The 227,601-nt window shown below is 67.5% G+C and carries 209 protein-coding genes, 3 tRNA genes and 1 pseudogene (1 of these 213 only partly in view); 122 read left to right on the top strand and 91 right to left on the bottom strand.

Going from position 1 to position 227,601, the window contains the following annotated elements; translation table 11 throughout:
* Positions 1-161: 161 nt before the first annotated feature.
* Complete coding sequence (aceB, locus tag WS96_RS10630) at positions 162-1,754, bottom strand: malate synthase A (RefSeq protein ID WP_034207691.1); 1,593 nt, start codon at positions 1,752-1,754, stop codon at positions 162-164.
* Between the two features lie 65 nt (positions 1,755-1,819).
* A complete protein-coding gene (locus tag WS96_RS10635) occupies positions 1,820-2,581 on the bottom strand; it encodes a haloacid dehalogenase type II (RefSeq protein ID WP_034207690.1) in 762 nt (253 codons plus the stop codon).
* Positions 2,582-2,736: 155 nt separating this feature from the next.
* Between WS96_RS10635 and WS96_RS10640 the strand changes: the two genes are divergently transcribed.
* Together WS96_RS10640 and WS96_RS10645 are read left to right on the top strand one after the other, a co-directional pair.
* Positions 2,737-3,642, top strand: a complete 906-nt coding sequence (locus WS96_RS10640; RefSeq protein WP_034207689.1) for a LysR family transcriptional regulator — start codon at positions 2,737-2,739, stop codon at positions 3,640-3,642.
* A gap of 156 nt (positions 3,643-3,798) precedes the next feature.
* On the top strand, positions 3,799-4,233 hold the full coding sequence (locus WS96_RS10645) for a universal stress protein (RefSeq protein ID WP_034207688.1): 435 nt from the start codon (positions 3,799-3,801) through the stop codon (positions 4,231-4,233).
* Between the two features lie 210 nt (positions 4,234-4,443).
* Here the strand turns inward: WS96_RS10645 and aceA are convergent, their stop codons facing one another.
* The 3 genes from aceA to WS96_RS10660 all read right to left on the bottom strand — a co-directional run bounded on the left by aceA (position 4,444) and on the right by WS96_RS10660 (position 8,318).
* Positions 4,444-5,751, bottom strand: coding sequence for an isocitrate lyase (aceA, locus tag WS96_RS10650; RefSeq protein ID WP_059832422.1), 1,308 nt, complete (start codon positions 5,749-5,751; stop codon positions 4,444-4,446).
* 398 nt (positions 5,752-6,149) lie between these two features.
* Entirely contained in the window at positions 6,150-7,691 is a 1,542-nt protein-coding gene (locus tag WS96_RS10655) for a DEAD/DEAH box helicase (protein ID WP_059832424.1), read from the bottom strand.
* Between the two features lie 357 nt (positions 7,692-8,048).
* Positions 8,049-8,318, bottom strand: a complete 270-nt coding sequence (locus WS96_RS10660; RefSeq protein WP_034207686.1) for an acyl-CoA-binding protein — start codon at positions 8,316-8,318, stop codon at positions 8,049-8,051.
* A gap of 147 nt (positions 8,319-8,465) precedes the next feature.
* Between WS96_RS10660 and tsaB the strand changes: the two genes are divergently transcribed.
* Genes tsaB through WS96_RS10680 form a run of 4 tightly spaced genes read left to right on the top strand, consistent with a single transcriptional unit; the run spans position 8,466 to position 11,722 of the window.
* Entirely contained in the window at positions 8,466-9,233 is a 768-nt protein-coding gene (gene tsaB / locus WS96_RS10665) for a tRNA (adenosine(37)-N6)-threonylcarbamoyltransferase complex dimerization subunit type 1 TsaB (protein ID WP_059832427.1), read from the top strand.
* Positions 9,230-9,730, top strand: coding sequence for a ribosomal protein S18-alanine N-acetyltransferase (rimI, locus tag WS96_RS10670; RefSeq protein WP_034207684.1), 501 nt, complete (start codon positions 9,230-9,232; stop codon positions 9,728-9,730). Before tsaB ends, rimI begins: the two co-directional genes overlap by 4 nt.
* Positions 9,717-10,760, top strand: a complete 1,044-nt coding sequence (locus WS96_RS10675; protein WP_059832676.1) for a uracil-DNA glycosylase — start codon at positions 9,717-9,719, stop codon at positions 10,758-10,760. The genes rimI and WS96_RS10675 overlap by 14 nt, the downstream gene beginning before the upstream one ends.
* A complete protein-coding gene (locus WS96_RS10680; RefSeq protein WP_059832429.1) occupies positions 10,757-11,722 on the top strand; it encodes a DUF1853 family protein in 966 nt (321 codons plus the stop codon). The genes WS96_RS10675 and WS96_RS10680 overlap by 4 nt, the downstream gene beginning before the upstream one ends.
* 18 nt (positions 11,723-11,740) lie before the next feature.
* On the opposite strand, the gene thiD is transcribed toward WS96_RS10680, so the two are convergent.
* Both thiD and lplT read right to left on the bottom strand, forming a co-directional pair.
* The gene (thiD, locus tag WS96_RS10685) at positions 11,741-12,550 is read right to left on the bottom strand and encodes a bifunctional hydroxymethylpyrimidine kinase/phosphomethylpyrimidine kinase (RefSeq protein ID WP_059832431.1); all 810 of its coding nucleotides are present in this window, start codon (positions 12,548-12,550) and stop codon (positions 11,741-11,743) included.
* A 58-nt stretch (positions 12,551-12,608) separates the two neighbouring features.
* Positions 12,609-13,916, bottom strand: coding sequence for a lysophospholipid transporter LplT (lplT, locus tag WS96_RS10690; RefSeq protein ID WP_059832433.1), 1,308 nt, complete (start codon positions 13,914-13,916; stop codon positions 12,609-12,611).
* Positions 13,917-14,134: 218 nt separating this feature from the next.
* Between lplT and alr the strand changes: the two genes are divergently transcribed.
* From alr to WS96_RS10705, 3 genes are all read left to right on the top strand, one after another.
* Positions 14,135-15,205: an alanine racemase gene (gene alr, locus WS96_RS10695; protein WP_059780838.1), complete on the top strand. Its 1,071-nt coding sequence runs from the start codon at positions 14,135-14,137 to the stop codon at positions 15,203-15,205.
* A gap of 11 nt (positions 15,206-15,216) precedes the next feature.
* Positions 15,217-16,593 (top strand): DNA repair protein RadA, encoded by a 1,377-nt coding sequence (gene radA, locus WS96_RS10700; protein WP_034207679.1) that lies wholly within the window; start codon positions 15,217-15,219, stop codon positions 16,591-16,593.
* A gap of 144 nt (positions 16,594-16,737) precedes the next feature.
* Positions 16,738-17,004, top strand: a complete 267-nt coding sequence (locus WS96_RS10705) for a DUF2866 domain-containing protein (RefSeq protein ID WP_034207678.1) — start codon at positions 16,738-16,740, stop codon at positions 17,002-17,004.
* Positions 17,005-17,177: 173 nt separating this feature from the next.
* Here WS96_RS10705 and WS96_RS10710 read toward each other — a convergent pair whose 3' ends face one another.
* Entirely contained in the window at positions 17,178-19,109 is a 1,932-nt protein-coding gene (locus tag WS96_RS10710) for an ATP-binding cassette domain-containing protein (protein WP_034207677.1), read from the bottom strand.
* A 136-nt stretch (positions 19,110-19,245) separates the two neighbouring features.
* Between WS96_RS10710 and WS96_RS10715 the strand changes: the two genes are divergently transcribed.
* Positions 19,246-19,725 carry a glutathione peroxidase gene (locus WS96_RS10715; protein WP_011549528.1) on the top strand — a complete coding sequence of 160 codons (480 nt, stop codon included), beginning with the start codon at positions 19,246-19,248 and terminating at the stop codon, positions 19,723-19,725.
* A gap of 57 nt (positions 19,726-19,782) precedes the next feature.
* On the opposite strand, the gene cls is transcribed toward WS96_RS10715, so the two are convergent.
* The 6 genes from cls to dapC form a co-directional block, all read right to left on the bottom strand.
* Complete coding sequence (cls, locus tag WS96_RS10720; protein WP_059780840.1) at positions 19,783-21,222, bottom strand: cardiolipin synthase; 1,440 nt, start codon at positions 21,220-21,222, stop codon at positions 19,783-19,785.
* 120 nt (positions 21,223-21,342) lie between these two features.
* Positions 21,343-22,251: a 50S ribosomal protein L3 N(5)-glutamine methyltransferase gene (gene prmB / locus WS96_RS10725; protein ID WP_059832435.1), complete on the bottom strand. Its 909-nt coding sequence runs from the start codon at positions 22,249-22,251 to the stop codon at positions 21,343-21,345.
* A gap of 11 nt (positions 22,252-22,262) precedes the next feature.
* Positions 22,263-23,402: a succinyl-diaminopimelate desuccinylase gene (gene dapE / locus WS96_RS10730; RefSeq protein WP_034207674.1), complete on the bottom strand. Its 1,140-nt coding sequence runs from the start codon at positions 23,400-23,402 to the stop codon at positions 22,263-22,265.
* Between the two features lie 90 nt (positions 23,403-23,492).
* Positions 23,493-23,861 (bottom strand): ArsC family reductase, encoded by a 369-nt coding sequence (locus tag WS96_RS10735; RefSeq protein WP_034207673.1) that lies wholly within the window; start codon positions 23,859-23,861, stop codon positions 23,493-23,495.
* On the bottom strand, positions 23,861-24,688 hold the full coding sequence (dapD, locus tag WS96_RS10740; RefSeq protein ID WP_006478479.1) for a 2,3,4,5-tetrahydropyridine-2,6-dicarboxylate N-succinyltransferase: 828 nt from the start codon (positions 24,686-24,688) through the stop codon (positions 23,861-23,863). Before dapD ends, WS96_RS10735 begins: the two co-directional genes overlap by 1 nt.
* A 44-nt stretch (positions 24,689-24,732) precedes the next feature.
* Complete coding sequence (dapC, locus tag WS96_RS10745; protein WP_059832436.1) at positions 24,733-25,965, bottom strand: succinyldiaminopimelate transaminase; 1,233 nt, start codon at positions 25,963-25,965, stop codon at positions 24,733-24,735.
* A 159-nt stretch (positions 25,966-26,124) separates the two neighbouring features.
* On the opposite strand from dapC, the gene WS96_RS10750 reads away from it, so the two are divergent.
* From WS96_RS10750 to def, 5 genes are all read left to right on the top strand, one after another.
* The gene (locus tag WS96_RS10750) at positions 26,125-27,066 is read left to right on the top strand and encodes a DMT family transporter (protein WP_034207671.1); all 942 of its coding nucleotides are present in this window, start codon (positions 26,125-26,127) and stop codon (positions 27,064-27,066) included.
* A gap of 139 nt (positions 27,067-27,205) precedes the next feature.
* Positions 27,206-30,718 (top strand): chromosome segregation protein SMC, encoded by a 3,513-nt coding sequence (smc, locus tag WS96_RS10755; RefSeq protein WP_059832439.1) that lies wholly within the window; start codon positions 27,206-27,208, stop codon positions 30,716-30,718.
* An 85-nt stretch (positions 30,719-30,803) separates the two neighbouring features.
* The gene (locus WS96_RS10760; RefSeq protein WP_059832440.1) at positions 30,804-32,093 is read left to right on the top strand and encodes a cell division protein ZipA C-terminal FtsZ-binding domain-containing protein; all 1,290 of its coding nucleotides are present in this window, start codon (positions 30,804-30,806) and stop codon (positions 32,091-32,093) included.
* Between the two features lie 165 nt (positions 32,094-32,258).
* Complete coding sequence (ligA, locus tag WS96_RS10765) at positions 32,259-34,334, top strand: NAD-dependent DNA ligase LigA (RefSeq protein ID WP_059832442.1); 2,076 nt, start codon at positions 32,259-32,261, stop codon at positions 34,332-34,334.
* Complete coding sequence (def, locus tag WS96_RS10770; RefSeq protein WP_034207668.1) at positions 34,331-34,864, top strand: peptide deformylase; 534 nt, start codon at positions 34,331-34,333, stop codon at positions 34,862-34,864. The genes ligA and def overlap by 4 nt, the downstream gene beginning before the upstream one ends.
* A 78-nt stretch (positions 34,865-34,942) precedes the next feature.
* Here def and WS96_RS32195 read toward each other — a convergent pair whose 3' ends face one another.
* From WS96_RS32195 to map, 3 genes are read right to left on the bottom strand one after another with little or no spacing between them, the layout of a single operon-like run.
* Positions 34,943-36,823 carry a pseudouridine synthase gene (locus WS96_RS32195; protein WP_082720239.1) on the bottom strand — a complete coding sequence of 627 codons (1,881 nt, stop codon included), beginning with the start codon at positions 36,821-36,823 and terminating at the stop codon, positions 34,943-34,945.
* 16 nt (positions 36,824-36,839) lie between these two features.
* Entirely contained in the window at positions 36,840-39,416 is a 2,577-nt protein-coding gene (locus tag WS96_RS10780; RefSeq protein WP_059832443.1) for a [protein-PII] uridylyltransferase, read from the bottom strand.
* A 43-nt stretch (positions 39,417-39,459) separates the two neighbouring features.
* Positions 39,460-40,275 (bottom strand): type I methionyl aminopeptidase, encoded by an 816-nt coding sequence (map, locus tag WS96_RS10785; protein WP_059832445.1) that lies wholly within the window; start codon positions 40,273-40,275, stop codon positions 39,460-39,462.
* A 377-nt stretch (positions 40,276-40,652) separates the two neighbouring features.
* Here map and rpsB point away from each other — a divergent pair, with 377 nt between their 5' ends.
* From rpsB to WS96_RS10865, 16 genes are all read left to right on the top strand, one after another.
* Positions 40,653-41,393, top strand: a complete 741-nt coding sequence (gene rpsB / locus WS96_RS10790; protein WP_034207665.1) for a 30S ribosomal protein S2 — start codon at positions 40,653-40,655, stop codon at positions 41,391-41,393.
* Between the two features lie 162 nt (positions 41,394-41,555).
* The gene (gene tsf / locus WS96_RS10795) at positions 41,556-42,437 is read left to right on the top strand and encodes a translation elongation factor Ts (protein WP_034207664.1); all 882 of its coding nucleotides are present in this window, start codon (positions 41,556-41,558) and stop codon (positions 42,435-42,437) included.
* 156 nt (positions 42,438-42,593) lie between these two features.
* The gene (gene pyrH, locus WS96_RS10800) at positions 42,594-43,307 is read left to right on the top strand and encodes a UMP kinase (RefSeq protein ID WP_006402648.1); all 714 of its coding nucleotides are present in this window, start codon (positions 42,594-42,596) and stop codon (positions 43,305-43,307) included.
* Positions 43,308-43,412: 105 nt separating this feature from the next.
* Positions 43,413-43,973, top strand: a complete 561-nt coding sequence (frr, locus tag WS96_RS10805) for a ribosome recycling factor (RefSeq protein ID WP_006483822.1) — start codon at positions 43,413-43,415, stop codon at positions 43,971-43,973.
* A gap of 49 nt (positions 43,974-44,022) precedes the next feature.
* A complete protein-coding gene (gene uppS, locus WS96_RS10810) occupies positions 44,023-44,805 on the top strand; it encodes a polyprenyl diphosphate synthase (protein WP_034207662.1) in 783 nt (260 codons plus the stop codon).
* Positions 44,799-45,620 (top strand): phosphatidate cytidylyltransferase, encoded by an 822-nt coding sequence (locus WS96_RS10815; protein WP_059832447.1) that lies wholly within the window; start codon positions 44,799-44,801, stop codon positions 45,618-45,620. The genes uppS and WS96_RS10815 overlap by 7 nt, the downstream gene beginning before the upstream one ends.
* Positions 45,621-45,635: 15 nt before the next feature.
* The gene (locus tag WS96_RS10820) at positions 45,636-46,832 is read left to right on the top strand and encodes a 1-deoxy-D-xylulose-5-phosphate reductoisomerase (protein ID WP_059505904.1); all 1,197 of its coding nucleotides are present in this window, start codon (positions 45,636-45,638) and stop codon (positions 46,830-46,832) included.
* 11 nt (positions 46,833-46,843) lie between these two features.
* Positions 46,844-48,217 carry an RIP metalloprotease RseP gene (gene rseP / locus WS96_RS10825; protein ID WP_059832448.1) on the top strand — a complete coding sequence of 458 codons (1,374 nt, stop codon included), beginning with the start codon at positions 46,844-46,846 and terminating at the stop codon, positions 48,215-48,217.
* 61 nt (positions 48,218-48,278) lie between these two features.
* Positions 48,279-50,588 carry an outer membrane protein assembly factor BamA gene (bamA, locus tag WS96_RS10830; RefSeq protein ID WP_006478499.1) on the top strand — a complete coding sequence of 770 codons (2,310 nt, stop codon included), beginning with the start codon at positions 48,279-48,281 and terminating at the stop codon, positions 50,586-50,588.
* Between the two features lie 64 nt (positions 50,589-50,652).
* Positions 50,653-51,150 (top strand): OmpH family outer membrane protein, encoded by a 498-nt coding sequence (locus WS96_RS10835; protein WP_034207658.1) that lies wholly within the window; start codon positions 50,653-50,655, stop codon positions 51,148-51,150.
* A 16-nt stretch (positions 51,151-51,166) separates the two neighbouring features.
* Complete coding sequence (gene lpxD, locus WS96_RS10840) at positions 51,167-52,246, top strand: UDP-3-O-(3-hydroxymyristoyl)glucosamine N-acyltransferase (RefSeq protein ID WP_059832450.1); 1,080 nt, start codon at positions 51,167-51,169, stop codon at positions 52,244-52,246.
* A gap of 129 nt (positions 52,247-52,375) precedes the next feature.
* Positions 52,376-52,843: a 3-hydroxyacyl-ACP dehydratase FabZ gene (gene fabZ / locus WS96_RS10845; RefSeq protein ID WP_006495559.1), complete on the top strand. Its 468-nt coding sequence runs from the start codon at positions 52,376-52,378 to the stop codon at positions 52,841-52,843.
* 67 nt (positions 52,844-52,910) lie between these two features.
* Entirely contained in the window at positions 52,911-53,699 is a 789-nt protein-coding gene (gene lpxA, locus WS96_RS10850; RefSeq protein ID WP_059832453.1) for an acyl-ACP--UDP-N-acetylglucosamine O-acyltransferase, read from the top strand.
* A 3-nt stretch (positions 53,700-53,702) separates the two neighbouring features.
* Positions 53,703-54,872, top strand: coding sequence for a lipid-A-disaccharide synthase (gene lpxB, locus WS96_RS10855; protein WP_059832455.1), 1,170 nt, complete (start codon positions 53,703-53,705; stop codon positions 54,870-54,872).
* Positions 54,869-55,513, top strand: a complete 645-nt coding sequence (gene rnhB / locus WS96_RS10860) for a ribonuclease HII (RefSeq protein ID WP_059832457.1) — start codon at positions 54,869-54,871, stop codon at positions 55,511-55,513. Before lpxB ends, rnhB begins: the two co-directional genes overlap by 4 nt.
* Positions 55,510-56,292: a TrmH family RNA methyltransferase gene (locus WS96_RS10865; RefSeq protein ID WP_059832459.1), complete on the top strand. Its 783-nt coding sequence runs from the start codon at positions 55,510-55,512 to the stop codon at positions 56,290-56,292. Before rnhB ends, WS96_RS10865 begins: the two co-directional genes overlap by 4 nt.
* Positions 56,293-56,391: 99 nt before the next feature.
* On the opposite strand, the gene ppsR is transcribed toward WS96_RS10865, so the two are convergent.
* Positions 56,392-57,207, bottom strand: coding sequence for a posphoenolpyruvate synthetase regulatory kinase/phosphorylase PpsR (gene ppsR / locus WS96_RS10870; protein ID WP_034207652.1), 816 nt, complete (start codon positions 57,205-57,207; stop codon positions 56,392-56,394).
* A 376-nt stretch (positions 57,208-57,583) separates the two neighbouring features.
* Between ppsR and ppsA the strand changes: the two genes are divergently transcribed.
* The 3 genes from ppsA to WS96_RS10885 all read left to right on the top strand — a co-directional run bounded on the left by ppsA (position 57,584) and on the right by WS96_RS10885 (position 61,596).
* On the top strand, positions 57,584-59,983 hold the full coding sequence (gene ppsA, locus WS96_RS10875; RefSeq protein ID WP_059832461.1) for a phosphoenolpyruvate synthase: 2,400 nt from the start codon (positions 57,584-57,586) through the stop codon (positions 59,981-59,983).
* 210 nt (positions 59,984-60,193) lie between these two features.
* Positions 60,194-60,628, top strand: a complete 435-nt coding sequence (locus WS96_RS10880) for an NfeD family protein (protein WP_059832462.1) — start codon at positions 60,194-60,196, stop codon at positions 60,626-60,628.
* A gap of 32 nt (positions 60,629-60,660) precedes the next feature.
* Complete coding sequence (locus WS96_RS10885; protein WP_059832464.1) at positions 60,661-61,596, top strand: SPFH domain-containing protein; 936 nt, start codon at positions 60,661-60,663, stop codon at positions 61,594-61,596.
* Positions 61,597-61,749: 153 nt separating this feature from the next.
* Here the strand turns inward: WS96_RS10885 and smpB are convergent, their stop codons facing one another.
* Complete coding sequence (gene smpB, locus WS96_RS10890) at positions 61,750-62,196, bottom strand: SsrA-binding protein SmpB (RefSeq protein ID WP_034181129.1); 447 nt, start codon at positions 62,194-62,196, stop codon at positions 61,750-61,752.
* Between the two features lie 99 nt (positions 62,197-62,295).
* Here smpB and WS96_RS10895 point away from each other — a divergent pair, with 99 nt between their 5' ends.
* Together WS96_RS10895 and WS96_RS10900 are read left to right on the top strand one after the other, a co-directional pair.
* A complete protein-coding gene (locus tag WS96_RS10895) occupies positions 62,296-62,733 on the top strand; it encodes a type II toxin-antitoxin system RatA family toxin (protein ID WP_034188832.1) in 438 nt (145 codons plus the stop codon).
* A gap of 4 nt (positions 62,734-62,737) precedes the next feature.
* On the top strand, positions 62,738-63,061 hold the full coding sequence (locus tag WS96_RS10900; protein WP_034207647.1) for an RnfH family protein: 324 nt from the start codon (positions 62,738-62,740) through the stop codon (positions 63,059-63,061).
* A 42-nt stretch (positions 63,062-63,103) separates the two neighbouring features.
* On the opposite strand, the gene WS96_RS10905 is transcribed toward WS96_RS10900, so the two are convergent.
* The 3 genes from WS96_RS10905 to WS96_RS10915 are packed head-to-tail and all read right to left on the bottom strand — an operon-like array spanning position 63,104 to position 66,059.
* Positions 63,104-64,069, bottom strand: coding sequence for a DMT family transporter (locus tag WS96_RS10905; protein ID WP_059832465.1), 966 nt, complete (start codon positions 64,067-64,069; stop codon positions 63,104-63,106).
* A 36-nt stretch (positions 64,070-64,105) separates the two neighbouring features.
* A complete protein-coding gene (locus WS96_RS10910; RefSeq protein WP_059832679.1) occupies positions 64,106-64,807 on the bottom strand; it encodes a Vgb family protein in 702 nt (233 codons plus the stop codon).
* Positions 64,808-64,838: 31 nt separating this feature from the next.
* On the bottom strand, positions 64,839-66,059 hold the full coding sequence (locus WS96_RS10915; RefSeq protein ID WP_059832467.1) for a hypothetical protein: 1,221 nt from the start codon (positions 66,057-66,059) through the stop codon (positions 64,839-64,841).
* Positions 66,060-66,173: 114 nt separating this feature from the next.
* Here WS96_RS10915 and WS96_RS10920 point away from each other — a divergent pair, with 114 nt between their 5' ends.
* From WS96_RS10920 to guaA, 5 genes are all read left to right on the top strand, one after another.
* Positions 66,174-66,938: a DUF899 domain-containing protein gene (locus WS96_RS10920; RefSeq protein WP_059832468.1), complete on the top strand. Its 765-nt coding sequence runs from the start codon at positions 66,174-66,176 to the stop codon at positions 66,936-66,938.
* 27 nt (positions 66,939-66,965) lie between these two features.
* On the top strand, positions 66,966-67,769 hold the full coding sequence (locus WS96_RS10925) for a DUF2182 domain-containing protein (RefSeq protein WP_059832470.1): 804 nt from the start codon (positions 66,966-66,968) through the stop codon (positions 67,767-67,769).
* Between the two features lie 277 nt (positions 67,770-68,046).
* Entirely contained in the window at positions 68,047-69,507 is a 1,461-nt protein-coding gene (gene guaB, locus WS96_RS10930) for an IMP dehydrogenase (RefSeq protein ID WP_059832472.1), read from the top strand.
* Between the two features lie 6 nt (positions 69,508-69,513).
* Complete coding sequence (locus tag WS96_RS10935) at positions 69,514-70,113, top strand: hypothetical protein (RefSeq protein WP_059832473.1); 600 nt, start codon at positions 69,514-69,516, stop codon at positions 70,111-70,113.
* Between the two features lie 107 nt (positions 70,114-70,220).
* Entirely contained in the window at positions 70,221-71,840 is a 1,620-nt protein-coding gene (gene guaA, locus WS96_RS10940; protein ID WP_059832475.1) for a glutamine-hydrolyzing GMP synthase, read from the top strand.
* Between the two features lie 213 nt (positions 71,841-72,053).
* On the opposite strand, the gene WS96_RS10945 is transcribed toward guaA, so the two are convergent.
* Positions 72,054-72,671 carry a 3'-5' exonuclease gene (locus tag WS96_RS10945; protein WP_059832477.1) on the bottom strand — a complete coding sequence of 206 codons (618 nt, stop codon included), beginning with the start codon at positions 72,669-72,671 and terminating at the stop codon, positions 72,054-72,056.
* A gap of 117 nt (positions 72,672-72,788) precedes the next feature.
* On the opposite strand from WS96_RS10945, the gene WS96_RS10950 reads away from it, so the two are divergent.
* Positions 72,789-73,412 carry a 2'-5' RNA ligase family protein gene (locus WS96_RS10950; protein ID WP_059832479.1) on the top strand — a complete coding sequence of 208 codons (624 nt, stop codon included), beginning with the start codon at positions 72,789-72,791 and terminating at the stop codon, positions 73,410-73,412.
* An 81-nt stretch (positions 73,413-73,493) separates the two neighbouring features.
* Here the strand turns inward: WS96_RS10950 and WS96_RS10955 are convergent, their stop codons facing one another.
* From WS96_RS10955 to WS96_RS10990, 8 genes are all read right to left on the bottom strand, one after another.
* A complete protein-coding gene (locus WS96_RS10955; RefSeq protein WP_059832481.1) occupies positions 73,494-73,943 on the bottom strand; it encodes an acetyltransferase in 450 nt (149 codons plus the stop codon).
* A gap of 95 nt (positions 73,944-74,038) precedes the next feature.
* Entirely contained in the window at positions 74,039-74,518 is a 480-nt protein-coding gene (locus WS96_RS10960) for an NUDIX hydrolase (protein ID WP_082720240.1), read from the bottom strand.
* A gap of 43 nt (positions 74,519-74,561) precedes the next feature.
* Entirely contained in the window at positions 74,562-75,446 is an 885-nt protein-coding gene (locus WS96_RS10965) for an NAD(P)-dependent oxidoreductase (RefSeq protein WP_059832484.1), read from the bottom strand.
* A 106-nt stretch (positions 75,447-75,552) separates the two neighbouring features.
* Positions 75,553-75,831 carry a gamma-butyrobetaine hydroxylase-like domain-containing protein gene (locus tag WS96_RS10970; protein ID WP_059832486.1) on the bottom strand — a complete coding sequence of 93 codons (279 nt, stop codon included), beginning with the start codon at positions 75,829-75,831 and terminating at the stop codon, positions 75,553-75,555.
* Positions 75,828-76,823 (bottom strand): HEAT repeat domain-containing protein, encoded by a 996-nt coding sequence (locus WS96_RS10975; RefSeq protein ID WP_059832488.1) that lies wholly within the window; start codon positions 76,821-76,823, stop codon positions 75,828-75,830. The genes WS96_RS10970 and WS96_RS10975 overlap by 4 nt, the downstream gene beginning before the upstream one ends.
* Positions 76,824-76,957: 134 nt before the next feature.
* The gene (locus WS96_RS10980) at positions 76,958-77,203 is read right to left on the bottom strand and encodes a 4Fe-4S dicluster domain-containing protein (RefSeq protein ID WP_059780882.1); all 246 of its coding nucleotides are present in this window, start codon (positions 77,201-77,203) and stop codon (positions 76,958-76,960) included.
* 11 nt (positions 77,204-77,214) lie between these two features.
* Positions 77,215-78,954 (bottom strand): fumarate reductase/succinate dehydrogenase flavoprotein subunit, encoded by a 1,740-nt coding sequence (locus tag WS96_RS10985; RefSeq protein WP_059832490.1) that lies wholly within the window; start codon positions 78,952-78,954, stop codon positions 77,215-77,217.
* Positions 78,951-79,721, bottom strand: a complete 771-nt coding sequence (locus WS96_RS10990) for a GntR family transcriptional regulator (protein ID WP_059832492.1) — start codon at positions 79,719-79,721, stop codon at positions 78,951-78,953. Before WS96_RS10990 ends, WS96_RS10985 begins: the two co-directional genes overlap by 4 nt.
* Positions 79,722-80,037: 316 nt before the next feature.
* Between WS96_RS10990 and WS96_RS10995 the strand changes: the two genes are divergently transcribed.
* From WS96_RS10995 to WS96_RS11050, 12 genes are all read left to right on the top strand, one after another.
* A complete protein-coding gene (locus WS96_RS10995) occupies positions 80,038-81,267 on the top strand; it encodes an MFS transporter (protein WP_059832493.1) in 1,230 nt (409 codons plus the stop codon).
* A gap of 286 nt (positions 81,268-81,553) precedes the next feature.
* Positions 81,554-81,955, top strand: a complete 402-nt coding sequence (locus WS96_RS11000; RefSeq protein ID WP_027784729.1) for a DnaJ family domain-containing protein — start codon at positions 81,554-81,556, stop codon at positions 81,953-81,955.
* On the top strand, positions 81,952-82,548 hold the full coding sequence (gene tadA / locus WS96_RS11005) for a tRNA adenosine(34) deaminase TadA (protein WP_059832495.1): 597 nt from the start codon (positions 81,952-81,954) through the stop codon (positions 82,546-82,548). The genes WS96_RS11000 and tadA overlap by 4 nt, the downstream gene beginning before the upstream one ends.
* Positions 82,549-82,649: 101 nt before the next feature.
* A complete protein-coding gene (gene ldcA / locus WS96_RS11010; RefSeq protein WP_059832497.1) occupies positions 82,650-83,588 on the top strand; it encodes a muramoyltetrapeptide carboxypeptidase in 939 nt (312 codons plus the stop codon).
* 309 nt (positions 83,589-83,897) lie between these two features.
* Positions 83,898-84,602, top strand: a complete 705-nt coding sequence (locus tag WS96_RS11015; RefSeq protein WP_059780893.1) for a GntR family transcriptional regulator — start codon at positions 83,898-83,900, stop codon at positions 84,600-84,602.
* Between the two features lie 149 nt (positions 84,603-84,751).
* The gene (locus tag WS96_RS11020; protein ID WP_059832499.1) at positions 84,752-86,236 is read left to right on the top strand and encodes an NCS1 family nucleobase:cation symporter-1; all 1,485 of its coding nucleotides are present in this window, start codon (positions 84,752-84,754) and stop codon (positions 86,234-86,236) included.
* 10 nt (positions 86,237-86,246) lie between these two features.
* The gene (locus tag WS96_RS11025; protein WP_059832501.1) at positions 86,247-87,038 is read left to right on the top strand and encodes an aspartate/glutamate racemase family protein; all 792 of its coding nucleotides are present in this window, start codon (positions 86,247-86,249) and stop codon (positions 87,036-87,038) included.
* Between the two features lie 161 nt (positions 87,039-87,199).
* Positions 87,200-88,153 carry an allantoinase PuuE gene (gene puuE, locus WS96_RS11030; RefSeq protein ID WP_034207577.1) on the top strand — a complete coding sequence of 318 codons (954 nt, stop codon included), beginning with the start codon at positions 87,200-87,202 and terminating at the stop codon, positions 88,151-88,153.
* Positions 88,150-88,671, top strand: coding sequence for a 2-oxo-4-hydroxy-4-carboxy-5-ureidoimidazoline decarboxylase (gene uraD / locus WS96_RS11035; protein WP_034207576.1), 522 nt, complete (start codon positions 88,150-88,152; stop codon positions 88,669-88,671). The genes puuE and uraD overlap by 4 nt, the downstream gene beginning before the upstream one ends.
* A gap of 73 nt (positions 88,672-88,744) precedes the next feature.
* Entirely contained in the window at positions 88,745-89,758 is a 1,014-nt protein-coding gene (gene alc, locus WS96_RS11040) for an allantoicase (RefSeq protein ID WP_034207575.1), read from the top strand.
* A complete protein-coding gene (locus tag WS96_RS11045; RefSeq protein ID WP_059505958.1) occupies positions 89,755-90,267 on the top strand; it encodes an ureidoglycolate lyase in 513 nt (170 codons plus the stop codon). Before alc ends, WS96_RS11045 begins: the two co-directional genes overlap by 4 nt.
* A gap of 201 nt (positions 90,268-90,468) precedes the next feature.
* Positions 90,469-91,833: a hypothetical protein gene (locus WS96_RS11050; protein WP_059832503.1), complete on the top strand. Its 1,365-nt coding sequence runs from the start codon at positions 90,469-90,471 to the stop codon at positions 91,831-91,833.
* A 99-nt stretch (positions 91,834-91,932) separates the two neighbouring features.
* Here WS96_RS11050 and WS96_RS11055 read toward each other — a convergent pair whose 3' ends face one another.
* Both WS96_RS11055 and uraH read right to left on the bottom strand, forming a co-directional pair.
* On the bottom strand, positions 91,933-93,126 hold the full coding sequence (locus WS96_RS11055) for a urate hydroxylase PuuD (protein WP_034207573.1): 1,194 nt from the start codon (positions 93,124-93,126) through the stop codon (positions 91,933-91,935).
* Between the two features lie 53 nt (positions 93,127-93,179).
* On the bottom strand, positions 93,180-93,533 hold the full coding sequence (gene uraH / locus WS96_RS11060; protein ID WP_027784716.1) for a hydroxyisourate hydrolase: 354 nt from the start codon (positions 93,531-93,533) through the stop codon (positions 93,180-93,182).
* 531 nt (positions 93,534-94,064) lie between these two features.
* Between uraH and WS96_RS11065 the strand changes: the two genes are divergently transcribed.
* Positions 94,065-95,477, top strand: coding sequence for an 8-oxoguanine deaminase (locus WS96_RS11065; protein WP_059832505.1), 1,413 nt, complete (start codon positions 94,065-94,067; stop codon positions 95,475-95,477).
* Between the two features lie 138 nt (positions 95,478-95,615).
* Here WS96_RS11065 and WS96_RS11070 read toward each other — a convergent pair whose 3' ends face one another.
* Both WS96_RS11070 and WS96_RS11075 read right to left on the bottom strand, forming a co-directional pair.
* Positions 95,616-96,545 (bottom strand): LysR substrate-binding domain-containing protein, encoded by a 930-nt coding sequence (locus WS96_RS11070; RefSeq protein WP_006762467.1) that lies wholly within the window; start codon positions 96,543-96,545, stop codon positions 95,616-95,618.
* 203 nt (positions 96,546-96,748) lie between these two features.
* The gene (locus WS96_RS11075) at positions 96,749-96,958 is read right to left on the bottom strand and encodes a dodecin (RefSeq protein ID WP_006493215.1); all 210 of its coding nucleotides are present in this window, start codon (positions 96,956-96,958) and stop codon (positions 96,749-96,751) included.
* A 169-nt stretch (positions 96,959-97,127) separates the two neighbouring features.
* Between WS96_RS11075 and WS96_RS11080 the strand changes: the two genes are divergently transcribed.
* Complete coding sequence (locus tag WS96_RS11080) at positions 97,128-98,021, top strand: NAD(P)-dependent oxidoreductase (protein ID WP_059832507.1); 894 nt, start codon at positions 97,128-97,130, stop codon at positions 98,019-98,021.
* 66 nt (positions 98,022-98,087) lie between these two features.
* Here WS96_RS11080 and WS96_RS11085 read toward each other — a convergent pair whose 3' ends face one another.
* The 4 genes from WS96_RS11085 to WS96_RS11100 form a co-directional block, all read right to left on the bottom strand.
* Positions 98,088-98,534 carry a hypothetical protein gene (locus WS96_RS11085; protein ID WP_179949053.1) on the bottom strand — a complete coding sequence of 149 codons (447 nt, stop codon included), beginning with the start codon at positions 98,532-98,534 and terminating at the stop codon, positions 98,088-98,090.
* Positions 98,535-98,867: 333 nt separating this feature from the next.
* Complete coding sequence (mscL, locus tag WS96_RS11090; protein WP_034207569.1) at positions 98,868-99,299, bottom strand: large conductance mechanosensitive channel protein MscL; 432 nt, start codon at positions 99,297-99,299, stop codon at positions 98,868-98,870.
* 235 nt (positions 99,300-99,534) lie between these two features.
* Entirely contained in the window at positions 99,535-100,719 is a 1,185-nt protein-coding gene (locus WS96_RS11095) for a tetratricopeptide repeat protein (RefSeq protein ID WP_059832508.1), read from the bottom strand.
* Between the two features lie 89 nt (positions 100,720-100,808).
* Positions 100,809-101,489: a PspA/IM30 family protein gene (locus WS96_RS11100; RefSeq protein ID WP_034207567.1), complete on the bottom strand. Its 681-nt coding sequence runs from the start codon at positions 101,487-101,489 to the stop codon at positions 100,809-100,811.
* 443 nt (positions 101,490-101,932) lie between these two features.
* On the opposite strand from WS96_RS11100, the gene WS96_RS11105 reads away from it, so the two are divergent.
* Entirely contained in the window at positions 101,933-104,452 is a 2,520-nt protein-coding gene (locus WS96_RS11105) for a penicillin-binding protein 1A (protein ID WP_059832684.1), read from the top strand.
* 230 nt (positions 104,453-104,682) lie between these two features.
* On the opposite strand, the gene WS96_RS11110 is transcribed toward WS96_RS11105, so the two are convergent.
* The 6 genes from WS96_RS11110 to mfd form a co-directional block, all read right to left on the bottom strand.
* The gene (locus tag WS96_RS11110; RefSeq protein WP_059832510.1) at positions 104,683-105,060 is read right to left on the bottom strand and encodes a hypothetical protein; all 378 of its coding nucleotides are present in this window, start codon (positions 105,058-105,060) and stop codon (positions 104,683-104,685) included.
* A gap of 74 nt (positions 105,061-105,134) precedes the next feature.
* Positions 105,135-105,467 (bottom strand): hypothetical protein, encoded by a 333-nt coding sequence (locus tag WS96_RS11115; protein ID WP_059832512.1) that lies wholly within the window; start codon positions 105,465-105,467, stop codon positions 105,135-105,137.
* A gap of 333 nt (positions 105,468-105,800) precedes the next feature.
* A complete protein-coding gene (locus tag WS96_RS11120) occupies positions 105,801-106,235 on the bottom strand; it encodes a DUF3574 domain-containing protein (protein WP_059832514.1) in 435 nt (144 codons plus the stop codon).
* 145 nt (positions 106,236-106,380) lie between these two features.
* Positions 106,381-107,400, bottom strand: a complete 1,020-nt coding sequence (locus tag WS96_RS11125) for a threonine/serine dehydratase (RefSeq protein WP_034207565.1) — start codon at positions 107,398-107,400, stop codon at positions 106,381-106,383.
* A gap of 60 nt (positions 107,401-107,460) precedes the next feature.
* Complete coding sequence (gene argE, locus WS96_RS11130; protein WP_059832516.1) at positions 107,461-108,681, bottom strand: acetylornithine deacetylase; 1,221 nt, start codon at positions 108,679-108,681, stop codon at positions 107,461-107,463.
* 104 nt (positions 108,682-108,785) lie between these two features.
* The gene (gene mfd / locus WS96_RS11135; RefSeq protein ID WP_059832518.1) at positions 108,786-112,256 is read right to left on the bottom strand and encodes a transcription-repair coupling factor; all 3,471 of its coding nucleotides are present in this window, start codon (positions 112,254-112,256) and stop codon (positions 108,786-108,788) included.
* A 107-nt stretch (positions 112,257-112,363) separates the two neighbouring features.
* On the opposite strand from mfd, the gene ispD reads away from it, so the two are divergent.
* Positions 112,364-113,074 (top strand): 2-C-methyl-D-erythritol 4-phosphate cytidylyltransferase, encoded by a 711-nt coding sequence (ispD, locus tag WS96_RS11140; RefSeq protein ID WP_059832520.1) that lies wholly within the window; start codon positions 112,364-112,366, stop codon positions 113,072-113,074.
* A gap of 29 nt (positions 113,075-113,103) precedes the next feature.
* Positions 113,104-113,586, top strand: a complete 483-nt coding sequence (gene ispF, locus WS96_RS11145; RefSeq protein ID WP_059832522.1) for a 2-C-methyl-D-erythritol 2,4-cyclodiphosphate synthase — start codon at positions 113,104-113,106, stop codon at positions 113,584-113,586.
* Between the two features lie 111 nt (positions 113,587-113,697).
* Here ispF and WS96_RS11150 read toward each other — a convergent pair whose 3' ends face one another.
* The 4 genes from WS96_RS11150 to ompR form a co-directional block, all read right to left on the bottom strand.
* A complete protein-coding gene (locus WS96_RS11150) occupies positions 113,698-114,225 on the bottom strand; it encodes a carboxymuconolactone decarboxylase family protein (protein ID WP_006478562.1) in 528 nt (175 codons plus the stop codon).
* A gap of 76 nt (positions 114,226-114,301) precedes the next feature.
* On the bottom strand, positions 114,302-114,850 hold the full coding sequence (locus WS96_RS11155; RefSeq protein ID WP_006478563.1) for a peroxiredoxin: 549 nt from the start codon (positions 114,848-114,850) through the stop codon (positions 114,302-114,304).
* Between the two features lie 189 nt (positions 114,851-115,039).
* A complete protein-coding gene (locus WS96_RS11160; RefSeq protein ID WP_059832524.1) occupies positions 115,040-116,401 on the bottom strand; it encodes an ATP-binding protein in 1,362 nt (453 codons plus the stop codon).
* A 41-nt stretch (positions 116,402-116,442) separates the two neighbouring features.
* Positions 116,443-117,177 (bottom strand): osmolarity response regulator transcription factor OmpR, encoded by a 735-nt coding sequence (ompR, locus tag WS96_RS11165; RefSeq protein ID WP_006478565.1) that lies wholly within the window; start codon positions 117,175-117,177, stop codon positions 116,443-116,445.
* A 258-nt stretch (positions 117,178-117,435) separates the two neighbouring features.
* Here ompR and WS96_RS11170 point away from each other — a divergent pair, with 258 nt between their 5' ends.
* The 3 genes from WS96_RS11170 to WS96_RS11180 all read left to right on the top strand — a co-directional run bounded on the left by WS96_RS11170 (position 117,436) and on the right by WS96_RS11180 (position 120,633).
* On the top strand, positions 117,436-117,714 hold the full coding sequence (locus tag WS96_RS11170) for a hypothetical protein (protein ID WP_034207558.1): 279 nt from the start codon (positions 117,436-117,438) through the stop codon (positions 117,712-117,714).
* 134 nt (positions 117,715-117,848) lie between these two features.
* A complete protein-coding gene (locus WS96_RS11175) occupies positions 117,849-119,345 on the top strand; it encodes a DUF1800 domain-containing protein (RefSeq protein WP_059832689.1) in 1,497 nt (498 codons plus the stop codon).
* A 67-nt stretch (positions 119,346-119,412) separates the two neighbouring features.
* Positions 119,413-120,633, top strand: a complete 1,221-nt coding sequence (locus WS96_RS11180) for a DUF1501 domain-containing protein (RefSeq protein ID WP_059832527.1) — start codon at positions 119,413-119,415, stop codon at positions 120,631-120,633.
* 10 nt (positions 120,634-120,643) lie between these two features.
* Here WS96_RS11180 and hpnD read toward each other — a convergent pair whose 3' ends face one another.
* Positions 120,644-121,477, bottom strand: coding sequence for a presqualene diphosphate synthase HpnD (gene hpnD / locus WS96_RS11185; RefSeq protein WP_059832529.1), 834 nt, complete (start codon positions 121,475-121,477; stop codon positions 120,644-120,646).
* A gap of 245 nt (positions 121,478-121,722) precedes the next feature.
* On the opposite strand from hpnD, the gene WS96_RS11190 reads away from it, so the two are divergent.
* A tRNA-Leu gene (locus tag WS96_RS11190) sits at positions 121,723-121,809 on the top strand.
* 185 nt (positions 121,810-121,994) lie between these two features.
* Positions 121,995-122,288, top strand: coding sequence for a hypothetical protein (locus tag WS96_RS11195; RefSeq protein WP_059832531.1), 294 nt, complete (start codon positions 121,995-121,997; stop codon positions 122,286-122,288).
* Positions 122,289-122,392: 104 nt separating this feature from the next.
* Here WS96_RS11195 and WS96_RS11200 read toward each other — a convergent pair whose 3' ends face one another.
* From WS96_RS11200 to WS96_RS11215, 4 genes are all read right to left on the bottom strand, one after another.
* Positions 122,393-122,623 carry a membrane protein gene (locus WS96_RS11200; RefSeq protein WP_027784697.1) on the bottom strand — a complete coding sequence of 77 codons (231 nt, stop codon included), beginning with the start codon at positions 122,621-122,623 and terminating at the stop codon, positions 122,393-122,395.
* A gap of 110 nt (positions 122,624-122,733) precedes the next feature.
* Positions 122,734-123,843, bottom strand: coding sequence for a class II histone deacetylase (locus WS96_RS11205; protein ID WP_059832533.1), 1,110 nt, complete (start codon positions 123,841-123,843; stop codon positions 122,734-122,736).
* Positions 123,844-123,857: 14 nt separating this feature from the next.
* Positions 123,858-125,066, bottom strand: coding sequence for an MFS transporter (locus WS96_RS11210; RefSeq protein ID WP_059832535.1), 1,209 nt, complete (start codon positions 125,064-125,066; stop codon positions 123,858-123,860).
* 21 nt (positions 125,067-125,087) lie between these two features.
* Positions 125,088-126,137: a porin gene (locus WS96_RS11215; protein WP_059832537.1), complete on the bottom strand. Its 1,050-nt coding sequence runs from the start codon at positions 126,135-126,137 to the stop codon at positions 125,088-125,090.
* 302 nt (positions 126,138-126,439) lie between these two features.
* Between WS96_RS11215 and WS96_RS11220 the strand changes: the two genes are divergently transcribed.
* Both WS96_RS11220 and WS96_RS11225 read left to right on the top strand, forming a co-directional pair.
* The gene (locus WS96_RS11220; protein WP_059832539.1) at positions 126,440-127,591 is read left to right on the top strand and encodes a helix-turn-helix transcriptional regulator; all 1,152 of its coding nucleotides are present in this window, start codon (positions 126,440-126,442) and stop codon (positions 127,589-127,591) included.
* 105 nt (positions 127,592-127,696) lie between these two features.
* The gene (locus WS96_RS11225) at positions 127,697-128,695 is read left to right on the top strand and encodes a 2-dehydropantoate 2-reductase (RefSeq protein WP_059832541.1); all 999 of its coding nucleotides are present in this window, start codon (positions 127,697-127,699) and stop codon (positions 128,693-128,695) included.
* Positions 128,696-128,959: 264 nt separating this feature from the next.
* Here the strand turns inward: WS96_RS11225 and WS96_RS11230 are convergent, their stop codons facing one another.
* Together WS96_RS11230 and WS96_RS11235 are read right to left on the bottom strand one after the other, a co-directional pair.
* The gene (locus WS96_RS11230; RefSeq protein WP_034207548.1) at positions 128,960-129,409 is read right to left on the bottom strand and encodes a MarR family winged helix-turn-helix transcriptional regulator; all 450 of its coding nucleotides are present in this window, start codon (positions 129,407-129,409) and stop codon (positions 128,960-128,962) included.
* Between the two features lie 62 nt (positions 129,410-129,471).
* The gene (locus tag WS96_RS11235; protein WP_059832543.1) at positions 129,472-130,617 is read right to left on the bottom strand and encodes a glycerate kinase; all 1,146 of its coding nucleotides are present in this window, start codon (positions 130,615-130,617) and stop codon (positions 129,472-129,474) included.
* 391 nt (positions 130,618-131,008) lie between these two features.
* Here WS96_RS11235 and tig point away from each other — a divergent pair, with 391 nt between their 5' ends.
* From tig to WS96_RS11265, 6 genes are all read left to right on the top strand, one after another.
* Positions 131,009-132,355, top strand: a complete 1,347-nt coding sequence (tig, locus tag WS96_RS11240) for a trigger factor (RefSeq protein WP_059832545.1) — start codon at positions 131,009-131,011, stop codon at positions 132,353-132,355.
* Between the two features lie 140 nt (positions 132,356-132,495).
* Complete coding sequence (clpP, locus tag WS96_RS11245) at positions 132,496-133,149, top strand: ATP-dependent Clp endopeptidase proteolytic subunit ClpP (RefSeq protein ID WP_006496351.1); 654 nt, start codon at positions 132,496-132,498, stop codon at positions 133,147-133,149.
* Positions 133,150-133,313: 164 nt separating this feature from the next.
* Positions 133,314-134,585, top strand: coding sequence for an ATP-dependent Clp protease ATP-binding subunit ClpX (gene clpX / locus WS96_RS11250; RefSeq protein ID WP_006489345.1), 1,272 nt, complete (start codon positions 133,314-133,316; stop codon positions 134,583-134,585).
* A 197-nt stretch (positions 134,586-134,782) separates the two neighbouring features.
* Positions 134,783-137,206, top strand: a complete 2,424-nt coding sequence (gene lon, locus WS96_RS11255) for an endopeptidase La (protein WP_011549610.1) — start codon at positions 134,783-134,785, stop codon at positions 137,204-137,206.
* A 207-nt stretch (positions 137,207-137,413) separates the two neighbouring features.
* Positions 137,414-137,489 (top strand) — tRNA-Val (locus tag WS96_RS11260).
* A 23-nt stretch (positions 137,490-137,512) separates the two neighbouring features.
* Positions 137,513-137,589, top strand: a tRNA-Asp gene (locus WS96_RS11265).
* A gap of 68 nt (positions 137,590-137,657) precedes the next feature.
* Here the strand turns inward: WS96_RS11265 and WS96_RS11270 are convergent.
* Positions 137,658-139,049 carry a DUF1254 domain-containing protein gene (locus WS96_RS11270; protein ID WP_059832548.1) on the bottom strand — a complete coding sequence of 464 codons (1,392 nt, stop codon included), beginning with the start codon at positions 139,047-139,049 and terminating at the stop codon, positions 137,658-137,660.
* Positions 139,050-139,538: 489 nt separating this feature from the next.
* On the opposite strand from WS96_RS11270, the gene WS96_RS11275 reads away from it, so the two are divergent.
* Complete coding sequence (locus WS96_RS11275; RefSeq protein ID WP_059832550.1) at positions 139,539-141,464, top strand: SurA N-terminal domain-containing protein; 1,926 nt, start codon at positions 139,539-139,541, stop codon at positions 141,462-141,464.
* Between the two features lie 82 nt (positions 141,465-141,546).
* On the opposite strand, the gene WS96_RS11280 is transcribed toward WS96_RS11275, so the two are convergent.
* The gene (locus WS96_RS11280) at positions 141,547-142,215 is read right to left on the bottom strand and encodes an arylesterase (RefSeq protein ID WP_059832552.1); all 669 of its coding nucleotides are present in this window, start codon (positions 142,213-142,215) and stop codon (positions 141,547-141,549) included.
* On the opposite strand from WS96_RS11280, the gene WS96_RS11285 reads away from it, so the two are divergent.
* Positions 142,214-142,927 carry an ABC transporter ATP-binding protein gene (locus WS96_RS11285; protein WP_059832554.1) on the top strand — a complete coding sequence of 238 codons (714 nt, stop codon included), beginning with the start codon at positions 142,214-142,216 and terminating at the stop codon, positions 142,925-142,927. The genes WS96_RS11280 and WS96_RS11285 overlap by 2 nt on opposite strands.
* Positions 142,928-142,995: 68 nt before the next feature.
* On the opposite strand, the gene pgi is transcribed toward WS96_RS11285, so the two are convergent.
* The 3 genes from pgi to WS96_RS11300 form a co-directional block, all read right to left on the bottom strand.
* Positions 142,996-144,618: a glucose-6-phosphate isomerase gene (pgi, locus tag WS96_RS11290; RefSeq protein WP_059832556.1), complete on the bottom strand. Its 1,623-nt coding sequence runs from the start codon at positions 144,616-144,618 to the stop codon at positions 142,996-142,998.
* A gap of 111 nt (positions 144,619-144,729) precedes the next feature.
* The gene (locus WS96_RS11295) at positions 144,730-146,274 is read right to left on the bottom strand and encodes an NAD(P)H-hydrate dehydratase (RefSeq protein ID WP_059832557.1); all 1,545 of its coding nucleotides are present in this window, start codon (positions 146,272-146,274) and stop codon (positions 144,730-144,732) included.
* A 55-nt stretch (positions 146,275-146,329) separates the two neighbouring features.
* Complete coding sequence (locus WS96_RS11300) at positions 146,330-147,631, bottom strand: FAD-dependent oxidoreductase (RefSeq protein ID WP_059832559.1); 1,302 nt, start codon at positions 147,629-147,631, stop codon at positions 146,330-146,332.
* A gap of 329 nt (positions 147,632-147,960) precedes the next feature.
* Here WS96_RS11300 and purL point away from each other — a divergent pair, with 329 nt between their 5' ends.
* Together purL and WS96_RS11310 are read left to right on the top strand one after the other, a co-directional pair.
* Positions 147,961-152,025 (top strand): phosphoribosylformylglycinamidine synthase, encoded by a 4,065-nt coding sequence (gene purL / locus WS96_RS11305; protein ID WP_059832561.1) that lies wholly within the window; start codon positions 147,961-147,963, stop codon positions 152,023-152,025.
* 5 nt (positions 152,026-152,030) lie between these two features.
* Positions 152,031-152,576 (top strand): GNAT family N-acetyltransferase, encoded by a 546-nt coding sequence (locus WS96_RS11310; protein ID WP_059832563.1) that lies wholly within the window; start codon positions 152,031-152,033, stop codon positions 152,574-152,576.
* Between the two features lie 171 nt (positions 152,577-152,747).
* Here WS96_RS11310 and WS96_RS11315 read toward each other — a convergent pair whose 3' ends face one another.
* The 5 genes from WS96_RS11315 to WS96_RS11335 all read right to left on the bottom strand — a co-directional run bounded on the left by WS96_RS11315 (position 152,748) and on the right by WS96_RS11335 (position 156,566).
* On the bottom strand, positions 152,748-153,530 hold the full coding sequence (locus WS96_RS11315) for a peptidylprolyl isomerase (protein WP_059832565.1): 783 nt from the start codon (positions 153,528-153,530) through the stop codon (positions 152,748-152,750).
* An 18-nt stretch (positions 153,531-153,548) separates the two neighbouring features.
* Positions 153,549-153,857: a BolA family protein gene (locus tag WS96_RS11320; RefSeq protein ID WP_059832567.1), complete on the bottom strand. Its 309-nt coding sequence runs from the start codon at positions 153,855-153,857 to the stop codon at positions 153,549-153,551.
* A 1-nt stretch (position 153,858) separates the two neighbouring features.
* The gene (locus tag WS96_RS11325; RefSeq protein WP_006483893.1) at positions 153,859-154,389 is read right to left on the bottom strand and encodes a septation protein A; all 531 of its coding nucleotides are present in this window, start codon (positions 154,387-154,389) and stop codon (positions 153,859-153,861) included.
* A 130-nt stretch (positions 154,390-154,519) separates the two neighbouring features.
* Positions 154,520-154,951: a peptide-methionine (R)-S-oxide reductase MsrB gene (gene msrB, locus WS96_RS11330; protein ID WP_059832569.1), complete on the bottom strand. Its 432-nt coding sequence runs from the start codon at positions 154,949-154,951 to the stop codon at positions 154,520-154,522.
* Positions 154,952-154,997: 46 nt separating this feature from the next.
* Positions 154,998-156,566: a protein adenylyltransferase SelO gene (locus WS96_RS11335; protein WP_059832571.1), complete on the bottom strand. Its 1,569-nt coding sequence runs from the start codon at positions 156,564-156,566 to the stop codon at positions 154,998-155,000.
* A gap of 176 nt (positions 156,567-156,742) precedes the next feature.
* Here WS96_RS11335 and WS96_RS11340 point away from each other — a divergent pair, with 176 nt between their 5' ends.
* The 5 genes from WS96_RS11340 to WS96_RS11360 all read left to right on the top strand — a co-directional run bounded on the left by WS96_RS11340 (position 156,743) and on the right by WS96_RS11360 (position 164,226).
* Positions 156,743-158,386, top strand: coding sequence for a 3-(methylthio)propionyl-CoA ligase (locus tag WS96_RS11340; RefSeq protein WP_059832573.1), 1,644 nt, complete (start codon positions 156,743-156,745; stop codon positions 158,384-158,386).
* A 189-nt stretch (positions 158,387-158,575) separates the two neighbouring features.
* The gene (locus WS96_RS11345; RefSeq protein WP_059832575.1) at positions 158,576-160,660 is read left to right on the top strand and encodes a 3-hydroxyacyl-CoA dehydrogenase NAD-binding domain-containing protein; all 2,085 of its coding nucleotides are present in this window, start codon (positions 158,576-158,578) and stop codon (positions 160,658-160,660) included.
* A gap of 44 nt (positions 160,661-160,704) precedes the next feature.
* Positions 160,705-161,337, top strand: coding sequence for a bifunctional nicotinamidase/pyrazinamidase (pncA, locus tag WS96_RS11350; protein WP_006483895.1), 633 nt, complete (start codon positions 160,705-160,707; stop codon positions 161,335-161,337).
* 50 nt (positions 161,338-161,387) lie between these two features.
* Complete coding sequence (locus WS96_RS11355) at positions 161,388-162,566, top strand: acetyl-CoA C-acyltransferase (protein ID WP_059832577.1); 1,179 nt, start codon at positions 161,388-161,390, stop codon at positions 162,564-162,566.
* A 259-nt stretch (positions 162,567-162,825) separates the two neighbouring features.
* A complete protein-coding gene (locus WS96_RS11360; RefSeq protein ID WP_059832580.1) occupies positions 162,826-164,226 on the top strand; it encodes a sensor domain-containing diguanylate cyclase in 1,401 nt (466 codons plus the stop codon).
* Between the two features lie 100 nt (positions 164,227-164,326).
* On the opposite strand, the gene WS96_RS11365 is transcribed toward WS96_RS11360, so the two are convergent.
* Positions 164,327-166,468, bottom strand: coding sequence for a hypothetical protein (locus WS96_RS11365; protein WP_059832582.1), 2,142 nt, complete (start codon positions 166,466-166,468; stop codon positions 164,327-164,329).
* A gap of 704 nt (positions 166,469-167,172) precedes the next feature.
* On the opposite strand from WS96_RS11365, the gene WS96_RS11370 reads away from it, so the two are divergent.
* The 8 genes from WS96_RS11370 to WS96_RS11405 all read left to right on the top strand — a co-directional run bounded on the left by WS96_RS11370 (position 167,173) and on the right by WS96_RS11405 (position 172,701).
* Entirely contained in the window at positions 167,173-167,508 is a 336-nt protein-coding gene (locus tag WS96_RS11370; protein WP_059832584.1) for an ArsR/SmtB family transcription factor, read from the top strand.
* Between the two features lie 30 nt (positions 167,509-167,538).
* Complete coding sequence (locus WS96_RS11375; protein ID WP_059780953.1) at positions 167,539-168,033, top strand: arsenate reductase ArsC; 495 nt, start codon at positions 167,539-167,541, stop codon at positions 168,031-168,033.
* A 64-nt stretch (positions 168,034-168,097) separates the two neighbouring features.
* The gene (gene arsB, locus WS96_RS11380) at positions 168,098-169,171 is read left to right on the top strand and encodes an ACR3 family arsenite efflux transporter (RefSeq protein ID WP_059832586.1); all 1,074 of its coding nucleotides are present in this window, start codon (positions 168,098-168,100) and stop codon (positions 169,169-169,171) included.
* A 20-nt stretch (positions 169,172-169,191) separates the two neighbouring features.
* Positions 169,192-169,914 (top strand): arsenical resistance protein ArsH, encoded by a 723-nt coding sequence (arsH, locus tag WS96_RS11385; RefSeq protein WP_059832587.1) that lies wholly within the window; start codon positions 169,192-169,194, stop codon positions 169,912-169,914.
* A 389-nt stretch (positions 169,915-170,303) separates the two neighbouring features.
* On the top strand, positions 170,304-170,618 hold the full coding sequence (locus WS96_RS11390; RefSeq protein WP_006483902.1) for a Dabb family protein: 315 nt from the start codon (positions 170,304-170,306) through the stop codon (positions 170,616-170,618).
* Positions 170,615-171,094, top strand: a complete 480-nt coding sequence (locus WS96_RS11395) for a PaaI family thioesterase (protein WP_006483907.1) — start codon at positions 170,615-170,617, stop codon at positions 171,092-171,094. Before WS96_RS11390 ends, WS96_RS11395 begins: the two co-directional genes overlap by 4 nt.
* Before the next feature lie 159 nt (positions 171,095-171,253).
* Positions 171,254-172,213: an alpha/beta hydrolase gene (locus tag WS96_RS11400; RefSeq protein WP_059832589.1), complete on the top strand. Its 960-nt coding sequence runs from the start codon at positions 171,254-171,256 to the stop codon at positions 172,211-172,213.
* Positions 172,214-172,254: 41 nt separating this feature from the next.
* On the top strand, positions 172,255-172,701 hold the full coding sequence (locus tag WS96_RS11405) for a GNAT family N-acetyltransferase (RefSeq protein WP_034207509.1): 447 nt from the start codon (positions 172,255-172,257) through the stop codon (positions 172,699-172,701).
* A 16-nt stretch (positions 172,702-172,717) separates the two neighbouring features.
* Here WS96_RS11405 and WS96_RS11410 read toward each other — a convergent pair whose 3' ends face one another.
* Together WS96_RS11410 and ygfZ are read right to left on the bottom strand one after the other, a co-directional pair.
* Positions 172,718-173,563, bottom strand: coding sequence for an NRDE family protein (locus tag WS96_RS11410; RefSeq protein ID WP_059832592.1), 846 nt, complete (start codon positions 173,561-173,563; stop codon positions 172,718-172,720).
* Between the two features lie 76 nt (positions 173,564-173,639).
* Positions 173,640-174,674, bottom strand: a complete 1,035-nt coding sequence (ygfZ, locus tag WS96_RS11415) for a CAF17-like 4Fe-4S cluster assembly/insertion protein YgfZ (RefSeq protein ID WP_059832594.1) — start codon at positions 174,672-174,674, stop codon at positions 173,640-173,642.
* 77 nt (positions 174,675-174,751) lie between these two features.
* Between ygfZ and mltG the strand changes: the two genes are divergently transcribed.
* From mltG to WS96_RS11460, 9 genes are all read left to right on the top strand, one after another.
* A complete protein-coding gene (gene mltG / locus WS96_RS11420; RefSeq protein WP_034207506.1) occupies positions 174,752-175,771 on the top strand; it encodes an endolytic transglycosylase MltG in 1,020 nt (339 codons plus the stop codon).
* Positions 175,771-176,391 (top strand): dTMP kinase, encoded by a 621-nt coding sequence (gene tmk, locus WS96_RS11425; RefSeq protein WP_034207505.1) that lies wholly within the window; start codon positions 175,771-175,773, stop codon positions 176,389-176,391. The genes mltG and tmk overlap by 1 nt, the downstream gene beginning before the upstream one ends.
* Positions 176,392-176,409: 18 nt before the next feature.
* Positions 176,410-177,438, top strand: coding sequence for a DNA polymerase III subunit delta' (locus tag WS96_RS11430; RefSeq protein WP_059832596.1), 1,029 nt, complete (start codon positions 176,410-176,412; stop codon positions 177,436-177,438).
* Positions 177,439-177,579: 141 nt separating this feature from the next.
* Positions 177,580-178,359: a TatD family hydrolase gene (locus WS96_RS11435; RefSeq protein ID WP_059832598.1), complete on the top strand. Its 780-nt coding sequence runs from the start codon at positions 177,580-177,582 to the stop codon at positions 178,357-178,359.
* Positions 178,360-178,402: 43 nt separating this feature from the next.
* Positions 178,403-179,113, top strand: coding sequence for an ankyrin repeat domain-containing protein (locus WS96_RS11440; protein ID WP_059506074.1), 711 nt, complete (start codon positions 178,403-178,405; stop codon positions 179,111-179,113).
* A 118-nt stretch (positions 179,114-179,231) separates the two neighbouring features.
* Complete coding sequence (locus WS96_RS11445; protein WP_059506076.1) at positions 179,232-179,588, top strand: Rap1a/Tai family immunity protein; 357 nt, start codon at positions 179,232-179,234, stop codon at positions 179,586-179,588.
* A gap of 89 nt (positions 179,589-179,677) precedes the next feature.
* Positions 179,678-180,850: a mechanosensitive ion channel family protein gene (locus WS96_RS11450; protein ID WP_059832600.1), complete on the top strand. Its 1,173-nt coding sequence runs from the start codon at positions 179,678-179,680 to the stop codon at positions 180,848-180,850.
* A gap of 43 nt (positions 180,851-180,893) precedes the next feature.
* Positions 180,894-182,069 (top strand): AAA family ATPase, encoded by a 1,176-nt coding sequence (locus WS96_RS11455; protein WP_059832602.1) that lies wholly within the window; start codon positions 180,894-180,896, stop codon positions 182,067-182,069.
* Between the two features lie 284 nt (positions 182,070-182,353).
* Complete coding sequence (locus WS96_RS11460; protein WP_034207499.1) at positions 182,354-183,418, top strand: glycosyltransferase family 4 protein; 1,065 nt, start codon at positions 182,354-182,356, stop codon at positions 183,416-183,418.
* A 123-nt stretch (positions 183,419-183,541) separates the two neighbouring features.
* On the opposite strand, the gene WS96_RS11465 is transcribed toward WS96_RS11460, so the two are convergent.
* The 3 genes from WS96_RS11465 to WS96_RS11475 form a co-directional block, all read right to left on the bottom strand.
* On the bottom strand, positions 183,542-184,129 hold the full coding sequence (locus WS96_RS11465; protein WP_034207498.1) for a BPSL1445 family SYLF domain-containing lipoprotein: 588 nt from the start codon (positions 184,127-184,129) through the stop codon (positions 183,542-183,544).
* A gap of 240 nt (positions 184,130-184,369) precedes the next feature.
* Positions 184,370-184,819 carry a hypothetical protein gene (locus WS96_RS11470; RefSeq protein WP_059832605.1) on the bottom strand — a complete coding sequence of 150 codons (450 nt, stop codon included), beginning with the start codon at positions 184,817-184,819 and terminating at the stop codon, positions 184,370-184,372.
* Positions 184,820-185,077: 258 nt separating this feature from the next.
* Positions 185,078-185,368: a PsiF family protein gene (locus WS96_RS11475; RefSeq protein WP_011549641.1), complete on the bottom strand. Its 291-nt coding sequence runs from the start codon at positions 185,366-185,368 to the stop codon at positions 185,078-185,080.
* Between the two features lie 271 nt (positions 185,369-185,639).
* Between WS96_RS11475 and WS96_RS11480 the strand changes: the two genes are divergently transcribed.
* On the top strand, positions 185,640-186,662 hold the full coding sequence (locus WS96_RS11480) for an asparaginase (protein ID WP_059832607.1): 1,023 nt from the start codon (positions 185,640-185,642) through the stop codon (positions 186,660-186,662).
* Between the two features lie 104 nt (positions 186,663-186,766).
* Here the strand turns inward: WS96_RS11480 and lysM are convergent, their stop codons facing one another.
* From lysM to gcl, 4 genes are all read right to left on the bottom strand, one after another.
* On the bottom strand, positions 186,767-187,237 hold the full coding sequence (gene lysM, locus WS96_RS11485) for a peptidoglycan-binding protein LysM (protein WP_059832610.1): 471 nt from the start codon (positions 187,235-187,237) through the stop codon (positions 186,767-186,769).
* Between the two features lie 520 nt (positions 187,238-187,757).
* The gene (locus WS96_RS11490) at positions 187,758-188,648 is read right to left on the bottom strand and encodes a 2-hydroxy-3-oxopropionate reductase (RefSeq protein ID WP_059780987.1); all 891 of its coding nucleotides are present in this window, start codon (positions 188,646-188,648) and stop codon (positions 187,758-187,760) included.
* A 41-nt stretch (positions 188,649-188,689) separates the two neighbouring features.
* On the bottom strand, positions 188,690-189,499 hold the full coding sequence (gene hyi, locus WS96_RS11495) for a hydroxypyruvate isomerase (protein WP_059832611.1): 810 nt from the start codon (positions 189,497-189,499) through the stop codon (positions 188,690-188,692).
* A gap of 44 nt (positions 189,500-189,543) precedes the next feature.
* The gene (gene gcl, locus WS96_RS11500; RefSeq protein ID WP_059832613.1) at positions 189,544-191,319 is read right to left on the bottom strand and encodes a glyoxylate carboligase; all 1,776 of its coding nucleotides are present in this window, start codon (positions 191,317-191,319) and stop codon (positions 189,544-189,546) included.
* 166 nt (positions 191,320-191,485) lie between these two features.
* Between gcl and WS96_RS11505 the strand changes: the two genes are divergently transcribed.
* From WS96_RS11505 to WS96_RS11550, 10 genes are all read left to right on the top strand, one after another.
* On the top strand, positions 191,486-192,397 hold the full coding sequence (locus WS96_RS11505; protein ID WP_059832615.1) for a LysR family transcriptional regulator: 912 nt from the start codon (positions 191,486-191,488) through the stop codon (positions 192,395-192,397).
* Positions 192,398-192,586: 189 nt separating this feature from the next.
* Positions 192,587-193,228: an RNA polymerase sigma factor gene (locus WS96_RS11510; RefSeq protein ID WP_059832617.1), complete on the top strand. Its 642-nt coding sequence runs from the start codon at positions 192,587-192,589 to the stop codon at positions 193,226-193,228.
* A complete protein-coding gene (locus WS96_RS11515) occupies positions 193,218-194,132 on the top strand; it encodes an anti-sigma factor family protein (protein ID WP_059832619.1) in 915 nt (304 codons plus the stop codon). The genes WS96_RS11510 and WS96_RS11515 overlap by 11 nt, the downstream gene beginning before the upstream one ends.
* Positions 194,133-194,395: 263 nt before the next feature.
* Positions 194,396-194,770 (top strand): 30S ribosomal protein S6, encoded by a 375-nt coding sequence (gene rpsF, locus WS96_RS11520; RefSeq protein ID WP_027784636.1) that lies wholly within the window; start codon positions 194,396-194,398, stop codon positions 194,768-194,770.
* Positions 194,771-194,810: 40 nt separating this feature from the next.
* Complete coding sequence (gene priB / locus WS96_RS11525) at positions 194,811-195,110, top strand: primosomal replication protein N (RefSeq protein WP_011885023.1); 300 nt, start codon at positions 194,811-194,813, stop codon at positions 195,108-195,110.
* Positions 195,111-195,114: 4 nt separating this feature from the next.
* On the top strand, positions 195,115-195,390 hold the full coding sequence (gene rpsR, locus WS96_RS11530) for a 30S ribosomal protein S18 (protein WP_006486248.1): 276 nt from the start codon (positions 195,115-195,117) through the stop codon (positions 195,388-195,390).
* A gap of 27 nt (positions 195,391-195,417) precedes the next feature.
* Positions 195,418-195,870 carry a 50S ribosomal protein L9 gene (rplI, locus tag WS96_RS11535; protein WP_027784634.1) on the top strand — a complete coding sequence of 151 codons (453 nt, stop codon included), beginning with the start codon at positions 195,418-195,420 and terminating at the stop codon, positions 195,868-195,870.
* Positions 195,871-196,010: 140 nt separating this feature from the next.
* Complete coding sequence (locus WS96_RS11540; RefSeq protein ID WP_034207487.1) at positions 196,011-197,393, top strand: replicative DNA helicase; 1,383 nt, start codon at positions 196,011-196,013, stop codon at positions 197,391-197,393.
* 138 nt (positions 197,394-197,531) lie between these two features.
* Positions 197,532-198,158 (top strand): DUF47 domain-containing protein, encoded by a 627-nt coding sequence (locus WS96_RS11545; RefSeq protein ID WP_006478627.1) that lies wholly within the window; start codon positions 197,532-197,534, stop codon positions 198,156-198,158.
* A 10-nt stretch (positions 198,159-198,168) separates the two neighbouring features.
* Positions 198,169-199,179, top strand: coding sequence for an inorganic phosphate transporter (locus WS96_RS11550; protein WP_059505011.1), 1,011 nt, complete (start codon positions 198,169-198,171; stop codon positions 199,177-199,179).
* Positions 199,180-199,330: 151 nt separating this feature from the next.
* On the opposite strand, the gene WS96_RS11555 is transcribed toward WS96_RS11550, so the two are convergent.
* Positions 199,331-200,416 carry a C40 family peptidase gene (locus tag WS96_RS11555; RefSeq protein ID WP_059832621.1) on the bottom strand — a complete coding sequence of 362 codons (1,086 nt, stop codon included), beginning with the start codon at positions 200,414-200,416 and terminating at the stop codon, positions 199,331-199,333.
* A gap of 236 nt (positions 200,417-200,652) precedes the next feature.
* Complete coding sequence (locus WS96_RS11560; RefSeq protein ID WP_059832623.1) at positions 200,653-202,455, bottom strand: PhoH family protein; 1,803 nt, start codon at positions 202,453-202,455, stop codon at positions 200,653-200,655.
* On the opposite strand from WS96_RS11560, the pseudogene WS96_RS34780 reads away from it, so the two are divergent.
* A pseudogene (locus WS96_RS34780) lies at positions 202,351-202,592 on the top strand (hypothetical protein); the annotation flags it as partial. The gene WS96_RS11560 and the pseudogene WS96_RS34780 sit on opposite strands and share 105 nt — an antisense overlap.
* 198 nt (positions 202,593-202,790) lie before the next feature.
* Here the strand turns inward: WS96_RS34780 and WS96_RS11565 are convergent.
* The 9 genes from WS96_RS11565 to WS96_RS11605 all read right to left on the bottom strand — a co-directional run bounded on the left by WS96_RS11565 (position 202,791) and on the right by WS96_RS11605 (position 211,159).
* Positions 202,791-203,252, bottom strand: a complete 462-nt coding sequence (locus WS96_RS11565) for a peroxiredoxin (RefSeq protein WP_034207483.1) — start codon at positions 203,250-203,252, stop codon at positions 202,791-202,793.
* A gap of 115 nt (positions 203,253-203,367) precedes the next feature.
* On the bottom strand, positions 203,368-204,264 hold the full coding sequence (locus WS96_RS11570; protein ID WP_059504999.1) for a polysaccharide deacetylase family protein: 897 nt from the start codon (positions 204,262-204,264) through the stop codon (positions 203,368-203,370).
* A 13-nt stretch (positions 204,265-204,277) separates the two neighbouring features.
* Positions 204,278-205,333, bottom strand: coding sequence for a bifunctional UDP-4-keto-pentose/UDP-xylose synthase (locus WS96_RS11575; protein WP_006478632.1), 1,056 nt, complete (start codon positions 205,331-205,333; stop codon positions 204,278-204,280).
* Complete coding sequence (locus WS96_RS11580) at positions 205,330-206,277, bottom strand: formyltransferase (RefSeq protein WP_059832625.1); 948 nt, start codon at positions 206,275-206,277, stop codon at positions 205,330-205,332. The genes WS96_RS11575 and WS96_RS11580 overlap by 4 nt, the downstream gene beginning before the upstream one ends.
* A complete protein-coding gene (locus WS96_RS11585; RefSeq protein WP_059824840.1) occupies positions 206,274-207,311 on the bottom strand; it encodes a glycosyltransferase in 1,038 nt (345 codons plus the stop codon). Before WS96_RS11585 ends, WS96_RS11580 begins: the two co-directional genes overlap by 4 nt.
* A 6-nt stretch (positions 207,312-207,317) precedes the next feature.
* Entirely contained in the window at positions 207,318-208,469 is a 1,152-nt protein-coding gene (locus WS96_RS11590; RefSeq protein ID WP_034207479.1) for a DegT/DnrJ/EryC1/StrS family aminotransferase, read from the bottom strand.
* A gap of 130 nt (positions 208,470-208,599) precedes the next feature.
* Complete coding sequence (locus WS96_RS11595; protein ID WP_014896865.1) at positions 208,600-208,971, bottom strand: EamA family transporter; 372 nt, start codon at positions 208,969-208,971, stop codon at positions 208,600-208,602.
* A 13-nt stretch (positions 208,972-208,984) separates the two neighbouring features.
* Positions 208,985-210,661 carry a glycosyltransferase family 39 protein gene (locus WS96_RS11600; protein WP_059832627.1) on the bottom strand — a complete coding sequence of 559 codons (1,677 nt, stop codon included), beginning with the start codon at positions 210,659-210,661 and terminating at the stop codon, positions 208,985-208,987.
* Between the two features lie 123 nt (positions 210,662-210,784).
* Positions 210,785-211,159 carry an Mth938-like domain-containing protein gene (locus WS96_RS11605; RefSeq protein WP_012328660.1) on the bottom strand — a complete coding sequence of 125 codons (375 nt, stop codon included), beginning with the start codon at positions 211,157-211,159 and terminating at the stop codon, positions 210,785-210,787.
* Positions 211,160-211,474: 315 nt separating this feature from the next.
* On the opposite strand from WS96_RS11605, the gene WS96_RS11610 reads away from it, so the two are divergent.
* From WS96_RS11610 to WS96_RS11635, 6 genes are all read left to right on the top strand, one after another.
* Positions 211,475-212,713, top strand: coding sequence for a pyridoxal phosphate-dependent aminotransferase (locus WS96_RS11610; RefSeq protein WP_034207477.1), 1,239 nt, complete (start codon positions 211,475-211,477; stop codon positions 212,711-212,713).
* Between the two features lie 54 nt (positions 212,714-212,767).
* A complete protein-coding gene (locus tag WS96_RS11615; protein WP_059832629.1) occupies positions 212,768-214,096 on the top strand; it encodes a homoserine dehydrogenase in 1,329 nt (442 codons plus the stop codon).
* A 10-nt stretch (positions 214,097-214,106) separates the two neighbouring features.
* On the top strand, positions 214,107-215,558 hold the full coding sequence (gene thrC, locus WS96_RS11620; protein ID WP_059832631.1) for a threonine synthase: 1,452 nt from the start codon (positions 214,107-214,109) through the stop codon (positions 215,556-215,558).
* Between the two features lie 232 nt (positions 215,559-215,790).
* The gene (locus WS96_RS11625) at positions 215,791-217,038 is read left to right on the top strand and encodes a molybdopterin molybdotransferase MoeA (protein ID WP_059781015.1); all 1,248 of its coding nucleotides are present in this window, start codon (positions 215,791-215,793) and stop codon (positions 217,036-217,038) included.
* A gap of 19 nt (positions 217,039-217,057) precedes the next feature.
* The gene (gene moaD, locus WS96_RS11630) at positions 217,058-217,315 is read left to right on the top strand and encodes a molybdopterin converting factor subunit 1 (protein WP_034207474.1); all 258 of its coding nucleotides are present in this window, start codon (positions 217,058-217,060) and stop codon (positions 217,313-217,315) included.
* A 111-nt stretch (positions 217,316-217,426) separates the two neighbouring features.
* A complete protein-coding gene (locus WS96_RS11635; RefSeq protein WP_059824828.1) occupies positions 217,427-217,903 on the top strand; it encodes a molybdenum cofactor biosynthesis protein MoaE in 477 nt (158 codons plus the stop codon).
* Positions 217,904-217,965: 62 nt separating this feature from the next.
* Here the strand turns inward: WS96_RS11635 and WS96_RS11640 are convergent, their stop codons facing one another.
* Positions 217,966-218,526 carry a group III truncated hemoglobin gene (locus WS96_RS11640; protein WP_059832633.1) on the bottom strand — a complete coding sequence of 187 codons (561 nt, stop codon included), beginning with the start codon at positions 218,524-218,526 and terminating at the stop codon, positions 217,966-217,968.
* Positions 218,527-218,764: 238 nt separating this feature from the next.
* Between WS96_RS11640 and WS96_RS11645 the strand changes: the two genes are divergently transcribed.
* Positions 218,765-219,283 (top strand): Rrf2 family transcriptional regulator, encoded by a 519-nt coding sequence (locus tag WS96_RS11645; protein WP_059832635.1) that lies wholly within the window; start codon positions 218,765-218,767, stop codon positions 219,281-219,283.
* A gap of 159 nt (positions 219,284-219,442) precedes the next feature.
* Positions 219,443-222,040, top strand: a complete 2,598-nt coding sequence (clpB, locus tag WS96_RS11650; RefSeq protein ID WP_034207470.1) for an ATP-dependent chaperone ClpB — start codon at positions 219,443-219,445, stop codon at positions 222,038-222,040.
* Between the two features lie 116 nt (positions 222,041-222,156).
* Here the strand turns inward: clpB and WS96_RS11655 are convergent, their stop codons facing one another.
* Positions 222,157-222,588 carry a YidB family protein gene (locus tag WS96_RS11655; RefSeq protein WP_059824824.1) on the bottom strand — a complete coding sequence of 144 codons (432 nt, stop codon included), beginning with the start codon at positions 222,586-222,588 and terminating at the stop codon, positions 222,157-222,159.
* 88 nt (positions 222,589-222,676) lie between these two features.
* A complete protein-coding gene (locus WS96_RS11660) occupies positions 222,677-223,288 on the bottom strand; it encodes a ComEA family DNA-binding protein (protein ID WP_006496393.1) in 612 nt (203 codons plus the stop codon).
* A gap of 275 nt (positions 223,289-223,563) precedes the next feature.
* On the opposite strand from WS96_RS11660, the gene WS96_RS11665 reads away from it, so the two are divergent.
* On the top strand, positions 223,564-224,025 hold the full coding sequence (locus WS96_RS11665) for a MerR family transcriptional regulator (protein WP_059832637.1): 462 nt from the start codon (positions 223,564-223,566) through the stop codon (positions 224,023-224,025).
* Positions 224,009-224,443, top strand: a complete 435-nt coding sequence (locus WS96_RS11670) for a carboxymuconolactone decarboxylase family protein (RefSeq protein WP_059832639.1) — start codon at positions 224,009-224,011, stop codon at positions 224,441-224,443. Before WS96_RS11665 ends, WS96_RS11670 begins: the two co-directional genes overlap by 17 nt.
* A gap of 19 nt (positions 224,444-224,462) precedes the next feature.
* Here WS96_RS11670 and WS96_RS11675 read toward each other — a convergent pair whose 3' ends face one another.
* Positions 224,463-226,382: a sigma-54-dependent Fis family transcriptional regulator gene (locus tag WS96_RS11675; RefSeq protein WP_059832692.1), complete on the bottom strand. Its 1,920-nt coding sequence runs from the start codon at positions 226,380-226,382 to the stop codon at positions 224,463-224,465.
* A 147-nt stretch (positions 226,383-226,529) separates the two neighbouring features.
* Between WS96_RS11675 and WS96_RS11680 the strand changes: the two genes are divergently transcribed.
* Together WS96_RS11680 and WS96_RS11685 are read left to right on the top strand one after the other, a co-directional pair.
* Complete coding sequence (locus WS96_RS11680) at positions 226,530-226,781, top strand: hypothetical protein (RefSeq protein WP_059832640.1); 252 nt, start codon at positions 226,530-226,532, stop codon at positions 226,779-226,781.
* 122 nt (positions 226,782-226,903) lie between these two features.
* Positions 226,904-227,601, top strand: partial view of an ATP-NAD kinase family protein gene (locus tag WS96_RS11685; RefSeq protein ID WP_059832642.1) — the 5' portion only. 361 nt of this gene lie beyond the right edge of the window; the window shows 698 of its 1,059 coding nt (coding positions 1-698); its start codon is at positions 226,904-226,906; its stop codon lies beyond the right edge, outside the window.

Consider the following 227,601-nt stretch of genomic DNA (forward strand, 5'->3'; position numbering starts at 1 on the left):
TTAACATCGCCACGCCCCGTTTACAACAAGTTGGCGCAAACAAAAATGCCGTTCAGTCGCTTAACTGAACGGCATTAGCCCCGCGGGGCGCTTTTTTCGTGCCGCCGTCGCATGCGACCGCCGGCACGGCGTGGCCGGCCGGCGACGCAACGGCGGCGTCGTCAGATTTCCTCGTACAGCGGCAGCGTCAGGAATTCGGTGAAGCCTTCCGACGTCGACATCTGCTCGAAGATCGCCGCCGCGCGCTCGTACGGCTGCGTGTTGCCGCCGACCGAGCGCTTCACGTTGTCGAGTTCGATTTTCGCGAATTCACGCACGAGCTCGGCCGTGACCTTGCGGCCGTCGTCGAGCACGCCCTTCGGCGAGCGGATCCATTGCCAGACCTGCGAGCGGGAAATCTCGGCCGTGGCCGCGTCTTCCATCAGGTTGTGGATCGGCACGCAGCCGTTGCCGTCGAGCCACGCGCCGAGGTAGTGGATCCCGACGTTGATGTTGTTGCGCAGGCCGGCTTCGGTGATCGGCGCTTCCGGCTGGAAGTCGAGCAGGTTCCGGCCTTCGACCTGCACGTCGTCGCGCTGCTTCGCGATCTGGTTCGGCTTGTCGCCGAGCACCTTGACGAACTCTTCCATCGCGATCGGCACGAGGCCCGGGTGCGCGACCCAGCCGCCGTCGTAGCCGTCGGTCGCGTCGCGCTGCTTGTCCGAGCGCACGCCGCCCATCGCCTTGTCGTTCGCTTCCGGATCGTTCTTGATCGGGATCAGCGCGCTCATCCCGCCGATCGCCGGCGCGTTGCGCTTGTGGCAGGTCTTCAGCAGCAGCAGCGCGTACGCACGCATGAACGGCACCGTCATCGTGATCTTCGAACGGTCGGCCAGGCAGAAGTCGCGATCGTTCTTGAACTTCTTGATCGCCGAGAAGATGTAGTCCCAGCGGCCGGCGTTCAGGCCCGAGCTGTGTTCGCGCAGTTCGTACAGGATCTCGTCCATCTCGAACGCGGCGAGGATCGTCTCGATCAGCACCGTCGCGCGGATCGTGCCGCGCGGCACGCCGATCGCTTCCTGCGCGGCGACGAAGATGTCGTTCCACAGGCGCGCCTCGAGATGGCTTTCCATCTTCGGCAGGTAGAAGTACGGGCCCGAGCCTCGCGCGATCAGTTCCTTCGCGTTGTGGAACAGGAACAGCGCGAAATCGAAGATGCCGCCGGACACGCGCTGGCCGTCGACCGTCACGTGCTTCTCGTCGAGGTGCCAGCCGCGCGGACGCACGATCAGCGTCGCGACCTTGTCGTTCAGCTTGTACGACTTGCCGTTCTGCTCGAGCGAGATCGTGCGGCGCACCGCGTCCTTCAGGTTGATCTGGCCGTCGATCTGGTTCGTCCAGCTCGGCGCGTTCGAATCCTCGAAGTCCGTCATGTACGAATCGGCGCCCGAGTTCAGCGCGTTGATGATCATCTTGCGCTCGACGGGGCCCGTGATCTCGACCCGCCGGCATTGCAGGTCGGCCGGCAGCGGCGCGACCGTCCAGTCGCCTTCGCGAATCGCTTTCGTCTCGGCCAGGAAGTCCGGGCGCTCGCCCGCGTCGAGGCGTTTCGTGCGCTCGACGCGCGCCTGCAGCAGCGCCTGGCGGCGCGATTCGAACGTGCGGTGCAGCGCCGCGACGAGTGCCAGCGCGTCGGGCGTCAGGATGGCTTCGTAACCCGGCTTGATTTCGCCGGTGATCGTCATGCCTTGCGGCAGCGTGATCGGGGTGCTCATGAGTCTCATCTCCTTGGTCGGTCAGTTGCGGTTTCGGTGAAGGGGGAAGGCGGCAGCGGCGAACGTCATGCACCCGGGCCGGGGCGCGTGCGGTTTGCGGGTCTGCCGGACGGAGCCGGGGTGGCGAGGAAGGCGAGCAGGTCGGCCATGCCGGTGCCCGTGCCGTCGGGCGGCGCGCCGAGTTCCTCGGCGGGCGCGCCCGTGCGGTTGAGCCAGAACGTCGTGTAGCCGAACCAGGTGGCGCCGGCGACGTCCCATGCGTTCGACGACACGAACACGATGTCGCGCGGGTTAGGCCCGAACGCGGCGGTGCCGAGCGCGTAGGCTGCCGGGCTCGGCTTGTACGCGCGCACGGTGTCGGCCGACAGCACGCGATCGAACAGCCCGGACATGCCGGCGCTCTTGATCGCGATGTCGAGCATTTGCGGGGTGCCGTTCGACAGGATCGCGAGCGGCGGGCGCGGCTCGAGCGCGCGCAGCTTGCGCAGCGCGGGCACCGTGTCGGGATAGGTGGACAGGCACGCGTATTCGTCCATCAGCCGCTTCTCGGCCGCGCCGTTCAGCGCGAGCCCGAGCCGGCGCGCGGCGAACCGCAGCGCATCGAGCGTGATGTCCCGGAACGGGCGATAGCGGGCGCCGGCCGGGTCGGCGAGCGTGCGCAACTGCGAGTATTCGATCTGCTTGCGTCGCCACAGCTGCGACAGCCGCTCCCCGTGACCGGGAAACATCTGCTCTGCCGCGGCCAGCACGGCGCGCACGTCGAACAACGTGCCGAATGCGTCGAAGAGGATGGCGTCGGGAGAGGAGAGTGTCGTTGTGGCCGACATAGCCTTGCGCTCCAGTTTCAGAGGTCGGATCGATTCTATTCGTGATCGAAGGTGCTAAAAAAGACGCTAATCATCACTTGATCTTTTACTTTCACATACCTAATCTTGGCGGCTCAAGCCATTTGAAGGGCGGCGACGCCGCCCTCGCGAGAGTCATGGACCGGTTCAAACAGATCGAAACGTTCGCCGCGGTCGCGGCGAAAGGCAGCCTGTCGGCGGCCGCGCATGCGGAAGGTGTCGCGCCGGCGATCATCGGCCGCCGCCTCGACGCGCTCGAGGAGCGGCTCGGCGTGAAGCTTCTGGTGCGCACGACGCGCAAGCTCACGCTGACGTTCGAGGGTTCGGCGTTCCTGGAGGACTGCCAGCGCATCATCAACGACATGCAGAACGCGGAGGCGAGCGTGTCCGCCGGCGGCGTCAAGGCGAGCGGCCACCTGCGGATTTCCGCGCCGGCCGGCTTCGGCCGGCGCCATGTCGCGCCGCTCGTGCCCGAATTCAGCGTCGGACACCCGGACGTGTCGGTCACGCTCGACCTGTCCGACCGGATGGTCGACCTCGTCAACGAGGGCTTCGATTGCGCGGTGCGGCTCGGCGAGCTGCCCGATTCGTCGCTGGTGTCGCTGAAACTCGGCGAGAACCGCCGCGTGTGCGTCGCGTCCCCCGCGTATCTCGCGCGGCGCGGCACGCCCGCCACGCTCGCGGAACTCGCTCGCCACAACTGCCTCGCGCTCGCGGCGAATGCGAACCAGCAGCGCGGCTGGTCGTTCCAGGAGGACGGCAAGGTCGTGTCGATCCGCGTGAACGGCACGATGGAGTGCTCGGACGGCGCGGTGCTGCACGAGTGGTGCCTCGCAGGCCACGGGCTCGCGTGGCGCTCGTGGTGGGAAGTCGGCGAGGACATCGCGGCCGGCCGGCTCGTCAGCGTGCTCGACGCATTCGCCGCGCCGCCGATCGGCATCCATGCGGTGTTTCCGCAGCGCCGGCATCTGCCGCTGCGGGTGCGCCTGTTTCTCGATTACCTGAAGCACACGTACGAGCGGCCCGGCTATTGGGGCGAGTAGGCGACACCCGCCCGCGCGTTTCCGATATGAGGGCGAACCCGCTGGCGATGCAGTGAGCGCGATTTCGCACACTACAATCGGAAGAGGCATGCGCGCCGTGTCGCGGCCGGCTCGGCTGGCGCCGCGGCGCGCGTGCGATTGACGAAGGAGGGCGCGATGTTCCGGCACATCCTCGTTCCAACCGACGGTTCCGAACTGTCGAAGAAGGCGATCGACGGTGCGATCGACCTGGCGCGTGCGGTCGGCGCGCGCGTGACGGCCTACGCGTGCCTGCCGCAATACCCGTACTCGCCGTTTTCCGAAGTGATCATCGAGCCGCCCGCCGATTTCCGCGCGCGCAGCGAGCGCGAGGCGCGTGCGCATCTCGAGGAGGTGGAAGCGGCCGCGAAGGCGGCCGGGGTCGCGTGCGACACGTGGACGAGCGTGCATCCGTCGCCGTATCTCGGCATCATCGAGGCGGCCGAGCGCGGCGGCTGCGACGTGATCTTCATGGCGTCCCACGGACGCCGCGGGCTCGGCAGCCTGCTGATCGGCAGCGAGACGCAGCGCGTGCTGACCCATACGAAAATTCCGGTGATCGTCTATCGGTAGGGCGGCGCCGGCCGTGGCCGGGCCGGCTGCACCGCCGAAAAAAGGGCGCGCCGGACGAAGCCGGCGCGCATCGTTGCTGGCGGCCCGCAGGCCGCGCGGCCGGTCGCGCAATGGGACTCGCGCGCCTGCCGTCTCCTCCCTGATTGTTGTCCGGTGGCCGATGCCGCGGCGTCGCGAGACGCGGCGGCATCGGCGTCACGCCCGCGCGTGTTATGCGACCTTCTTGCCGTCGAAGAACTGTTCGTCCTCGGTCGACCCATGCAGCGCGGTCGTCGACGCTTCGCGTTCGACCGTCTGCGTCACCGCGTCGAAGTAGCCGGTGCCGACCTCGCGCTGGTGCTTGACGGCCGTGAAGCCCTTGTCGGCTGCCGCGAACTCCGCCTGCTGCAGTTCGACGAACGCGCTCATCTGCGTGCGGGCGTAGCCGTGCGCGAGGTTGAACATCGAGTAGTTCAGCGCATGGAAGCCGGCCAGCGTGATGAACTGGAACTTGTAGCCCATCGCGCCGAGCTCCTTCTGGAACTTCGCGATCGTCGCGTCGTCGAGGTTCTTCTTCCAGTTGAACGACGGCGAGCAGTTGTACGACAGCAGCTTGCCCGGGAACTGCTTGTGGATCGCTTCCGCGAACTTCTTCGCGTACTCGAGATCGGGCTTGCCCGTTTCGCACCAGATCAGGTCCGCGTACGGTGCATATGCGAGGCCGCGCGAGATTGCCTGTTCGAGGCCCGGCTTCGTGCGGAAGAAGCCTTCCACCGTGCGCTCGCCCGTCAGGAACGGCTTGTCGTTGTCGTCGATGTCGGACGTGATCAGGTCGGCTGCTTCCGCGTCGGTGCGGGCCACCAGCACGGTCGGCGTGCCCATCACGTCGGCCGCGAGACGCGCGGCCGACAGCTTCGCGACGGCTTCGCGCGTCGGCACGAGCACCTTGCCGCCCATGTGGCCGCACTTCTTCACCGACGCGAGCTGATCCTCGAAGTGGACGCCCGATGCGCCGGCCTCGATCATCGCCTTCATCAGTTCGAACGCATTGAGCACGCCGCCGAAACCGGCTTCCGCATCGGCGACGATCGGCGCGAAGAAATCGACGTAGCCTTCGTCGCCCGGGTTCTTGCCTTCCGACCATTGGATCTGGTCGGCGCGCGTCAGCGTGTTGTTGATGCGCTTCACGACGAGCGGCACCGAGTTTGCCGGGTACAGCGACTGGTCCGGGTACATTTCGCCCGCGACGTTCGCGTCGCCGGCCACTTGCCAGCCGGACAGGTAGATGGCTTTCAGGCCCGCCTTCACCTGCTGCATCGCCTGGTTGCCGGTCAGCGCGCCGAGTGCGTTGACGAACGGCTCGTTGTTGATGAGGCTCCACAGTTTTTCCGCGCCGCGCTTGGCCAGCGTGTGCTCGATCGGGATCGAGCCGCGCAGGCGGACGACGTCCTCAGCCAAGTAGCTGCGCTTGATGCCTTTCCAGCGCGGATCGGTTTCCCATTGCTGCTGCAGTTCCTGTGCCTGTTGCTGACGCGACATGATGAGCTCCTTGATGCGGTGTAGGCGTGACGGGCCGAATCTGACGGTGGTGATGCCGTTCGCGAAGCGGGGAAGCGGTGCATTCCGTTTCGCGAAGTCTTGTATAAGAGTCTAGGCAAATCGGCGGGAGCGAAACAGGGGCTGTCTCGGCAAGCGAGGAATTTTTTAGTTGTTTTGAATCAATGGCTTGCCAAGTTGATTTCGAGATAAGAAATGCGTTTTCCTATCCCGCAATCGTGCGACTTGTGCCTTGCAGCATGATTTTTTACGACGCAAAAAAATTTTCCGCATCGTGAAATTGACGGCGAGACAAAAAAACCGGCGCGGATGCGCCGGTTGGCTGGACGGCCGGGTGGCCGATCCGCAGGGCGGCCGCCGGCCGCCCGTGGGTACCTGTCTTACGAGGCCGAATTGCCGCGGCGCGGGCCGCCGTTGCGCTGACCGTCGCGACGCGGGCCGCCGTCGCGGCTGCCGCCCGGCTTGCCGCTCCAGCCGCCGCCATTGCCGCCGCCGTAGCTGCGGCCGTTGCCGTTGCCGCCATAACCGCCGCCCGGCTTGCCGCCGAAGCGACGACCGCCGTTGCCGCCGCCCGGACGGCCGCGGCCGCCGTTGCCGCCGTTGCGCGGGGGCGCCTTGCGCGGCTCGAAACCTTCGATCACGTTGACCGGCAGCGGCGAGCGCACGAAGCGCTCGATGCGCTTGAGCGCGCCTTGCTCGGCATGATGCACGAGGCTCACCGCGATACCCGAACGGCCCGCGCGGCCGGTACGGCCGATACGGTGCACGTAGTCTTCCGCGAACTTCGGCAGGTCGTAGTTGAACACGTGCGTGATGCCCGGGATGTCAATGCCGCGGGCCGCGACGTCGGTGGCCACCAGCACGCGCACGCGGCGCTCGCGCAGCGCGCGGATCGTGCGGTTACGCGCGCCTTGCGGCAGGTCGCCGTGCAGCGCGGCCGATTCGAAGCCCGCGTCGGCCAGACGACCGGCGAGCTGGTCGGCGTCGATCTTGGTCGCCGTGAAGATGATCGCCTGGTCGAGCGCGTCGTCGCGCAGCAGGTGATCGAGCAGGCGATCCTTGTGGTCGCGGTCGTCGACGTAATGGACGGTCTGCGCGATGTTCGCGCGCGATTCCAGGCGCTGCTGGATCTCGATGCGCTCGGGGTCCTTCAACAGGCGGCTCGTCAGCGAACCGATCTTGCCGTCGAGCGTGGCCGAGAACAGCATCGTCTGGCGCGATTCCGGCGTGGCGGCGACGATCGTTTCGATGTCTTCGATGAAGCCCATGTCGAGCATGCGGTCGGCTTCGTCGAGCACGAGCATCTTCAGTTCCGACAGGTCGATGCGGCCGCGCTCGAGGTGATCGAGCAGGCGGCCCGGCGTGGCGACCAGGATTTCCGGGTTCTTCGCGAGCAGCATCAGCTGCTGGCCGTAGGCGACGCCGCCGAGGATGCTGACCGTGCGCAGGCGCTTCAGATGCTTGCCGTACGTCGATGCGGCCGTCGTGACCTGCATCGCGAGTTCGCGGGTCGGCGTCAGCACGAGCAGGCCCGGGCGCGCGACGGGTTGCGGGCGGCGCACGCGGCGGTCGCCCTGGTTCGGTTCGCGCGGCGCGCGCGGCTGCTGCGCCTGCGTCTTCTGGAGCTGCGCGAAACGTTCGATCGCGGGCAGCATGAATGCGGCCGTCTTGCCCGAACCGGTCGGGCTCGACACCAGCAGGTCGCGGCCGGCGATGCCGGCCGGAATCGCGCGCTGCTGCACCGGCGTCGGCTTCACGTAGCCGGCGGCCTGCAGCGCGGAGACGATCTCCGGCGACAACCCGAGCGACGCGAAGCTCGGCTCGTCCGACGCCGGTTCGACTGCGGCCGGTGCGGCGGCGTCGAGACCGAGCGCCTGGTCGGCGATCGCGTTGAGCGGGCTGGAGTTGATGCTCGAAGTCATAACAATCCTTGAAACACAGTGGGTGAAACGTCGGCGCCAATCGCGCATACCCAAGTCGTCGGATTCAGCGAGCAAATCGGGAAACGGGTGCAATCCGCCGAACCGTCGGCGGATGAGGCATTAGAAGCTGTTTTGGGTGCGGCGCGCTTCAGGAGCGGGACCGCCAGCCTAGTTGACGACCGCAAGGGTCGAAGCAGGAGGGGACAGGTTCTAAACCGGATTGGAGCTTAACGCTACGAGGCGTCGGGCCGGAACGGCTTGCGAGCCGAGCGCGGGAGGTGACGCAGGCCGCATTATAGAGAAATTTGCTGCGCTGCGCCACTGATTTGATTGCCGATTGCGGCGCGGGCGATCCGGTCAGGACGCCGTGCCGTTTTTCAGCGATTCGACGAGTTCGATGTACTGCTGCTTCGCCGCATCCTGCGACGTGCCCTTCAGTGCGTCCCACGCATCGTATTTGTATTTGCCGACGATGTCGGTGAAGCCGGGCTTGTCGCCGTGCGCATCGCCGTCGGTCGCCTGCTTGAAGAGCGCGTACAGGCGCAGCAGGGTCAGGTTGCCCGGCCGTTCCGTCAGTTGCTTGACGTCGATCTGGGCCTGGTCGAATCGGGCGGTGAGTTCGCTCATCGGGTGTCTCCGTAAGGGTTTCAGATCGGCCGATCTTAACAAGCGGGCCGTCGCGCGGGGTCGAGCGATCCTTCCAAACCGCGGCCGGCGCCGCGCGTGCGCACAGATCGGACCCGATCGCCCGTGGGAGCGGGGCGGCGCATTACAATGTCGGCCATGACGCAAACAGTGCTCCTCGCCATCGATACGTCGACCGAATACTGCTCGGTCGCGCTGCTGCGCTCGGCCCCCGCCGATCACGCCGTTTCCACCCCGCAAACCTGGGTCCGTCACGAGCCGACGGGCGCCGTGTCGAGCACGCGCGTGCTGCCGGCGATCCAGGAACTCTTCGCCGAATCCGGGCTGACGCTCGCCGATTGCGACGCGATCGCGTTCGGCGCGGGCCCCGGCTCGTTCACGGGCCTGCGGACCGCGACCGGCATTACCCAGGGCCTCGCATTCGGGAGCGGGCTGCCGGTCGTGCCGATCGGCACGCTGCTCGCGTGCGCCGAGCACGCGCGGCTGCGCGCGCCCGGCACGGTCCGCGTGCTCGCCGCGCTCGACGCACGGATGGACGAAGCCTACTGGGCGGATTTCGCGTGGGACGACGGCGCCGGCGATTGGCGCACGGTGCATCCGGCGTCGCTCGACGCACCGGGTGCCGTCGGCGTACCCGACGCGCCGTTCGTCCTCGCCGGCAATGCGGCCGCGGCGTTCGGCGCGCAATTGCCGGCCGTCGCACGGGCCGCCGCGATCGACGGCGACGCGCTGCCGCATGCGCTGGCGGTCGCGCATGCCGCGCTGCGTGCGTTCCGCGCGGGGCGTGCGGTGCCGGCCGACCAGGCCGCGCCCGAATACGTGCGCGACAAGGTCGCGCAGACCACGGCCGAGCGCATCGCGGCACGGGCCGCGCAGACGGGCGGAGCGAACGGATGACGGGTGTCCTGCTGAGCGACCGCTATCTGGCGCCGATGACGGACGCCGATCTCGACGAGGTCGTCGCGATCGAGCGCGTCGCGTACGAATTCCCGTGGAGCCGCGGCAACTTCGAGGATTCGTTGCGCAACGGCTATCTGGGCGTGTGCCTGCGGCACGTGACCGGGTCGCTCGTCGGCTATTGCGTGCTGATGCCCGTGATCGACGAGATGCATTTGCTGAACCTGTGCGTCGCGCCGGCCGCGCAACATGCGGGCGCGGGCCTCGCGCTGCTGCGCGAGGCGGTGCGCATTTCGCGCGCGGAGCGGCTCGACGGCGTGCTGCTCGAGGTGCGGCCGTCCAATCCGCGCGCGATCCGTCTGTACGAGCGCTTCGGCTTCGTGACGATCGGCCGGCGCAAGAACTACTATCCGGCGAAGCATCGCAGCCGGGAGGACGCGATCGTGATGCGTCTGACGCTGAACAAGGACGAGGGGGATGCGCATGGCGTGGGCTGAAGCGGCGCTCGAGGAACTGGGCCTCGCGCAGATCTGGGTACGGCGCGGGCAACGCGCGGGCGAGGGCGCGGCAGCCGATGCGCCTGCCGTCGCGGCGACCGCGCCAACCGCGACGGCCGACGTCGGTTCCGTCGTCGCGGCCGATCGGCCGGCGCGTGCGGCGCGTGCGCCGGAGCAGGACGACGCGCCAGCGGCCGTCGCGCGTGGCGCTGCCGGTGGCTTGCCGGCTCGCGAGTCGCGGGCGCCGGCGCACGGTGTCGTCGATGGCGATCGCCCGCCCGCGCAGGCTGTGCCGTCCGATTCGGCCGCATTGTCCGATACGGTGCCGCCGAAGGATGATGCGCCGCCCGCCGGGGACGACGATTTCGCATGGTTCGACGCGGCGCCGCAGGGCGATGGCGTGCCGCCCGCCGAATCGCGTCCCGCCGGCACACCGGTCGCCGCGCTCGACTGGGATGCGCTGGCCGCGCGCGTGGCGGACTGCACGCTGTGCCGTCTGTGCGAGAAGCGGACCAACACCGTGTTCGGCGTGGGCGACCGCGAAGCGGACTGGATGCTGATCGGCGAAGCGCCGGGCGAGAACGAGGACAAGCAGGGCGAGCCGTTCGTCGGCCAGGCCGGCAAGCTGCTCGACAACATGCTGCAGTCGCTGTCGCTCAAGCGCGGCGACAACGTGTACATCGCGAACGTGATCAAGTGCCGGCCGCCCGGCAACCGCAACCCGGAGCCGGACGAGGTCGCGAGCTGCGAGCCTTATCTGCAGCGCCAGGTCGCGCTCGTGAAGCCGAAGCTGATCGTCGCGCTCGGCCGTTTTGCCGCGCAGACGCTGCTGAAGACGGACGCGAGCATCGCGTCGCTGCGCGGCCGCGTGCATGCGTACGAGGGCGTGCCGGTGATCGTCACTTACCACCCGGCCTACCTGTTGCGCAGCCTGCAGGACAAGTCCAAGGCGTGGGCCGACCTGTGCCTCGCGCGCGACACGTTCCGGCGTGCGGAAGGCGCCGACGCGAACGGCCCGACCGGGCAATGACGACCGGCGCGGCGTGCGCGTTCGTCGATACGCTGCATGACGTCGCGGTGCGCGACCTGGGCTGGCTGCTGGCCAGCCCGAGCCTGCTCACCGCGGTGCCGGGCGCACCGCTCGCCCACCCATGGCCGGATGCGGCCGGGCAAGCGGCCGTCGAAGGGTGGCTCGCCGCGCTCGATGCGCGGCCCGAGCCGCTGCATCGCGCGCTCGACGGGTTTCGGCCCACCCGGCTCGGACGCTACGCCGAATGCCTGCTCGAGTATTTTCTGACGCACGGGCCGTCGCTGCGGCTCGTCGCGGCCAATCTGCCGCTGCGCAGCAACGGCCGCACGCTCGGCGAAGTCGACTTTCTCGTCGACGCGCCGGATGGCCGGCGCCTGCACTGGGAACTCGCGGTGAAGTGCTATCTGTGCGCGCCGGTCAGCGACGGCGCGTCGCTTGCCGACTTCGTCGGCCCCAATCTCGTCGACCGGTTCGACCGCAAGCGCAGCCGGCTGCTCGATCACCAGTTGCGGCTCGGCGAACACGACGGCTTTGCCCGGCTCGGCTACGGCGCGCCGTCCGACGCGCAGATGTTCATCAAGGGTTGGCTGTTCCATCCGTACGGCACACCGGTCTCGCCGGTATCCGCCGAAATCGCGCCGGATCACCCGCGCGGGTTCTGGTTGACGCACGCGCAGTGGCCGGCGTGGGCGGCCGCGCAGCGTGACGGCGCGGCATGGAGCGCGTTGCCGAGGCTGGCGTGGCTGGCGCCGCGGCGTGCCGCCGCCGGCGCGGGTGTCGAGCCCGAGCCGCTGGCGAGCGCACTAGAACTGCCGCCCGTGCTGGCGGCGCGCCAGGCGCCCGACCTGATCGGCATCCATGAAAATGGGGCCGACGGCACGTGGCGCGAGACGGCGCGCGGTTTCGTCGTGCCCGACGACTGGCCGGCGCGCGCGCAGGCGTTCGCGGCGCAGGATCGCTGACGCCGCGTCAGCCCGCGCTCACCACCAGCGATGGAAGTGATGGACCGGGCCGACGCCGTGGCCGACGTCGAGGTGGCCGCTCGCGGCGATCGCGCCGGTCAGGTAGGTCTTGGCGTCGCGTACCGCGCTTTCCAGGTCGGGCTGCTGCGGCAGCAGCGCGGCGATCGCCGACGACAGCGTGCAGCCGGTGCCGTGCGTGTTGCCGACCGGCAAGCGCGCGCCTTCGAGCCGCACGGTGCGTGTCGCTTCGACGAGCCAGTCGGGGCTCGCGGACGCGTCGGGCAGGTGGCCGCCCTTCATCAACACGGCGCGCGCGCCCGTTTGCAGCAACGCCTGGCCTTGCCGGACCATGCCGTCTTCGGTGGACGCGGGCGCATCGTTCAATAGTGCGGCCGCTTCGGGCAGGTTCGGCGTGACGATCGTCGCGAGCGGCAGCAGCGTGTCGCGCAGCGCGTCGACGGCATCGGGTGCGAGCAGCGCGTGGGCGCTCTTCGAGATCATCACCGTGTCGAGCACGACGAAGCGCGGCGCGTAACGGCGCAGCGCGTCGGCCACCGCGTGCACGATCGCCGCGTTGGCGAGCATCCCGATCTTGACCGCATCGATGCGGATGTCGTCGAACACCGCGTCGAGCTGCGCGGTCACGAAGGCGGCGTCCGGCGCATGCACGCCCGTCACGCCGCGCGTGTTCTGCGCGGTCAGCGCGGTGATCACGCTCGCGCCGTACGCGCCGAGCGCGGAGAAGGTCTTGAGATCGGCCTGGATGCCTGCACCGCCGCCCGAATCGGAGCCGGCGATCGTCAGGATGTTGGGTATCGGGTGCGTCATGAGGGCAACGTGCCGGTTCGAGGACCGGCGCCGGCGGACGAAAACGGAGAGTGTAGCGTCAGTGCCGCGATTCGCCGATCAGCGCGACCGAGTCGAACTGACGCTGGTTCGCCTGGTGGCGGCGCATCACGAGCCACATCGTCAGGCAGACGAACGTGCCGAACAGCACGATCACGACGCCGACCGGCACGTCGAGCCACACGAGCACCGCATACAGGCACAGCATCACGAGCACCGACAGGTTCTCGTTGAAGTTCTGCACCGCGATCGAATGGCCGGCCGACAGCAGCACGTGGCCGCGATGCTGCAGCAGCGCGTTCATCGGCACGACGAAGTAGCCGGACAGCGCGCCGACGCCGATCAGGAAGACGTAGGCGACGATCAGGTAGAACGGCAGGCGCAGGTGGCCGAAGTGCACGGCCCAGTGCGACGGGAACAGGTCGCGCGTGTAGAACGCCATCAGCATCACCGCGATGCCCATGACGATGCCGACGGGCAGCACGGTCAGCGACTTCTTCAGCGGAATCCGGGCGGCGGCGGCGATCGCGCCGCCCGCGACGCCGACCGCGACCACGGCCTGCAGGATCGCGCCTTCGGACAGCGACATGTTGAGCGACACCTCGGCCCATTTCAGCACGATGAACTGCAGCGTCGCGCCGGCCCCCCAGAACAGCGTGGTGACCGCGAGCGAAATCTGGCCGAGCTTGTCGCGCCAGAGCACCATGAAGCAGTCGGCGAAATCGGTGAGCAGCTTGACCGGGCCGCGTTCCTGCTTCGGATAGCGGGCGCCCGTGTCGGGAATGCGCAGGTTGAACAGCGCGGCGACCACGTAGATCGCCATGATGATCGCCATCGCGGCTTCGGCGGGCGTGCCGATCCAGGCGGGCGTGTGCGCGATCACGTGCGATGCGATGTGCGGGCTGATCAGCGCGCCGCCGAGCACGGTGCCGAGGATGATCGAGCTGACGGTCGTGCCTTCGATCCAGCCGTTCGCGGCGACCAGCCGGTCGGCCGGCAGCAGCTCGGTGAGAATCCCGTACTTGGCGGGCGAGTAGGCCGCTGCGCCGAAGCCGACGATCCCGTATGCGATCAGCGGGTGGGCGCCGAACAGCATGATCATGCAGCCGACCACCTTGATCGAGTTGGTGATGAACATCACGCGGCCCTTCGGGCGCGAATCCGCGAACGCACCGACATACGCCGCCAACACCACGTACGACAACACGAAGAACAGCTTCAGCAGCGGTGTCATCCAGTTGGGGGCGTGGAGGTCTTTCAGCAGGGCGATGGCGGCGATGAGAAGCGCATTGTCGGCCAGCGACGAGAAAAACTGCGCGGCCATGATGGTGTAAAAACCTTTTTTCATCTGATGCGATGCTTTCGTCGCTGCGGCAGGGCCGCGTAGGCCGCCTGGTATGCGATCGGCTTATTCCGTTCGAAATGGGTTGTGCGCACGGCTTTATAACATGAAAATACGCGAATTCGGACTAGCAAGATTCCCCGATCGTTCCGCAAATTGCCGGCTTCGGTGCTCAAAAGGCGCGGTAAGCTGATGATTCGCAAGCGTCTTTACGTAAATTTCCCATGCCGCGCCCGATCTCCGCCACCATCCACACCGCCGCTCTCGCGAACAATCTCTCCGTCGTCCGCCGCTTTGCCGGCCCGTCCAAGGTCTGGGCGGTCGTCAAGGCCAATGCGTACGGCCACGGTCTCGCTCGCGCGTTTCCGGGCCTGCGCGGCACCGACGGCTTCGGCCTGCTCGACCTCGACGAGGCCGTGAAGCTGCGCGAGCTCGGCTGGGCCGGCCCGATCCTGCTGCTCGAAGGCTTCTTCCGCTCGACCGACATCGACGTGATCGACCGCTACAGCCTGACGACGACCGTCCACAACGACGAGCAGATGCGGATGCTGGAGACGGCGCGGCTGTCGAAGCCCGTCAACGTGCAGCTCAAGATGAACAGCGGGATGAACCGGCTCGGTTACGCGCCGGAGAAGTACCGTGCCGCATGGGAGCGCGCGCGCGCGTGCCCGGGCATCGGCCAGATCACGTTGATGACCCATTTTTCGGACGCGGACAACGAGCGCGGCGTCGCCGAGCAGCTTGCGACGTTCGAGCGCGGCGCGGCAAACATCGCCGGCGCGCGCAGTCTCGCGAATTCGGCGGCCGTGCTGTGGCATCCGGACACGCACTTCGACTGGGTGCGCCCGGGGATCGTGCTGTACGGGGCGTCGCCGTCCGGGTTGTCGTCCGATATCGCCGACACGGGGTTGAAGCCCGCGATGACGCTCGCATCCGAGCTGATCGCGGTGCAGACGATCGCGAAGGGTCAGGCGATCGGCTATGGCTCGACGTTCTCCGCGCAGGCGCCGATGCGGATCGGCGTCGTCGCGTGCGGCTACGCGGACGGTTATCCGCGCGTCGCGCCGGAAGGCACGCCCGTGATCGTCGACGGCATCCGCACGCGGATCGTCGGTCGCGTCTCGATGGACATGATCACCGTCGACCTGACGCCGTGCCCGCAGGCCGGCGTCGGCGCGCGCGTCGAGCTGTGGGGCAACGCGCTGCCGATCGACGACGTCGCGCGCCATTGCGGCACGATCGGCTACGAGCTGATGTGCGCGATCGCCGCGCGCGTGCCGGTGCGAGCGGAATAAGGGCGTCGCGCGTGGCCAAACAGAAAACCGTTTACGTCTGCAGCGAGTGCGGCGGACAGACCCCCAAGTGGCAGGGCCAGTGCCCGTCGTGCCAGGCCTGGAACACCCTCGTCGAATCGGTCGCCGAGTCACCGGCTGCGCACCGTTTCCAGTCGCTCGCGAAGCGGGCGCCGGTGCAGCGTCTCGTCGACATCGAGGCTGCCGACGTGCCGCGCTTCTCGACCGGCATCGGCGAATTCGACCGCGTGCTGGGCGGCGGGCTGGTCCCCGGCGGCGTCGTGCTGATCGGCGGCGATCCGGGCATCGGCAAATCGACGCTGCTGCTGCAGTCGCTCGCGGATATCGCGAGCGAGCGGCGCGCGCTCTATATCAGCGGCGAGGAATCGGCCGCGCAGATCGCGTTGCGCGCGCAACGGCTCGCGCTGCTCGACGGCGGCGCGCCGGCGGCCGAACTGAAGCTGCTCGCCGAGATCCAGCTCGAGAAGATCCAGGCCGCGATCGATGCGGAGCGGCCGGACGTGGCCGTCATCGACTCGATCCAGACCGTCTATTCGGACGCGCTCACGTCGGCGCCGGGCTCGGTCGCGCAGGTGCGCGAATGCGCGGCGCAGCTCACGCGCATCGCGAAACAGTCGGGCACCGCGATCATCATGGTCGGGCACGTGACGAAAGAGGGCAACCTGGCCGGCCCGCGGGTGCTCGAGCACATCGTCGACACGGTGCTGTATTTCGAGGGCGACACGCATTCGTCGTTCCGGCTCGTGCGTGCGTTCAAGAACCGCTTCGGCGCAGTCAACGAGCTCGGCGTGTTCGCGATGACCGAGCGCGGGCTGCGCGGCGTAGCCAACCCGTCCGCGCTGTTCCTGTCGCAGCACGAGCAGGTCGTGCCCGGTTCGTGCGTGCTCGTCACGCAGGAAGGCACGCGCCCGCTGCTCGTCGAAATCCAGGCGCTCGTCGATACGGCGCACGTGCCGAACCCGCGCCGGCTCGCGGTCGGCCTCGAGCAGAACCGGCTCGCGATGCTGCTCGCGGTGCTGCACCGGCACGCGGGCATCGCGTGCTTCGACCAGGACGTGTTCCTGAATGCGGTCGGCGGCGTGAAGATCACCGAACCGGCCGCCGACCTCGCGGTGCTGCTCGCGATTCACTCGTCGATGCGCAACAAGGCGCTGCCGAAAGGGCTGATCGTGTTCGGCGAAGTGGGGTTGGCGGGCGAGATCCGGCCGTCTCCGCGCGGGCAGGAACGGCTGCGCGAAGCGGCGAAGCTCGGCTTCACGTCCGCGCTGATTCCGAAGGCGAATGCGCCGAAACAGGCGATCGAAGGGCTGAACGTGATGGCCGTCGAGCGGCTCGAGCAGGCGATCGACCGCGTGCGCGATCTCGAATAAGCGATCCGGCGCGCGGGCCGGGCGTCGCCGGACGATCTGTCGCGTAATTCACTGTAAAGAATATGTAGGCTGCTGTAACCCGCCGGACACTGCTTTTCCCTATCCTTTGCCGGAATGTCGAACCGCGCAATGCGAAGGGAACCTATGTTGAAATCGTATGGGGAAGCGCCTGGCGGACGCCTTTACAACCTGCGCGGCTGCCGCGTATCGGAGCCGATTCGCCAGCCGTGGGGCGGCGGATGCCGGATCGTCGAATGGATCGACGAAGAAGGCCGCTTGGCGCGCAAGGTCGTGTCCGAGGATGTGACGGAAGCGGAAGTCGTCGCGGCGATTCGCCGGCCGACCCAAGGGCGCCGATACCTGATGGGCGACGACGAGCAGATGCCGCGCGACACGCTGCCGCGCCGCTGAACGGATCACGCGGCGGCCCGATGCGGCCATGTCGACGCAGCCGTGACCGACGAGGCCGGGCCAGGTGCCCGGCCTCGTCGTTTTCGCGGCCGGGCCGTTTCGTCGGGCATGGACGCTCCGACGCACCGCGCCGCCGATGACACGATCGTCGGCTGATGGCCCGGCGGCCGCGTTCAGCCGATCTGCTCGAGTTCTTCCTGCGCGGCGAGCCAGTCGGCCTCGACCGTCTCGAGCCGCGTGTTGACCTCGCCGAGCTTGCGGATCGCGTCGGTCAGCTCCGTCTTGCGCGCGGCCTCGTAGCTCGCCGGATCGGCGACGAACGCGTCGAGGCGCGCCTTCTCGGCGTGCAGCGTTTCCATTTCCTTTTCGAGCTTCGTGATGCGGGTCTGCAGCGGCTTCTTCAACTGCGACAGCCGCTGGCGTTCCTCGGCCGCCTGGCGCTTCTGATCCTTGCGGTTGACGCCCGGATCGGCGCCCGCGGCGGCCGCGCTGTCGGCCTTCGCGGCCGCGCGCTGCTCGGCCGCATGCTGCAGCAGCCAGTCGCGGTAGTCGTCGAGGTCGCCGTCGAACGGCTGCAGCCGGTGCTTCGCGACCAGCATGAACTGGTCGGTCGTCGCGCGCAGCAGGTGACGGTCGTGCGACACGAGGATCAGCGTGCCTTCGAACTGCGCGAGCGCCATCGTCAGCGCGTGGCGCGTCTCGAGGTCGAGGTGGTTCGTCGGTTCGTCGAGCAGCAGCAGGTTCGGCTTCTGCCAGATGATCAGCGCCAGCGCGAGGCGTGCTTTTTCGCCGCCCGAGAACGGCCCGACCGGGCTGGTCGCCATGTCGCCCGAGAAATTGAAGCCGCCGAGGAAGTCGCGCAATTCCTGCTCGCGCGTGTCGGGCGCGAGCCGCGCCAGGTGCGCGAGCGGCGAATCGTCTTCGCGCAGCGTCTCGAGCTGGTGCTGCGCGAAATAGCCGATCGTCAGCCCCTTGCCGTCGCGCACGTGCCCCGACAGCGGCGCGAGCGTGCCGGCCAGTGTCTTGATCAGCGTCGACTTGCCCTGGCCGTTCGCGCCCAGCAGGCCGATGCGCTGGCCGTTCTGGATCGACAGCGCGACGCGCTCGACGATCGGGATGTCCGCGCCGTCGTCGGCGCGGTAGCCGCAACGGACGTCCTCCATCACCATCATCGGGTTCGGTGCGGCATCGGGCGTGCGGAATTCGAACGTGAACGGCGACGCGATGTGCGCGGGCGCGATCAACTCCATCTTCTCGAGCGCCTTCATCCGGCTTTGCGCCTGCTTGGCCTTGGTCGCCTTGGCCTTGAAGCGGTCGACGAAGCTCTGCAGGTGCTCGATCGTCTTCTGCTGCTTTTCGTATGCGCTTTGCTGCAGCGCCAGTTGCTGCGCGCGCAGCACTTCGAACTGCGAGTAGTTGCCGCCGTAGCGCTTCACCTGGCGGTTTTCCAGATGCAGCGTGACGTTGCAGATCGAATCGAGGAATTCGCGGTCGTGCGAGATCACGACGAGTGTGCCGGGGTAGCGGTGCAACCAGTCTTCGAGCCACACGATCGCATCGAGATCGAGGTGGTTCGTCGGTTCGTCGAGCAGCAGCAGGTCGGAGCGGCACATCAGCGCCTGCGCGAGGTTCAGCCGCATGCGCCAGCCGCCGGAGAAGCTCGCGACGGATTCGCGCGTTTGCGCGAGCGTGAAGCCGAGGCCGAGCAGCAGCGCTTCGGCGCGGGCCGGCGCGGTGTAGCCGTCGGCATCGGCGAACGCCGCGTGCGCGTCGGCTTCGGCGGCGCCGTCATGCGCGGCCGAAGCGGCGGCGATGCGGGCCTCGATCTCGCGCAGCGCGGCATCGCCGTCGAGCGTGTAGTCGAGCGCGGAGCGGTCGACCGCGGGCGTTTCCTGCGACACGTGGGCGATCCGCCACGACGGCGGCATCGAGAAATCGCCTCCGTCGGAATGCAGCTCGCCGCGCAGGACGGAAAACAGCGTCGACTTGCCGGCGCCGTTCGCGCCGATCAGGCCGGCTTTCTCGCCGGGATTGAGCACGAACGAGGTCGACTCGAACAGCGGCTTGGTGCCGCGCGCAAGGCTGAACTGATTGAAACGGATCACGGCGGAAATGACTGGCCAAAACCGCTATTCTAGACCGCGCGCCGGTCGCGCCGGGCATCGGCCGCTCGGCCGATGCCGCAACGGCGCAATTTCGCCTAGACTCCACGTCGATCCGGTTTCATATAAGGAGTGCCCGATGTCCACCCTGTATTCGTTCAGCGCGGAGACGCTCGCCGGTGCGCCGGTCTCGCTCGATGCGTATCGCGGCAAGGTGCTGCTGATCGTCAATACCGCGAGCGAGTGCGGTTTCACGCCGCAGTACGCGGGTCTGCAGAAGCTGTACGACCAGTACGCGGCGCGCGGCTTCTTCGTGCTCGGCTTCCCGTGCAACCAGTTCGGCAAGCAGGAGCCGGGCGACGCCGCGCAGATCGGTGCGTTCTGCGAGCGCAACTACGGCGTCACGTTCCCGATGTTCGCGAAGATCGACGTGAAGGGCGACCATGCGCATCCGCTGTATCGCTACCTGACCGACGAGGCGCCCGGCATTCTCGGCCTCAAGGCGATCAAGTGGAATTTCACGAAATTCCTGATCGACCGCGAAGGGCGCATCGTCAAGCGCTACGCGCCGTCCACCAAGCCCGATGAGATCGCCGCGGACATCGACAAGCTGCTGTGACGGCGCAGCGCGGCGTGCGCCGCGCCGGTGCAGCGTGCGCGGCGCTCGTCAGGGCCGTTACAGGATCGGCGCGAACAGCCGCGCGACGTGCATCGCGATGCGCCGCCAGGCGGGCGACTGCCGGTATTCGTCCGCATCGACCTCGTACGCCAGCGCGAAGTCGGCATCGAGCATCGTTTCGACCTCGTCGGCGAACGCCGGGTCGACGGTCAGCACCATGACCTCGAAATTGAGGCGGAACGAGCGGTTGTCGAGATTCGCGCTGCCGATCGCCGCCGCGACGCGGTCGATCAGCACGACCTTCTGGTGCAGGAAGCCGGGCCGGTAGCGGAACACCTTCACGCCCGCATCGACGAGGTCGCGCGCGTAAAGCTTCGACGCTTCGAATACGACGTAGTGGTCGCGCCGGCTCGGGATCAGGATGCGTACGTCGACGCCGCGCATCACGGCGAGCTTCAGCGCGCACAGCACGGCTTCGTCGGGAACCAGGTACGGCGTGGTGATCCAGACCCGCTCGCGCGCGGCATTGATCGATTCGACGAAGAACAGCGAGCCCGTTTCCTGCTTGTCGGCCGGCCCCATCGGCACCGCGAGGCAATGCATGGCGTCGCCGGGCTGCGCGGGCGGCGGCAGCGCGATGGGCGGCAGCTTCTGCGTCGCCCAGTGCCAGTCTTCGGCGAACACGTACTGGATGCTCGCCACCACGGGGCCGCGTATCTCGATGTGGGTGTCGCGCCATGGCGACAGGCGCGGCTTCGCGCCGAGATATTCGACGCCGACGTTGTGACCGCCGACGAACGCGCGATTGCCGTCGACGACGACGATCTTGCGATGGTTGCGGAAGTTCAGCTGGAAGCGGTTGACGAATTTCCGGTTGGTCGCGAACGGATGGACCTCGACGCCGCCCCGGCGCAATGCGTCGACATAGCCGTGCGGCAGGTCGAAGCTGCCGATGCTGTCGTACAGCAGGCAGCAGCGTACGCCGGCGGCCGCGCGCGCGAGCAGCGAGTCGCGCAGCATCCGGCCGAGCGCATCGTCGCGCACGATGAAGAACTGGACGAGCACGTAGTCGCGCGCGGCGTCGATCGCCGACAGGATGGCCGAGAACGTCGCGTCGCCGTTCACGAGCGTGCGCACCGAATTGCCGCCGAGGAACGGCATGCCGCCGAGCCGCGTGAGCGCGAGCACGGCGGCCTGGCCGAGCGCGTCGGCGGCCGGCCCGTCGGTCGCGTCGGTGGTGCGCCACGGCGCGCGCGGTGTGTGCGTGCGCAACATGTCCAGCTCGTGGCGCCGAGCGTCGACGTAGCCGGAGAATTTGCTGCGGCCGAGGAACAGGTACGGAACGAGCGTCAGATACGGCATGGCCGTGAGCGAGACGGCCCACGCGATCGCGCCTTGCGACGTGCGCGTGTTCATGATTGCGTGGCACGCCGCGACGATCCCGAGCACGTGGATGGTCAGGATCAGGGTGCCGAGATGTAGCCAGTCGAGGGTCATGGGCGCGTAAAGGACTCCCGAGGGGATGCCGGAGGTCGTGCGGCCGGGTGGCCGCCTCCGCGCATCTTACCCAACCGTGCGGCGCAACGGTGCGCCGCACGGTGGGCGGGCCGGAAACGCTCAGGCCTTGCGCGGCAGGTCCGACGCCTGGATCAGGAACACGGCGTCGTCGCCCGCGCTGGTGGGCAGCCACGTGAGCTCGAGACCGCCGAACGCCGCTTCGACGTGCTCGCGCTCGTTGCCGATCTCGACGACGAGCACGCCGTCGTCATGCAGCCAGCGGTGCGCTTCGACGACGATGCGCCGCACGATGTCCATCCCGTCGTCGCCGCCGGCGAGCGCCATCTCCGGTTCGTGCCGGTATTCGGGCGGCAGCGCGGCCATCGACGCGGCGTTCACGTACGGCGGATTCGTCAGGATCACGTCGTAGCGCGAGTCGGGATCGGTGCGGAACGCGGGCAGCGGGGCATAGAGGTCGCCGCGGTGCAGCCCGATGCGGTCTTCGAGACCGTAGTCGCGCACGTTGATCTCCGCGACTTCGAGCGCCTTGTCCGACAGGTCGACCGCGTCGATCTCGGCGTTCGGGAACGCGCTCGCCGCGAGGATCGCGAGGCAGCCGGAGCCGGTGCACAGTTCGAGCACCGCGCCGACCTGCTCGGGATCGGCGACATACGGCTGCAGCCCGTCGTCGAGCAGCTCGCCGATGAACGAGCGCGGCACGATCACGCGTTCGTCGACGTAGAAGCGGTGGCCGTGCATCCACGCTTCATGCGTGAGGTAGGCGGCCGGCACGCGGTCGGTCGCGCGTCGTTCGATCACCGCGAGCACGGCCGCGATTTCGTCGGGCAGCAGGCGCGCGTCGAGGAACGGCTCGAGCGTGTCGAGCGGCAGGTCGAGCGTATGCAGCACGAGGTAGGCCGCTTCGTCGTACGCATTGTCGGAGCCGTGGCCGAACGCGAGCTTCGCTTTCGAGAAGCGCGTGACCGCGTAGCGCAGCAGGTCGCGGATGGTGGCGAAAGGTGTCGTCATGCGAGGCTCCGTCAGGCGATCAGTTGTTCGAGCACGCGTCGGTACACGTTCTTCAGCGGGTCGACGAAGCGCACCTCGATATGCTCGTCGATCTTGTGGATGCTGCCGTTCGGCGGGCCGAACTCGATCACCTGCGGGCAGATGCGCGCGATGAAGCGGCCGTCCGACGTGCCGCCCGTCGTCGACAGCTCGGTCGTGATGCCGGTCTCGGCGCGGATCGCGTTTTCCAGCGCGCCCGAGAGTTCGCCGCGCGGCGTGAGGAACGGCAGGCCGCTCACCGACCACTTCAGCGTGTATTCGAGGCCGTGCTTGTCGAGGATCGCGTGCACGCGGGCCTGCAGGCCCTCGACCGTGCTCGCGGTCGAGAAGCGGAAGTTGAACAGCAAGTCGGCGTGGCCGGGGATCACGTTGGTCGCGCCGGTGCCGGCGTGCAGGTTCGACACCTGCCAGGTGGTCGGCGGGAAGTATTCGTTGCCTGCGTCCCACTGTTCGGCCGCGAGCTCGGCGAGCGCCGGTGCGAGCAGGTGGATCGGGTTCTTCGCGAGGTGCGGATACGCGATGTGGCCTTGCACGCCCTTGACGACGAGTTCGCCGGACATCGATCCGCGGCGGCCGTTCTTGACGACGTCGCCGAGCTCGGCGCTCGACGTCGGCTCGCCGACGATGCAGTAGTCGAGCCGCTCGCCGCGCTCCTGCAGCAGTTCGACGACCTTCACGGTGCCGTCGGTGGCCGGGCCTTCCTCGTCGCTCGTGATCAGGAACGCGATCGCGCCGCGGTGGCCGGGATGGGCCGCGACGAATTCCTCGGATGCGACGACGAATGCCGCGAGCGACGTCTTCATGTCGGCCGCGCCGCGGCCGTACAGCTTGCCGTCGCGATGGGCGGGGATGAACGGCGGCGAGGTCCACTGTTCGAGCGGGCCGGTCGGCACGACGTCGGTGTGGCCCGCGAATGCGAGCAGCTTGCCGTCGCGGCCGTCGGCGCCGCGCTTGACGGCCCACAGGTTGGTCACGCCGTGCGACGCGATGGTCTCGCATTCGAAGCCGAGCGCCGCGAGGCGCTCGGTCATGATCTGCTGGCAATGCTGGTCGTCGGGCGTCACGGACGCACGGGCGATCAGTTGTTCGGTAAGGGCTAGGGTGGCGGACATGGTTCGGACCACTTTCGATAAAAAATGCCGGCGCGGTGGCCGGCAGCGACAGGGCGTCGGGCGGCGCCCGCGAGCGCCGCGCGGGTGGCCCTATGCGGCAAACAGCGCCGCGTATTGATCGGCCGCGAAGCCGAGCGATTTCACGCGGCCGTTGACGACGAGCACGGGGCGCTTGATGACCGACGGCTTGTGGATCATCAGCGCGACCGCGCCGGTCTTCGTTTCGGCGGCGGCCTTCATCGCGTCGTCCAGGCCGCGCCACGTGGTGCCGCGCTTGTTCACGAGCGCGTCGAGCGACACGTCCTTCAGCCAGTCTTCGATCAGCGGCGCGCTGACCCCGAGCTTCTTGAAATCGTGGAACTCGAATTCGACGCCGTGATCGTCGAGCCACACACGGGCCTTCTTCACGGTGTCGCAGTTCGGAATGCCGTAGACGACCACGGTGTGCGGCTTCGCCATCAGTCGCCTCGCAGCAGCTCGTTCAGGCCGACCTTCGCACGCGTCTTCGCGTCGACCTTCTTCACGATCACCGCGCAGTACAGGCTGTGCGAGCCGTCCTTCGACGGCAGGTTGCCGGCGACGACGACCGAGCCGGCCGGGATGCGGCCGTAGCTCACTTCGCCCGTCTCGCGATCGTAGATCTTCGTGCTCTGGCCGAGGTACACACCCATCGAGATCACCGAGTTTTCCTCGACGATCACGCCTTCGACGACTTCCGAGCGCGCGCCGATGAAGCAGTTGTCTTCGATGATGACCGGGTTCGCCTGCAGCGGCTCGAGCACGCCGCCGATGCCGACGCCGCCCGACAGGTGCACGTTCTTGCCGATCTGCGCGCACGAACCGACGGTGGCCCACGTGTCGACCATCGTGCCTTCGTCGACGTAGGCGCCGATGTTGGTGTACGACGGCATCAGCACGACGTTCTTCGCGATGAACGAGCCGCGGCGCGCAATCGCCGGCGGCACGACACGGAAGCCGCCCGCGGCGAAGTCTTCGGCCGTGTAGTTCGCGAACTTCGACGGCACCTTGTCGTAGAACTGCGAATAGCCGCCGGCCGGCATCGGCGCGTTGTCCTCCAGGCGGAACGACAGCAGCACGGCCTTCTTCAGCCACTGGTGCACGGTCCAGTTGCCGTCGATTTTCTCGGCGACGCGCAGGGCGCCCTTGTCGAGCTGCTCGATCGCGTGAGCGACGGCTTCGCGGACGTCGGCGGGCGCGGCCTTCGGCGACAGCTCGGCGCGGTTTTCCCAGGCGGTATCGATGATTTGCTGAAGTTGTTGCGACATGTTCGTTTTCGCAGGAGATGGATGGAATTGATCGGGATGGACGATTACCGCGCGAGAGCGCGGCAGAAATCGACGATGCGTTGCGCGCCCTCGACGCATTCGGGGGTGCCCGCGACGAGCGCGATCCGGATGAAATCGCGGCCCGGATTCGTGCCGTGCGCGTCGCGCGCCAGATACGAGCCGGGCAGAACCGTCACATTATAGTCGGCGTACAGGCGGCGGGCGAACTCGGTGTCCGACAGGCCGGTGCGCGCGACGTTGGCCCACAGGTAGAACGCGGCGTCGGGCAGTTTCACGTCGATCACGTCGGCGAGCATCGGCGTGACCGTATCGAACTTCTGCACGTACAGCGCGCGGTTCTCGCGCACGTGCGCCTCGTCGTTCCACGCGGCGATGCTCGCGTGCTGCCAGACCGGCGACAGCGCGGCGCCGTGGTACGTGCGGTACAGCAGGAATTGCTTCAGCAGCGCGGCGTCGCCGGCGACGAAGCCCGAGCGCATGCCCGGCACGTTCGAGCGCTTCGACAGGCTCGACAGCATCACGAGCCGCTCGAAGCCGCGCCCGAGGCGGTGCGCGGCCTCGAGGCCGCCGAGCGGCGGCGCCGCTTCGTCGAAATAGATTTCCGAATAGCACTCGTCGGACGCGATCACGAAGCCGTGGCGGTCCGACAGCGCGAACAGCTCGCGCCAGTCGTCGAGCGTCAGCACGGCGCCCGTCGGGTTGCCGGGCGAGCACACGTACAGGAGCTGCGTACGCGCCCACACGTCGTCGGGCACGGCCGCGTAGTCGCACGCGAAGTTGCGCGCCGGGTCGCTGTTCGCGAAATAGGGTTCGGCACCGGCCAGGAGGGCCGCGCCTTCGTAAATTTGATAGAACGGATTCGGACAGAGTACGATCGCTTTCTTGCCGTCCGCGCGCGGCCGTGCGTCGATCACGGTCTGCGCGAGCGAGAACAGCGCCTCGCGCGAGCCCGACACCGGCAGCACCTGCGTGGCCGGATCGATCGCCGGCAGCCCGTAGCGGCGCTCGAGCCAGCGCGCGATCGACGTGCGCAGCGCGTCCGAGCCGGCCGTGGCCGGGTACGACGCGAGGCCGTCGAGCGCGGCCACCACGGCGTCGCGGATCAGCGCCGGCGTCGCGTGTTTGGGCTCGCCGATGCCGAAGCTGATGGGTTTGAGGTCGCCGGAAGGCGTCACGTCCTTGAACAGGGCGCGCAGCTTTTCGAAGGGATAGGGCTGGAGCGAGTCGAGTCGAGGGTTCACGGGCGAAGCGGCCATCGCGGCCGGTTGGAGCGAAAGAAGCGGCGGGCGCGCCGCGCGGCTGCGAACGGGCGCGGCGGGCGCGCGGGTCGCAGCGAACGATTATAACGTGACGAAATGCGGTCACGGCCTGCCGGCGCGGCGGCTGGGCCGGTCGAATAAAGGGTATCGAATCAAATGAACAACGCGGTACGCGGCAGCCTGCCGACGCTGGCCATCCTGATCGGCGCGTCGGTATGGGGCCTGATCTGGTATCCGCTGCGGATCCTCGCGTCGCTCGGCGTGACGGGCACGCTCGCGAGCGCGCTGACGAGCCTCGTCGCGTTCCTGTTCGTGATCGTCGCGCGGCACCGCACGATCGCGACGCTGCGCTGGCACTGGGTGCTGCCGGGCATCGCGGTGACGGCCGGCGTGACGAACCTCGGGTTCGTATGGGGCACGATCCACGGCGAGGTGTTGCGCGTGATGCTGCTGTTCTACCTGACGCCGGCCTGGACCGCGATCTACGCGCACTTCCTGCTGCGCGAACGGCTGACCTGGGCGGGCGCAGGGCTGGCTGCGCTGTCGATCGGCGGCGCGATGCTGATGCTGTGGTCGCCGGCGCTCGGCTTGCCGCTGCCGGCCAACCCGGCCGAATGGGCGGGTCTCGCGGCCGGGCTGAGCTTCGCGATGAGCAACGTGCTGGTGATCAAGGCAAGCCGCGAGCTGCCCGACATGCGCGCCGAAATGCGCACCGCGACGCTGTTCGGCGGCGCGGCCGTGTTCGGCGCGATCGCGTCGCTGTTCGAAGGGTTGCCGGCCGTGCCGGCGAGCGCTCAGCTGGGCGTGGCCGCGCTGATCGTCGCGGCGATCGGCGTGACGATGGCGTCGAACAACCTGCTCGTCCAGTACGGCCTCGCGCGCGTGCCGGCGAACCGCGCGTCGATCATCATGCTGTTCGAGATCGTGATCACCGCGCTGTCGGCGTGGGTGTTCGCAAACGAGCTGCCGAGCGCGCGCGAGTGGGCGGGCGGCGCGTGCATCGTGCTGGCGACGCTGCTGTCGAGCCGGGTCCATCGCGCCGCGCCGGCACCGGACAAACCCGGCGACGGTCGGGACGGCGCACGCGCGATGGTATGATGGAAGCCGTTTGCGGGGCCCAACGCTGGATGCGCGCGGCCCCGTTTTTGAATTCCGGGGCGCGTGGCGCGCAGGGGCTCTCCGGCCCCGCGCCGGGCGGCCCCGTCCGTTTCACACCTTCTTCACATCCGATACCGCCGTGCGTCTGAGCTCGATCAAACTCGCTGGCTTCAAATCCTTCGTCGATCCCACGCATTTCCAGGTTCCGGGCCAGCTCGTCGGCGTGGTCGGCCCGAACGGATGCGGCAAGTCCAACATCATCGATGCCGTGCGCTGGGTGCTCGGCGAGTCGCGCGCGTCCGAGCTGCGCGGCGAATCGATGCAGGACGTGATCTTCAACGGTTCGACCGCCCGCAAGCCCGGCAGCCGGGCCAGCGTCGAACTGATCTTCGACAACTCCGACGGCCGCGCGGCCGGGCAGTGGGGCCAGTACGGCGAGATCGCCGTCAAGCGCGTGCTGACGCGCGACGGCACGTCGAGCTACTACATCAACAACCTGCCGGCGCGCCGCCGCGACATCCAGGACATCTTCCTCGGCACGGGCCTCGGGCCGCGTGCGTACGCGATCATCGGGCAGGGCATGATCGCGCGGATCATCGAGGCGAAGCCGGAAGAGCTGCGCGTGTTCCTCGAGGAAGCCGCCGGCGTGTCGAAGTACAAGGAACGCCGCCGCGAAACCGAGAACCGCCTGCACGATACGCGCGAGAACCTGACGCGCGTCGAGGACATCGTGCGCGAACTCGGCGCGAACCTCGAGAAGCTCGAGGCGCAGGCGGTGGTCGCGACCAAGTACAAGGAACTCGTCGCCGACGGCGAGGAGAAGCAGCGCCTGCTGTGGTTGCTGCGCAAGAACGAGGCCGCCGGCGAGCAGCAGAAGCAGCAGCGCGCGATCGAACAGGCGCAGATCGACCTCGAAGCGCAGACGGCGAAGCTGCGCGAAGTCGAGGCGCAGCTCGAGACGCTGCGCGTCGCGCACTACTCGGCGAGCGACGCGATGCAGGGCGCGCAGGGCGCGCTCTACGAAGCGAACGCCGAGGTGAGCCGCCTCGAAGCCGAGATCAAGTTCATCGTCGAATCGCGCAATCGCGTGCAGGCGCAGATCGCCGCGCTGAACGCGCAGCGCGAGCAGTGGCGCGCGCAGGCCGAGAAGTCGCAGGACGAACTCGAGGAAGCCGAAGAGGCGCGCGCGATGGCCGACGAGAAGGCCGCGCTCGCCGAAGACAACGCGGCCGCGAAGCACGATGCGCTGCCGGCGCTCGAAGCGAAGTGGCGCGACGCGCAGGCGCAACTCAACGACGAGCGCGCGCGGATCGCGCAGACCGAGCAGTCGCTGAAGCTCGAAGCCGCGCACCAGCGCAACGCCGACCAGCAGCTCCAGCAGCTTCAGCAGCGCCACGAGCGCCTGAAGAGCGAAGCGGGCGGGCTGGATGCGCCCGATGAAGCGCAGCTCGAGGAGTTGCGCATGCAGCTTGCCGAGCAGGAAGAGATCCTCGCGCAAGCGCAGGCACGTCTGAGCGATGCGCAGGAGGCGCTGCCGCGCCTCGACGGCGAGCGCCGTGCCGCGCAGGAGCGCGTGCAGGCCGAGAGCGCGCAGATTCACCAGCTCGAGGCGCGGCTCGCCGCGCTCAAGCAGCTGCAGGAGAACGTGCAGACCGAAGGCAAGATCCAGCCGTGGCTCGACAAGCACGAACTCGGCGCGCTGCCGCGTCTGTGGAAGAAGCTGCACGTCGAGGCCGGCTGGGAAGCGGCGCTCGAGGCCGTGCTGCGCGAGCGTCTCGCCGCGCTCGAAGTATCGAATCTCGACTGGGTGAAGGCGTTCGCGACCGATGCGCCGCCCGCGAAGCTCGCGTTCTACGCGCCGCCCGCGGCCGGCGAGCCGCCCGCGGCGGTGGCCGGGTTGCGGCCGGTGCTGTCGCTCGTGCGCATCGACGACGCGGGCATCCGCGCGGTGCTGAACGACTGGCTCGGCAACGTCTATGTCGCCGACGACGTCGCGCAGGCGCTCGCGACGCGCGCGCAGTTGCCGGCAGGCGGCGCGTTTGTCGTCAAGGCCGGCCATATCGTCACGCGCGTCGGCGTGCAGTTGTACGCCGCCGATTCGGAGCAGGCCGGGATGCTGGCCCGCCAGCAGGAAATCGAAAACCTGGCGCGCCAGGTGCGTGCGCAGGCGCTGCTCGCCGACGAGGCGCGCACGGCTGCCGTGCGTGCGGAAGCCGCGCACACGCAGGCCACGCAGGCGCTCGGCGACGTGCGCGCGCAGGCCGAGCGTGCGACGCAGCGCGTGCATGCGCTGCAGATGGACGTGCTGAAGCTCGCGCAGGCGCACGAACGCTATACGCAGCGCAGCACGCAGATTCGCGAGGAACTCGAGGAAATCGGCGCACAGATCGAAGAGCAGCGTGCGCTGCGTGCCGAGTCGGAAGCGAATTTCGAGCGCTTCGACGGCGAGCTCGCGGAACTGCAGGCGCGTTTCGAGGACAATCAGCTCGCATTCGAGTCGCTCGACGAATCGCTGACGCAGGCGCGTCAGGAAGCGCGCGACCTGGAGCGCGGCGCGAACGACGCGCGCTTCGCCGCACGCAACGCGGTGACGCGGATCGACGAACTCAAGCGCACGATCCAGGTGGCGCACGAGCAGAGCGAGCGCGTCGCCGCGTCGCTGGAAGACGCGCGCGCCGAACTCGAGACGATCAACGAGCAGACCGCGCACACCGGCCTGCAGGACGCGCTCGAGATTCGCGCGGTGAAGGAAGAGGCGCTGCAGGCCGCGCGGATCGAGCTCGACGACCTGACCGCGAAGCTGCGCGCGTCGGACGAGCAGCGGCTCGTCGCCGAGCGTTCGCTGCAGCCGCTGCGCGACCGCATCACCGAGCTGCAGTTGAAGGAGCAGGCCGCGCGCCTGTCCGTCGAGCAGTTTGCCGAACAGCTCGCGGCCGCCGAGGTCGACGAGGCCGCGCTGGCCGCGAAGCTGACGCCGGACCTGAAGCCGTCGTATCTGCAGGGCGAAGTCACGCGCCTGAACAACGCGATCAATGCGCTCGGCCCGGTCAACATGGCCGCGCTCGACGAGCTGAAGGCCGCGAGCGAGCGCAAGGTGTTCCTCGATGCGCAATCGGCCGACCTGATCGACGCGATCACGACGCTCGAGGACGCGATCCACAAGATCGACCAGGAAACCCGCACGCTGCTGCAGGGCACCTTCGACGAGGTCAACCGTCATTTCAGCGACCTGTTCCCGCGCCTGTTCGGCGGCGGCCAGGCGAAGCTGATCATGACGGGCGACGAGATTCTCGATGCCGGCGTGCAGGTGATGGCGCAGCCGCCCGGCAAGAAGAACGCGACGATTCACCTGCTGTCGGGCGGCGAGAAGGCGCTGACCGCGACCGCGCTGGTGTTCGCGATGTTCCAGCTGAACCCGGCGCCGTTCTGTCTGCTCGACGAGGTCGACGCGCCGCTGGACGACGCGAACACCGAGCGTTTCGCGAATCTCGTGCGCGCGATGTCCGACAAGACGCAGTTCCTGTTCATCTCGCACAACAAGATCGCGATGGAAATGGCGCAGCAACTGATCGGCGTGACGATGCAGGAGCAGGGCGTGTCGCGGATCGTTGCGGTGGACATGGAAACCGCCGCGGGTTTTGCCCAGAATTGACGTTTGACGAAACCGGACCGCGTTCGCGCGGCGCATGGGCGCCCGTTCGCGGTCCCGACGAAAAAGAATTGCTGATGGAGCGTGCATGGACGAGTTGACACTCGGTTTGATCGGCGCGGGCGCCGTCGTGGTGGGCGGCGTCGTGGTCTACAACGCATGGCAGGGCGCGAAAGTGCGGCGCAGGATGCCGCGCCCGATGCCGGAGGAAGCGACCGAGGCGATGAACCGCCCCGAGCGCGACGAAGAGCTGCCGTTCATCGAACCGGTGCGTCAGCCGGTGCGCCGCGAACCCGCGGCACCGATCGCGACGGCGACGGCGACCGCGGCCGACGCCGCGCGCGTCGAGCCGACGTTCGGCGGGGCCGCCGGCGGGGCGGCGCCGGCCGATATGCCGGCCGACCTGCAGGCCGAGGCGACGGGCGTCGACACGTCGTCCGAATCGACCGAACCGGCTGCCGGTGAAGAAGCCGTGCCCGCCGCCGCACGCGAAGCGGCGGCCGAATCGGCCGAGCCGACCGAACCGGTGATGCCGGCCGCGACGACGGTCTCGTCGGCGCCGCCCGCGATCGTCGACCGCCGGATCGACTGCATCGTGCCGATCCGCCTCACCGGTCCGCTGCCGGGCGACAAGATCCTGCCGGCCGCGCAGCGGCTGCGCCGTGCGGGCAGCAAGCCCGTGCATATCGAAGGCAAGCCGGAAGGCGGCCAGTGGGAGCTGTTGCAGAACGGCGTGCGCTATGAAGAGCTGCGCGCGGCCGCGCAGCTCGCGAACCGCAGCGGCGCGCTGAACGAGCTCGAATTCTCCGAATTCGTGACGGGCGTCCAGCAGTTCGCCGACGCGATCGACGGCGCGCCGGAATTCCCGGACATGATGGAAACGGTCGCGATGGCGCGCGAGCTCGACGCGTTTGCCGCGCAGTGCGATGCACAGCTGTCGATCAACGTGATGTCGGACGGCGCGCCGTGGTCCGCGAACTACGTGCAGGCGGTCGCTTCCCAGGACGGGCTGCTGCTGTCGCGCGACGGCACGCGCTTCGTGAAGCTCGACGCGAAGCAGAACCCGGTGTTCATGCTGCAGTTCGGCGATACGAACTTCCTGCGCGACGACCTGACGTACAAGGGCGGCAACATGATCACGCTGGTGCTCGACGTGCCGGTGGCCGAAGAGGACATCCTGCCGTTCCGGCTGATGTGCGATTACGCGAAATCGCTGTCCGAGCGGATCGGCGCACGCGTCGTCGACGATTCGCGCCGGCCGCTGCCCGAGTCGACGCTGCTCGCGATCGAGCAGCAACTGATGAAGCTGTACGCGAAGCTCGAGGAGGCCGGCATCCCGGCCGGTTCGCCGGTCACGCGGCGCCTCTTCAGCCAGTAACGCGACGGCGCGGACGGCGAGCTGCGGCGCCGTCGTTCGCCGCTGCGGCGCGCACCGTTTCGTGTGCGCCGCAGCACGTCATCGGGCCCGCATTGCGTGCCCCGCCGCGGCGTCAAACTGAGATAATCGGGTATCCGATTTTTTCAGAACGAATCTGCCGCCAGCATGGCCCGAACCCAAGCCGAACCGCCAGCCAGCCAGCCCGATGCGCGTGCCGCGTGGCTGCGCGACCAACTCGAGCGGGCGAACTACGCCTATTACGTGCTCGACCAGCCGGATCTGCCCGACGCCGAATACGACCGGCTGTTCCGCGAGCTGCAGCAGCTCGAGACCGACCATCCCGAACTCGTGACGCCCGATTCGCCGACGCAGCGCGTCGGCGGCGAAGCGGCCGGCGGCTTCACGCCGGTCGTGCACGATGCGCCGATGCTGTCGCTGAACAACGGTTTCGCCGACGAGGACATCGTCGCGTTCGACAAGCGCGTCGCCGACGCGCTGGCCAAGACGACCGATCTCGCCGGCTCGGTGACGGACCCCGTCGAATACGCGTGCGAACTGAAGTTCGACGGCCTCGCGATTTCGCTGCGCTACGAGCGCGGCGTGTTCGTGCAGGCATCGACGCGCGGCGACGGGACGACGGGCGAGGACGTGACCGAGAACGTGCGCACGATCCGCTCGATTCCGCTGAAGCTGAAGGGCAAGCACGTGCCGGCCGTGCTCGACGTGCGCGGCGAGGTGCTGATGTTCAAGCGCGATTTCGCACGCCTGAACGAACGTCAACGCGCGGCCGAGCAGCGCGAATTCGCGAACCCGCGCAACGCGGCGGCGGGCAGCCTGCGCCAGCTCGACCCGAAGATCACCGCGCAGCGTCCGCTGTCGTTCTTCGCGTACGGGATCGGCGTGCTCGACGGCATGCCGATGCCCGACACGCACAGCGCGCTGCTCGACTGGTACGAGGCGTTCGGCCTGCCGGTGAACCGCGAGCGCGCGGTCGTGCACGGCGCCGAAGGCCTGCTCGGCTTCTTCCGCAAGGTCGGCGAGAAGCGCGATGCGCTGCCGTACGACATCGACGGCGTCGTCTACAAGGTCAACCGGCGCGACGAGCAGGAGCGCCTCGGCTTCGTGTCGCGTGCGCCGCGCTTCGCGCTCGCGCACAAGTTTCCCGCGCAGGAAGCGCTGACGAAGCTCGTCGCGATCGACGTGCAGGTCGGCCGTACCGGCGCGATCACGCCGGTCGCGCGTCTCGAGCCGGTGTTCGTCGGCGGCGCGACCGTGACCAACGCGACGCTGCACAACGAAGACGAAGTGCGTCGCAAGGACATCCGGATCGGCGACACCGTGATCGTGCGCCGCGCGGGCGACGTGATACCGGAAGTTGTCGGCGCGCTGCTCGACCGGCGCCCGGCGGATGCGGCCGAGTTCGTGATGCCGACCGAATGCCCGGTGTGCGGCTCGAAGATCGAGCGCCTGCCGGACGAGGCGATCGCGCGCTGCACGGGCGGGCTGTTCTGCCCGGCCCAGCGCAAGCAGGCGCTGTGGCATTTCGCGCAGCGCCGCGCGCTCGATATCGACGGCCTCGGCGAGAAGATCATCGACCAGCTCGTCGAGCTGAATCTGGTGCGTACGCCGGCCGACCTGTTCAATCTCGGCTTCGCGACGCTGGCCGAACTCGACCGGTTCGCCGAGAAGTCCGCGCAGAACCTGCTCGACTCGCTCGAGAAGGCGAAGCATACGACGCTCGCGCGCTTCATCTACGGGCTCGGCATCCGCCATGTCGGCGAATCGACCGCGAAGGATCTCGCGAAGCATTTCGGCTCGCTGACGCCGATCATGGACGCGTCGATCGAGGAACTGCTCGAAGTCAACGACGTCGGGCCGATCGTCGCCGAGTCGATTCACCAGTTCTTCGCGGAAGAGCACAACCGCACGGTGATCGAGCAACTGCGCGCGCCGGGCAAGGTCACGTGGCCGGAAGGGCCGCCCGCGCCGAAGGCGCCGCAGGGCGTGCTCGCCGGCAAGACCGTCGTGCTGACGGGCACGCTGCCGAATCTCACGCGCGATGCGGCGAAGGAGATGCTCGAAGCGGCGGGCGCCAAGGTGGCCGGTTCGGTATCGAAGAAGACGGACTACGTGGTCGCGGGCGCCGAAGCCGGCAGCAAGCTCGCGAAGGCCGAGGAACTCGGCATCCCCGTGCTGGACGAAGACGGTCTGCACCAACTCCTGGAGGGCAATACGCCATGATTCGCGAGATCCTGAAGATGGGCGATCCGCGCCTGCTCGAAATCGCGCAGCCGGTCGAGCGGTTCGATACGGCCGAGCTGCACGAGATCGTCGCGGACATGTTCGAGACGATGCACCATGCGAACGGCGCCGGGCTGGCCGCGCCGCAGATCGGCATCGGGCTGCAGATCATCATCTTCGGCTTCGGCAACAACAACCGCTACCCGGATGCGCCGCCGGTGCCCGAGACCGTGCTGATCAACCCGAAGATCGAGTACATGCCGCCGGACATGGAAGAGGGTTGGGAAGGCTGTCTGTCGGTGCCGGGTATGCGCGGCGTCGTCAGTCGCTACGCGAAGGTGCGCTACAGCGGCTTCGACCAGTTCGGCGAGAAGATCGATCGTGTCGCCGAGGGGTTCCACGCGCGCGTGGTCCAGCACGAATACGATCACCTGATCGGCAAGCTGTATCCGATGCGGATTACCGACTTCACGCGCTTCGGCTTCACCGAGGTGTTGTTCCCGGGGCTCGATCCGGCCGACGACGACTGATTGGCCGCGCTTCCCGGAAAAGAAAAAAACCCGCGCGAGCGGGTTTTTTCTTGGCGGGCGCACGTTGCGTGCCCGAGGTCAGAACGTCTCGTCGGCGGACAGGTAGCGCCATTGGCCTTGCGGAAGCGCGCCGAGCATCACGCGGCCCATCCGCACGCGCTTCAGGCCGATCACGTCGAGGCCGACCAGTTCGCACATGCGGCGGATCTGGCGCTTCTTGCCTTCGCGCAGCACGAACCGCAACTGCTCGCCGTTCTGCCAGCTCACCAGCGCGGGCTTCAGCGCGACGCCGTCGAGCTCGAGACCGTGACGCAGCTTCGCGAGCGATTCCGCGGGGAAGTGCTGGTCGATGTCGATCAGGCGTTCGCCGAAGCGCACGCGCACCAGGTATTCCTTGTCGATGTCCGACTGCTCGCCGATCAGCTGCTTCGCGATCACGCCGTTCTGCGTCAGCACGAGCAGGCCGGTGGAGTCGATGTCGAGACGGCCGGCCGGTGCGAGCGCATGCAGGTGCTGCGGCGAGAAGCGCACCGGCGAATGATCGCCGCTCCAGCGGTTCGCGCGCGTGATCAGCACGGCCGCCGGCTCGTAGCCGTCTTCCGCCTGGCCCGACACGTAGCCGACCGGCTTGTGCAGCAGGATCGTCACTTGCGCGGCCTGCGCGGCGCTCGCGCGCTCGTCGATCTCGATCTTCTGGTCGGCGCGCACCTTGGTGCCGAGCGTGTCGATGCGTTCGCCGTCGACGAGCACCCAGCCCTTTTCGATCCATTCGTCGGCTTCGCGGCGCGAGCACATGCCGAGTTCCGACATCCGCTTCGACAGGCGCATCAGGCCCGTTTCGTCGCCGTAGTCGACGTCGGCCGCCGCGCGCTTGACGGGTTGCGCGGTCTTTACCGCGCCGAACGAACGGCGGTCGCCGTCGCGCGCGGGGCGGGCCGGGCGGTCGCCGAAGCTGCGCTTCGCGCCTTTGCCGGCCGCGTTGTCGCGGTAGGACGGACGCTTGTTGTCGTCAGCGCCTGCTGCGCGGCGGGGACGCGCATCGTCGTCGCTGCGGCGCGGCGGACGATCCGACGACGTGCGACGGTCGCCGAAGCTGCGCTTCGCGCCTTCGCCGGTCGCGTTGTCGCGGTAGGACGAGCGCTTGCCTTCGTCGGCACCCGCACGACGCGGCCGTGCAGCGTCGTCGCTGCGGCGCGGCGGGCGATCGGACGGCGTGCGACGGTCGCCGAAGCTGCGCTTCGCGCCTTCGCCGGCCGCGTTGTCGCGGTAGGACGGGCGCTTGCCTTCGTCGGCACCCGCACGACGCGGCCGTGCATCGTCATCGTTGCGGCGCGGCGGGCGATCGGACGACGTGCGACGGTCGCCGAAGCTGCGTTTCGCACCTTCGCCGGCCGCATTGTCGCGGTAGGCCGGGCGTTTGCCTTCGTCGGCACGCGCACGACGCGGCCGTGCATCGTCGTCGCTGCGGCGCGGCGGGCGATCGGACGACGTGCGACGGTCGCCGAAACTGCGCTTCGCACCTTCGCCGGCTGCGTTGTCGCGGTAGGCCGGGCGTTTGCCTTCGTCGGCACCCGCACGACGCGGCCGTGCATCGTCGTCGCTGCGACGCGGCGGGCGATCCGACGACGTGCGGCGATCGCCGAAGCTGCGCTTCGCGCCTTCGCCGGCTGCGTTGTCGCGATACGGGGCTCGCGGGCCGCGTTCGGCACCGCCGTCACGCGGCGCACGCTGGGCCGGTGCGCGATCCGCACCCGCGCGTTCGGCGCCTGCGGCGCCGCGCGGCTTGAACGAGCGTTCGCCGGCGGCTGCCGCGGGCGCCTTCTTCGGGCGGGCCGGCTTGTCTGCGGCGGGCGGCGCAGCGGGGCGCACCGCCTTGCGGGCGACGAGGCTGCCGGAGCGGACAGGGCCGCGAGTCGGCGACGCCGGCTTCGGATTCTTGACGGTTAATTTGGTGCGCATAAACGCTGGGATTCATTCAGACTGCGATCGCGCGCAGCAATTCGGTTTCGAGCTGGATCTGCAGGCGATTGTCGGACAGGCCGGCGCCCGCGAGCAGGAAGATGTCTTCGACGCGCTCGCCGAGCGTATTGATCCGCGCCGCATGGACGCCGATCCGATGTTCGGCGAGTACGCGCGCGATCGAATAGAGAAGGCCCGGCCGGTCGTTGGCCGACACGGACAGGATGTAGTACTGACCGCGCTCGTCGGCCCGCAGGTCGACGCGCGGCGTGATCGGAAACGTCCGGGACAGCCTCGACAGGCGGCCCTTCGACGGCTCCGGCAGCGGTGCGGTTTCGGCGAGCCGGGTCGCGAGCTGCTGTTCGACGAGATTCGCGATGTCGCGGTAGCGCACGTCGCGTTCGGTCTGCGTGACGATGAAGTTGTCGAGCGCATAGCCGTGCCGCGTCGTGCTGACGCGCGCATCGAGCACCGACAGCCCGTTGCGGTCGAAATACGCGCAAATGCCCGCGAACAGGTCGGGGCGGTCCTTCACGTACACGAGCACCTGCAGCGCGTCGCCGATCGGCGACGGCCGCGCGCGGACGATCGCGGTTTCGGCGTTCACGTGCCGGTACAGCACGCGCGTCTGCCATGCGATGTCGGCCGCGTCGTGACGCAGGAAGAAGCCGACGTCGAGCTGATCCCACAAGGCGCGGTGCGCGTCCTCGGGCACGGTTTCCAGGCGCAGCAGCGCGAGCGCCTGCTCCTGCCGCGACTTCAGCTCCGAATGCGCGTCGGGATTCGCGCCGCCGAGCACCGCGAGCGTGATGCGGTAGAGATCCTCGAGCAGCTTGCCCTTCCACGTGTTCCACACCTTCGGGCTCGTGCCGCGGATATCGGCGACGGTCAGCAGGTACAGCGCGGTGAGATACCGTTCGTTGCCGACGACCTCGGCGAAGCGCTTGATGACGTCGGGGTCGCTCGTGTCCTGTTTTTGCGCGACCTGGCTCATCGTCAGGTGATGCTGGACGAGCCACACGATCAGCGCGGCATCGTCGCCGGCGATGCCGTGCTCGCGGCAGAAGCGCCGCGCGTCGGCCATGCCGAGCGTCGAGTGATCGCCGCCGCGGCCTTTCGCGATGTCGTGGAACAGCGCCGCGACATACAGCACCCACGGGCGCTCGAAGTTGCCGATCAACTGGCTGCAGAACGGATATTCGTGCGCATGCTCGGCCACCGCGAAGCGGCGGATGTTGCGCAGCACCATCAGGATGTGCTGGTCGACCGTGTACACGTGGTACAGGTCGTGCTGCATCTGCCCGACGATGCGGCGGAAATTCAGCAGGTAGCGGCCGAGCACGCTCGTCTGGTTCATCAGCCGGAACGCGTGCGTGATCCCTTCGGGTTGCTGCAGGATCCGCATGAACGTGGCGCGGTTCCGCGGATCGCGGCGCCACGCGTTGTTCATGATTTCGCGCGAGTTGTACAGCGCACGCAGCGTGCGGGCGGACAGGCCCTTCACGCCGCGCGTCGTTTCGTACAGCAGGAACGCTTCGAGGATCGCGTCGGGATGGCGTTCGAACACGCCGTCGTCGACGATCTCGAGCATCCCCTGTTTCTCGACGAAGCGATCGGCCGACAGCACGCGCGTGATGCCGCTCGTCGCGGGGAAGAGCTGCGCCTCGATGTTCTGGATCAGGATCGTCGCGAGCTGCGTGACTGCTTTCGCGGACCAGTAATAGCGGCGCATCAGCTGTTCGCTCGCGCGCTTGGCCTGCGTCGGCTGGTAGCCGAAGCTTTCGGCGGCTTGCGTCTGGAGGTCGAACACGAGCATGTCCTGACGGCGCCCGGCGATCACGTGCAGCCGCGCGCGCAACGTCTTCAGGAAGCCTTCGTTGCGGCGCAGCTCGCGCGCTTCGCGGTCGGTGATGAGGCCGCGCGTGTCGAGTTCGCGCCAGCTGCTGCCGAAGCCGGCCGCGCGCGCGATCCACAGGATGGTCTGCAGGTCGCGCAGCCCGCCGGGGCTTTCCTTCACGTTCGGTTCGAGGCTGTACGGCGTGTCCTGGAACTTCGCGTGGCGCTGACGCATCTCGAGCACCTTCGCGGTGAAGAACGCGCGTGCGTCGAGCGCTTCGTGATAGCGCACGGTGAAGCGCTCGAACAGCGCGGTGCTGCCGACGATGCGGCGCGCTTCCAGCAGCGAGGTCTGCACCGTGACGTCCTGCGACGCTTCTTCGATGCACTGCGCGACCGTCCGCACGCTGCTGCCGATCTCGAGGCCGAGATCCCACGCCATTCCGATGAAGCGCTCGATGCGCGCGTCGAGCGCCGGGTCGTGCGCATCGGGCAGCAGCACGAGGATGTCGACATCGGAATAGGGCGCGAGCTCGCCGCGCCCGTAGCCGCCGACGGCGACGAGCGCGAGCGACGCGGGCAGCCCGCATTCGTCCCACACGCGCTTCAATGCATCGTCGGTGAGTTTCGACAGCGCGTGCATCAGCGACGCGACGTTCGCCGCGCGGCGAAAGCGCTCGAGCAGCTCCGTCTTGGCGGCCTTGAATTCGGCGCGCCGCGACAGCGCTTCGGGCGAGGGGGCAGCGTGAGCGCTCATGGGCGGCCGTTCGGGTGCGGAGGTGGGGCGGGCGCGACGGCGCTCAGACGGCGGTGGCCGGTTGCGCGAACACGGGGCGCGCCGGCGTGCCGGCCGACACGGTCAGCACTTCGTAGCCGGTGTCGGTGACGAGCACCGTGTGCTCCCATTGCGCGGACAGGCTGCGGTCGCGCGTCTTGACCGTCCACTGGTCGGGCATCGTGCGGATGTCGCGCTTGCCGGCGTTGATCATCGGCTCGATCGTGAAGATCATCCCGGCCTTCAGCTCGATGCCGGTGCCCGGGCGGCCGTAGTGGACGACCTGCGGATCCTCGTGGAACACCGTGCCGATGCCGTGGCCGCAGTATTCGCGCACCACGCTGTAGCCCTGCGCTTCCGCGTGCTTCTGGATCGCGTAGCCGATGTCGCCGAGATGCGCGCCAGGCTTGACCTGGTCGATGCCCAGCCACATGCATTCGTAGGTGGTCTGCACGAGGCGCTTCGCGAGGATCGAACCCTCGCCGACGATGAACATTCGGCTGGTGTCGCCGAAATAGCCGTTCTTGATCACGGTGATGTCGATGTTCAGCGCGTCGCCGTTCTTGATCACCTTCTCGCCCGGAATGCCGTGGCAGATCACGTCGTTGACCGAGATGCAGGTGGCCTTCGGGTACGGCGGATAGCCGGGCGGCTGGTAGTTCAGCGGCGCGGGGATCGTGCCTTGCTCGTTGATCATGAACTCGTGGCAGAGCCGGTCGAGTTCGGCGGTCGTGACGCCCGCGACGACGTGCGGCGTGATGAAGTCGAGCACTTCGCTCGCGAGACGGCAGGCAACGCGCATCTCCGCGATATCGTGTTCGTTTTTGAGCGTAATAGCCATCGAGGTATGCCTGGAATGCGGTGAATTGACGGATTATCGCACCTTATGGCGGGCCTCGCAGCCCCTGCGGGCCGCCCGGATGCGGGTTTTCGCGGATTGTCCGGCCCGCTGCCGCGCGGCAAGCGAAAGTGCCGCGCGACTTGAGAGCCGACAAATCCGCGTGCTATACTCTTTGGCTAAGTCGATATCCAAATGCCGAACTTTCCCCATTTTGGGGCGGCATTGCGGTGAAAGGCTTGCGGCACGGGCGTTTTGCACGTGCCGAATCGCAAGCCGGCGCAACCAGGGTGCCGGCCGCGCGGAATTCGCGCCCTTCGGGCGGGTTCGCGCGGCGGTACGGCGGCCGGCTTAAGACCCAACCCTCGTGGAGAATTTACATGGCAGTCACGATGCGCCAAATGCTGGAAGCGGGTGTCCACTTCGGTCACCAGACGCGCTTCTGGAACCCGAAGATGGCTCCGTTCATTTTCGGTCACCGCAACAAGATTCACATCATCAACCTCGAAAAGACGCTGCCGATGTTCACGGACGCACAGAAGTACGTGCGCCAGCTGGCAGCGAACCGCGGCACGATCCTGTTCGTCGGCACGAAGCGCCAGTCGCGTGACACGATCGCCCAGGAAGCGCAACGTGCGGGCATGCCGTACGTCAACGCACGCTGGCTCGGCGGCATGATGACCAACTTCAAGACGCTGAAGGTGTCGATCAAGCGCCTGAAGGACATGGAAGCAGCCGTCGAAGCGGGCGAAACCGAGAAGATGAGCAAGAAGGAAGCGCTGCTGTTCGAGCGTGAAATCGCCAAGCTGCAGAAGTCGATCGGCGGCGTGAAGGACATGGGCGGCATTCCGGACGCGATCTTCGTGATCGACGTCGGCTACCACAAGATCGCCGTCACGGAAGCGAACAAGCTGGGCGTGCCGGTCATCGCCGTGGTCGACACGAACCACTCGCCGGAAGGTGTGGACTACGTGATCCCGGGTAACGACGACTCGAGCAAGGCAGTCGCGCTGTACGCTCAAGGCGTGGCCGATGCGATCCTCGAAGGCCGTGCGAACGCGGTCAACGAAGTGGTCCAGGCAGCGCGCGGCGACGACGAGTACGTCGAGGAAAACGCGTAACTGGCCCCGAGCCGGCGCAAAAAGGGGGCTCTCAACAGGCCCCCTTTTTTTAAGCTTGTGCGCCGGACCTGATCGCGCCGAATCGGCGCGGGTCCGGAAACGAATCCCGGCCGTTCGCGTCCAAGCGGGCGGCGTTGTGAATACAGACTCAAGGAGCGAATGATGGCGGCAATTACCGCAAGCATGGTGGCAGAACTGCGCGCAAAGACCGACGCACCGATGATGGAGTGCAAGAAGGCGCTGACGGAAGCCGACGGCGATCTGGCCAAGGCTGAAGAGCTGCTGCGCGTCAAGCTCGGCAACAAGGCGAGCAAGGCCGCATCGCGCGTGACGGCCGAAGGCGTCGTCGCATCGTTCGTCGGCGGCAACGCGGGCGCGCTGGTCGAACTGAACTGCGAAACCGACTTCGTCGCGAAGAACGACGACTTCCTCGCATTCTCGAAGACGGTCGCGGAACTCGTCGCGACGAAGAACCCGGCCGACGTGGCAGCACTGTCGGCGCTGCCGCTCGACGGCAAGACGGTCGACGAAGTGCGTCTGGCGCTGGTCGGCAAGATCGGCGAGAACATCTCGATCCGCCGTTTCGTCCGTTTCGAAACCGCGAACAAGATCGCCACGTACCTGCACGGCGCGCGTATCGGCGTGATCGTCGAGTACACGGGCGCGGAAGAGCAGGTCGGCAAGGACGTCGCGATGCACATCGCCGCGATGAAGCCGGTCGCGCTGTCGTCGGCCGACGTGCCGGCGGAACTGATCGAGACGGAGCGCCGCGTGGCCGAGCAGAAGGCTGCCGAATCGGGCAAGCCGGCCGAAATCGTCGCGAAGATGGTCGACGGCAGCGTCCAGAAGTACCTGAAGGAAGTGTCGCTGCTGAACCAGACGTTCGTGAAGAACGACAAGCAGACGATCGAGCAGATGCTGAAGGCCGCGAATGCCGCAGTGCAGAAGTTCGCGCTGTTCGTCGTCGGCGAAGGCATCGAGAAGCGCCAGGACGACTTCGCCGCCGAAGTGGCCGCGCAAGTCGCAGCAGCAAAGCAGCAGTAAGCAGTCAGGCAGTATCCGCGGCGGGCGTCCGCTCCGCCGCGGCCGGCGCCGCCGCCGGCCGGCCGGGAACCCCGGTCCGGTCGTCGGCGCTTGCCCGAATCAGTATTTCGCCCCTACAGTTCGTGGTTGTCATCCTCTCGTCGCTCGGAAGCCCCTATGTCCAATGCCTATAAACGCGTCCTCCTCAAACTCTCCGGCGAAGCGCTGATGGGCGACGATGCCTTCGGCATCAATCGCGCGACGATCGAACGGATGGTGGCCGATATCGCGGAAGTCGTGCGTCTCGGTACGCAGCTCGCGGTCGTGATCGGTGGCGGTAATATTTTCCGCGGCGTCGCGGGCGGCGCGGCCGGCATGGACCGCGCGACGGCCGACTACATGGGGATGCTCGCGACGATGATGAATGCGCTGGCGCTGCAGGACGCGATGCGCCACGCCGGCATCGAGGCGCGCGTGCAGTCCGCGCTGCGCATGGACCAGGTCGTCGAGCCGTACATCCGGCCCCGCGCGATCCGTCAGCTCGAGGAAGGCCGCGTCGTGATCTTCGCGGCCGGCACCGGCAACCCGTTCTTCACGACCGATACCGCCGCCGCGCTGCGCGGCTCGGAAGTGGGCGCCGAAGTCGTGCTGAAGGCGACCAAGGTCGATGGCGTATATTCTGCCGATCCGAAGAAGGATCCGTCGGCCACGCGCTATACGACGATCAGCTTCGACGAGGCGATCAGCCGCAACCTGCAGGTGATGGACGCGACGGCATTTGCGCTGTGCCGCGACCAGAAGCTGCCGATTCGCGTGTTTTCGATCAACAAGCCGGGCGCACTCAAGCGCATCGTGCTGGGCGAGGACGAAGGTACGCTCGTCCACGTGTAAACTCCCGCGGACGCGGGCGATCGGCGCGAGTTGCCGGCCGCGGCGCGCGACACGCGCCGGGCGGGGCTCGCGTTCTTTTGAAGGTTTGAAGGTTCGGAGGTTGAAATGAGTGTCGCTGATGTCAAGAAGGGCGTCGAGCAAAAGATGCAGCGCTCGATCGAAGCGTTCAAGAACGATCTGGCCAAGATCCGTACGGGCCGTGCACACACCGGCCTGCTCGATCACGTGCAGGTCGACTACTACGGCTCGATGGTGCCGATCTCGCAGGTCGCGAACCTGACGCTCGTCGACGCACGCACGATCGGCGTGCAGCCGTGGGAAAAGAACATGGTCGCGAAGGTCGAGAAGGCCATCCGCGAGGCCGATCTGGGCCTGAATCCGGCGACGGCCGGCGACCTGATCCGCGTGCCGATGCCCGCGCTGACGGAAGAGCGCCGCCGCGAGCTGACCAAGGTCGTGAAGAGCGAAGGCGAAACGGCCAAGGTCGCGATCCGCAACCTGCGCCGCGACGCGAACGAAGCGCTGAAGAAGCTCGTGAAGGACAAGGAAATCTCGGAAGACGACGAGCGCCGTGCAAGCGACGACGTGCAGAAGCTGACCGACAAGCACGTTGCCGAAGTCGACAAGCTCGTGCAGACCAAGGAAGCCGAGATCATGACGGTCTGACGACCGTCCTCGCGCGCCGCCTTCCTCCCGCATTACTGTCTCAACGGCCATGACCTATACCAGCTCTACCGTTCGCGTGCCTGACGTCGGTGTCGTGCCGCGTCACATCGCGATCATCATGGACGGCAACGGCCGTTGGGCGACCGAACGCCGCTTGCCGCGCGTCGCGGGGCATACCCGCGGCGTCGATGCCGTGCGGGCGGTGGTCGAAGGCTGCGCGCGCGCCGGCGTCGAATACCTGACGCTGTTCGCGTTCAGTTCGGAAAACTGGCGCCGGCCGAACGACGAAGTGTCGTTCCTGATGCGGCTGTTCATCACCGCGCTCGAGCGCGAAGTGGGCAAGCTGCATGCGAACGGGATCCGCCTGCGTGTCGTCGGCGATCTCGAGCGTTTCGAGCCGCGCATCCGCGAACTGATCCGCCGCGCCGAAACCAAGACGGCGCGCAATACCCGTCTGACGCTCACCATCGCGGCCAATTACGGCGGCCGGTGGGACATCCTGCAGGCGACGAAGAAGCTCGTCGAGCAGGCCGTGCGCGAAGGTCGCGAGGTCGAAGTGACCGAAGACGCATTCGCGCCGCACCTGGCAATGGCCTACGCGCCGGAGCCCGATCTCTTCATCCGCACCGGCGGCGAGCAGCGCGTCAGCAACTTCCTGCTGTGGCAGCTCGCGTACGCCGAATTCTATTTCACCGACAAGTACTGGCCGGATTTCGACGGCGCGGCACTGGCCGACGCGATGGCGTCGTATACCGAGCGCGAGCGCCGTTTCGGGCGCACGAGTGCGCAGCTCGAACCGCAATCGCAGAACGCCGACTCCCTTTCATGCTGAAAACCCGTGTGATCACGGCGATCGTGATGCTGGCGGTGCTGCTGCCGGTGACGCTGTTCGCGCCGCTCGACGGGTTCGGCGCGCTGATCGGCGTCGTGCTCGTGTTCGCCGCGTGGGAGTGGGCGCGCCTGCTGAAGCTCGGCGGCGCCGGCCCCGTCGTCTACGCGGTCGTCGCTGCGCTCGCGCTCGCGGCCACCGTGCCGCTCGGCGTCGATGCGGCTTCGTCCCGTCCCCTTTTCATGGCGGCCGGCGTGTTCTGGCTGCTGGTCGGTCCGTTCGCGCTGCGACGCAAGCCCGAACTCGCGGGCGGCGTCTGGCGGCCGTTCCTGCTGGCCGCCGGCCTCGTCGTGTTCGCCGCCTGCTGGCACGCGCTCGTCGCGGCTCGCGCGCAGGGCGTGCCGTTCGTGCTGTCGCTGCTTCTGATCGTCTGGCTGGCCGATATCGGCGCATACTTCGCAGGCAAGGCCTTCGGAAAGCGTAAACTGGCCGTCACGATCAGCCCCGGCAAGAGCTGGGAAGGCGCGATCGGCGGCTGGTTCGCGGTCATGGTCGTCGCCGGTGTCGCGATGGCCGTGCACGCATTCGAACCGACCCTGTTTTCTGCATTCGCCGCGCGCTACGGCATGCCCGGCGCGTGGGCCGCGCTGACGCTGCTGGTCGCGTACAGCGTGATCGGCGACCTGTTCGAGTCGCTGCTGAAGCGGCAGGCGGGCGTGAAGGATTCGAGCGGACTGCTGCCGGGTCACGGCGGCGTGCTCGATCGTGTCGACGCGCTGCTGCCGGTGCTGCCGCTCGCGATGCTGCTGCTTGGTTAAACCATTATTTCTGTTATGCAAAAACGTCTGACATTGCTCGGTTCCACGGGCTCGATCGGAGACAGCACGCTCGATGTGGTCGCGCGCCATCCCGAGCGCTTCTCGGTCTACGCGCTGACCGCGCACCGCAACGGCGACAAGCTCGTCGAGCAGTGTCTGCGCTTCGCGCCTGAAGTGGCGGTGGTCGGCGATGCCGCGACGGCCGCGCACGTCGACGCGAAACTGCGCGCGGCGGGCAGCAAGACGATCGTGCTGCACGGGCCGCAGGCGCTCGTCGACGTGTCGAAGAGCGACGGTTGCGACACGGTGGTCGCGGCGATCGTCGGCGCGGCCGGCCTCGCGCCGAGCCTGGCGGCCGCACGCGCCGGCAAGCGGATCCTGCTCGCGAACAAGGAAGCGCTCGTGATGTCGGGCGCGATCTTCATGGACGCCGTGCGCGACCATGGCGCGATCCTGCTGCCGGTCGACAGCGAACACAACGCGATCTTCCAGTGCATGCCGCGCGATGCGGCCGAACACGGCGGGATCTCGAAGATCATCCTGACCGCGTCGGGCGGCCCGTTCCGCACGCGCGAGCCGGCCACGCTCGTCGACGTGACGCCGGACGAGGCGTGCAAGCACCCGAACTGGGTGATGGGCCGCAAGATCTCGGTCGATTCCGCGACGATGATGAACAAGGGCCTCGAGGTGATCGAGGCGCACTGGATCTTCGGGCTGCCGGGCGACCGGATCGACGTGCTGATCCATCCGCAGAGCGTGATCCATTCGCTCGTGTCGTACCGCGACGGCTCGGTGCTCGCGCAGCTCGGCAACCCCGACATGCGCACGCCGATCGCGCACGCGCTCGCCTTCCCCGAGCGCGTCGACGCGGGCGTCGACCAGCTCGACCTCGCGCAGATCGCCCAGTTGTCGTTCGAGAAGCCCGATTACGCGCGCTTCCCGTGCCTCGCGCTCGCGCTGAAGGCGCTCGAGGAAGGCGGTATCGCGAGCGCCGCATTGAACGCGGCGAACGAAGTGGCGGTCGAAGCATTTCTCGAGCGCCGGATCGGCTTCATGGCGATCGCGGCGACGGTCGACGCGGTGCTCAACACGCTGCCGAACCGCGCGCCCGACGGGCTCGACGACGTCCTCGCGGCGGATGCCGAGGCTCGCCGCCTCGCGGCCGCGATCATTGCAAAAGCGCCTGCGCCACGCGTGGAGCGTACGGTCTGAATGGGGTGCTCATGAACGTGCTGGTCGAACTGGTCGCGTTTGCGGTGGCGATCGGGGTGCTGGTCGTCGTGCATGAGTACGGACATTATCGCGTCGCGCGCTGGTGCGGCGTGAAGGTGCTGCGTTTCTCGATCGGCTTCGGCCAGCCCATCGCGCGCTGGGTCGGCCGCAGGACGGGCACCGAGTGGACGCTGTCCGCGCTGCCGCTCGGCGGCTACGTGAAGATGCTCGACGAGCGCGATCCGGGCCCGGGTGGCATTCCGCCCGACGAGCTCGGCCAGGCATTCAACCGCCAGTCGGTCTACAAGCGCATCGCGATCGTCGCGGCCGGGCCGATTGCGAACTTCCTGCTGGCAATCGCGCTGTTCTCCGTCGTATTCGCCACCGGCGTGACCGAGCCGGCCGCGATCGTCGCGCCGCCGGCCGCCGGCACGGCGGCGGCCCGCGCGGGCTTCGACGGCAGCGAGACGGTCGTGTCGATCCGCAACGCGCAGGGCGGCGAGTCCGAACCGGTGCGATCGTGGTCGGACCTGCGCTGGAAACTGCTGTCGGCCGCGTTCGACCATCGCGAGGTCGTGCTCGGCGCGCGCGACGGCAATGCGACGTTCGATTTCCGCGTCGACCTGCGCAACGTGCCCGACAGCCAGCTCGACGACGACTTCATGGCTCATCTGGGCTTCGAGGCCGGCGGCGGCACGTTGTCGGTCGCGTCGGTGCAGCCGGGCAGCGCGGCGGAGCAGGCCGGCCTGAAGGTCGGCGACAAGCTGGTCGCGCTCGACGGCAAGCCGCTCGGCGGCGCGGCGCGCTTCATCGATACGGTGAAGCACCACGCGGGCCAGCCGCTCGGCCTGCAGATCGAGCGCAACGGCGCCGCGCAGACGGTGTCGATCGTGCCGCAGATGCAGCGCGACGACGAATCCGGGCAGCAGGTCGGCCGGATCGGCGCGGCGCTGTCGATGCACGCGCCGTCGGTGGACGTGCGCTACGGGCCGATCGAGAGCCTGCGGCTCGGCGCGCACCGCACGTGGGACATTTCCGTGTATTCGCTGAAGATGTTCGGGCGGATGATCACGGGTAACGCGTCGCTGAAGAACCTGTCCGGCCCGGTGACGATCGCCGACTACGCAGGCAAGAGCGCGCGGCTCGGCCCGTCGGCGTTCCTGTCGTTCCTCGCCCTTGTCAGCATTAGCCTCGGCGTCCTGAACTTGTTGCCGATTCCCGTTTTGGACGGGGGGCATCTGTTATATTATGCGGTTGAAGCCGCGACCGGGAAAGCCGTCTCGGAGCGTTGGCAGCTGATTCTGCAAAGAGCCGGGTTGATCTGCATCGTCGCATTGTCGGCGATCGCGCTGTTCAACGATTTGGCTCGGTTAATCCATTTCTGAAGCGTCAGGCGGCGGCCGCTGGTCAGCCGCCTGATTTGATGCAGCTAAATATTGGGGATGCATGTTGTTCAAACCTCATCGCTTTGTACCTAAGACAGTTGCAGCGGCCGCGCTCGCCGCGCACGGCCTCGCGGCGCATGCAGCGGCACCGTTCGTGGTGCAAGACATCAAGATCGAGGGGCTGCAGCGCGTCGAAGCGGGTTCGGTGTTCGCCTATCTGCCGATCAAGCAGGGCGATACCTTCACGGACGACAAGGCATCCGAAGCAATCCGCGCGTTGTACGCGACGGGCTTTTTCAACGACGTTCGCATCGCCACGCAGGGCAACGTCGTGATCGTGCAGGTGCAGGAGCGTCCGGCCATCGCGTCGATCGACTTCACCGGCACGAAGGAATTCGACAAGGACAACCTGACGAAGGCACTGCGCGCGGTCGGCCTCGCCGATGGCCGCTACTACGACAAGGCGCTCGTCGACAAGGCGGAGCAGGAGCTCAAGCGCCAGTACCTGACGCGCGGCTTCTATGCGGCCGAGGTCAAGACGACGATCACGCCGGTCGACGCGAACCGCGTGTCGATCCTGTTCGCGGTCGCCGAAGGCCCGAGCGCCAAGATCCGGCAGATCAACTTCATCGGCAACAAGGCGTTCAGCACCAGCACGCTGCGCGACGAGATGCAGCTGTCGACGCCGAACTGGTTCTCCTGGTACACGAAGAACGACCTGTACTCGAAGGAAAAGCTCACGGGCGACCTCGAGGCCGTGCGCTCGTACTACCTGAACCGCGGCTACCTCGAGTTCAACATCGAGTCGACCCAGGTGTCGATCTCGCCGGACAAGAAGGACATGTACCTGACGGTCACGCTGCACGAAGGCGAGCCGTACACGGTGTCGGGCATCAAGCTGTCGGGCAACCTGCTCGATCGCGAGGCCGAACTCAACAAGCTGATCAAGATCAAGCCGGGCGACCGCTTCTCGGCCGAAAAGCTGCAGCAGACCACCAAGTCGATCGTCGACAAGCTCGGCGAATACGGCTACGCATTCGCGACCGTCAACGCGCAGCCGGACATCGACCAGGCGAACCACAAGGTGAACCTGAACCTCGTCGTCGACCCGAGCCGCCGCGTGTACGTGCGCCGCATCAACGTGGTCGGCAACACGCGCACCCGCGACGAAGTGGTGCGCCGCGAAATGCGCCAGCTCGAAAGCTCGTGGTTCGACTCGAACCGCCTCGCGCTGTCGAAGGATCGCGTGAACCGTCTCGGCTACTTCACCAACGTCGACGTGACGACGGTGCCGGTGGAAGGCACGAACGACCAGGTCGACGTGAACGTGAAGGTCGACGAAAAGCCGACCGGCGCGATCACGCTGGGCGCCGGCTTCTCGTCGACGGACAAGGTCGTGCTGTCGGCCGGCGTGTCGCAGGACAACGTGTTCGGTTCGGGCACGAGCCTGTCGGTGAACGTCAACACCGCGAAGAGCTACCGTACGCTGACCGTCACGCAGGTCGACCCGTACTTCACGGTCGACGGCATCAAGCGGATCACGGACGTCTTCTACCGCACGTACCAGCCGCTCTACTATTCGACGAGCTCGAGCTTCCGGATCATCAGCGCGGGCGGCAACCTGAAGTTCGGCATTCCGTTCTCGGAAGTCGACACCGTGTACTTCGGCGCGGGCTTCGAGCAGAACCGCCTCGACGTCGATTCGAACACGCCGCAGAGCTACCAGGATTACGTGAACGAGTTCGGCCGCGTGTCGAACACGGTGCCGCTGACGGTGGCGTGGTCGCGCGATGCGCGCGACAGCGCGCTGATTCCGAGCCGCGGCTACTTCACGCAGGCGAACATGGAGTACGGCGTGCCGGTCGGCAAGATCCAGTACTACAAGGCCGACCTGCAGGCGCAATACTACTATTCGTTCTCGCGCGGCTTCATCCTGGGCCTGAACCTGCAGGGCGGTTACGGTAACGGTATCGGCAACCCGTACCCGATCTTCAAGAACTACTACGCGGGCGGTATCGGCTCCGTGCGCGGCTACGAGCCGAGCTCGCTGGGCCCGCGCGACACGAAGACGAACGACCCGATCGGCGGTTCGAAGATGCTGGTCGGCAACATCGAGCTGACGTTCCCGCTGCCGGGCACGGGTTACGACCGCACGCTGCGCGTGTTCACGTTCCTCGACGGCGGTAACGTGTGGGGCAATGCGCCGGGCGGTACGAGTACGGGCGCCAACGGCCTGCGCTACGGCTACGGCGTGGGTCTCGCGTGGATCTCGCCGATCGGCCCGCTGAAGCTGAGCCTCGGCTTCCCGCTGCAGAAGCATGAAGGCGACCAGTACCAGAAATTCCAGTTCCAGATCGGGACGGCGTTCTGACCGAACGCATGACAACAGCAACGAGAGGGTAATTTTGCTAACCGGTAAGTTTTCGAAACGAGTGATGTGCGCGCTGACCGTTGCGCTGGCCCTGGGCGCGGCGACGGTGCACGCACAGGACGTCGCCCGCATCGCGGCGGTCAATTCGGATCGGATCCTGCGCGAGTCGGCGCCCGCCAAGGCGGCGCAGACGAAGCTCGAAGCCGAGTTCGCGAAGCGTGACAAGGATCTGCAGGATCTGGCGGCACGTCTGAAGTCGATGTCCGATTCGCTCGACAAGAACGGCACGTCGTTGTCGGCGGCCGATCGCGCGCAGAAGCAGCGCGATCTCGCGCAGCTCGACACCGACTTCCAGCGCAAGCAGCGCGAGTTCCGCGAAGACCTGAACCAGCGTCGCAACGAAGAGCTGGCTGCCGTGCTGGAAAAGGCGAACAAGGTCATCAAGCAGATCGCCGAGCAGCAGAATTACGACCTGATCGTGCAGGAAGCCGTGTACGTCAGCCCGCGCATCGACATCACCGACAAGGTGCTCAAGGCGCTCGCGTCCGGCTCGGCGAACTGAACGGAGCAGACGACGAATGGCATTGACGCTCGAGGAACTCGTAAAGCGGTTCGGCGGCGAGATCGCCGGCGACGCACAGTGCACGGTCGGCGGCCTCGCGCCGCTCGACCAGGCAGGCCCTCAGCAACTCGCGTTTCTCGCGAACCCGAAGTACCTGTCGCAGGTCGAGACGACCCGCGCCGGCGCGGTGCTGATCGCGCCGAAGGATCTTGAAAAGCTGGGCGCGGCCGCCACCGGTCGCAACTTCATCGTGACGCCGAATCCGTACGCGTACTTCGCGCGCGTCGCGCAGATGTTCATCGATCTCGCCACGCCGCCGCGTGCGGCCGGCGTGCATCCGAGCGCGACGATCGATCCGGCCGCGAAGGTCGCCGCGACCGCGGTGATCGGCCCGCACGTGACGGTCGAGGCCGGCGCGGTGATCGAAGACGGCGTGCAGCTCGACGCGAACGTGTTCGTCGGTCGCGGCACGACGATCGGCGCCGGCTCGCATATCTATCCGAACGCATCGGTGTACCACGGCTGCAAGATCGGCCCGCGCGCGATCATCCATGCGGGCGCCGTGATCGGCTCGGACGGCTTCGGCTTCGCGCCGGATTTCGTCGGCGACGGCGACGCGCGCACCGGCAGCTGGGTCAAGATCCCGCAGGTCGGCGGCGTGACGATCGGTCCGGACGTCGAAATCGGCGCGAACACGACGATCGACCGCGGCGCGATGGCGGATACCGTCATCGAGGAATGCGTGAAGATCGACAACCAGGTGCAGATCGGCCACAACTGCCGGATCGGCGCGTACACGGTGATCGCCGGCAGCGCCGGCATTGCGGGCAGCACGACGATCGGCCGCCACTGCATGATCGGCGGCGCGGCGGGGATCGCCGGCCACGTGACGCTCGGCGACTATGTCATCATCACCGCGAAGTCGGGCGTATCGAAATCGCTGCCGAAGGCCGGCATCTATACCAGCGCATTCCCGGCCGTCGACCACGGCGAATGGAACAAGAGCGCCGCGCTCGTGCGCAACCTCGACAAGCTGCGCGAGCGCATCAAGGCGCTCGAAGCCGCGCTCGCCGCCCAGGGCGGCGCCCACGCCTGAGCCCATCATGCGAGACCACGAACCGGGCACGGCCAGCGCAACCGGCCCGGTTCGTCAGACTGGGTCGCACGGCGGCCCGCTTCAGCCTTTGCATCACCACCGCGCAGCCTCTGCGTGAGACGAACCATCATGAGCACTGAAAAAATCAATCTCGACATCCACAAGATCCTCACGCTGCTGCCGCATCGCTACCCGATTCTGCTCGTCGACCGCGTGCTCGAACTCGAACCGCACAAAGGGATCAAAGCGCTGAAGAACGTGTCGATCAACGAGCCGTTCTTCCAGGGGCACTTCCCGAAGCGGCCGGTGATGCCGGGCGTGCTGATCCTCGAGGCGCTCGCGCAGGCCGCGGCGCTGCTGACGTTCGCGGAAGAGCAGCCGAAGGATCCGGAGAACACGCTGTATTACTTCGTCGGGATCGACGGTGCCCGCTTCAAGCGCGTGGTCGAACCGGGCGACCAGCTGATCCTGAACGTGACGTTCGAGCGCTACATCCGCGGCATCTGGAAATTCAAGGCGGTGGCGGAAGTGGACGGCAAGGTGGCGGCGGAAGCCGAACTGATGTGCACGGTCAAGACGGCCGACGCGGCGCCCTGAGCGACGCGGCACGCATGGATAACGTAACGCGAGCAACGCGACACATCATATCGAGAGGCAACGGCGCATGACCAGGATTCATCCTACCGCGATCGTCGAGCCGGGCGCGCAGATCGACGAATCGGTCGAGATCGGCCCGTACGCGATCGTCGGCCCGCACGTCACGATCGGCGCGCGCACGACGATCGGCTCGCACAGCGTGATCGAAGGCCATACGACGCTCGGCGAGGACAACCGCATCGGCCATTACGCGTCGGTCGGCGGCCGGCCGCAGGACATGAAGTACAAGGACGAGCCGACGAAGCTCGTGATCGGCAACCGCAACACGATCCGCGAATTCACGACGATCCACACGGGCACCGTGCAGGACGTCGGCGTGACGACGCTCGGCGACGACAACTGGATCATGGCCTATGTGCACATCGGCCACGACTGCCGCGTCGGCAACAACGTGATCCTGTCGAGCAACGCGCAGATGGCTGGCCACGTCGAGATCGGCGACTTCGCGATCGTCGGCGGCATGTCGGGCGTGCACCAGTTCGTGCGCATCGGCGCGCATTCGATGCTGGGCGGCGCGTCGGCGCTCGTGCAGGACATTCCGCCGTTCGTGATCGCGGCGGGCAACAAGGCCGAGCCGCACGGGATCAACGTCGAAGGGCTGCGCCGGCGCGGTTTCTCGGCCGACGCGATCTCGGCGCTGCGCAGCGCGTACCGCGTGCTGTACAAGAACAGCCTGTCGCTGGAGGAAGCGAAAGTGCAACTGCGCGAGCTCGCGCAAGCGGGCGGTGACGGCGATGCGCCGGTGAACGCGCTCGTCGAGTTCATCGACGCGTCGCAACGCGGCATCATCCGCTAAGCGATGCCGCTCCCGACCAATCAGCTGCGGCTCGCGATGGTGGCCGGCGAGCCGTCGGGCGACCTGCTCGCGGCATCGCTGCTCGGCGGCCTGCGCGAGCGGCTGCCCGAATCGGTCCAGTATTACGGGATCGGCGGGCAGCGCATGATCGCGCACGGCTTCGACTCGCACTGGCAGATGGACAAGCTGACCGTGCGCGGCTACGTCGAGGCGCTGGGGCAGATTCCCGAGATCCTGCGGATTCGCGGCGAACTGAAGCGCCAGTTGCTCGCCGAACGGCCGGATGCGTTCATCGGCGTCGACGCGCCCGATTTCAACTTCAACGTCGAGCAGGCCGCGCGCGACGCGGGCATCCCGTCGATCCATTTCGTGTGCCCGTCGATCTGGGCGTGGCGCGGCGGCCGGATCAAGAAGATCGCCAAGTCCGTCGACCACATGCTGTGCCTGTTCCCGTTCGAACCGGCGATTCTCGACAAGGCCGGCGTCGCATCGACCTACGTCGGCCATCCGCTCGCCGACGAAATTCCGCTCGAACCCGACACGCACGGCGCGCGCATCGCGCTGGGCCTGCCGGCCGACGGCCCGGTGATCGCGGTGTTGCCGGGCAGCCGGCGCTCGGAGATCGCGCTGATCGGCCCGACGTTCTTCGCGGCGATGGCGCTGATGCAGCAGCGCGAGCCCGGCGTGCGGTTCGTGATGCCGGCGGCGACGCCCGCGCTGCGCGAGCTGCTGCAGCCGCTCGTCGACGCGCACCCGCAGCTCGCGCTGACGATCACCGACGGCCGCTCGCAGGTCGCGATGACGGCCGCCGACGCGATCCTCGTGAAAAGCGGTACCGTCACGCTGGAAGCCGCGCTGCTGAAGAAGCCGATGGTGATCTCGTACAAGGTGCCCTGGCTGACCGGGCAGATCATGCGCCGGCAGGGCTACCTGCCGTATGTCGGCTTGCCGAACATCCTGGCGGGGCGCTTCGTCGTGCCCGAGCTGCTGCAGCATTTCGCGACGCCCGAGGCGCTCGCCGACGCGACGCTCACGCAGTTGCGCGACGATGCGAACCGTCGCACGCTGACCGAAGTGTTTACCGAAATGCATCTTTCGCTGCGGCAGAACACGGCCGCGAAGGCGGCCGAGGCCGTCGTGCGCGTGCTCGAGCAACGCAAGGGGCGCGCATGACCGCCGTCCGTGCACCGCGCCGCCGCGCGTCGAGCGACGTGCAGGGCGGTTTCGATTTCAGCCGTCCGGACGAGATCGTCTGCGGCGTCGACGAAGCCGGCCGCGGCCCGCTCGCGGGGCCGGTGGTGGCCGCCGCGGTGATCCTCGATCCGGCGCGGCCGATCGACGGACTCGACGATTCGAAAGTGCTGTCCGCGAAGAAGCGCGACATGCTGTACGACCTGATCGTCGCGCGTTCGCACGCATACTGCGTCGCGTCGGCGAGCGTCGACGAAATCGATACGCTGAACATCCTGCACGCGACGATGCTCGCGATGAAGCGGGCCGTCGAAGGGCTGTCGGTGCTGCCGACGCTCGCGCAGATCGACGGCAACCGTTGCCCGACGCTGAGCGTGCGCGCCGAGGCGATCGTCAGCGGCGACGCGCTCGTGCCGAGCATCTCGGCCGCGTCGATCCTCGCGAAGGTCACGCGCGACCGGATGCTGGTCGATCTGCACGAACGCTTCCCGGTGTACGGCTTCAACGTCCATGCGGGCTACGGCACCGCGAAACATCTTGCCGCATTGCGCGAGCACGGCCCGTGCGAAGCGCATCGGCGCTCGTTCGCGCCCGTGCGTGCGGCGCTCGATCTGATTCGATGAAAAGCATTACTTCCCGCGACAACCCGCTGTACAAGCGCCTGAAGGCGCTCGCGGGTTCGACGGCCCATCAGCGCCGCAGCGGCCAGGCGCTGCTCGAAGGCTTCCATCTGGCGAGTGCGTACCTCGACACGGGGGCGACGCCCGAGCTGTGCGTCACGACCGAAGGCGCGCTCGGCCACGCCGACGCGCAAGCGATCGTCGCCCGTATTGACGCGCAGCGGATCGTCACGCTGCCGGACGCGTTGTTCGGGCAGTTGTCGAACGTCGTCAACGGCGTCGGTTTCCTGCTGCTGGTCGACCGGCCGGCGCAACCGCTGCCCGAACGCGTGACGGATACGGCGGTCGTGCTCGACGGCGTGCAGGATGCGGGCAACGTCGGTTCGATCCTGCGCAGCGCGGCGGCGGCCGGCGTGCGTCACGTGTTCTGCGCGCCGGGGACGGCCCATGCGTGGTCGTCGAAGGTGCTGCGTTCGGGCATGGGCGCGCATTTCCTGCTGTCGATCCATGAGGATATCGACGCGGAGGCGCTGGCCGAACGCCTCGACGTACCGGTCGCGTTGACCGACTCGCATGGCGCGCAGGCGGTCTACGACTGCGATCTGTCGGGGCCCGTCGCGTGGGTGTTCGGCAACGAAGGCGCCGGCGTGTCGGCATTCTGGCGCGACGCGGCCACGCATCGCGTGACGATTCCGCAACCGGGCGGGATGGAGTCGCTGAACGTTGCGGCGGCGGCGGCAGTATGCCTGTTCGAGCAGGTGCGGCAGCAGCGGCCCGTGTGACGCCGCACGCGCGTATTTGCCGTCAAACGAAACGAGGCCGCGTTCGACGCGGCCTCGTTGTTTTCGGCGACGGCCGGACGGCCGCCCGTGCGCTCGCGCTCAGTAGGACTGCCGGTCGAGGCGGATTTCCTGCAGGATCGTCGTCGCGATTTCCTCGATCGACTTGTGCGTCGACGACAGCCACTTGATCCCTTCGCGGCGCATCATCGCCTCGGCCTCGTTGATCTCGTAGCGGCAGTTCTCGGGCGCCGCGTACTTGCTGCCCGGCCGGCGCTCGTTGCGGATCTCCGACAGACGCTGCGGGTCGATCGACAGCCCGAACAGCTTGTCGCTGTAAGGCGACAGCGCCGACGGCAGCTTGCCGCGTTCGAAATCCTCCGGAATCAGCGGATAGTTGGCGGCCTTCACGCCGTACTGCATCGCGAGGTACAGGCTCGTCGGCGTCTTGCCGCTGCGCGACACGCCGACGAGGATCACGTCGGCCTCCGACAGGTTGCGGTTCGACTGGCCGTCGTCGTGCGCGAGCGAGAAGTTGATCGCCTCGATCCGCGTCTTGTATTCCTCGGTGTCCGCATTCTGGTGGCCGCGGCCCATCGCGTGACTCGACTTGAGTTCCAGTTCCTGCTCGAGCGGTTCGACGAAGCGCTGGAACATGTCGAGCACGAGCGCGTTCGAGCGCTTGACGATGTCGTTCGACTCGCTGTCGACGAGCGTCGTGAACACGATCGCGCGACGGCCGTCGTGCACGGCGGCCTCGTTGATCTTCTCGACCGTCGCATAGGCCTTGTCGAGCGAGTCGACGAACGGCACGCGCACGAGGCGGAATTTCTGGTCGAACTGGGAAAGGATCGAATGCGCGAAGGTTTCGGCAGTGATCCCGGTGCCGTCGGAGACGATGAATACGGTAGGCAGCATGAATCTGGACGTCGAGCGTGAAGGGCAGTTGCGCGGGTGGCTGGAGGCGAGCCTCCAGACCCAGTGACAAGGTCGCGCCACATCCGGCAGCCGGCACGGTAGAATAGCGGCAACCTGTTGGATAAGCAATTGCGGGGGCAGGGCGCGAACGGCGCCCGGTGGCTGGGCCGCGCGATTTCCGAATTCCCGGCAAGTCTGGCGATTTGTCTGCAAATATCGCCCTTCTGCCGGGATTTTTGCAAATCGGGTCGGAAGATTTCCGCCGCTGCGAGTGTTTATCTAACAGGTTGCGCAAGACGCGCCGCGCCTTTTTGCAAGCGCCCGCGTTCGAGCCCACTTGCGCGATCGAGCATTTTTTTCACACTTAGGGGCTTGTATGACTAACGCAGCAAACGTCGCAAAGGACCAGGCGTATGTAATTCCGTTCGAGCAGTTGCGGATGACCGATGTGGAGATCGTGGGCGGCAAGAATGCGTCGCTCGGCGAGATGATCAGCCAGCTTTCCGAAGCAGGCGTTCGCGTCCCCACCGGTTTCGCCACGACCGCGCTCGCATTCCGCGATTTCCTCAAGCACAACGACCTGACCGACCGGATCGCCAAGCGTCTCGAGTCGCTCGACATCGACGACGTGAAGGCGCTCGCCGAAGCCGGCGCCGAAATCCGCAAGTGGATCGTCGACGCGCCGCTGCAGCCGCGCCTCGAGCAGGAAATTCGCGCGCAGTTCGAAGTGCTGAAGAACGGCTCGCCGAGCGAGCTGTCGTTCGCCGTGCGCTCGTCGGCGACCGCGGAAGACCTGCCCGACGCATCGTTCGCCGGCCAGCAGGAGTCGTATCTGAACGTCGTCGGCATCGACGACGTGCTCGACCGCATGAAGCACGTGTTCGCGTCGCTGTACAACGACCGCGCGATCTCGTACCGCGTGCACAAGGGCTTCACGCACGCCGAAGTCGCGCTGTCGGCCGGCGTGCAGCGCATGGTCCGCTCGGACGTCGGCGCCGCCGGCGTGATGTTCACGATCGACACCGAATCGGGCTTCAAGGACGCCGTGTTCATCACGTCGAGCTACGGCCTGGGCGAAACCGTCGTGCAGGGCGCGGTGAACCCGGACGAGTTCTACGTGTTCAAGACGACGCTCGCGCAGGACAAGTACCCGATCATCCGCCGCTCGATCGGCTCGAAGCTGATCAAGATGGAATTCACGCAGCCGGGCGAGCCGGGCCGCGTGAAGACGGTCGACGTGCCGCACGAGCAGCGCAACCGCTACTCGATCACCGACGACGACGTGATCGAGCTCGCGAAGTACGCGGTGATCATCGAGAAGCACTACCAGCGTCCGATGGACATCGAATGGGGCAAGGACGGCCGCGACGGCAAGATCTTCATCCTGCAGGCGCGTCCGGAAACGGTGAAGAGCCAGGCAACCGGCAAGGCCGAGCAGCGCTTCAAGCTGAAGGGCCAGTCGCAGGTGCTGGCGACGGGGCGTGCGATCGGCCAGAAGATCGGCGCGGGCCCCGTGCGCGTGATCCAGGATCCGTCGGAAATGGAACGCGTGCAGCCGGGCGACGTGCTGGTGGCCGACATGACCGACCCGAACTGGGAACCGGTGATGAAGCGTGCAGCGGCGATCGTCACGAACCGCGGCGGCCGCACCTGCCACGCGGCGATCATCGCGCGTGAGCTCGGCGTGCCGGCCGTCGTCGGCTGCGGCGATGCGACCGACATCCTGAAGGACGGCGCGCTCGTCACCGTGTCGTGCGCGGAAGGCGACGAAGGCAAGATCTACGACGGGCTGCTCGAGACGGAAGTCACGGAAGTGCAGCGCGGCGAACTGCCGGAAATCCCGGTCAAGATCATGATGAACGTCGGCAACCCGCAGCTCGCGTTCGACTTCTCGCAACTGCCGAACGCCGGCGTGGGCCTCGCGCGTCTCGAGTTCATCATCAACAACAACATCGGCGTTCACCCGAAGGCGATTCTCGAGTACCCGAACATCGACCAGGACCTGAAGAAGGCGGTCGAGAGCGTGGCGCGCGGCCACGCGTCGCCGCGTCAGTTCTACGTCGACAAGCTGACGGAAGGCGTCGCGACGATCGCGGCGGCGTTCTATCCGAAGCCCGTGATCGTGCGTCTGTCCGACTTCAAGTCGAACGAGTACAAGAAGCTGATCGGCGGTTCGCGTTACGAGCCGGACGAGGAAAACCCGATGCTGGGCTTCCGCGGCGCGTCGCGCTACATCGCCGACGATTTCTCGCAGGCGTTCGAGATGGAATGCCGTGCACTGAAGCGCGTGCGCGACGAGATGGGCCTGACCAACGTCGAGATCATGGTGCCGTTCGTGCGGACCGTGAAGCAGGCGGAGCGCGTGGTCGGCCTGCTCGAGAAGTTCGGGCTGAAGCGCGGCGAAAACGGCCTGCGCCTCGTGATGATGTGCGAAGTCCCGACCAACGCGATCCTCGCCGAAGAGTTCCTGGAACACTTCGACGGCTTCTCGATCGGCTCGAACGACCTCACGCAGCTCACGCTCGGCCTCGACCGCGATTCGGGCATGGAACTGCTGGCAGTCGACTTCGACGAGCGCGACCCGGCCGTCAAGTTCCTGCTCAAGCGTGCGATCGATACTTGCCGCAAGATGGGCAAGTACGTCGGTATCTGCGGCCAGGGTCCGTCCGATCACCCGGACTTCGCGCAATGGCTGACCGACGAAGGCATCGTGTCGATCTCGCTGAACCCCGACACGATCATCGATACGTGGCAGGCGCTCGCCAACCGGAAGTAACGGTCGGTCATGCAACCTCGGCGAAAGCGCGGTCCGTCGCGCTTTCGTTGAAGGCAAAATGCAAGGTTCGTGCTATAAACACCCCGGTAAGCACCGGGGTGTTTTTTTTCGTCGGTGCGCGTGGGGCCATCTCAAGCGCACCGGCCGCTTCGCACAGCCGCGCGCGCAGCGAATATAGTGAGCATCGGGGACGTTTTTCGGGAGACCACAATGATGTCGGGGCATCTGTTCTGGTGGGTCGGAGTCGGCGTGCTGGTCGTCGCCGAATTGCTGACCGGCACGTTCTATCTGTTGATGATCGCGCTCGGCTTTCTCGCGGGCGGGCTGCTGCAGCTCGCCGGTGCCGCGCCGCACGTGCAGTTCGGCGCGGCCGCCGCGGTCGCGATCGTCGCGATGATCGTGCTGCGTCGCTCGGGGCTCGGGCGCAAGCAGAAGCGCGACACGTCGACGAATCCCGACGTCAATCTCGATATCGGCTCGACCGTCACGGTCGACGCGTGGCGTGACGGCCGCGCGCGCGTACGGTATCGCGGCGCCGACTGGGACGTCGAGCTCGCGCACGGCGAGCGCGACGATGCGCACGTGTACCAGGTGAGCGCCGTGCGCGGCAACCGCCTCGTGGTCGTGGCGAAACCCGCGGGCTGATCGTCCGCTGATACAACAAGGAGGAAATATTCATGGATTCGCTGATCATCTGGGTTGTCCTGCTCGTCATCGCCATCGTGATCGTGTCGAAGACGGTGAAGATCGTGCCGCAGCAGCATGCATGGGTGCTCGAACGCTTCGGGCGCTACCACGCGACGCTGTCGCCCGGTCTCAACATCGTGCTGCCGTTCGTCGATCGCATCGCGTACCGGCACGTGCTGAAGGAAATTCCGCTCGACGTGCCGAGCCAGGTCTGTATCACGCGCGACAACACGCAGTTGCAGGTCGACGGCGTGCTGTATTTCCAGGTGATGGATCCGATGAAGGCGTCGTACGGGTCGAGCAACTTCGTGCTCGCGATCACGCAGTTGTCGCAGACGATGCTGCGCTCGGTGATCGGCAAGCTCGAGCTCGACAAGACCTTCGAGGAGCGCGATTTCATCAACCACAGCATCGTGTCGGCGCTCGACGACGCCGCGGCGAACTGGGGCGTGAAAGTGCTGCGCTACGAGATCAAGGACCTGACGCCGCCGAAGGAGATCCTGCACGCCATGCAGGCGCAGATCACCGCGGAGCGTGAAAAGCGTGCGCTGATTGCCGCCTCCGAAGGTCGCAAGCAGGAACAGATCAACCTCGCGTCGGGGGCGCGCGAAGCCGCGATCCAGAAGTCCGAAGGCGAGCGGCAGGCCGCGATCAACCAGGCGCAGGGCGAAGCCGCCGCGATTCTGGCGGTGGCCGAGGCGAACGCGCAGGCGATCCAGAAGATCGCAACCGCGATTCAGTCGCAAGGCGGGATGGACGCGGTGAACCTGAAGGTCGCCGAGCAGTATGTCGGCGCGTTCTCGAATCTCGCGAAGCAGGGCAACACGCTGATCGTGCCGTCGAACCTGGCGGATCTCGGCACCGCGATCTCGTCGGCGCTGACGATCGTCAAGAGCGCGGGGGCGGCGTCCGGCGCGAAGGGCTGAGCCCGGTGACCGATGCGCGCGCGGTGGCCGCGTGCGCGTCGTCGTGCGGCGAATCGTCGCGCAGCCGGTGGCCAGCCGGCGCGATTCAGGGAGACCAAAGCGACACGGCCCGCTTCGAGCGGGCCGTGTCGTTGGCGATGAGCGCCGCGAGCGTCAGGCGCCGGCGCGCATGATGCGCGCCTTCTCGCGTTCCCAGTCGCGTTTCTTTTCGGTTTCGCGCTTGTCGTGCAGCTTCTTGCCCTTCGCGAGCGCGATGTCGCACTTCACGCGACCGCCCTTGTAGTGGAAGTTCAGCGGCACGAGCGTGTAGCCGCGCTGCTCGACCTTGCCGATCAGCTTCTTGATTTCCTCGCGGTGCAGCAGCAGCTTGCGCGTGCGCACCGGGTCGGGCTTGATGTGCGTCGAGGCTTCGGGCAGCGGGCTGATATGGGTGCCGATCAGGAAGATCTCGGCGTTCTTCACCACGACGTAGCCTTCCTTGATCTGGCCGCGCCCGGCGCGCAGCGCCTTGACTTCCCAGCCTTCGAGCACGAGCCCCGCCTCGTAGCGTTCCTCGATGTGGTAATCGAAGTGCGCTTTCCTGTTGTCGATGATGCTCATGAAAGGATCGGGCCAAGTCGTTTAAAATCACGATTTTAGCAAAGCGGGGCGAGAATCGCCCGGCTTGGCGTTCCCACTTTGAGCGATGCCGCGCGATTTATGGCAGATGTCCAGAAAACCGTATTGATCCGTCATTCGGCGGAACAGATGTTCGACCTCGTCACCGACGTGGCCGACTACCCCAATTTCCTGCCCTGGTGCGGCGGTGTCGAGATTCGCCGTCAGGACGAGAGCGGGATGGAAGCGCGCATCGACATCAACTTCAAGGGCATCAAGCAGCATTTCGCGACGCGCAACACGCAGCAGCGCCCGACGCGGATCGACATGGAGTTCACGGACGGCCCGTTCAAGAAGTTCACGGGCTCGTGGCGCTTCACGGCGCTGCGCGCCGATGCGTGCAAGATCGAATTCGCGCTGCATTACGAGTTCTCGAGCATCCTGCTCGAGAAGATCATCGGGCCGGTGTTCAGCCACATCGCGAACACGTTCGTCGATTCGTTCGTGAAGCGCGCGGACCAGCGCTACGGAAAGGGGTGACGCGATGCTGTCGATCGAAGTCTGCTACGCACTGCCGGACCGCCAGACGCTGATTCCGCTGTCGTTGCCCGAAGGCGCGACCGTGCGCTCGGCAATCGACGCGAGCGGCGTGCTCGCGCTGCATCCGGAGATCGATCTCGCACACGCGAAGACGGGCGTCTACGGCAAGCTCGCGCCGCTCGATACGCCGCTCGTCGATCACGACCGCGTCGAGATTTACCGTCCGCTGATCGTCGATCCGAAGCTCGCGCGCCAGCGTCGCGTCGACAAATCTCGCCGCGACGGCTCGATCGAGGGCCGCAAGTGGATGCACAAGGACGCGCGCTGACGCGTCGTTCGCCCCGATTGGTCTGATCGAACGCCGCGGCGCTCAGTGGGCCGCGGCGTTTGCGTTTGCCGGCGCGCTGCCCGGCGTGTCGCCGTGCCGTCGCACCGAGCCGTATACACCGGCGAGCAGCAGCACGAGTGCGGCGATCTCGAGCGCGTGCGGCATCCGCCGGTCGTACACGAACGCGTACAGCATCGCGAACACGGTTTCGAACACGATCATCTGACCCGACAGCGTGAGCGGCAGCCGCTTCGACGCGGCATTCCACAGCCCGTTGCCGAGCCACGATGCGCCGATCGCGAGCACGAGGTTCAGCAGCCAGAACAACTGCCAGCGCGACGCCGGGACGGTCGCCTGCACCATGCCGGCCGGCAACGCGAGGATCGCCAGCCAGCAGAGCCCGCCGAGCAGGCCCGTCACGACACCCCACAGCACCGACCATTCGTTGCCGCCGAAGCGGTGATGACGTTGCAGGTAGCGTGCATTCGCCACCGCGTACCAGGTCCAGCTCGCGAGCGCGCCCGCCGCGCACGCGATGCCCGCGAGTTTCTGGGCGAGCGTCGTGGCGTGCGCGGCTTCGGACGTGAACAGGTCGACGTTGATGCAGACGATGCCGGCGATCACCAGCGCGAGCGGGGCGGCGAGCCGCCGCAGCGGCACGGCGCCATGGTCGCCGAGGCCCGCGAGCGTGACGGTCACGGGCAGCACGCCGACGATCAGCGAACTCGGCGCGATGCCGATCAGGTGCACGGCGCCGGACAGCAGCATGTAATACGCGACGTTGCCGACGATGGCGAGCTTCACCAGGGCGGCGAGATCCTCGCGGGTCAGCCGCGCGAGCAGCGAGCGGGCGGCGGGCAACGCGGCCGCGAGCGACACGAGGCCGTACATCGCGTAGCGGCCGGCGCTCAGCAGCAACGGCGAGAAATCGGTCAGCAGCCGCGGAACGAGAAACACCATGCCCCACAGGGCGCCTGCCAGGACACCGTACACCACGCCGCGCTGCATCGACCGCTCCGAACAAATGACCGAGGTGCGCGCATCTTAGCGAGGCCATCGCGGCGGCGTCTTGTTCATTCCTGCACTCGGGGCGGGGCCCGGCGCGTCGAGCGGCTTCGACGGGCGGCGCACGGCACGCAGCTTGCCGCTGTTGCCGCCGCCGCAGTAGAAGCGGTCGTGACCGTCGGATTCGAGCCCAGAGACGCCGACGCCGGCCGGCATGTCGATCTGCTCGAGCACCTGACCCGTGCGCGGATCGATGCGCCGCAAGTCGCTCTGGTCGGCTTCCCACGTGCCGTGCCACAGCTCGCCGTCGACCCACGTCACGCCGGTGACGAAGCGGTTCGATTCGATCGTGCGCAGCACGGCGCCCGATTGCGGATCCACCTGATGAATCTTGCGTTCGCGGTACTGGCCGACCCACAGCGTGCCTTCCGCCCACGCGAGCCCCGAATCGGCGCCGCCGCCGGGCGCCGGAATCGTCGCGAGCACGCGGCCCGATTCGGGGTCGATCTTCGCGATGCGGTCCTCGACGATCTGGAACAGATGGCGGCCGTCGAACGCGGTGCCCGCGTGCGCGGCGACGTCGAGCGAACGGACGGTCGTGCCGCGCTCGGGGTCGAGCGCATTCAGCTTGTCGCCGGACGCATACCACACGTGCTGCCCGTCGAACGTGACGCCGTGCACGCCGTCGACGCCCGGAAACGGGCCGTACTCGCGAAGAATGTCTGCAGCGGAGCGTTTCATGTTCGTCACCTCGTCGTTCGATGAGGCCATCCTAATCGCCCGGCAACGCAACCGGGAGTAACAAGGTCGTCGCGAATCCGGGCAGCGGCGGCGTCAGCCAGCGGCGCGCGCGTCCGCGGCCGAGCGCCTGTACCTTGCCGCTTTCCGCGAGCGCATCGAGCGCGCGCTGCACGGTGCGCTGGCTGGCGCCAAGTGCGAGCGCCAGCGCGGAGCTCGACCACGCTTCGCCGTCGGCGAGGAGCGCGAGCACGGCCGCATGGCGATCGTCGACCGGGCGCGCGAGGACGACGGTCTCGCGCACGCCGAGCGGCTCGAGCGCGAAGCCGCGCGGCGTCGCGACGACGTTCGCGAGCGGGCGCAGCACCGCGCGCAGCCGGCCCATTTCGACACGCAGCCGCGCGCGATGCGATTCGTCGGCCTGTTTCGCGCGGAACGCGGCGGCGACGAGCGCGTTTCTCGACACGTCGGCCGGCCATGCCTCGCCGAGCGCACGTGCGAGCACGAACAGCACCGGACGCCGCGCGAGCGACACGGTCGTGCGCGCATCGCGCACCGTGTGCCGGCACGCGTCGACGACGAGCGCGTTCGACTCGAACAGCGTCTCGACTTCGTCGAGCGGCACGAGCCGCGACGTGCCGCGCGCGATGAGCCGCGCGGCCGGTGCGTCGAGCACGCGCGCGGCGGTGTCGACCTCGGCCGCCAGCGCGGCGATGCCGGCGGCGCGGGCGGCCGTTCGCGCCCGGGCGAGCGCCGCACGGGCCGCGTGCGTGCGAATGCGGCGCATCGCGATACCGGCCGCGATCAGTTCATGGGCGGCGCGCGACGCGGGTGGCAGCGGCGCGGGATCGAGATGCGCGAGCAGCCGCTCGGCCTCGTCGAGACGGCCGATCAGCAGCAACCGGCGCACGCCGAGATAGCGGGCATGCGCGGCGTTCGCGCGGTCGCCGTGCGCGTCGAGCGTCGCGCAGGCCGCATCGAGCGCCCGCGTGGGCCAGTGCAGGTCGCGCGACGCGAGCGCGATCTCGGCTTCCGCGACGACGCAGCGCGCCCGTGCGACCGCTTCCTTCGCCCCGAATGCGCGTGCGGCGCCGCGCACGAGCGCCCGTGCACGGTCGAAATCGCCGAGCTGCGCGAGCGCGATGCCGCGTAGCGCGAGCGCCGGCGCATCGTCGCGCAGCGCGACGCGGTTCAGCGCACCGAGCGCGTCACCGGCGGCGAGCGCGCGCGCGGCCGCGGTGATCAGCGAATCCATTCGAATCCCGACACACTTGTCACTCCCTTCGGTCCGATGCCCGGCACTAATCTAGCACCACGCACACGGCCCCGTACGCCGTGCCCGGATACCCATCGGAAGGAGGAACCCGCAATGACGACCCATCTCACCGGAACCCGCGACGAATGGCTGGCCGAACGCCGCGCGCTGCTCGACGCGGAAAAGGCGCTGACGCGGCAAAGCGACGAACTCGCGCGGCGGCGCCAGGCGCTGCCGTGGGTGCGCGTCGACAAGACCTACCGGTTCGATACCGAAGCAGGGCAGGCGACGCTCGACGACCTGTTTGACGGCCGTTCGCAATTGCTCGTCTATCACTTCATGTTCGGCCCCGACTACAAGGCCGGCTGCCCGTCGTGCTCGGCGCTTGCCGACGGCTTCGACGGCTTCGCCGTGCATCTGGCGCATCACGACGTGACGCTCGCGGCCGTGTCGCGCGCGCCGCTCGCGAAACTGCTCGCGTACCGGCAGCGGATGGGGTGGACGTTTCCGTGGGCGTCGTCGGTCGGCAGCGATTTCAACTTCGACTTCAACGTGTCGTTCACCGAAACGCAGCAGCGCGCGGGCGACATCGAATACAACTATGCGCGGGCCGCTCACGCGATGGACATGGATCCGCCGCCGGCGCCCGTCGTGCAGTTCGCGGCCACGTGCGGCACCGACGCGGCCACGTATTCGCTCGACCGGCCGGGGATGAGCGCGTTCGTGCGCGAGGACGGGGCCATCTATCACACGTATTCGACCTACGCGCGCGGCCTCGACGGGTTGTGGGGGATGTACCAATGGCTCGATCGCGCGCCGCGCGGCCGCAACGAGGCCGGCCCGTGGTGGCGCCGGCACGACGAGTACGCGCGCGGCTGAGCGGCCGGCTGCGAGCGGGAGCACGCGATGACACGACCGACAACCGGCGAGACGGCAGTCGATCCGCAGGCATTCGGCGCGGCGGCCGTGGCCGTGTTCGTGCTCGCCGCGATGGCGACGCTGGCGCAGCACGCGTCGATGGCCGCGATGGGTGGCGAACCGATGTCGGGCGGCTGGATGGCCTCGGCCGTCTGGCTGCGGCCGTGCGGCCGGGGCGCCGGGCGCGCATTCGCGGCGTTTGCCGGAATGTGGGGCGCGATGACGGTGACGATGATGCTGCCCGTGTTCGCGGCGCAGCTCTGGCATGACTGGCAGCGCATCGGTCCGCGGACGGCGCGCTCGGCCTGGCTCGTCGCCGTCGTGGGGGCGGGATATTTCTCGGTCTGGATGGCGCTCGGGGCGCTCGTGTTTCCGGCCGGCGCCGCACTGACGGCGGCCGGCGCCCGGCTGCCGGCGCTCGCCCGTGCGATGCCCTTCGCGGCCGGCGCCGTCGTGGCGGCCGCGGGTGCGTTGCAATTCTCCGGGTGGAAGGCGCGCCGGCTGGCGTGCTGCCGGCATGCGGCGGCGCACGCGCACCGGTCGCCCGGGACGGTCGTCACGGCGTGGCGGTACGGCGTGCGTGCTGCCCTCCGATGCGGGGCGTGTTGCGGGAACCTGATGGCGGTCGCGCTGGCGGCCGGCATGATGGATCTGCGCGTGATGGCCGCGATGACGGTGGCCATCGCCGCCGAACGCGTCGCGCCGGCCGGTGAACGCGTCGCACGGATCATCGGTTGCGCGGCGGTGGCGGGCGGCGTGGCGATGATCGTCCGCGCGGCCGGGCTGGCGTGACGCGCGGCAGGCCAGCCGCTTCGGCGGGGCGCCGGGCCGTGCGCGGCCGCCGCCGTCGCGGCCGTGTGGCCCCGCCGCGACACGGACGCTCGCCGCTCGGCCGCGGTTGCGCGAATGGCTCGATGCGGCGATGAAACGAAAAGCGATCGAAAACGAACCGAACGGCGATCCGAACGATTCGGCCCCCGAACGGGCGAAACCGGCTAAGCCGTTGTTCGTGTTGTGAAAATTCGCAGCGCTTCGCGTATAATTCGCTTTTGCGCCCATAGGATTTGCCATGCGTCTGATCCAAAAAGCACTCACTTTCGATGACGTGCTCCTCGTTCCCGCCTTCTCCGACGTTCTCCCGCGCGACACCAGCCTCAAGACCAAGCTGACCCGCAACATCTCCCTGAACATGCCGCTCGTGTCCGCCGCGATGGACACGGTCACCGAAGGTCGCCTCGCGATCGCGATGGCGCAGCAGGGTGGCGTCGGTATCGTCCACAAGAACCTCACGCCGGCCGAACAGGCCCGCGAGGTCGCGAAGGTCAAGCGTTTCGAATCGGGCGTCGTCCGCGACCCGATCACGGTCCCGCCGCAAATGAAGGTGCGCGACGTGATCGCGCTGTCGCGCCAGCATGGCATCTCGGGCTTCCCGGTCGTCGAAGGCCCGCAGCTCGTCGGCATCGTCACGAACCGCGACCTGCGTTTCGAAACGCGCCTCGACGAGCCGGTCAAGTCGATCATGACGCCGCGCGAGCGCCTCGTCACGGTCAAGGAAGGCACGCCGCTCGCCGAAGCGAAGGCGCTGATGCACAGCCACCGCCTCGAGCGCGTGCTGGTCGTCAACGACGCGTTCGAGCTGCGCGGCCTGATGACCGTCAAGGACATCACGAAGCAGACCGAGCACCCGGACGCGTGCAAGGACGAACACGGCAAGCTGCGCGCAGGCGCGGCGGTCGGCGTCGGCCCGGACAACGAAGAGCGCGTCGAGCTGCTGGTGCAGGCCGGCGTCGACGTGATCGTCGTCGATACCGCGCACGGTCACAGCAAGGGCGTGCTCGAGCGCGTTCGCTGGGTCAAGCAGAACTTCCCGCACGTCGAGGTGATCGGCGGCAACATCGCGACGGCCGCCGCCGCGAAGGCGCTGGTCGAATACGGCGCGGACGCGGTCAAGGTCGGTATCGGCCCGGGCTCGATCTGCACGACGCGGATCGTCGCGGGTGTCGGCGTGCCGCAGATCAGCGCGATCGCGAACGTCGCGGAAGCGCTGAGGGGCACCGGCGTGCCGTGCATCGCCGACGGCGGCGTGCGTTTCTCGGGCGACGTGTCGAAGGCCCTCGCGGCCGGCGCGAACGCGGTGATGATGGGCAGCATGTTCGCAGGCACCGAAGAGGCGCCGGGCGACGTGTTCCTGTACCAGGGCCGCCAGTACAAGTCGTATCGCGGCATGGGTTCGGTCGGCGCGATGAAGGACGGCGCGGCGGACCGCTACTTCCAGGACAACTCGGCGAACATCGACAAGCTCGTGCCGGAAGGCATCGAAGGCCGCGTCGCGTACAAGGGTTCGGTCAACGCGATCCTGTTCCAGCTGGTCGGCGGCGTGCGCGCGAGCATGGGCTACTGCGGCTGCCGCACGATCGACGAACTGCACGAGAAGGCCGAATTCGTCCAGATCACCGCGGCGGGCATGCGCGAGTCGCACGTGCACGACGTGCAGATCACGAAGGAAGCGCCCAACTATCACGTGGACTGATCGCCGATGAAACCGCTGCTGCGAGCCGTGCTGATCGTCGATGCCGTGCTGCTGCTGGCGTTCGGCGTGCTGTTCGTGCTGACGCCCTGGCAGGCGCTGTTCAACGCGCTGCAACTGGCGAACATCCAGCCGGCGATGCTCGGCCAGGCGTTCGGTATCGCGCTGCTCGGGCTCGCGTGGCTCGCGTTTCATGCGGCGTTCAACGGCGACCTCACGGCGCCCGTCGCGCGGTCGGTCGGCCACGTGTACTGGCTGACCGGCGTGCTGACGGTCGTGTGGTCGATCGGCACCGGCAGCGGGCCCGCGCTCGCGGCCGCCGGCCGGGTGCTGTCGGCCGTGGCCGGAGTCGCGCTGATCGTGCTCGGTCTCGGCGGCGTGCGGCTCGCATCGGCCGTGCGCCGGCGCGAGAAAGTGCAGGCGCTCGAAGGCCGGAGCGCGCAGCGTCCGGTCGAACCGGCGCCGGCCTCCGCAGCGCAGCCGCGGGTCGAGCCGGTCGTCGGCCGCCCGGTGGCGCCTGCGGCGCCGGCTGCGGCGACCCCGTCGGCCGCGTCCGACCGCGCATCAGGCAGCGTCGCGTTCGACGCGCGCCCGCCGTCGCAGGATTGACCGGCGATGCGTCGCGCGTGCCGCCTGCCGCCCGACGCCGCCGACCATGCTTTTGACGCAGCGCTCGATGCGCTGCTTTTCTTATTCTCTTCATCCCGTCCGCAGCCATGCACGACAAAATCCTGATTCTCGACTTCGGTTCGCAAGTCACCCAACTGATTGCACGGCGCGTGCGTGAAGCGCACGTCTACTGCGAAATCCATCCGAACGACGTGTCCAACGACTTCGTCCGCGAGTTCGCGCCGAAGGCGGTGATCCTGTCGGGCAGCCACGCGAGCACGTACGAAGACCATCAGCTGCGCGCGCCGCAGGCCGTGTGGGAGCTCGGCGTGCCGGTGCTCGGCATCTGCTACGGCATGCAGACGATGGCCGTGCAGCTCGGCGGCAAGGTCGAGTGGAGCGACCATCGCGAATTCGGCTACGCGGAAATGCGTGCGCACGGCCATACGCGCCTGCTCGACGGTATCGAGGATTTCACGACGGCGGAAGGCCACGGGATGCTGAAGGTCTGGATGAGCCACGGCGACAAGGTTGCCGAGCTGCCGCCGGGCTTCGCGCTGATGGCGTCGACGCCGAGCTGCCCGATCGCCGGCATGGCCGACGAGGCGCGCGGCTACTACGCGGTGCAGTTCCATCCGGAAGTCACGCACACGGTGAAGGGCCGCCAGATCATCGAGCGCTTCGTGCTGCAGATCGCCGGCGCGAAGCCCGACTGGATCATGAAGAACCACATCGAGGAAGCCGTCGCGAAGATCCGCGAGCAGGTCGGCGACGAGGAAGTGATTCTCGGCCTGTCGGGCGGCGTCGATTCGAGCGTCGCGGCCGCGCTGATCCATCGTGCGATCGGCGATCAACTGACGTGCGTGTTCGTCGATCACGGCCTGCTGCGCCTGAACGAAGGCAAGATGGTGCTCGACATGTTCGAGGGCCGCCTGCATGCGAAGGTCGTGCACGTCGATGCGTCCGACCAGTTCCTCGGCCATCTGGCCGGCGTGACCGATCCGGAAGCGAAGCGCAAGATCATCGGCCGCGAGTTCGTCGAGGTGTTCCAGGCCGAGGCGAAGAAGCTGTCGAAGGCGAAGTGGCTCGCGCAGGGCACGATCTACCCGGACGTGGTCGAATCGGGCGGCACGAAGACGAAGAAGGCGACGACGATCAAGAGCCACCACAACGTCGGCGGCCTGCCGGAGACGCTCGGCCTGAAGCTGCTCGAGCCGCTGCGCGACCTGTTCAAGGACGAAGTGCGCGAGCTGGGCGTCGCGCTCGGCCTGCCGCCGGAGATGGTGTACCGCCACCCGTTCCCGGGCCCGGGCCTCGGCGTGCGGATTCTCGGCGAAGTGAAGCGCGAGTACGCGGACCTGCTGCGCCGTGCGGACGCGATCTTCATCGAGGAATTGCGCGGCACGACGGCCACCGCGCAGGACGCGGCTGCCGGCCTGTGCGGCGAGGCCGACGTCGGCAAGACGTGGTACGACCTGACGAGCCAGGCGTTCGCGGTGTTCCTGCCGGTGAAGTCGGTGGGCGTGATGGGCGATGGGCGGACGTACGACTACGTGACGTCGCTGCGCGCGGTGCAGACGACCGACTTCATGACCGCGCACTGGGCGCACCTGCCGTATGCACTGCTCGGCCGCGCGTCGAACCGGATCATCAACGAAGTGCGCGGGATCAACCGGGTCGTGTACGACATCTCGGGGAAGCCGCCGGCGACGATCGAGTGGGAGTGAACAATCCGACTGAACCGGCGTTCGATTCCGCTTGTGCCGTTGCGCATCGCTTGATGTCGCGATAGTTCGCAAGCGGGTTGCCGGTTTGGACGGCATGCTGCCCTGGCTCACGCGGGGCAAGAAACGGCCTGGCAATTCATTGCCAGGCCGTTTTGCGTTAACGGGTGCAGTCAGTCAGTGCGTGTCGTGTTTTCCGTTCCGGGACGGGATGCGTCACGCACACGTCCGCCCAAGCGACCGCAAATACATCGGTACCTTCGCCTTGGTCGTCGCCTGCACCCGCGACATCAGCGCGTGATCGATCCGATCCAGCCCGTAAGTCCGCGAAATATCCTGCTGCAACCGGCACCACAGATGGCCGGCCATCTCCGCATCGACCATCGCGCGGTGCGCACGGCCCGATTGCGGCAGCCGCAGCATCTCGGCCAGGCTCGACAGGCGGTGACTCCTGGCGTCCGGGTAGATCCGTCTCGCCACCAGCATCGTGCACGCAAACGCATGGTCGGCCGACATGCCGAGCAGCCCCAGTTCCGACTGCCAGAAGCGTTTGTCGAAACCGGCGTTGTGAGCCACGACCGCGTGCTTGCCGACGAACGCCGCCGCTTCCTTCATGACTTCGGACGCCGGCGGCGCCGCCGCAATCATGTCGTTGGTGATGCCGGTGAGCGCAACGACATCCGACGGGATGCGTCTGCCTGCATTCATCAAACTCTGGAAACGGTCGACGACTTGCCCGTCGCGCAGCAGGATGACGGCAATTTCGGTCGCACGGTCGCCCAGATTCGGCGACAGCCCGGTTGTTTCGAAGTCCAGTACCGCGACGGTTTGCATGGTTGAGTTCGGATGCTTCATCAGAGGGTGTCGAGTTTGGCCGAGAGGGTAGCATCTCCGTGCTCGCGAACGGCGGATTCATCGACCGGCGAGCGGGCCGGCTTCCGATTGACGATAATGAAATCTCGCTCCAGGCCTGTCGGACATGCTGCCGTGACTCAACTGACGCTACCCGGATTCGATGCGCCGCCGCCGGCTCCCGTGCACCGCTTCTTTTTCGCCGTGATGCCGGATCCGGCCACGGCGGCGCGCATTGCCGGCCTTGCCGAAAGCATGCGGCTGGAGAAGGACAGTCTGGTGGGCACCGAGCGTCTGCACATCACGCTGGGTTCTCTGGGCGACTTTGCTTACGTGCCGGGCGCTACCCTTGTACGGGCACGTGCGGTGGCGGACCGCATGGACGTGCCGTTTTTCTCCGTGACGTTCGACAAGATCGTCAGCTTCAACGGGCGTCCCGGTCATCAGCCGCTGGTGCTGATGGGGAAGACCGGTCTGGACGGCTTGATCGATTTTCGGCGGCAGTTGCGAGAGGCGCTGAAACGGGCAGGCGTGCGCGTTTTTCCGTCGGGTTTCACCCCGCACGTGACGCTGATGTATGGCGCACGGAGGCCCGATGAGTATCGGATCGAGCCGATTACCTGGACCGTGTTCGACTTCGTCCTGATCGATAGCTGGCTCGGCAAGTCGCACTACGACGTGTTGGGGCGCTGGCCGCTGACGACCGGCAACGCCTCGGGATAATCGCGATACCGCAAGGGCGGTGTCGTTTCAGCGCGTCCGGTCCGGGCCGGTGCCGTGTCCCGTTCCTGCCCGGACTCCGGCTCAGTCCCGACCACTTCCGCGATAACGAAGATGAATCAGCGGATAAGGTCGCCCCTGTCCATCCACCTCCGACCTCCCGCAGCGCTCGAATCCGAGCCGCTCATAAAACCCCGCCGCCGCTTCGTTCTGCTCGTTGACGTCGGTCGACAGATCGGGATGGCGCTCGAGCGCTTCTTCGACCAGCCGCCGCCCGACCCCCGTGCCATGGTGTTCAGGATCGACGAACAGCGCCTCCATGTGGCTGCCGTCGAGCAGCATGAAGCCGATCGGGCGATCGGTTTCGTCGACGGCCAGATCGAGCGGCGCGCCCGGCAAAAACGCGACGACTTCGGATTCGATCGCGCGGCGATCGTCGTCGCTCAGGAAGTGATGGGTGGCGTCGACGGCGTTGCGCCAGATATCCAGCACGCGCGTGCCGTCGGCCTCGGTGGATCGTCGAATTCTGATCATGGTTTGATGGGTTGTGATTCGGTGGCGGTCGGCAGGTCGCCGGCTTCGTGACGGAACGAACGCATCGCGCCGATACGCAAGCGACATCGGAAGTGTCAGGCGAATGGCGGACGCGCGTTGCCCAACACCGCCGCCCGCTCGATCGCCCGTCGCGCGACGTCGCGCACGCCCGCGCTCATCGGCAAATCGTCGCGCTCGAGTTCGTCGATGTCGAACCAGCGTGCGTCGAGCGCATCGTCGCCGGCGGCCGGCGTGCCGCGCAGCCATCTGCACAGTACCGCGACCAGGATGAAATGCTGGCGCACGGCGCCGTGCGCATCGTAATCGAACGCGTCCAGCGCGGTAAAGGTGTCGAGCGCTGCCACGTCGACCGTCGTCTCTTCCGCGATCTCGCGCACGACCGCATCCGCGAGCGGCTCGCCGGGCTCGATCTTGCCGCCGGGGAAGCCCCAGCAGCCCGCATCGGGCGGATTCGCGCGGCGCACGAGCAGCACGTCGCGTTCGCGCAGCACGATGCCGATCACGGCGGGAACGGGGCGCAAGGAAGCAGCGTGGCCGGTTGGGGACGGGGTCATGCGTATCCGTTGGTTCGAACGAACGCGTGAGCGTGCACGCGGCTCATCGGGCGTTCCCGGTACGCCGTTCGATCGCGCGGATCACGGCGACCATGTCGGCCGCGCCATGCCCGGCCTGCTCGGTTTCGCCGTAAAGCGCGTGGCAGATGTCGAGCAGCGGCGACGCGATGCCGATGCCCCGCGCGGATTCGGCGACGAGGCGCGCATTCTTCAGCACGTCGGTGATCGCGGCCTGCACCGAGAAATCTTCCGCGACGAGCTTGCCGAGCTTCACGCGCGACACGTCGCTCGCCATCGGGCCGGCGTTCAGCACGTCGGCGAAGCGCGCGAGGTCGATACCGTGACGCTGCGCGAAATGCGTGGCTTCGGCGAGACCGGTGACCATCGTGATCAGGAACAGGTTGACGGCGAGCTTCATCGTCAGCGCCGACGGCACGTCGCCGCACACGAAACTGTCGCGGCACAGCGGTTTCACGAGCGCGCGGACGGCATCGACGTCGTCGGGTGCGCCGGCCAGCATCACGACGAGCTGGCCGGCTTCGGCCGGCTTGCGCGAGCCCGATACCGGCGCCTCGACGTAGCGGCCCGACGCGGCGGCGATGTCGTCGGCGAGCGCACGCGAATATTCGGGCGCATTCGTACCCATGTTGACGATCGTGTGCCCGCCGACCCGCGCGGCAAAACCGGACGTGCCGCGCGCGAGGACGGCATCGATCGCCGCGTCGTTCGCGAGCATCAGGATCACGGTGCGGCAGGACACGAATACGTCGTCGATGTTCTCGGCCACGCGCGCGCCGGCGTCGCGCAGCGCATCGTCGTTGCCGTGCGAACGGCTCCACACGACGAGCGGCGTGCCGGCCCGCGCGAGATTGAGCGCCATCGGCGTGCCCATCACGCCGAGGCCGATGAATCCGACTGCGGTTTGCATGGTGCTGCCCCCACGGTAGATGGCGACGATCGTGGGCGTCAGTATCGCAGCGTTTTCGCATGCCTGCCATCCAGCCCGCTCGACCGCGACAGCCGCGTCGTCGCCGCTACGCGATCTCCGCCAGATACGGCCACGGATAAATGCCGCGTGCATGGCCGTCGCCGAACAGGAAGCGTACGCCGTAGCCGAGCGGTTCCACGCCGTCCAGCGTCAGGCCCGGCCGCGCGTCGATGCGGCCGCCGTCGAGCCGGATCTTGCGGCATTCCGCACACGGGCAATCGCTGCGCAACCGCGCGAAGCCGATGCGTTGCGCCGAGCCGTCAGGCCACGACAGCGTCAGTGCGCGTGCCGGGTGATCGAGTGCGATTTCGGTCGGCGCGATCATCGCGACGCCTCGTCGATCTGTCCGATCGCGATCCGCACGGCCTTGCGGACTTCGGGGTCGCGATCGTCGAGCGCGTCGTGCAGCGCGGGCAGCGTCGTCCGGTCGCGCAATTCGCCGAGTGCGAGCGCGGCTTCCTTGCGCAGATTGCTGATCGCATGCGCGAGCAGCGCGACGACGGCCGGTGCCGCAGCCGCATCGCGCAATTGGCCGAGCGCGCGGACGGCGCGCACGCGCACTTGCCAGTAATCGTCGTCGAGCGCGGCGACGAGCGGGTCGCGCGCAATGGCGACGCGCAGCTTGCCGAGCGTGGCAGCCGCTTCCTCGCGCACCTGCCATTCGACGTCACGCAGTGCCGCGAGCAGCGCGGTGACGACGGCGGTATCGCCGGCCGCTGCAAACCCGATCGCGCCAACCGCGGCGCGCCGCACGTCGGCATCGGCGTCCGCGGTCGCGACGCGGGCGAGCGGCGGCAGCGCGCGGCCGTCCTTGAGCCAGCCGAGCACGACGACCGCCTCCGTGCGGACGGCAGCGGCGCTCGCGTCGAGCGCGCGCAGTGCGGGCGCGAACGCGTCGGGGTCGCGCAGTTCGCGCAGGCCGCGCAGCACGGCGGTGCGCACGAACGGCTCGGGCCGGTCGGCCCAGCGGCGCAGCACGGCGCCCGATGCCGCGTCCTTCAGTTCGGACAGGCTGTGCGCGGCCGTTGCGCGCACGCCGTCGTCCGGATCGAGCAGCGCATGGCACAGCGCGTCGACGACATCGGGCTGCTCCCACGCGTCGAGCACGCGTGCGGCCTCGCTGCGCACGTCGGCCGACGGGTCGTCGCGCAGCGCCGCGACGAACGCCGGCACGAGTTCGGGCGCCTCGAGATCGGCGAGTTCGAGCAACGCGATGCGACGCACCGAGGCATCGGCCGCGGCGAGACGCGCGACGAGCGCCGCATGATCGGCGGCCGGCATGCCGGGCAGCGGGAAAGCGGGGGAAGAAGCGGTCATGGCGAAAAGTCGGTGCGGTGAGTGGGGCAGTACGCGCGCTCAGGCGGCGTCGCGCAACAGCGCGGGACAGCGGCGCTCGATGTCGACGCACGCCGGCTCGGTCGTCCTGTCGTCGATGCGGGTGGCGCGCCGTGTCAGCGCAGCAGGTAAGGGATGTCGACCTTGACCGCGCCGGTCGGGCAGTCGCGTTCGCACGGCATGCAGTACCAGCATTCGTCGAACTGCATGTACGCCTTGCCCTTGGTAACGTCGATCGCGAGCAGGTCGAGCGGGCACACGTCGACGCAGACGGTGCAGCCCTTGTCGGCGATGCACAGCGTCTCGTCGATCGTCACGGGCGCGCTGCTGCGCTGGAAGATGTCGTGCGGGGTATGGGGCATGGCAAGGCTCCTCAAAGGGTGGCCGCGAGGGCGGCCGGTTCGCGGATGCGCAACTGCGCGTAGGCGCCGCGTTCGTCGTCGGCAAGCGGCACGACGTACGGTTCGACCGGCCGCTTCTCGCTGCGCATCGCGCCCGCGGCATCCTTGCGCAGCCACGTGTGGCAGAACCATTCGGCGTCGTTGCGGTGCGGGAAATCGACGCGATGGTGGTACAGCCCCCAGCGGCTCTCGGTGCGGAACAGCGACGCGCGTGCGGCCATTTCCGCGCAGTCGCGGATCGCGCGAACTTCGGCCGCGCGCATCAGCTCGTGCGGGTTATCGGCCTTGATTTCTTCGATATCCTCAGTAATTCCGTCAAAACGTTGCAACCCGATTTCCATCTTGCGCGTCACCTTCGGCGGTTGCAGGTAGTCGTTCACCATGCGGCGCAGCTTGTACTCGACCTGCGCCGGCGCCAGGCCGCGCTCGCGCAGCAACGGCGCGAGCACGCGCGAGCGCTCGGCGTTGACCTGTTGGTCGTCCACCGGCGCATGTTCGCGTCCGGCCGCGTAGTCGGCCGCATTTTGCCCGGCGAACCAGCCGTACGTGAATGCGCCGAGCATGTAGTTGTGCGGAACGGCCGCCATGTCGCCGGCCGCGTACAGCCCCGGCACGGTCGTCTCCGCGCGCGCATTCACATATACGCCCGATGCGCTGTGGCCGCTGCAGAAGCCGATCTCCGAGATGTGCATCTCGACCATCTGGCTGCGGTAGTCGGTGCCGCGCCCCGCATGGAAACGGCCGCGGCTCGGCCGTTCGTTCGTATGCAGGATCTGCTCGATGGTCCGGATCGTTTCTTCCGCGAGATGGTCGAGCTTCAGGAACACGGGGCCGTTGCCGCTCTGCAGTTCCTGGTAGAACTCCCACATCATCTGGCCGCTCCAGTAGTCGCATTCGATGAAGCGTTCGCCCTTGCCGTTCGCGGTGAAGCCGCCGAGCGGGCCGGTCACGTACGCGCAGGCCGGGCCGTTGTAATCCTTGATCAACGGATTGATCTGGAAGCATTCGAGGTTCGCGAGCGCCGCGCCCGCGTGATAGGCCATCGCGTAGCCGTCGCCCGCGTTGGTCGGGTTCTCGTACGTGCCCATCAGGTAGCCCGATGCCGGCAGACCGAGGCGGCCGGCCGCGCCGCAGCAGAGGATCACGGCCTTCGCGCGGATCACGTGGAATTCGGCGGTGCGGCAGTCGAAGCCGAGCACGCCGCTCGCGCGGCCCTGCGCATCGGTCAGCACGCGCGTCGCGACGATCCGGTTCGTGATCGCGATGCGTGCGCGCTTCAGTTGCCGGTACAGCACCTTCTTGATGTCGTGGCCCTCCGGCATCGGCAACACGTACGAGCCCATGTGATGGACCTTCTTCACCGCGTAGTCGCCGGTGCCGTCCTTCTCGAACTTCACGCCCCAGCGATCGAGCTGCTCGATCGTCGTGAAGCTGTGTGCGGCGTACGCGTACACGGCTTCCTGGTCGACGATCCCGTCGTTGGCGATCGTGATCTCGCGCGTGTACTGCTCGGGCGTCGCATGACCGGGGATCACCGCGTTGTTCAGGCCGTCCATCCCCATCGAGATCGCGCCGCTGCGTTTCACGTGGGCCTTCTCGAGCAGCAGCACGCGCAGGGACGGATCGCGCTCCTTCGCCTTGATGGCGGCCATCGGGCCGGCCGTGCCGCCGCCGACCACGACGACGTCGTATTCGTGCACATGGGTATTCATCGCGGGTTCCTTGCAGGTTTGCGTGCCTTCTGCCGGTCGACGCGCAGCCGGTACTGGAAGGCGTCGCCGCGGAAGTAGAGGGTTTCGTAGTCGATCGGCGCACCGGACGCATCGTGCGTGAGACGCTCGATACGCAGCACAGGGCTGCTTTCCTCGACGTGCAGCGCGTCGACGATTTCGTCGTCGGCGAGGATCGCGTCGATCGACACGTCGGCATGGCCGAGCGCAATGCCGCAGTCGTTCTCCAGGATCAGGAAGATGTCGCGGGTCGCGAGATCGGCGCCGGCGAGGCGCTTGCCGAGCGCCTCGGGTACCCAGGTCTGTTCGAGCGACACGGGTTCGCGGTTCAGCAGCCGCACGCGATGGATCTCGACGAGCGGCGCGCCCTCGAGCACGTTCAGCTTCGTCGCGAGATGGCGATTGGCCTTCACGGTGCGCAGGCTGCGCAACTGATTGACGATTTCGTAGCCCATCGACGACATCGCCTCCGCGAACCCCTGCAGCGACGTCACGTTCTGGAAGGCCTTCGGCTTCGACACGAACGTGCCCTTGCCGTGCAGCTTGAACAGCAGGCCTTCCTTCTGCAGGTCGCCGAGCGCCTGGCGCACCGTGATGCGGCTGACGTCGAACGTCGCGCAGAGTTCGTGCTCGGACGGCATCCGGCTGTGCGGCGCATAGGTGCCGTCGAGAATGCGCGCGCGCAGCGTGTCCTTGATCTGCACGTAGAGCGGGGCCGCGGACAGCGGCACGACGTTGGGTGGCGTCATCGGTCAACTTGTTATGACAAGATGGGGCGAGTGTAGCCAGCGCACGTGCGCGCCCCAACCAACCATTTCTGCTTTCGAATTTCCCGTTGCGGAAAAGCGGGGCGGCAGGCGGCGGGGCGACCGGACGATCCGACCCCTGCGATCGGCGCGGGAGCGCCGACAATTAAAAATCCGCAGGTCATGCGCCGCGCATGTCGATTTCCCGATGCGTCGTCCGTCGTATCGATACCGACCGGGCCGCACGCCGCGCCATGCAGCGGACACCCGGTTGCCGCGAATGGCGCAACGAACGAGGAGATACCCGATGACACGTCACATGCCGGATTCCCGATACCGCTGGGTGATCGTCGCCGCGGGCGGCCTGATGGGCTGCGTCGCGATCGGCGCGATGTTTTCGTTACCGGTGTTCCTGCGGTCCATCGCGCGCGATACGGGCTGGTCGATGACCGGCATTTCCGCCGCGATGACGCTCGGCTTCATCGCGATGGCGTTTGCGAGCATGGCGTGGGGCAGCCTGTCGGACCGCGTCGGCACGCGGCCGGTCGTCGTCGCGGGCGCCGTGCTGCTGTCGGCGAGCCTGGCGCTGGCGAGCCGCGCGCCGTCGCTGCTCGTGTTCCAGCTGAGCTTCGGGCTGGCCGTCGGCAGCGCGACGGCCGCGATATTCGCGCCGATGATGGCGTGCGTGACCGGCTGGTTCGACACGCACCGCAGCCTCGCGGTATCGCTCGTGTCGGCCGGCATGGGGATGGCGCCGATGACGATGGCGCCGCTCGCCGCATGGCTCGTGTCGGTGCGCGACTGGCGCACGTCGATGCTGCTGATTGCCGCGCTGGCGGCCGTCGTGATGATTCCGGTGTCGCTGCTGGTGCGCCGGGCGCCGGCGCTCGACGCTGCAGCCGCGCACGCGGCGCCTGCGCCTGCGCCGGCGTCCGCCGACGCGCCCGCCGCGATGTCGGTCGCGGATGCGCTGCGCTCGCCGCAGTTCGCGGTATTGCTGCTGACCAATTTCTTCTGCTGCGCGACGCATTCGGGCCCGATCTTCCACACGGTCAGCTACGCGGTGACCTGCGGGATTCCGCTGATCGTCGCGGTGTCGATCTACAGCGTGGAAGGGCTCGCGGGCATGGGCGGCCGGATCGCGTTCGGGATACTCGGCGATCGCCTCGGCGCGAAACGCATGCTGGCGGCGGGGTTGCTCGCGCAGGCGTTCGGCGCGCTCGGCTATTACTTCGTGCGCTCGCTCGACGGCTTCTACGCGGTCGCGACGCTGTTCGGTTTCGTCTATGCGGGCGTGATGCCGCTCTATTCGGTGCTCGCGCGCGAGAATTTCCCGCTGCGGATGATGGGCACCGTGATCGGCGGCTGCGCGATGGCCGGCAGCCTCGGGATGGCCGCGGGCCCGGTCGCGGGCGGGCTGATCGTCGACGCGCTCGGCAGCTACGGCTGGCTGTACCTCGGATCGTTCGCGATCGGGGTCGGCGCGTTCCTGATCGCGACGATGTTCCGCCCGTTCGCGAAAGCGCGGCCGGAAACGGTGGCTGCGTAAGCGGGCGGCGAAGGCGGGTAGAGCAGGCGGCTGGCGTTTTGGTCGGGCCGGCAGGGGCCTGCGGGATCGTCGCGGGAGAAAAACGGGTAGGCCATCGCCCCCGTCCGGAAGCGTCCGGACCGCGCTCGGCTCGCTGCGGCGCAGCACAGCGGCAAGTGACGGCGATCGGCGCGCATGCGCTGCGATTCGGTCCCTAAAAACGCAATATCGAGCATATATTCGAAGGGCCTGTCATACCGGCGTCACCCTGCTAGAATTCGGCCTGCCGCATTGTTCCGATTGACTGATGAGATTGCTTGACGCCCTGGTCGAACAACGTATTGCCGCCGCCGCCGCGCGGGGCGAGTTCGACGATTTGCCGGGTACCGGCGCGCCGCAGGCGCTGGATGACGACCTGCTCGTGCCCGAGGAGGTGCGGGTGGCCAACCGTATCCTGAAGAACGCGGGCTTCGTGCCGCCGGCCGTCGAGCAACTGCGCGCGCTGCGCAACCTGCACGACGAAGTGCAGGCGGTCAGCGACCGCGCCGCGCGCTGCCGGCTGCAGGCGAAGATCCTCGCGCTCGACATGGCGCTCGAATCGCTGCGCGGCGGCCCGATGGTGATGCCGCGCGACTACTGCCGGCGCATCGCGGAACGCCTGTGCGAGCGCGGGCTCGACGACGCACCCGCCGAAGCGGGGACGATGTGACGTCCGACGCGCTGCACGACGCAGCCCGCTCGGCAGCCGCCGCGGCCGCTGACCCCGCCGCCGATTCTCCCGTTCACGAAGCCGCGCCCGTATCGGCGCGCGACCTGCATTTCATGCGTCTGGCGCAGGCCGCCGCCGAAGAGGCGCGCGCGGCCGGCGAAGTGCCGGTCGGCGCGGTGCTCGTGCGCGGCGACGAAGTGATCGCACGCGGCTTCAACCATCCGATCGGCGGGCACGATCCGTCCGCGCATGCCGAAATGGCCGCGCTGCGCATGGCCGCGCAGCAGCTGCGCAATTACCGGATGCCCGGCTGCGAGCTGTACGTGACGCTCGAACCGTGCCTGATGTGCGCGGGCGCGATCATGCATGCGCGCATCGCGCGGGTCGTCTATGGCGCGGCCGATCCGAAGACGGGCGCGTGCGGCAGCGTGATCGACGCATTCGCGAATCCGCAGCTCAACCACCACACCGAAGTGACCGGCGGCGTGCTCGCCGACGAGTGCGGCGCCGCGCTGAAGTCGTTCTTCGCCGAGCGCCGTCGCGCGCTGCGCGAAGCGCGACTCGCCCGCGACGCCGAATCAGGCGCGTCATAGGCGCCGCCGTCGCGCCCGTCGTGGCGGGCGTGCACGGTTTTCGTGAACCGGACACGGTTCGGACCCTCTAAGCAGGTTTGACGATCCCGACACCTTTCGCCATGTCCTTCCAGCCCGCCGCGTCCTACACCATCCGCCTGCTGGCGCCGTCCGGCTATCCGCACGACCCCGACGCGATCAACCGCGCGCTCGAGCGCCTCAGCACCGCGCAGCAGCGCATCGAGAACATCGAGGCGACGCAGCGGCGCTTCCAGCGTTTCGGCGGCACCGACGGCGAGCGGGCGGGCGACCTGAACCGCCTCGCCGATCCCGAGCGGCCGCTGCCGGACATCGCGCTCGCGGTGCGCGGCGGCTACGGCGCGGCGCGCATCCTGCACGGGCTCGACTATCGCGGGCTCGAGCGCCGGCTGCGCGACCAGCCGATCGCGCTCGTCGGTCACAGCGACTTCACGGCGATCCAGCTGGCGCTGTACGCGAAGGCGCGCATCAAGACGTTCGGCGGCCCGATGCTGTCGGCCGATTTCGGCGCGGAAACGCCGAGCGACTTCACGATGCAGCATTTCTGGCAGACGCTGACGCAGCCGAGCACGACGATCGTCGCCGACGCACCGCAGGTGCAGACGGCGAACGTGACGGGCACGCTGTGGGGCGGCAACCTCGCGATCCTCACGTCGCTGGTCGGCACGCCGTACATGCCCGACATCGAGGGCGGCATCCTGTTCATCGAAGACGTCAACGAGCAGCCGTTCCGGATCGAGCGGATGATCTATCAACTGCACCTGTCGGGGCTGCTCGCGCGCCAGCAGGCGCTCGTGCTCGGCCAGTTCACCGGTGCGCGGCCGTTCGAGTACGACAACGGCTACGACATGCAGGCGATGATCGACCAGGTGCGCGCGGTGGTCGGGATTCCGGTCGTCACGGGGCTCCAGTTCGGCCATGTGCCCGACCTGTTGACGCTGCCGTTCGGTGCGCAGGCCCAACTGGTCGCGAATGCGCACGGGTTCCGGCTGACGCTGTCGGACTATCCGCATCTCGGCTGATGCCGACGCGATCGATTCGAAAGGCGGGTTTCCCCGCCTTTTTCTTTATGTAAGTGCGCAACTAACGGTCAATGTTTTTCGTCGACGCCCACGCGACCCACGTTTGATTTTGCACCATTTTTGTCAACAAAATGGCCGGGAGGGTATACGACGAGAAGGGCCTCCGTATTGCCTGTCAGGCTTGTCGTGCATGGATTTCGTGCGCGTTGCACCGAATGGAGACGCGCCGACGCACGCCGATCGTGCGAAATCTCGCAAAAGAATTGTTGACAATCTTTATGTCCATCCTAGGATGAGGACCATCACACGATGCAGATCATGAACGAGCCCGATTCCCATCCGTCCGGCGCAGCCGGTCCCGAAGCGATCGCCGAGCGCATCCGCACCGCGATCCTCGAGCATCGGCTCGCGCCCGGCGCGAAGCTGACGGAGGCGCAGCTCTGCGACGTGTTCGGCGTGAAGCGCGGGACGATCCGCCAGGCGCTCGCGCAGCTCGCGACCGACAAACTGGTTGACCTCGAGCCGAACCGCGGCGCGTTCGTCGCGAGCCCGTCGCTGCAGGACGTGCACGAAGTGTTCGAGATGCGCCGGATCATCGAGCTGGCCGTGGTCGAGCGGCTCGCGACCGGCCCCGGCGCCAAGCGGCTGAAGGGCGTCGCGGCGCTGATCGACAAGGAACGCAAGGCGTTCGAGCGGCACGACTTCGCGGCGTGGATCCGGCTGTCGGGCGAATTCCATACGGCGCTCGCGACGCTGATGGGCAATGCGACGCTCAGCGAGTGCCTCGAAGGGCTCGTCGCACGCTCGACGCTGATGTCGGCGCTGTACGAATCGCACGGGCGCAGCCCGTGTTCGTGCGACGACCACGACGAGATCCTCGCCGCACTGGAGGCGGGCGATCCGAAGCAGGCGGTGACGCTGATGGCGCGCCACCTGCAGCATGTCGAACTGAAGATGCTGGACCGGCCCGCGCAAGGGCAGGTCGATTTGCGCGAAGTGTTCGGCGGCGCCTGAGCGGCGACGCGAACCCGGCCGCGCGCCACACGACGAGAGCAATGCAGGCCCGCGGTGTTTGCCGAGGGCCGCTGGTCCGACTCCGGGCGACGATCCGGAGCGATATCGATGACGGTGGAGCGGCCTGCCGGCCGCGTCAAGGAGAAGTCATGGCTCAATTCAGTGTGGCGCACGACAGCGCCTATCCGGCGGAAGAAGGCGGCGAGGGCGGCGGTCCGGCATTGCCGGACGGGTACAGCGAACGTCTGTACAACGAAGATTTGGCACCCCTGAAAAATCAGACGTGGGGCGCGTACAACATCTTCGCGTTCTGGATGTCGGACGTGCACAGCGTCGGCGGCTACGTGTTCGCGGGCAGCCTGTTCGCGCTCGGACTGACGAGCTGGCAGGTGCTGATCGCGCTGATCGTCGGCATCGGTCTCGTGAACGGGCTGTGCAACCTCATCGCGCGGCCGAGCCAGCAGATCGGCGTGCCGTATCCGGTCGCGTGCCGCGCGACCTTCGGCGTGCTCGGCGCGAACGTGCCGGCCGTGATCCGCGGGCTGATCGCGATCGCGTGGTACGGCATCCAGACCTATCTCGCGTCGAGCGCGCTCGTGATCGTCGTGCTGAAATTCTTTCCGCAGTGGCTGCCGTATGCGGACGTCCATCGCTACGGTTTCCTCGGGCTGTCGGCGGTCGGCTGGGCCGGCTTCATGCTGCTGTGGGTGCTCCAGGCGTTCGTGTTCTGGAACGGGATGGAGACGATCAAGAAGTTCATCGACTTCGCGGGCCCGGCCGTCTATGTCGTGATGTTCATCCTCGCCGGCTACATGGTGTGGCGCGCGGGCTGGCGCAACATCGGCATCAACCTCGGCGGCGTCAAGTATCACGGCGCGGAAGTGATTCCGGTGATGATCACCGCCGTGTCGCTCGTCGTGTCGTACTTCTCCGGGCCGATGCTCAACTTCGGCGATTTCTCGCGCTACTGCCGCTCGTTCGGCGACGTGAAGCGCGGCAATTTCTGGGGGCTGCCCGTCAACTTCCTCGCGTTCTCGCTCGTCACGGTGATCACCACCGCCGCGACGCTGCCGGTGTTCGGCGAACTGATCACCGACCCGGTCGAGACGGTCGGCCGCATCGACCATCCGACCGCGGTGATCCTCGGCGCGCTGACGTTTACGATCGCGACGATCGGCATCAACATCGTCGCGAACTTCGTGTCGCCCGCGTTCGATTTCTCGAACGTCGCGCCGCGCCTGATCAGCTGGCGCGCGGGCGGGATGCTCGCCGCCGTCGCATCGATCTTCATCACGCCGTGGAACCTGTTCAACAATCCGGCGGTGATCCATTACACGCTCGACGTGCTCGGCGCTTTCATCGGCCCGCTGTACGGCGTGCTGATCGCCGACTTCTACCTCGTCAAGCGCGGCCGCCTGGTGCGCGACGACCTGTACACGATGTCGGAAAGCGGCGCGTACTGGTACACGGGCGGCGTGAACCGCCGCGCGCTCGCCGCACTGCTGCCGGCCGCGGTGATCGCGGTCGTCTGCGTGATGGTGCCGGGCTGGCAGGGTGTCGCGAATTTCTCGTGGTTCATCGGCGCGGCACTCGGCTTCGGGTTCTACCGGCTGCTTGCAGGCGCGAAGGCGTAAGGAGCCTGCGATGAAGATCCGACTGATCAATCCGAATACGACGCAGCGGATGACCGACGCGATGGGCCGCTGCGCGCGCGAGGTCGCGGCCGCCGGCACGGAGATCGTGGCCGTGAGCCCGCCGATGGGGCCGCCGTCGATCGAAGGGTATTACGACGAGGCGCTCGCGACGCCGGGGCTGCTCGCCGAGATCGCGCAGGGCGAGCGCGACGGCTGCGACGCATACGTGATCGCGTGTTTCGGCGATCCGGGCCTGTATGCGGCGCGCGAGCTCGCGCGCGGGCCGGTGATCGGCATCGCCGAGGCCGCGATGCATGCGGCGAGCGTGCTCGCGCCGGGCTTCTCGGTCGTCACGACGCTCGCGCGCACCTGCGGGATGGCGTGGCACCTCGCGGAGCGCTACGGGATGAAGCGGTTCTGCCGCAACGTGCGCGCGACCGACGTCGCGGTGCTCGAACTCGACCGGCCCGGCTCGGCCGCGCGCCGGATCATCGTCGATGAATGCCGGCGCGCGCTCGACGAGGACGGGGCCGACGCGATCGTGCTCGGCTGCGCGGGGATGGCCGAATTCGCGCACGAGATCGAGCAGCAGATCGGTGCGCCGGTGGTCGAGGGCGTCACGACGGCCGTCAAGTGGGCCGAGGCGCTCGTCGCGTTGCGCCTCGCGACCGCGAAGCGCGGCGACTACGCGCGGCCGCTGCCGAAGCGCTACGACGGTGCGTTCGCCCGCTTCAGCCCGCCGGACGGGGAGGTGGCGGAACCGGTCGCGGATTTGCCGCACCCGCACATACACACCGTCTGACATGCACTATCTGCGCCGCTGTATGGGCGCGTATGAACGTTTTCGCTACACTGGGCCGTCGTCGCATCGGCTGGTGCGGCCCGCCTCCGAGCGCCGCGCAGTCGATGCGAACCCTATATTTCAGCCTGCTCACTCGGCCCGCTTTCGTTGCCTTTCGAACCATGTCACTCGATCCCAACTATCCTCGCGATCTGATCGGCTACGGCCGCCATCCCGTTCAGGCGAACTGGCCGGGGCGCGCCCGCGTCGCCGTGCAATTCGTGCTGAATTACGAGGAGGGCGGCGAGAACTGCGTGCTGCACGGCGATCCGGGCTCCGAGCAGTTCCTGTCCGAAATCGTCGGCGCGGCCGCGTATCCGGACCGCCACATGAGCATGGAGTCGATCTACGAGTACGGGTCGCGGGCCGGCGTGTGGCGCATCCTGCGCGAATTCGAGAAGCGCGGGCTGCCGCTGACGGTATTCGGCGTCGGCATGGCGATCGAGCGTCATCCGGAGCTTGCGCGTGCGTTCGTCGAACTCGGCCACGAGATCGCGTGCCACGGCTGGCGCTGGATTCACTACCAGAGCATGACGCCGGAACTCGAAGCCGAACACATGCGCCTCGGGATGGAAGCGATCGAGCGCGTGACGGGCGAGCGCCCGCTCGGCTGGTATACCGGCCGCGACAGCCCGAACACGCACCGCCTGGTCGCCGAATACGGCGGCTTCCTGTACGACTCCGACAACTACGGCGACGACCTGCCGTTCTGGATGGACGTCGAGGTATCGGGCGGGCGCACGTCGCCGCAACTGATCGTGCCGTACACGCTCGACACGAACGACATGCGTTTCGCGACGCCGCAGGGCTTCAACACCGGCGATCACTTCTTCCACTACCTGCGCGACGCATTCGACGTGCTGTACGCGGAGGGCGACGAGGCGCCGAAGATGCTGTCGATCGGCATGCACTGCCGGCTGCTCGGCCGGCCGGGCCGGTTCCGCGGGCTGCAGCGTTTCCTCGATCACATCGAGAAGCACGATCGCGTATGGGTGACGCGCCGTGTCGATATCGCGCGTCACTGGCGTGAACATCATCCGTATCAGCCCAATCATCGAAACGAAGGGAAAGCATGAAGGCGATGCGCTACACGTTGGAACAACTGAACACGATGGCGCCGAGCGCATTCGTCGCGGCGTTGTCGGGGATTTTCGAACATTCGCCGTGGGTGGCCGAGGTCGCCGCGGGCGAGCGGCCGTTCGCGAGCATCGACGCGCTGCACAAGACGATGTCGGACGCGGTGGAAACCAGCGGCGAAGCGCGCCAGCTCGCGCTGATCAACGCCCACCCGGAGCTGGCCGGCAAGGCCGCCGTGCGCGGCGAACTGACGGCCGAGTCGACCCGCGAGCAAAGCGGCGCGGGCCTCGACCAGTGCACGCAGGAAGAATTCGACAAGCTGCTGACGCTGAACCGCACGTATCGCGAGAAGTTCGGCTTCCCGTTCATCCTCGCGGTGCGCGGCTACGACCGCCACGGCATCATCGCGAACTTCGAGTCGCGCGTGAATCATTCGCGCGCCGAGGAGCTGCGCGCGAGCCTCGACCAGATCTACCGGATCGCGCGCTTTCGCCTCGACGACCTGATCGACGCCTGACACCGCCGCCCGACACCGCAACGGCCTGCTGCGTCGCAGCGGCCCGATCGCCTCACTGAAACAAGGAAACATCATGGCTGTTCCGCTTCTCGATCCGAACGCACCCGATTTCACGCGGCGCTACGTGAATCTTGCCGACCCGCGTCTCGGTGCGCAGGCGCTCGAGGCCAGCGACGATTTCTTCGCGCCGAAGGACCGGATGCTGAACCCCGAGCCGGCCGTCTTCATCCCCGGCAAGTACGACGACCACGGCAAGTGGATGGACGGCTGGGAGACGCGCCGCAAGCGCACGACCGGCTACGACTGGTGCATCGTCAAGCTCGCGCGCCCCGGCGTGATCAAGGGCTTCGACATCGACACGAGCCACTTCACCGGCAACTTCCCGCCGGCTGCGTCGATCGAGGCCGCGTTCGTGGCCGACGGTGCGCCGACGCAGGCGACCGAGTGGGTCGAGATCGTCGCGTCGACCACGCTGCAAGGCAACAGCCATCACTACGTCGAAGCGAGCGACGCGCGCGCGTTCACGCACCTGCGCGTGAACATCTACCCGGACGGCGGCATCGCGCGCCTGCGCGTGTACGGCCAGCCGCAGCTCGACTGGGCCGGCGCGAGCGCGACCGAGCAGTTCGACCTCGCGGCGATGGAAAACGGCGGTTACGTGGTGGCGGCGAACAACCAGCACTTCGGCGTCGCGTCGAATCTGCTGCTGCCGGGCCGCGGCGTGAACATGGGCGACGGCTGGGAAACCCGCCGCCGCCGCGAACCGGGCAACGACTGGGCGATCATCGCTCTCGCGCACCCGGGCGTGATCCGCAAGATCGAAGTCGATACCGCGTTCTTCAAGGGCAACTACCCGGATCGCTGCTCGATCCAGGCCGCCTACGTGTCGGGCGGCACGGACAGCTCGTTGATCACGCAATCGATGTTCTGGCCGGTGCTGCTGGGCGAACAGAAGCTGCAGATGGACAAGCAGCACTACTTCGAACACGACGTCGCGTCGCTCGGCCCCGTCACGCACGTGCGGCTGAACATCATTCCGGACGGCGGCGTGTCGCGCCTGCGGCTGTGGGGGACGCTCGACAAATGAAGACGCTTGCCATCGAACCGCTGACCAAGGAAGCATTCGCGCCGTTCGGCGACGTGATCGAAACGGAAGGGGCCAAGCAGATCCCGATCAACCTCGGCACGACGATCCGCTTTCACGATCTCGCGAAAGTCGACGTGACCGATGAAGGCGGCCGCACGCTCGTCAACCTGTTCCGCGGCCAGCCGCGCACGCTGCCGTTCGAGGTGAAGATGCTCGAGCGCCATCCGCTCGGCAGCCAGGCGTTCGTGCCGCTGAACGACCAGCCGTATCTCGTCGTCGTCGCGCCCGCGGGCGAGCTCGATCCGGCGAAGATCCGCGCATTCGTGACGAGCGGCTGGCAGGGCGTCAACTACGCGAAGGGCGTGTGGCATCACCCGCTGATCGCGTTGGGCGGCGTGAGCGACTTCATCGTCGTCGATCGCGGCGGCGACGGGCTGAACCTGAACGAGCAGGATCTGCAGGAGTCGCTGTGGCTCACCGAGGATGCACTGGATGCGGTGACGGCCTGAACCGACGGCGGCGTTACCCGGGAAGCCCGCGCACGATGCGCGGGCTTTTTTCATTTCGCTGCACGGTTGTCGCGCGAGGACTTTGCATATTCCATATCGTTGGTTCGTCGCGGCACGGGAGCCCGGTATCTTGACCGCTTTGTCGGCCCGGCGGGCCGATGCGTTCCGAATCCTCGAACCTCCTCCCACGAACATCCCGATATGAACGGAAGACTCCCGATCGCCGCGGCAGTGGCGGCGGCCGTGCTGGCGCTCGCCGCATGCGGCGGCAGCGACGGCGGCATCGTCGCCAGTTCCGGCACGAGCACGGCCCGTAGCGCGAACCCGCTGGCCACGCCCGATCAGATCGCGGCGGAGAAACTCGCGCTCGAACTGGTGGCCGCGCCCGCGGTCGTGCAGGCGAAGGCTGCGCTGAAGGCGCAATGGCTGGCCGCGGCCCAGGCGGTGGGCGGCGTGCCGGACGAGTCGCTCGCCTATCTGCAGACGGCCGTCGACGAATCGGCGATGTCGAGCGCGCTCGCGATCACGAACCGTGATCCGAACGCGCCGAAAGTGATCTCCGGACTCGCCGCACCGCATACGTGGTTCGGCATCGACGTGCCGGGCTCGCGCACGACGTTCGACAATCCGGACACGATTTATCGCAGCTTTCCGGTCGACCCGACGGCGCGTTACGTGATTCGCGGTAACGTGCATCGCGACGGCCCGGTCGACAGCAACGTCAGCTTGTGGGACAGCCGTCACGCGACGCTGTCGAACCTGACCGGCGATCAACTGCGGGTCGGTGCGGACGGCAGCTTCACGATTACCGCGGATTCCAGCGCGGGAGACGGTACCGGCAATCACGTCGTGTTGCCGGCAGTCGCCGCATCGTTCTTCATTCGCGATACCGTCGCCGAATGGGGCGTGCAGCAATTCGACGATCTGTCGGTCGAGCGCGTGTCCGGCGCTTCGTCGGCGGCGGCGCCGACCAAGGCCGAGATGATCGCCGCGCTGGCCGCGCAGGTCGGCAACGGCGGCAGCACGTTCGCCAGCTACAACGCGCTCGCGAACGCGCAGCCGGTCAATACGATTCCGGCCGTATCGCTGGGCGGCTCGGCCGGGCGGCTGTCGACGCAGGCGGCCACCTACAGCGCGTTCCGGATCGCCGACGACGAAGCGTTGGTGGTGACGGTCAGCCTTGGCGGCGCGAAATACTTCATCGCGCCCGCATATGGTCGCTGGCTGATCACGACCGACTACGTGAACCACACGCAGTCGCTGAACAACAACCAGGCGGTCGCGAATCCGGACGGTACGCTCACGTTCGTCGTATCGCCGAGCGATCCGGGCGTCTACAACTGGGTGGATACGGTGGGCATCCACGAAGGCTTTCTGAATCTGCGCTGGCAAGGGTTACCCGCGACGTCGGCCGGCGCGGCGCCTGCCGCGCATGCGACGCTCGTGAAGCTGGCCGACCTGCGCTCGGTGCTGCCGGCGACGACGCGCTACGTCACGCCGGCGGAGCGGGCGACGCAGCTTGCCGCGCGCAAGGCGAGCTACGCGCCGCGCTATTCGGCCGGCTGACCGGTGCGGCTCGACGTCGCCGTCGAGCGGTCCCGCGGCATACAAGAAAACAGGCCCGCCGAAGCGGGCCAGTCGTTCAGGCGCGGTCGAACCGGGTGCTTACTTCGCAGCGCCGCCCTCGAACCACGCGGCGAGCTTCGTCCGCTCGTCGTCGGTCATGTGCGTGACGTTGCCGATCGGCATCGCCTTCAGGCGCACGGCTTGTTCGTAGATACGCTGCGCGTTCTTCGACACTTCGTCCGGCGTGTCGAACATCACGCCCGCGGGCGCGCTGCCCATCAGCGTCGGCTTCGACGAGTGGCACTCGACGCAACGCTGCTGCAGGATCGGCATGATGTCGTTGATCACGATCTTCGGTGCGTTGGCCGCTTGCGCTTCCGGGGCGACCGGCTTCGGCATCGTCCACACCAGCGCGCCCGACAGCAGCGCGACGCCGCCGATCGGCAGGTACCACAGCTGCTTGCCGCGGTGACGCATCACGAAGAACTGGCGAATCAGCGCGCCGGCCAGCATGATCAGTACGAGCACGACCCAGTTGAACTTGTTCGTGTACGTCATCGCATAGTGATTCGACAGCATCGCGAACACGACCGGCAGCGTGAAGTACGTGTTGTGCACCGAACGCTGCTTGCCGCGCTTGCCGTAGATCGGGTTCGGTTCCTCGCCCTTGAGCATCTTGTCGACCATCTTGCGCTGGCCCGGGATGATCACGAAGAACACGTTCGCCGACATGATCGTCGCGAGCATCGCGCCGACGATCAGGTAGGCGGCACGGCCCGAGAAGATGTGGCACGCGAGGTACGCGGCGATCACGACGTACAGGCCGACGCAGATGCCGAGCACGCGATCGTTGGTGCCGAGGATGCGGCACAGCGAGTCGTAGACGATCCAGCCGGCGGCCAGAAAGCCGAGGGCGGAGGCCACGGCGACCACCGGGCCCATGTCGAGCACGTTCTTGTCGATCAGATACGTGTTCGGTGCGAGCAGGTACAGCACGAAGAACAGCGTGAAGCCCGACAGCCACGTCGTGTACGACGGCCACTTCGACCAGTGCAGGTCGTCGGGCATTTCAGGCGGGGCGACCGTGTACTTCTGCATGTTGTAGAAACCGCCGCCGTGGACGTGCCACAGCTCGCCGAACACGCCGCGCTTGCGCTGGTTCGGGTCGGTCGGCGGTTTCAGGCTGTTGTCGAGCGCGACGAAATAGAACGACTCGCCGATCCACGCGATCGCGACGATGACGTGCAGCCATCGCAGCGCGAGGTTCAGCCAGTCGGTGATGAAGCCTTCCATGAAACTCCTCCAGACTCAGATCGTTTGTCTTGATGCAGGCGCTGATTCGTCTGTCAGCTGCCGCGATAGGTGCTGTACGACCACGGCGACACGAGCAGCGGCACGTGGTAGTGCGAGCCGGTGTCGGCGATGCCGAAGCGCAGGACGACGCGGTCGACGAAGCGGGGTTCGGGCACCTTCACGCCGAGCGCCGCGAAGTAGTCGCCGGCATGGAACACGAGTTCGTATTCGCCGGCGGCGAGCGCGGCGCCTTCGAGCAGCGGTTCGTCGCAGCGGCCGTCGCTATTGGTCAGCACGGTCTTGATCGCGCGGCGCGAATCGCCGTCCAGCGCGTAGAGGTCCACCTTGATGGCGGCGCCGGGGCGACCGTGCGCCGTATCGAGTACGTGGGTAGTGAGCTTTCCCATTCGTTGTTCCTTGTGTGAATGCGAGGTTCGGCGGCGACTCGATCCATTGACCGTGCGGCGGATCGAGGCTCCACGTCACGTGGCTACATACCCGTCGGCGAGATTGAAGCGAGCGCCGTGCAGGCATTGTAAAAAGGTTCCCCGCGCAAATACGGGCGCGATATCAAAGATAATGCGCCGCGCATGAGCGGCTGTCGACGGCACGCCGGAACGGCTTCGAGCGCGGATTTCGCGGACCCGCCGGGGTACCCCTCGGCGCGCGCGGCGGGGCGTCGGGCGGCGTACCATACCGAATCCCTGAGGGGCGGTATTCCGGATCGCGCATTGTGCGCGGCGCGCGCTTGGGCGATCCTCCCGCCGTGCGCGTCGGCCCGTGGCCGGCGCGTACCCCGAAGACGGCGAGCACGCCGGGTAACCGGGCCAGGGCGTTCGAACGGACGCAGGCACCGGGGCGTGCCGCGATTCAGCGTTCGAACGGCTGTGTGACCGCCTCCAGGACAGCCCCTGGAGGCAGACCGACGCGGAGAACGCATGAATCTCGAGCAGCACGCCGGCGCACGCGCGCCGAACTCCTCTTCATCCCGCCCGACGACCCTGCTGGTCAAGCACGCCGACGTGCTCGTGACCATGGACGACACGCGCCGCGAGCTGCGCGACGCGGGGCTCTACATCGAAGACAATCGGATCGTCGCGGTCGGCCCGACCGCCGAGCTGCCCGACACCGCCGACGAAGTGCTCGACCTGCGCGGCCACCTCGTGATCCCGGGGCTCGTGAATACGCACCACCACATGTACCAGAGCCTCACGCGCGCGGTGCCGGCCGCGCAGAACGCCGAACTGTTCGGCTGGCTCACGAACCTGTACCGGATCTGGGCGCACCTGACGCCCGAGATGATCGAGGTGTCGACGCTCACCGCGATGGCCGAGCTGCTGCAGTCGGGCTGCACGACGTCGAGCGACCATCTGTACATCTACCCGAACGGCAGCCGGCTCGACGACAGCATCGGCGCCGCGCAGCGGATCGGCATGCGCTTTCACGCGAGCCGCGGCGCGATGAGCGTCGGCCAGCGCGACGGCGGACTGCCGCCCGATTCGGTCGTCGAGCGCGAACCCGACATCCTGCGCGACGCGCAGCGCCTGATCGAGACCTATCACGACGAAGGCCGCTACGCGATGCTGCGCGTGGTGGTCGCGCCGTGCTCGCCGTTCTCGGTGAGCCGCGAGCTGATGCGCGACGCGGCCGTGCTCGCGCGCGAGTACGGCGTGTCGCTGCACACGCACCTCGCGGAAAACGTCAACGATATCGCGTACAGCCGCGAGAAGTTCGGGATGACGCCCGCCGAATATGCGGAAGATCTCGGCTGGGTCGGCCACGACGTGTGGCATGCGCACTGCGTGCAGCTCGACGAGGCGGGCATCGGCCTGTTCGCGCGTACCGGCACGGGCGTCGCGCACTGCCCGTGTTCGAACATGCGGCTGGCGTCCGGCATCGCGCCGGTGAAGAAGATGCGGCTCGCGGGCGTGCCGGTCGGCCTCGGCGTCGACGGTTCCGCGTCGAACGACGGCGCGCAGATGGTGGCGGAAGTGCGCCAGGCGCTGCTGCTGCAGCGGGTCGGCTTCGGCCCCGACGCGATGACCGCGCGCGAAGCGCTCGAGATCGCGACGCTCGGCGGCGCGAAGGTGTTGAACCGCGACGACGTCGGCGCACTGAAACCCGGCATGGCCGCGGACTTCGCCGCGTTCGACCTGCGTCAGCCGCTGTTCGCGGGCGCGCTGCACGATCCGGTCGCGGCGCTCGTGTTCTGTGCGCCGTCGCAGACGGCGTACACGGTGGTGAACGGCAAGGTGGTGGTGCGGGAAGGGCGGCTCGCGACGCTCGATCTGCCGCCCGTGATCGAGCGTCACAACGCGCTCGCGCACGCGCTGGTGGAAGCGTCGCGTTGACGCGTCGGCGGGGCGGTGGCGCCGCACGCGCCGCGGCGGCCGCGCGGCCGTTGCGGCCGTGACCCGCCGCGCTGCGCACCGGCCCGCCGCGTAACGGTGCGGCCGGCGCGACCGGCGCGCACCGCGCGCCGTATGCGACTACGCCTCGATCAGCGTGCGGGTGGCTTCGGCGACGAGGCTGCGCAGCCAGCGCACTTCGTCGGAGTAATGGCAGCGCTCGTGCCACAGCTGGTAGTACTGCATCGGCGGGAAGTCGAGCGGTGCGGGCACGACCGACAGCGGCAGGAACTTCGCGTAGTGATCGGCGAACAGCCGCGTGGTCGTGAAGATCAGGTCCGACTTCACGAGCACGTAAGGCGCGAGGTTGAAGTACGGCAGCGTGACGACCACATGACGCTTGAGCCGCTCGCGCGCGAGATGCACGTCGATCGCGCCGCGCTGGCCGACCGAATACGGCGTCGGCGCGAGATGCGGTGCGTTCAGGTACTGGTCGAGCGTGAGCCCGCCGCGCTTGGCGAACGGGTGCGTGTTGCTCATCAGGCAGACGATTTCGTCGACGAACAGGTTCGACAGGTGCAGTTGCTCGGGCGGCTCGGGCCAGTTGCCGACGACGATGTCGAGCTTGCCGTCTTCCAGCGCGAGCTCGTAGTCGAACGCGGGGCCGAGCGAGTGGAACTCGAGCGTCGCGTTCGGCGCGGCCTGACGGAAGCGTTCGACGACCGTCGGCACGAACAGCACGTTCAGGTAGTCGGGGCAGCCGATCCGGTAGCAGCGGATCGACGTGGCCGGGTCGAAATTGTGCTGCTGGAACTTGATGCGCTCGATTTCACGCAGCGCGTTCTGCACGGGCTCGAGCAGGCGCAGCCCGTATTCGGTCGGCACCATGCCGGATTTGCCGCGCACCAGCAGCGGATCGCCGGTGATGTCGCGCAGGCGCCGCAGCGCGGCGCTGATCGCCGGTTGCGACTGGTTCAGTTTGACGGCCGCGCGCGTGACGCTGCGCTCCATCAACAAGGTGTGCAAGACGCGCAAGAGGTACGTGTCGATCGCCTCGCGTTGCTGACTCATGTTATCTCCGGTTTATATGGCTGGGCTGATCGAGGGGGTGGTCAGGTATATCGTTTTTAATATGAACGAAAATCAGCGTCAAGAGATGGATACCCGCGGATGCCCGCCGGTCAGGCCGCGACGAGGGACCTGAACGGGGCGAAGGCGGGGCGCGCGGCGCCGCGCGGATCCGGCGCGTGGCGCGAGGGGAGGCGGCGGGTGCGTCAGTCGTCGATGCGCATGCCGACCTTCAGCGTGACCTGCCAGTGCACGACCTGGTCGCCTTCGATGTGGCCGCGCGTTTCGGTCACCTGGAACCAGTGCAGGTTGTGCAACGTCTTGCCGGCTTTCGAGATCGCGTTGCGGATCGCGTCGTCGCTCGATTGCCGCGACGAACCGGTCAGCTCGATCATCTTGTACACGTGGTCGCTCATCATGCGCTCCCTGGGACGTTCGTATGGTGGGCCGGTGCAAGGCGCGGTCCCGAAGCGGATCCGCTACGGATCCGCTACGGGTCCGCTACGGTCCCGTGCGTGCCCGGCTTCTTTGAGTGATAGGTATGATGGGCGGCAAGTGCAACCCATATCGGAGACGAGGAACATCGTGGAAGTCGGATTTTGCGGACCGGGATTGATGGGCGCGCCGATGATTCGGCATCTGCTGGCGGCCGGGCATCGCGTCGGCGTGTGGAATCGCTCGCGCGACAAGGCCGACGCGCTGGTGAAGGACGGTGCGCAGGTGGTCGGCACGCCGCGCGAGCTGGCCGAGCGTGTCGAGACGGTATTCGTGTGCGTGCTCGACGGCCGGGCGGTCGGCGACGTCGTGTTCGGCGAGCACGGGCTGCTTTCCGGTGACGCGCGCGCGCGCCGCCTGCAGCGCATCGTCGATCATTCGAGCATTCCGCCGGCCGCCACGCGCGACTACGCGGCGCGCGCGGCGGCACTCGGGGTCGGCTGGGTCGATGCGCCGGTGTCCGGCGGCGTGCCGGGCGCGCAGGCCGGCACGCTCGCGGTGATGGCCGGCGGCCGCGCGGCCGATCTCGACGCGGTGCGCCCGCTGATCGATACGTATGCGTCGCGCATCACGCACATGGGCGACGCCGGCGCCGGCCAGACGGCGAAGCTGTGCAACCAGGCGATCGTCACCGCGACGGTCACCGCGATTGCCGAGGCGGTCGGCCTGGCGCAGGCGAGCGGCATCGACGCCGCGCGTCTGGCCGAGGCGCTGGCCGGCGGCTGGGCCGATTCGGTGCTGCTGCAGACGTTCGTGCCGCGCATGACGTCGGGCGGCCATCCGCCGATCGGCGCGCTGAGTACGTTTCAGAAGGATGTCGATGCCATCGCGGACGCCGCGCGCGACACGGGCGCGGTGATGCCCGTGTCGGCCACCGTGCAGCAGGTGCTGAGGCTCGGCGCCGCGCAGGGGCTTGCCGGCGCCGATTTCGCCGCGTTCATCGACATCGTGCGACCGAACCCCGGCCGTCGGCAGGCGTCGTGAGCGGCAAGCGGGGCGCGTGAATGGCAGATGGGCCGCCCGGAGGCGGCCCATCGAATGACTGGCGGATCAGCCGAGCGAGCGGGGTGTCGTGTCGCCCGCGTTCTGGCGGCCGAGGCCGCCGCGCAGGCTGGCTTTCGTGCCTGCACCAAACTCGGGCAGGATGCGCGCACGCGCACGGCTCGCGAAGACGAGGAAGCCGAAGCCGTTCGCTTCGTACCAGTATCCGCCGTTCTCGAGGCCGTCGAGCGGCTGCTCGAGCGCGTTGGCGATCGACTCGATGCAGCGCTTGCGCAGCTCGGCGATGGCCGGATAGGGCGGCTGCGCGCCGCGTACGCTGCACAGGAGCACGTCGAGGCCGGGCAGCACGTGCGCGTAGAGGACGGGTTCGTCCTGCGCGCGGGCGCGGGCAATCTTGGTGTCGAGCTGGGCAAACGGTTTCGAGTGGCGCAAGACCGCGAGGAATGACTCCTGGCCATCCTGTTGCACACGCCGACGTTTTTTCGGGAAGGACATAAACACTCGCCTCAAAAACAATTGCAAGAAATGCGGCACTTTCATGCGACCCACTCCCGGCTATGTACGCCGCATGTCGATCCTTTATAGCACACGAAAATGCTGCATTCGTGCAGTACGACGATCAATGTCTCCCGTCGACCTGCTCGCCATGATCGACACAGCCAGCGTCTTGGCGCCCGTACTGTCGTTTAGTCTCCATCATAGACCTGCTTTTCCCGCGCGTGCATTCGCGCGTCACAAAAAAATGAGATAGGCCGCATGCGGCGGTGCATCGTGCGCGCAATAAAAAGGCCCGCACGAGGCGGGCCTGGCGGGCGGAGCGCGTGGCGATCAGCGCTGCTTGAGCGAATCGCGGATCTCGCGCAGCAGCACGGTGTCTTCCGGCGTCGCGGCCGGTGCGGCTTCTTCCGGCTTGCGCAGCTTGTTGATGAATTTCACCATCAGGAAAATGATGAACGCAAGGATCACGAAATTGATCGCCACGGTAATGAACGAGCCGTAGCCGAATGCGGCGACGCCCGCGGCCTGCAGATCCTTGAACGAATCGGGATTACCCTTGAACGACGGCGGGATGGTGCCGAGCAGAACGAACTTGTTCGAGAAATCCAGGCCGCCGGTCAGCACGCCGATGACCGGCATGATGAGGTCCTTCACGACCGAGTCGACGATCTTCGAGAACGCGCCGCCGATGATCACGCCGACGGCGAGATCCATCACGTTGCCCTTGACGGCGAACTCCTTGAATTCCTTGATGATGCTCATGAGCGGCTTTCTCCTGGTTGGGGGCGAGGGAGGCGTGCCGCGACGCGCTGGATTGCTTTGCGTCGAATGAGGGTCGGTGGCACGCCGATGGCCGCATGATAGCGAACGTGCCCCATTGCCGGTAGTCCATCTTGAAATGATTGACAAATCCGCGCGTCGGCGCGGCCGGTCATGCAGCGGGCCTGGCGTGCGTGCCGGGTGTCGACACGCACGTCGACGCCCGGTGCGCGCGTGCTCAGGTGTTGTCGTCGGTCCAGCCGTCGTCGTTGCTGCCGAGGTCCATCCCGCCGCCGCCACCGCCGCTGCCGTCGCTCCAGTTCGAATCGTCGCCGCGGCCGAGATCGAAGCCCGGGTCGGCTTCGTGCCGGCGATGCTCGCCGTCGACGATCACGTCGCGCTCGACCACGCGATCGCGGCCGCCGGACATCGCTTCGCCGAGCAGCACGCCGGTCAGCAGCCCGCCCATTCCGCCGCCGAACCCGCCGCCTTGCTGGATCACGACGGGCGGCTGCTGTTGCGGATACGGTTGCTGCGGCGGGTAGGGCTGTTGCTGATACGGCTGGCCCTGCGCGCCCGTCATGCGGTCGGCTTCCTGCGCGTACACGGAGCCGCTGCCGTTCGCCGGCGCCGCGGGCTGCGCGGCCGGGTCGGGGCGGCCTTCGACGCGCGCCTTCACGCTGGCGTGACGCTGTTCGAGTTCGTCGACGCGATACGGCGGCACCGGATTCTTGCCGTTCGACAGCGTCTCGACGAGCGTGCGCGCGTCGTTCTCGATCGCTTCGAGTTCGCCGGTCAGCGCCGCGGCGCCGGGCGCCGTCGACAGTTTCGCATCGAGCTTCAGCGGCCGGATGTCGTTCAGCACGTCGGTCGCGCGCTTGAGCTGCGTGCGGCGTTCGTCGTCGACGCGGCCGTCGTCGGCCGTGCGTGCGCGCCGCAGCGTCCAGCGCAGCACCAGCGCGATCACGGCGACGATCAGCCCGAGGCCGATCCACATGCCGGTCGACGGGCCGTGCTTGTCGGCCGGCGCGACGGCGGGGGCGAGCCCCGGCTGCAGCGTGCCGGCTTGCGTGGCCGACGGCGTGTTGCCGCTCACGCGCGCGGCGTCGGCGCGAATGCGCGACTCCGTCTGCGCGAAACGCGACGCGTCGGTGAAGCGCAGTTGCGGATCGAGCGATTTCGCGCGTTGCAGTTGCGCGAGCGCGTCGGACGCGCGACCTTCGCGGTCCAGCACCTGCGCATACAGGTAGCGCGCGTGCGCGTTGTTCGGATGGGCGTCGATGACTTGCGACAGCTGCGTGTCGGCGCGTTGCCAGTCGCGCTGCGCGATCGATTGCTCGACCTGCTGCAACGACGGGACCGCAAACGCGGCGGACGACAGCAACATCAGCGAGAGGCCGAGTGCGGCGAGGGATTTCTTCATGGTCGAACCGGGCGCAGGCGCCCGTCTCCTGACGATCGGTGCGCGCCGCGCACCCGGGCCGGGGCGCGGCGCGGTGGCCCGCGCGGCGGTTACTGCGCGGGCGTATCGAGCTGCTTCTTCAGCGCGGCGAGGCGATCCTCGACCGACGGGCCCTTGTTCAACGCGGCGAGCTTGTCGTCGAGCGCCTTGCCGCTCGACGTGTCGGCCGAATTCAGACGCGCGTCCGAGCGTGCGTTCTGCAGCGCGACCTTGTCCTCGAGCTTCTGGAAGTCCTCGGACAGGTTCTTGCCGCCGATGCCGCCCAGCGCGCTGGCGGCCACGTCCTTCGCCTGCGCGATTTCCTGCTTGGCCTGCAGGATGTTCGAGCGCGCATTCAGGTCGTTGCGGCGCTGACGCATGTCGGCGATCTGCCCCTTCAGCTTCTCGACCGACGGCTCGAGCGTCGTCAGCTCGGCCGCGAGCGCATCGCGCTCGGCTTCCGCGTTCGCCTGCGCGGCGAGCGCCTCGCGGGCGAGCGCTTCGTCGCCGCCCTGCAGCGCGCGCTTCGCGCCGTCCTCGTACTTCTTCACCTTGTCGTCGGCCGCATCGCGCTTGCTGCGTTGGGTCGCGACCTGTGCCTCGATCTCGATCAGCGAATTCTCGGCACGGCCGATGCTGTCGTCGAGCTCCCGCACGATTTGCCGTGCGTCGCGCGACGGATCCTGTACCGAATCGGCCGCGTCGTTCAGCAGGCCTTTGATCGTGCGCGAAATAGAGTCGAAAAGCGACATGAAATCCTCCGTGGTTGAAAGGCGCCGCGTGACCGCGGCAGTGCCCGCCGCGAGCCGGTTCCGGCCCGCGTGAGCCGGCGGATATTACACCACCGGTTCACTTAAATACGGCTTAAACGCGCGAGTTCAAGCGGCTCGCGCATCAGGATGCCAAACCTTTCGCCACTGAAAGAAAATCGCCCGCGCGTGCCGTATCGCGTGTCCATCATAGGCCGAGGATGCCGACAATACGTTCCGGAAATCACGGCATTGCGGGAATTTTTACAAAAAATCGCGAAGGCTCCCGGTCGATTTCATTAAAATGCGCTGTCACGTCGCGGGAACGGATCGCCGCGCGGCGGGGTCTGTCGACGTGACAGCCGCATCTCGATGCACCCACTCTGATTCATCCGCTTGCATTTCCGCATGCGTCCGAGGGCGCGATGTACGCCCGCCATTCCGACATGCCAATTATCAAACGACCGCCTTCTTCTTCCGACAGGAACGAACCCCACTACACGCTGCGCCGTTCGCCGTCCGGAGCCTATTACCCCGACGACGATCGCGACGACGGCCGCCGTGCGCAGCCGCGCAGCGGAGGTGACGGAGGGCGCCGCCGCACGTTCGGCTCGCGCGTCGCGCTGTGGTTCGTCGGCCTGTTCGCGACACTGGCGGTCGTCGGCGCGCTGATCGTCGGCTACGCGCTGGTCGTGATGGCGCCGCAACTGCCGTCGCTCGATGCGCTGACCAACTACCAGCCGAAGGTGCCGCTGCGCGTGTTCACCGCCGATCACGTGCTGATCGGCGAGTTCGGCGAGGAGCGCCGCAGCCTCGTGCGCTTCCAGGACATTCCCGACGTGATGAAGAAGGCCGTGCTCGCGATCGAGGACTACCGCTTCTACGAGCACGGCGGCGTCGACTTCCTCGGCATCCTGCGCGCGGGCGTGGCCGACCTGATGCACGGCGGCGCGCGCCAGGGCGCGAGCACGATCACGATGCAGGTCGCGCGCAACTTCTTCCTGTCGAGCGAGAAGACCTACACGCGCAAGATCTACGAGATGCTGCTCGCGTACAAGATCGAGAAGGCCCTGACGAAGGACCAGATTCTCGAGCTGTACATGAACCAGATCTATCTCGGCCAGCGTTCGTACGGCTTCGCGGCCGCGGCGCGCGTGTACTTCGGCAAGGACCTGAAGGACATCACGCTCGCGGAAGCGGCGATGCTCGCGGGGCTGCCGAAGGCGCCGTCCGCGTACAACCCGGTCGTCAATCCGAAGCGCGCGAAGGTGCGTCAGGAATACATCCTGAAGCGCATGCTCGACATCGGCTATATCACGCAACCGCAGTACGACGAAGCGATCAAGGAAGAGATCCACGTGCGCACGCCGGGCAACCAGTACGCGGTGCACGGCGAGTACGTCGCCGAGATGGTGCGGCAGATGATGTACGAGCAATACAAGGACGAAACCTACACGCGCGGGCTGACCGTCACGACGACGATCAACTCGGCCGACCAGGAGGCCGCGTATCAGGCCGTGCGTCGCGGCATTCTCGACTACGAGCGCCGTCACGGCTATCGCGGCCCCGAAGCGTTGATCAACCTGCCGCCGGCCGGCGACGAGCGCGACGAGGCGATCGACGACGCGCTCGCCGATCACCCGGACAACGGCGACTTGCAGTCGGCGGTCGTGCTGTCCGCCTCGCCGAACGCGGTCGAGGTGCAGTTCGTCGGCGGGGCGACCACGACGATCGGCCCGGCCGGGCTGCGCTTCGTAGCGGCCGCGCTCGGGGCCCGCGCGAACAACACGCTGCGCATCAAGCCGGGCTCGGTCGTGCGCGTGCTGAAGGACGGCAAGACGGGCTGGCAGGTCGTGCAGTTGCCGCAGGTCGAAGGTGCGCTCGTCGCGATCGCGCCGCAGGACGGCGCGATCCGCTCGCTCGTCGGCGGCTTCGACTTCAACAAGAGCAAGTTCAACCACGTGACGCAGGCATGGCGGCAGCCGGGCTCGTCGTTCAAGCCGTTCATCTATTCGGCATCGCTCGACAAGGGGCTCGGGCCGGCGACGATGATCAACGACGCGCCGCTGTACTTCCCGCCGAGCGTGCCGGGCGGCACTGCATGGGAGCCGAAGGACGACGACCAGCCCGACGGCCCGATGACGATGCGCACCGGCCTGCAGCGTTCGAAGAACCTGGTATCGATCCGGATCCTCGCGTCGATCGGCACGCAGTATGCGCAGCAGTACGTGACGCAGCGCTTCGGCTTCGATCCGGCGAAGACGCCGCCTTACCTGCCGATGGCGCTCGGCGCGGGCCTCGTGACGCCGCTGCAGCTCGCGACCGGCTATGCGGTGTTCGCGAACGGCGGTTACAAGGTCGATCCGTATCTGATCGCCGAAGTCGACGACGCGCGCGGCCAGCCGTTGCAGAAGTCGCAGCCGGTGGTCGCGGGCGGCACGGCGCCGCGCACGATCGAAGGCCGCAACGCGTACGTGATGAACAGCCTGCTGCATTCGGTCGCGACGGCCGGCACGGGCGCGGGCACCAATGCACTGGGCCGCAACGACCTGCAGGGCAAGACGGGTACCACGAACGACGCGAAGGACGGCTGGTTCGCCGGCTATCAGCAGTCGCTCGTCGCGGTCGCGTGGATGGGCTTCGACCAGCCGAAGAGCCTCGGTAGCCGCGAATTCGGCGCGCAGCTCGCGTTGCCGATCTGGGTGAACTACATGCGCACCGCGCTGAACGGCGTGCCCGAGCAGCAGATGCCGATGCCGGACGGGCTGACCACGATCGACGGCGAACTGTACTACGCCGATCGCACGCCGGGTAACGGCTTCGTCGCGAACGTCGACATCAACCCGGCCGAGAACGCGATCAGCGCGAACGACGCACTCGGTTCGGCCGGCGCGGCCGGGCTGGCGCCGCCGCCCGTCACGCCGCAGGAGAAGCAGCAGATCATGGACATGTTCGAGAACAAGTGAGCGGTACGTTGTTCTTCACCCATGCGACGGGCGCCTTCGGGCGCCCGGTTTTTTTGGGGCGCGTGGCGGACAATAATGAAGTCGCAGTGACGGATCCGTGTTCTGCCGACCAAGCTTGCCGAGGCTCGCCGCTATGCGCTGTTTTTCCTTTTCGCTCGTTATTCTTCCAGCCTTGCCGGTGAACCTTGGGATGATCCACATCGCCGATAGTTCGATGCTCACACGCGCCGTTAGCGCTTCGTCCTGCCTTGTCGCCGCAAGTAAAGATAGTCGCTGCAAACGAGGCCGAGTGTGCAGGGAAGCGTGACGGCGCATATCCATCCATTCCGACCGGCGGCCAACGCAATCAGCGATAGCCCAAGATTGAGGATGACGGCCTGCAATGAAAGCCAGCGGGGATAGTAGGGCAATCGATCGTAACCGGATCGCCCGCTGATGCGGGTCAGGCGCCCGACAATGAATGCCCCGGCAAAACAAGTCGCACAGAGCACGAGATATTCTGCGGCTCGATTTTGAGCAAGCACCAGAAATGCAACGATGCTCACCAGTTGCACAGCGAACAAACGCGCGATGGTCACTTCGAGGAAGCGCCTGACGGGGATCAACATGAGAGATTGGCAATAACGATTCGAACTATTACGATGAAATTTCGCTGAAAGTTTCCGGAAACCGGCTCTTTCAACTACAGGCTGCTGGTCGCCTCCCACAGCCGCTCAAATGAAACGCCATGAGGGAAGAAGTACGACCATCCGTGCTCTTGAATGCGATCGAGTACGTAGGCGCCGGTCAATCCACCGACAGTTGGGCCGTACAACATGCCGATTGCGCCACCGATAATCGCTCCGCCCACCGTACCGACTCCAGGAACGATGGATCCTGCCGCCGCGCCGATTCCGGCTCCGACTTCCGCACCGAGATATTGCCCGGCCACGGTTCCCGCTATACCACCGGCCACGGTCCCGGCAAGGCCGACCCCCGATACTTTCGCCACGTCCTGGTCACTCAATACTTTCATTATTTAGGACTCCAATTGTAAGTTGATAGACGTCTGGGGCCGCCTCGAAGTAGAAGTGGTGCAAATGATAATGCATCTCATTTGCGTTTTCGTCAAATTTACCGATCTATCTCAGAAATGGGATACCTTTTCCATCGGCAATACTGTTCTTTGGCCATGTCGATTCGCTCTGGAGTTTGAGCAATGTCCGGATGTGTTCCGGCGCATGCACGACATCCACCGAACCGCGCTGTCTGATGGTGTGGGACGTGTGGGACAACGCCGCCGTTGCTTCCCGCGTAACAGGCTGCACTTGAGCAGTCCGCACGCATTTTCGACACTGGAAGCGCGTAATCAGAACGACGCGCAGGTCGGCACGACGGTCATGCCGACCGATTGCTGGTGAAATCGCCGGACGTACGCTTGCCGGATCGCGGCGAGCCGCGTGCGCGTGTCGGGCGTATCGTCGGCGATGATACGGATGACGAAGCTATCTTCGCGCGTGACCCCGCCGGTCGCGCGATCGCGCCATTGGCCGTGCGTGTCCCAGTAGGTGAGGCCGTCGGGGAAGCGCGGCGTGACCGTGTCGGCGAGGAACGCCGCGCGTTCGGCATCGGTGACGGGGCTGCGCCCCGCGATGTCGCGCCCGAACAGCAGGTCGGCCTGCAGCATGCGGCTTTCGCCGGGTGGCGTGCAGGACGCGGGTGGTGCGCTGGAGGTGAACGAGGGCGGCGCCGCGCAACCGGCGAGCGCCGCGAGCGCCGCCGCGCATGCGGCCAGCCGCCGCATCTGCCCATTTCGTGACGATCGACCTTCGCGCGCGCAAAACGCTGCACGCTCAACCACTTGCGTGTGTGTCCGGCGGGTTATCAACAGGGCTGTCAACATAATCTGGGGATAACCCTCGGTTGGCCTGCGCAGGCGCGCGGCGCGATCAGTGCTGCAGTTGCGCGTGCGCGAGATGCATGCCGAGCGTGGCGGGATCGGTATTCGTGCCCGACAGCAGCACGCCGACGCGCTTGCCCTGCAGCGTTTCGCGCAGCGGGCCGAGCAGCGCGGCGAGGGCGGCCGCGCAGGCCGGCTCGACCGACAGTTTCAGGTGCGAGAACAGGAACAGCATCGCGGCGCGCAGCGCGTCGTCGGATACGGTGACGATGCGCTCGAGGTGGCGCCGGCACAACTGGTAGCTGTATTCCTCGGTATGCGGCGCCATCAGCGAATCGGCAATCGTCTGCATCGCGCTCATCTTGATCGTGTGATTGGCCGCGAAGCTGCGGCTCATCGCATCGGCGCCTTCCGGCTCGACGCCGTACACGCGCACGCGCGGATTCGCGAGTCGCAGCGCGGTCGCCATGCCGGCCGCGAGGCCGCCGCCGCCGATCGGCACGATCACCGCGTCGAGGTCCGGCGTCTGCGTCGCCCATTCGTAGCCGAGCGTCGCGGTGCCGAGGATCGTGTGATAGCCGTTGAACGGATGAATGAAGAAGCGGCCTTCCTCGGCCTCGATGCGCCGCACGAGATCGAACGCCTGCGACGCGCTGCCCGTCAGCACGACTTCCGCGCGGTACTGCTTGCATTGCGCGATGCGCGTCGGGCTCGCGGTATGGAACATCACGACCTTCGCGCTGCTGCCGAGCCGCATCGCCGCATACGCGACGGCCGCCGCATGATTGCCGGCCGACACGCAGGTGACGCCGGCGTTCTTGCGGCCTTCGTCGAGCGCGAGCAGGTGCGTGAACGCGCCGCGCGCCTTGAAGCTGCCGCTCGCCTGCAGCAGCTCGAACTTGAAGTTGACGTGCGTGCCTTCGAGGGACGGCAGGTCGGCGCGCTCGAACACGGGCGTGCGCGCGACCCACGGCGACAACGCGAAATGCTGCGCGGCGATTTCGTCGAGCGTCGGAATCGGCTCGCCGTCGATCGTCGTATGGGCGGTGCCTTGCTGTTCAGTCGACATGACGTGGCGGGGGGCGGAGTGGACCGGCCCGCGCACGCGGGCCGGCGTGGCGGGAGGCAGTCAGTGCGCGTCGACCGACATGCTGCGGATGAACTTGCGCAGGAACTGCTCGCAGCCGGCGAGCTGCGCGAGCTCGACATATTCGTTCGGCTTATGCGCCTGCTCGATGTTGCCGGGCCCGCACACGACGCTCGGGATGCCCGCGCGTTCGAACAGGCCGGCCTCGGTGCCGTACGCGACCTTGCGCTTGTCCTGGTCGGCCGTCAGCGCGCGCACGAGCTGCGTGATCGCGGCCTGTTCGGTCGCGTCGAGGCCGGGCGCCGCGGCGATCTTCGAGAACTCGATCGCGGCGTTCGGATGTTCGCGAAGCATCTGCGGCAACAGCGTTTCCTGCGCATACGCTTCGATGCGCGTGAAGATCTGCTCGGGGTCGAGCGTCGGCAGGTTGCGGAATTCGAAGTCGAAGCGGCATTCGGCCGGCACCGTGTTGATCGCGTTGCCGCCCTGGATCGTGCTCGTCTGCGCGGTGGTGAACGGCACGTCGTACAGTTCGTCGAACGGGCCTTCGGTGCGAAAGCGCTCGGCGATGTCGCGGATGTGGCAGATGAGGCGCGCCGCATACTCGATCGCGTTGAGCCCCTTCGGCGTCAGCGACGAATGCGCGGCATGGCCGCGCACGCAGCAGCGGTATGCGTTGATGCCCTTGTGCGCGATGATCGGCCGCATGCTGGTCGGCTCGCCGACGATGCAGCCGGACGGCTGCACGCCGCGCTTCACCAGATCGGCGATCATCAGCGGCGCGCCCGCACAGCCGATTTCCTCGTCGTAGGACAGCGCGAAATGGATCGGCTTCGCGAGCTTCGTCGCCTGCATCTCGGGCAGCAGCGCGAGCGCCGCGCCGATGAAGCCTTTCATGTCGCAGGTGCCGCGGCCGTACAGGCGGCCGTCGCGGATTTCCGGCGCGAACGGGTTGCTGTCCCACTGCTGGCCGTCGACCGGCACGACGTCGGTGTGGCCCGACAGCACGATGCCGCCGTTGGTCGAGCCGTCGTGCGCGGGCACGGTGGCAAACAGGTTCGCCCAGCCTTCGCGCGGATCGTGCGTGATCGTCGACGCGATGCCCTTCGCGGCGAGCGCGTCGCGTACCGTTTCGATCAGGCCGAGGTTCGGCACGCGGCTCGTCGTGTCCATCGACACGAGCTGCTTGACCCAGGGCAGGCTGACGAGCGATGCGTCGCCTTCGGTTGCGGCGGACGGTGCGGTCGCGTCGAGAGTGGACATGGCAAAACTCCGTCTGATGAATGGGAAATCATACTCAAAAACGCGCCGGCCCGCCTTCGTCGGGCGCGATGCGGTGCAGCAACGTCGCGCCCGTCAGGATCGCGTCAACGCGCCGCGACGGCCGCCCCCTGCTTCGGGCCGAGCGCGCGCAGCGTTTCCTTGATCGTCGACACGCGGATCGCGAGGTCGGGCGAGCGCGTCTCGATGCGCAGCTTGTCCTGCCCCGCGAGCTTGATGTGGCGATGCTTCTGCACCATCTCGATGATCCGCATCGGGTCGATCGGCGGGTTCGGCTCGAACTGCAGACCGATCGCGGCCTCGCTCGCGTCGATCTTCACGATGCCGAGCGGCTTCGCGGCGATCCGCAGCCGGTGCGTCTCGACGAGCGCGTGCGCCTGCGGCGGCAGCTTGCCGAAGCGGTCGATCAGTTCCTCCTGGATGCCGTCGATCGCGTCGCCGTGCTCGCAGTTCGCGAGCCGCTTGTACAGCGACAGCCGCTCCTGTACGTCCGCGCAGTAGTCGGCCGGCAGGATCGCGGGCGCATGCAGGTTGATTTCGGTCGTCGCGGCGAGCGGGGCGGTGAGGTCGGGCTCCTTGCCGTTCTTCAGCGCCTTCACCGCGTCGTTCAGCATGTCCGTATACAGCTGGAAGCCGATCTCGTGGATTTCGCCCGACTGCTTGTCGCCGAGCACTTCGCCGGTGCCGCGGATCTCGAGGTCGTGCATCGCGAGATAGAAGCCCGAGCCCAGCTCCTCCATCTGCTGGATCGCTTCCAGCCGGCGCTGCGCCTGCTTGGTCAGCGACTGCGGATCGTGGACCAGCAGATATGCATACGCCTGGTGGTGCGAGCGGCCGACGCGGCCGCGCAACTGGTGAAGCTGCGCGAGGCCGAACTTGTCCGCGCGGTGCATGATGATCGTGTTCGCGCTCGGCACGTCGATGCCGGTCTCGATGATGGTCGTGCACAGCAGCACGTTCGCGCGCTGCGCGACGAAGTCGCGCATCACGCGTTCGAGTTCGCGTTCGTGCATCTGGCCGTGCGCGATCACGATGCGCGCTTCGGGCACGAGCGCCTCGAGCATCGCCTTGCGGTTCTCGATCGTCTCGACTTCGTTGTGCAGGAAGTACACCTGGCCGCCGCGCTTCAGCTCGCGCAGCATCGCCTCGCGGATCACGCTTTCTTCCTCGCGCCGCACGAAAGTCTTGATCGCGAGCCGCTTCTGCGGCGCGGTCGCGATCACCGAGAAATCGCGCAGCCCTTCGAGCGCCATCCCGAGCGTGCGCGGAATCGGCGTCGCGGTGAGCGTCAGCACGTCGACTTCCGCGCGCAGCGCCTTCAGCGCTTCCTTCTGGCGCACGCCGAAGCGGTGTTCCTCGTCGATGATCACGAGGCCGAGGCGCTTGAACTGCACGTCCGACGACAGCAGCTTGTGCGTGCCGATCACGATGTCGACGCTGCCTTCGTTGATCTGCGCGATCGCCGCGTTCACTTCCTTCGCGGTCTTGAAGCGCGACAGCTCGACGATGCGCACCGGCCAGTCCGCGAAGCGGTCGGCGAAGGTCTGCGTGTGCTGCTCGGCGAGCAGCGTGGTCGGCGACAGCAGCGCGACCTGCTTGCCGCCCAGCACCGCGATGAACGCCGCACGCAGCGCGACCTCGGTCTTGCCGAAGCCGACGTCGCCGCACACGAGGCGATCCATCGGCTTGCCGCTCGTCATGTCGCCGATCACGGCCGCGATCGCCGCGGCCTGGTCGGGGGTTTCCTCGAAGCCGAAGCTTTCCGCGAATTTCACGTAGTCGCGCGGATCGAGCGAGAACGCGTGGCCTTCGCGGGCCGCGCGGCGCGCGTACAGGTTCAGCAGCTCGGCGGCCGTATCGCGGATCTGCTGCGCGGCCTTGCGTTTCGCGCGCTCCCACTGGCCGGAGCCGAGCGCGTGCAGCGGCGCGCTGTCGGGATCGGCGCCGCTGTAGCGCGAGATCACGTGCAGTTGCGCGACGGGCACGTAGAGCTTGCTGTCGCCCGAGTATTCGAGATGCAGGAATTCGGTCTCGCCTTCGCCGAGATCCATCGACACGAGGCCCATGTAGCGGCCGATGCCGTGCTGCGCGTGGACGACCGGGTCGCCGACCTTCAGCTCCGACAGGTCGCGGACCATCGCGTCGACGTTGCTCGCCTGTTCCTGCCGGCGGCGGCCCGCGCGGCGGCCGAGCGCGCCGTACAGCTCGGTCTCGGTGACGATCGCATAGCCTTCGCCCGGCACCGCGAAGCCGGTCGCGAGCGGCGCGACGCCGAGCGCGAAGCGTTCGTCGCTCGCGAGCCAGCCCGCGAAGTGGTCGTTCGACGCGGGCCGCAGGTGATGCTCGGCGAGCAGTTGCAGGATCGTCTCGCGGCGGCCGGCCGATTCGACCGTCAGCAGCACGCGCTTGCCCGACGATTCGACGAACGTGCGCAGCGCGGCGAGCGGATCGTCGGCATGGCGGTCGACAGTGAGCTCGGGCAGCGCGGTCGCCCAGCCGCCGGCCGGCTGCGCGGGCAGCACGACGCGCGCGAACGGCTTCGCGAACGCGAAGAAATCCTCGTCGGACAGGAACAGCCGCTGCGGCTCGAGGATCGGCCGCTCGCGATCGTGCGCGAGGAACGCGTGACGCTGCTTCGTATCGGCCGTGAAGCGGCGGATCGATGCGTCGAGATCGCCGGCGAACACGAGATGCGCGTCCTGCGGCAGATAGTGGAACAGCGTGGCCGTCTCGTCGAAGAACAGCGGCAGGTAATACTCGATGCCGGCCGACGGCACGCCGTTGCCGATGTCCTTGTAGATCGGCGCGCGGCTCGGGTCGCCTTCGAAGGTTTCGCGCCAGCGGCTGCGGAAGGCCGTGCGCGCGGCTTCGTCGAACGGGAACTCGCGGCCGGGCAGCAGGCGCACGTCGCGCACCGGGTAGAGGCTGCGCTGCGTGTCGGGATCGAACGCGCGGATCGAATCGACCTGGTCGTCGAACAGGTCGATCCGGTACGGCAGCGGCGAGCCCATCGGGTACAGGTCGATCAGCGAGCCGCGCACGCAGTATTCGCCGGGGCGCACGACCTGGCTCACGTGCTCGTAGCCGGCCAGCGTGAGCTGTGCCTTCAGCTTTGCCTCGTCGAGCCGCTCGCCCTGCGCGAACGCGAAGGTGTACGCGGCCATGAACGACGCGGGCGGCATCCGGTACAGCGCAGTCGTGGCGGGCACGAGCAGGATGTCGCAGCGGCCCTCGCCGAGGTCGTGCAGCGTCGCGAGCCGCTCGGACACGAGATCCTGGTGCGGCGAGAAGGTGTCGTACGGCAGCGTTTCCCAGTCGGGCAGCAGGCGCACGCGCGCATCGGGCGAGAAGTAGGGGATTTCCTGCGACAGCCGCTGCGCGTCGACCGCGTTCGCGCAGATCACCGCGAGCAGCGGCACGTCCGGACGGTTGTCGGCGAGATAACGGGCGATGGCGAGCGCGTCGGCGGAGCCGTGCGCGCCGTCGAAGGCGAAACGCTGGCCGGGCTTGACGCGGGCAACGGGTGAAGCGGACGGGGTGGAAGCGTTATCTGGCATAGGGACGACAGGGGTGGCGTGCACGGGCGCAGCGCGGTGCGCCGGTCGAGACGAAAGACCTATTATAAAATCCGCTTCTCGATTTCATCTTTCCGGCGTTTGCCTTCGTGACTCCCCGACTTTTCGCCCTGATTCCCTGTGCCGGCACGGGCAGCCGTTCCGGCTCGGCCGTGCCGAAGCAATATCGCACGCTGGCCGGCCGCGCGCTGCTGCACTACACGCTCGCCGCGTTCGACGCGTGCAGCGAGTTCTCGCAGACGCTCGTCGTGCTCGCGCCCGACGATTCCCATTTCGACGCACGCCGCTTCGCGGGCCTGCGCTTCGCGGTGCGCCGCTGCGGCGGGGGCTCTCGGCAGGCGTCGGTGCTCAACGGGCTGCTGGAGCTGGCCGAATTCGGCGCGACCGACCACGACTGGGTGCTCGTGCACGACGCCGCGCGCCCGGGCATCACGCCGGCGCTGATCCGCACGCTCGTCGCGACGCTGAAGGACGACCCGGTCGGCGGCATCGTCGCGCTGCCGGTGGCGGACACGCTCAAGCGCGTGCCGGCCGGCGGCGACGCGATCGCGCGCACGGAGCCGCGCGACGCGCTGTGGCAGGCGCAGACCCCGCAGATGTTCCGCATCGGCATGCTGCGCGACGCGATCCTGCGCGCGCAGCGCGAAGGGCACGACCTGACCGACGAAGCGAGTGCGATCGAATGGGCCGGCCACACGCCGCGCGTCGTGCAGGGCAGCCTGCGCAACTTCAAGGTCACGTACCCGGAAGATTTCGCGCTCGCGGAAGCGATTCTCGCGCGGGCCGCGAACGCTTCCTGACTTTTCCCTCATCTCAAACCGGATTACGCATGGATTTCAGAATCGGACAAGGCTACGACGTGCATCAGCTCGTCCCGGGACGCCCGCTCATCATCGGCGGCGTGACGATTCCGTACGAGCGCGGTCTGCTCGGCCACTCGGACGCGGACGTGCTGCTGCACGCGATCACCGACGCGCTGTTCGGCGCGGCGGCGCTCGGCGACATCGGCCGTCATTTCTCCGACACGGACGCGGCATTCAAGGGCGCGGACAGCCGCGTGCTGCTGCGCGAGTGCGTCGCCCGCGTGAACGCGGCCGGCTTCGCGATTCAGAACGTCGACAGCACCGTGATCGCGCAGGCGCCCAAGCTCGCGCCGCACATCGACGGGATGCGCGCGAACATCGCGGCCGATCTCGGGCTGCCGCTCGAGCGCGTGAACGTGAAGGCGAAGACCAACGAGAAGCTCGGCTATCTCGGCCGCGGCGAGGGGATCGAGGCCCAGGCCGCCGCATTGCTGGTGAAGCATGGCTGAAACCGCGACCGGCCGGCGGCGCCCGCGCGGTGCTCCGCCGGAAAGCAAAAATGCCACGCAAGCGCGTGGCATTTTTTCATGCGGAGCCGGCCCCGAGCGGGACGGCGCGGCTTATTCGCCTTCGGCGGCGATCACCTGTGCGGCGGCGTTGATCACCGACGCGATACGGCCGACGTCGCGCAGTTGCGTGACGGTCATTCCTTGCTCGTTCTTCAGCAGCGCATAGTGCGACTTCACGCAGAAGTGGCACTTGCCGACGATCGACGCGGCGAGCGCGTACATCTCGAACTTGCGCTTGTCGACGCCGCCGTGCGTCGCATACGCGCCCATCCGCAATTCGGCGCGCTGCGTCTTCAGGTCGGCGTCGTCGGCCATCTCGACGTACGGATACCAGGTGTTGTTCATCCCCATCAGCGCGGCCGCCGTCAGCACGGCGTTCGTCTCCTCGGGCGACAGCACGCCGGCTTCGCGGATCGTCTTCACGAGCACCGTGCTCTTCGCCGCGATGGCCGCCGCCAGCGCCACGCCGACCGCGTCGGTGCCTTCGAGCGACGAGCGCGAGATCGTGCCGTCGAGGTTCAGGCGAATGTCCTTTGCGTAGTCGGGGATGCGTGCCTTAATCGAGTCGATGAATTCCATTGATATCTCCTATGGGTTGGCCGTTAAAAAAGCCCGCAGGCAGGACGTGCGCCGCGGGCTTCGTGCATCGATGCGCTTACAGCGTTGCGCCGCCGACTGCACGGTTGCACGGGCACAGTTCGTCCGTTTGCAGGCCGTCCAGAATGCGCAGGACTTCTTCCGGGCTGCGGCCGACGTTCAGGTTGTTCACCGAAACGTGCTGGATCGTGTTGTCCGGATCGACGATGAACGTCGCACGCAGGGCCACGCCGGCTTCCTTGTCGCGCACGCCGAGCTGGTCGATCAGTTCGCCCTTGACGTCGCCGAACGAGTAGTGGTTCAGCTTGTCGAGGTCCTTGTGCTCACGGCGCCATGCGAGCTTGACGAATTCGTTGTCCGAGCTGCCGCCGAGCAGGACCGCGTCGCGCTCTTCGAATTGCTTCGTGAGCTTCGCGAACTCGACGATTTCCGTCGGGCACACGAACGTGAAATCCTTCGGATAGAAGTAGATGATCTTCCACTTGCCCGGGAACGACGCTTCGGTGACGGTCTCGAACGCCGACTGGCCGTTTTCCTCGTGATTGTTGAAGCCCGGCTTCGCGGCTACGACGGTGAAAGCTTCGAGTTTATCGCCCACGGTTTTCATGCGGATACTCCTGTGTGAGTTGGGAAGAAGACTGAGTCAAGCTACCTCGGTGCTGCAACGATGATGTGACAGCATGAAAGGGACTATAACACTATTGATGCTTCACTTCAATAGATTTTGACTAACGCCCTTCATAGCTTTTGTCAACCGGATCGATAGTGTGACGCGCAAGATGCGTGCGCGAACGTGTCATGCGGTCGCACGCGCCTTGCCGGCGCCGGGGAATTCGAGCGTGACTTCGAGGCCGGCTTCAGGGTGGCGGTTGCGCAGGCGCAGCGCGCCGCGGTAGCGGCCGACGAGCCGCAGCACGATCGCCATGCCGAGGCCCGTGCCGTCCGCCTTGGTGCGCGCGGTGTCGACGCGGTAGAACGGCCGCATCACGAGCGGCAGCTGATCCTCGGGGATGCCGGGGCCTTCGTCGCTTACCGACAGCTCGACGCGCGCATGCGACACGCGCGTTTCGAGCGTGATCCGCGAGATGCCGTCCTGCTTGCTCTGGCCGTACTTGCGCGCGTTCTCGACGAGGTTGCCGATCACGCGCCGCATGTCGGTCTCGTCGGCTTCGATGATCGCGCTCGGCGCGAGCCGCGTGCGGATTTCGACGCCGTCCTCGCCCGACACGCGCGCGGCGACGTCCTGCGCGACCGACGACAGATCGACGGGCTCGGGCTTGCGCTGCGACGGGCGCGCGTAGTCGATGAAGGCCGCGATGATGCGGTCCATCTGCTCGATGTCGTCGACCATCGCGTCCTTGGTCGCCTGGTCGGACGGGCTCATCTCGGTTTCGAGCCGCAGCCGCGCGAGCGGCGTGCGCAGGTCGTGCGAGATGCCCGCGAGCATCAGCGCGCGATCGGCCTCGAGCTGTTCGAGGTCGCGCACCATCTGGTTGAAGCTGCGGTTGGTCTCGGCCGCGACGCCCATCCCGCGCTCGGGCAGCGGCTCGGGCGCCTGGCCCGAACCGACCTGGCGCGCGGCGAGCGCGAGCCGCGAGAACGGCCGGTTCACGAGGCTGGTAATGAACGCGGAGCCGAACAGCGACAGCGCGAGCGCGAACAGCCCCCAACCGGCCCACTGCAGGCCCGTGACGTTGTCGAGCTGGTCGCGATCGAGCGCGACCCAGTAATCGTCGTCGTCGATCTTGAAGCTGATCCATACGCCCGGGATGTCGTTGACCGACTGCGCGATCACGGTATCGTCGCCGAGCCGGCTGCGGATGTCGTGTTCGATCAGGCGGTTCAGCGATTCGTCGGGCTGCAGCTTGAACTTGTCGGTTTTCTCGCGCGGGTAGACGCGCACGCCCTCGTTGCTTTCCAGATCCTGCAGCAGCGCGCGCCGCAAGTCGGGATCGGAATAGAGCAGGGCGGTGCGCGTGAGCTTCACGACCGCGACGAGCTGGAGCGCGACGCGCTGCGCGCGCGGCTCGCGCTCGATCACGCGAAAGCTCTGGAACCACGCGGCGAGACTGACCGAGATCAGCAGCGCGATCAGCAGGAAGGTGCGCCAGAACAGCCCGCCGAACGCGAGCTGCAGAAGGCGCCGGTCGATACGCATGGGACGGGCCGTGGGCGGGGCGAAACCGGGAAGGAAAAAGCTCAGGCGGCGCCGTCCGGGATGAACACGTAGCCGAGGCCCCAGACGGTCTGGATGAAGCGCGGGCTGCCCGGATCCGGTTCGATCAGCTTGCGCAGGCGCGAGATCTGCACGTCGAGGCTGCGGTCGAACACTTCGTATTCGCGGCCGCGTGCGAGCTCCATCAGCTTTTCGCGCGACAGCGGCTGACGCGGATGACGCGCGAACACTTTCAGCACCGAGAATTCGCCGGTGGTCAGCGGAATTTCCTGACCGGACTTGGTCAGCGTGCGCGTGGCGAGATTCAGCGAGAATTCGCCGAACTCGAACACCTCGGTGGTTTCCGACGGTGCGCCCGGCAGTTCGGCCGGCGCCTGGCGGCGCAGCACCGCATGAATGCGCGCGACCAGTTCGCGCGGATTGAACGGCTTCGGCAGGTAATCGTCGGCGCCCATCTCGAGGCCGACGATGCGATCGACGTCCTCGCCCTTCGCGGTGAGCATGATGATCGGCGTGCGGTCGTTGCTGCCGCGCAGCCGGCGGCAGATCGACAGGCCGTCTTCGCCGGGCAGCATCAGGTCGAGCACGAGCAGGTCGAATCGCTCGCGAACCCAGAGCTTGTTCATTGCGGTCGCGTTTTCCGCGACGTAGACGTTGAAACCCTGTTCGCCGAGATAGCGGCGCAGCAGATCGCGCAGGCGAGGGTCGTCGTCGACGACGAGAATCTTGGAGGGGTTTTTCGTTTCCATGATCGGCATCTTATCGCGAATGGGAATTGGCGCACGGCCGCGTATTTTCGTGCGTTACAGTCGGTTACAAAATTTACCCGTAGTGTCGCGCCGAGTAAAGGCACGCTATAGAGATTCCTTTACTCGAAGCCGAAATTCGGTAGATACTCCCCTGCACTCCATCTTTCATCTTTGTACACCCGAATTCCGCAGGGTTTTTCAAGTACCAGAGGTAGCCGGTTGCCGCGTGACGAAGGGAACAAATCGACCAAAGAAGCGAGGACGGTCATGCGATCTGCCCGGATTGCACTGATGCTGACGATCGCGCTTGCCGGTCCGTATGCGTCGAACCTCGCGTATGCGCAGCGCCCCGAGCAGGGCGCATCGTCGCGCAAGCTGCCGCGCGGCAAAGCGCCGCAGCCCGATCGCGCCGCCGATATGACGGCCCGTTCCGCCGTGCCTCCCGATCTCGAACAGCGCCGTCGCGACGGGCACATGACGCCCGAAGAGCGACACCTGTTGCGCCAGCACATCGAAGACGCCGTGCGTGAGTTGTACAAGCGCTGATGCGTGCCGTCGTTCGCCTCGCGCGGAAATCCCCGCGCGGAAAGAATTCGTAGCATTTTTTCCGTCAACTTTCGGCCGCCGAATGCCGTTGTACGGGCATCCGCACCGCCGGTGCGTTCCGGGAGTCCATGACGATGAAAGCGAACGCTGCCGCACCGGCGCCGTCGCCTGCCATGCAGTCGCCGCTCGATGCCGACGACGCGGTGTTTTTTCTCGGTCGCACCGGTTTTTCTCCCGCTCCCGCCGAAGTCGCGCGCATCGTCGGCATGACGCGCGCGCAGGTCGTGGCCGATACGCTCGGCAATGCACGACGGGAACCCGTCACGACGTGGCCCGACTGGCTCGCCGAGCCGCCGCCGACACGCGCGCAGCGCCAGGCGCTGACGCCCGACATGCGGCGCGACGAGCAGCGCGAGCGCAATCGCCGCTACGATGCGTTGCGTGCGGCCTGGGTCAACGAGATGGTCGCGACGCCGTCGCCGCTCACCGAGCGCATGACGCTGTTCTGGCACGGGCATTTCACGTCCGGACAGGACAAGGTGCCTTACCCGCAGACGATGGCCGCGCAGAACGCGCTGTTTCGCCGCGAGGCGCTCGGCAACTTCGGCTCGCTGCTGCACGCGGTCGCGAAGGATCCGGCGATGCTGCAGTATCTCGACGGCGCGAGCAATCGCAAGGGCCGCCCGAACGAGAATTTCGCGCGCGAGGTGATGGAACTGTTCACGCTCGGCGAAGGGCATTACACGCAACACGACGTGACCGAGGCCGCGCGCGCGATGACGGGCTGGACGGTCGATCCCGACACGCTGCGCTTCGCGGTGCGGCCCGAATGGCACGATGCCGGCGACAAGACGATCCTCGGCGAAACCGGGCCGTTCGACGGCGACGGCTTTCTCGACATCCTGCTGAAGCGGCCGGACACCGCGCGCTTCATCGCCGGCAAGCTGTGGCGCGAGTTCGTGTCCGATACGCCGGAGCCGCGCGCGCTCGACGTGGTGGCCGAGCGGTTTCGCGCGAGCGGCTATGACATTCGCGCGGCGCTCGCCGCGCTGTGGTCGACCGACGCGTTCTGGGATCCGCGCAATCGCGGCGTGCTGGTCAAGTCGCCGGCGGAATTCGTGGTCGGCTCGGTGCGGCTGTTCGACGTGGCGTACGGCGATCCGCAGATGCTCGCGAACACCGTGCGCACGCTCGGACAGAACCTGTTCTATCCGCCGAACGTGAAGGGCTGGCCCGGCGGCGCGCTGTGGATCAACAGCACGACGCTGCTGTCGCGCAAGCAGTTCGTCGAGCAGTTGTTCCGCGCGACCGAGACGGCCGGCATGCGGCCGCCGGCCCGTGCGATCGCGCCGTCGCCGAGCGCGCACGCGATGCCGGTGACCGACGCGGCGTCCGCCGCCGGCCCGCGCGGCATGCCCGCGAAGCCCGCGCGCGGCGGCTTGCGTTTCGATCTCGAGCGCTGGCTCGCGCAGTATCGTGCGCGGCCGCAGGCGATCGCGGGACTGTCCACCGAGCTGCAATTGCAGCATGCGGTGCTGCAACTCTCGCCGGTCGCGGCGATCGACACGGATTCGACCGGCAGCGCGTATCTCGAGGCGCTGCTGATGGATCCGGCCTATCAACTGAAATGATGCGAACGACGACGAAGCGGGCGGCGGCCGCGGCAAAGGCGGCGGGCGGCGAACCAAAGGATGTGCGATGAACCGACGTGATTTTCTGACGCTGACGGGCGCCGCGGCGGCGGCCGGCGTGTCGATGTGGCAGGCGAGCGCGGTGGCGGCGGCCGCGCCGCAGGCCGGCCGAAAGCCTGCGGCCGGGTATGCGAACGTGCTGATCCTCGTCGAGCTCAAGGGCGGCAACGACGGCCTCAACACGGTGGTGCCGTATGCGGACCCGCTGTACTACTCGTTCCGGCGCGGCATCGGCATCAAGCGCGAGCAGGTGCTGCAGCTCGACGCGCAGACGGGGCTGCACCCGTCGCTCGCGCCGCTGGTGCCGCTGTGGCGCGACGGGCAGGTCGCGGTCGTGCAGGGTGTCGGCTATCCGCAGCCGAACCTGTCGCATTTCCGCTCGATCGAGATCTGGGACACCGCGTCGCGCTCGGATCAGTACCTGCACGAGGGTTGGCTCACGCGCACGTTCGCGCAGGCGCCCGTGCCGCCCGGTTTCGCGGCGGACGGCGTCGTGCTCGGCAGCGCCGAGATGGGGCCGTTGTCGAACGGCGCGCGCGCGATCGCGCTCGTCAATCCCGCGCAGTTCATCCGTGCGGCCCGGCTCGCCGAGCCGTCGTCGCTGCGCGAGCAGAACCCGGCGCTCGCGCACATCATCGACGTCGAGAACGACATCGTGAAGGCGGCCGACCGGCTGCGCCCGCGCGGCGGAATGCGCGAATTCAGGACGGCCTTTCCGGCCGGCGCGTTCGGCACGTCGGTGAAGACCGCGATGCAGGTGCTGGCCGCGTGCGAAGCGTCCGGGCCCGGCGCGCAGGACGGTGTCGCGGTGCTGCGCCTCACGCTCAACGGTTTCGACACGCACCAGAACCAGCCGGGGCAGCACGCCGCGCTGCTCAAGCAGTTCGCGGACGGGATGAGCGCGATGCGCGCGGCGTTGATCGAACTCGGGCGCTGGAACGAGACGCTCGTGATGACGTATGCGGAATTCGGCCGGCGCGTGCGCGAGAACCAGAGCAACGGCACCGATCACGGCACGGCCGCGCCGCATTTCGTGATGGGCGGCCGCGTGGCGGGCGGGCTGTACGGTGCGCCGCCCGCGCTCGGGCGGCTCGACGGCAACGGCAACCTGCCGGTCGCGATCGATTTCCGCCAGCTTTACGCGACCGTGCTCGGGTCCTGGTGGGGGCTCGACGCGACGCGTGTGCTGCAGCAGCATTTCGACCCGCTGCCGTTGCTGAAGGCGTGATACGTGCCGCTCAACGGCGGCGCGCGGCGCGCCACGCGATCCACAGCTTGCGGATCGGCGTCAGCGCGATGCGCTGATGCAGCACCTGGTAGCCGTCGCGCGCGATTTCGTCGAGCAGCGCGCCGGCCAGCGCGATCTGCGCGCGCAGCGTGCGTTGCGCGCGGCGTTCGGCGGCGGGAATCGCCGCATCGGCGGCCGCGAGCGCTTCGCGCGCGCGGGCCGTCTGGAATTGCAGCAATTCGGTGAACGCCGGGCTGTAGCGGCGGTTCAGCAGATCGGCCGCGGTCACGTTGTAGCGCTGCAGTTCGTCGATCGGCAGATAGATGCGGCCGTGGCGTGCGTCGTTGCCGAGCTCCTGCACGAATTGCGCGAGCATCAGCGCGCGGCCGACGTTCGCGGCCCATGGCTGCGGGTCGGCCGGGTGCGCCGAACTGGCACGCGCAACCAGCGACGCGAAGGTGCCGCCGACCTGCGCGATATAGCGCTGCAGGTTCGCGAAATCGAGGTAGCGCGCCTGCTCGAGGTCCATCCCGTAACCGTTGACGAGCGTGCGCAGCGCATCGGCCTCGGCGGCGATCGCGGGGTGATGCTGCGCGAGCGCCTTCGTGACGGGGTGCGACGGTTGCCCGTCGGCCAGCGCCGCGAGTTCCTTGTGCCACCACGCGAGTTTCGTGTGTCCGACGGTCGGATCGCTGGTTTCCTTGACGGTTTCCTCGAGTTCGCGGCGCAGCGCGAACAGCGCGGTCAGGCGCGGCTGCGTGGCGAGCGGCGCCTGACGCAGCGCGTAGTAGACGCTGGAGCCTGCGGGGGCGGCCTTTTGCTGACAGTAGTCGTCGAAGTTCACGGGCTGAATCGGTTGGGGCGGGTTCGGGGACGCGCGGCGGCGCGCTGCCGAAACGTCGAGCGCGGCATTCTAGCACCGCGGCGCGACGGGCGCCGGCGGGGCGAGACAAGGCCGCACGGATCGGGTAGAATCTCGCGCTCGCCTGATCGGGCGTGCCGGTTTTCGGGCCGGCTGAAGTGTCCCGAGCGGTCCCGGGCGCGTGGAGCACGCATCTTGCGTCCCGCGCGGTCGGGCGACGGAAATGCGCGTGAGTGGCGAAATTGGTAGACGCACCAGGTTTAGGTCCTGACGCCCGCGAGGGTGTGCCGGTTCGAGTCCGGCCTCACGCACCAGAAGTCGAACGTGCCCCCGGCAGGGGCCGTTCGCGAAAAAGCGCTGCCGGTCGGCTGACCGCAGCGCTTTTTTATTGACGCCGATTTCGCCGCCCGGCATCCGGACCTCGCTCGAAAAACCGGTCGCGTGTAATATCGTGCTCACTTTTCGTACAAGAAGTACAACGACACCGAGGGGCCTGCCGATGAAACACACCGTACGTATCCCGATTTCCGTTCTGGCATGGATGCTGGCCGCGCCGGCTTTCGCCAATACGCCTGCCGACAACATCGCGTGGAGTGCCACACCCGTGAAGACGGTTGCATCGTCGTCCGCATGCTCCGCGTATTCGGGGCGTGTGATGTCGAGCGGCGAGCCGTTGTCGACGGAGGGGGTGTTGAAAGCGCTCGGCACGTCCCTGGCCGGCGCCGCGCTGGGTGCCGTCGCCGGCGGATATCAGGGCGCAGCCCCCAATCCGTGCCCGCGTCCCGGCCTGTGACTCGCTTGCAAGCGGATCGCGGAGCGCACCGCTTCAGTTGAAACGAGCGTGAAACGAAGCGCCGCGCGTCGCCCGACCGCGGCGCTTCGTCGTTTCCGGCGCGACTATTCCCAGAAGCTGCGGATCGCGACGGCCACGATCACCGGCACCGAGAACACCAGCGGAATCGCGAAATACTGCGCTTCGCGATCGACGATCCAGCTATAGATCACCCACGCCGCGCCGATCGCGAACGTGATGAGGCCGACCGTCACGGCGGCGATGTTCAGGGCCAGCTTCGACGGCTGGCGGCGCGTTTTGGCAGTGTCGTTGTTATCGCGCGGGGACGATTTCATCGGAAGAGTGCGGCCTCGGCCGGAACGGGAGTAAAGACACAGGAAACCCCATCCGTACCGATCGCGCAAGGGCCGGCGCATGCCGGCCCGGTATCGTTCGTCAACGCGCGCTACAACCCGAACGACACGGCCAGTTCGTCGAGCAGTGCGCGCTGGAACGCGACGAACCGCTCGCCCGGCTGCTGCGCGATCGCCAGGTCGAGCATCGGGTCGGCGACCTCGGTGCGCAGGCCGGCCAGTTCCTCGACGATCGCCAGCCCGCAGAACGGGACGTACGCCTCCGAATAGCCGCCTTCGTGAACGATCACGAGCCGCCCGCCGCAATGGCGTTGCGCGGCTTCCTTTACCGCGCGGGTCATGAACCGGTAACTGTCGGTATGCAGCTGCATGCGCGCGAGCGGATCGACCGCGCTCGCGTCGAGGCCGCTCGCAATGACGATCAGCTCGGGGCGAAAACGCGCCAGCGCCGGCAGCACGATTCGCTCGAATGCATACCGGTAGGCATCGTCGCCGCTGCCCGCGAGCAGCGGCACGTTCAGGTTCGCGCCGACGCCCGCGCCTTCGCCGTGATCGTCCGCGCCGCCGTAGCCGGGCGGGAAGCAGCGGTCCTGGTGCAGCGAAATCGTCAGCGTATCCGGATCGTCGTAGTAGATCGACTGCGTGCCGTTGCCGTGATGCACGTCCCAGTCGATCACCGCGACGCGCTCGATGCCGTGCTTCGCGCGGGCGGCCTCGATCGCGATCGGGATGTTCGCGAGCATGCAGAAGCCCATCGGGCGGTCGCGCAGGCAGTGATGGCCGGGCGGCCGCGACAGCGAGAACGCATTCGCCGCGCGCGCGCCGACGACCGCATCGATCGCCGCGATCGCGAGGCCCGCCGACAGCGCGGCGATCTCGTAGCTGCCCTTGCCGAATGGCGCGAGATCGCCGAGGTCGCCGCCGTTCGCGTCGCTCAGCGCGCGGAACGCGTCGAGATAGTGTGCCGGATGAATGCGCAGCAGGTCGGCGGTGGTCGCGGGTTCGGCGCCGCGCAGGTCGAGCTGCGCGGCCAAGCCCGACGCCTGCACGAGCGACAGGAAGCGGCGCTTCGAATCGGGCGATTCCGCGTAGCCCGCGCTCGACGGCGGCTGGACCCAGCCGCCGACCGGAAAGAACAGCGCGTGCGTGCCGCCGGTATGCCAGAAAGTGCGTTCGTCGGTGAAGAAGGCAGTGCGATTCATGGATGCGTGACCTGTCACGGTTGGGAGGAAACGGAAAGGCGCGCGCGGCGATCGATGTGGCGCAGCGCGGCGAACGACACGATCGCGACGGCCGTCGCGGCCGCGAACAGCGCGCGCATCGTGCCGCCGGCGTCGAGCATCAGGCCGGCCAGCAGCGGGCCGGCGGCGAGCCCCGCGCCGATCACGAAATTGAGTGTCGCGACGAGGCGGCCGGACGTGTCGATCTGCGCGACCGTCGCGAGAATGAACGGCAGCACGAAGGTCCACGCGAACTTGAACGCGAAGATCGCCGCGCCGTAGCCGCCGGTGTCACGCATCGCCGCGAGCGCGACGAGCGACGCCGCGAGCAGCGCATAGCCGGTCGCCAGCATCGCGCGCCGCGCGAGCCGCCCGCCCGCGCACGACGCGAGCGCCGCGCCGGCGATCCCCATCACGCTCGCGATCGCGAGCACGTTGCCGGTCGACTGCGGATCGAGCCCGGCCTCGGCCGCCGCACGGCTCGCGAACGTCCATACGCTGCCGATCGCGAGATAGAACGTCAGCACCGCGCCGATGGCGAGCACGACGAAGCGTCGCGGCGTCGGCGGCGCGTCGCCGCGCGCCGCGTACGCGGACGCCGCCCGCGTGCCGAGCGACGTCGGAAAGCCGCGCGACAGCGGCGCCGCGAGCAGCGCGAGCACGGCGAGCGCGACGTACAGCGCGCGGAGCCCGAACGCGGCGAACACGTGGGGCAGCACGAACAGGCCGATCGCGCCCGCGATCAACTGACCGACGACCCACAGGCCGTACACGCGGTCGCTGTTGCTGCTCGTCGCCGCGCTCGTCATGCAGAGCACCATCAGCGAGCCGCCGCCGAGGGCGGTGACGGCGCGCAGCGCGAGCAGCGCGGCAAACCCCGGCATCCATAGCGCAGTCAGCAGGTTGCCCGCGCCGAACAGCGCGATGGCGAACGCCGCGACGCGACGCGCGTCGACACGTCCGAGCCACAGGTACGACGGCACGGTCGCGAGGCTGAACGCGCCGAGTTCGACGAAGAAGTAGGTGCCGATCTGCGACGCGGACAGGCCGAGTTGCGTGGCGAGCTGACCGGCGACGGCGGGCGCCACGAGCAGCAACAGCGGCGTGATGGCCGCGAACACGACGAGCGCGACGAGCGTCGAGCGCGCGAACGTCGACGCATGGCCGTCGCGCGAGAGGGCGACATCCGGGGGCAGGGTCTTCATGACGGGATCTCGTTGGGGGAATCAGAACAGGTGGTACATGCCGACCATCGCGCCGAACTGCGACGCGCCGGCGAGCGGCGTCGGGTCGTATTCGTAGACGGTCTGCGCGCTCTGGCCGCTGTTGCGCGCATAGCCGAGGTTCAGGTATGCGACGGTGCGCTTGGACAGCGCGTACGTGGTGCTCGCGATGAACAACGTCGGGTGGCCGACCGCCGGCGTGCGCGCATCGGTGTGGTAGACGCCCGCGTTCAGGCCGATCCCGTTCGACGTCAGGTAGCGCGCGCCGCCCCAGACGATCGTGCGGGCCGCGTCGAGGTCGCCGGTCAGGCGTTCGACGCCCGCATACACGGTGAGCGGCAGCGTGGCGAACGCATAACGTGCGGCGAGCGTGCCGAGTTCGCGACGCCGCGCGGACGCGTCGGCCGCCGCCGCTACGTCGCCGTGCGCCTGATGCAGCACCGCGCTCACCGACAGGCCGTTGCTCGCGTACTGGCCGCCGAGCTCGAGCACGCGTCCGGCGCGCGTATTGCCTGCGACGCCGGAGGTCGCGGCGAGCGCTTCGACGTCGAAGCCGGCGAACGTCGGCGACTGATATTTGACCGAGTGGTCGATGAAGTTCGCGTTGATCGGCACGAGCACGCCCTGGCCGCTGTACGACCCATACCAGAGCGGGTCGTAGAACAGTGTCTTGTCGAACAGCACGCTGAACTGGCGGCCGAGCGTGACGGTGCCGACCGGTCCCGCGATGCCCGCGTATGCCCCGCGGAAGAACGCGTAGCCGGGCGCGGTCGGGGTGCCGTCGTTGACGTTGAAGCCCTGTTCCAGCTTGAACAGCGCCCGCCAGCCGCCGCCGAGATCCTCGTGGCCCTTGATCCCGAGCTGCGAAGGCAGGATGCCGTAGTTCTGCAACCGCACGGCCGAATGGCGCCCGTCGGCGTGCGTCAGGTACTGCACGCCGACGTCGAGCGCGCCGTACAGCGTGAGGGCGGACTGCGCATGCGCGCCGCCGCATGCGGCAAGTGCCGCGGCGGCCGTGGCCGTGGCCGTGCGGATGAAGCGGGGTGTCGTCACGTGGGGTTCTCCATACCTTCCTGCGTCGGTTCGTCGTTGGTGTTGTCGCGACGCAGTGTCCGCAGCGGGAAAACCGTCGAACAGTCGTCCAGATGAACGGTGCGGAAAACCCGCGTTGCACGGCCTAAACGCCGCGCAACGTCGCCGCGCGCCGTGCTGCGCAGCAGCAACGTGCGGTGTACCGTTCAAATGGATGGGGCTGGCGAGCGTTTCGGCGCCGTGGCCCGCCAAAAAAGTCGCTCGCTATAATCGGCCGGTATCGTTGCGCACATCGGCGGCCCGACCGGACAGGAGAGCGGAAGGTGAGGATCACGACGGATATCGGGCAGGACCTCGACGCGCTGCGCGACGTGCCGGCCGCCATCGCGCTCGACGAATTCGCGTGGCCGCCGCTGCCGTCCCGGCGCGCCGATTTCGATGGCGTCACGCGCGGCGACGCAGCGCAGCGCGAACTCGGCCTGATGCTGCTCGACCTGTACGCGGTGGCCGCGCAGTCCGCCATCGGCGAATTCGAATACCGGTTCTTTTCGCTGCTGCAGGCGCTCGTTCCGTTCGATGCCGCGTGGACGGGCGTCGCGACCCATGTGCCGACGGGCCCGGTGATGCACAACAGCTTTTTGTACCGGTTGCCGCACGCGTTCTTCATCGACTGGAAGCGCGTGCGCGATTGCGATCCGCTCGCGCGCCGCACGTTGCACGGCGCGCACGGCCGCGCGGTGCGGCTGTCGGTCGTCGAGCCGGGGCTCGATGCGCGGTTTCGCGACTGGTGCGTGAAGTACGGGCTCGCGCAATTGATGTTCGTGTGTACGCTCGATCGCCGCTTCGGCCTGACGACGTTCGTGTCGATCTACCGGCAGGGCCTGAACCGGCCGTTCAGCGACGACGACGCGCATCGTTTCGAGGAAGTCATTCCGCATCTCGCGGCCGCATTGACGATCAACCGCGCCGCGCAGCTCACGCGCGAACGCGAGCGCACCGACACGGTCGTGCCGGCGGCGCGTGCGCTGTGCGACAACTTCGGCGTGCTGCACCATGCCGATCACGATTTCGACGACGTGCTGCGCACCGAATGGCCGGCCTGGGCCGGTGCGCGCGTACCGGAGCCGCTGGTCGCGCATCTGCGGCGCCAGCCGGGCCGGCCGTTCGTCGGCGACGCGCTGCGCATCCAGTGCGTGCCCGTCGCGGGGCTGTTCCAGATCGAGGCGCGGCCGCGCTCGCTGCTCGACCGGCTGAGCCCGCGCGAGCTCGCGGCGATCCGCTATTACGGCGCCGGGCGTTCGCACAAGGAAGTCGCGCAGCAGATGGCGATCTCGCCGACGACCGTGCGCCACTACCTGCGCTGCGCGTACCGCAAGCTCGGCATGCACGACAAGAGCCAGATCGCCGGCGTGCTCGGCGCGACCAGCGGCGCGATCGACGACGAAGCGGCGGAGGCGGGCAGCGTACCGCGCTGAGGCGCACGAACGCGTGCCGCCCGATGCGCGCTGCGTCGCCCGAATGGTTGTGTCTGCAACCATTGCGCGTTATGCTCGTCAGCTCCCGGGAGACGGAATGCCATCATGAACGACACGAATTCAGGGTCGGTGCGCGCGGCGGTGGTCGGGGTCGGCGCGATCGGCGGATTGCTCGCGGCCGCGCTGTCTAGAGCCGGCATGACCGTGAGCGCGTACGCACGCGGCGCGACGCTCGATGCGCTGAATGCGCACGGCGTGCGCGTGATCGACGAGGCGGGCGCAATCGCGTCGGTGCCGGTGCGCGCAAGCGACGATGCGGCCGCGCTCGGTGTGCAGGACTACGTGGTGATCGCGCTGAAGGCACAGGCGCTGCCCGCGCTGGCCGCGCGCATTGCGCCGCTGGTCGGGCCGCATACGGTGATCGTCGCGGCGATGAACGGGCTGCCGTGGTGGTTCACGCACGGGCTCGAAGGGGCGATCGACGGTGTGCCGCTCGATGCGGTCGATCCGGCCGGCGCGGTGTCGGCCGCGTTGCCGCCCGCGCAGGCGATCGGCTGCGTCGTGCATCTGTCGTCGAGTACCGACGCGCCGGGCGTCGTGCGGCGCGGGCGCGGCAACCGGCTGATCGTCGGCACGCCCGATCCGCGGCTCGACGGGGCCACGGCGCGGTTCGCCGCGGCGCTCGCGGTCGGCGGTTTCGACGTCGAGACGACGCCCGCGATCCGGACCGAGATCTGGACGAAGCTGTGGGGCAACATGAACATGAACCCGCTGAGCGCGTTGACCGGGTCGACGGCCGAGCAGTTGCTCGACGATCCGTTCACGCAGGATCTCGCGCTGCGGATGATGGAGGAAGCGGCTGCGATCGGCGCGAGGCTCGGCTTGTCCGCCGGGATGAGCGGCCCCGAGCGGATCGCGGTCACGCGCAAGCTGGGCGCGTTCAAGACGTCGATGCTGCAGGATTTCGAGGCGGGGCGCTCGCTCGAGATCGGGCCGATCCTCGGCGTGTTTCCGGAACTCGGCCGCAAGCTTGGCGTGCCGACGCCGTACTGCGACGCGGTGCTCGGATTGTTGCGTCAGCGCGCGACGAACAGCGGGTTGTAGTGCGCCACAAGGCCGCCGGGTTCACGGCCGTCGGCGACGCCGGCACCGCGACTGCGCGTGCTTCGCGCGATGCCGTCGCGGTGCAAGACGGGCCGCCCGGACGGCGCGCCCGGACAAGCCTCCCGGATCTTGCGTGACGCGACGCGGGCGGCTCGTCCGATTCGTCCGATCAATGCCGCCGCTACGCTTCGTGAACCGGCGACGGCGGGGCCGACACGCCTTGCGACGATTCACTTCATCGCGCTTGACTTCGAAGCCGGTTACTCAGTCGTCGCGCTCGACTGCGTGCGCAACGACCTTGTCGAGCAGCCGCTCGAACGTCTGACGTTCGCTGTCGGACAGGCACGCGAGCAGGCCGTCGTTCCACTTGCGCACGATCGGCATGATCTTGCGATGCAGCGCTCGGCCGTCGGCGGTCAGCGCGATCAGCACGATCCGGCCGTCTTCGTCGCTCGCGCTGCGCTCGAGCAGCCCCTGGCGCAGCAGCGCTTCGGCCGCGCGGCTTGCCTGGCTCTTGTCGAGATTGGTGTGGCGCGCGAGATCCATGATCGAGAACGGGCCGAACGCGCCGACGGCGGCGATCACGCGCGCCTCGGGCAGCGAGATGTCGAGCTTGTGCCGGTACACCTCGCCGATCCCGCGGTCGGAGCGCTTCGTGAGCGCATGGAGGCGATAGGTCAGAAACTGATCGAGCCCGGCTTGGCGGCCTTTCATGTCGAATCCTGAAGAAAAAGGGCGGGCCCGATTGTTCCTGTATCGTGCGCTCGGGTCAACGGTCAGTGTGCACCGTACTTCAGGCGTGTCAACTGTTCCGCTTCGTTCGCGAGCAGGTTGGCCGCGTCGCGGATCGCGACGTCGAGCGTGATCGGCCCCGGAGCCGGCGAAAAGCAGCCGGAGAAATGCTCGGACAGACGCGGCAGCGCGGCCGGGTCGACCGCGCCCGACAGCAGCGACGCGCTCACGCCGGCGGCCTGCGCGTGCCGGCATGCGATGAACGGCGCCTTGCCGTGCAGCGTCTGCACGTCGGAGCGGCCTTCGCCGGTGATCAGCCAGTCGGCGCCGGCCAGAGCGGCGTCGAGCCCGACCTGGCGCGCCACCACTTCGGCGCCGGCCTCGAAGCGTGCACCGAGCATGTGCAGCGCGAAACCGAGGCCGCCCGCGGCGCCCGCGCCCGGCAGATCGCGGCCGCGGCGATCGAGCGCGGCTTCGAGCAGGTCGGCGAAGCGGGCGAGGGCCGCATCGAGGGGCGCGACCTGCGCCGCCGTCACACCCTTTTGCGGACCGAACACGGCGGTGGCGCCATGCGCGCCCGTCAGCGGGTTGTCGACGTCGGACATGCCGACGAATTCCGTTTCCTTCAGGCGCGGATCGAGCCCCGACGCGTCGATGCGCGCGATGTCGGCGAGCCGCGACGGCACGGGCTCGACCGGCTGGCCGCCCGCGTCGAAGCACTGCAGGCCGAGGCCCGCGAGCAGCCCGGCGCCCGCGTCGTTGGTGCTGCTGCCGCCGAGCGCGACGAAGAAGCGGCGCACGCCGTCGTCGAGCAGCGCGCGGATCGCGTCGCCCATCCCGCGCGTGCTGCGCGCGTCGACGGGCACGCTCATGCCGACCGGGTCGGTAATCCCGACGATCTCGGCCGTCTCGACGATCGCGGTGCGCGCATCGATCACGCCCACCGCCGCGTCGCGCGCCGCCAGCGACGCGCCGGCCACCCGCAGCGTGCGCCGCGTGCCGCCGCCGGCCAGCATCGCGTCGAGCGTGCCTTCGCCGCCGTCGGCCATCGGGCAGCAGCGCACGACGGCATCGGGCCGGGCGCGGCGAATGCCGGTGGCGATCGCGTCCGCGACCTGCTCGGCGGAAAGCGAGCCTTTGAACGAATCGGGCGCGACGACGACGACAGGCGCGGACGGGTGTTGCGGCATGGTGTCTCCGGAAGGCGTGATTGGTGTGAAGAATGAAGGGGCGGGCCACGAACGTGGGTCACCCTCTATCGGAGCTTACAGGATGGTCGGCCCGGAGTGGATACGCCGTTCGGCATAGCCACGATCCGCCCGCATGGCCGTGCAACGCGCCGCCGACTGGGCAGGACGCACGCGTGACGCGCCGATCTGGCGGTATGAGGAAAATTGTTTGCTAGAATAGTCGATTCTTCCGGCCAAAGCCGTGCTCCGAGCCGCTTGCGCTAGCCATTCGGCGCGTGCAGGGATGGCGTGGCGCTCCGGCGCGGCGTGCGAGTGCGACGCACCTCACGCTGCAGGCAGGCACGGCAAGGAAAACCCGATTCGCTCGAATAATTTTAGGACGATTGAAGCCATGGCTAACGTTGTTGAGAACCTCGGCAAGCTTGAACGCCGCGTGACGATTTCTTTGCCGAAAGACACCGTGCAGAAGGAAATCGACGCCCGTATCCAGAAACTCGCGAAGAACGTGCGCATGCCGGGTTTCCGCCCGGGCAAGGTGCCGCTGAAGATGGTCGCGCAACAGTACGCGGGTCAGGTCGAGGCGGAAGTGCTGAGCGACAAGATCGGCCAGGAATTCTTCACGATCAGCCGCGCGGAAAACCTGCGCGTCGCCGGCCAGCCGAGCTTCGAGCCGAAGCAGGAACAGGCTGAAGACGCATACGCGTTCGACGCGACGTTCGAGGTCTACCCGGAAGTGAAGATCGGCGATCTGGCGACGGCTGAAGTCGAGCGCTCGACGACGTCGATCGGCGACGCCGAAATCGACCGCACGCTCGACATCCTGCGCAAGCAACGCGTGCACTACCACGCACGCGGCGAAGCGGGCGAGCACGGCGACGGCGGCGCGGACACCGCGGCGAAGAACGGCGACCGCGTGACGGTCGACTTCGTCGGCAAGATCGACGACGTCGCGTTCCAGGGCGGCACGGCCGAAGATTTCCCGTTCGTGCTCGGCGAAGGCCGCATGCTGCCGGAATTCGAAACGGCGGCGCTGGGCCTGAAGGTCGGCGAACAGCGTACGTTCGACCTCAAGTTCCCGGATGACTACCACGGCAAGGACGTCGCCGGCAAAACGGCGCAGTTCACGGTCACGATGAAGAAGATCGAGTGGCCGCACCTGCCGGAAATCGACGCCGAATTCGCGAAGTCGCTCGGCATCGAAGACGGCGACCTCACGAAGATGCGCGCCGAGATCAAGGAAAACCTCGAGCGCGAAGCGAAGCGCCGCACGCAGTCGATCGTCAAGAACCAGGTGATGGACGCGCTGCTGAAGATTTCCGAACTCGACGTGCCGAAGGCGCTGATCGAGCAGGATCAGCAACGCCTCGTCGAAATGGCTCGCCAGGATCTGGCGCAGCGCGGCGTGCCGAACGCGAAGGACGCGCCGATTCCGGCCGAGATGTTCGCCGAGCAGGCCGAGCGCCGCGTGAAGCTGGGCCTCGTGCTGGCCGAACTGGTGAAGTCGAACGGCCTCGAAGCGAAGCCGGAACAGATCCGCGCGGAAGTCGACGAGTTCGCGAAGAGCTACGAAGACCCGAAGGAAGTGGTCCGCTGGTATTATTCCAACCAGCAGCGCCTCGCCGAGATGGAAGCGTTCGTCGTTGAAAGCAACGTCGTCGACTTCGTGCTGGGCAAGGCAATGGTGACGGACAAGGAAGTGAGCTTCGAGGCACTCGCGAGCGCATCGGCGCAAGCGTAAGTGTCGCTCTAGCGGCGTGCCGGCTGTCGGAGCGACGGCCCGCACGCCGTTTTTACGTCAAGCGCACGGTTGCCATTAATATGGCGATTGAGCGGGCGGCTTCCTTCCGTTCAATTTTCCATTCGAACAAGGTTCATTGAATGATCACTCGCGCTGAATTGCTGGACATGCTTGCTTCGAACGCGCCGCAGGGTTTCGAGGCGCAAGCGCTGGGGCTGGTGCCGATCGTCGTCGAAACGAGCGGCCGCGGCGAGCGTTCGTACGATATCTATTCGCGTCTCCTGAAGGAGCGCCTGGTGTTCATGGTCGGCGAAGTGAACGACCAGACCGCCAACCTCGTGGTCGCGCAATTGCTGTTCCTCGAGAGCGAGAATCCCGACAAGGACATCAGCCTCTACATCAACAGCCCGGGCGGCTCGGTGTCGGCCGGCATGGCGATCTACGACACGATGCAGTTCATCAAGCCGGACGTGTCGACCCTGTGCATGGGCCTCGCGGCCAGCATGGGTGCGTTCCTGCTCGCGTCGGGTGCGAAGGGCAAGCGCTTCGCGCTGCCGAATTCGCGCGTGATGATTCACCAGCCGCTGGGCGGCGCGCGCGGCCAGGCGTCCGACATCGAGATCCAGGCGCGCGAAATCCTCTACCTGAAGGAACGGTTGAACAACCTGCTCGCGCAGCACACGGGCCAGGACGTCGAGCGCATCGCGCGCGACACCGACCGTGATAACTTCATGTCGAGCGAGGACGCGAAGGCGTACGGGCTGATCGATCAGGTGCTGTTGAAGCGCCCGTGAGCTTAAACGGGGTGCCGCCCCGATTCGTGCGGCGCCCCCGCAATGTCCCGAGTGCCCTGAGCATCTGCGGCAAGCGCATCCAGCCGGCTCCGGTCGCGCCCTAGGCGCGGCGCCCGGAGCAATCGGCGTATCATGTCATTTACCTGTCCGGAGGCTCTACATTCATGGCGGACAAAAAAGGTTCGAACAGCGAGAAGCTGTTGTATTGCTCGTTTTGCGGGAAAAGCCAGCATGAGGTGAAAAAACTCATCGCGGGCCCGTCGGTGTTCATCTGCGATGAATGTATCGATCTCTGCAACGAAATCATTCGCGACGAGGCGGCTGCCGCCGGCGTCGAGGCCAGCCTGTCCCGGTCGGATCTGCCGAGCCCGCAGGAAATTCGCGACATCCTCGATCAGTACGTGATCGGCCAGGAGCGCGCGAAGAAGATCCTCGCGGTGGCCGTGTACAACCACTACAAGCGCCTGAAGCATCTCGACAAGAAGGACGACGTCGAGCTGTCGAAGAGCAACATCCTGCTGATCGGCCCGACGGGCTCCGGCAAGACGCTGCTCGCGCAAACACTGGCGCGGTTGCTCAACGTGCCGTTCGTGATCGCCGATGCGACGACGCTGACCGAAGCCGGCTACGTCGGCGAGGACGTCGAGAACATCATCCAGAAGCTGTTGCAGAACTGCAACTACGAGGTCGACAAGGCCCAGCGCGGGATCGTCTACATCGACGAAATCGACAAGATCAGTCGCAAGTCGGACAACCCGTCGATCACGCGCGACGTGTCGGGAGAGGGCGTCCAGCAGGCGCTCTTGAAGCTCGTCGAGGGCACGATGGCGTCGGTGCCGCCGCAAGGCGGCCGCAAGCACCCGAACCAGGATTTCATCCAGGTCGACACGACCAACATCCTGTTCATCTGCGGCGGCGCGTTCGACGGTCTCGAAAAGGTGATCACCGATCGTACCGAGAAAACCGGCATCGGCTTTGGCGCGACGGTCAAGAGCAAGCAGGAGCGCGACGCGGGCGAAGTGCTGCGCGAAACGGAACCGGAAGACCTGATCAAATTCGGGCTGATCCCCGAATTGATCGGCCGCCTGCCGGTGGTCGCGACGCTCGGCAAGCTCGACGAAGCCGCGCTGATGAAGATTCTGGTCGAGCCGAAGAATGCGCTCGTCAAGCAGTATCACAAGCTGTTCGCGATGGAGCGCGTCGAGCTGGAAATCCGGCCGGGCGCGTTGCAGGCAGTCGCCCGCAAGGCGATCCGCCGCAAGACCGGCGCGCGCGGTTTGCGTTCGATCATCGAACAGGCGTTGCTCGACGTGATGTACGAGCTGCCGACGATGAAAGGGGTCAGCAAGGTCATCATCGACGAGAACGTCATCGATGGGGACGGCAAGCCCTTGCTGATCTACGAGGACACGCCGAAGGTGGCGGGTTCGAACTGACCGGCTTGCCGACGATGTTCAGCGAAAAAGGCCGTTCATGAGTCCGTGGGCGGCTTTTTTTCGTTTATCTTGTGGGTAACTCTGACTCGACACGCGGTGGTTACTTTCTTACCGAATATTTCCCGCACTTGAAGGCTTGCAATTCGTTGTGGCGGCCTCAATTACCGAACAATTGATTCCACTCATGGGGAAATGAAATGTCAGGCACCCAACTTCTCCCGCCGGAACGCATCACGCTCCCGCTGCTGCCGCTGCGGGACGTCGTCGTTTTCCCGCACATGGTCATTCCGCTCTTCGTGGGCCGGCCGAAATCGATCAAGGCCCTCGAAGCAGCGATGGAAGGCGGCAAGCACATCATGCTCGTCGCCCAGAAAACCGCGGCCAAGGACGAACCGACCGAAAAGGACATGTACGAGGTCGGTTGTATCGCCAACATTCTGCAGATGCTGAAGCTGCCGGACGGCACCGTGAAGGTGCTCGTCGAGGGCTTGCAGCGTGCGAAGGCGTTGTCCATCGAAGAACAGGAGACGCAGTTCTCCTGCGAAGTGATGCCGCTCGAGCCCGACCACGCCGACAGCGCCGAGACGGAAGCGCTGCGTCGCGCGATCGTGTCGCAGTTCGACCAGTACGTGAAGCTGAACAAGAAGATCCCGCCGGAGATTCTCACGTCGCTGTCGGGCATCGACGAAGCAGGCCGCCTCGCCGACATGATCGCCGAGCGCCTGCCGCTGAAGCTCGACCAGAAGCAACACATCCTCGAGATGTTCCCGGTCATCGAGCGCCTCGAGCACCTGCTCGCGCAGCTCGAAGCCGAGATCGACATCCTGCAGGTCGAAAAGCGCATCCGCGGGCGCGTGAAGCGCCAGATGGAAAAGAGCCAGCGCGAGTACTACCTGAACGAACAGGTCAAGGCGATCCAGAAGGAACTGGGCGAAGGCGAGGAAGGTGCGGATCTCGAGGAACTCGAGAAGCGCATCAACGCCGCGCGCATGCCGAAGGAAGCGAAGAAGAAGGCCGACGCCGAGCTGAAGAAGCTGAAGCTGATGTCGCCGATGTCGGCGGAAGCCACCGTCGTGCGCAACTACATCGACACGCTGATCGGCCTGCCGTGGCGCAAGAAGAGCAAGGTCAACAACGACCTGTCGAACGCCGAGCAGGTGCTCGACGAGGATCACTTCGGCCTCGAGAAGGTCAAGGAACGGATCCTCGAGTACCTCGCGGTGCAACAGCGCGTCGACAAGGTCAAGGCGCCGATCCTGTGCCTCGTCGGGCCGCCCGGCGTCGGCAAGACCTCGCTCGGCCAGTCGATCGCCCGTGCGACGAACCGCAAGTTCGTCCGGATGGCGCTCGGCGGCGTGCGTGACGAAGCCGAGATCCGCGGCCACCGCCGCACGTACATCGGTTCGATGCCGGGCAAGATCCTGCAAAGCCTCGCGAAGGTCGGCGTGCGCAATCCGCTCTTCCTGCTCGACGAAGTCGACAAGATGGGCATGGATTTCCGCGGCGATCCTTCGTCGGCGCTGCTCGAAGTGCTCGATCCGGAACAGAACCACACGTTCGCCGACCACTACATCGAGGTCGACTTCGACCTGTCGGACGTGATGTTCGTCGCGACGTCGAACTCGCTGAACATCCCGCCGCCGCTGCTCGACCGGATGGAAGTGATCCGTCTGTCGGGCTACACGGAAGACGAGAAGGTCAGCATCGCGCAGCGCTACCTGCTGCCGAAGCAGAAGAAGAACAACGGTCTGAAGGACGGCGAGATCGAGGTCACCGAACAGGCGATCCGCGACATCATCCGCTATTACACGCGCGAAGCCGGTGTGCGTTCGCTCGAGCGGGAAGTGTCGAAGATCTGCCGCAAGGTCGTGAAGATGCTGCTGCTGAAGAAGGCATCGGGCGCGATCAAGGTCGACGGCGAGAACCTCGATACGTTCCTCGGCGTGCGCAAGTACGACTTCGGCCTCGCGGCGAAGGAAAACCAGGTCGGTCAGGTGACGGGCCTCGCGTGGACGGAAGTCGGCGGCGACCTGCTGACGATCGAAGCCGCGGTGATGCCGGGCAAGGGCAACGTGATCCGTACGGGTTCGCTCGGCGACGTGATGAAGGAGTCGGTCGAGGCCGCACGTTCGGTCGTGCGCTCGCGTTCGCGTCGTCTCGGTATCAAGGACGAAGCGTTCGAGAAGCAGGACATCCACATCCACGTGCCGGAAGGCGCGACGCCGAAGGACGGTCCGTCCGCCGGCGGCGCGATGACGACCGCGCTGGTGTCGGTGCTGACGGGCATCCCCGTGCGGGCCGACGTCGCGATGACGGGCGAAATCACGTTGCGTGGCGAAGTGCTGCCGATCGGCGGGCTGAAGGAGAAACTGCTGGCGGCTCACCGCGGCGGCATCAAGCTCGTGCTGATTCCGGAAGAGAACGTGAAGGATCTCGCGGACATTCCGGACAACGTGAAGAATGCGATCGAGATCGTGCCGGTCCGCTGGATCGACAAGGTGCTGGAACTCGCGCTCGAGCGTTCGCCGACTCCGCTGCCGCCGGAAGAAGAGGCGAAGGCAGCGGCGCCGGTCGGCGAGGCGGCGAAGGACGCCGGCTCGACGGAAGTCGTCAAGCACTGAGGCCCCGAACACCGTCGTTGCAGACGGTTGTTCACGAAACCCGCGGCGGTGTCCGCGGGTTTTTTTATGTGGATCGGAATCGTGCGAACGCGTGTGTTAAAAAAATTCACGCGCAGGCTTGGCAAAATGATCGGGGATGAATTAAACTTGCGGGCTCGCTGATTGTTGATGCGCAAACGCAGATCGCAGTCGGAACGAATCGGAAACGGGTGCTTAGCTCAGCTGGTAGAGCGGCGCCCTTACAAGGCGTAGGTCGGGGGTTCGAACCCCTCAGCACCCACCAGTTTCACGATTCAGCCAGACCAAGGAGCGGTAGTTCAGTCGGTTAGAATACCGGCCTGTCACGCCGGGGGTCGCGGGTTCGAGTCCCGTCCGCTCCGCCAAACAAATGAAACAGCCCGCCTCGTGCGGGCTTTTTCATTTGCGCCTTCCGGTGTGCGCAAACGGCATCTCATTGAACGCGTATCACCGGCGGCAGCTTGTAGGTTCCGTTCAGGAGCGGCGTATCGGGCAAGTACGTACGCAGCGTCAGATTGAACGCGCCGGCGGGAGCGGGCAACCAGTTGCTGGCCGGTACGCCCGCGGGTCGCGTGTGGCTGACGGTGAGCACGAGCGAGCCGTCGCTGGCGAACTGAAAGTTCGAGGCCGGATAGGACAGCGCATAGACTTGATCGGGATTCGAATAGAAGTATGCCTGTGCCTGGTTCGTGCCCCCGTACAGCGTCAATGACCAGAACGCGCGTGCCGGCGGAAGCTGCCCGGGGGGAAAGGTCATCTGATAGACGCCGTTGCCGTCGTAGTTCGCACCCAGCGTGTTCGCCGCTTCCGTGCTGGTGTAATAGATCGCTTCGCTGCCGGGGAGCGCGCCGAGGCCGTTCAGCGCAACGTTCGCCCGCAACGCGTAGTGGGTTCCATAGTTTCCGACATCCGCCGGACCGCCTGTCCAGCCATTTGCGCCGGTACTCGTCTGGGTCGACGCTTGCTGCGTTCTGCTGCCGGTCGTCAGGCTCGCCAGCGCCTGCGTCGCGCCGGCGCTGATCGACGCGATGTCGGCGGACGACGGGTCGAAGGTCTGCGCCGGGCCGATGCCGATCGCGTCGAGCGCCGACAGCGCAGCCGTGTCCTGCGGCGTGGGCGGGCTCTTTTTCAACAGCTGGTTCACGTACTGGAAATACGCTGGCCAGTTGGTATAACCGGGCGGCTTTTGCTTGTCCACGCTGTCCCACGTCGTGCCGCCGGTTCCAGCGGGTTGCGACGCCACCAGTTGGTTCTGAACCGCCCACGCGGCCGGATAGTCGCTCGCATCGCCCACGTAAGTCCGCGCCAGGGCCCAGACCGCGTCGGTCGACGAGCGGAGCACGATGACCCCTGCGGGCGCTTCTCCCTGCCAGTTCGGCCCCACGACCCAAAAGACCTTCGCAACGCCGTTGTCGGCGCGCGTGCCGCGAATCGCGAAGTTGTTCGTATAGGCGTCCATCAACGCGAGCGAGAAATAACGGTTACCGCTCGCGGGCGTATCGATTTGAACGGGGCCCGCGTCCAGTTGCAGCATGGCGACGGAATACAGCGTGTCGTGATTGGGCTTCGTCACCGCGGTGGACGACGCATCGGAGAGCCGGCGGCTGTGAAGAAACGTATTCGGCGCAAGGCCCTGAGCGATGTAGCTCTGTCGCGTGGCGTAGAACTGGTACAGCGGAATCGTGAATATCGTCGCGCCGTTTGCCGCGTTCTCCGTAGCGACGGGCGAAACGTTCGGGCGGTCGACGCTGTCCCCGTTGCAGCCCGCCAGAAGGCCGAGCGAGACGGCCAATGCGACGATGCGCGCCTGGTGAAGAAAACTCATCGAATGGGTTGGTTTGGTTGAATGGTCGAATAGGCCGCGCCCCTTCGTCGCTCGGCCGACGAGCGTGGCACGGGTTGCATGGCGCGATTAGCGTATACGGCTTGGCATGCGCGACGAACGATCGATTTTCGATATGCAAAGTCCGATGACGCGTCGGCGAGGCGTCGATCGATCGGCGTCGTGCGGGATACCGCCGGCCGGCTCGGGTTGGGCTGTCACGATCCGGCGGCGACCCGGTCGCGGGAGCGCGGTCGGGCCCGATCTCTTTTTACCCGTCACGTTCCGCTCGGCTGCGGACCACGGATGCGCACGCGGAGGCAGCGTGATTCGGCGGCCGTGCGGCAAGCCGGCTTCGCGAACGAATCGCCGTGAGCGGGGCGTGCGCGCGGCCTCGGTCAAGAGGGCGATCATGCGGGCGAGGGCCGCTTTTCGCCCGTCCCACCTCGTATGTTGTAATATCGGACGTTTTGTCCAATTTTCCCGTCACGCATGCTCGATTTCTTCCGTAATCACCAGCGCCTGATGATGGCGCTCCTGCTCCTGATCGTCTTGCCGGGGCTGGGTTTCGTCGGAATCCAAGGCTTCCGCGGCTTCTTCGACGACAGTGCGAATGTCGCAGCAGTCAACGGGCACAAGATCACGCGGGTCGAATTCGACGGCGCGTTCCGCCAGCAGATCGACCAGGCGCGCCAGGCGCTCGGCGGGCAGTTCGACATCAAGATGTTCGACACGCCCGAGCATCGCAAGCAGGTGCTCGACGGCCTGATCCAGCAACGCGTGCTGGCCGACGAGACGCAACGCCTGCACCTGACCGCATCCGACAACGCCGTGCGCGACGCGCTGATGAGCGACCCGATGATCGCGTCGCTGAAGAAGCCCGACGGTTCGATCGACGTCGAACGCTATGCGCAATTGCTGTCGTTTCAGGGGATGACGCCGGAGCAGTACCAGGAGCGCGTGCGTTACAGCCTCGCGCTGCAGCAGATTCCGGCCAGCATCGTATCGAGCGCGTTCACGCCGAAGAGCCTCGCGCAACGCTTGTCCGAACTCGCCGCGCAGCAGCGTGAAGTACAGGCGCTCGTGCTGAAGACGAGCGACTTCGCGGCGAAGGTCCAGCCGACCGACGCGCAGCTCACCGCGTACTACGACGCGCACAAGCAGAGCTTCGCGACGCCGGAAACCGCGACGATCCAGTACCTCGTCTATTCGCCGGCCGCGAGCGCGCAACCGACCGATGCGGACATCAAGAAGTTCTACGACGACAACCCGACGCATTTCCGTACCGAAGCGCAGGTGCGCGTGAGCCACATCTTCATCGCCGCGCCGGGCAGCGCCAGCGCGGCCGACAAGGCGGCGGCAAAAGCGAAGGCCGAGCAACTGCTCGCCGACGTGAAGGCGCATCCGGATCAATTCGCGCAGATCGCGCAGAAGGACTCGCAGGACGCGCCGTCGGCGGCGAAGGGCGGCGATCTCGGCTTCATCACGCGCGGCTCGACCGCGGGCGGCAAGGCGTTCGACGATGCCGCGTTCTCGCTCAAGCAGGGCGACGTGAGCGGGATCGTGCAGTCGGACCTCGGTTTCCACATCCTGAAGGCGACCGAAGTGAAGCCGGCGGTCGTCAAGCCGTTCGCGGAAGTGAAGGACCAGATCGCGGCCGACCTGAAGCAGCAGTACGCATCGAAGGCGTTCTCGGACAACGCGGAAGGCTTCACGTCGACCGTCTACGAAAAGGCGAAGACGCTGCAGCCGGCCGCGGACAAGTACAAGCTGACGATCCAGACGGCCACCGTCACGCCGACGCCGAACCCGCAACTGCCGCCGACGAGCCCGTTGAACAATCCGAAGTTCCTGGCCGCCGTGTTCGCGAACGACGCGGTGAAGAACCAGAACAACACGCAGGCGATCGACGTCGGCAACAACACGCTGATCTCGGCGCGCGTGACCGACTACAAGCCGGCTGCGGTGCCCGCGCTCGACGCGATCAAGGACGCCGTGCGCCAGAAGGTCATCGCCGAGCAGGCCGCGGAACTCGCGAAGAAGGACGGTGCGGCAAAGCTGGCCGAACTGCAGAAGTCGAAGTCGACCGATGGCTTCGCGGCCGCGCAGAAGGTGTCGCGCACGCAATCGCAGGGCCTGACGCCGGCGGCGCTGAGCGCCGTCTACAAGGTCGATGCGAAGACGCTGCCGGCTTACGTCGGTGTCGACCTCGGCGCGGACGGCTACGCGATCTACCGTGTGAACGCGGTGATCCCCGGTTCGGCGGTCGATCCGCAGCAACTGGCGGCCGCGCAGCAGCAGATGGCGCAGGTCGACGCGCAGAGCGAAGGCGAAGCGTATCTCGCCGCGCTGCGCGATCGCTCGAAGGTGAAGCTGTACGGCACGACGGCCAGCCAGCAGCAGGACGGCGACAACTGAGCATCGTTTCGCCCGCAACCATCGAAAAGCCCCGCTCGAAGCGGGGCTTTTTGTTTTCCGGTTTTCCGGCGCGCGGCGGCGGTCAGCCGTGCGGCTTGCCGAGCAACGGCTTCAGCGTCGGCCACACGTTGTCGAGCAGAACGCGCTGGGCCTGCTGCGCGGGATGCATCTGGTCGGCCTGGAACATGTCGGGCTTGTCCTCGATGCCGGCCAGCAGGAACGGCACGAGCGGCACGCCGAGATCTTTCGACAGCCGCGTATAGACCGCGTGGAACTTCTGCGTGTAGTCGGGGCCGTAATTGGGCGGCACGTACATGCCGACCAGCACGACTTTCGCCTGGGCGCGCCGCGCGCTCGCGATGATGTCGCGCAGGTTCTGCTCTGTCGTCGCGAGCGGCACGCCGCGCAGCGCATCGTTCGAGCCGAGCTCGACGACGACGATCGACGGCTTGAGCCGCTGCAGGACCGCAGGCAGCCGCGCACGGCCGCCGCTCGTGGTGTCGCCGCTGACGCTGGCGTTCGCGACGCTATAATCGATTCGCTCGGTCGAAAGCCGTTGCCGCAGCAGCGAGACCCAGCCGGTGTCGCGCGGCAATCCGTATTCGGCCGACAGGCTGTCGCCGAGCACGACGATCACGGGCGGGCTCGATGCCGGCGCCGTCGCGGCGCGTGCGGGCGCGGTGACGGCCAGCAGGATGCCCAGCAGTGCGGCGGCCGCCGCGCGTCTTTTCCAGCGAAATGTCGTGTCCATGTTCAAGATTACCGATCCGATCATCGAAGTCCATGACGTATGCAAGCGGGTTGCCGATGCAACGGGCGAGCTGACGATCCTCGACGGCATCACGCTCGCCGTGCAGCCGGGCAGCAGCCTCGCGATCGTCGGCGCGTCGGGTTCGGGCAAATCGACGCTGCTCGGCCTGCTTGCGGGGTTGGACAGCGCGACGAGCGGCACGGTTCGCCTGCTCGGTCGCGCACTCGATCGACTCGACGAGGACGAACGCGCGGCGCTGCGCAACGGCGCGGTCGGATTCGTATTCCAGTCGTTCCAGTTGATGCCGCACCTGACGGCGCTCGAGAACGTGATGCTGCCGCTCGAACTGCAGGGCGGCATCAGCGCGCGCGATGCGGCCGACCGCGCCCGGGCGCTGCTCGTGCAGGTCGGTCTCGGCGAGCGTACCGCGCATTATCCGAAGCTGCTGTCGGGCGGCGAACAACAGCGCGTCGCACTCGCACGCGCGTTCGTCACGCGCCCGGCGATCCTGTTCGCCGACGAGCCGACCGGCAGCCTCGACGCCGCGACCGGCCACGCGGTCATCGACCTGATGTTCGAACTGAACCGCACGCATGGCGCGACGCTCGTGCTCGTCACGCACGATGCCGAACTCGCGCGCCGCTGCGCAACGACGGTCACGATCGACGCGGGGCGCATCGTCGCGCCGCACGCGGCTTCGCGCAACGCGTGAACGTTCCGGCCGGCCGCGCGGGGCGGATCGCGCGGCCGGCACGGGCATGACGCGGTCGCGTCAGCGCTTCAACGCTTGAGCGCCGCGCGGGCGCGCTCGATCAACGCCGTGGTCGACGAGTCGTGCTTCGCCGGATCGACCGATTCGGCCGACAGGTCGGCTTCGACGACCTTGCCGAGAATCTTGCCGAGCTCGACGCCCCACTGGTCGAACGGATTGATGTCCCACACCGTCGCCTGCACCAGCACCTTGTGCTCGTAAAGCGCGATCAGCGCGCCGAGCGTGCGCGGCGTCAGCGCATCGACGAGCAGCGTCGTGGTCGGGCGGTTGCCGGGGAACGTCAGGTGCGGCGCGAGCGCTTCCTTGCCGGGCCCGGCGACCTTGCGCGCTTCTTCGAGCGTGCGGCCGAGCATCAACGCCTCGCTCTGCGCGAAGCAGTTCGCGAGCAGCTTCGGATGGTGGCTCGCGAGCGGATGCTCGGGCGTCAGCACCGCGATGAAGTCGATCGGCACGATCGTCGGCCCCTGGTGCAGCATCTGGAAGAACGCATGCTGGCCGTTTGTGCCGGGCTCGCCCCACGTGACGGCCGACGTCGGGTAGTCGACGAAGGCGCCGTCCAGGCGCGCGGATTTGCCGTTGCTCTCCATTTCGAGCTGCTGCAGGTACGACGGCAGGTAGTGCAGCGCTTCCGAATACGGCGCGACGAGATAGCTCTGCGAGCCGAAGAAATTCCGGTACCAGATGCCGATCAGGCCGAGCAGCACCGGCAGGTTGCGCTCGAGCGGCGCTTCGCGGAAGTGGCGATCCATGTCGTTCGCGCCGGCCAGCAGCTCGTCGAACTGCTCGGGGCCCACCGCGATCATGATCGACAGGCCGACCGCCGACCACAGCGAATAGCGGCCGCCGACCCAATCCCACATTTCGAACACGTTGTCGGCGGCGATACCGAACTTCACGACTTCGGCCGGGTTCGCCGACACGCCGACGAAGTGCTTCGCGAGCGCCTCCTCGGGGCAGCCGCGCGCGACGAACCAGTCGCGCAGCGAGCGCGCGTTCGTCATCGTCTCGAGCGTCGTGAAGGTCTTCGACACGACGATCGCGAGCGTTTCCTCGGGATCGACCTGTTCGAGCACGCGGGCGAGATCGGCGCCATCGACGTTCGACACGAAGTGCGTCGAGATGTCGGGCGTCGCGACGTGGTGCAGCGCGTGCACGACCATCTTCGGCCCGAGATCGGAGCCGCCGATGCCGATGTTGATCACGTGGCGGATGCGCTTGCCCGTATAGCCCGTCCACGTGCCGCCGCGCACGGCGCGCGCGAACGTCGCCATCTTCGCGCGCTCGGCGCTCACCTGCGCGTGGAACGGCGCCTGCGGGTCGGTCGCGCGCAGTGCGGTGTGCAGCGCGGCGCGGCCTTCGGTCGGATTGACGATCTCGCCCGCGAACATCGCGTCGCGGCGCGCTTCGACGCCCGCGTCGCGCGCGAGCTGCACGAGCAGGCGCAGCGTTTCGTCGTCGATGCGGTTCTTCGAGAAATCGGCTGCGAGACCGCCGCCCGGAATCGTGAAGCGTTCGGCGCGGGTCGGCGCGCGGTCGTTTTCCGGCGCGAACCAGTCGCGCAGCCGCGCGTGGCGGATCCGTTCGAAGTGGGGTTGAAGGGCAGTCCAGGCGGGGAGCGATTTCAGCGTCATGGCGGTTCGAGTGAAGCGTGAATCGGGAGGAATGCCGCGCCGGCTCATCGGGATCGGAAAGCCGGCGGACGAGAAGGCCCGCCGTGCGGCGGGGCAGTCAGTATAGCGGCGTTACGTGTCGGCGCGCGGCGACGGATAAAAAAGGCGATTGATCAGCGTGCGCACCATCGGCGCGAGCTCGCCCGCGGTCAGCCCGGCCGGGCCGGTGCCGTGCGCGGTCAGCGTATCGGCCGCGAGACCGTGCAGATAGACGCCGGCCAGCGCGGCTTCGTACGGCGCGACCCGCTGCGCGAGCAGCGCGCCGATCAGGCCGCCGAGCACGTCGCCGGTGCCGCCGGTGGCGAGCGCCGCGTTGCCGGTCGGGTTGATCGTCACGCGCCCGTCGGGCGCCGCAATCACCGTGCCCGCGCCTTTCAGCACGACGATGGCCGCGTAACGGGCGGCGAGCGCCTGCGCGGCCGCGACGCGATCGCGCTGCACGGCTGCCGTGTCGCCGCCGAGCAGGCGCGCGGCTTCGAGCGGATGCGGCGTCAGCACGCACGGCGTGCCGCGCACGCCGCGTGCGGCGACGGCGGCCGCGAGATCCGCGTGCGTCGCGACGAGGTTCAGCGCGTCGGCATCGAGCAGCGTCGCGACGTCTCGTGCGAGCACGTCGCGCACGAGCGTTGCCGCGGCCTCGCGCGTGCCGAGCCCGCAACCGGCCGCGATGGCGGTCATCGCGCCGAGGTCCAGGGTGTCGGCCGGATGCAGCATCAGTTCGGGAAACGGCGGATCGTACGGCGGCGCGCCCGCGCCCAGAAAGCCGACGTGCACCTTGCCGGCGCCCGCGAACAGCGCGGCGCGGGCGGCGAGGATCGGTGCGCCGCACATGCCCGTGTCGCCGCCGAGCACCGCGAGGGTGCCGTACGTGCCCTTGTGGGACGCGAAGGCGCGTGCGGGCAGCGCCGCGGCGAACCGCGCGGGCGCGTTCAGCACGATGGCCGGCGCGGCGGGCGGCGCGACGTCGAGCGACGCGACGTGGATCTCGCCGGCGAGATCGCGGCCGTCGCCCATGTAGAGGCCGGGCTTCGCGCCGATGAAGGTGAGCGTGTGGGTGGCCGCGACGGCGACGCCCGCGCCGACGATCCGGCCCGTGTCGCCGTCGAGCCCGCTCGGCACGTCGAGTGCGAGCACGCGGCCGCCGCCGCGCGCATGAGCGGCGATGCGTGCGGCCTGCTCGGCGAACGCGCCGTCGAGCGCGCGGCCGAGACCGATGCCGAACAGCCCGTCGACGACCCACGCGTAGCCTTCCAGCGACGCAGGCGGGGTGGTCGACAACGGCACGCCCGCCGCGCGCGCGAGGCCGAGCGCCCATTGCGCGTCGTCCGGCTTGACCGGCACCGGCATCCACGCATGCGTCGCGACACCGAGCTGCTGGAGCTGCGCGGCGGCCACCAGCGCGTCGCCGCCGTTGTTGCCTGGGCCGACCGCGAACCAGACGGGGCGATCGTCGCCGGCGACGCGCTCGGACAGCCAGCGCGCGGCGGCGGCGCCGGCGCGGCCCATCAACGTGTGCGGCGGCAGCGCGGCGGTTGCATCGGCTTCGGCCGCGCGCAGGTCGGCGACGCGCAGCAGCGCGATCGGATCGGCATCGGGAAGGGGGTGGGTAACGGTCATCGCGGGATCGTGGCGGCTGGCAAGGATGCCGCCACGGGTCGGCCCGCGGCGGCGGTTAGGTCGTGAAGCGGCCGGCGCTCAGCGCGGCGAGCGTGTCGGCGGGCCAGTGCTGGACGTTGCCGCCCAGATAGTCGGTCACCACTTTAGCAGACCCGCACGCGAGGCCCCAGCCGGCCGGGCCATGGCCGAAATTCACGAACACGCGCGGATGCGGGGTCGGACCCACGACGGGCAGCCCGTCCGGCGACAGCAGTTGCATGCCTTGCCACGACAGCGCGGCCGAGATCTTCGCGGCGCCCGGCACCCAGTCGTGGACGGCCTGGCCGAGCAGCGCGAGCGCGGCTTCGGACAGCGGCTCGGCGAGCGGCTTCGCGGTGTCGGCCACGCTCTGCAGCACGGCGGCTCCACCGACGCGCAGCCGCTGGTGGGTGCGCGTGATCGAGATCCGCTTGATCGAATCGACGACGCTCAGGTGCGGTGCGTGTTCTTCGTACGCGACCGGCGCGGTGAGCGTATGGACGCGCACCGGGTGCAGCGGCAGGCGCCAGCCGAGCCGGTCGAGCAGCGCGAGGCTGCCGGCGCCGGCGGCGACCACGATCGCGTCGGCGGACATCACGTCGACCTCGCGCGCCTTCGCCGCGCTCCGGTTGCCCGGCGGCACGAGTTCGACCGCCGCGCGGCCGTTGTCGACGCGAATCGCGGCGACGTCCGCGCCGAAGCGGAACTGCACGCCGTGCTCGTCGAGCGTCTGCTTGACCAGTTTCGCGAACAGCGGGCAGTTGCCGGTGCGCTCGGTTTCGAGCAGCACGCCGCCGGCGAAGCCGGGCTCGGCCGGCACCGACGGTTCGAGCGCCGCGCATTCGTCGGCGGTGAGCGTGCGGTACGGCTGGTCGAGCGTGCGCAGCAGGTCGAGCGCCGGTTGCAGCGCGTCCCAGTCGCGCGGATCGCGCACGACGTGCAGGATGCCGGGCTTCTGCTCGAATTCGAGCTCGAGGCGCGCCTCGATATCGGCGAGCGCGTCGCGCGACACGTCGATCAGCGGGCGCAGCCGCGCGTACTGCGCGGCGAACGCATCGGGCTCGCGCAGCGTGCCGAGCTGCTTGACGAAGTGGCGCACGCCGCCGTTGAAGCCCGGCTTGTAGACCACGCCGCTGTCGCGCGACTGGCGCTGGCGCATGAAAGTCGGGCCGAACCAGACGTCGAGCGGGCTCGGCAGCAGCGCGCCGCCGTCGCCGTAGGTCGCACCTTGCGCGACGGTCGCGTGGCGTTCGACCACGCACACGCGATGGCCGGCCGCGCGCAGCTGGTAGGCGGTGGCGACGCCGCTGATTCCGCCGCCGATGACGATGACATCCATTGGATTGCTTCGATGACGGGCGGCGCGCACGCCGCCCGGTGAGAATTCGCTGAGGGCCGGGCCCGGTGAACCCGGAATGATAGCGCCAAAAGCGCACGAGCCGGCGCCGGCCGAACATGGGCCGCGCGGCCGCGCCACGGCGGCCGGCGTGCGGGCACGCGCAGGCCGGTCCGGCGCGCGGCCGTGCGCGCCGCGCGCCCGGGCACCGGCGCGGTGCATGCGGACCACCGATCGGGGGGGGCTTGGGCGGCCGACTTCCGGGTATAATTACGGCCTTCCTTTCGCCCCACGTCGCCACCTCGCGCGACTCATCGACGTCAGTCCAGCCCATGGCTCACTTCTCGTGTTTTCCCGGCGCTTCGGCCCTCTCCGATTTCCGTCAAACCCGTCTGCTCGACACGCTCAGGCAAATCGACGCCAACATCGTCGCGGTGCGCGGCCAGTTCCTGCACTTCGTCAATGCGGCCGAGCCGCTGTCGGCCGACGACAGCGCGCGCATCGATGCGCTGATGCACTACGGCGAGCCGTTCCGGCCGGCGGGCGAGAAGGGCGCGACCGAGACCTTCGTCGTGCTGCCGCGCTTCGGCACGGTCTCGCCGTGGGCGAGCAAGGCGACCGACATCGCGCAGCACTGCGGCCTCACGCACGTGCGCCGCATCGAGCGCGGCGTCGAATTCACGGTCACGCTGAAGTCGGGCCTCCTCGGCGGCAAGAAGGCGCTGTCGGACGACGCGCGCGCGGCCGTCGCGGCCGCGCTGCATGACCGGATGACCGAAAGCGTGGTCGCGGCGCGCGACGACGCGAAGCACCTGTTCGACGAGCTGCCGGCCAAGCCGCTCGCGAGCGTCGACGTGCTGGGCGCCGGCCGCGGCGCGCTGGAGCGCGCGAACGTCGAGCTGGGCCTCGCGCTCGCCGACGACGAGATCGACTACCTGGTCGACGCGTTCCGCAAGCTCGAACGCAACCCGACCGACGTCGAGCTGATGATGTTCGCGCAGGCGAACAGCGAACACTGCCGCCACAAGATCTTCAACGCGCAGTGGACGATCGACGGCGAAGCGCAGGACATGTCGCTGTTCGCGATGATCCGCAACACCGAGAAGCTGAGCCCGCAGGGCACGATCGTCGCGTATTCGGACAACTCGTCGATCATGGTCGGCGCCGAAGCCGAGCGCTGGTTCCCGCGCAAGGCGGGCGCGGCCGGCGAGCCGGGCGAGCGTTATGGCCGCCACACCGAGCTCACGCACACGCTGATGAAGGTCGAGACGCACAACCACCCGACGGCGATCTCGCCGTTCCCGGGTGCGGCGACCGGCGCGGGCGGCGAGATCCGCGACGAAGGCGCGACGGGCCGCGGTGCGCGTCCGAAGGCCGGCCTCACGGGCTTCACCGTGTCGAACCTCGACCTGCCCGACGCCCGCCAGTCGTGGGAAAACGCACGCGACGCGGCGCAGCCGGTGGCCGAGCGCAACCCGAACGAGCAGCACGGCCCGTACGGCCGTCCGGACCGCATCGCGTCGCCGCTGCAGATCATGATCGACGGCCCGCTCGGCGGTGCCGCGTTCAACAACGAATTCGGCCGCCCGAACCTCGGCGGCTACTTCCGCGTGTACGAGCAGAACGTCGGCGGCACGGTGCACGGCTATCACAAGCCGATCATGATCGCGGGCGGCCTCGGCAACATCGCGGATCAGCATACGCACAAGCACGACGTGCCGGCGGGCTCGCTGCTGATCCAGATCGGCGGCCCCGGCATGCGGATCGGCATGGGCGGCGGCGCGGCCAGCTCGATGGCGACCGGCGCGAACACGGCCGAGCTCGATTTCGACTCGGTGCAGCGCGGCAACCCGGAAATCGAGCGGCGCGCGCAGGAAGTGATCAACGGCTGCTGGCAGCTCGGCGCGGAAAACCCGATCCTGAGCATCCACGACGTCGGCGCGGGCGGCCTGTCGAACGCATTCCCCGAGATCGTCGACGGCGCGGGCAAGGGCGCGCGCTTCGAACTGCGCAAGGTCGCGCTCGAGGAATCGGGCCTGTCGCCGCGCGAAATCTGGTCGAACGAGGCGCAGGAGCGTTACGTGCTGGCGATCGCGCCGGCCGACCTGCCGCGCTTCGAGGCGATCTGCGCGCGCGAGCGCTGCCCGTTCGCGGTGGTCGGCGTCGCGACCGACGAACGCCAGCTGAAGCTCGTCGACGACGAAGCGACGGGCGCCGACCAATACCCGGTCGACATGCCGATGGAAGTGCTGCTCGGCAAGCCGCCGCGCATGCACCGCGACGTCGCGCGCGTGCGCACCGAGCGTGCGCCGGTCGACGTGACGGGCGTCGCGCTGTCGGCAGTCGCGCTCGACGTGCTGAAGCACCCGACGGTCGGCAGCAAGTCGTTCCTGATCACGATCGGCGACCGTTCGGTCGGCGGTACGTCGGTGCGCGACCAGATGGTCGGCCCGTGGCAAGTGCCGGTGGCCGACTGCGCGATCACCGCGCTCGACTATGCGGGCTTCAAGGGCGAGGCGATGACGATGGCCGAGCGTACGCCGCTCGCGGTGATCGACGCGCCGGCATCGGGTCGCATGGCCGTCGGCGAAGCGATCACGAACATCGCGAGCGCGCCGATCGCGTCGCTCGACAAGCTGAAGCTGTCGGCGAACTGGATGGCCGCGTGCGGCACGGCCGGCGAGGACGCCGCGCTGTTCGACACGGTCAAGGCGATCGGCATGGAGCTGTGCCCGGCGCTCGGGATCGGCATCCCGGTCGGCAAGGATTCGCTGTCGATGAAGACGAAGTGGGACGAACAGGGCGTCGCGAAGGAAGTGGTGTCGCCGGTGTCGCTGATCATCTCGGCGTTCGCGCCGGTCGAGGACGTGCGCCGTCATCTCACGCCGCAACTGCGCCGCGTGGCGGACGCGGGCGACAGCGTGCTGATCGCGATCGACCTCGGCCGCGGCAAGAACCGGATGGGCGGCAGCATCTTCGCGCAGGTCACGCAGCAGGTCGGCAATGCGACGCCGGACGTCGACGACGCGGAAGACCTGAAGCGCTTCTTCGACGCGATCCAGTCGCTCAATGCACAGGACAAGCTGCTCGCGTACCACGACCGCTCGGACGGCGGCCTGTGGGCGACCGTGTGCGAAATGGCGTTCGCGGGCCATGCCGGCGTGTCGCTGAACGTCGACATGCTGACGCTCGACCCGGACCACGAATCCGACTACGGCGACGCGAAGGACTGGGCGAAGCAGACGAGCGGCCGTCGCGACGACCGCACGCTGCGCGCGCTGTTCTCCGAAGAGCTCGGCGCGGTCGTGCAGGTGCGCGCGTCCGATCGCGACGCGGTGCTCGGTGCGCTGCGCGAGTTCGGCCTGTCGACGTGTTCGCACGTGATCGGCTCGGTCAACGATCGCGACGTGATCGAGGTGTACCGCGATGCGAAGAAGATCTTCGACGCGCCGCGTACCGAACTCCATCGTGCATGGAGCGAAGTGAGCTGGCGCATCGCGCGCCTGCGCGACAACCCCGCCTGCGCGGATGCCGAATATGACGCGCTGCTCGACGCGGCCGATCCGGGCCTCTCGCCGGTGCTGACGTTCGACCCGGCCGACGACGTCGCCGCGCCGTTCATCGCGACGGGCGCACGGCCGCGCGTCGCGATCCTGCGCGAACAGGGCGTGAACTCGCATCTGGAAACCGCGTATGCGTTCGACCGCGCGGGCTTCGACGCGCACGACGTGCACATGAGCGACCTGCTTGCGGGCCGCGCGACGCTGGCCGATTTCGCGGGCGCGGTTGCGTGCGGCGGCTTCTCGTACGGCGACGTGCTGGGCGCGGGCGAAGGCTGGGCGAAGACGATCCGTTTCAACGCGAACCTTGCCGACATGTTCTCGGCCTTCTTCGCGCGTCCCGACACGTTCGCACTCGGTATCTGCAACGGCTGCCAGATGCTGTCGAGCCTTGCGTCGATGATCCCGGGCGCGGAAGCGTGGCCGAAGTTCACGCGCAACAAGTCCGAGCAGTTCGAGGCGCGCTTCTCGTTCGTCGAGGTGGAGAAGTCGCCGTCGATCTTCTTCGCGGGGATGGAAGGCTCGCGCATTCCGGTGGCGGTCGCGCACGGCGAAGGCTATGCGGACTTCTCGCAGCAGGGCGACATCGATCGCGTCGCGATCGCGATGCGTTACGTCGACCACCGCGGCGAAGCGACCGAGCGCTATCCGTTCAACCCGAACGGGTCGCCCGCCGGCATCACGTCGGTCACGACCGCCGACGGCCGCTTCTCGGTGCTGATGCCGCACATGGAGCGCGTGCATCGCACGGTCACGATGAGCTGGCACCCGGAAGGCTGGGGTGACGCGAGCCCGTGGATGCGTGTGTTCCGCAACGCGCGCCGCTGGATCGGCTGATCCGGATGATGTTCGACCCGAACGCGCCGGTCGAGGTCGTCACGCTGCGCGACGAACGTGCGGGCGAGGCCGACGCGATCGGCCGCGTGATCCGTGCGGCGTTCGCGGGCGAGCCGCAAGGCGGAGCGTTCGAGCAGCGCATCGTCGAGACGCTGCGTGCAGACGGTGCGCTGAGCGTCTCGCTCGTCGCGGAGCGCGACGGGCGTATCGTCGGACACGTCGCGTTTTCGCCCGTGGCGATCGGCGGCGAGCCGGCCGGCAGCCAGCAGTGGTACGGACTTGCGCCGCTCGCGGTGCGGCCCGATTGCCAGCGCAAAAGCATCGGCGCGGGGCTCGTCCGCACGGGGCTCGACGCGTTGCGGCGGCTCGGCGCGCGCGGCTGCGTGGTGCTCGGCGAGCCGGCGTATTACGCACGCTTCGGGTTCGAACCGCATGGCGGCATCGTCTTTCCGGGCGTGCCGCCCGAGTATTTCCTCGCGCTGCCGTTCGACGCATCGGCTCCGCTGCCGTCGGGGGAAGCGCGTTATCGCGACGTGTTTTATTCCGCGTAGCGAATGCTGCGGGCAGGCGACGCCCGGCACGACAAAAGCCGCTCTTCGGAGCGGTTTTTTGTTGCGCGTCGGTTGAGCGCCGCCACGTCTCGACACCCATGTTCGTGCGCGCCCAAAGAAAAAGCCGCTCCGAAGAGCGGCTTTTCGATGCGTGTATGACGCGCGCCGGCGTTACTGGATCTTCGCCTGCTGGCGCAGACCTTCCTCGAACGCCTGCAGCTTCTGCTGCACGAGCTGCTGCGCGATCTGCGCCTTCACCTGGTCGAACGGCGGCGGGGCGATGTCGCGGATGTCGTCGACGCGGATGATGTGCCAGCCGAACTGCGTCTTCACCGGCGTGTCGGTCATCTGGCCTTTCTGCAGCTTCTGCGCGGCCGCCGCGAATTCCGGCACGTACGCCTTCGGATCGGACCAGTCGAGATCGCCGCCGTTCTTGCCCGAACCCGGATCCTTCGAGTATTGCTTCGCGAGATCCTCGAACTTCGCGCCGCCCTTGATCTTCGCGATCAGGTCCTTCGCCTGCTGCTCGTTGTCGACGAGGATGTGGTGCAGGTGGTACTCGCGGTTGCCGCCCACGCCCTTGACGAGTTCGTCGTAGCGCGCCTTCACTTCGGCGTCGGTCGGCTGGTTCTTCTTCAGGAAGCTCTCGATCATCGAGCGCAGCACGACCGTCTGCTGCGCGACGGCGACTTGCGCCTTCACGTCCGGCCGATTCGGGATGCCTTCGCGAATCGCTTCCTGCATCAGGATTTCGCGGTTCACGAGTTCCTGGCGCACGGCCTGCTGCAGTTGCGGGCCGTCGGTCTGGCCTTGCTGGACGAGCTGCGCGACCATCGCGTCGGCGCGCGACTTCGGAATCGGCGTGCCGTTCACGACGGCGATGTTCTGGGCAAATGCCGGTGCCGCTGCAAAAGCAGCCGCCGCGACCCACAGGCGGGGGGATTTCAGGATCATCGGGAATTCCTAATGAGACTAGATTGAAGATTCGTTGAATTCTTCGGGCGTGTAAGCCACGATCGCGAGCGCATGAATGCCGCGCTGCATCGCATCAGCGAGCGCATCATACACCAGCCGGTGCCGCGCGACGCGCGGCTTGCCCGCGAACGCGGACGATACGATCGTGACCGTGAAATGACCGCCGGCGGCGGCGCCCGCGTGGCCTGCGTGCTGCGCACTGTCGTCGCACACGGTGAGCGACAGCGGCGCGAGCGACGCGGTGAGGCGCGCTTCGATCAGCGCGATGCGTTCGTCGGGGGAAGCGTGCAGAAAGGCGTCGCTCATGTCATTCGTCCTTCAGGTACTTCGTGAGCCACAGGCTCTGCAGGATGATGAATACGACCATCGCGCCCGTCGTACCGAACAGCTTGAAATTCACCCATTGCGATTCGGTGAAGTTGTGCACCACGTACAGGTTCGCGACGCCGAGCACCGCGAAGAACAGCGCCCACGCGAGATTCAGCTTGTCCCACACGGGGGACGGCAGCGTGAGCTGCTTGCCCATCATCTTCTCGATCAGGTTCTTGCTGAACGCATAACGCGCGGCGAGCAACCCGATCGCAAACAGCCAGTACAGCACGGTCGGTTTCCATTGAATGAATTTCTCGTCATGCAGGACGAGCGTGGCGCCACCGAACACGACGATCACGCCGAGGCTGACCCACAGCATCGTGTCGACCTTCCGGTGCCGGAAGGCGACCCATGCGACCTGGGCCAGCGTCGCGACGATCGCGACGGCGGTGGCGGTAAAGATGCCCCAGACCTTGAAGGCGACAAAAAACAGGATGATCGGAAACAGATCGAACAGGAATTTCATGGCGCTCGCAGCTGCGTGACGGGCCGCCGGTGCGGCCTGTCATCGTTGTAGGGACCCGCCAGGCATCGCCGTCGCGGATCGGGGCGGTCCGGCCCGCGGCTGGCCGCCCGGCAGATCCGCCCGGCGCCGCTCATTCGTTTTCGGGTCGGGACTCGAAGTTTAACGCAGCCGAATTGATGCAGTACCGCAAACCGGTCTGGTCGCGCGGGCCGTCCTCGAACACGTGGCCCAGATGCGCGCCGCAGTGGTTGCAGCGCACCTCGACGCGCACCATCCCGTGCGAGTAGTCGATCTTCTCGTCGATCACCTCGCTGTCGAGCGGCTTGAAGTAGCTGGGCCAGCCGCAGCCCGAGTGGAACTTGGCGCCGGATTCGAACAGCGGCGTGCTGCAGACGATGCACTTGTAGATGCCGGCGTCCTCGGTGTCGGTGTATTCGCCGGTGAACGCGCGCTCGGTCGCCGCGTGCTGCGTGACCTCGTACTGCATCGGCGTCAGGCGCCGGCGCAGTTCGGCGTCGTCCTTCTGGTACGGGTAGGTTTTGTCGTCGGAATCGTGTGACATGTGAGGGTTCTCCTGATCGGTCGGTCGGGTCGGACGCGTCGTGCGGTCACGACGAGCAGCTCACTTCGAGCGACCCGGCCCAGTCGGGCGGCAACGCCGCGTACGCTTCATGCTCCGGTTGTTCGTCGAACGGGCGGCGCAGGATCCGCGCGAGCCGTTCGACTTCCGAAAAATCCTTTTCCTTCGCGCGCCGGATCGCGACTTCGGCCAGATGGTTGCGAAGCACGTATTTGGGGTTCGTGCGGTTCATTGCAACCGCGCGAGTCGCGTCGTCGCGCGTTTCCTCGGACAGCCGCGCGCGGTAGAGGTTCGCCCAGGCGTCGAACGCTTCGCGATCGATGAACAGGTCGCGCACGGGTGCGTCGCGGCTCGCGTCGTGCTTCGAGACCTGCGCGAGCCGGCGGAACGTCAACGTGAAATCCGCGTGGCTCGCATGCATCGTCTCGAGCAGCTTGTTCGCGAGATCGGCGTCGTGCTCGCGCTCGAGCGCGAGGCCGAGCTTCGCGCGCATCGCGCGTTCGAGTGCGGGACCGAAGCGCTCCGGAAACTTCGCGAGCACGGCCTGTGCATCATCCACCGCGCGCTCGGCGCGTGCATCGTCGTCGGCGATCCCGTGCTGCAGCCCGATCAGCGGCAGCAGCGCCTGCGCGAGGCAGTAGCAGTTCCAGTGCGCGATGCGCGGCTGCATCCGGTATGCATAGCGGCCGCCGGTATCGGAGTGGTTGCAGATGTGGTTCGCGTCGAATGCATCGACGAAGCCGAACGGACCGTAGTCGATGGTCACGCCGAGAATCGACATGTTGTCGGTGTTCATCACGCCGTGGCAGAAGCCGACGGCCTGCCACTGCGCGACGAGGTCGGCCGTGCGCAGCGTCGCGGCTTCGAGCAGCGCGAGGTACGGATCGTCCGCGTCGCGGCAGGCCGGATAGAAGCGGTCGATCACGTGATCGGCAAGCTGGCGCAGCAGATCGGGGCGATCGTTCGAGAAGAAGTGCTCGAAGTGGCCGAAGCGCACGAAGCTCTCCGACACGCGCGTGACGACGGCCGCCGTCTCGATCTCCTCGCGCACCACCGGCTGGTCGGAGCCGATCACCGTCAGCGCGCGCGTGGTCGGGATGCCGAGGTGATGCATCGCTTCCGAGCACAGGAATTCGCGAATCGACGAGCGCAGCACCGCACGGCCGTCGCCCATCCGCGAGTACGGCGTGCGGCCACCGCCCTTGATCTGCAGTTCGTAGCGCCGGCCGTCGGTGCCGGGCAATTCGCCGATCGTCAGCGCGCGGCCGTCGCCGAGCTGGCCGGCCCATACGCCGAACTGATGGCCGGAATAGACCGACGCGTACGGCATCGCGTGCGCGGGCCAGTCGCGCGTCGGGTTGCCGGCGAACAGCTCGGCGAAGCCGGGCTGCGCGGCGATCGCGGGCGGCAGGTCGAGCAGTTGCGCGACTTCGTCGGAAAAGCCGACGACGTACGGCGCGGCGAGCGGCGCGGCCGGCAGCCGCGTATGAAACGCGTCGCCGAGCGTGACGAACGCGCGTTCGGCGGGCACGCCGAGCGTCGCGGCGAGGTCGGGCAGGGTGTCAGCCGCATCGGCTGCGCTTCGGGAAAACGACATGTTGAGCGCCTCTGGGTAAGCCGATATTGTAAGGCGGCGCCGCGCCGCCCGCATGGCGGCCCGCGCACCGCGCGCCACGCCCGTCCGGGGCCGCCGACGGGCACGCACCGGACTGCTTCCGTACGGAAACGGCCCGCACGCTGGTCACCGATTCGCATCCTCGGGAGAACAAGACGATGAGTAAGCCGTTGCTGGGCCAGATGATGGATGTGCCGCTGCTGGTGTCGTCGCTGATTTCGCATGCCGCGCGGCACGCCGGCGACACGGAGATCGTGTCGAAGCGCGTGGAAGGCGACCTGCATCGCTACACGTACCGCGATTGCGAACGCCGCGCGAAGCAGTTGGCGCAGGCGCTCGGGCGGCTCGGCGTCGAAACCGGCGACCGCGTCGGCACGCTGGCGTGGAACGGCTACCGGCATCTCGAGGCGTATTACGGGATCGGCGGGATGGGCGCCGTGTGCCACACGATCAACCCGCGCCTGTTTCCCGAGCAGATCGCGTACATCGTCAATCACGCGGAAGACCGCTACGTCCTGTTCGACATCAATTTCGCGCCGCTCGTCGACGCGATCGCGCCGCAATGCCCGCACGTGAAGGGCTGGATCGCGATGACGGACGCCGCGCACCTGCCGTCCGGCGCGACGCCGTTCCTCTGCTACGAAACGCTCGTCGACGCCGAGGACGGCTGCTACGACTGGCCGCGTCTCGACGAGCAGCAGGCGTCGGGGCTCTGCTACACGTCCGGCACGACCGGCAATCCGAAGGGCGTGCTGTATTCGAATCGATCGACCGTGCTGCATGCATACGGCGCCGCGCTGCCCGACGCGATGAACCTGTCCGCGATGGACGCGGTGCTGCCCGTCGTGCCGATGTTCCACGTCAACGCATGGGGGCTGCCGTACGCGGTGCCGCTGACGGGCGGCAAGCTGGTGCTGCCCGGCAAGGATCTCGACGGGAAGTCGCTGTACGAGCTGATGGAGGCCGAGCGCGTGACGTTCTCCGCGGGCGTGCCGACCGTGTGGCTCGGCCTGCTGAACTACATGCGCGAAGCCGGCGTGCGTTTCTCGACGCTGAACCGCACGGTGATCGGCGGCTCCGCGTGCCCGCCCGCGATGCTGCGCACGTTCGAGGACGAATACGGCGTGCGCGTGATCCATGCGTGGGGGATGACCGAGCTGTCGCCGCTCGGCACGCTCGCGAAGCTCAACTGGGCGCAGTCGCAGCGGCCGCTCGACGCGCAGCGCCGCTTGCTCGAGAAGCAGGGGCGCGTGATCTGCGGCGTCGACATGCGCATCGTCGGGGAGGACGGTCGCGAGCTGCCGTGGGACGGCGTCGCGTTCGGCGAACTGCAGGTGCGCGGGCCGTGGGTGATCGACCGCTACTTTCGCGGCGACGCGTCGCCGCTGTCGGACGGCTGGTTTCCGACCGGCGACGTCGCGACGATCGACCCCGACGGCTTCCTGCAGATCACCGACCGCAGCAAGGACGTGATCAAGTCGGGCGGCGAGTGGATCAGCTCGATCGACATCGAGAACGTCGCGATCGCGCACCCGGGGGTGGCCGAAGCCGCGTGCATCGCGTGCGCGCACCCGAAATGGACCGAGCGGCCGCTGCTCGTCGTGGTGCCGCGCGAAGGCGCGAACCTGAGCCGCGACACGCTGCTCGCGTTCTACGAGGGCAAGGTCGCGAAATGGTGGATTCCCGACGACGTCGTGTTCGTCGAATCGCTGCCGCACACCGCGACCGGCAAGCTGCAGAAGCTGAAGCTGCGCGAGACGTTCCGCGATTACGTGTTGCCGACGGCGGTGTGCGAGCCGTAAGCCCGACGCCCGGGCCGTTCCCGGCCCGCGAACCGGTCGCCCGATCCGTCCCCGGATCGGGAACGAAATTCAAATTGAACGACCGTGCTTTTTCGTTGTATGCTGCCTGCGTTCATCCGGACATGCGGCCGTTCGACCGCGCACAATGAAGCGCAGCCAATCCGGCGCGCGATGCATGGAGGCAGGCAGATGGCAGTGGACTACTCGACTCGCGACGGCGTGGCCGTCGTCACGCTCAACAACCCGCCCGTCAACGGGCTCGGCCTGTCGACCCGTCAGGGCGTCATGGACGCGCTCGATCGCGCCGCGCAGGATCCGTCGGTCACGGCCATCGTGCTGACCGGCGCGGGCCGCGCGTTTTCGGGCGGCGCCGACATCACCGAATTCAATACGCCGAAGGCCCTGCAGGAGCCGACGCTGCACACCGTGATCCGTGCGGTGGAGGCGAGCGCGAAGCCGGTCGTCGCGGCGCTGCACAGCGTCGTGATGGGCGGCGGCCTGGAACTTGCGCTCGGCGCGCACTACCGCGTCGCGGCGCCCGGCGCGCAGGTCGCGCTGCCCGAAGTGAAGCTCGGGCTGCTGCCGGGCGCGGGCGGCACGCAACGCCTGCCGCGCGCGGTCGGGCTCGAAACCGCGCTGAACATGATCGTGTCGGGCGCGCCGGTGCCGTCGGAGCAACTCGCGAAGAGCGGGCTGTTCGACGAAATGGCCGACGGCGACCTGCTCGACGCGGCCGTCGCGTTCGCACGCAAGGTCGGCGCGCAGAAGGGGCCGCATCCGCGCGTGCGCGATCGCAAGATCGTCCATGAAAACGCGGCGGGCTTCATCCAGTTCGCGCGCAATTCCGCGCGGGCCGCCGCGCCGAATTTCCCCGCGCCGCACAAGTGCATCGACGCGATCGAGGCCGGCGTGCTGAACGGTTTCGACAAGGGCAGCATCGCCGAGCGCGAAGGTTTCGTCGCGCTGATGATGACGCCGGAAAGCCGCGCGCTGCGCCATGCGTTCTTCGGTGAGCGCGCGGCGAGCAAGATTCCCGACGTGCCGGCCGATACGCCGCTGCGCGAGATCCGCCGGGTCGGCGTGATCGGCGCCGGCACGATGGGCGGCGGGATCGCGATGAACTTCGTCAACGCGGGGCTGCCCGTCACGCTGCTCGAGACGAAGCAGGAGGCGCTCGAGCGCGGCCTCGCGACGATCCGCAAGAATTACGACGCGCAGGTGAAGAAGGGCAAGCTCACGCAGGAGAAGCTCGACGCGCGCATGGCGCTGATCGCGCCGACGCTGTCCTACGACGACCTGAAGGACGCCGACCTGATCGTCGAAGCCGTGTTCGAGGAACTCGGCGTGAAGGAGCAGGTGTTCCGCAAGCTCGACGAAGTCGCGAAGCCGGGCGCGATCCTCGCGTCGAACACGTCGACGCTCGACGTCGACAAGATCGCGGCGTTCACGAAGCGTCCGCAGGACGTGGTCGGCATGCACTTCTTCAGCCCGGCGAACGTGATGAAGCTGCTCGAGGTCGTGCGCGGCGCGCAGACCGCGAAGGACGTGCTCGCCACCGTGATGGCGGTCGCGAAGAAGATCCGCAAGACGGCGGTCGTGTCGGGCGTTTGCGACGGCTTCATCGGCAACCGGATGATCGAGCAGTACATCCGCCAGGCCCTCTTCATGCTCGAGGAAGGCGCGCTGCCCGCGCAGGTCGATCGCGCGATCGAGAAGTTCGGGTTCGCGATGGGGCCGTTCCGGATGAGCGACCTCGCCGGCAACGACATCGGCTGGGCGATCCGCAAGCGGCGCTACGTCGAGCAGCCCGAGCTGCAGTATTCGAAGATCGCCGACCGCCTGTGCGAACAGGGCCGCTTCGGCCAGAAGACGGGCGCCGGCTGGTACGACTACGTGCCGGGCGATCGCAAGGCGAAGCCGTCGTCGCTCGTCGACGAGATGATCGTCGCGTATTCGAAGGAGCGCGGCGTCGAGCGGCGCAAGATCGGCGACGACGAGATCGTCGAGCGGCTGGTGTTCGCGCTCGTCAACGAAGGCGCGAAGATTCTCGAGGAGAAGATCGCGTCGAAGGCGTCCGACATCGACATGGTCTACCTGACCGGCTACGGCTTCCCGCTGTGGCGCGGCGGCCCGATGCTGTACGCGGACACGGTCGGCCTCTACAACGTCGAGCGCGCGATTCGCCGCTATGCGGCGGCGCCGAACGGCGACGCCTGGCGGCTCGCGCCGTCGATCGCGGAACTGGCGAAGGCCGGCCGCGGGTTCAACGGCTGACGCCGCCGCATCGCGGCGCGGCCGATCCAGTCTGGAGACACGCAATGAAACGCACCGACGACGTCCTGCTCGTGATCGACGTGCAATACGACTTCATGCCGGGCGGCGCGCTCGCGGTGCCCGACGGCGATGCGGTCGTGCCCGTGATCAACGCGCTCGCGCAGCGCTTCGACCAGGTCGTGCTCACGCAGGACTGGCACCCGCGCGAGCACGTGTCGTTCGCGGCGAACCATCCGGGCCGCGAGCCGTTCTCGACGCTCGCGCTGCCGTACGGCGAGCAGGTGCTGTGGCCCGTGCACTGCGTGCAGGACACCGACGGCGCGGCGCTGCATCGCGACCTCGACATCCCGCACGCGCGGCTGGTGATCCGCAAGGGCGGCGACGCGCAGGTCGACAGCTATTCCGCGTTCGTCGAAGCCGACCGCACGACGCGCACGGGGCTCGCGGGCTACCTGCGCGAACTCGGCGCGAAGCGCGTGTGGTGCTGCGGGCTCGCGACCGACTATTGCGTCGCGTGGTCGGCGCTCGATGCGCGCGCGGCCGGATTCGAAGCCGCGGTGATCAACGATGCGTGCCGTGCGATCGACCTGAACGGGTCGCTCGCACACGCATGGCAGCAGATGCAGGCAGCGGGCGTCGCGCATGCGACGTCCGCGGGCGCGCGCCCGGCGGCGTAGCGCATTCCCCATCCGATTCAGGACATGAAGCAGGACCGAAGGAGACTCGCATGACCGAAGCCGTAATCGTATCGACCGCACGCACGCCGCTCGCGAAATCCTGGCGCGGTGCCTTCAACATGACGCACGGCGCGACGCTCGGCGGCCACGTGGTCGCGGCCGCGCTCGAACGCGCGAAGCTCGACCCGGCGCGCGTCGAGGACGTGATCATGGGTTGCGCGAACCCCGAAGGCGCGACGGGCGCGAACATCGCGCGGCAGATCGCGCTGCGCGCCGGGCTGCCGGTGAGCGTGCCAGGGATGACGGTGAACCGTTTCTGTTCGTCGGGGCTGCAGACCATCGCGCTGGCCGCGCAGCGGATCATCGCGGGCGAAGGCGACGTCTATGTGGCCGGCGGCGTCGAATCGATCTCGTGCGTGCAGAACGAGATGAACCGGCACATGATCCAGGAAGGCTGGCTCGTCCAGCACAAGCCCGAGATCTACTGGAACATGCTGCAGACCGCCGAGAACGTCGCGAAGCGCTACGGCATCTCGAAGGAGCGGCAGGACGCGTACGGCGTACAGTCGCAACTGCGCGCCGCGGCCGCGCAGGAAGCCGGGCGTTTCCGCGACGAGATCGTGCCGATCACCGTGCTCGCGGGCATCGCCGACAAGGCGACGGGGCGCCTGTTCACGCAGGAAGTGACGGTGTCGGCCGACGAGGGCATCCGCCCCGACACGACGCTCGAAGGCGTGTCGAAGATCCGTTCGGCCGTGCCGGGCGGCGTGATCACCGCGGGCAATGCGAGCCAGTTCTCGGACGGCGCATCGGCCTGCGTCGTGATGAGCGCCGACGCCGCGCAGCGCGAAGGGCTGCAGCCGCTGGGCGCGTTCCGCGGCTTCGCGGTGGCCGGCTGCGAACCGGACGAAATGGGCATCGGCCCGGTGTTCGCGGTGCCCAAGCTGCTGAAGCAGGCCGGGCTGACAGTCGACGACATCGGCCTGTGGGAGCTGAACGAGGCGTTCGCGGTGCAGGTGCTGTACTGCCGCGACACGCTCGGGATTCCCGACGATCGCCTGAACGTGAACGGCGGCGCGATCGCGGTCGGCCATCCGTACGGCGTGTCGGGCGCGCGCCTGACCGGCCACGCGCTGATCGAAGGCAAGCGGCGCGGCGTGAAGTACGTGGTCGTCACGATGTGCATCGGCGGCGGGCAGGGCGCGGCCGGCCTGTTCGAAATCCTCTGATCTTTGCGCGGCGGCGGCAGCGGCGCTTCGGCGTCGCCGCACGCCGCCGTAGCGAATCGGCGCAGCCGACGCGCCATTCGCTACGACGGGGAACCAAAAGGCACGCACCCGGCAATGCCGTTTCCCCTGACTTGTCAAACGAATTGCCCCACCTATACTTGCTCTGACATTTGCCTTTCGGCACGATGGGCCGGATCGTGCGTCGCGCGATCCGCGACGCGAAGATTCGAATCAACGCAGCAGACCGACCGGGGACCGAATGAGTACGACCTATGCAGCCGGGGAACCGCCGCGCGTCGTCAGCGCGGCCGCGAGGCTCTACGCGAAATGCCTGCTGGTCGGATTCGCGTTGCTGCCTGCCTATCTGATTGCCTATCTGTGGTTCTTCAGCGACCGGAGCGTCGTGTTCGAGAACCACGCCTTCCATGAAATCGCGATCGCGGCGGCGACGATCGAAGGCGCGTTCGTCACCTACGTGACGTGGGTGTGCTACCGGTCGTCGGGCGAGCCGCTGCTGCGCTGGCTGACGCTCGGCTTTCTCGGCTTCGCGATGATCTATGCGTTGCACGGCGCATTCACCGGGATGGCGCATCACAACATCTGGCTGTTCCTGCTGTACGGGCCCGCGTCGCGTTTCGTGATGTCGGCGCTGCTGCTCACGGGCCTGCTGTCGTATTCGCGTCCGCCCGACCGTATCGACAAGCGCACGAGCGCGCGGACGTGGCTGCCGTGGATCGTGTTCTTCGTGATCGTCAACGTGGCGGTCGCGTACATCGCGTATTCGCCGGTCGCGGGCGCGCTCGGCACGCGGCTGTCGATGGAAGGCGGCGCGCTGGTGCTCTCGCTGCTGAACGTGTGCGTGCTGCTCGCGCGGCGGATCCGCTCGCCGCTGATGGTGATCTACGGCGTGTCGATCATGGCGTTCGCGCTGTCGTCGCTCGCGTTCATCCTCGGCAAGCCGTGGAATCACATGTGGTGGCTCGCGCATGCGATCTTCGCGGGCGGATTCTTCCTGCTCAGTTACGGCGTCGTGCAGGCGCTGCAGACGACGCGCTCGTTCTCGGCGATCTACAGCCAGGAAGATCTGATGAGCCGGCTGTCGGAATCGATGGCGCGCACCGAAAGCGCGCTGCAGGAGCTGCGGCGCACGAACCAGAAGCTCGAGTACATGGCCGCGACCGACCCGATGACGGGTGCGTCGAACCGCCGCCAGTTCATCGCGCAGGTCGAGCGCGAGATCGTGCGGGCCGAGCGCGACGGCACGCCGTTCTGCCTGCTCGCGCTCGATCTCGACAATTTCAAGAACATCAACGATGCATACGGGCACCAGATCGGCGACGAGGTGCTGCGCGGCGTCGTGCGCCAGTGCCTCGAGGCGATCCGGCCGGCGGGTGCGCTTGCGCGGGTCGGCGGCGAGGAGTTCATGGCGCTGTTGCCGGAGATGCCGCTCGAGGGCGCGCGGATGACGGCCGAGCGCGTGCGTTCGTCGATCGCGAGTGCGCCGTTCGGGCTCGACTTCAAGCGCGTGCAGGTGACGGTCAGCGTCGGCGTCGCGCAATACGGCATCGACGGCGGCACGGTCGATGCGCTGCTGCGGGCGGTCGACGAGCGGCTGTACCAGGCGAAGCGGGAAGGGCGCAACCGCGTGGTGTCGCGATGATCCGCAACCCGCCGACGCCCCGGCGACGGGCGCGCCACCGGGGCTTTTTCAGGCCAGTGTCGGTGCCGGCCGGCACGCCCGGCACGCGCGCGGCGACGCGCTAGCGCGACGCCACCGCCGTCGCCTGTTTCGGCTGCGCCTCTTCCATCGGTTGCGACGCCTGCCACCAGTACTTGCCCGCGCGCTGCTGCGGATCGCGGATCGCGAGATACGTCGTGCTCCAGAGCTGCGCCGCGTTGGCTTCGGTCGCGTCGGCGCTGCGCGTGCCGAATGCGTCGGTCTGGTACTTGCCGTTCACGTAGGACCACGTCCACATTTCCGATGTGCGCATGTCGCGCCCGTTCGAGATCACCTGCCAGATCGTCTGCCGCGCCTGCGTGAGCAGCGTGCGCGTCGTGGCCGACAGGTCCTGGCGCGCAAGCTGACGATCGAGCCCGGCCACCCACATCGCCTGCTGCCATGACCAGATCACCGTGCCGTGATACGCGGAGCTCGTGAACTTCGGCCACAGCGACGGGGTCGCGTACGCGGGGTTCGCGATCAGCATCCCGGCATCGGTCACGAGCCCGGTCGGGAACGGCCGCGTGACGTCGGCGACGATCCGCTGAAGCTGGTCGTCCGGCGGCGTGCCGAACAGCAGCGCGAAGCCGCCGTCGGAATTCATCACCGGAATCGGATTGCCCTGCTGGTCGAGCGACAGCGCGTAGAAGGCCAGCGGCGCGTTGGGCGCGGCGCCGGCCGGCACGCCGGCGGACGGCGCATAGGCCGATACGTCGGTGGCCGCCTGCGCGGCCGGCACGCTGACCTGGAACAGCGGCGGCGCCTGCGTTTCCCAGATGGCCGCTTGGTTCGCCGCGTTGGCGAGCGTCGCGCGCTGCCCGGCGTCGAGGTACGGATCGAGCAGGCCGCGGGCGAGGAACGCGTTCGCCGCTCGCAGCGCGGCCGGCACGAGCACCGCGTTCACGTCGTACGGGTACACGCCGCCGCCGAGGCCGTCGGTGCTGTCGCGCCAGTTGCCGACGATTTCGCCGGGCCGCAGATGGATCAGGTTCGCGACCGACGGCTGCTGCGCGAACGGCTGCGCGGTCGTCGCGACGTGCAGCAGATTGACCACGAGGCGGCTGCCGTTGGTCTGTCCGTCGCTGCCGCGCTGCGCCAGGTACGCGGCCGCGCGCGCCTGGCCGCGCGTATCGTCGATCAGCCACGCGGCCGCGATCGGCGCGAGCAGGTAGTCGCTGTCGATCATCTTGTAGTCGTAGGTCGGTGTCGCATCGTTCGGCCGCCCGTTCTTCTGGTTGTCGATCAGCGCGAATTCGCCGATGCCTTCCTCGTGCGCGACCTTGCCGTCGGCCGACAGGCGACTCAGCACCGACGACAGCCCGGCCTCGATCGCCGCCGGTTCGAGTACGGGCATCAGCATGCGGACCGAGATCAGCGTGTCGCGGCCGAAGTACGTGTCGTACTGCCACGAGCCGGCCAGCAGCTTGTCGTTGAAGCTGAGGAATTCGAGCACGTTCTGGCTGACCGGGTCGGGATTCACGGACGGGGCGAACAGGTCGGCGTGCGTGATCGGCGACAGCGGCGTCTCGCCCGACAGCGCATCGACGTGCAGCTTCAGCGTGTGCGAGCCCGCCGGCGCGCTCAGCACCAGCTTGCCGCCCGCTGCCGGCGCGATGCTGCCGCCGTCGCGCAGCGTGATGCGCAGCGTATAGCCGGGCGCGCCGTCGATCCGGTCGCGTTGCCATTGCGCGGTGCTGCCCTGGACCGTCGGCGCGGTGAGGATCTGTTGCGGAATCGTGGCGCCGCCGTTGAAGTCGCGCAGGAAGCGCACGTTGCTGAGCACGCCCTGGCGGATCGTCAGCGTACCGGTGTCGACCGACACGTCGGCGCCGATGCCATAGAGCGGGCGCCCGTGTGCGTCCGGGGCCGACAACGCGGACGGCGGCGTGTCGAGGCTCCAGTTCACCGGTTGCGCGGTGTCGTCGAACCACAGCCCGGTGCCGCTGTTGCCGGCGGGGAAGACCACGAGCAGGCGCGGCTTCGTCGACGAGCGCACGAGCAGGTGCGCGGCGACCTTGTCCTGCCGGTAGAACGCGTTGATCTGGCCGCCGGTATCCATGCGGAACGACAACGCGGCGGTGTTCGACGGCGGGCTGTTCGATTTGACGTCGTCGTCGTTGCAGGCCGACAGCAGACCGGCACAGACGAGCCCGAGACACAGCGACTTCGCAAGGCGATGCATGTTGATGTCCCTCCTGATGACTGGCGATTTTTATCTGGATGTTCTAATCGGCGGATCTCGGGTCCGCTTGATCCCATCTTGTATTCATTCTGGCGAATGACTGGAATTAATCGGGATGTTGCGATTCTTCGAAAAGAAAGCAGGTTGACAATAATCGAATGGCCGATAAATGCCGAAAGCTGAAAACGACAGAGGGCGACGCGTCGATGTTCCGCGAAAAAGGCGATGCGCATGCCCTTCGCGCGGGTGAGTGGCGAATCCGGGACGGCGAAGAAGATGATACGTAAGCCGTTGTAGGCGATTCTAAATTTACGGGAAAGTCGAAGTCAATAATGTTTTTGTTTTCGAATATTGAATTGAAAAGCCGGCCGCAATTATTACCCGTCTCGCCGGTAAAATGTGCGATTTAACGGAAGCGGATTAATTCACTTCGGATATCCGGTGACGAAACCGATCGGCAATACCGTATCGCGCCGGCGATTGATGCCGGACAGGAAAGGAGTCGTCATGCTCGTCTCGCCATTTGGCTCACGAGCTGGCGCGCCCCGGGGCGGTGCGCAGGCGGCAGTGCAATCCGCGTTCCTGCTCTTCAACCAGGCTCGTGGATTTCGCTCCACCCGAACCGCCCCTTGGGCAGGCGTGGCGGCTATCGTCGCTCATCTGACTCGCTACACAACGTTCCATATTTCGACTATTATGGAAATATGGAAACAAATCAGATCATCGCTGCGCTTGCAGCGCTCGCGCACGAATCCCGGCTCGCGGTGTTTCGTGCGCTCGTCCAGGCCGGGCCGGAAGGCATGCCGGCCGGGCAAATCGCCACGTTGCTGGACGTGCCGCCGTCGTCGCTGTCGTTCCATTTGAAGGAGCTCGCGCATGCGCAACTCGTGACGAGCCGGCAGGAAGGCCGCTTCGTGTTCTATTGCGGAAATTTCGCGACGATGAACGGCTTGCTGGCCTACCTCACCGAGAACTGCTGCGGCGGGAATCCCTGTTCGCCGGTGTCGGCGTGCCCGACGCCCGATCGCTGCCAATCCTGACGCCCCGACACGCATGCGCGTGCATCGCCCATGACCACGAACGTACTGATTCTCTGCACCCACAACTCCGCCCGCAGCGTGCTGGCGGAGGGCATGCTCAATTTCTGGGCCGCGACGCTTGGCAAGGACGTCCGGGCGTACAGCGCCGGCAGCGCGCCGAGCGGTCGCGTCAACCCGTTCGCGCTGGAGGCGTTGACGAACGCCGGCGTCGACGTTGACGGATACCGCAGCAAAAGCTGGGACGAATTCGCCGGCGACGGCGCGCCCGAGATGCGTGTCGTCATCACGGTGTGTGATAGTGCGGCAGCCGAAACGTGTCCGTACTGGCCCGGCAGCCCGGTCAAGGTCCATTGGGGTTACGCCGATCCGTCGAATGCGGCCGGCGGTGACGAAGGCAGGCGACTTGCGTTCGACCTGACGCGTCAAGCAATCGGCTATCGCATGCTGCAGTTGCTGGCGTTGCCGCTCGAACGCATGAGCAATGCCGAGCTTCAGCACGCATTGACCGATATCGCGCGACATTGACCGCCCGTACGACGGCCCGCCGACGTGAGCGGCGGGCGACGCCTTCGAGACCGAACCCCGTGCAATGACCGCGTACGACACCGCCCCGCCGAGCAAGGCCGCCGCCAAGCCGGCCATCAATTTCTTCGAACGCTACCTCACGCTCTGGGTCGCGCTGTGCATCGTCGCGGGTATCGCGCTCGGCCGGGTGCTGCCCGGTTTGTTCCGGCAGCTCGGCCGGATCGAATACGCGCAGGTCAATCTGCCCGTCGGGCTGCTGATCTGGGTGATGATCGTTCCGATGCTCGTCAAGGTCGACTTTGCCGCGTTGCACGAGGTACGTCGACACGTGAAAGGCATCGGCGTCACACTCGTCGTGAACTGGCTCGTCAAGCCGTTCTCGATGGCATTGCTGGGCTGGCTGTTCATTCGCCACCTGTTCGCACCGATGTTGCCGACGCATCAGCTCGACAGCTACATCGCGGGCCTGATTCTGCTGGCCGCGGCGCCGTGTACGGCGATGGTGTTCGTGTGGAGCCGACTCACGGGCGGCGACCCGCTGTTCACGTTGTCGCAGGTCGCGCTGAACGACAGCATCATGATGATCGCGTTCGCACCGATGGTCGGCCTGCTGCTCGGCATGTCGGCGATCACCGTGCCGTGGGCGACGCTGCTCGCCTCGGTCGTGCTGTACATCGTCATTCCGGTCATCTTCGCGCAGTTGTGGCGCAAGCGCCTGCTCGCCAAGGGCGCGGCTGCATTCGATGCCGCGATGGTGAGGACTGCTCCCTGGTCGATCGCCGCGCTCCTCGCGACGCTCGTCCTCCTGTTCGCCTTTCAAGGCGACGCGATTCTGGCGCAGCCGCTCGTGATCGCGCTGCTGGCGGTGCCGATCCTGATTCAGGTGTTCTTCAATTCGGCACTGGCTTACTGGCTCAACCGCACGGTCGGCGAGAAGCACAGCGTTGCATGTCCGTCGGCGCTCATCGGTGCATCCAACTTCTTCGAACTGGCCGTCGCCACGGCAATCAGCCTGTTCGGATTTCACTCGGGCGCCGCGCTGGCGACCGTCGTCGGCGTGCTGGTCGAGGTGCCGGCGATGTTGCTGGTCGTGCGTGTCGTCAACCGGTCGAAGGGCTGGTATGAGCATCGGGCCTGAGTACACCGGAGAATCCGCAGATGACCGACTACATGGACGATCTACCGCAACTCGACACCGAGCAGTTCCGCGTGCCGGATGCCGCGCAGTTGCGGCCGGCGGCGCCGTCGACGCATCCTCCCCGGATTCTGCTGCTCTATGGCTCGCTCCGCGAGCGCTCGTTCAGCCGCCTGCTGGTCGAGGAAGCGGCACGCTTGCTCACGGCGATGGGCGCCGAAGCCCGCGTGTTCAATCCGAGCGGACTGCCTCTACCGGACGACGCGCCCGACAGTCATCCGAAGGTCGTCGAGCTTCGCGAACGCGTGATGTGGTCGGAAGGGATGGTGTGGTGCTCGCCGGAGCGGCACGGCGCGATGACGGGCATCATGAAGTCGCAGGTCGACTGGATTCCGCTGTCGGTCGGCGCCGTGCGACCGACGCAGGGCAAGACGCTCGCGGTGATGCAGGTCAGCGGCGGTTCGCAGTCGTTCAACGCGGTGAACCAGATGCGTGTGCTCGGACGCTGGATGCGCATGCTGACCATCCCGAACCAGTCGTCGGTGGCGAAGGCTTTCATGGAATTCGACGAAGCGGGGCGGATGAAGCCGTCCGCTTATTTCGATCGTGTCGTGGACGTGATGGAAGAATTGGTGAAGTTTACGTTGCTGACGAGAGACATCGGCCCGTACCTGGTCGATCGGTACAGCGAGCGGAAGGAGAGCGCCGAAGCGCTTTCGCGGCGTGTGAACCAGCGAAGCATCTAGTGGCCGACGGAAGGACGAGCCGGGATGGGGCGTGGCGGGACACATCTCGGCGTGACGTGACGAGCCCGGCGCCGCGCGTTTTCTGGATCGATATCGGTCGTGCAACTCGACGTCGGTATGCTCGCGCTCCTCGAACCTCGAGATACGGCGCCATGGGTGTCGGTAAGTTTGGTAGGCTTGTCGCCTGTGTTTGCTCGTCGGATCTCGACGTCGGCAAGTGGCACGATGAGACGCGGGTGCCGCCCTTGAAGAGCGCAGGTGATACCCGTTTTTTCTCGGCCGAACGCGATTCTCGAGCGCATGCGAGCGAACGGCGGAAGGGCGGAACGCGCCCGGCTGGCAACGGTTTCAGGCAACTCGCCGAACCCACACGAACAGGAGCGAACGAAGTGATCAGACATATCGTCATGTGGAAGTTGAAGGAATCGGCGGAAGGCGCGACGCGTGCGCAGAACGCGCTGAAGCTGAAGGAGAAGCTCGAAGGCTGCCGCGATCTCGTGCCGGGCACCTTGCAGATCGACGTCGGCGTGGCGACGCCGGGCCTCGACGCGACCGCCGACATCGTGCTCGTCTCCGATTTCGCCGACAAGGCCGCGCTCGATGCGTACCAGGTGCATCCGGTTCACCAGGAAGTGAAGAAATTCGTCGTCGCGGTGGCCGAATCGCGCGAGTGCGTCGACTACATCGTCGACAACGCACGATGAGCGACGCGGCAACCCCGACGGAAGGCCCGTCGATCGAAAGCCCGTTCGTCGATCTGCTCGGCGTGCAGCTCGTGTCCGCGAAGGATGGCGCGAGCGAGATCGTGCTGCCGCTCGAGGAGCGCCACATGAACACGTGGAGCATCGCGCACGGCGGCGTGACGATGACGCTCGCCGACATCGCGCTCGCGATGGCGGCGCGCAGCCTGACCGACGACGGCGTCGGCGTCGTCACGGTCGAGATGAAGGTGAACTTCATGCAGCCGGGCCGCGGCGAATTGCGCGCTTACGGGCGCGTGATGCACCGCTCGACGACGATGGCCTACTGCGAAGGCGAAGTGCGCGACAGCGACGGCAATTTCGTCGCGAAGGCGCTCGGTACGTTCAAGTACATGCGGCGGCTCGCGGTCGGCCGTGACATCAAGCGGCAACGCTCGCGCACCGCGCCTGACGCCCAGCCCGGCCCAAGCGACGCGTAAGCATCCGTCGCGCACGGCCCTGTCCCTTCGATGAGGCAGGGCCGTCTTGCTTTGGCGCACGGGCGGGCCGGCGCACCGCGCGCCGCGCCCGCCGGGCGCGCGCGTGGCATCATGTCATGCTTGTCCGTTCACGGCGCCACGCGGGCGCCGTCCACACCGATGCCGCTGAATCCGAAGATCGCCCAGGTGCTCGACATGATCGAGCGCGCGAAACGTCCGTCGTATCACCACCAGACGCCGCAGCAGGCGCGCGCCGCGTACGAGAAGAGCGCGCCGATCCTCGACGTCGCGCCGGCGCCGATGCATTCGGTGGAGGCATGCGTCGTGCCGACGCGGGACGGCCGCACGATCGGTGCGCGGCTGTATCTGCCGGTCGAGCCGAGCCTGGCGGAGCCGCTGCCCGCGCTCGTGTACTACCACGGCGGCGGCTTCACGGTCGGCAGCGTCGACACGCACGATGCGCTGTGCCGGATGTTCGCGCACGATGCGCAATGCGCGGTGCTGTCGGTCGGCTACCGGCTCGCGCCCGAACACCGGTTTCCGACCGCGGTGAACGACGCGGACGACGCATTGCAGTGGCTGCATCGCGAGGCCGCCGCGTTCGGCATCGACGCCGCGCGGCTGGCGGTCGGCGGCGACAGTGCGGGCGGGACGCTCGCGACGGTCTGCGCGGTGCTCGCGCGCGATGCGGGCATCCGTCTTGCGCTGCAACTGCTGATCTATCCGGGCGTGACGGGTTACCAGGACACCGAATCGCATGCACGGCTCGCGAACGGCTACCTGCTGACGCAGGACACGATCCAGTGGTTCTTCACGCAATACGTGCGCGATCGGGCGGACCGCGACGACTGGCGTTTCGCGCCGCTCGACGGCACGCGCGATGCGCCGTCGTTCGCGGGTGTCGCGCCGGCATGGATCGCGACGGCCGAATTCGATCCGTTGAGCGACGAGGGCGCCGCGTACGCGGACAAGTTGCGCGCGGCCGGCAACACGGTCACGCTGGTCCGCTATCCGGGGATGATCCACGAATTCTTCAAGATGGGCGGCTACGTGCCGGAGGTGCGGGCCGCGCATGTCGATGCGGTCGCGGCGCTGAAGGCTGCATTCGACGAGGTTTGACGGCGAGCGCGCGACGGCGCGCTCGCCGCGGGAGAGCTGCGATGACGAACGGCGCGGGCGAAGTGGAAACGGGCGACTGGACGGTGCTGGGCGGCGACGCTGCGCGGATTCGCGACGCGGTGTTCGTGCGCGAGCAGCAGATTCCGCCGGAATGGGAACTCGACGACGACGATCCGCTGTCGCTGCATGCGGTCGCGTACCGGACCGATGCGGCGACCGGGCTGCGCCGCGCGGTCGCGACGGGGCGGTTGCTGCCGTCCGGCACGATCGGCCGCGTCGCGGTGTTGGCCGACATGCGCGGGCAGGGTGTCGGGTCGGCCGTGCTGAATGCGCTGCTGGACGCCGCGCGGCGTCGCGGCGAAGCCGTCGTGCGGCTGTACGCACAGGATTCGGCGGTGTCGTTCTATCTGCGGCACGGGTTCGCGGCGGTCGGCGAACCGTTCGTCGAGGCCGGCGTGCCGCACGTCGAGATGGCACGCGCGCCGTAGCGCGCAACGCTTGCGTTCAGCGCGGTCGCGTCGCGTCGATATCGAACGCGAACGCGCGCTCGAACGCGCCCGGGCGGACGGTCCGGTGCGAGCCGTCGTCGTCGCTGCGTTCCTTGACCTCGACCGTCAGCCGTACGCCTTCCTTCATCGTGACGCGCAGCGCCGTGGTGCCGCGCGTGCCGTATTCGGGCGTTTCGATGAACGCAGCCGACAGCGCACGCTCGCGCTCGATCGGAATGCCCGTGTGCGGCAGCGCGTCGTCGTCGACGACGTGCGGGTCGCGCATCAGCGCGATCAGTTCGTCGAGCGACGGGGTCGGATTGTCGGTGAGCAGCGTGCCGAGCTCCGCGCGCTTGCGCACCACTTTCGGCCAGGGCGTGTCGAGCCGCGCGTTCGACAGCGCATGCACGCCCGGCGCGATCGCGACGGGCGCGGCGACGCGACTTTCGCCCTCGGGCGCGCGGTTGCAGAACCATGCGAGTTCGCGCCGGCGCCAGTCGCCGACGAGCAGGTTGAAGCCGTTGTACACGGCCGCATGTTCGGCAAGCTGCGCGAGATAGTCGAGCGGCGCGACGGACGCGCCGCCGAGAAAGTCGGATACCAGCTTGCCGCGGGTCGGCGCGCCCGCGCGGATGTCGAACGGCGCGCGGTAGTTGGTCAGCGCGGCGAAGCGGCCGTCGCGCGATACGCCGAGCCACGTGCCGCCCGCTTCGAGATCGCGACCGGCCAGTACGCCCGGCACGTCCTCCCACCACGAGAGCGGCGCGCTGGTCCGGCGAAAGAACTCGTCGCGATTGGCGGCGAGGGTAAAGACGGGACCGGCGGCGGCATCGGGCTGCCAGTCGAAGGCAATCAGACACATCGGGCGAATCTCTCGCAGGAAACGTCGCGCGCCGGCTGCGACTCGCGAGCCGGCCCGCGAACGGGTTGTCAGTGCATCACGCTTCGGTCGGCCACGCGTACGGCAGCGCGTCGAACGCGAGCACCGAGCCGTCGGCCGAACCGAGGTGCACCGTGCCGCTGTCGAGCGCGGCGAGCTTGATCTCGACCAGCGCGTCGACGCCGCCCGCCGGCGCGGCCGCCGCATTGACGATCATCCCGCACGGCTGGCCCGGGTCGTCGCTGTGGAACAGCTCGACGCCGGCATGCACGGTATCGGTCTCGCCGGCGACGTGCGCGAGCGCGGTGCGGCGCTTGATCGTGCCGCGGTACTGGCTGCGCGCCACGACTTCCTGGCCCGGGTAGCACCCTTTCCTGAAGTTAACGGCACCGATCACGTCGAAGTTGACCATCTGCGGGACGAACTGCTCGACGGCCGGCTGCGTGATGCGCGGCTCGCCCGCGCGAACGTCGAGCCAGTCCCACACGGCGGGCGACACGACGGGCAGCGTGCCGGTGAGCGCGGCGATGCGCGCATCGACTTCGACGCGCGGGCCGATCCACAGATAGCGCTTGCGGCCGGCCGCGTCGGGCACGCGGATCAGCGCGCCGGCCGGGCCGTCGACCTTCACGTGCACGCCGTCGGGCAGCGCATCGAAGATACCCGACAGCGCCTCGCGCACGTCGCCGACGAAGCCGGCCACCGCGAGCGTGTCGCTCGCGTCCGTCAGCTTCGCCTTCGAGCGCAGCACGAACATCGACAGCCGCTTCTGCACGGCCGGCTGCACGTCCTTCGACACGAGCAGGCGCACGCCGTGGCCGGCCCGCCACGCGAGGAACGACGCGAGCAGGCGGCCCTTCGGCGAGCAGTACCCGGACAGCCGCGCGCTGCCGGCATCGAGATGCTCGATGTCGTTGGTGAGCTGGCTGTGCAGGAACGTCGCGGCGTCGTCGCCGGCCACGTCGATCACGCCGAACTGCGGCAGCGGCATGCAGGCGCCCGGCGCGTCGAAATCGGCGGCGGACGGGCGGGGGAAAACGGGGAGCGAGGCAGATGCGGCCTGGGCAGCGGGTGAAGCGAACGGTGTGCTCATGGAATGAGGGAACAGTCAACCCTGACTTTGACGGAGGCGAGCAAGTATTATATGGGTCTTACCTGAGTCACGTTTCCATGTCCCTACTGAAGAAATGCGCCGCGACGATCGTGGCGCTGGCCGTCGTTGTGGCCGCTGCCGGCGCGGGCGGCGGGTATTACTGGGCGACCCGGCCGCTGTCGCTGGGTTCGGCATCGCTCGACGTCACGATCAAGCCGCGCAGCAGCGTGAAAAGCGTCGCGTCGCAGCTCAAGCGCGGCGGCGTGCCGGTCGAGCCGCTCGCCTTCGTCGCGATGACGCGCGTGCTCGGGCTGTCGAGCCGGCTCAAATCGGGCAACTACGAATTCAAGACCGGCATCACGCCTTACGACGTGCTGCAGAAGATCGCGCGCGGCGACGTGAACGAGTACGTCGCGACGGTCATCGAGGGCTGGACCTTCAAGCGGATGCGCGCGGAGCTCGACGCGAACCCCGATCTCGCGCATTCGACGGCCGGCATGAGCGACGCCGAGCTGCTGCGCGCGATCGGCGCATCGGACAGCGCGGTGCAGCGCGGCAGCGGCGAGGGGCTGTTCTTTCCCGATACCTACCTGTTCGACAAGGGCACGAGCGACCTGAACATCTACCGGCGCGCCTATCGCCTGATGCAGACGCGCGTCGACGAGGCATGGGCCGCGCGCACGCCGGGGCTGCCGTACAAGACGCCTTACGAAATGCTGACGATCGCGTCGATCGTCGAGAAGGAAACCGGCCATGCGGCCGACCGCGCGTTCGTCGCGGCCGTGTTCGCGAACCGGCTGCGCATCGGCATGCCGCTGCAGACCGATCCGTCGGTGATCTACGGGCTCGGCGACGCGTACGACGGCCGTCTGCGCAAGCGCGACCTGCAGGCCGACACTCCTTACAATACCTACACCCGACGCGGGCTGCCGCCCACGCCGATCGCGTTGCCGGGTGTCGCCGCGCTGCAGGCGGCGATCAATCCGGCCCCGACGAGCGCGCTCTATTTCGTCGCGAAGGGCGACGGCACGAGCGTGTTCTCGGACACGCTCGGCGACCACAACAAGGCCGTGGACAAGTACATACGAGGTCAATAATGGCGAGCGGTAAATTCATCACGTTCGAAGGCATCGACGGGGCGGGGAAGACCACCCACCTGTCATGGTTCTGCGAACGCCTCCAGGACCGGCTGGCCGCGGCCGGCCGGCAGGTCGTCGTCACCCGCGAGCCGGGCGGCACGCAGCTCGGCGAGAAACTGCGCGAGATCCTGCTGAACCAGCCGATGGATCTCGAGACGGAAGCGCTGCTGATGTTCGCCGCGCGTCGCGAGCACCTCGCGCTCGTGATCGAGCCGGCGCTCGCGCGCGGCGACTGGGTCGTGTCGGATCGCTTCACCGACGCGACCTTCGCATACCAGGGCGGCGGCCGCGGGCTGCCGCGCGACAAGCTCGAGACGCTCGAGCGCTGGGTGCAGGGCGGTTTCCAGCCCGATCTCACGGTGCTGTTCGACGTCGCGCCGCAGGTCGCGAGCGAGCGTCGCGGCGCCGCGCGTATGCCGGACAAGTTCGAAAGCGAGTCCGACGCGTTCTTTACCCGCACACGCGCCGAATATCTGCGGCGCGCGGAAGAGGCGCCGCACCGCTTCGCGGTCGTCGACGCGACGCGATCGATTCCCGAGATCCGCCAGCAGCTCGAACGCGTGCTCGCCGCGCTGTAACCCGCAAGGAACGCCCCCATGATCTATCCGTGGCAAACCGACGACTGGAACCGCCTGCAGCAACTGCGCGCGCAATGGCCGCATGCGCTGCTGCTGCACGGCCAGGCCGGGATCGGCAAGCTGCAGTTCGCGCAGCATCTCGCGCAGGGTTTCCTGTGCGAATCGCCGCAACCGAACGGCGAGCCGTGCGGCGCCTGCGCGGCCTGCAACTGGTTCTCGCAGGGCAACCATCCGGACTACCGGATCGTGCTGCCCGAGGCGCTGGCGGGCGAGGCGCCGGGTGCGGCGGACGACGCGAAGCCGGCCGACGCGGACGAAGGCGGCAAGAAGACGCGGGCGCCGAGCAAGGAAATCAAGATCGAGCAGGTGCGCGCGCTGCTCGACTTCTGCGGGGTGGGTTCGCACCGCGGCGGCGCGCGCGTCGTCGTGCTGTATCCGGCCGAGGCGCTCAATGTGGCCGCGTCGAACGCGCTGCTGAAAACGCTGGAGGAACCGCCGCCGGGCGTCGTGTTCCTGCTCGTGTCGGCGCGCATCGACCGCTTGTTGCCGACGATCATCAGCCGCTGCCGCCAGTGGCCGATGACCGTGCCGGCGCCGGAGGCCGCCGCCGCGTGGCTCGCGGCGCAGGGTGTCGACCACGCCAGCGCGCTGCTCGCCGAAGCCGGCGGCGCGCCGCTCGCCGCGCTGGCGCTCGCGAGCGACGAGAACCGTCCGTTGCGCGACTACACGCTCGGGCAACTGGCCGCCGGTGCGGCCTGCGATCCGTTCGCGTGCGGCGAGACGCTGCAGAAGCTGCCGGTGCCGCTGGTGCTCGGCTGGCTGCAGCGCTGGCTGTACGATCTGCTCGCCCAGCGGATGGTCGGTGCGCCGCGCTACTTCCCGATGCATGCGGCAGCCCTGGCGCGCTGCGCGGAAGCGGTCGACGCGAACGCATTCGCGCGCTTCATGAAAGCCGTGACGCGGCAGCGGACGGTCGAGAACCATCCGCTCAACGCACGGCTGGTATTCGAGGAATTGTTTCTCGGATATCGGGAAATGTTCGTTTGATCCGGCATTGTTTCCGATGGGTTGCGAAACGATGAACGGATCAAGCGGGGGCGCGACCGTGGTCGGCCGATCCACCCACGTCGCCCGGTGCCGCATGCCGGCGGGCGCATGAGCGCCCGTCTCACGTATTCAGGAAACACGATGTTCGTCGACTCTCACTGCCACATCAATTTCAAGGGCCTAGCCGACCGTCTGCCGGCCGTTCTCGAGAACATGCGCGAGCACGACGTCACGCACGCGCTGTGCGTGTCGGTCGATTTCGAGACGCTGCCCGACGTACTCGCGATCGCCGACGCGCACGACAACGTGTACGCATCGGTCGGCGTGCATCCCGATCACGAGGATGCGCGCGAGCCGACGCTCGCGGAGCTCGTCGAGCTGGCCGCGCACCCGAAGGTCGTCGCGATCGGCGAAACCGGCCTCGACTACTATCGCCTCGAAGGCCGCTCGATCGCCGACATGGAATGGCAGCGCGAACGCTTTCGCACGCACATCCGCGCGGCGACCGCGACGATGAAGCCGCTGATCGTCCACACGCGCGCGTCGTCGGAAGACACGCTGCGCATCATGGCCGAGGAACGCGCGGACGTGCCGGGCGGCGTGATGCACTGCTTCACCGAGCCGTGGCCGGTCGCCGAGCAGGCGCTCGCGCAGAACTTCCATATCTCGCTGTCGGGTATCGTCACGTTCAAGAACGCGACCGACGTGCAGGACGTCGCGCGGCGCGTGCCGCTCGACCGGCTGCTGATCGAGACCGACTCGCCGTACCTCGCGCCGGTGCCGTATCGCGGCAAGCCGAATGAACCTGCGTACGTCAGCCATGTCGGACGCTTTATCGCATCCGAACGCGGGATCGCCGTCGAGGCGCTCGCCGATGCGACGACGCAGAACTTTTTCCGGCTGTTCAAGATCGCCCGCTAACGACGGGCGCGCAGCCGACAACCCAGGGAAGGAGCCCACAACAATGACGAAGCCGACCAACCATCTGCCCAAACGCGCACTCGTTGCGGCCGCATTCGTCGCGAGCGGGCTGTTCGCCGCCGCCGGCGCGCATGCCGAGTCGCTCGACGCGATCGTCAAGGCCGTCAAGTTCGACGACATCGCCGATATCGGCAAGCAGCTCAAGAGCGGCAAGCTCGATCCGAACACGCTCGCGCCGAACGGCGACCCGATCCTCGTGATCGCCGCGCGCGAGAAATCCGACAAGGTCGCGGCGGCGATCGCCACGACGCCGAACGTCGATCTCGAGAAGGAAGACAAGGCCGGCGAAAACGCGCTGATGCTCGCGTCGCTGAACGGCGACCTCGACCTCGTCAAGCTGCTGATCGACAAGGGCGCGGAAGTCAGCAAGAAGGGCTGGGCGCCGCTGCACTACGCGGCGACCAACGGCCACGACGCGGTCGTCAAGGTGCTGCTCGACCACGACGCGTACATCGACACCGCGTCGCCGAACGGCACGACGCCGCTGATGATGGCCGCGCGCGGCAACCATGCGTCGACGGTCACGCTGCTGCTCGACCAGGGCGCCGATCCGCAGGTGAAGAACCAGCTCGGCATCACCGCGCTCGAGTTCGCGAAGCACTACAACGCGCCGGACGCGATCGAGATCCTGAGCAAGCGGACGACGCGTATCGGTGCAGCGACGCCGGCAGATGCTCAAAAGAGTGCAAAATAACGGTTTTTGGTGCGGCGGCGCCTGTCCGCCCGGCCGCCTTCCGGCCGGAACGGGGCATCCGGCGCCGCACCGGCCAACGCAGCAGGCGGTCCCCCGCCGCATAGACATAAGGAACACCATGTTGCGCGCAATGTTTTGTGCCGCGGCGTTTGCCGTGCCGTTGTCGGCGGCGGCTTTCACGGGCGCGGATCTCGACCGGCTGTGCGCGAAGACGGACGTCAAGTCGCGGGCGTCGTGCGCGGCCTATATCGAAGGCGCCGCCGACGGCGTCTACAACACGATCGATGCGATCGGCGGCACCACGGGGCCGCGCGTCGGTCAGTACTTCTGCCTGCCGCCCGACATCCGGGCGCAACAGATGACGGACGCGGTGCGCAAGTACATCGCGGAAAATCCGAAGCTGGCCGACTACAACGCGAGCACCGCGGTGTCGCTCGGTCTCGGCAAGGCGTTTCCCTGCAGGAGCGGCAGCTGATCTGACGCCGTGTCCGGGCGCGTGCGTGGCCCGGACGTCGCCGACGCATCCAGGACGAAGCCTGTGCGCTTCATCACGCGAGGGCGCCGATGATTTCAATCGAGGAACTGCAGCGCATCGCCGATGCGCCGTTGCATTCGTGGCTCGGCACGCTGGGCGTGTCGGTCATCGTCATACTGGTCGTCGCGGTCGTGCACCGCCTCGGCGCACGCATCGTCAAGCGCGTCGCGCAGCCGTATCCGCTGATGAGCGCGATCCTGCGCTACATCGACAAGCCGTCGCTCGTCGTGCTGGCGTTGCTGGCGCTCGAATTCCTGTGGCTCCAGGCGGACGACGGCATGTCGTTCGTGCGCGGCATGCGCACCGCGGCTGCCGTCGGCTCCATCGTGTCGCTCACGTGGCTGCTGGTGCGGCTCGCGGCCGGCGTCGGCGACGCGATCATCCAGGCCCATCCGATCGACACGGCCGACAACCTCCAGGCGCGGCGCGTCCATACGCAGGCCAAGGTACTCGTGCGGACCGTGATGGTGCTGATCGTGATCATCGGCACCGGCGCCGCGCTGATGACGTTCCCGAACGTGCGTCAGATCGGCGCGAGCCTGCTGGCGTCGGCCGGTGTGGCAGGGCTGGTCGCCGGTATCGCCGCGCGGCCGGTGCTCGGCAACCTGATTGCCGGGTTGCAGATCGCGCTCACGCAGCCGATCCGGCTCGACGACGTGGTCGTGATCCAGGGCGAGTGGGGGCGCATCGAGGAAATCACCGGCTCGTTCGTGTCGGTGCGGCTGTGGGATCAGCGGCGTCTCGTCGTGCCGTTGCAGTGGATCATCGAGAACCCGTTCACGAACTGGACGCGCAGCAGCGCGGAGATCATCGGCACCGTTTACCTGTCGGTCGATTACCGCACGCCGCTCGCGCCGCTGCGCGAGGAACTCGCACGGCTCGTCCACGCCGCGCCGGAATGGGACGGCCGCGTGCAGGTGCTGCAGGTGACCGACGCGACGGAGCGCACGATGCAACTGCGTGCGCTCGTCAGCGCGGCCGACTCGTCGTCGTGCTGGGATCTGCGCTGCCGCGTGCGCGAAGGGCTGATCGCCTATCTGCAGAACCGCTATCCGCAATGCCTGCCGCGCAGCCGGATGGAGCTGTATCCGCACGAATCCGCGCCCGATGCGCCGAATCCCGAACGGCCGCACGCGCGCTCGCCTGCCGCCAGCACGGCGGCCAACACCGCAGCCGACCCGCAGGCCGTCGACGGCCGCTGAACGCGGCCCGGCGCCGGCCTGCCATGCCCCATCGCCCATTCCCATGACCGCGCTGAAGACGCTCGCCATCGCCAATTACCGCTCGCTGCGCGAGCTGATCGTGCCGCTCGCGGCGCTCAACGTCGTCACGGGGCCGAACGGCAGCGGCAAGTCGAGCGTGTACCGCGCGCTGAGGCTGCTCGCCGACACCGCGCAGGGGCGCGTGATCCCGTCGCTCGCGCGCGAGGGCGGCTTGCCGTCGACGTTGTGGGCCGGGCCCGAGCGCTTCTCGCGCGCGATGCTGGCCGGCGAGGTGCCGGTGACGGGCACCGTGCGCAACGGGCCGGTGAGCCTGAAGCTCGGCTTTGCGTGCGACGATTTCGGCTATTCGATCGATCTCGGCCTGCCGCTGCCGAGCAGCTCGCAGTTCGCGCTCGATCCGGTGATCAAGCGCGAATGCATCTGGGGCGGCGCGTTGCCGCGCCCGTCCGCGCTGCTGGTCGACCGGCAGGGCGCGCAGATTCGCGCGCGTACCGCGTCGGGCGACTGGCGGACGATTCCGCAACCGGTCGCGAGCTTCGACAGCATGATGACCGAGTTCGCCGATCCGACCGGCGCGCCCGAGATGATCGCGGTGCGCGAACGGATTCGTTCGTGGCGCTTCTACGACCATTTCCGGACCGATGCGCAGGCGCCGGCGCGCCAGTCGCACATCGGCACCCATACGCCGGTGCTCGCGGACGACGGGGCCGACCTGGCCGCCGCGCTGCAGACGATCCGCGAAATCGGCGACGCGGCGGCGCTCGACGCGGCGATCGACGACGCGTTTCCCGGCGCGTCGGTCGAGATCGACAATCCGGGCGGCCGCGGCCGTTTCGACGTGCTGATGCGCCAGCCGGGGCTGCTGCGGCCGCTGGCGTCGGCCGAGCTGTCCGACGGCACGCTGCGCTACCTGCTGCTCGCGGCCGCGCTGTTGACGCCGCGGCCGCCGGCGCTGATGGTGCTGAACGAACCCGAGACGAGCCTGCATCCCGATCTGCTGCCGGCGCTCGGCCGCCTGATCGCGCAGGCCGCCCGGCATTCGCAGGTGCTGGTCGTGTCGCACGCGGCGCGGCTCATCGCGACGCTCGAGCGCGAGGCCGGCTGCGAATCGCTGGTGCTCGACAAGCAGCTCGGCGCGACCGCGCTCGTCGATGCCGACTCGCGCGACCTGCCGGCCTGGAAGTGGCCGTCGCGCTGACGGCCTGATGGTGTGCGTTGGGTCGCGAACGGCGCGCGAAGGCACCGGATCGGCGCCGAGCGGCCTCGATGCGAGGCGGCCGGGCCCGCTCGGCGGAATGTATCCGGTCTGTAACAACCCCCAAAAAATGAAAGACCGGCGGTTCCGCTCATCGGGATCGCGAATAATAATGGGATATCCGGCTGGCGCCGCGTCGGCCGGCGCGGGATGGACGCGGGGCGTGCGCGCGCAAGCGCGGCGCTGCGGGCCGTCCCGCAACGGACAGGACACAGGAGACGTGGACCATGAGAATTGCGCAGATCGCCCCGCTGACCGAATCCGTACCGCCGAAGCTGTATGGCGGCACGGAGCGCGTCGTGTCCTACATCACCGAGGCGCTCGTCGAGCTCGGCCACGATGTGACGCTGTTCGCGAGCGGCGATTCGACGACGCGGGCGAAGCTCGAGCCCGTGTGGCCGCGCGCGCTGCGACTCGATTCGTCGATCCGCGACCGGGTCGCGCCGCACATGCTGCTGATGGAGACGGTCGCGCGCCGCGCGAAGGATTTCGACGTGCTCCATTTCCACATGGACTACTACTCGTTCTCGGTCTTCAACCGGCAGGAAACGCCCTACGTGACGACGCTGCACGGCCGGCTCGACCTGCCCGAGCAGCAACCGGTGTTCGACACGTTCAACACGGCGCCGGTGATCTCGATTTCCAATTCACAGCGCCAGCCGTTGCCGCAGGCGAAATGGCTGACGACCGTCTATCACGGGCTGCCCGAGACGCTGTACATGCCGCAGCCGGTCGAGCCGCGCTATCTCGCGTTCCTCGGCCGCATCTCGCCGGAAAAACGCGTCGACACCGCGATCCGCATTGCCGGCCAGTGCGGGTTGCCGATCCGGATCGCCGCGAAGATCGACGCGGCCGACCAGGAATACTTCGACCGCGAGATCAAGCCGCTCTTCGCGTTGCCGCACGTCGAATACGTCGGCGAGATCGCCGATCACGAGAAGGCTGAATTCCTGTCGGGCGCGCATGCGCTGCTGTTTCCGATCGACTGGCCGGAACCGTTCGGCCTGGTGATGATCGAGGCGATGTCGTGCGGCACGCCGGTGATCGCGTTCAACCGCGGTGCGGTGCCGGAAGTGGTGGACGAGGGCGTGTCGGGTTTCATCGTCGAGGATGAAATCAGCGCGGTGGCCGCCGTGAACCGGCTGCACCTGCTGCCGCGTGCGCGCGTGCGGCAGCGCTTCGAGGCGCGTTTCACGTCGCGCCGGATGGCGCAGCAGTACGTGGACGTGTACCAGTCGGTGATCCGCGCGCAGAAGCGCTCGCGCTTCAAGGTGATCGACTCGACGACCTGAGCGGCCCGACCGACCCGGCCGCGTTGGCGCAGCGCGCCGGCGGATAAAAAAACGGCGATGCCCGCGAGGACATCGCCGTTTGCGCACGACCCGCGCGTGGCCCGCGCGAGCAGGGCGTCAACGTCAGATCTTGAGCTTCGTGACCTTCGTGCCGTTGATCGACACGTCGCCCATCAGGCCGGCGTTGGTCAGCACGACGACCTGGACCGGTGCGGTGGCCGTGTTGGAGTCGACCGCGCCGTTCGCGCCCATCTTCACGAGTGCGACCGATGCGCCGGCGCCGGCGGCCCAGCCGTCCGAGTTGCGGAATTCGTCGAGCGCCTGCTGCGTCATGAACAGGAACACGATCGCCTTCGACTGCGCGCCGGCCTGCAGGCCGACCGACAGCGACGACGTGTTGTAGTAGCCGACCGTGCTGCCGCCGACGCGCAGCGCGCCGTTGCCGGACTGGCCGCCGACGATGAAGCCGGCTTGCAGCACTTCGGGGAAGACCAGCACGCCGCGCGATTTCGCGACGAGTTCGCGCGAACCCTTGACCGTGGAGTACATGCGCGACAGCGTGGCGTCGACGCTCGCGTCGATCGACTGGCGTTTGGACGCGTTGGTCGCGGCGTTGTCCGGCTTGTCCGGGGTGGTGGTGCAACCGGTGAGCGCGAGGCTACCGACGATGAGCGCAGCGGCGGCTTTCAGCACAAGATTCCGTTTTTGCATCGTTGTTCTCCATCGGATGACGTTCGGAGTGAGTCTCGCTCAAGGAGCGGATCACGTCGGCAGTTATATCACAGCGGATTACGGCCTCTTTTCGTTGCCGCGTGAAAAAGCGTCAAATCGCGTGGGGGTGTCGCGGCGCGCCAACGGACGATGCGGCGCCGACGCGCGAGGGGCGGGTCGGCATGCGGGGCGCGCGACGGCCGGGGGGGGGGGGCGCGGCGTGTGCAGCGCGCGCCCGTGTCAGTGTGTGACGGGCGGAACGGGCGGCTTGATCGGCGGGCGGCGAAGCGCGCGGCGGATCAGCGCGATCACGATGCCGCACGCGAACAGGAACGCGGCCGGGACGACCCAGTAGCCGACGAACGCATGCCACAGATAGCCCGCGAGCGTATTGCGGCGTACCACGTATTCGTCGCGCGCCGCCTGCTGGCGCGGCGCGTTGGCGGCGAGCACGTCGGCCGGGCAGCCGGCCGCGCGCGCTTCGTCAGGATCGCCGTGACACTTCGCGGCGGCGCCGGCGGCCTGCTGCGCGTCGGTGAGCTGCCAGGTGGTCAGCGCGAGCTGCAGGTCCGCCTTGTTGTAGGCCATTTCCTCGCGGATCTCGCGTACGGCGACGATCGCGACGGGCACCGCCCAGAACACGATCACGATCAGCCAGCGGCGGAACCAGCGGTGTTGTCTCCATGCCATCCAAGCCTCCGTTTGACGCGCGTGCGCGTCCGTCTCGAGGGCGGCCCGATGGCGCTTCTTGGTCTTGGGTGGGCCGCGTTGCAGCCATCATAGAAGAAAACGCGGCGAAATGCCGCACCATGTGGCGGCGCCGGGCCGGCAGTCGGAAAAAACGGGGCGGGAAAGACGGGAATGCATGCGTCGATGCGCATGCAACGAAAACGAAAATGCCGCGCCCGCCGAAGCGGGACGCGGCATTCGGGACGGGAGCGCCGGGACTCAGGCGGCCGGCTGGTTGCTCAGGCAGCTCTTCATGAACGCCTTGCGATCGTCACCCTTCTTGCCGGTGGCCTGCGTATTGCACGCCTTCATCTTTTCCTGCTGCGTCATCGCCTTCGCGGGCTTCGCCGACAGGCAGTCCTTCATGAACGCCTTGCGTTCGTCGCCCGTCTTGCCGGCTGCCTGGGTGTTGCAGGCCTTCATCTTGTCCTGCTGGCTGTTCGCCGCGAAGGCGGGGGAAGCCAGCATGCCGCCGAGAAGCACTGCGGCTACGAGCGATTGGATTTTCATTTCGACACTCCCATGGGGTGAATTGCGTGTGATCGACGCCGTCACGAAGTACGACGCGATGAGGACAGGGCCGCATCGCACCACGCGCTCCGATTATGGCAAATCAAGGTGAAAACACCAAAACGGCACTTTCTATAACGTTGCGGACGCCACGGCCGTTGACGCCGCGCGCGGCCCGGAGATCGGGACAAACCATGATGCGCGCCGGCTGTCGTCGGCCGCCGCGCCGGAACCTGCCGGCTCGCGGCCGGGAGCCATTACAATCGCGGCCATGAATACACCGAACACCGCATCCCCTTCGTCCGCGGCGACACTGCCGCGCATCGCCGTACTCGCCACCGGCGGCACGATCGCCGGCGCCGCGCCCGACGCGGCCAGCACGGCCGGCTATCAGGCCGGCGCGCTCGGCGTCAATTTCCTGGTCGACGCCGTGCCGGCGCTCGCGTCGGTCGCACGCATCGACGCGGAACAGGTCGCCAGCATCGACAGCAAGGATCTCGCACTGCCGCTGTGGAACACGCTCGCCGCGCGGATCGACGCGCTGATGGCCGACCCGGCCGTCGACGGCATCGTGATCACCCACGGCACCGATACGCTCGAGGAAACCGCGTATGCGCTGCATCTGGTCGTGCGGGGCGACAAGCCGGTCGTGCTGACGGCCGCGATGCGGCCGGCCACCGCGCTGTCGTCCGACGGCCCGCTGAACCTGCTGAACGCGGTGACGGTGGCCGCGCATCCGGCCGCGCGCGGGCAGGGCGTGCTGGTCGCGTTCAACAACCGGATCCACGGCGCGCGCGATGTCGTGAAGACGAGCACCTATGCGGTCGACGCGTTCCAGTCGCCGGAGCTCGGCGCGCTCGGCTGGGTGCAGGACGGCCGCGTCGAATTCGCGCGCCGCGTCACGCGCACGCGCGACACGCAGCTGGCGATCGCCGCGACCTGGCCGCCGGTCGAAGTCGTCGCGAGCTATGCGGGCGTGACGCGCACGGCCGTCGACGCGCTCGTCGCGGCCGGCGTGCGCGGCCTCGTCGTCGCGGGCACCGGCAACGGCTCGATCCATGCGGCGCTGCAGGCGGCGCTCGCCGATGCGGCGAACGCGGGCGTGGCGGTGGTCCGTGCGTCGCGCGTCGGTTCGGGGCATGTGATGCGCAACGGCGCCGCGAGCGACGATGCGCTCGGTTTCGTGAGCGCGGGCTCGCTGCACCCGTTCAAGGCGCGCGTGCTGCTGATGCTCGCGCTCGCGAACGGCATTCGGGATCGAGACGCACTGCAGCACGCGTTCGATACGCTGTGACGGCTGGCCGCCGCTCGGGCGGCGGGCGGCGCGCATGAAAAAATGGCAGGCCGGTGGCCTGCCATTTTTGCGTCGGTGCTGCGAGAACGCTCAGGGCTGCACGATCAGGACTGCGGCGGAATCACGAGCTTCTGGCCCGGGTAGATCCGGTCCGGGCTCGACAGCATCGGCTTGTTCGCCTCGAAGATCGCCGGGTACTTGCTCGCATCGCCATACACTTCCTTGGCGATCGCCGACAGCGTGTCGCCCGGCTTCACGTCGTGGTATTGCACTTCCGGATCGTCCGGCTGCAGATCGTCGTCGTTGACGCCCGCGACGCCTTGCACGTTGCCGGCCGCGACCTTGACCTTCGCCTTCGTGTCGAGATCGGCGACGCTGCCCGACAGCGTGACGGTGCGCGACGCGCCGTCGAACGCGACCGTCAGATTCGACGTGTCGAGACCTTGCGAGCTGATGTAATTCTTGATGGCATCGGCCGCAGTCTGGTTCGCGGCATTCGGATCTTCCGCTGCCTGCGCATCGGCGTGACCCAGCAGTTTTTCACCCGCCTCCTTGATAAACGAAAGAAGACCCATCGTTGCACTCCTTAGGTGGTTGAAAAGAAAACGCGCCGTGAAGTGGCGAAAAAAACACCGCGCTGGATGCGGGCCCCGAAGGGCGCGCAAGCGCGGCGGTTTTCTCGAAAGGCGTGGCGAAAGTGTAGGCGTTCAACGCGACGATTGCATGAAAAATCGCACGCTCGAACGTAAAGAAATGTAATACGCGAAATCCGACAGGCGGACACCCGACGACGACGTCTGACCGACCAAGGCTTCCCCGGCGCCGCCGGGTGCCGCTGCGGACCCCACCACGCCGCTCTCAGCCCAGAGCGGCGTTTTTCGCCCCGTCGCGCACGCGTTTCAGCGATACGCGGCGGGGCGCCCCACCGTGATGCGCGTGTGCCCGCGCATCGATGCGACCGGCCGTGGCCGGGTCGCCTGTGTCGTTCGCGCATCCGCCGTGGCGGCGGATCGCGCGTCATTGCATTTGCCGCGGCATTCGCCGAACGCACCGGCGAAGCAGCCGCCGAACGCGACGGCATGTCGCGGCGTGCGCTCAGCCCTGCGTCTTCTCGATCTCGAAGTTCGACATGATCTCGAGTGCGCGCACGAGGGCCGAGTGATCCCATGCCTTGCCGCCGTGCGAGGCGCATACGCTGAACAGCTGCTGCGCGCTCGCGGTGTGCGGCAGCGCGAGGCCGAGCTTGCGTGCGCCGTCGAGCGCGAGGTTCAGGTCCTTCTGGTGCAGCTCGATGCGGAAACCCGGATCGAACGTGCGCTTGGTCATCCGCGCACCGTGCACTTCGAGGATGCGCGACGCGGCGAACCCGCCCATCAGCGCCTGGCGCACGCGCTCCGGATCGGCGCCCGAACGGGCGGCGAACAGCAGCGCTTCGCCGACCGCCTCGATGTTCAGCGCGACGATGATCTGGTTCGCGACCTTGCAGGTCTGGCCGGCACCGTTGTCGCCGACGAGCGTGATGTTCTTGCCCATCTTCTCGAACAGCGGCTTCGCGCGCTCGAACGCCTTTTCCGGGCCGCCGACCATGATCGTCAGCGTCGCTTCGCGTGCGCCGACTTCGCCGCCGGACACCGGCGCGTCGAGGTAGTCGCAGCCGAGCGCGTTGATCTGCTTCGCGAATGCCTGCGTGTCGAGCGGCGAGATCGAGCTCATGTCGATCACGAGCTTGCCGGCCGTCAGGCCCTTCGCGACGCCGTCGTCGGCGAACAGCACGTTACGCACGTCGGGCGTGTCCGGCACCATCGAGATGATGATGTCGGCGTGCTGCGCGACTTCGGTCGAGTTCGCGACGACCTTCGCGCTGCCGCGCAGGTCGTCCGGAATCGGGAACGCACCGTTCACGACGAGCTGATGGTCGCCCTTGAGCAGGTTGCGCGCCATGTGCGCGCCCATGATGCCGAGGCCGATGAAACCGATGGTTGCCATGTGAAAGTCTCCTATAGGGCTGAAAACGGGAAGGGCGCGACTCAGGCGGCGCGACGCGCCGACGCCGGTGCGCAGCCGGCCACGCTTTGCAGCCAGCCGAGGCCTTCCGTCGTGGTGGTACGGGGCTTGTATTCGCAGCCGACGTAGCCGGCATAGCCGAGCCGGTCGAGCAGCGCGAACAGGAACGCGTAATTGATCTCGCCGGTGCCCGGCTCGTTGCGGCCCGGGTTGTCCGCGAGCTGGACGTGGCCGATCGACGCGAGGTTGCGTTCGATCGTCGCGGCCAGTTCGCCTTCCATGCGTTGCATGTGATAGATGTCGTACTGCAGGAACAGGTTGTCCGAGCCGACCGCGCGGATCACGTCGAGCCCCTCGGACGAGCGGTTCAGCGCGAAGCCCGGGATGTCGAAGCGGTTGCACGGCTCGACCAGCAGGCGGATGCCTTCGCGCTTCAGCGCGTCGGCGGCGAAGCGCAGGTTGTCGACGATCGTGACGAACGTCTTGTCGCGCGCCGTGCTCGCCGACGGGATGCCGACGAGGCAGTTCAACTGCGGCACCTTCAACGCCTTCGCGTACTCGATCGCACGGCCGACGCCTTCCTGGAATTCGCTCACGCGATCGGGCAGGCACGCGATCCCGCGCTCACCCTGATCCCAGTTGCCGGCGGGCAGGTTGTGCAGCACGAGGCGCAGGCGGTGCGTCTCGAGCCGCTCGGCGAGTTCCTCTTTCGCGTACGGGTACGGGAACAGGAACTCGACGGCGTCGAAGCCCGCGTCCGCGGCCGCCTTGAAGCGGTCGAGGAACGGCACTTCGTTGAACAGCATGGTCAGGTTTGCAGCAAACTTCGGCATGAGCTAAGCCTCTTCGGTCGGTCAGTCAAAAAATGTCGTGCGGTTCAGTCGAGCATCGAGATTGCGGTCGGCGCGTGCTCGGCCTTTTCGGCGAGCTCCTCGAATTCGTTGATCGCGTCGATTTCGGTGCCCATCGAGATGTTCGTCACGCGCTCGAGGATCACTTCGACGACCACCGGCACGCTGAACTCCTCGGCGAGCGTTTGCGCCTGGCGCAGCGCCGGCTCGATTTCTTCCGGCTTGAACACGCGCAGCGCCTTGCAGCCGAGGCCTTCGGCGACCGCCACGTGATCGACGCCATAGCCGTTCAGTTCCGGCGCGTTCACGTTGTCGAACGCGAGCTGCACGCAGTAGTCCATGTCGAACGCGCGCTGCGCCTGACGGATCAGCCCGAGGTACGAGTTGTTCACGACGACGTGCACGTACGGCAGCTTGAATTGCGCGCCGGCGGCCAGCTCCTCGATCATGAACTGGAAGTCGTAGTCGCCGGACAGCGCGACGATCGGGCGGCTCGGATCGGCCGCACGCACGCCGAGCGCGGCGGGGATCGTCCAGCCGAGCGGGCCGGCCTGGCCGCAGTTGATCCAGTTGCGCGCCTTGAACACGTGCAGGAACTGCGCGGCGGCGATCTGCGACAGGCCGATCGTGCTGACGTAGCAGGTATCGCGGCCGAACACCTTGTTCATCTCCTCGTACACGCGCTGCGGCTTGACCGGCACGTTGTCGAAGTGGGTCTTGCGCTGCAGCGTGCGCTTGCGTTCCTGGCATTCCGCGACCCATGCGCTGCGGTCCTTCAGCTTGCCGGCGGCCTTCCATTCCCGTGCCACCGCGACGAACAGCTCGAGCGCCGCCTTCGCGTCCGACACGATGCCGAGATCGGGGCCGAACACGCGGCCGATCTGCGTCGGTTCGATGTCGACGTGCACGAACTTGCGGCCCTTCGTGTAGACCTCCACGCTGCCCGTGTGGCGGTTCGCCCAGCGGTTACCGATGCCGAGCACGAAGTCGGATGCGAGCATCGTCGCGTTGCCGTAGCGATGCGACGTCTGCAGCCCGACCATGCCGGCCATCAGCGGGTGGTCGTCGGGAATCGCACCCCACGACATCAGCGTCGGGATCACCGGCACGCCGACCGTTTCGGCGAACTGCACGAGCAGGTCTTCGGCCGCCGCGTTGAGCACGCCGCCGCCCGACACGATCAGCGGCTTGTCCGCGTCGTTCAGCATCGCGAGCGCCTTCTCGATCTGCGCGCGGGTGGCCGCGGGCTTGTAGACCGGCAGCGGTTCGTACGTGTCGATGTCGAATTCGATTTCGGCGAGCTGCACGTCGATCGGCAGGTCGACCAGCACCGGGCCCGGACGGCCCGAGCGCATCAGGTGGAACGCCTGCTGGAACACGCGCGGCACGAGCGCCGGTTCGCGCACGGTCACGGCCCACTTGGTGACCGGCTTCGCGATCGATTCGATGTCGACGGCCTGAAAATCTTCCTTGTAGAGGCGTGCGCGCGGCGCCTGGCCCGTGATCGCGAGGATGGGAATCGAATCGGCCGACGCGGAGTAGAGGCCGGTGATCATGTCGGTGCCGGCGGGGCCCGACGTGCCGATGCACACGCCGATGTTGCCCGGTGCGGCTCGCGTGAAGCCTTCGGCCATGTGCGATGCGCCTTCGACGTGACGGGCCAGCACGTGGCTGATGCCGCCCGACTTGCGCATGGCCGAGTAGAACGGGTTGATCGCGGCGCCGGGCACGCCGAACGCGGTCTGGATGCCTTCCTTCTCGAGCACGAGTACGGCTGCGTCGACGGCTCTCATCTTGGCCATGAATGTCTCCTTGAATGTGGCGGATCGTGCGAATCGGTCTGTTGGGAACACTTTAGGGATGCAGGAAAGGTTTGATAAGATCAGCCGAAGTCGCTTATTTCGAAACTAAAAGTATGGAATGACCGTCGGACGGGGCTTCCCGCCGAGGTCGGAACGGAGACGGAAGATGGACCGCTTCAAGCAGATCGAGACGTTCGTGCGGGTGGCCGATGCCGGCAGCCTCGCGGCGGCCGCGCTCGAGGAGGGCGTGTCGCCGGTGGTGCTCGGGCGGCGCATCGATGCGCTCGAGAAGCGCCTCGGCGTGAAGCTGATGTACCGCTCGACGCGGCGGCTGGTGGTCAGCGAGGAGGGTGCCGCGTTCCTCGAGCGGTGTCGCGGGCTGCTGTCCGAATGGGACCAGGCCGAGAACGAGCTGGCCGCCGGGCGACGCGCGGTGAGCGGCCACCTGATCGTGTCGGCGCCGGCCGCGTTCGGCCGCAAGCACGTCGCGCCGCACGCGCCGGGCTTTCTGGCCGACAAGCCGGAGATGCAGCTGTCGTTCAACCTGACCGACCGCGTCGTCGATCTCGTGCGCGAGGGCTATGACCTGTCGATCCGGATCGGCGGCGCGGTCGATCCGAACTTCGTCGCGGTGAAGCTCGCGTCGAACCGGCGCGTGGTGTGCGGCACGCCCGGGTATTTCCGCAAGCACGGCCGGCCGAAGTCGCTCGACGACCTGCTGAAGCACAACTGTCTCGCGTTCAACCTGCAGGGCGGCCAGAACCGCGGCTGGTATTTCCAGCGCCACGGCAAGATCGTGACGATGCGCGTGACCGGCAATCTCGACTGCAACGACGGCGAGCTGCTGCACCGCTGGGTGGCCGAAAGCCTCGGGCTCGGCTGGCGTTCGACCTGGGAAATCGCCGCGCAACTCGAAACGGGCGAGCTCGAGACCGTGCTCGACGAATACGCGCTGCCCGACTACGACATCCTCGCGGTGTATCCGCAGCAGCGCTACGTGCCCGCGCGCGTGCGCTACTTCATCGACTATCTGCGCGACGCGTATGCGCGGCCCGGCTACTGGAGCAGCACGCCGTAACGGGCGCGGCCCCTTCGTCTCGCAAATTTTTGCGCTTCGCCGGCTTCGCGCGGGAATAAACTCGACGCAGCGGCGGTAAGGTCATCGAGTGCGCGCGCTGCCGGTCTGTCCGGGCGCCGGGCGCGAGATCGGGCGCGGCTTCGGACGCGAGACGGGTGCGGCTTCGGCCGCCGGGACCAGGGAGGTCATGTGGGGCAAGCCGGACAGGCGATCGACGAGCGGGCGGAGCACGACGCGCTCGCGCGCGGCGAGCGGTTTCGCGCGCTGGTGCTGCCGCACCTCGACGCCGCGTACAACCTCGCGCGCTGGCTGAGCGGCAATGCGGGCGACGCGGACGACGTCGTCCAGGACGCGTGCATGCGCGCGCTCCGCTTCGTCGACTCGTGCCGCGGCGACAACGCGCGGCCGTGGCTGCTGACGATCGTGCGCCACACCTGGTACACCGAGTGGCGCCGCCGCACCCACGCGCACGAGGTCGCGCTGCCCGACACGCTCGACGACACCGACGTGCCCGACGACTGGCAGCCGGCGACGGAAGATCCGCTCGCGCAGCTGCTGCGCGGCGAGAACGTGCGGCTCGTGAACGCGGCGCTCGCGAAGCTGCCGCCCGAATACCGCGAGGTGCTGGTGCTGCGCGAGATGGAGGATTTGAGCTACCGCGAGATCGCGGCGATCGCCGACGTGCCGGTCGGCACCGTGATGTCGCGGCTCGCGCGCGGCCGGCGCCGGCTTGCTGCGCTGCTGGCCGGCACGCAGACGCCGGCACGCGAAAGCGCGCCGGGACGTGCGTCGGCGGGCGGAACCGCATCGGAGGCGATCGATGGACTGTAACGAAGCGCGCGCATTGCTGGACGCGGACGTCGACCGCGAGTTGTCGGCGCCCGATGCGTTGCGCGTCCAGCAGCATGTCGAAGGGTGCGACGCGTGCCGGCGCGCACGCGAGCGGATCGTCGCGCTGGGGCATGCGGTGCGGCAGGCCGACTATCACCGCGCGCCGGATGCGCTGCGCGCGAGCATTCTCGCGGGGCTGCCGGCGGCGGGCAGCGACGACGAACGCGCGCGCGGATCAAGCCGGGCGGAACCCGCGCCGGATGGCGGCGCGGCTCGGCCGGGGTCGCGGCCGCGAGCGGGGGCGCGCCGCTGGTTCGCGTGGCCGGCCGGACGCGGCGTATCGGCCCGCCCGGCCACTGCCGGCCCAGGGCCGCGCGTCGCGGCGCTGCCCGGGCTCGGCTGGGGCGTGGCGCTGTTGGTCGCGCTGGCCGCGGCGGCCGGGATGACACTGTCCGCCCGTCATGCCGACACCGACCGGACGGTCGACGAACTGGTGTCGAGCCACGTGCGCGCGGGCCTGTCGGCGCGCGACATCGACGTGATCTCGACGGACCGGCATACGGTCAAGCCGTGGTTCAACGGCCGGCTCGACTATGCGCCGCCCGTCGAGGATCTGTCGGCGAGCGGTTTCCCGCTGGCCGGCGGCCGGCTCGACTACGTCGGGCGCCGCCGCGTCGCGGTGCTCGTGTACCGCTACCGGCAGCACGTGATCGACGTTTACGTGCGGCCGGCCGCAGAAGGGCGCGAGCACGCGCCGTATGCGACCGTGTCGCAAGGCTACGCGCTCGATCGCTGGGACGCGGCCGGGATGACCTGGTGGGCCGTGACCGACGCGGAGCCGTCGGCGCTGGCCGCGTTCAGGACGGCGCTGGACGCGCGCCTGGGCGGGGCGCGCAGTGAGTGACTGCCGGCTGGAGCTCCGGCCGAAGCCCGAGGATGGAGCCGCCTCCAGTGCTCCGTCCCCGATTCGCGAATGGGCGCACGCAGCGACGCTTCTGTCGCCGGTGCCCTTCCGGTCCCCTTCAAGTCTTTGAAAACACGGCCGAATCCGCTCGGAAATCGTTGATCGGTGTTGCGTGTGCCCCGTAACCGGGTTAGAATCTTCGGCTTCTCACTTGCCACACCGGTTCAGACGCCCGGGTGGCTTCAATCCACAAGGAGTGTGTAATGCGTCATTACGAAATCGTATTCATCGTGCACCCCGATCAAAGCGAGCAAGTGCCCGCGATGATCGAGCGTTACAAGACCACGATCACGTCGCACGGCGGCCAGATCCACCGTGTCGAAGACTGGGGCCGTCGCCAACTGGCCTACATGATCGAGAAACTCGCGAAGGCTCACTACGTCTGCATGAACATCGAGTGCGACCAGACGACGCTCGACGAACTCGAACACGCGTTCAAGTTCAACGACGCCGTGCTGCGCCACCTCATCGTCAAGATGAAGAAGGCCGAAACCGGCCCGTCGCCGATGATGAAGGAAGTTCAGCGCGAAGAAGCCAAGAAGGCGGCTGCAGCTCAGCCGGCCGAAGCGCAGGCTTAAGTTCGTCACGCATTAAGCCATCAAGGAGCGCGCCACTCACGTGAACAGGTTGCAATTGACGGCGAGCGTCGTCGAACGCGCACCGGTGCGATATACGCCGGCAGGTGTTCCGATCGCAAGCGCCACGTTGCATCACCGCACGGAAGTCGTCGAAGCAGGCATTCCCCGTCAGGTCGACATGACGATCGAGGCGGTGGCGGCCGGTGAGGCGAGCGGCAAGCTGGAAAGTCGTGAAATGGGCGTCGAAACGCTGTTCACGGGCTTCCTGGCCAAGAAAAGCCGCAACGCGAGAACCTTGGTGTTTCACATCACAGCATTGCAGGACATTGGAAAGGACTGAAATCATGCCCCGCCCGACTGGTAAGAAATTCGACAAGCGTCGTCAGCAACAAAACCCGCTCTTCAAGCGCAAGAAGTTCTGCCGTTTCACGGCTGCCGGCGTCGAGCAGATCGACTACAAGGACACGGAAACGCTGAAGGACTTCATCGGCGAAAACGGCAAGATCACGCCGGCTCGTCTGACGGGTACGAAGGCGCACTATCAGCGTCAGCTGGATACGGCCATCAAGCGTGCGCGTTTCCTCGCGCTGCTGCCGTACACCGATCAGCACAAGGCGTAATCAGGCGACGCAATAAGGAGAATTCGAATGCAAATCATTCTGTTGGAAAAAGTCGCCAATCTGGGTAACCTCGGCGATATCGTCAAGGTCAAGGACGGTTACGCTCGCAACTTCCTGATCCCGAACCGCAAGGCTCGCCGTGCAACGAAGGAAGCGATCGCCGAATTCGAAGTGCGCCGCGCCGAACTCGAAAAGATCGCCGCTGAAAAGCTGGCGGCATCGCAGGCAGTCGGCGAGAAGCTGAACGGCCAGACGTTCGAAATCACGCAGAAGTCGGGCGTCGACGGCCGTCTGTTCGGCTCGGTCACGAACGGCGACGTCGCGGAACTGCTGAAGAAGGCAGGCTACGAAGTCGAAAAGCTGCAAGTGCGCATGCCGGAAGGCCCGCTGAAGATGATCGGCGAGCACAACGTCCAGGTCGCGCTGCACACGGACGTCGTCGTCGACGTCACGATCAACGTGATCGGCGACCACGCGTAAGCGTATGCAAGCTTGCCGGGCGGCTTCCGCCGTCCGGACAAGGGCAGGCGCCCGGGCAACCGGGGCCTGCCTTTTTTATTGCCCGCTCGCCGGCAAGCGGTGGTAGCGCTGCCGCCATCTATTCGCGATAATCCCAACCCATGAACGCGCCGCAAGATCCTCAAATCGAATCGCTGAAAGTCCCGCCGCATTCGGTCGAAGCCGAGCAGTCGGTGCTCGGCGGCCTGTTGCTCGACAACGCGGCATGGGACCGGATTGCCGATTTCCTGTCGCAGGGCGACTTCTACCGCTACGACCACCGGATCATCTACGAGCACATCGGCCGGCTGATCGCGGCGACGCGCCCGGCCGACGTCGTGACCGTGTACGAAGCGCTGACCACGTCCGGCAAGGCCGACGACGTCGGCGGGCTCGCGTATCTGAACGCCCTCGCGCAGAACACGCCGAGCGCGGCGAACATCCGCCGCTACGCGGAAATCGTGCGCGACCGCGCGGTGCTGCGCCGGCTGGTGTCGGTCGCCGACGAAATCTCGGCCGACGCCTTCAATCCGCAGGGCAAGGAAGTCCGCCAGCTGCTCGACGAAGCCGAATCGAAGGTGTTCTCGATCGCCGAAGAGGGCGCGCGCGGCAACCAGGGCTTCCTCGAGATCGGCCCGCTGCTCACGCAGGTGGTCGAGCGCATCGACACGCTGTACCACACCGCGAATCCGAGCGACGTCACCGGCACGCCGACGGGCTTCGTCGACCTCGACCGGATGACGTCCGGGATGCACGGCGGTGAACTGATCATCGTGGCCGGAAGACCGTCGATGGGTAAGACCGCATTTTCGATGAACATCGGCGAATACGTCGCGGTCGAGTACGGGTTGCCGGTCGCGGTGTTCTCGATGGAAATGCCGGGCACCCAGCTCGTGATGCGTATGCTCGGCTCGATCGGCCGGCTCGACCAGCACCGGATGCGAACCGGCCGCCTGACGGACGAGGACTGGCCGAAACTGACGCACGCGGTGCAGAAGATGAGCGAGGCGCAGCTCTTCATCGACGAGACGGGCGGCCTGAACCCGATGGAATTGCGCTCGCGCGCGCGGCGTCTCGCACGCCAGTGCGGCAAGCTCGGCCTGATCATCGTCGACTACCTGCAGCTGATGTCGGGTTCGTCGCAGGGCGAGAACCGCGCGACGGAAATCTCGGAGATTTCACGTTCGTTGAAGAGTCTCGCGAAGGAGCTCGACGTGCCGGTGATCGCGCTGTCGCAGCTGAACCGCGGCCTCGAACAGCGCCCGAACAAGCGTCCGGTGATGTCGGATTTGCGCGAATCGGGCGCAATCGAACAGGATGCGGACGTGATCCTGTTCATCTATCGCGATGAAGTCTACAATCCCGACAGCCCTGACAAGGGGACGGCCGAAATCATCATCGGCAAGCAGCGTAACGGCCCGATCGGGCCCGTTCGGCTCACGTTCCTGGGGCAATACACGAAGTTCGACAACTTTGCCGGGGCGCAAACCTTCTACGGCGAGTGAAGCCGGTTGTAAACACCTATTTCGCCAAATGTTGTATCCAATCCCGGCGTGCGCATATGCGCACGTCGCGTCGCGACCGGAAACGGTACAATGTCGCCCGTTTTCGTGACAGTAGTTTGACAATCTCTCAGGAATCCCATGTTCGGTCGATTCATGCCCACCGAGGGCAAGTTCTTTGAACTCTTCAACGCGCACGCGAAGCACATCGTTTCCGGTGGCCGCGAGCTCGAACTGCTGATCGACAATCTCGCCGACGCCGAGATTCACAAGCAAAACGTGCAAATCGCCGAGAAGGCCGCCGACAAGCTCACGCACGAGGCGATCGATCTGCTGCACAAGACCTTCATCACGCCGCTCGATCGCGACGAGATCCACAAGCTGATCACGACGATGGACGACATCCTCGACCTGATGGAGGACGTCGCGACGGCCGTGTCGCTGTACGACGTGCAGTCCGTCACGTCCGAGGCGAGCCAGCTCGCGCACATCGTCACGCAATCGGCGCAACACGTGCAGCAGGCCGTCGGCTTGCTGTCCGACATGAAGCAGTCGGCACAGATCCTCAAGCAGTGCGAGGAAATCGACCGCTGGGAGTCGGAAGCCGATCGCGTGCTGCGCGCGGCGATGTCGAAGCTGTTCCGCGAGGAAGACGACGTGAAGACGCTCATCAAGCTGAAGGCGATCTACGAGCTGCTCGAGGAGATCACCGACAAGTGCGAGGACGTCGCGAACATCATCGAAGGCATCGTGCTGGAAAACGCCTGAGCGGACCACGATGCATTCGATACAACTCGCCCTATGGATGGTCGCGACGCTGGTGCTCGTCGCGCTCGTATTCGACTTCATGAACGGCTTTCACGACGCGGCGAACTCGATCGCCACCGTCGTGTCGACCGGCGTGCTGAAGCCCCAGCAGGCCGTGGTGTTCGCGGCCGCGTTCAACGTGATCGCGTACTTCATCTTCCACCTGAAAGTCGCGCAGACCGTCGGTAAAGGCACGATCGATCCGGAGATCGTCGACCATTACGTCGTGTTCGGCGCGCTGGTCGGCGCGATCGGCTGGAACGTGATCACGTGGTATTACGGGATTCCGTCGAGCTCGTCGCACGCGCTGATCGGCGGTCTCGTCGGCGCGGCGCTCGCGAAGTCCGGCTGGAGCGCGCTGAACATCGACGGGCTGCTGAAGACGATCGCGTTCATCTTCATTTCGCCGCTGCTCGGTTTCATCCTCGGTTCGCTGTTCATGCTCGGCGTGTCGTGGCTGTATTTCCGTACCGCGCCCAGCAAGGTCGACCGGCGCTTCCGCCGGCTGCAACTGCTGTCGGCCGGGCTGTACAGCCTCGGTCACGGCGGCAACGACGCACAGAAGACGATCGGTATCATCTGGATGCTGCTGATCGCGAGCGGTTACGCATCGGCGAGCGCCGATGCGCCGCCGGCCTGGGTGATCGGCGCGTGCTACCTGTCGATGGGCCTCGGCACGCTGTTCGGCGGCTGGCGCATCGTGCGCACGATGGGCCAGAAGATCACGAAGCTCAAGCCGGTCGGTGGTTTCTGCGCGGAAAGCGGCGGTGCGATCACGCTGTTCATCGCGTCGTTCCTCGGCATTCCGGTGTCGACCACGCACACGATCACCGGCGCGATCGTCGGTGTCGGCGCGACGCAGAAGCTGTCGGCCGTGCGCTGGGGCGTCGCCGGCAACATCGTGTGGGCGTGGGTGCTGACGCTGCCGGCGGCCGCGCTGTTTGCAGCCGGCGGGTGGTGGCTCGGACGCCAGATCTTCTGAGCGCCGACACGGCCGGATCGACATGAAATGCGCCGCAAGCCGAAAGGCTGCGGCGCATTTTCTTTTGGAGGCTGGGGCAAGAGAGCGGCGACGAGGCGGGAGGGGCGGCAGATGCCGCCAACGTCGTTGACGGGCGGATTCGGGCAATCGCTCAATAACTGCCGTTCGCAAACCGCGCGATCGGATCGTCTGCCGTACCGGTGCGCGGGCTGATGGGCGCGGATTGCGTCGATGCGCGCCACACTTGCACGGGCGCGGGCTCGATACCGCGTGGGGGCGTCGACGCGGTCGCGGGCGGCGGCTCGGCATCGAAGGCGGCGGCCTGGGCAGCCGTCAGCGCGGTCGTTGGGATCTGCGTGCCGACTTCCGCCGGGGTGGCCGGTGCGGCATTGGCCGTCATCGCGGGCATCGCGTCATTCGCCGACGTGGCTTGCTGCTGCGCCGCCAGCATCCGCGGCGGCGGCGGTTCGTACGGATCGGCGACCGACGCTGCCGGTGCAACTGCGGCGGCCGTCGCGACCGGCGTGGTCGGGGTGGCCGACGCCTGCGTCGCTCTCGCTTGCGGCGGCGCATACGCGGGCTGCCGCGGTGCGGCGGCAGCCGTCACGACCACGGGAGCGGCTGCGACCGCCGGCGCATTGCGCGGCTCGTCGCGCTTGGCTTCGTAGGTCGGTGCATCGAACGGCGTCGGCGCCGAGCGCGGCGGCGCGACGCGGCGAATGCCGTCGAAGCGCTTCGCCCAGTAGGGGTTCGTCAGGTAGTCGAGCCGTACGGTGCCGCCCGTCGACGGCGCGTTGACGAAGCGCAGCTTGCCGACATAGATACCGACGTGCGAATGCGGCCGCCCGGTCGTATTGAAGAAGATCAGGTCGCCCGGCGCGATTTCATCGGGTTCGATCGACACGCCGCGGCTGCTCATGTCGGCGGTCGTGCGCGGCAGGTTCACGTCTGCAGCACGGCCGATCACGTAGCGGACGAGCCCGCTGCAGTCGAAGCCGCTCGCCGGCGTGTTGCCGCCCCAGCGATACGGGATGCCGACGAGGCTCATCGCCTGGATCGAGATTTCTTCCTGACCGACGCTGTGGTCGACGAATTTCGGGAAATTGGCGGGCGCCGGGAATGCACGCGGCGTCGTGATCTTCATGCCCGAAGCGGAACGCGATGCCGACTGCGGCGGCACGCTGGAACAGGCCGCAAGCAGGGAGACGACGGCGACGGGAACCCAGATTCGAAGCATGGCAAGGCGGGCGAGCGCGGCGCGCTCGCGAATCGTATGACAACAGACAGACCCGATGGTAGACGCACCGGCGGGGCTTAAGCAACCATTCTTGAGAATTTACTTGAAGTTTCGCGCGTAAACTGCATGCTTGCGTGACGAAGCGTTACTTATGTCTTCGACCCCAAATAAAAACGGCGCTCCGGAAACGGAGCGCCGCGTGGCGTCGACAGCCGGCCGATCGGCCGGCTCGCGCGTTACAGAATGTCCGACGCGTAGTCGGCGAGTCGCGAGCGTTCGCCGCGCGCGAGGGTCACGTGGCCGCTGTGGCCCCAGCCCTTGAAGCGGTCGACGACGTAGGTCAGGCCCGAACTGCCTTCGGTCAGGTAAGGTGTGTCGATCTGCGCGATGTTGCCGAGGCAGACGATCTTCGTGCCGGGGCCCGCGCGCGTGACGAGCGTCTTCATCTGCTTCGGCGTCAGGTTCTGCGCCTCGTCGATGATCAGGTACTTGTCGACGAACGTGCGGCCGCGCATGAAGTTCATGCTCTTCACTTTGAGGCGCGAACGGATCAGCTCCTGCGTCGCGGCACGGCCCCATTCGCCGGCCGCGTCGTCGGTCTTCTGCAGCACTTCGAGGTTGTCGTCGAATGCGCCCATCCACGGCTGCATCTTCTCTTCCTCGGTGCCGGGCAGGAAACCGATGTCCTCGCCGACGGGCACGGTCGCGCGCGTCACGATGATCTCGTTGTAGCGCTTGTCGTCGAGCACCTGCGCGAGGCCGGCCGCGAGCGCGACGAGCGTCTTGCCGGTGCCGGCCTGGCCGAGCAGCGTGACGAAGTCGATCTCGGGGTTCATCAGCAGGTTCAGCGCGAAGTTCTGCTCGCGGTTGCGCGCGGTGATGCCCCACACGTTGTTCTTGTGGTGGCTGTAGTCGCGCAGCGTCTGCAGCAGCGCCGTCTTGCCGTTCAGCTCGCGGACGATCGCGTGGAACGTCGGCTCGCCGTTCTGCGGCTCCAGATAGACGAACTCGTTGACGAGCATCGACGCGACGAGCGGGCCCGTCACGCGGTAGTACGTGGTGCCCGTCTTCGTGTCCTGCCAGCTCTCCATGCCCTTCGCGTGCTTGGTCCAGAAGTCCTGCGGCAGCTCGCGCACGCCGTTGTACAGGAGATCCGAATCCTCGAGCACCTGGTCGTTGAAGTAGTCTTCCGCGGGCAGGCCGAGCGCGTGCGCCTTGATCCGCATGTTGATGTCTTTCGACACCAGCACGACCTGGCGATCGGGGCGGTCGCGCTGCAGCGCGCGCACGACGCCGAGGATCTGGTTGTCGGCCTTGCCTTCGGGCAGGCCTTCGACGGGCGCGATGTCGGCGAGCTTCGTCTGGAAGTACAGGCGGCCGAGCGCGTCGCGGCTGCCGAGGCGCGACAGCGGAATGCCGGCCGAGATCGGGCCGCCGTCGGCGACGAGCGCGTCGAGCGTGCGGCTGACCTGACGTGCATTGCGCGCGACTTCGGACATCCCCTTCTTGTGGTTGTCGAGTTCCTCGAGCGTCATCATCGGCAGATAGACGTCGTGTTCCTCGAAGCGGAAGAGGCTGCTCGGGTCGTGCATCAGCACGTTGGTGTCGAGCACGAACAGTTTCTGCTGTTCGGCTTCGGCGGGTTTGCGGCCGCGCGACTTCGTCGCGGCGCCGGCGTCGCGCGCGGGCGTGGCCGCCGGTTTGCCGGCGGCCGGTTTGTCGTTGCGTGCGACGACCGGCGCCGCGGGCTCGACGGGCGCCGGCAGCGGCTGCAGCAGGGCGGCCGTCTGCTTGGTCTTGCGGCCGCGCGCGGGTGCGCTCGCGGCGCCGGACACCGAAGACGCGACGGCGCGCAACGGCGCGGCCGTGTTCGCGGCTTCGATCATCGGTGGGGCCACGCTGGCCGAACCATAGTCACCGGCTGTGGATGCGTCCCCTTCGGCGGATTTCTTCGCGGCTTTCGCGGGCCGCGCTTTCGCCTTGTATTCGTCGGGCGGCAGCAGGCTGCCGAGCTTGCTGGGGGGAGTAGGCAAAGGCATGGTGTCCCTCGGGAGGAATCGTGTCGCATGAAGTGCGCCGCTGATCGCATCCTGCGTGACGTAGACGCATGCAGTTTGCGCGCGGTGGCGCACAGGAATTTCGTCTAGCCGGTTCGCCTAAGTGTCGATCAGCTCCTCGATGCGGTAAGGGCCGGACCGGGGAGGGCCGGCGCGCGTTCCATAAAAAAAGCCGCTGCCCCGTCGACAGGGACATGCGGCTCGGCTGATGCCGTCGTGATGCGCGTCAGGTGCCGGCAAGCATTGCAACGGGCACCGGCGCAGCTACGAGAAATATGGGGCGAACTGGCATTCATTGCGGCCCAATATAACGCGCCTCAAAGCGCTTGTACAGCCTTTAGCACGTCGTCCACGTGACCCGGTACCTTGATGCCGCGCCATGCCTGGCGAAGCACGCCGTCGGCGTCGATCAGGAACGTCGAGCGCTCGATTCCGCGCACTTCCTTGCCATACATTTTCTTCATCTTGATGACATCGAACAACGCGCACAGCGCTTCGTCGGCATCGGAGATCAGCGGGAACGGCAGCTCGAGCTTGGCCTTGAAATTGTCATGCGAGCGCAGGCTGTCGCGCGACACGCCGATGACTTCCGCACCGGCCTTCTTGAACTTCGGATAGAGATCGCGGAACTGCAGCCCTTCGGTCGTGCAGCCCGGCGTGTTGTCCTTCGGATAGAAGTACAGCACGAGCTTCTTGCCCTTCAGGTCGGACAGCGAAATGTCGCCGCCCGTGGCCGGTGCGGTGAAATCGGGAACTTGACGGTCAACTTCGACGGACACGTGTTTCTCCTGTTGTTATGGAAGAGCGCCGCTGCGGCGGCGCGGTTCGGCGGCGCGGTTCGGCGGGGCGGCGCGGCAGCGCTTCGCAAGGGCGGCGACGCCGGCGCGCGCGAACTCAGTCGGGCTGGACGATCAGTTCACCGGAGCGGCCGGGGATTTCGCCCCACGCGACAGGGTACGATGGCAGCGAGTCGCGGTCCAGCGTCGCATGGTAGTCGCCCATCGTCGCGAACGTGTGGCCTTGCGCACGCCAGCCGGCGAGCAGTTGCTCGAATACGGGCGCGAGCTTCTGGCCTTCCAGCTCCGCATGCAGCGTGAACACCTGGTCGTGCGGATTGGTTTCGGTGAACTTGAGGAGGTGCGCGGCGACGTTGTGCGTGTCGACGCCGTCGACGCCGAGCACTTCGTCGAGCGTCGGCAGCGTGGTCGGCATCTGCACGTGCGACAGCGTGCGGCCGCCGACCACGGGCAGGTACGGCGAGTGGCCGCGACCGTCGGACGCGTAGCGCATCCCCCACGCGTCGATCTGCTCGAACGCGGCGTCGTTCATCTGCCAGCCCGCCGCGCCGTGCGTGACGGGCGGCGCGCCGAAGATCTCGACGAAGCGCGCGTGACTTTTCTGCATTTCACGCGCGGTCCAGTCGCGATCGCGTACGCGCACGTTGTCCTGCCAGTAGACGTGATCCCACGTGTGGATCCCGCATTCGAAGCCGGCCTCGTGAATCGCACGCATGTCGGCGATCGCGCGGCGACCGATGTCGGGGCCGGGCAGCAGCACGCCGTACATCAGCTGCTTCACGCCGTAGTGTTCGACCACCGACGTGCGCGACACCTTCTTCAGGAAGCCCGGGCGGAACACGCGCCGCAGCGCCCAGCCCGTGTGATCGGGGCCGAGGCTGAAGAGGAAGGTCGCGCGCGCATTGAAGCGATCGAAGATGCGCGCGAGGTTCGGCACGCCTTCGCGCGTGCCGCGCAGCGTGTCGACGTCGATCTTGAGGACGATACGAGCCAAGCGAGCGTCCCGATCAGCCTTGCTGTTCGACGAGCGCGCGCGCGTCGGCGACGTGGCCGCGATACGCTTCGAAGATGTTGCGCAGCGCGTCGTCGAACGTCGCCTGCGGCGCCCAGCCGAGCTCCTGCATCGTGTTGTCGATCTTCGGCACGCGGTTCTGCACGTCCTGGTAGCCGTTGCCGTAGTAGGCGCCGGACGTCGTTTCGACGAGCTTCACCTGCTTGGCCGAATCGGCGTACTCGGGGAATTCCGCGGCCAGTTCGAGCATCTTGTGCGCGAGTTCGCGAACCGAGAAGTTGTTCTTCGGATTCCCGATGTTGTAGATCTTGCCCGACGCGACGCCGCCCTTGTTCTCGATGATCTTCATCAGCGCGCTGATGCCGTCGCCGATATCGGTGAACGCGCGCTTCTGCGAGCCGCCGTCGACGAGGCTGATGTTCTCGCCGCGCACGATGTGGCCGAGGAACTGCGTGACCACGCGCGAGCTGCCTTCCTTCGGCGTGTAGATCGAGTCGAGGCCCGGGCCGATCCAGTTGAACGGACGGAACAGCGTGAAGTTCAGGCCTTCCATCCCGTAGCCCCAGATCACGCGGTCCATCAGCTGCTTCGAGCATGCGTAGATCCAGCGCGGCTTGTTGATCGGGCCGTAGGTGAGCGCCGACGCGTCCGGGTCGAACTGCTCGTCCGAGCACATGCCGTAGACCTCGGAGGTCGACGGGAACACGAGGTGCTTGCCGTACTTGACGGCCGAACGCACGATCGGCAGGTTCGCCTCGAAGTCGAGCTCGAACACGCGCAGCGGCTGCTGCACGTAGGTCGCGGGCGTCGCGATCGCGACGAGCGGCAGGATCACGTCGCACTTCTTCACGTGATACTCGACCCACTCCTTGTTGATCGTGATGTCGCCTTCGAAGAAATGCATCCGCTCGTGGTTGACGAGGTCGCCCAGCCGGTCGGTCTGCATGTCCATGCCGAACACTTCCCAATCGGTGGTTTCAAGAATGCGCTTCGACAGGTGATGGCCGATGAAGCCGTTCACACCCAGGATCAGGACTTTTTTTGCTTTCATGAATGACGGGAAGAATGAATGAACTGCGCGAATTCCGCGGGCGTCACGACGGTTTCGCCGCCGTCGCGCTGCTGCCACAGCTCGAGAATGGATAGGGCGCGGCTGTCGCCGCAGACGCCGAATAGCGCATTATCGCTTACGTGCAGGCCGGGCGGCAAATCTGCCGCGGCCGCCGCCGCCGGGCTGCCGGGCGCCGCGAGGCGCGCGCGCGCGATCACGAAGCGCGCACCGCCGACGTCCGTGAATGCGCCCGGATACGGGGGGGCGACCGCGCGCACCAGGTTGTAGACCTGCGCGGCCGGTTTCGACCAGTCGACGCGGCCGTCCTCGGGATTGCGTCCGCCGTAGTAGCTGCCGGTCGCGAGATCGTTCGGCAGGTGCGGCGCCTCGCCCGCGAGCAGCGCGGGCAGCACGCGCCACAGCGTCTGCTCGGCGGCCACCGTCACCTTGTCGAATACCTGCGCGGCCGTATCGTCCGGCAGGATCGGCACCGCGGTCTGCGCGAGGATCGCGCCCGCGTCGGGCTTGGCGGCCATCTCGTGCAGCGTCGCGCCGGTTTCGGTCTCGCCGTTCAGCACGGCCCAGTTGGTCGGTACCCGACCCCGGTATTTCGGCAGCAGCGAACCATGCATGTTGTATGCACCGCGCGGCGCGATCGCGAGCAGGTCCACCGGCAGCATGTGCCGATAGTAGAACGAGAAGATGAAATCGGGCTGCGCATCGGACACCGCGCGGCGCAGCGCCGGATCGGCGGGATCGGCCGGCGTGACGACCGGAATGCCGTGTTCGGCCGCGACGGACGCGACGCTGCCGAACCAGATGTTCTCGTTCGGATTGTCCTCGTGCGTGACGACCAGCGCGACGTCGACGCCGCGCGCGAGCAGCACCTGCAGGCACCGCACGCCGACGTTGTGATACGCGAAGACGACCGCGCGCGGCTTCATTGCGCGGCTCCCGGGCGGTGTGCGGCGGCCGGCACCGGCGGCACGCCGTCGTGCTGCTCGAGCACGGCCTGGATCAGGTAGCGCGGCCGCGCGCGCACCTGCTGGTAGATGCGGCCGACGTATTCGCCGAGCAGGCCGAGCGCGAAGATGATCACGCCGAGCAGGAAGAACGTGATCGCGAACAGCGTGAACACGCCTTGCACTTCCGCGCCGACGATGAAGCGGCGCACGAGCAGCAGCACGAACAGCGCGGCGGAGCCGAGCGACAGGATCACGCCGATGAACGACAGCCACTGCAACGGCACGACCGAGAAGCCCGTCACCAGGTCGAAGTTCAGCCGGATCAGGCTGTACAGCGAATACTTCGATTCGCCCGCGAAGCGTTCCTCGTGCGCGACCTCGATTTCGGTCGGGTTCTGCGCGAACGTGTACGCAAGGGCGGGGATGAACGTGTTGACTTCGCCGCACACGTTGATCGTGTCGATGATGCGGCGGCTGTACGCGCGCAGCATGCAGCCCTGGTCGGTCATCTTGATGCGCGTGATGCGCTCGCGCAGCCGGTTCATCATCTGCGACGCCTTGCGTCGCCACAGGCTGTCCTGGCGCTGCTTGCGGATCGAGCCGACGTAGTCGTGGCCCTCGCGCATCTTCGCGATCAGCTTGCCGATTTCCTCGGGCGGATTCTGCAGGTCGGCGTCGAGCGTGACGACGATCTCGCCGCGCGATTGCGCGAAGCCGGCGAGGATCGCCATGTGCTGGCCGTAGTTGCCGTTGAGCAGCACCACGCGCGTCGTGTCGGGGCGCACGTGGAACTGGTCGGCGAGCATCGCGGCCGAGCGGTCGCGGCTGCCGTCGTTGATCAGGATCACTTCGTACGACGCGTCGAGTGCGTCGAGCGCCGGATACAGCCGCGCGAACAGCGCGGCGAGGCCGTCTTCCTCGTTGTACACGGGGATGATGACCGATACTTCGGGCCGGCCGGCGTCCAGGTGCGCGGCGCCCGAATGCCCGGCGCGTGCTTCAAGGTGACTCATGTACGCTTATTTTCCGTATTGTTCGCAAATCTGATTGACGGCGTCGACCACGCGACGCACGTCGCCTTCCGTCATCTGCGTAAACAGCGGCAGCGTGACGGTCGACGCGCCGTACCGCTCGGCGTGGGGGAACATGCCCTCCTTGAAACCGCGCGCACGGTACAGCGTGAAAAGATGGATCGCCGGGTAGTGGATGCCCGTGCCGATGCCGCGTTCCTTCATCTGCGCCATGAACTCGGCGCGCGAGATCGACAGCCGCTCGAGCGGCAGCGTGACCAGGAACATGTGCCAGTTGCCGTTCTCGAATTCGGCGACCGGCAGGCCGACGCCGAGCTTCACGGCCGCGCCGCCGTCGAACGCGGCGAAATACGCACGGGCGAGGGCGCGGCGCTGCGCGGTGAAGCGCTCGATGTGCGGCAACTGGCCGAGGCCGACGCGCGCGGCCACGTCGGTCAGGTTGTACTTGCCGCCGAGCACGTCGCAGTCCATCCCGTCGAAGCCGGTGCGCGTGATGCCCTGCAACCGGTACTTCTGCGCGAGCACGGCTTCGTCCTCGTCGTTCAGCACGAGCGCGCCGCCTTCGATCGTCGTCAGGTTCTTGTTCGCGTGGAAGCTGAACGACACGATGTCGCCGATCGCGCCGATGCGCTTGCCGCGCCACGTCGAGCCGAACGCCTGCGCGGCGTCCTCGATCACGCGCAGCTTGTGCGCGCGGGCGATCGCGTACAGGCGGTCCATGTCGACCGGCAGGCCGGACAGGAACACGGGGATGATCGCCTTCGTGCGCGGCGTGATCGCCTGTTCGAGCTTGTCGAGGTCGATGTTGCGCGTGACGGGATCGATGTCGGCGAACACGGGCGTCGCGCCCGTTTCGATGATCACGTTGCTGGTCGAGACCCACGACGCAGGCGTCGTGATCACCTCGTCGCCGGGGCCGACGCCCGCGATGCGCAGGCCGATCTCGAGCGTGCAGGTGCCCGAATTGAATGCGCGGACCGGACGGCCGCCGCAGTACTCGGACAGCGCGGCCTCGAATTTCTGGCACTGCGGGCCGGTGGTGATCCAGCCCGAGCGCAGCACGTCGACGACGCCCTGGATGGTTTCCTCATCGATCTCGGGGCGGGTGAACGGCAGAAACGGAGCAGTAGTCTGGCTCATGAACGCGTTTGGCCTGTAATGGCGTGTAATAAAAGGGTCGGGCGATCCGGCCGAAACCGGCATTAAACACCGGTTGGCGGATTCGCACCGTGATTTTTTGTAGGCGGACGCTTAACGCGGCGGGCCGTGTTCAGCTGCGCGCCAGCACGAGCACGCCGATCAGGATGATGCCGATGCCGACGAGCCGCTGGACCGACAACACCTCGCCGAACAGGTACCACGCCGCGAACGCGTTGACGACGTAGCCGAGCGACAGCATCGGGTACGCGATCGACACGTCGACCCGCGACAGCCCGAGGATCCACACGACGACGCTCAGCACGTAGCAGCCGAGACCGCCGATGATCGGCAACTGGGTCGCGATCTTGAGCCCGACCGGGATGATGTTCGCACGGCTGAATTCGAAGTGTCCAACGGCGTTGACGCCGGCTTTCAGCAGAAGTTGCGCACAGGCGTTGAGCATCACGCCGGTGATGATGCAGACGAACGAAACGGGATTCATGCGGCGGGCGTCCTTACGATTGCGGTTTCTCGACGATCACGCGGCGGTTGTCGCGCGCGATCACGCGCATCGGCACGCCTTCCTTGACCAGCGCGTCGTACTGGCCGGGCGCCATGATCGCGAGCGCATGGGTGTCCTGCTTCCAGCGCGCGATCCATTCGCCGACGGTCGGGATCCACTTGTTCGGCTCGACCGAGATCCCGAACGCGAGCTCGTCCTGGCGCTGCACCATGATCGTCGTGTGGCCCATGTAGAACGGGAACGTGTGATCGAGCATCTCGACCGAGTAGAACGGCGTGTCGGGCGGCAGTTTCGCCAGTTCGGCGCGCACGGCCGGCGCGAGCAGCGCGCCCGAGCTGTAGCGGCCGAACTCGTCGTGTCCGGTGCCGCCGATCGTGCCGAACGCGAGCCACGCGGCGCCGAATGCGGCGAGCGCGGCGGCCACGCCCGCGCGGCGGTTCAGCCACGCGGCCGCGAGCGTCAGCGCGGCCGAGACCGCGAGACCGGCGTACAGCCACATCTGGAAGGCGCGATACAGCGCGTTCGGCGTGCGGGCGTCGCCCTGGTAAGCGAGGAAGATGATCCCGAACGCCGCGGCGACGAAGAACACGAGGTAGCCGAGCAGATGGCGACGGAAGCGCTCGGCCGTCATCAGCGGCAGGTACGCGCCGATGATCAGCGCGAGCGCCGGCGCGACCGGCAGCACGTACGAGATCAGCTTCGAATGCGACGCGCTGAAGAACAGGAAGATGAACGCGCTCCAGATCAGCAGCACGAGCATCGGCGAGAAGCCGTTCGGCTGGCGCGGCATGCGCAGCGCATGACGGATGCTCTGCCAGGCGACCGACAGCCACGGCAGGAAGCCGACCAGCAGCACCGGCACGAAGTAGTACAGCGGGCCCGGGCGGTTCTGTTCCGGGGTCAGGTACCGGCGGAACTGCTGGACGATGAAGAAGAAGTTGAAGAATTCGGGGTTGCGCTGCTGGACGAGCACGAACCACGGCAGGACGATCGCGAAGAAGATCACGAGGCCGCTGACCAGGTACAGGCGCTTCCACAACGCCCAGTCGCGCGCGATCAGCGTATACAGCACGAGCACGGCGCCGGGCAGGATCAGGCCGACGAGGCCCTTGGACAGCACCGCGAACGCCATCGCGGCCCAGCACGCCCACATCCAGCCGCGCACCGCGGCCGGGCGCAGCCCGGGCCGTTGCGCGAGCAGCAGCGAGCAGAGCGACAGCGCCATCCAGAACGCGAGCCCCATGTCGAGCGCGTTGAAGTGGCCCATCAGGTTCCAGTACGGCGAGCTGGCGAGCACGACGGCCGCGAGGAAGCCCGACAGCGGGTTGAACAGGCGCGCGCCGGTGTAGCCGACGAGCAGCACGCCGGCGAAGCTCGCCACCGCGGTATACAGACGCGCCTGCCATTCGCCGATGCCGAACCACGCGAACGTCAGCGCGTTCAGCCAGGTTTGCAGCGGCGGCTTCTCGAAGTACTTGTAGCCGTTGTAGCGCGGCGTGATCCAGTCGCCGGTGACGAACATCTCGCGCGCCATTTCCGCATAGCGGCCTTCGTCGCTCGGGATCAGGTGGCGCAGCCCGAGCGGCGCGAACCAGACGATCGCGAGCGCGACGAGCAGGAGGACGAGCGTGATGCGATTGAGCGGTAGCCTCGACGGCGTATCGTTCATGGGTTTTCAGCCTGTTTGGTTGTTGTGACGGGCCGCCGGCGGATGCGCCGGGGCCGGGCGGCCTGGCCGGGGCGATCCGGGGATCGACCCGCTGTGCCGGCCCGATTTTTACCGCATCGGGGGTTAACGTTCAATTAAGAGCGCGGCGGCGACTTTGCGGCCCTCGGCCATCAGGATGTTGTAGGTGCGGCAGGCGGCCTGGAAATCCATCGTCTCGACGCCGATCCGCTTCGCGGTGAGCGCCGCGACGAGCCGCGGGTGCGGGAAGCGCAGCCGCGCGCCGCTGCCGAAGATCACGAGCTCGGGCGTCGGGTCGAGCAGCATCGCGAAATGCTCGGGCGCGAGCGCGTCGAACGACGACACGGGCCAGGCCTGGACCGGCGCGCCGGGCAGCACGATGACGCTCGTTTCATGGCGTTCGAGGTTGACGTCGACATAATCGGGGCCGTAGCCGGTGACGGTATTGAGCGCGCCGCTCGTGTCCTGGTGCAGTTTCAAATCGGTATTCCGCGGTTCCGTAGGGGAATGGGTTGGCGGGGCCGTACGGCCCGGCTGGCCGGTTTCGCGCCCTCGGGCACGCGCGGACGCCCGACGGCGCGGGCCCGGCGCGGCTATGGTGCATTGCGAAAGTCGGCCAAAATCCGCTAAATTATAACTTTTTGGTCGCCTGCGGGCGCCACTTGCGTCGTGCGCCGCCACAAGCTGCGTCCGACCGCCGCTTTTTCCCAGCCTAGACAGCGCGCACAGACCGGCCGCTTTCCAGTTTTGATCCCGTCCCCCCGGCCGCAAGGCCAACCCAGGAACCGTGTCGTCGTGAAACCGATTCAGAAGTCGAACAAGCTGCTCAACGTCTGCTACGACATCCGTGGCCCGGTGCTCGAGCACGCGAAGCGCCTCGAGGAAGAAGGCCACCGCATCATCAAGCTGAACATCGGCAACCTCGCGCCGTTCGGGTTCGACGCGCCGGACGAGATCATCCAGGACATGATCCGCAACCTGCCGGCGTCGTCCGGCTATTCGGATTCGAAGGGCGTATTCTCGGCGCGCAAGGCCGTGATGCACTACACGCAGGAAAAGGGCGTCGTCGGCGTCGGCCTCGACGACATCTACATCGGCAACGGCGCGTCCGAGCTGATCGTGATGGCGACCCAGGCGCTGCTGAACGACGGCGACGAAGTGCTGCTGCCCGCGCCCGACTACCCGCTGTGGACGGCGGCCGTGAGCCTGTCGGGCGGCACGCCCGTGCACTACGTGTGCGACGAGCAGAACGCGTGGATGCCCGATCTCGACGACATCCGCAGCAAGATCACGCCGAACACGAAGGCGATCGTCGTGATCAACCCGAACAATCCGACCGGCGCGCTTTATTCCGACGAATTGCTGCTCGAGTTGCTCGAGATCGCGCGTCAGCACGGGCTGATCGTGTTCGCCGACGAGGTCTACGACAAGATCGTCTACGACGGCCTCGAGCACACCGCGCTGGGTGCGCTGTCGGAGGACGTGATCACCGTCACGTTCAACAGTCTGTCGAAGAGCTATCGGTCGTGCGGCTATCGCGCGGGCTGGATGGCCGTGTCGGGCCTCGGCGGCGACAACCGCCGGCGCGCGAAGGACTACCTCGAGGGGCTCGGCATCCTGTCGTCGATGCGCCTGTGCGCGAACGTGCCCGGCCAGTTCGCGATCCAGACGGCGCTCGGCGGCTACCAGAGCATCAACGAGCTGATCGTGCCGAGCGGGCGCCTGTACAAGCAGCGCGAACTCGCGTACGACATGCTCACGTCGATCCCGGGCGTGACCTGCGTGAAGCCGCAGGCCGCGCTGTACATGTTTCCGCGCCTCGACCCGAAGCTCTACCCGATCCAGAACGACCAGCAGTTCATTCTCGACCTGCTGCTCGAGGAGCGCGTGCTGCTCGTGCAGGGCACGGGTTTCAACTGGGCGACGCCGGACCACTTCCGCGTGGTCTTCCTGCCGAACCTCGACGACCTGGCCGATTCGATCAATCGGATCGCACGCTTTCTCGACGGCTACCGCAAGCGCCATTCGGTCTGAACGGGCAGAGGCCGCACGGAACTCACTACTTCTTACTCATCGATCACACGCAGCATGGAACCGATCAAAGTTGGCCTGTTGGGCTTCGGCACCGTCGGCAGCGGCACCTTCACGGTGTTGCACCGCAACCAGGAAGAAATCAAACGACGCGCGGGGCGCGGCATCGAGGTCGCGCGCATCGCCGTGCGCAACCCGGCCAAGGCGCAGGCCGCGCTCGGCGCTCACGCCGGCACCGCGCAGATCACCGACGATTTCAACGCGGTCGTCGACGATCCGTCGATCGCGATCGTCGCCGAGATGATCGGCGGCACGGGCACCGCGCGCGAACTCGTGCTGCGCGCGATCGCGAACGGCAAGCACGTCGTGACGGCGAACAAGGCGCTGCTCGCGGTGCACGGCACCGAGATCTTCGAAGCCGCGCGCGAGCAAGGCGTGATGGTCGCGTTCGAGGCGGCCGTCGCCGGCGGCATCCCGATCATCAAGGCGCTGCGCGAAGGCCTGACCGCGAACCGCATCCAGTACATCGCCGGCATCATCAACGGCACGACGAACTACATCCTGTCGGAAATGCGCGACCGCGGGCTCGACTTCGCGACCGCGCTGAAGGCCGCGCAGGAACTCGGCTACGCGGAAGCCGATCCGACCTTCGACATCGAAGGCGTCGACGCCGCGCACAAGGCGACGATCATGAGCGCGATCGCGTTCGGCGTGCCGGTGCAGTTCGACCGCGCATACGTCGAAGGCATCAGCAAGCTCGACGCGACCGACATCCGCTACGCGGAGGAGCTCGGCTACCGGATCAAGCTGCTCGGCATCGCGCGCCGCGCCGCGAACGGCATCGAGCTGCGCGTGCACCCGACGCTGATCCCGGAAAAGCGCCTGCTCGCGAACGTCGAGGGCGCGATGAACGCGGTCGTCGTGCATGGCGATGCGGTCGGCACGACGCTGTACTACGGCAAGGGTGCGGGCGCGGAGCCGACTGCGTCGGCCGTGGTCGCGGATCTCGTCGACGTCACGCGCCTGCATACGGCCGATCCCGAGCATCGCGTGCCGCACCTCGCGTTCCAGCCGGACAGCCTGTCGAACACGCCGATTTTGCCGATCGAGGAAGTGACGAGCGGCTACTACCTGCGCCTGCGCGTCGCCGACCAGACCGGCGTGCTCGCCGCCATCACGCGCATCCTCGCCGAGTCGGGCATCTCGATCGACGCGCTGCTGCAGAAGGAATCGGAGCAGATCGACGGCGCGAACGGCGAAACCGACATCATCCTGATCACGCACGAAACGGTCGAGAAGAACGTCAATGCGGCGATCGCACAAATCGAGAGCCTCGCGACCGTCGTGTCGAAGGTGACGAAGCTGCGCATGGAAGCGCTGAACTGAGGCTGACGACATGAACTACATCTCCACGCGCGGCGCCGGCATCGGCGAGCGCCACACGTTCTCCGACATCCTGCTCGGCGGTCTCGCGAAGGACGGCGGGCTCTATCTGCCGGCCGAATACCCGAAGGTCTCCGCCGACGAGCTCGCGCGCTGGCGCACGCTGCCGTACGCGGACCTCGCATTCGAGATTCTGTCGAAGTTCTGCGACGACGTGTCGGCCGACGACCTGCGCGCGATCACGCGGCGCACGTATACGGCCGCCGTGTACAGCAACACGCGCCACGGCGAGAACGCGTCCGACATCACGCCGCTGAAGACGCTCGGCACCGAGAACGGTGCGGCGCTGTCGCTGCTCGAACTGTCGAACGGCCCGACGCTCGCGTTCAAGGACATGGCGATGCAGTTGCTCGGCAACCTGTTCGAGTACACGCTCGCGAAGCACGGCGAAACGCTGAACATCCTCGGCGCGACGTCGGGCGACACCGGCAGCGCGGCCGAATACGCGATGCGCGGCAAGGCCGGCGTGCGTGTGTTCATGCTGTCGCCGCACAAGAAGATGAGCGCGTTCCAGACGGCGCAGATGTTCAGCCTGCAGGATCCGAACATCTTCAACCTCGCGGTCGAAGGCGTGTTCGACGATTGCCAGGACATCGTGAAGGCCGTGTCGAACGATCATGCGTTCAAGGCGCGGCAGAAGATCGGCACGGTCAACTCGATCAACTGGGCGCGTGTCGTCGCGCAGGTCGTGTACTACTTCAAGGGCTACTTCGCGGCGACGCGGTCCAACGACGAGCGCGTGTCGTTTACGGTGCCGTCGGGCAATTTCGGCAACGTCTGCGCGGGCCACATCGCGCGGATGATGGGGCTGCCGATCGCGAAGCTGGTGGTCGCGACCAACGAGAACGACGTGCTCGACGAGTTCTTCCGCACCGGCGCGTATCGCGTGCGCAGCGCCGAGAACACCTATCACACGAGCAGCCCAAGCATGGACATCTCGAAGGCATCCAACTTCGAGCGCTTCGTGTTCGACCTGCTCGGCCGCGACCCGGCCCGCGTGATGCAGCTGTTCCGCGACGTCGAGGAGAAGGGCGGGTTCGATCTCGCGGCGAGCGGCGATTTCGCGCGCGTGGCGCAGTTCGGCTTCGTGTCGGGCCGCAGCAGCCACGCCGACCGTATCGCGACGATTCGCGACGTGTTCTCGCGTTACGACACGATGATCGATACGCATACGGCCGACGGCGTGAAGGTCGCGCGCGAGCATCTGGAGGCCGGCGTGCCGATGGTCGTGCTCGAGACGGCGCAGCCGATCAAGTTCGGCGAGACGATCCGCGAAGCGCTCGATCGCGAAGCCGAGCGGCCGGCCGCATTCGACGGGCTCGAGGCGTTGCCGCAGCGCTTCGAGGTCGTGAAGGCCGATGCGCAGCAGGTGAAGGACTTCATCGCCGCCCATACGGGCGCATGACGCGCGGCCGGGCCTGCGGGCCCGGTCGTGCAGGACGGCCGGAATGCCGATTCGTCGAACGGATCGGGTTCCGGCCGTTTCGTTTGGCCCGCGGCATCGCAGGTGGCGCGAAACGCGTGCCAAATCCACGGGTTCGCGCCGATCACGGCCTTCGCATGTCCGCCATATCGCGCGCCCGCGTGGCGGCGTCGCTACAATGACGTACTGACTCCAACGATTCCCGATTCCATCGATGTCGAACCCGAATCCTGCGGCGCCGCGCGCGCCGATGCTGTCGACCGCCGAGGCGCTCGCCGCGCTGCTCGATGCCGCGCAGCCGCTGCCCGGCGCCGAAACCGTCGCCACGCTCGACGCGCTCGGCCGCGTGCTGGCGGCCGACGTAAGCTCGCCGCTCGACGTGCCGCCGATGCATACGAGCGCGATGGACGGTTATGCGGTGCGCGTCGCCGACCTGCTGCACGGCGATCGACGCCTGCCGGTGTCGCAGCGCATTCCGGCCGGCCATCCGGCCGCGCCGCTCGCGGCCGGCACGGCCGCGCGGATCTTCACCGGCGCGACGGTGCCGCCCGGCGCCGACGCCGTCGTGATGCAGGAGCAGACGTCGGCCGACGGCGACGCGGTCGAGATTCTCCACACGCCGAAGGCCGGCGAATGGATCACCGCGCAGGGCGCGGACATCCGGCAGGGTGCGGTGATCCTGCCGGCCGGCACGCGGCTCACGCCGCAGGCGCTCGGCCTGGCCGCATCGGTCGGCTGCGCGCAACTGTCGGTCGCGCGGCGGATTCGCGTGGCGGTATTCTTCACCGGCGACGAACTGACGATGCCCGGCGAGCCGCTGAAGCCCGGTGCAATCTACAACTCGAACCGCTTCACGCTGCGCGGGCTGCTCGAGCGGCTCGGCTGTCACGTGACCGACTACGGGATCGTGCCCGACTCGCTGGCCGCGACGCGCGACACGCTGCGCGAGGCCGCTCGCGATCACGACGTGATCCTGACGAGCGGCGGCGTGTCGGTCGGCGACGAGGATCACGTGAAGCCGGCCGTCGAGGCCGAAGGGCGGCTCGCGCTGTGGCAGATCGCGATGAAGCCCGGCAAGCCGCTCGCGTACGGCGCGGTGCGCCGCGGCGACGAGCGCGCCGACGCGCATTTCATCGGGCTGCCCGGCAACCCCGTCTCGAGCTTCGTCACGTTCCTGCTGTTCGTGCGGCCGTTCCTGCTGCGCCTGTCCGGCGTGCGCGACGTCGCGCCGCGCGCGTTGTCGCTGCGTGCCGATTTTTCGCAGAGCAAGGGCGACCGGCGCAACGAATTCCTGCGTGCGCGCGTCAATGCGGCCGGCGGCCTCGACCTGTTCCCGAACCAGAGCTCGGCCGTGCTCACGTCGACGGTCTGGGGCGACGGCCTGATCGACAATCCGCCGCAACACGCGATCAGCGCAGGCGAGACCGTGCGTTTCATCCCGTTTTCCGAATTGCTGTCGTAACGCGGCGGCTCCCCGAACCATGAAGATTCAGCTGAAATTTTTTGCAAGCGTGCGTGAAGCCCTGGGCGTGGCCGACGAAGAAGCCGACGTGCCGGACAGCGTGACGACCGTCGGCGACGTGCGCGCGTGGCTGCGCGTGCGCGGCGGCGCGTGGGCCGAGACGCTCGCCGAAGGGCGCGCATTGCGCATGGCCTGCAACCACGAGATGACCGACCCCGACACGCGGCTCACCGAAGGGTGCGAGGTCGCGTTCTTCCCGCCGGTGACGGGCGGTTGAGGCTTGCAGGGGACCCGGGCAAGCGCTGAAGCGCTCACTCGGGTCGACCGCGATGCATGGGACCCGAGGAGCAAGCGCTGAAGCGCTAACTCTGGTCGACAGGAGCAGACGATGGCTATGGTGCGAGTCCAGACCGACGATTTCGATCTGAATGCCGAAGTGGCGGCGTTGCGTGCGCGCAACCCGAAGATCGGCGCGGTCGCGTGCTTCGTCGGCACGGTGCGCGACCTGAACGAAGGCGATGCGGTCGCCGTCATGGAACTCGAGCACTATCCGGGCATGACCGAGAAGGCACTCGAGAAGATCGCGGCCGAGGCCGGCCGGCGCTGGCCGGGCATCGACGTCGCGATCGTGCATCGCGTCGGCAGGCTGCTGCCCCTCGACCAGATCGTGATGGTCGCGACGGTCGCGTCGCACCGCGGCGATGCGTTCGCGTCGTGCGAGTTCGTGATGGACTATCTGAAGACCGAAGCGCCGTTCTGGAAAAAGGAAACGACGCCGGACGGCGAGCGCTGGGTCGATGCGCGCAGTACCGACGACGCCGCGCTCGCGCGCTGGGGCCTCGAGTCGGGCAACACGCCGCGCTGAGCGCGGCACCCGGGCGATGCGGCGACGTGCCGCATGCACGCCATCGTCGTGCGTGACGGGCGTTACGCGTCCGGGTCGACGCCGCGCCCGATGATCTTCGTCGGAAACGGCTCGCCGCGGGCGCGCGACGGCAACCCGTGCGGATCGTCGCCCGTGTCGCGGCGGCGCGGCGCGATCGCGTCGAGGAGCGCCTGCTGCTCGGGCGGAATCCGGTAGTCCCAACCGAACCGGCTCAACTGCAGGCTCTGCGCGATCCGCAATGCGGGCTCCATGAAACGGATCGCCGCGGGCGGCGCGTAGCGCGCGTCGACGGTCTTCAGGAACAGCGACAGCCAGCGGCTGAAATGGGCCGGCTCGATCCTGTCGAGCGGCTGGTGCGCTTGCTGCACGTTGCCGCGATAGCCCTTGGTGCCGAGCACGAGGCTCGACCAGAACGTCACCATCTTCGGCAGATGATCGTCCCAGCGCCCGGCCAGCTTCGCGTCGAACACGGGCCCGAGCAGCGGATCGGCGCGCACGCGGTCGTAGAACGCGTAGACGAGGTCGCGGATGTTGTCTTCGGTCGGCTCGGCGTCGCGAGGGCGGGCCGGTGCGGGTTCGGGCGAGGCGGGCAGGGCAGTCATGACAAAAAAGGGGCCGGTGGATCGGGGCGGCGGCGCGGGCGACGAGCAGGACGCCGGCCGGATTTTGACGCAAAATAGCGTCCTGTAGCCCCTGAAAAACGTGTAGATACCGCGCATCTTATTGCGCGCACGCGCTCCCGGCAACCCGCGGCCGCGCCACGCATCCTCGGCCCTGCCCGCATCGGGAGCCGCCCGGCTCAAGTAATCGGGGCACGATCGATCTTTTCCGTATTCGCTCATGAGACTCACCGACTACACCGACTATTCGCTACGCGTGATGCTGTACCTGGCCGTGCGCGGTGAAGGGCTCGCGACGATCCAGGAGATCTCGGACGCCTACGGCATCTCGAAGAACCATCTGATGAAAGTCGTCCAGCGACTCGGCGAACTGGGCTGGGTCGACACCGTTCGCGGCCGCAACGGCGGGTTGCGGCTGTTTGCCGATTCGCTGGAACTGACGGTCGGCCAGGTCGTGCGGGCGACCGAGAACGACTTCGCGCTGGTCGGCTGCTTTTCGCCCGACGGCAGCGAGTCGCGCGGCTGCGTGATCGAGCCGCAGTGCCGGCTGAAGGGCGTGCTGGCGGCCGCGCGCGATGCGTTCTTCGCGGAACTCGATCGTCACACGCTCGGCGACCTGGCCGAGCCCGCATCACCGCTCATGGCGCTGCTCGGCATCCGTCCGGTCGCGCTCGTGCGTGCCGCGCCGGTGCCTGACGACGCGCCGGCCGCCGCCGAGCCGTCGTCGAAGGCCCACTGACACACGGGCACCGCGGGCCGACTCCGCCTCCCTCATCACACCGCTGGACCGTTTTCAGGCTATCCGGCAATTTTTGCGCTGAATCAACCCGAATTTCGCTTGAAAGCCGCATGACCATCCTCATCTTGGTGGTAATCGAAAATTGGAGGTCTCGACTAAATGAGAATCGACAAGCTCACCACCAAGTTCCAGGAAGCACTCGCGGACGCGCAAAGCCTTGCGGCCGGCCGCGACAATCAATACATCGAACCCGTTCACGTGCTGGCGGCGCTCGTCGCGCAGCAGGACGGCTCGGCCCGCTCGCTGATGTCGCGCGCGGGCGTGCACGTGCAGGCGCTGCAAGGCGCGCTGAACGAAGCGATCTCGCGCCTGCCGCAAGTGACGGGCACGGGCGGCGACATCCAGATCGGCCGTGAGTTGGCCGGACTGCTGAACCAGGCCGACAAGGAAGCGCAGAAGCTCAACGATACGTTCATCGCGAGCGAGATGTTCCTGCTCGCCGTGTCCGACGACAAGGGCGAGGCCGGCAAGCTCGCACGCCAGCACGGCCTCACGCGCAAGTCGCTCGAAGCCGCGATCGCGGCGGTGCGCGGCGGTTCGCAGGTGCACAGCCAGGACGCGGAAAGCCAGCGCGAGGCGCTGAAGAAATACACGGTCGATCTGACCGAGCGCGCCCGCGCGGGCAAGCTCGATCCGGTGATCGGCCGCGACGACGAAATCCGCCGCTCGATCCAGATCCTGCAGCGCCGCACCAAGAACAACCCGGTGCTGATCGGCGAGCCGGGTGTCGGCAAGACCGCGATCGTCGAAGGGCTCGCGCAGCGGATCGTCAACGGCGAAGTGCCCGAGACGCTGAAGGGCAAGCGCGTGCTGTCGCTCGACATGGCCGCGCTGCTCGCCGGCGCGAAGTATCGCGGCGAGTTCGAGGAGCGCCTGAAGGCGGTGCTCAACGACATCGCGAAGGACGAAGGGCAGACGATCGTCTTCATCGACGAGATCCACACGATGGTCGGAGCGGGCAAGGCCGAAGGCGCGATGGATGCGGGCAACATGCTGAAGCCGGCGCTGTCGCGCGGCGAGCTGCACTGCATCGGCGCGACCACGCTCGACGAATACCGCAAGTACATCGAGAAGGACGCCGCGCTCGAGCGCCGCTTCCAGAAGGTGCTCGTCGACGAGCCGAGCGTCGAGGCGACGATCGCGATCCTGCGCGGGCTGCAGGAGAAGTACGAACTGCACCACGGTGTGGACATCACCGACCCGGCGATCGTCGCCGCGGCCGAGCTGTCGCATCGCTACATCACCGACCGCTTCCTGCCCGACAAGGCCATCGACCTGATCGACGAAGCCGCTTCGAAGATCAAGATGGAAATCGATTCGAAGCCCGAAGAGATGGACAAGCTCGACCGTCGTCTGATCCAGCTGAAGATCGAGCGCGAAGCGGTGAAGAAGGAGCAGGACGAAGCGTCGCAGAAGCGCCTGCAGCTGATCGAGGAAGAGATCGACCGCCTCGGCCGCGAATATGCGGACCTGGAGGAGATCTGGACCGCCGAGAAGGCCGCGGTGCAGGGCAGCGCGCAGCTCAAGGAAGAGATCGAGAAGGTGCGGGCGGACATCGCGCGCCTGCAGCGTGAAGGCAAGCTGGAGAAGGTCGCCGAGCTGCAGTACGGCAAGCTGCCGCAGCTCGAGTCGCAACTGAAGCAGGTCACGCAGGCCGAAGAGCAGGAGCAGCACAACCCGACCCGCCCGCGCCTGCTGCGCACGCAGGTCGGCGCCGAGGAAATCGCGGAAGTCGTGTCGCGTTCGACGGGCATTCCCGTGTCGCGGATGATGCAGGGCGAGCGCGAGAAGCTGCTGCACATCGAGGAAAAGCTGCACGAGCGCGTGGTCGGCCAGGACGAGGCGATCAGCGCGGTGGCCGATGCGATCCGTCGTTCGCGCGCGGGTCTCGCCGATCCGAACCGTCCGTACGGCTCGTTCCTGTTCCTCGGCCCGACGGGGGTCGGCAAGACCGAGCTGTGCAAGGCGCTGGCGTCGTTCCTGTTCGATTCGGAAGAGCACCTGATTCGCATCGACATGAGCGAGTTCATGGAGAAGCACAGCGTCGCGCGGCTGATCGGCGCGCCGCCGGGCTATGTCGGCTACGAGGAAGGCGGCTACCTGACGGAAGCCGTGCGTCGCAAGCCGTACAGCGTGATCCTGCTCGACGAGATCGAGAAGGCGCATCCGGACGTGTTCAACGTGCTGCTGCAGGTGCTCGACGACGGCCGCATGACCGACGGGCAGGGGCGCACGGTCGACTTCAAGAACACGGTGATCGTGATGACGTCGAACCTCGGCTCGCAGGTGATCCAGGCGATGACGGGAGCGCCGCAGGAAGAGATCAAGGACGCCGTGTGGCTCGAGGTGAAGCAGCACTTCCGTCCCGAGTTCCTGAACCGGATCGACGACGTCGTCGTGTTCCATGCGCTCGACCGCAGCAACATCGAGTCGATCGCGAAGATCCAGCTCGCGCGCCTGCACGACCGGCTCGCGAAGCTCGACATGGCGCTCGACGTGTCGCCCGCGGCGCTCGAGCAGATCGGGAAGGTCGGCTACGATCCGCTGTTCGGCGCCCGGCCGCTGAAGCGCGCGATCCAGCAGGAGATCGAGAACCCGGTCGCTAAGCTGATCCTCGCCGGCCGCTTCGGCCCGAAGGACGTGATCCCGGTCGACGTCAACGACGGCCAGTTCGTGTTCGACCGCGTCGTTCACTGATCGCCTGCCGATCGGCAGCGTGCCCGGTTCGCACCGGGCGCAAAAACGAACACCCCGCCTCGGCGGGGTGTTTGCTTATGGAGCGGCCGAACGGGCCGCCCGGTCGCGGCGGGCGCTCAGGCCTGCTTGTTGCCGCCGAACATGCCGGCGAGCTGCGTGAGCGTGCCGAGCACGTTCGACGTGTCGACCTGGCCGCCGGCCGGGACTTCGCCGTTCGGCGTCGCATGGTTCACGACGTGCGGCAGCACCTGCGCGAGGATCGACGAGGCCTGCGCCGGATCGATGCCGACCTTGCTCGCGAGCGAGCCGACGACGTCCGAGCCGAGCACGTTCTGCAGCGTGTCCGGCGAGATCGGCTGGTTTTCGCCGTTGCCGACCCACGAACCGATCACGTCGCCGGCGCCGCCGGCCTTGAACTTCTCGATCAGCCCGTTCAGGCCGCCCGGCTGGTTGTTGATGAATTCGAGCGCGGTCGCGATCAGCGCGCTTTGCGAGTTGCCGCCGGCCTGGCCGCCGATCAGACCGCCAACGATGTCGAGGAGACCCATGGTTCTTCACCTTCACTGAAAAGGGCGCCGTGACGACGGCGCCCGTTGAACGAATGCCGCGCGCACGCCGTCGCGCGCGCGGCGCACATCAGGCGCCCGACGCCGCGGCGGCGGAGGCTGCCTTGTCCTTCTTGCTCTTCTTCTTCGAACCCTTCGTCGCCTTCGTGGACGACGCGGCCGCCGGTGCGCTCGCACCCGCGTCGGCGGATGCCGCGGCAGCCGCTGCCGCCTTTTCCTTCTTCGATGCACGCTTGGTCTTGGCCGGCTTGGCCGCCGCTTCCGGTGCGCTCGCCGTCGGCGCGGGCGCCGCGGTGGTCGTGCCGGCCGTCGCGGTCGTGGACGTCGATGCGGTGCCTGCCGACGTCGTGGTCGACGTGGTCGCGGACGTCGTCGCGGCCGGCTTCGACAGCTTCACGCCCTTCGGCGGCGTCGACGCACCGCCGATCGTCAGCCCGTTTTCCTCGAGATGCCCGACCGACTTCGTGCCGAGGCCCTTCACGCGATTCGCGAGATCGTCGGCGTCTTTGAACGGGCCGTTCTTGGTGCGTTCGTCGATGATCGCCTTCGACTTCACGGGCCCGAGACCCTTCACGGATTCGAGCGCGGCCTGGTCGGCCGTGTTGACTTCGACGGCCGCGGCAAGGCCGGCGGCGAGCGACAGCGATAGCGCGACGAACAGCATCAGCAGCTTTTTCAGCATGGCAAAGGCTCCCTGGTTCTGACGGATGAATGGCTGTTGCAACGGACGACGGGGCGCGAGATGGCCGGGCGTCGCCGTTAAGCATAGGACAAATGCGTGCCCTTTTTAAGACAAGCTGACCGAATCTTGCTGAAGGCTTGCGGTGCTGTAAAGGCCGAAACCGATGCCATGCGCCGATTTTGACCATTCTTTACGGTGTCGCCGGTTGTCGCGACGCTGGCCGTTCGACAACGCTTGACTTAGAGTGAACTCTAACTCCTAACCTTGTTCCTGCCATGTCGAAAACCGTTTCCCAACCCACCGCCGCCGGTCCGCTGACGATCGGGCAAGTCGCCGAACTGACGGGCGTGTCGACGCACACCTTGCGGTATTACGAGCAGGCCGGCCTGCTGCGCGCGATTTCGCGCACGGCGGCCGGGCACCGGCTCTATGCGCCGGCCGACCTCGACTGGCTGGACTTCGTGATGCGCCTGAAGGCGACCGGCATGCCGATCGCGCAGATGCAGGCGTTCGCGGTGCTGCGCGAGCAGGGCGAATCGACGTTCGGCGCGCGGCGCGACTTGCTGGTCGCGCATCGCGACGCGGTGCGCGCGCATATCGCGGAGCTGCAGGCGAGCCTCGATGCGATCGGCGAGAAGATCGCGTACTACGAGGCGCGGGAACGGGAAACGGCACGACGGGCGAATCCTTCTCACGCTTTATCGGAACAGGACGGACACGATGGAACAACTCATTGAGGATCGCTACACGCGCGGCTGGAACAAACTCAAGGAAATCGACGGCGAAGTGGGCGAACGCGTGATCGCGGCGCTTGCGCCGATCGCGCCGGACTTCGCGCGGCTGCTGGTCGAATTCAGCTTCGGCGACATCTACAGCCGGCCGCAGCTCGACCTGAAGGCGCGCGAAATCGCGACGATCGCCGCGCTGGCCGCGCTCGGCAACGCGCAGCCGCAATTGAAGGTGCATATCGAGGCCGCGCTGAACGTCGGCTGCACGCGCGACGAGATCGTCGAGGTGTTCATGCAGATGGCCGTGTACGCGGGGATGCCGGCCGCGCTCAACGCGCTGTTCGCCGCGCACGAGGTGTTCACGCGCCGCGACGAGGCGGCCGGCGTGGCGGAAGACGCGAACGAAGCGGCCGGGCAGCCCGCCTGACGAAGCGTGCGCGCGTGCGTCACGCGCGGTGCGGCGCGACGATCCGGTACTTCGCGATGCGCCGGTACAGCGTCGCGCGCGACATGCCGAGCGCGCGGGCGGCCGCGTCGGGCCGCCAGCGATGCGCGGTGAGCGCGGCGACGATGCGGCCGCGCTCGTCGTCCGGCAGCGCGCCCGCCGGGGCGCCGCCGAGTTGCGCGGCGAGGTCGGCCGGCAGGTCGCGCCGCGTCACGCGCGCGGCGTCGCATACCGCGCACGCATAGCGCAACACGTTGCGCAGTTGCCGCACGTTGCCCGGCCATGGGTACGCGGCGAGCTGTTCGGCGAGCATCGCATCGAGCGTGAGCACGTGGCCGGTCGCCTGCGCTTCCTCGGCGAATACGGCGGCGATCACGTCGCGCACGTCCGCGCGTTCGCGCAACGGCGGCAGGTCGAACGTCGCGCCGCTCAACCGGTAGTACAGGTCTTCGCGGAACGTGCCGTCGGCCACCATCCGCGCGAGATCGCGGTGGGTCGCGCAGATCACGTCGAGGTCGACGCGCACGGGCGTATCGCTGCCGAGCGGCACGACCTCGCCGTCGGCCAGTACGCGCAACAGACGCGTCTGCAGCGCGAGCGGCATGTCGCCGATTTCATCGAGAAACAGCGTACCGCCGTCGGCGAGCGCGATCTTGCCGCGCGCGCCGTGCTTGCGTGCGCCGGTGAACGCGCCGGCCGCATAACCGAACAGTTCGCTCTCGATCAGCGCTTCCGGCAGCGCGCCGCAGTTGACGGCGACGAACGGCCGCGCGCGCCGTGCGCCGGCGTCGTGGATCGCGCGGGCGAACACTTCCTTGCCCGCGCCGGTTTCGCCGAGCACGAGGATCGGCAGCCGCTTGCTCGCGACCCGCAGCGCGAGTTCCGCCTGTTGCGCGATGCGCGGGTCGCTGCTGTTCAGGAACGGCGTGAGCGCGCCGACGTGACGCGGCACGGCGGTGCCCGGGCGGCGCGATGCCGCGCCGGGTTCGCGGCCGGCGCGCCGTAGCGGCGCACGCAGCCGCGCATAGAGCGGCGCGCCGGTCGCGCGCAGCCGCAGCGTGACGATCGCATCGAGTCGCGCGGCGTCGCGCAGCGGCATCTCGGTCGCATCGAAGATCTCGTCGATATGGCGCGGCTCGCGCAGCGCCGGCAGCGCGTCGCGCGCGTGCCGGTTCGCGGCGACGATGTTGCCGCATTCGTCGAACGCGATCAGCCACTCGGGCTGCGCTTCGACGTAGTGACGGTTCGGATGCCCGAACAATATCCAGTGCTGCGCGGTGCTGTGCACGAAGTAGCCGTCCTCGATCAGCGCCGCACTCTGCCGCACGAGCTGGTAGACGAGGCGCTGGCTGTCGCGGCCGTCCGGCGAGTGCACGGCCGACGCGTCGAGCACGCCGATCAGTTCGCCGCCCGGCGAGAAGATCGGCGCCGCGCTGCACGTGAGCGTCGTGAACGCCGCGCGAAAGTGATCGGTCTTGTGCACGGTGATGGGTGCGAGATCGGTCAGCACGCTCGCGACGCCGCAGGTGCCTTCCTCGCTTTCCGACCAGCACGAGCCGATGTGCAGCCCCGCGTGACGGAAGTCGTTGCGGCGTTCGCGGTCGATCCGGTAGTCGATCGTCACGCCGTGCGCGTCGGTCAGCATCACGCAGTAGTCGGCGACGCGGATCATGTCGTGCAGCCGCGTCAGGCACTGGCCCGACGCGCGCAGGAAGGCTTCTTCCTTGTCGCGTACTTCGCGCAGCTCCGCCGCGGTCAGCACGCGCGGGCCGATCGACGAAGCGGGGTCGAGACGGTAGCGCTCCAGCGACCGCTGCCACGACGACACGAGGCGCGCGGAATCCGCCGGCGCGGGCAGGCGTCCGGCGAGCGCGCCAAGGACACGGTCGGCGTGCTGGGCCTGGGGAACGGCGTAGGGCATGGTCGGCTCCGGTTCCATACGGCGGGGATGTCGCCGTTCTTGTAGCACATCCGGTCCGGCGGATCACATTGCATCGCAGCACGCGATGCGCGTGAGACGGTCGTCTCACTGGTATCGCAGCATGTCTCGCGCCATTGAGACGGCCGGATGCGCGGCGTGTGGCGGGATGTCGTCTGCGCGACGCCGCGCAAACGCTGGGTTTGCGGCGGAACGTCGCGCATGCGCGAGCGCCGCGACGATCGCGTTCGCCGTATTGGCGACGTGAGACGTCCCGGCGAATTCGATACGCGCCGCGTCGTCACGGTCGCGCATTCCGAACCCGCGCAGGCCCGCCGCGCCAGTGCGGACGCGGGTTTCGCGGCCATCGCACGCACGATGGCACGCCGCTTGCAGAGATGAGGGCAAGCCGGCGCGATCGCATCGGCGACGACGATCCGCCGCCCGTCGATGGCGGCGGACGAAACAGGCGGAGCCGGCGCGCGTCAATGCGCGGGCGCTGCCGACTGGATGGAGACAAACCCGTGACGACGCCCGTTACCGTCGGCGTGATCGCGAACCCCGCGTCGGGGCGCGACATCCGCCGCCTCACGACGCATGCATCCGTGTTTCCGACCGCGGAGAAGGCGAACATGATCGTGCGCCTGCTGGCCGGCCTCGGCGCGATGGGCGTCGAGCGCGTGCTGACGCTGCGCGACCGCACGGGCATCGCGACGCTGCTGCTGCGCGCGATCGACACGCATCGCGCGGTCGCGCCGCACGAGCGCTGGCCCGAGGTCGAATTCGTCGACCTGCCGATCACCGATACCGTCGCCGACACGCAGGCCGGCGCGGCCTATCTGCACCGGATGGACGTGTCGCTGATCGTCGTGCTCGGCGGCGACGGCACCCATCGCGCGGTGGCCGCGCATTGCGGCGCGACGCCGCTCGTCGCGCTGTCCACCGGCACCAACAACGCGTTTCCCGAACATCGCGAGGCGACCGTCGCCGGCGTCGCGGCAGGGCTCGCCGCGAGCGGCGCGGTGCCGGCCGAAGTCGCGTTCGTGCGCAACAAGCGGCTCGTCGTGCGCTGTGTCGCGGGCGCGCAGCCGGGGCGCGAAGAGATCGCGCTCGTCGACGTGTGCGCCGCGCGGCAGCGCTTCGTCGGCGCGCGCGCGATCTCCGGCTCCGACGACATCGACTCGCTCTACCTGACGTTCGCGGAACCGGACGGCATCGGCCT

This window comes from Burkholderia sp. MSMB1835 (assembly GCF_001526365.1).
Lineage (GTDB): Bacteria > Pseudomonadota > Gammaproteobacteria > Burkholderiales > Burkholderiaceae > Burkholderia.

Excerpts from the sequence above, each read along its gene's own strand:
- WS96_RS11210 (WP_059832535.1), bottom strand. The coding sequence starts at position 125,066 with ATGAAGACCCTGCCCCCGGATGTCGCCCTCTCGCGCGACGGCCATGCG.
- mscL (WP_034207569.1), bottom strand. The coding sequence starts at position 99,299 with ATGAGCATCATCAAGGAATTCAAGGAGTTCGCCGTCAAGGGCAACGTG.
- WS96_RS11645 (WP_059832635.1), top strand. The coding sequence starts at position 218,765 with ATGAGACTCACCGACTACACCGACTATTCGCTACGCGTGATGCTGTAC.
- WS96_RS10895 (WP_034188832.1), top strand. The coding sequence starts at position 62,296 with ATGGCAGATGTCCAGAAAACCGTATTGATCCGTCATTCGGCGGAACAG.
- puuE (WP_034207577.1), top strand. The coding sequence starts at position 87,200 with ATGTCACTCGATCCCAACTATCCTCGCGATCTGATCGGCTACGGCCGC.
- WS96_RS11325 (WP_006483893.1), bottom strand. The coding sequence starts at position 154,389 with ATGAAATTCCTGTTCGATCTGTTTCCGATCATCCTGTTTTTTGTCGCC.
- tsaB (WP_059832427.1), top strand. The coding sequence starts at position 8,466 with ATGTCGGCCATGACGCAAACAGTGCTCCTCGCCATCGATACGTCGACC.
- uppS (WP_034207662.1), top strand. The coding sequence starts at position 44,023 with ATGACCTATACCAGCTCTACCGTTCGCGTGCCTGACGTCGGTGTCGTG.
- WS96_RS10635 (WP_034207690.1), bottom strand. The coding sequence starts at position 2,581 with ATGTCGGCCACAACGACACTCTCCTCTCCCGACGCCATCCTCTTCGAC.
- WS96_RS11020 (WP_059832499.1), top strand. The coding sequence starts at position 84,752 with ATGGCTCAATTCAGTGTGGCGCACGACAGCGCCTATCCGGCGGAAGAA.
- guaB (WP_059832472.1), top strand. The coding sequence starts at position 68,047 with ATGCGTCTGATCCAAAAAGCACTCACTTTCGATGACGTGCTCCTCGTT.
- smpB (WP_034181129.1), bottom strand. The coding sequence starts at position 62,196 with ATGAGCATCATCGACAACAGGAAAGCGCACTTCGATTACCACATCGAG.
- pncA (WP_006483895.1), top strand. The coding sequence starts at position 160,705 with ATGAAACGCACCGACGACGTCCTGCTCGTGATCGACGTGCAATACGAC.
- prmB (WP_059832435.1), bottom strand. The coding sequence starts at position 22,251 with ATGACGACACCTTTCGCCACCATCCGCGACCTGCTGCGCTACGCGGTC.
- WS96_RS11320 (WP_059832567.1), bottom strand. The coding sequence starts at position 153,857 with ATGAGCGACGCCTTTCTGCACGCTTCCCCCGACGAACGCATCGCGCTG.
- WS96_RS11430 (WP_059832596.1), top strand. The coding sequence starts at position 176,410 with ATGATCTATCCGTGGCAAACCGACGACTGGAACCGCCTGCAGCAACTG.
- WS96_RS11460 (WP_034207499.1), top strand. The coding sequence starts at position 182,354 with ATGAGAATTGCGCAGATCGCCCCGCTGACCGAATCCGTACCGCCGAAG.
- WS96_RS11480 (WP_059832607.1), top strand. The coding sequence starts at position 185,640 with ATGAATACACCGAACACCGCATCCCCTTCGTCCGCGGCGACACTGCCG.
- WS96_RS11270 (WP_059832548.1), bottom strand. The coding sequence starts at position 139,049 with ATGAGTTTTCTTCACCAGGCGCGCATCGTCGCATTGGCCGTCTCGCTC.
- rpsR (WP_006486248.1), top strand. The coding sequence starts at position 195,115 with ATGCCCCGCCCGACTGGTAAGAAATTCGACAAGCGTCGTCAGCAACAA.
- WS96_RS11600 (WP_059832627.1), bottom strand. The coding sequence starts at position 210,661 with ATGAACGATACGCCGTCGAGGCTACCGCTCAATCGCATCACGCTCGTC.
- dapD (WP_006478479.1), bottom strand. The coding sequence starts at position 24,688 with ATGTCGCAACAACTTCAGCAAATCATCGATACCGCCTGGGAAAACCGC.
- rpsB (WP_034207665.1), top strand. The coding sequence starts at position 40,653 with ATGGCAGTCACGATGCGCCAAATGCTGGAAGCGGGTGTCCACTTCGGT.
- WS96_RS11405 (WP_034207509.1), top strand. The coding sequence starts at position 172,255 with ATGACGAACGGCGCGGGCGAAGTGGAAACGGGCGACTGGACGGTGCTG.
- WS96_RS10735 (WP_034207673.1), bottom strand. The coding sequence starts at position 23,861 with ATGGCGAAGCCGCACACCGTGGTCGTCTACGGCATTCCGAACTGCGAC.
- ligA (WP_059832442.1), top strand. The coding sequence starts at position 32,259 with ATGGCCCGAACCCAAGCCGAACCGCCAGCCAGCCAGCCCGATGCGCGT.
- WS96_RS11100 (WP_034207567.1), bottom strand. The coding sequence starts at position 101,489 with ATGTCGCTTTTCGACTCTATTTCGCGCACGATCAAAGGCCTGCTGAAC.
- def (WP_034207668.1), top strand. The coding sequence starts at position 34,331 with ATGATTCGCGAGATCCTGAAGATGGGCGATCCGCGCCTGCTCGAAATC.
- WS96_RS10925 (WP_059832470.1), top strand. The coding sequence starts at position 66,966 with ATGACACGACCGACAACCGGCGAGACGGCAGTCGATCCGCAGGCATTC.
- lpxD (WP_059832450.1), top strand. The coding sequence starts at position 51,167 with ATGGCATTGACGCTCGAGGAACTCGTAAAGCGGTTCGGCGGCGAGATC.
- hyi (WP_059832611.1), bottom strand. The coding sequence starts at position 189,499 with ATGCCGAAGTTTGCTGCAAACCTGACCATGCTGTTCAACGAAGTGCCG.
- WS96_RS10950 (WP_059832479.1), top strand. The coding sequence starts at position 72,789 with ATGAAATCTCGCTCCAGGCCTGTCGGACATGCTGCCGTGACTCAACTG.
- WS96_RS11280 (WP_059832552.1), bottom strand. The coding sequence starts at position 142,215 with ATGGACACGACATTTCGCTGGAAAAGACGCGCGGCGGCCGCCGCACTG.
- WS96_RS10675 (WP_059832676.1), top strand. The coding sequence starts at position 9,717 with ATGGCGTGGGCTGAAGCGGCGCTCGAGGAACTGGGCCTCGCGCAGATC.
- rnhB (WP_059832457.1), top strand. The coding sequence starts at position 54,869 with ATGACCGCCGTCCGTGCACCGCGCCGCCGCGCGTCGAGCGACGTGCAG.
- WS96_RS11545 (WP_006478627.1), top strand. The coding sequence starts at position 197,532 with ATGTTCGGTCGATTCATGCCCACCGAGGGCAAGTTCTTTGAACTCTTC.
- WS96_RS10715 (WP_011549528.1), top strand. The coding sequence starts at position 19,246 with ATGTCCACCCTGTATTCGTTCAGCGCGGAGACGCTCGCCGGTGCGCCG.
- mltG (WP_034207506.1), top strand. The coding sequence starts at position 174,752 with ATGTCCCTACTGAAGAAATGCGCCGCGACGATCGTGGCGCTGGCCGTC.
- ppsR (WP_034207652.1), bottom strand. The coding sequence starts at position 57,207 with ATGCTGCCTACCGTATTCATCGTCTCCGACGGCACCGGGATCACTGCC.
- WS96_RS11205 (WP_059832533.1), bottom strand. The coding sequence starts at position 123,843 with ATGAATCGCACTGCCTTCTTCACCGACGAACGCACTTTCTGGCATACC.
- WS96_RS10935 (WP_059832473.1), top strand. The coding sequence starts at position 69,514 with ATGAAACCGCTGCTGCGAGCCGTGCTGATCGTCGATGCCGTGCTGCTG.
- WS96_RS11200 (WP_027784697.1), bottom strand. The coding sequence starts at position 122,623 with ATGAAATCGTCCCCGCGCGATAACAACGACACTGCCAAAACGCGCCGC.
- clpX (WP_006489345.1), top strand. The coding sequence starts at position 133,314 with ATGGCGGACAAAAAAGGTTCGAACAGCGAGAAGCTGTTGTATTGCTCG.
- ppsA (WP_059832461.1), top strand. The coding sequence starts at position 57,584 with ATGACTAACGCAGCAAACGTCGCAAAGGACCAGGCGTATGTAATTCCG.
- WS96_RS10705 (WP_034207678.1), top strand. The coding sequence starts at position 16,738 with ATGTTGAAATCGTATGGGGAAGCGCCTGGCGGACGCCTTTACAACCTG.
- WS96_RS11110 (WP_059832510.1), bottom strand. The coding sequence starts at position 105,060 with ATGTTGATCCCCGTCAGGCGCTTCCTCGAAGTGACCATCGCGCGTTTG.
- WS96_RS11595 (WP_014896865.1), bottom strand. The coding sequence starts at position 208,971 with ATGAATCCCGTTTCGTTCGTCTGCATCATCACCGGCGTGATGCTCAAC.
- WS96_RS11170 (WP_034207558.1), top strand. The coding sequence starts at position 117,436 with ATGCGATCTGCCCGGATTGCACTGATGCTGACGATCGCGCTTGCCGGT.
- lpxA (WP_059832453.1), top strand. The coding sequence starts at position 52,911 with ATGACCAGGATTCATCCTACCGCGATCGTCGAGCCGGGCGCGCAGATC.
- WS96_RS10750 (WP_034207671.1), top strand. The coding sequence starts at position 26,125 with ATGAACAACGCGGTACGCGGCAGCCTGCCGACGCTGGCCATCCTGATC.
- WS96_RS11465 (WP_034207498.1), bottom strand. The coding sequence starts at position 184,129 with ATGCAAAAACGGAATCTTGTGCTGAAAGCCGCCGCTGCGCTCATCGTC.
- clpP (WP_006496351.1), top strand. The coding sequence starts at position 132,496 with ATGATCACTCGCGCTGAATTGCTGGACATGCTTGCTTCGAACGCGCCG.
- ygfZ (WP_059832594.1), bottom strand. The coding sequence starts at position 174,674 with ATGAGCACACCGTTCGCTTCACCCGCTGCCCAGGCCGCATCTGCCTCG.
- WS96_RS10640 (WP_034207689.1), top strand. The coding sequence starts at position 2,737 with ATGGACCGGTTCAAACAGATCGAAACGTTCGCCGCGGTCGCGGCGAAA.
- WS96_RS11315 (WP_059832565.1), bottom strand. The coding sequence starts at position 153,530 with ATGATCCTGAAATCCCCCCGCCTGTGGGTCGCGGCGGCTGCTTTTGCA.
- WS96_RS10990 (WP_059832492.1), bottom strand. The coding sequence starts at position 79,721 with ATGACGCCACCCAACGTCGTGCCGCTGTCCGCGGCCCCGCTCTACGTG.
- WS96_RS11340 (WP_059832573.1), top strand. The coding sequence starts at position 156,743 with ATGAGTAAGCCGTTGCTGGGCCAGATGATGGATGTGCCGCTGCTGGTG.
- WS96_RS11230 (WP_034207548.1), bottom strand. The coding sequence starts at position 129,409 with ATGAAAGGCCGCCAAGCCGGGCTCGATCAGTTTCTGACCTATCGCCTC.
- WS96_RS11175 (WP_059832689.1), top strand. The coding sequence starts at position 117,849 with ATGAAAGCGAACGCTGCCGCACCGGCGCCGTCGCCTGCCATGCAGTCG.
- dapC (WP_059832436.1), bottom strand. The coding sequence starts at position 25,965 with ATGGCCGCTTCGCCCGTGAACCCTCGACTCGACTCGCTCCAGCCCTAT.
- ompR (WP_006478565.1), bottom strand. The coding sequence starts at position 117,177 with ATGCCGATCATGGAAACGAAAAACCCCTCCAAGATTCTCGTCGTCGAC.
- WS96_RS10960 (WP_082720240.1), bottom strand. The coding sequence starts at position 74,518 with ATGACCCCGTCCCCAACCGGCCACGCTGCTTCCTTGCGCCCCGTTCCC.
- WS96_RS11075 (WP_006493215.1), bottom strand. The coding sequence starts at position 96,958 with ATGAGCGACCACGTGTACAAGATGATCGAGCTGACCGGTTCGTCGCGG.
- WS96_RS11295 (WP_059832557.1), bottom strand. The coding sequence starts at position 146,274 with ATGACCGTTACCCACCCCCTTCCCGATGCCGATCCGATCGCGCTGCTG.
- WS96_RS11455 (WP_059832602.1), top strand. The coding sequence starts at position 180,894 with ATGACCGCGCTGAAGACGCTCGCCATCGCCAATTACCGCTCGCTGCGC.
- WS96_RS10660 (WP_034207686.1), bottom strand. The coding sequence starts at position 8,318 with ATGAGCGAACTCACCGCCCGATTCGACCAGGCCCAGATCGACGTCAAG.
- WS96_RS11670 (WP_059832639.1), top strand. The coding sequence starts at position 224,009 with ATGGAACAACTCATTGAGGATCGCTACACGCGCGGCTGGAACAAACTC.
- bamA (WP_006478499.1), top strand. The coding sequence starts at position 48,279 with ATGTTGTTCAAACCTCATCGCTTTGTACCTAAGACAGTTGCAGCGGCC.
- WS96_RS11470 (WP_059832605.1), bottom strand. The coding sequence starts at position 184,819 with ATGGCATGGAGACAACACCGCTGGTTCCGCCGCTGGCTGATCGTGATC.
- WS96_RS11395 (WP_006483907.1), top strand. The coding sequence starts at position 170,615 with ATGAGCGACGCGGCAACCCCGACGGAAGGCCCGTCGATCGAAAGCCCG.
- WS96_RS11160 (WP_059832524.1), bottom strand. The coding sequence starts at position 116,401 with ATGCGTATCGACCGGCGCCTTCTGCAGCTCGCGTTCGGCGGGCTGTTC.
- WS96_RS11125 (WP_034207565.1), bottom strand. The coding sequence starts at position 107,400 with ATGTCGACTGAACAGCAAGGCACCGCCCATACGACGATCGACGGCGAG.
- WS96_RS11445 (WP_059506076.1), top strand. The coding sequence starts at position 179,232 with ATGTTGCGCGCAATGTTTTGTGCCGCGGCGTTTGCCGTGCCGTTGTCG.
- fabZ (WP_006495559.1), top strand. The coding sequence starts at position 52,376 with ATGAGCACTGAAAAAATCAATCTCGACATCCACAAGATCCTCACGCTG.
- arsB (WP_059832586.1), top strand. The coding sequence starts at position 168,098 with ATGACCGCGTACGACACCGCCCCGCCGAGCAAGGCCGCCGCCAAGCCG.
- dapE (WP_034207674.1), bottom strand. The coding sequence starts at position 23,402 with ATGTCCGCCACCCTAGCCCTTACCGAACAACTGATCGCCCGTGCGTCC.
- WS96_RS10975 (WP_059832488.1), bottom strand. The coding sequence starts at position 76,823 with ATGACCGCTTCTTCCCCCGCTTTCCCGCTGCCCGGCATGCCGGCCGCC.
- gcl (WP_059832613.1), bottom strand. The coding sequence starts at position 191,319 with ATGGCCAAGATGAGAGCCGTCGACGCAGCCGTACTCGTGCTCGAGAAG.
- WS96_RS11475 (WP_011549641.1), bottom strand. The coding sequence starts at position 185,368 with ATGAAAATCCAATCGCTCGTAGCCGCAGTGCTTCTCGGCGGCATGCTG.
- lon (WP_011549610.1), top strand. The coding sequence starts at position 134,783 with ATGTCAGGCACCCAACTTCTCCCGCCGGAACGCATCACGCTCCCGCTG.
- WS96_RS10835 (WP_034207658.1), top strand. The coding sequence starts at position 50,653 with ATGTGCGCGCTGACCGTTGCGCTGGCCCTGGGCGCGGCGACGGTGCAC.
- WS96_RS11225 (WP_059832541.1), top strand. The coding sequence starts at position 127,697 with ATGAACGACACGAATTCAGGGTCGGTGCGCGCGGCGGTGGTCGGGGTC.
- uraH (WP_027784716.1), bottom strand. The coding sequence starts at position 93,533 with ATGGGAAAGCTCACTACCCACGTACTCGATACGGCGCACGGTCGCCCC.
- alc (WP_034207575.1), top strand. The coding sequence starts at position 88,745 with ATGGCTGTTCCGCTTCTCGATCCGAACGCACCCGATTTCACGCGGCGC.
- WS96_RS11550 (WP_059505011.1), top strand. The coding sequence starts at position 198,169 with ATGCATTCGATACAACTCGCCCTATGGATGGTCGCGACGCTGGTGCTC.
- WS96_RS11180 (WP_059832527.1), top strand. The coding sequence starts at position 119,413 with ATGAACCGACGTGATTTTCTGACGCTGACGGGCGCCGCGGCGGCGGCC.
- rpsF (WP_027784636.1), top strand. The coding sequence starts at position 194,396 with ATGCGTCATTACGAAATCGTATTCATCGTGCACCCCGATCAAAGCGAG.
- WS96_RS10995 (WP_059832493.1), top strand. The coding sequence starts at position 80,038 with ATGCCGGATTCCCGATACCGCTGGGTGATCGTCGCCGCGGGCGGCCTG.
- WS96_RS11070 (WP_006762467.1), bottom strand. The coding sequence starts at position 96,545 with ATGAGTCAGCAACGCGAGGCGATCGACACGTACCTCTTGCGCGTCTTG.
- WS96_RS11590 (WP_034207479.1), bottom strand. The coding sequence starts at position 208,469 with ATGAGCCAGACTACTGCTCCGTTTCTGCCGTTCACCCGCCCCGAGATC.
- WS96_RS10915 (WP_059832467.1), bottom strand. The coding sequence starts at position 66,059 with ATGGATTCGCTGATCACCGCGGCCGCGCGCGCGCTCGCCGCCGGTGAC.
- WS96_RS11015 (WP_059780893.1), top strand. The coding sequence starts at position 83,898 with ATGCAGATCATGAACGAGCCCGATTCCCATCCGTCCGGCGCAGCCGGT.
- WS96_RS10655 (WP_059832424.1), bottom strand. The coding sequence starts at position 7,691 with ATGACTTCGAGCATCAACTCCAGCCCGCTCAACGCGATCGCCGACCAG.
- WS96_RS10910 (WP_059832679.1), bottom strand. The coding sequence starts at position 64,807 with ATGAAACGCTCCGCTGCAGACATTCTTCGCGAGTACGGCCCGTTTCCG.
- thiD (WP_059832431.1), bottom strand. The coding sequence starts at position 12,550 with ATGACGCACCCGATACCCAACATCCTGACGATCGCCGGCTCCGATTCG.
- WS96_RS11615 (WP_059832629.1), top strand. The coding sequence starts at position 212,768 with ATGGAACCGATCAAAGTTGGCCTGTTGGGCTTCGGCACCGTCGGCAGC.
- WS96_RS11095 (WP_059832508.1), bottom strand. The coding sequence starts at position 100,719 with ATGAAGAAATCCCTCGCCGCACTCGGCCTCTCGCTGATGTTGCTGTCG.
- WS96_RS10970 (WP_059832486.1), bottom strand. The coding sequence starts at position 75,831 with ATGATCGCGCCGACCGAAATCGCACTCGATCACCCGGCACGCGCACTG.
- WS96_RS11275 (WP_059832550.1), top strand. The coding sequence starts at position 139,539 with ATGCTCGATTTCTTCCGTAATCACCAGCGCCTGATGATGGCGCTCCTG.
- WS96_RS11335 (WP_059832571.1), bottom strand. The coding sequence starts at position 156,566 with ATGTCGTTTTCCCGAAGCGCAGCCGATGCGGCTGACACCCTGCCCGAC.
- WS96_RS11150 (WP_006478562.1), bottom strand. The coding sequence starts at position 114,225 with ATGGAATTCATCGACTCGATTAAGGCACGCATCCCCGACTACGCAAAG.
- WS96_RS11360 (WP_059832580.1), top strand. The coding sequence starts at position 162,826 with ATGAGTACGACCTATGCAGCCGGGGAACCGCCGCGCGTCGTCAGCGCG.
- lplT (WP_059832433.1), bottom strand. The coding sequence starts at position 13,916 with ATGAAAAAAGGTTTTTACACCATCATGGCCGCGCAGTTTTTCTCGTCG.
- WS96_RS11085 (WP_179949053.1), bottom strand. The coding sequence starts at position 98,534 with ATGTCCTTCCCGAAAAAACGTCGGCGTGTGCAACAGGATGGCCAGGAG.
- moaD (WP_034207474.1), top strand. The coding sequence starts at position 217,058 with ATGAAGATTCAGCTGAAATTTTTTGCAAGCGTGCGTGAAGCCCTGGGC.
- WS96_RS11490 (WP_059780987.1), bottom strand. The coding sequence starts at position 188,648 with ATGGCAACCATCGGTTTCATCGGCCTCGGCATCATGGGCGCGCACATG.
- WS96_RS11300 (WP_059832559.1), bottom strand. The coding sequence starts at position 147,631 with ATGGATGTCATCGTCATCGGCGGCGGAATCAGCGGCGTCGCCACCGCC.
- WS96_RS11625 (WP_059781015.1), top strand. The coding sequence starts at position 215,791 with ATGTCGAACCCGAATCCTGCGGCGCCGCGCGCGCCGATGCTGTCGACC.
- WS96_RS11105 (WP_059832684.1), top strand. The coding sequence starts at position 101,933 with ATGCCAATTATCAAACGACCGCCTTCTTCTTCCGACAGGAACGAACCC.
- WS96_RS11400 (WP_059832589.1), top strand. The coding sequence starts at position 171,254 with ATGCCGCTGAATCCGAAGATCGCCCAGGTGCTCGACATGATCGAGCGC.
- clpB (WP_034207470.1), top strand. The coding sequence starts at position 219,443 with ATGAGAATCGACAAGCTCACCACCAAGTTCCAGGAAGCACTCGCGGAC.
- pyrH (WP_006402648.1), top strand. The coding sequence starts at position 42,594 with ATGTCCAATGCCTATAAACGCGTCCTCCTCAAACTCTCCGGCGAAGCG.
- WS96_RS11440 (WP_059506074.1), top strand. The coding sequence starts at position 178,403 with ATGACGAAGCCGACCAACCATCTGCCCAAACGCGCACTCGTTGCGGCC.
- WS96_RS11025 (WP_059832501.1), top strand. The coding sequence starts at position 86,247 with ATGAAGATCCGACTGATCAATCCGAATACGACGCAGCGGATGACCGAC.
- WS96_RS11640 (WP_059832633.1), bottom strand. The coding sequence starts at position 218,526 with ATGACTGCCCTGCCCGCCTCGCCCGAACCCGCACCGGCCCGCCCTCGC.
- WS96_RS11540 (WP_034207487.1), top strand. The coding sequence starts at position 196,011 with ATGAACGCGCCGCAAGATCCTCAAATCGAATCGCTGAAAGTCCCGCCG.
- WS96_RS10820 (WP_059505904.1), top strand. The coding sequence starts at position 45,636 with ATGCAAAAACGTCTGACATTGCTCGGTTCCACGGGCTCGATCGGAGAC.
- mfd (WP_059832518.1), bottom strand. The coding sequence starts at position 112,256 with ATGCCAGATAACGCTTCCACCCCGTCCGCTTCACCCGTTGCCCGCGTC.
- WS96_RS11120 (WP_059832514.1), bottom strand. The coding sequence starts at position 106,235 with ATGCGGCGGCTGGCCGCATGCGCGGCGGCGCTCGCGGCGCTCGCCGGT.
- WS96_RS10865 (WP_059832459.1), top strand. The coding sequence starts at position 55,510 with ATGAAAAGCATTACTTCCCGCGACAACCCGCTGTACAAGCGCCTGAAG.
- guaA (WP_059832475.1), top strand. The coding sequence starts at position 70,221 with ATGCACGACAAAATCCTGATTCTCGACTTCGGTTCGCAAGTCACCCAA.
- msrB (WP_059832569.1), bottom strand. The coding sequence starts at position 154,951 with ATGTCACACGATTCCGACGACAAAACCTACCCGTACCAGAAGGACGAC.
- cls (WP_059780840.1), bottom strand. The coding sequence starts at position 21,222 with ATGACCCTCGACTGGCTACATCTCGGCACCCTGATCCTGACCATCCAC.
- WS96_RS11055 (WP_034207573.1), bottom strand. The coding sequence starts at position 93,126 with ATGGAAGGCTTCATCACCGACTGGCTGAACCTCGCGCTGCGATGGCTG.
- frr (WP_006483822.1), top strand. The coding sequence starts at position 43,413 with ATGAGTGTCGCTGATGTCAAGAAGGGCGTCGAGCAAAAGATGCAGCGC.
- WS96_RS11450 (WP_059832600.1), top strand. The coding sequence starts at position 179,678 with ATGATTTCAATCGAGGAACTGCAGCGCATCGCCGATGCGCCGTTGCAT.
- WS96_RS11665 (WP_059832637.1), top strand. The coding sequence starts at position 223,564 with ATGTCGAAAACCGTTTCCCAACCCACCGCCGCCGGTCCGCTGACGATC.
- WS96_RS11045 (WP_059505958.1), top strand. The coding sequence starts at position 89,755 with ATGAAGACGCTTGCCATCGAACCGCTGACCAAGGAAGCATTCGCGCCG.
- WS96_RS10945 (WP_059832477.1), bottom strand. The coding sequence starts at position 72,671 with ATGCAAACCGTCGCGGTACTGGACTTCGAAACAACCGGGCTGTCGCCG.
- WS96_RS11370 (WP_059832584.1), top strand. The coding sequence starts at position 167,173 with ATGGAAACAAATCAGATCATCGCTGCGCTTGCAGCGCTCGCGCACGAA.
- WS96_RS11065 (WP_059832505.1), top strand. The coding sequence starts at position 94,065 with ATGAATCTCGAGCAGCACGCCGGCGCACGCGCGCCGAACTCCTCTTCA.
- map (WP_059832445.1), bottom strand. The coding sequence starts at position 40,275 with ATGGCTATTACGCTCAAAAACGAACACGATATCGCGGAGATGCGCGTT.
- WS96_RS11660 (WP_006496393.1), bottom strand. The coding sequence starts at position 223,288 with ATGCTGAAAAAGCTGCTGATGCTGTTCGTCGCGCTATCGCTGTCGCTC.
- WS96_RS11580 (WP_059832625.1), bottom strand. The coding sequence starts at position 206,277 with ATGAAGCCGCGCGCGGTCGTCTTCGCGTATCACAACGTCGGCGTGCGG.
- WS96_RS10815 (WP_059832447.1), top strand. The coding sequence starts at position 44,799 with ATGCTGAAAACCCGTGTGATCACGGCGATCGTGATGCTGGCGGTGCTG.
- WS96_RS11235 (WP_059832543.1), bottom strand. The coding sequence starts at position 130,617 with ATGCCGCAACACCCGTCCGCGCCTGTCGTCGTCGTCGCGCCCGATTCG.
- WS96_RS10905 (WP_059832465.1), bottom strand. The coding sequence starts at position 64,069 with ATGCAGCGCGGCGTGGTGTACGGTGTCCTGGCAGGCGCCCTGTGGGGC.
- WS96_RS11635 (WP_059824828.1), top strand. The coding sequence starts at position 217,427 with ATGGCTATGGTGCGAGTCCAGACCGACGATTTCGATCTGAATGCCGAA.
- WS96_RS11435 (WP_059832598.1), top strand. The coding sequence starts at position 177,580 with ATGTTCGTCGACTCTCACTGCCACATCAATTTCAAGGGCCTAGCCGAC.
- WS96_RS10920 (WP_059832468.1), top strand. The coding sequence starts at position 66,174 with ATGACGACCCATCTCACCGGAACCCGCGACGAATGGCTGGCCGAACGC.
- lpxB (WP_059832455.1), top strand. The coding sequence starts at position 53,703 with ATGCCGCTCCCGACCAATCAGCTGCGGCTCGCGATGGTGGCCGGCGAG.
- WS96_RS11675 (WP_059832692.1), bottom strand. The coding sequence starts at position 226,382 with ATGCCCTACGCCGTTCCCCAGGCCCAGCACGCCGACCGTGTCCTTGGC.
- WS96_RS11575 (WP_006478632.1), bottom strand. The coding sequence starts at position 205,333 with ATGAAAGCAAAAAAAGTCCTGATCCTGGGTGTGAACGGCTTCATCGGC.
- WS96_RS11195 (WP_059832531.1), top strand. The coding sequence starts at position 121,995 with ATGAAACACACCGTACGTATCCCGATTTCCGTTCTGGCATGGATGCTG.
- WS96_RS11585 (WP_059824840.1), bottom strand. The coding sequence starts at position 207,311 with ATGAGTCACCTTGAAGCACGCGCCGGGCATTCGGGCGCCGCGCACCTG.
- WS96_RS11115 (WP_059832512.1), bottom strand. The coding sequence starts at position 105,467 with ATGAAAGTATTGAGTGACCAGGACGTGGCGAAAGTATCGGGGGTCGGC.
- arsH (WP_059832587.1), top strand. The coding sequence starts at position 169,192 with ATGACCGACTACATGGACGATCTACCGCAACTCGACACCGAGCAGTTC.
- WS96_RS10760 (WP_059832440.1), top strand. The coding sequence starts at position 30,804 with ATGGACGAGTTGACACTCGGTTTGATCGGCGCGGGCGCCGTCGTGGTG.
- pgi (WP_059832556.1), bottom strand. The coding sequence starts at position 144,618 with ATGACGCTGAAATCGCTCCCCGCCTGGACTGCCCTTCAACCCCACTTC.
- lysM (WP_059832610.1), bottom strand. The coding sequence starts at position 187,237 with ATGGGTCTTCTTTCGTTTATCAAGGAGGCGGGTGAAAAACTGCTGGGT.
- WS96_RS11345 (WP_059832575.1), top strand. The coding sequence starts at position 158,576 with ATGGCAGTGGACTACTCGACTCGCGACGGCGTGGCCGTCGTCACGCTC.
- tig (WP_059832545.1), top strand. The coding sequence starts at position 131,009 with ATGGCTAACGTTGTTGAGAACCTCGGCAAGCTTGAACGCCGCGTGACG.
- argE (WP_059832516.1), bottom strand. The coding sequence starts at position 108,681 with ATGTCCACTCTCGACGCGACCGCACCGTCCGCCGCAACCGAAGGCGAC.
- WS96_RS11155 (WP_006478563.1), bottom strand. The coding sequence starts at position 114,850 with ATGAAAACCGTGGGCGATAAACTCGAAGCTTTCACCGTCGTAGCCGCG.
- alr (WP_059780838.1), top strand. The coding sequence starts at position 14,135 with ATGCCGCGCCCGATCTCCGCCACCATCCACACCGCCGCTCTCGCGAAC.
- rimI (WP_034207684.1), top strand. The coding sequence starts at position 9,230 with ATGACGGGTGTCCTGCTGAGCGACCGCTATCTGGCGCCGATGACGGAC.
- tsf (WP_034207664.1), top strand. The coding sequence starts at position 41,556 with ATGGCGGCAATTACCGCAAGCATGGTGGCAGAACTGCGCGCAAAGACC.
- WS96_RS10680 (WP_059832429.1), top strand. The coding sequence starts at position 10,757 with ATGACGACCGGCGCGGCGTGCGCGTTCGTCGATACGCTGCATGACGTC.
- thrC (WP_059832631.1), top strand. The coding sequence starts at position 214,107 with ATGAACTACATCTCCACGCGCGGCGCCGGCATCGGCGAGCGCCACACG.
- ldcA (WP_059832497.1), top strand. The coding sequence starts at position 82,650 with ATGTCCTTCCAGCCCGCCGCGTCCTACACCATCCGCCTGCTGGCGCCG.
- WS96_RS11355 (WP_059832577.1), top strand. The coding sequence starts at position 161,388 with ATGACCGAAGCCGTAATCGTATCGACCGCACGCACGCCGCTCGCGAAA.
- rseP (WP_059832448.1), top strand. The coding sequence starts at position 46,844 with ATGAACGTGCTGGTCGAACTGGTCGCGTTTGCGGTGGCGATCGGGGTG.
- WS96_RS11560 (WP_059832623.1), bottom strand. The coding sequence starts at position 202,455 with ATGCCTTTGCCTACTCCCCCCAGCAAGCTCGGCAGCCTGCTGCCGCCC.
- WS96_RS11000 (WP_027784729.1), top strand. The coding sequence starts at position 81,554 with ATGAGATTGCTTGACGCCCTGGTCGAACAACGTATTGCCGCCGCCGCC.
- WS96_RS11505 (WP_059832615.1), top strand. The coding sequence starts at position 191,486 with ATGGACCGCTTCAAGCAGATCGAGACGTTCGTGCGGGTGGCCGATGCC.
- WS96_RS10965 (WP_059832484.1), bottom strand. The coding sequence starts at position 75,446 with ATGCAAACCGCAGTCGGATTCATCGGCCTCGGCGTGATGGGCACGCCG.
- WS96_RS10900 (WP_034207647.1), top strand. The coding sequence starts at position 62,738 with ATGCTGTCGATCGAAGTCTGCTACGCACTGCCGGACCGCCAGACGCTG.
- ispF (WP_059832522.1), top strand. The coding sequence starts at position 113,104 with ATGGATTTCAGAATCGGACAAGGCTACGACGTGCATCAGCTCGTCCCG.
- WS96_RS11515 (WP_059832619.1), top strand. The coding sequence starts at position 193,218 with ATGGACTGTAACGAAGCGCGCGCATTGCTGGACGCGGACGTCGACCGC.
- WS96_RS11050 (WP_059832503.1), top strand. The coding sequence starts at position 90,469 with ATGAACGGAAGACTCCCGATCGCCGCGGCAGTGGCGGCGGCCGTGCTG.
- WS96_RS10955 (WP_059832481.1), bottom strand. The coding sequence starts at position 73,943 with ATGATCAGAATTCGACGATCCACCGAGGCCGACGGCACGCGCGTGCTG.
- WS96_RS10780 (WP_059832443.1), bottom strand. The coding sequence starts at position 39,416 with ATGAGCGCTCACGCTGCCCCCTCGCCCGAAGCGCTGTCGCGGCGCGCC.
- aceA (WP_059832422.1), bottom strand. The coding sequence starts at position 5,751 with ATGTCGCGTCAGCAACAGGCACAGGAACTGCAGCAGCAATGGGAAACC.
- tmk (WP_034207505.1), top strand. The coding sequence starts at position 175,771 with ATGGCGAGCGGTAAATTCATCACGTTCGAAGGCATCGACGGGGCGGGG.
- WS96_RS11680 (WP_059832640.1), top strand. The coding sequence starts at position 226,530 with ATGCGCGGCGTGTGGCGGGATGTCGTCTGCGCGACGCCGCGCAAACGC.
- WS96_RS10880 (WP_059832462.1), top strand. The coding sequence starts at position 60,194 with ATGATGTCGGGGCATCTGTTCTGGTGGGTCGGAGTCGGCGTGCTGGTC.
- WS96_RS11365 (WP_059832582.1), bottom strand. The coding sequence starts at position 166,468 with ATGCATCGCCTTGCGAAGTCGCTGTGTCTCGGGCTCGTCTGTGCCGGT.
- purL (WP_059832561.1), top strand. The coding sequence starts at position 147,961 with ATGGCTCACTTCTCGTGTTTTCCCGGCGCTTCGGCCCTCTCCGATTTC.
- WS96_RS10645 (WP_034207688.1), top strand. The coding sequence starts at position 3,799 with ATGTTCCGGCACATCCTCGTTCCAACCGACGGTTCCGAACTGTCGAAG.
- WS96_RS11410 (WP_059832592.1), bottom strand. The coding sequence starts at position 173,563 with ATGTGTCTGATTGCCTTCGACTGGCAGCCCGATGCCGCCGCCGGTCCC.
- aceB (WP_034207691.1), bottom strand. The coding sequence starts at position 1,754 with ATGAGCACCCCGATCACGCTGCCGCAAGGCATGACGATCACCGGCGAA.
- rplI (WP_027784634.1), top strand. The coding sequence starts at position 195,418 with ATGCAAATCATTCTGTTGGAAAAAGTCGCCAATCTGGGTAACCTCGGC.
- WS96_RS10980 (WP_059780882.1), bottom strand. The coding sequence starts at position 77,203 with ATGCCCCATACCCCGCACGACATCTTCCAGCGCAGCAGCGCGCCCGTG.
- WS96_RS10885 (WP_059832464.1), top strand. The coding sequence starts at position 60,661 with ATGGATTCGCTGATCATCTGGGTTGTCCTGCTCGTCATCGCCATCGTG.
- WS96_RS11555 (WP_059832621.1), bottom strand. The coding sequence starts at position 200,416 with ATGCTTCGAATCTGGGTTCCCGTCGCCGTCGTCTCCCTGCTTGCGGCC.
- WS96_RS10985 (WP_059832490.1), bottom strand. The coding sequence starts at position 78,954 with ATGAATACCCATGTGCACGAATACGACGTCGTCGTGGTCGGCGGCGGC.
- uraD (WP_034207576.1), top strand. The coding sequence starts at position 88,150 with ATGAAGGCGATGCGCTACACGTTGGAACAACTGAACACGATGGCGCCG.
- WS96_RS11285 (WP_059832554.1), top strand. The coding sequence starts at position 142,214 with ATGTTCAAGATTACCGATCCGATCATCGAAGTCCATGACGTATGCAAG.
- WS96_RS32195 (WP_082720239.1), bottom strand. The coding sequence starts at position 36,823 with ATGCGCACCAAATTAACCGTCAAGAATCCGAAGCCGGCGTCGCCGACT.
- WS96_RS11375 (WP_059780953.1), top strand. The coding sequence starts at position 167,539 with ATGACCACGAACGTACTGATTCTCTGCACCCACAACTCCGCCCGCAGC.
- WS96_RS11655 (WP_059824824.1), bottom strand. The coding sequence starts at position 222,588 with ATGGGTCTCCTCGACATCGTTGGCGGTCTGATCGGCGGCCAGGCCGGC.
- WS96_RS11310 (WP_059832563.1), top strand. The coding sequence starts at position 152,031 with ATGATGTTCGACCCGAACGCGCCGGTCGAGGTCGTCACGCTGCGCGAC.